The sequence below is a fragment of the Mycoplasma suis str. Illinois genome, assembly GCF_000179035.2.
GTDB lineage: Bacteria > Bacillota_I > Bacilli_A > Mycoplasmatales > Mycoplasmoidaceae > Eperythrozoon_A > Eperythrozoon_A suis.
In genome coordinates, this window is the sequence record NC_015155.1 from 576712 (window position 1) to 742431 (window position 165720).

Annotated in this window: 170 protein-coding genes, 16 tRNA genes and 2 rRNA genes (1 of these 188 only partly in view); 76 read left to right on the forward strand and 112 right to left on the reverse strand. The window is 31.0% G+C overall.

Features of this window, described 5'->3' with window-relative positions; translation table 4 throughout:
• The 5 genes from eno to dnaK form a co-directional block, all read right to left on the reverse strand.
• Window positions 1-1610 carry the 5' portion of a phosphopyruvate hydratase gene (eno, locus tag MSU_RS03440; RefSeq protein ID WP_013610076.1) on the reverse strand. 13 nt of this gene lie to the left of the window's left edge, so the window shows 1610 of its 1623 coding nt (coding positions 1-1610); its start codon is at window positions 1608-1610; the stop codon falls past the left edge of the window.
• Window positions 1611-1644: 34 nt separating this feature from the next.
• Window positions 1645-2268, reverse strand: a complete 624-nt coding sequence (locus MSU_RS03445) for an MPN555 family protein chaperone (protein ID WP_013610077.1) — start codon at window positions 2266-2268, stop codon at window positions 1645-1647.
• A 19-nt stretch (window positions 2269-2287) separates the two neighbouring features.
• Window positions 2288-4186, reverse strand: coding sequence for a hypothetical protein (locus MSU_RS03450; RefSeq protein WP_013610078.1), 1899 nt, complete (start codon window positions 4184-4186; stop codon window positions 2288-2290).
• Window positions 4179-4712 (reverse strand): hypothetical protein, encoded by a 534-nt coding sequence (locus tag MSU_RS03455; protein WP_013610079.1) that lies wholly within the window; start codon window positions 4710-4712, stop codon window positions 4179-4181. Before MSU_RS03455 ends, MSU_RS03450 begins: the two co-directional genes overlap by 8 nt.
• Before the next feature lie 102 nt (window positions 4713-4814).
• Window positions 4815-6647: a molecular chaperone DnaK gene (gene dnaK / locus MSU_RS03460; protein WP_013610080.1), complete on the reverse strand. Its 1833-nt coding sequence runs from the start codon at window positions 6645-6647 to the stop codon at window positions 4815-4817.
• 125 nt (window positions 6648-6772) lie between these two features.
• Between dnaK and purB the strand changes: the two genes are divergently transcribed.
• The 7 genes from purB (at window position 6773) to MSU_RS03490 (ending at window position 13268) form a co-directional block, all read left to right on the forward strand.
• Entirely contained in the window at window positions 6773-8821 is a 2049-nt protein-coding gene (gene purB / locus MSU_RS03465; protein WP_013610081.1) for an adenylosuccinate lyase, read from the forward strand.
• Between the two features lie 19 nt (window positions 8822-8840).
• A complete protein-coding gene (locus MSU_RS03470; RefSeq protein ID WP_013609358.1) occupies window positions 8841-9272 on the forward strand; it encodes a hypothetical protein in 432 nt (143 codons plus the stop codon).
• A gap of 2 nt (window positions 9273-9274) precedes the next feature.
• Window positions 9275-10093 (forward strand): hypothetical protein, encoded by an 819-nt coding sequence (locus tag MSU_RS03475; protein ID WP_013610082.1) that lies wholly within the window; start codon window positions 9275-9277, stop codon window positions 10091-10093.
• On the forward strand, window positions 10066-10227 hold the full coding sequence (locus MSU_RS04825) for a hypothetical protein (protein ID WP_013610083.1): 162 nt from the start codon (window positions 10066-10068) through the stop codon (window positions 10225-10227). The genes MSU_RS03475 and MSU_RS04825 overlap by 28 nt, the downstream gene beginning before the upstream one ends.
• Window positions 10228-10241: 14 nt before the next feature.
• The gene (locus tag MSU_RS03480; protein ID WP_013610084.1) at window positions 10242-10670 is read left to right on the forward strand and encodes a hypothetical protein; all 429 of its coding nucleotides are present in this window, start codon (window positions 10242-10244) and stop codon (window positions 10668-10670) included.
• A 4-nt stretch (window positions 10671-10674) separates the two neighbouring features.
• Window positions 10675-11634 carry a hypothetical protein gene (locus MSU_RS03485; RefSeq protein WP_013609366.1) on the forward strand — a complete coding sequence of 320 codons (960 nt, stop codon included), beginning with the start codon at window positions 10675-10677 and terminating at the stop codon, window positions 11632-11634.
• Between the two features lie 134 nt (window positions 11635-11768).
• Window positions 11769-13268, forward strand: coding sequence for a hypothetical protein (locus tag MSU_RS03490; protein WP_013610085.1), 1500 nt, complete (start codon window positions 11769-11771; stop codon window positions 13266-13268).
• A gap of 6 nt (window positions 13269-13274) precedes the next feature.
• Here MSU_RS03490 and MSU_RS03495 read toward each other — a convergent pair whose 3' ends face one another.
• The 13 genes from MSU_RS03495 to MSU_RS04475 all read right to left on the reverse strand — a co-directional run bounded on the left by MSU_RS03495 (window position 13275) and on the right by MSU_RS04475 (window position 24289).
• Entirely contained in the window at window positions 13275-20054 is a 6780-nt protein-coding gene (locus tag MSU_RS03495) for an ABC transporter permease (protein ID WP_013610086.1), read from the reverse strand.
• 278 nt (window positions 20055-20332) lie between these two features.
• Window positions 20333-21166, reverse strand: coding sequence for a hypothetical protein (locus MSU_RS03500; protein ID WP_013609369.1), 834 nt, complete (start codon window positions 21164-21166; stop codon window positions 20333-20335).
• Window positions 21167-21203: 37 nt separating this feature from the next.
• A tRNA-Gly gene (locus MSU_RS03505) sits at window positions 21204-21277 on the reverse strand.
• Between the two features lie 28 nt (window positions 21278-21305).
• Window positions 21306-21392: transfer RNA gene (locus tag MSU_RS03510), tRNA-Leu, on the reverse strand.
• A 72-nt stretch (window positions 21393-21464) separates the two neighbouring features.
• Window positions 21465-21539: transfer RNA gene (locus tag MSU_RS03515), tRNA-Lys, on the reverse strand.
• A 38-nt stretch (window positions 21540-21577) separates the two neighbouring features.
• Window positions 21578-21652: transfer RNA gene (locus tag MSU_RS03520), tRNA-Lys, on the reverse strand.
• A gap of 1 nt (window position 21653) precedes the next feature.
• Window positions 21654-21728 (reverse strand) — tRNA-Gln (locus MSU_RS03525).
• A gap of 9 nt (window positions 21729-21737) precedes the next feature.
• Window positions 21738-21825: transfer RNA gene (locus MSU_RS03530), tRNA-Tyr, on the reverse strand.
• A 46-nt stretch (window positions 21826-21871) separates the two neighbouring features.
• Window positions 21872-22579 carry a hypothetical protein gene (locus MSU_RS03535; RefSeq protein ID WP_013610087.1) on the reverse strand — a complete coding sequence of 236 codons (708 nt, stop codon included), beginning with the start codon at window positions 22577-22579 and terminating at the stop codon, window positions 21872-21874.
• Window positions 22557-23105 (reverse strand): translation elongation factor P, encoded by a 549-nt coding sequence (locus MSU_RS03540; RefSeq protein ID WP_013609371.1) that lies wholly within the window; start codon window positions 23103-23105, stop codon window positions 22557-22559. Before MSU_RS03540 ends, MSU_RS03535 begins: the two co-directional genes overlap by 23 nt.
• 3 nt (window positions 23106-23108) lie before the next feature.
• Window positions 23109-23645: a dUTP diphosphatase gene (locus tag MSU_RS05010; RefSeq protein WP_043885175.1), complete on the reverse strand. Its 537-nt coding sequence runs from the start codon at window positions 23643-23645 to the stop codon at window positions 23109-23111.
• A gap of 33 nt (window positions 23646-23678) precedes the next feature.
• A complete protein-coding gene (rplT, locus tag MSU_RS03550; RefSeq protein ID WP_013610089.1) occupies window positions 23679-24026 on the reverse strand; it encodes a 50S ribosomal protein L20 in 348 nt (115 codons plus the stop codon).
• 8 nt (window positions 24027-24034) lie between these two features.
• Complete coding sequence (locus MSU_RS04475) at window positions 24035-24289, reverse strand: bL35 family ribosomal protein (protein ID WP_408632409.1); 255 nt, start codon at window positions 24287-24289, stop codon at window positions 24035-24037.
• A gap of 103 nt (window positions 24290-24392) precedes the next feature.
• On the opposite strand from MSU_RS04475, the gene MSU_RS03555 reads away from it, so the two are divergent.
• Complete coding sequence (locus tag MSU_RS03555) at window positions 24393-25745, forward strand: lysylphosphatidylglycerol synthase domain-containing protein (protein WP_013610091.1); 1353 nt, start codon at window positions 24393-24395, stop codon at window positions 25743-25745.
• Here the strand turns inward: MSU_RS03555 and MSU_RS03560 are convergent.
• The 6 genes from MSU_RS03560 to MSU_RS04390 all read right to left on the reverse strand — a co-directional run bounded on the left by MSU_RS03560 (window position 25660) and on the right by MSU_RS04390 (window position 31581).
• Window positions 25660-26289, reverse strand: coding sequence for a sigma-70 family RNA polymerase sigma factor (locus tag MSU_RS03560; protein WP_013610092.1), 630 nt, complete (start codon window positions 26287-26289; stop codon window positions 25660-25662). The genes MSU_RS03555 and MSU_RS03560 overlap by 86 nt on opposite strands.
• A 64-nt stretch (window positions 26290-26353) precedes the next feature.
• Window positions 26354-28741: a preprotein translocase subunit SecA gene (locus MSU_RS03565; RefSeq protein ID WP_013610093.1), complete on the reverse strand. Its 2388-nt coding sequence runs from the start codon at window positions 28739-28741 to the stop codon at window positions 26354-26356.
• A 68-nt stretch (window positions 28742-28809) separates the two neighbouring features.
• The gene (locus MSU_RS03570) at window positions 28810-29037 is read right to left on the reverse strand and encodes a hypothetical protein (protein ID WP_043885229.1); all 228 of its coding nucleotides are present in this window, start codon (window positions 29035-29037) and stop codon (window positions 28810-28812) included.
• A gap of 343 nt (window positions 29038-29380) precedes the next feature.
• Entirely contained in the window at window positions 29381-30169 is a 789-nt protein-coding gene (locus MSU_RS03575; RefSeq protein ID WP_013610095.1) for a hypothetical protein, read from the reverse strand.
• A 150-nt stretch (window positions 30170-30319) separates the two neighbouring features.
• On the reverse strand, window positions 30320-30829 hold the full coding sequence (locus MSU_RS03580; protein WP_013610096.1) for a hypothetical protein: 510 nt from the start codon (window positions 30827-30829) through the stop codon (window positions 30320-30322).
• A 317-nt stretch (window positions 30830-31146) separates the two neighbouring features.
• The gene (locus MSU_RS04390) at window positions 31147-31581 is read right to left on the reverse strand and encodes a hypothetical protein (protein WP_013610097.1); all 435 of its coding nucleotides are present in this window, start codon (window positions 31579-31581) and stop codon (window positions 31147-31149) included.
• A gap of 49 nt (window positions 31582-31630) precedes the next feature.
• Between MSU_RS04390 and MSU_RS04955 the strand changes: the two genes are divergently transcribed.
• Window positions 31631-31765, forward strand: coding sequence for a hypothetical protein (locus MSU_RS04955; protein WP_272941029.1), 135 nt, complete (start codon window positions 31631-31633; stop codon window positions 31763-31765).
• Window positions 31766-31926: 161 nt separating this feature from the next.
• On the opposite strand, the gene MSU_RS03590 is transcribed toward MSU_RS04955, so the two are convergent.
• From MSU_RS03590 to MSU_RS04840, 9 genes are all read right to left on the reverse strand, one after another.
• Window positions 31927-32661, reverse strand: a complete 735-nt coding sequence (locus MSU_RS03590) for a hypothetical protein (RefSeq protein ID WP_013610098.1) — start codon at window positions 32659-32661, stop codon at window positions 31927-31929.
• A gap of 74 nt (window positions 32662-32735) precedes the next feature.
• A complete protein-coding gene (locus tag MSU_RS03595; protein ID WP_013610099.1) occupies window positions 32736-33542 on the reverse strand; it encodes a hypothetical protein in 807 nt (268 codons plus the stop codon).
• Window positions 33543-33624: 82 nt separating this feature from the next.
• Entirely contained in the window at window positions 33625-34356 is a 732-nt protein-coding gene (locus MSU_RS03600) for a hypothetical protein (protein WP_013610100.1), read from the reverse strand.
• A gap of 86 nt (window positions 34357-34442) precedes the next feature.
• Entirely contained in the window at window positions 34443-34733 is a 291-nt protein-coding gene (locus MSU_RS03605; protein ID WP_013609385.1) for a hypothetical protein, read from the reverse strand.
• Window positions 34734-34749: 16 nt separating this feature from the next.
• Window positions 34750-35070, reverse strand: a complete 321-nt coding sequence (locus MSU_RS03610) for a hypothetical protein (protein WP_013610101.1) — start codon at window positions 35068-35070, stop codon at window positions 34750-34752.
• A gap of 20 nt (window positions 35071-35090) precedes the next feature.
• Window positions 35091-35378 carry a hypothetical protein gene (locus MSU_RS03615; RefSeq protein WP_013610102.1) on the reverse strand — a complete coding sequence of 96 codons (288 nt, stop codon included), beginning with the start codon at window positions 35376-35378 and terminating at the stop codon, window positions 35091-35093.
• 40 nt (window positions 35379-35418) lie between these two features.
• Window positions 35419-36135, reverse strand: a complete 717-nt coding sequence (locus tag MSU_RS03620; RefSeq protein WP_013610103.1) for a hypothetical protein — start codon at window positions 36133-36135, stop codon at window positions 35419-35421.
• 86 nt (window positions 36136-36221) lie between these two features.
• Window positions 36222-37016 carry a hypothetical protein gene (locus MSU_RS03625; protein WP_013610104.1) on the reverse strand — a complete coding sequence of 265 codons (795 nt, stop codon included), beginning with the start codon at window positions 37014-37016 and terminating at the stop codon, window positions 36222-36224.
• 86 nt (window positions 37017-37102) lie between these two features.
• The gene (locus MSU_RS04840) at window positions 37103-37504 is read right to left on the reverse strand and encodes a hypothetical protein (protein WP_237696890.1); all 402 of its coding nucleotides are present in this window, start codon (window positions 37502-37504) and stop codon (window positions 37103-37105) included.
• Window positions 37505-37535: 31 nt separating this feature from the next.
• On the opposite strand from MSU_RS04840, the gene MSU_RS04845 reads away from it, so the two are divergent.
• Entirely contained in the window at window positions 37536-37871 is a 336-nt protein-coding gene (locus MSU_RS04845; RefSeq protein ID WP_237696891.1) for a hypothetical protein, read from the forward strand.
• 84 nt (window positions 37872-37955) lie between these two features.
• Here MSU_RS04845 and MSU_RS03635 read toward each other — a convergent pair whose 3' ends face one another.
• Entirely contained in the window at window positions 37956-38777 is an 822-nt protein-coding gene (locus MSU_RS03635; protein ID WP_013610106.1) for a hypothetical protein, read from the reverse strand.
• A gap of 958 nt (window positions 38778-39735) precedes the next feature.
• Between MSU_RS03635 and MSU_RS04960 the strand changes: the two genes are divergently transcribed.
• Window positions 39736-39858, forward strand: a complete 123-nt coding sequence (locus MSU_RS04960) for a hypothetical protein (RefSeq protein WP_272941030.1) — start codon at window positions 39736-39738, stop codon at window positions 39856-39858.
• Window positions 39859-39911: 53 nt separating this feature from the next.
• On the opposite strand, the gene MSU_RS03640 is transcribed toward MSU_RS04960, so the two are convergent.
• From MSU_RS03640 to MSU_RS03655, 4 genes are all read right to left on the reverse strand, one after another.
• Window positions 39912-40346 (reverse strand): hypothetical protein, encoded by a 435-nt coding sequence (locus MSU_RS03640; protein ID WP_013610110.1) that lies wholly within the window; start codon window positions 40344-40346, stop codon window positions 39912-39914.
• 94 nt (window positions 40347-40440) lie between these two features.
• Complete coding sequence (locus tag MSU_RS03645) at window positions 40441-40983, reverse strand: hypothetical protein (protein WP_013610111.1); 543 nt, start codon at window positions 40981-40983, stop codon at window positions 40441-40443.
• 264 nt (window positions 40984-41247) lie between these two features.
• A complete protein-coding gene (locus MSU_RS03650; RefSeq protein WP_013610112.1) occupies window positions 41248-41745 on the reverse strand; it encodes a hypothetical protein in 498 nt (165 codons plus the stop codon).
• A 192-nt stretch (window positions 41746-41937) separates the two neighbouring features.
• The gene (locus MSU_RS03655) at window positions 41938-42270 is read right to left on the reverse strand and encodes a hypothetical protein (protein ID WP_013610113.1); all 333 of its coding nucleotides are present in this window, start codon (window positions 42268-42270) and stop codon (window positions 41938-41940) included.
• A gap of 157 nt (window positions 42271-42427) precedes the next feature.
• On the opposite strand from MSU_RS03655, the gene MSU_RS04590 reads away from it, so the two are divergent.
• Both MSU_RS04590 and MSU_RS03665 read left to right on the forward strand, forming a co-directional pair.
• Complete coding sequence (locus MSU_RS04590; RefSeq protein WP_148221851.1) at window positions 42428-43102, forward strand: hypothetical protein; 675 nt, start codon at window positions 42428-42430, stop codon at window positions 43100-43102.
• The gene (locus MSU_RS03665; protein WP_148221852.1) at window positions 43095-43346 is read left to right on the forward strand and encodes a hypothetical protein; all 252 of its coding nucleotides are present in this window, start codon (window positions 43095-43097) and stop codon (window positions 43344-43346) included. Before MSU_RS04590 ends, MSU_RS03665 begins: the two co-directional genes overlap by 8 nt.
• Window positions 43347-43391: 45 nt before the next feature.
• On the opposite strand, the gene MSU_RS03670 is transcribed toward MSU_RS03665, so the two are convergent.
• From MSU_RS03670 to MSU_RS03705, 8 genes are all read right to left on the reverse strand, one after another.
• On the reverse strand, window positions 43392-43607 hold the full coding sequence (locus MSU_RS03670) for a hypothetical protein (RefSeq protein ID WP_013609394.1): 216 nt from the start codon (window positions 43605-43607) through the stop codon (window positions 43392-43394).
• A 292-nt stretch (window positions 43608-43899) separates the two neighbouring features.
• Complete coding sequence (locus MSU_RS03675) at window positions 43900-44280, reverse strand: hypothetical protein (protein ID WP_013609395.1); 381 nt, start codon at window positions 44278-44280, stop codon at window positions 43900-43902.
• A 68-nt stretch (window positions 44281-44348) separates the two neighbouring features.
• Window positions 44349-44885, reverse strand: a complete 537-nt coding sequence (locus MSU_RS03680; RefSeq protein ID WP_013609396.1) for a hypothetical protein — start codon at window positions 44883-44885, stop codon at window positions 44349-44351.
• Window positions 44886-45121: 236 nt separating this feature from the next.
• Complete coding sequence (locus MSU_RS03685) at window positions 45122-45607, reverse strand: hypothetical protein (protein ID WP_013609398.1); 486 nt, start codon at window positions 45605-45607, stop codon at window positions 45122-45124.
• 4 nt (window positions 45608-45611) lie between these two features.
• Entirely contained in the window at window positions 45612-46061 is a 450-nt protein-coding gene (locus MSU_RS04395; RefSeq protein WP_013610115.1) for a hypothetical protein, read from the reverse strand.
• Between the two features lie 131 nt (window positions 46062-46192).
• On the reverse strand, window positions 46193-46573 hold the full coding sequence (locus MSU_RS03695; RefSeq protein WP_013609400.1) for a hypothetical protein: 381 nt from the start codon (window positions 46571-46573) through the stop codon (window positions 46193-46195).
• A 59-nt stretch (window positions 46574-46632) separates the two neighbouring features.
• Window positions 46633-47085, reverse strand: coding sequence for a hypothetical protein (locus tag MSU_RS03700; RefSeq protein ID WP_013610116.1), 453 nt, complete (start codon window positions 47083-47085; stop codon window positions 46633-46635).
• Between the two features lie 7 nt (window positions 47086-47092).
• Window positions 47093-47593: a hypothetical protein gene (locus MSU_RS03705; protein WP_013610117.1), complete on the reverse strand. Its 501-nt coding sequence runs from the start codon at window positions 47591-47593 to the stop codon at window positions 47093-47095.
• A 214-nt stretch (window positions 47594-47807) separates the two neighbouring features.
• On the opposite strand from MSU_RS03705, the gene MSU_RS03710 reads away from it, so the two are divergent.
• Complete coding sequence (locus MSU_RS03710) at window positions 47808-47999, forward strand: hypothetical protein (protein ID WP_013610118.1); 192 nt, start codon at window positions 47808-47810, stop codon at window positions 47997-47999.
• 57 nt (window positions 48000-48056) lie between these two features.
• Here MSU_RS03710 and MSU_RS03715 read toward each other — a convergent pair whose 3' ends face one another.
• Window positions 48057-48602: a hypothetical protein gene (locus MSU_RS03715; RefSeq protein WP_013610119.1), complete on the reverse strand. Its 546-nt coding sequence runs from the start codon at window positions 48600-48602 to the stop codon at window positions 48057-48059.
• Window positions 48603-48608: 6 nt separating this feature from the next.
• Window positions 48609-49109: a hypothetical protein gene (locus MSU_RS03720; RefSeq protein ID WP_013609404.1), complete on the reverse strand. Its 501-nt coding sequence runs from the start codon at window positions 49107-49109 to the stop codon at window positions 48609-48611.
• A 263-nt stretch (window positions 49110-49372) separates the two neighbouring features.
• On the opposite strand from MSU_RS03720, the gene MSU_RS04850 reads away from it, so the two are divergent.
• The gene (locus MSU_RS04850; RefSeq protein ID WP_158307465.1) at window positions 49373-49528 is read left to right on the forward strand and encodes a hypothetical protein; all 156 of its coding nucleotides are present in this window, start codon (window positions 49373-49375) and stop codon (window positions 49526-49528) included.
• A gap of 54 nt (window positions 49529-49582) precedes the next feature.
• Here the strand turns inward: MSU_RS04850 and MSU_RS03725 are convergent, their stop codons facing one another.
• Window positions 49583-49927, reverse strand: coding sequence for a hypothetical protein (locus MSU_RS03725; protein ID WP_013609405.1), 345 nt, complete (start codon window positions 49925-49927; stop codon window positions 49583-49585).
• A 641-nt stretch (window positions 49928-50568) separates the two neighbouring features.
• Here MSU_RS03725 and MSU_RS04675 point away from each other — a divergent pair.
• Window positions 50569-51057, forward strand: coding sequence for a hypothetical protein (locus MSU_RS04675; protein WP_013610121.1), 489 nt, complete (start codon window positions 50569-50571; stop codon window positions 51055-51057).
• A 46-nt stretch (window positions 51058-51103) separates the two neighbouring features.
• On the opposite strand, the gene MSU_RS03735 is transcribed toward MSU_RS04675, so the two are convergent.
• Genes MSU_RS03735 through MSU_RS04965 form a run of 3 tightly spaced genes read right to left on the reverse strand, consistent with a single transcriptional unit; the run spans window position 51104 to window position 52213 of the window.
• On the reverse strand, window positions 51104-51505 hold the full coding sequence (locus MSU_RS03735; RefSeq protein ID WP_013610122.1) for a hypothetical protein: 402 nt from the start codon (window positions 51503-51505) through the stop codon (window positions 51104-51106).
• A gap of 11 nt (window positions 51506-51516) precedes the next feature.
• Window positions 51517-52086 carry a hypothetical protein gene (locus tag MSU_RS03740; RefSeq protein ID WP_013610123.1) on the reverse strand — a complete coding sequence of 190 codons (570 nt, stop codon included), beginning with the start codon at window positions 52084-52086 and terminating at the stop codon, window positions 51517-51519.
• Window positions 52087-52090: 4 nt separating this feature from the next.
• Complete coding sequence (locus MSU_RS04965; RefSeq protein WP_013609410.1) at window positions 52091-52213, reverse strand: hypothetical protein; 123 nt, start codon at window positions 52211-52213, stop codon at window positions 52091-52093.
• 88 nt (window positions 52214-52301) lie between these two features.
• Here MSU_RS04965 and MSU_RS03745 point away from each other — a divergent pair, with 88 nt between their 5' ends.
• Complete coding sequence (locus tag MSU_RS03745) at window positions 52302-52565, forward strand: hypothetical protein (protein WP_013610124.1); 264 nt, start codon at window positions 52302-52304, stop codon at window positions 52563-52565.
• 266 nt (window positions 52566-52831) lie between these two features.
• The gene (locus MSU_RS03750; RefSeq protein WP_013610125.1) at window positions 52832-53176 is read left to right on the forward strand and encodes a hypothetical protein; all 345 of its coding nucleotides are present in this window, start codon (window positions 52832-52834) and stop codon (window positions 53174-53176) included.
• 421 nt (window positions 53177-53597) lie between these two features.
• On the opposite strand, the gene MSU_RS03755 is transcribed toward MSU_RS03750, so the two are convergent.
• The 7 genes from MSU_RS03755 to MSU_RS03785 form a co-directional block, all read right to left on the reverse strand.
• Window positions 53598-54110 carry a hypothetical protein gene (locus tag MSU_RS03755; protein WP_148221853.1) on the reverse strand — a complete coding sequence of 171 codons (513 nt, stop codon included), beginning with the start codon at window positions 54108-54110 and terminating at the stop codon, window positions 53598-53600.
• A gap of 101 nt (window positions 54111-54211) precedes the next feature.
• Window positions 54212-54487: a hydroxymethylglutaryl-CoA reductase gene (locus MSU_RS03760; RefSeq protein ID WP_013609412.1), complete on the reverse strand. Its 276-nt coding sequence runs from the start codon at window positions 54485-54487 to the stop codon at window positions 54212-54214.
• Between the two features lie 228 nt (window positions 54488-54715).
• A complete protein-coding gene (locus MSU_RS03765) occupies window positions 54716-55261 on the reverse strand; it encodes a hypothetical protein (RefSeq protein WP_013609414.1) in 546 nt (181 codons plus the stop codon).
• A gap of 181 nt (window positions 55262-55442) precedes the next feature.
• Window positions 55443-56147, reverse strand: a complete 705-nt coding sequence (locus tag MSU_RS04705; RefSeq protein WP_193345416.1) for a hypothetical protein — start codon at window positions 56145-56147, stop codon at window positions 55443-55445.
• A gap of 113 nt (window positions 56148-56260) precedes the next feature.
• Window positions 56261-56959, reverse strand: coding sequence for a hypothetical protein (locus MSU_RS03775; RefSeq protein ID WP_148221854.1), 699 nt, complete (start codon window positions 56957-56959; stop codon window positions 56261-56263).
• A gap of 82 nt (window positions 56960-57041) precedes the next feature.
• Window positions 57042-57716 (reverse strand): hypothetical protein, encoded by a 675-nt coding sequence (locus tag MSU_RS03780; protein WP_013609417.1) that lies wholly within the window; start codon window positions 57714-57716, stop codon window positions 57042-57044.
• A 143-nt stretch (window positions 57717-57859) separates the two neighbouring features.
• Window positions 57860-59686 (reverse strand): MIP family Ig-specific serine endopeptidase, encoded by a 1827-nt coding sequence (locus MSU_RS03785; protein WP_013610130.1) that lies wholly within the window; start codon window positions 59684-59686, stop codon window positions 57860-57862.
• Between the two features lie 185 nt (window positions 59687-59871).
• Between MSU_RS03785 and MSU_RS03790 the strand changes: the two genes are divergently transcribed.
• Together MSU_RS03790 and MSU_RS03795 are read left to right on the forward strand one after the other, a co-directional pair.
• Window positions 59872-61152, forward strand: coding sequence for a hypothetical protein (locus MSU_RS03790; protein ID WP_013610131.1), 1281 nt, complete (start codon window positions 59872-59874; stop codon window positions 61150-61152).
• Between the two features lie 139 nt (window positions 61153-61291).
• On the forward strand, window positions 61292-62728 hold the full coding sequence (locus MSU_RS03795) for a hypothetical protein (RefSeq protein WP_148221855.1): 1437 nt from the start codon (window positions 61292-61294) through the stop codon (window positions 62726-62728).
• 43 nt (window positions 62729-62771) lie between these two features.
• Here MSU_RS03795 and MSU_RS03800 read toward each other — a convergent pair whose 3' ends face one another.
• From MSU_RS03800 to MSU_RS03810, 3 genes are all read right to left on the reverse strand, one after another.
• Window positions 62772-63035 (reverse strand): hypothetical protein, encoded by a 264-nt coding sequence (locus MSU_RS03800; RefSeq protein ID WP_148221856.1) that lies wholly within the window; start codon window positions 63033-63035, stop codon window positions 62772-62774.
• 5 nt (window positions 63036-63040) lie between these two features.
• Window positions 63041-63442 (reverse strand): hypothetical protein, encoded by a 402-nt coding sequence (locus tag MSU_RS03805; RefSeq protein WP_013610134.1) that lies wholly within the window; start codon window positions 63440-63442, stop codon window positions 63041-63043.
• Window positions 63443-63538: 96 nt separating this feature from the next.
• Window positions 63539-64414 carry a DUF6856 family protein gene (locus tag MSU_RS03810; protein ID WP_013609423.1) on the reverse strand — a complete coding sequence of 292 codons (876 nt, stop codon included), beginning with the start codon at window positions 64412-64414 and terminating at the stop codon, window positions 63539-63541.
• Between the two features lie 117 nt (window positions 64415-64531).
• On the opposite strand from MSU_RS03810, the gene MSU_RS03815 reads away from it, so the two are divergent.
• Window positions 64532-65026, forward strand: coding sequence for an inorganic diphosphatase (locus MSU_RS03815; protein WP_013610135.1), 495 nt, complete (start codon window positions 64532-64534; stop codon window positions 65024-65026).
• Window positions 65027-65042: 16 nt separating this feature from the next.
• Here the strand turns inward: MSU_RS03815 and MSU_RS03820 are convergent.
• A tRNA-Arg gene (locus MSU_RS03820) sits at window positions 65043-65119 on the reverse strand.
• A gap of 314 nt (window positions 65120-65433) precedes the next feature.
• On the opposite strand from MSU_RS03820, the gene MSU_RS03825 reads away from it, so the two are divergent.
• From MSU_RS03825 to rrf, 9 genes are all read left to right on the forward strand, one after another.
• On the forward strand, window positions 65434-65898 hold the full coding sequence (locus MSU_RS03825; RefSeq protein WP_013609425.1) for a hypothetical protein: 465 nt from the start codon (window positions 65434-65436) through the stop codon (window positions 65896-65898).
• A gap of 7 nt (window positions 65899-65905) precedes the next feature.
• On the forward strand, window positions 65906-66229 hold the full coding sequence (locus MSU_RS03830; RefSeq protein ID WP_013609426.1) for a thioredoxin family protein: 324 nt from the start codon (window positions 65906-65908) through the stop codon (window positions 66227-66229).
• A gap of 140 nt (window positions 66230-66369) precedes the next feature.
• Complete coding sequence (locus MSU_RS03835) at window positions 66370-67290, forward strand: aspartyl/glutamyl-tRNA amidotransferase subunit C (protein WP_013609427.1); 921 nt, start codon at window positions 66370-66372, stop codon at window positions 67288-67290.
• A 7-nt stretch (window positions 67291-67297) separates the two neighbouring features.
• Window positions 67298-68593, forward strand: a complete 1296-nt coding sequence (locus MSU_RS03840; RefSeq protein ID WP_013609428.1) for an aminoacyl--tRNA ligase-related protein — start codon at window positions 67298-67300, stop codon at window positions 68591-68593.
• A complete protein-coding gene (locus MSU_RS03845) occupies window positions 68556-70505 on the forward strand; it encodes a CHC2 zinc finger domain-containing protein (RefSeq protein ID WP_013609429.1) in 1950 nt (649 codons plus the stop codon). The genes MSU_RS03840 and MSU_RS03845 overlap by 38 nt, the downstream gene beginning before the upstream one ends.
• 101 nt (window positions 70506-70606) lie before the next feature.
• The gene (ruvA, locus tag MSU_RS03850; RefSeq protein ID WP_013609430.1) at window positions 70607-71227 is read left to right on the forward strand and encodes a Holliday junction branch migration protein RuvA; all 621 of its coding nucleotides are present in this window, start codon (window positions 70607-70609) and stop codon (window positions 71225-71227) included.
• A gap of 9 nt (window positions 71228-71236) precedes the next feature.
• Complete coding sequence (gene ruvB / locus MSU_RS03855) at window positions 71237-72196, forward strand: Holliday junction branch migration DNA helicase RuvB (RefSeq protein WP_013609431.1); 960 nt, start codon at window positions 71237-71239, stop codon at window positions 72194-72196.
• Window positions 72197-72326: 130 nt separating this feature from the next.
• Window positions 72327-75268: ribosomal RNA gene (locus tag MSU_RS03860) — 23S ribosomal RNA — on the forward strand.
• Window positions 75269-75313: 45 nt separating this feature from the next.
• Window positions 75314-75423, forward strand: a 5S ribosomal RNA gene (gene rrf / locus MSU_RS03865).
• A 685-nt stretch (window positions 75424-76108) separates the two neighbouring features.
• Here rrf and MSU_RS03870 read toward each other — a convergent pair.
• Window positions 76109-78103 (reverse strand): MIP family Ig-specific serine endopeptidase, encoded by a 1995-nt coding sequence (locus tag MSU_RS03870; protein ID WP_013610136.1) that lies wholly within the window; start codon window positions 78101-78103, stop codon window positions 76109-76111.
• Window positions 78104-78420: 317 nt separating this feature from the next.
• Entirely contained in the window at window positions 78421-80451 is a 2031-nt protein-coding gene (locus MSU_RS03875) for an MIP family Ig-specific serine endopeptidase (protein ID WP_013610137.1), read from the reverse strand.
• Between MSU_RS03875 and MSU_RS05015 the strand changes: the two genes are divergently transcribed.
• The 12 genes from MSU_RS05015 to MSU_RS03925 all read left to right on the forward strand — a co-directional run bounded on the left by MSU_RS05015 (window position 80439) and on the right by MSU_RS03925 (window position 88383).
• Complete coding sequence (locus tag MSU_RS05015; protein ID WP_158304040.1) at window positions 80439-80537, forward strand: hypothetical protein; 99 nt, start codon at window positions 80439-80441, stop codon at window positions 80535-80537. The genes MSU_RS03875 and MSU_RS05015 overlap by 13 nt on opposite strands.
• Window positions 80538-80720: 183 nt before the next feature.
• The gene (locus MSU_RS03880) at window positions 80721-81476 is read left to right on the forward strand and encodes a restriction endonuclease subunit S (RefSeq protein WP_013609434.1); all 756 of its coding nucleotides are present in this window, start codon (window positions 80721-80723) and stop codon (window positions 81474-81476) included.
• A 122-nt stretch (window positions 81477-81598) separates the two neighbouring features.
• A complete protein-coding gene (locus tag MSU_RS03885) occupies window positions 81599-81970 on the forward strand; it encodes a restriction endonuclease subunit S domain-containing protein (protein WP_013610138.1) in 372 nt (123 codons plus the stop codon).
• A gap of 132 nt (window positions 81971-82102) precedes the next feature.
• Window positions 82103-82336 carry a hypothetical protein gene (locus MSU_RS03890; RefSeq protein ID WP_043885179.1) on the forward strand — a complete coding sequence of 78 codons (234 nt, stop codon included), beginning with the start codon at window positions 82103-82105 and terminating at the stop codon, window positions 82334-82336.
• 317 nt (window positions 82337-82653) lie between these two features.
• Window positions 82654-83625 carry a DUF31 family putative serine protease gene (locus MSU_RS03895; protein ID WP_237696910.1) on the forward strand — a complete coding sequence of 324 codons (972 nt, stop codon included), beginning with the start codon at window positions 82654-82656 and terminating at the stop codon, window positions 83623-83625.
• A 101-nt stretch (window positions 83626-83726) separates the two neighbouring features.
• Window positions 83727-85568 carry a type I restriction-modification system subunit M gene (locus tag MSU_RS03900; protein ID WP_013610139.1) on the forward strand — a complete coding sequence of 614 codons (1842 nt, stop codon included), beginning with the start codon at window positions 83727-83729 and terminating at the stop codon, window positions 85566-85568.
• A gap of 107 nt (window positions 85569-85675) precedes the next feature.
• A complete protein-coding gene (locus tag MSU_RS03905) occupies window positions 85676-86254 on the forward strand; it encodes a restriction endonuclease subunit S (protein WP_013610140.1) in 579 nt (192 codons plus the stop codon).
• Window positions 86255-86295: 41 nt separating this feature from the next.
• Complete coding sequence (locus tag MSU_RS03910) at window positions 86296-86850, forward strand: restriction endonuclease subunit S (RefSeq protein WP_013610141.1); 555 nt, start codon at window positions 86296-86298, stop codon at window positions 86848-86850.
• The gene (locus tag MSU_RS04400) at window positions 86850-87281 is read left to right on the forward strand and encodes a restriction endonuclease subunit S domain-containing protein (RefSeq protein ID WP_013610142.1); all 432 of its coding nucleotides are present in this window, start codon (window positions 86850-86852) and stop codon (window positions 87279-87281) included. Before MSU_RS03910 ends, MSU_RS04400 begins: the two co-directional genes overlap by 1 nt.
• The gene (locus MSU_RS04405; protein ID WP_013610143.1) at window positions 87266-87526 is read left to right on the forward strand and encodes a restriction endonuclease subunit S; all 261 of its coding nucleotides are present in this window, start codon (window positions 87266-87268) and stop codon (window positions 87524-87526) included. Before MSU_RS04400 ends, MSU_RS04405 begins: the two co-directional genes overlap by 16 nt.
• Window positions 87527-87656: 130 nt before the next feature.
• On the forward strand, window positions 87657-88028 hold the full coding sequence (locus MSU_RS03920) for a restriction endonuclease subunit S domain-containing protein (RefSeq protein ID WP_013610144.1): 372 nt from the start codon (window positions 87657-87659) through the stop codon (window positions 88026-88028).
• Between the two features lie 142 nt (window positions 88029-88170).
• Window positions 88171-88383 (forward strand): hypothetical protein, encoded by a 213-nt coding sequence (locus MSU_RS03925; RefSeq protein WP_013610145.1) that lies wholly within the window; start codon window positions 88171-88173, stop codon window positions 88381-88383.
• 128 nt (window positions 88384-88511) lie between these two features.
• Here MSU_RS03925 and MSU_RS03930 read toward each other — a convergent pair whose 3' ends face one another.
• Window positions 88512-88700 carry a hypothetical protein gene (locus MSU_RS03930; RefSeq protein WP_148221858.1) on the reverse strand — a complete coding sequence of 63 codons (189 nt, stop codon included), beginning with the start codon at window positions 88698-88700 and terminating at the stop codon, window positions 88512-88514.
• Between the two features lie 82 nt (window positions 88701-88782).
• On the opposite strand from MSU_RS03930, the gene MSU_RS03935 reads away from it, so the two are divergent.
• The 17 genes from MSU_RS03935 to MSU_RS04020 all read left to right on the forward strand — a co-directional run bounded on the left by MSU_RS03935 (window position 88783) and on the right by MSU_RS04020 (window position 109124).
• The gene (locus MSU_RS03935; protein ID WP_013610147.1) at window positions 88783-89838 is read left to right on the forward strand and encodes a hypothetical protein; all 1056 of its coding nucleotides are present in this window, start codon (window positions 88783-88785) and stop codon (window positions 89836-89838) included.
• A 17-nt stretch (window positions 89839-89855) separates the two neighbouring features.
• Window positions 89856-90935, forward strand: a complete 1080-nt coding sequence (locus MSU_RS03940) for a hypothetical protein (RefSeq protein ID WP_013610148.1) — start codon at window positions 89856-89858, stop codon at window positions 90933-90935.
• Between the two features lie 29 nt (window positions 90936-90964).
• Window positions 90965-92053, forward strand: coding sequence for a hypothetical protein (locus MSU_RS03945; protein ID WP_013610149.1), 1089 nt, complete (start codon window positions 90965-90967; stop codon window positions 92051-92053).
• A 116-nt stretch (window positions 92054-92169) separates the two neighbouring features.
• A complete protein-coding gene (locus MSU_RS03950; RefSeq protein WP_013610150.1) occupies window positions 92170-93261 on the forward strand; it encodes a hypothetical protein in 1092 nt (363 codons plus the stop codon).
• Between the two features lie 81 nt (window positions 93262-93342).
• Complete coding sequence (locus MSU_RS03955) at window positions 93343-94083, forward strand: restriction endonuclease subunit S (RefSeq protein WP_013610151.1); 741 nt, start codon at window positions 93343-93345, stop codon at window positions 94081-94083.
• 245 nt (window positions 94084-94328) lie between these two features.
• Complete coding sequence (locus tag MSU_RS03960; RefSeq protein WP_043885231.1) at window positions 94329-94526, forward strand: restriction endonuclease subunit S domain-containing protein; 198 nt, start codon at window positions 94329-94331, stop codon at window positions 94524-94526.
• A gap of 27 nt (window positions 94527-94553) precedes the next feature.
• Complete coding sequence (locus tag MSU_RS03965) at window positions 94554-95318, forward strand: restriction endonuclease subunit S (protein WP_013610153.1); 765 nt, start codon at window positions 94554-94556, stop codon at window positions 95316-95318.
• Between the two features lie 50 nt (window positions 95319-95368).
• Complete coding sequence (locus tag MSU_RS04710; protein ID WP_013610154.1) at window positions 95369-95710, forward strand: restriction endonuclease subunit S domain-containing protein; 342 nt, start codon at window positions 95369-95371, stop codon at window positions 95708-95710.
• Window positions 95711-95810: 100 nt separating this feature from the next.
• Entirely contained in the window at window positions 95811-98975 is a 3165-nt protein-coding gene (locus tag MSU_RS03975) for a type I restriction endonuclease subunit R (protein WP_013610155.1), read from the forward strand.
• Between the two features lie 67 nt (window positions 98976-99042).
• Window positions 99043-100230, forward strand: coding sequence for a restriction endonuclease subunit S (locus MSU_RS04855; RefSeq protein ID WP_013610156.1), 1188 nt, complete (start codon window positions 99043-99045; stop codon window positions 100228-100230).
• 24 nt (window positions 100231-100254) lie between these two features.
• Window positions 100255-100734 (forward strand): hypothetical protein, encoded by a 480-nt coding sequence (locus MSU_RS03990; RefSeq protein WP_013610157.1) that lies wholly within the window; start codon window positions 100255-100257, stop codon window positions 100732-100734.
• Between the two features lie 96 nt (window positions 100735-100830).
• Complete coding sequence (locus MSU_RS03995) at window positions 100831-101364, forward strand: type I restriction endonuclease (RefSeq protein ID WP_013610158.1); 534 nt, start codon at window positions 100831-100833, stop codon at window positions 101362-101364.
• 18 nt (window positions 101365-101382) lie between these two features.
• Window positions 101383-104118 (forward strand): HsdR family type I site-specific deoxyribonuclease, encoded by a 2736-nt coding sequence (locus tag MSU_RS04000; RefSeq protein ID WP_043885183.1) that lies wholly within the window; start codon window positions 101383-101385, stop codon window positions 104116-104118.
• Window positions 104119-104237: 119 nt separating this feature from the next.
• Entirely contained in the window at window positions 104238-105062 is an 825-nt protein-coding gene (locus tag MSU_RS04005) for a hypothetical protein (RefSeq protein WP_013610161.1), read from the forward strand.
• Window positions 105063-105283: 221 nt separating this feature from the next.
• Window positions 105284-108337: a type I restriction endonuclease subunit R gene (locus MSU_RS04010; RefSeq protein WP_013610162.1), complete on the forward strand. Its 3054-nt coding sequence runs from the start codon at window positions 105284-105286 to the stop codon at window positions 108335-108337.
• Between the two features lie 23 nt (window positions 108338-108360).
• On the forward strand, window positions 108361-108615 hold the full coding sequence (locus MSU_RS04015; RefSeq protein WP_013610163.1) for a hypothetical protein: 255 nt from the start codon (window positions 108361-108363) through the stop codon (window positions 108613-108615).
• A 254-nt stretch (window positions 108616-108869) separates the two neighbouring features.
• A complete protein-coding gene (locus MSU_RS04020; protein WP_013609452.1) occupies window positions 108870-109124 on the forward strand; it encodes a hypothetical protein in 255 nt (84 codons plus the stop codon).
• 54 nt (window positions 109125-109178) lie between these two features.
• Here the strand turns inward: MSU_RS04020 and MSU_RS04025 are convergent, their stop codons facing one another.
• From MSU_RS04025 to tmk, 5 genes are all read right to left on the reverse strand, one after another.
• Window positions 109179-110519 carry a M17 family metallopeptidase gene (locus tag MSU_RS04025; RefSeq protein WP_013610164.1) on the reverse strand — a complete coding sequence of 447 codons (1341 nt, stop codon included), beginning with the start codon at window positions 110517-110519 and terminating at the stop codon, window positions 109179-109181.
• Window positions 110520-110598: 79 nt separating this feature from the next.
• Complete coding sequence (locus MSU_RS04030) at window positions 110599-111735, reverse strand: hypothetical protein (RefSeq protein WP_013610165.1); 1137 nt, start codon at window positions 111733-111735, stop codon at window positions 110599-110601.
• A 4-nt stretch (window positions 111736-111739) separates the two neighbouring features.
• Complete coding sequence (locus tag MSU_RS04035) at window positions 111740-113014, reverse strand: aminoacyl--tRNA ligase-related protein (RefSeq protein ID WP_013610166.1); 1275 nt, start codon at window positions 113012-113014, stop codon at window positions 111740-111742.
• Between the two features lie 96 nt (window positions 113015-113110).
• Window positions 113111-114964, reverse strand: a complete 1854-nt coding sequence (locus MSU_RS04040) for a M3 family metallopeptidase (protein WP_013610167.1) — start codon at window positions 114962-114964, stop codon at window positions 113111-113113.
• A gap of 4 nt (window positions 114965-114968) precedes the next feature.
• Window positions 114969-115625, reverse strand: a complete 657-nt coding sequence (gene tmk, locus MSU_RS04045; protein ID WP_013610168.1) for a dTMP kinase — start codon at window positions 115623-115625, stop codon at window positions 114969-114971.
• Between the two features lie 88 nt (window positions 115626-115713).
• Between tmk and recA the strand changes: the two genes are divergently transcribed.
• From recA to MSU_RS04060, 3 genes are read left to right on the forward strand one after another with little or no spacing between them, the layout of a single operon-like run.
• The gene (recA, locus tag MSU_RS04050; RefSeq protein WP_013609458.1) at window positions 115714-116700 is read left to right on the forward strand and encodes a recombinase RecA; all 987 of its coding nucleotides are present in this window, start codon (window positions 115714-115716) and stop codon (window positions 116698-116700) included.
• 10 nt (window positions 116701-116710) lie between these two features.
• On the forward strand, window positions 116711-118234 hold the full coding sequence (gene metG / locus MSU_RS04055) for a methionine--tRNA ligase (protein WP_013610169.1): 1524 nt from the start codon (window positions 116711-116713) through the stop codon (window positions 118232-118234).
• A 7-nt stretch (window positions 118235-118241) separates the two neighbouring features.
• On the forward strand, window positions 118242-119195 hold the full coding sequence (locus tag MSU_RS04060; protein WP_013609460.1) for a P-loop NTPase family protein: 954 nt from the start codon (window positions 118242-118244) through the stop codon (window positions 119193-119195).
• A gap of 53 nt (window positions 119196-119248) precedes the next feature.
• Here the strand turns inward: MSU_RS04060 and hprK are convergent, their stop codons facing one another.
• The 21 genes from hprK to MSU_RS04165 all read right to left on the reverse strand — a co-directional run bounded on the left by hprK (window position 119249) and on the right by MSU_RS04165 (window position 131287).
• Window positions 119249-120202, reverse strand: coding sequence for an HPr(Ser) kinase/phosphatase (gene hprK, locus MSU_RS04065; RefSeq protein ID WP_013609461.1), 954 nt, complete (start codon window positions 120200-120202; stop codon window positions 119249-119251).
• Window positions 120203-120258: 56 nt separating this feature from the next.
• On the reverse strand, window positions 120259-121497 hold the full coding sequence (locus tag MSU_RS04070) for a phosphoglycerate kinase (protein ID WP_013610170.1): 1239 nt from the start codon (window positions 121495-121497) through the stop codon (window positions 120259-120261).
• 17 nt (window positions 121498-121514) lie between these two features.
• Window positions 121515-122525 carry a type I glyceraldehyde-3-phosphate dehydrogenase gene (gene gap, locus MSU_RS04075; RefSeq protein WP_013610171.1) on the reverse strand — a complete coding sequence of 337 codons (1011 nt, stop codon included), beginning with the start codon at window positions 122523-122525 and terminating at the stop codon, window positions 121515-121517.
• Between the two features lie 14 nt (window positions 122526-122539).
• On the reverse strand, window positions 122540-123556 hold the full coding sequence (locus MSU_RS04080; RefSeq protein WP_013610172.1) for an aminotransferase class V-fold PLP-dependent enzyme: 1017 nt from the start codon (window positions 123554-123556) through the stop codon (window positions 122540-122542).
• A 6-nt stretch (window positions 123557-123562) separates the two neighbouring features.
• Window positions 123563-123964: an SsrA-binding protein gene (locus MSU_RS05020; RefSeq protein ID WP_332370081.1), complete on the reverse strand. Its 402-nt coding sequence runs from the start codon at window positions 123962-123964 to the stop codon at window positions 123563-123565.
• Between the two features lie 5 nt (window positions 123965-123969).
• A complete protein-coding gene (locus MSU_RS04090) occupies window positions 123970-125877 on the reverse strand; it encodes an RNB domain-containing ribonuclease (RefSeq protein WP_013610173.1) in 1908 nt (635 codons plus the stop codon).
• Between the two features lie 278 nt (window positions 125878-126155).
• Window positions 126156-126371 carry a hypothetical protein gene (locus MSU_RS04095; RefSeq protein ID WP_013610174.1) on the reverse strand — a complete coding sequence of 72 codons (216 nt, stop codon included), beginning with the start codon at window positions 126369-126371 and terminating at the stop codon, window positions 126156-126158.
• Between the two features lie 6 nt (window positions 126372-126377).
• Complete coding sequence (rpmG, locus tag MSU_RS04100) at window positions 126378-126542, reverse strand: 50S ribosomal protein L33 (protein WP_013609468.1); 165 nt, start codon at window positions 126540-126542, stop codon at window positions 126378-126380.
• Between the two features lie 56 nt (window positions 126543-126598).
• A tRNA-Phe gene (locus MSU_RS04105) sits at window positions 126599-126674 on the reverse strand.
• A gap of 12 nt (window positions 126675-126686) precedes the next feature.
• A tRNA-Asp gene (locus MSU_RS04110) sits at window positions 126687-126763 on the reverse strand.
• 4 nt (window positions 126764-126767) lie between these two features.
• Window positions 126768-126845: transfer RNA gene (locus MSU_RS04115), tRNA-Met, on the reverse strand.
• A 90-nt stretch (window positions 126846-126935) separates the two neighbouring features.
• A tRNA-Ser gene (locus MSU_RS04120) sits at window positions 126936-127025 on the reverse strand.
• A gap of 5 nt (window positions 127026-127030) precedes the next feature.
• A tRNA-Met gene (locus MSU_RS04125) sits at window positions 127031-127107 on the reverse strand.
• A gap of 6 nt (window positions 127108-127113) precedes the next feature.
• Window positions 127114-127191, reverse strand: a tRNA-Pro gene (locus tag MSU_RS04130).
• A 6-nt stretch (window positions 127192-127197) separates the two neighbouring features.
• Window positions 127198-127274 (reverse strand) — tRNA-Arg (locus tag MSU_RS04135).
• A gap of 4 nt (window positions 127275-127278) precedes the next feature.
• Window positions 127279-127353, reverse strand: a tRNA-Cys gene (locus MSU_RS04140).
• Window positions 127354-127392: 39 nt separating this feature from the next.
• The gene (locus MSU_RS04145; protein WP_013610175.1) at window positions 127393-128130 is read right to left on the reverse strand and encodes a TRM11 family SAM-dependent methyltransferase; all 738 of its coding nucleotides are present in this window, start codon (window positions 128128-128130) and stop codon (window positions 127393-127395) included.
• Between the two features lie 15 nt (window positions 128131-128145).
• On the reverse strand, window positions 128146-129000 hold the full coding sequence (locus MSU_RS04150) for a type II restriction endonuclease (protein ID WP_043885234.1): 855 nt from the start codon (window positions 128998-129000) through the stop codon (window positions 128146-128148).
• A 13-nt stretch (window positions 129001-129013) separates the two neighbouring features.
• Window positions 129014-129967, reverse strand: coding sequence for a deoxyribonuclease IV (locus MSU_RS04155; RefSeq protein ID WP_013610177.1), 954 nt, complete (start codon window positions 129965-129967; stop codon window positions 129014-129016).
• A 3-nt stretch (window positions 129968-129970) separates the two neighbouring features.
• Window positions 129971-130381, reverse strand: coding sequence for an iron-sulfur cluster assembly scaffold protein (locus MSU_RS04160; protein WP_013610178.1), 411 nt, complete (start codon window positions 130379-130381; stop codon window positions 129971-129973).
• A 594-nt stretch (window positions 130382-130975) separates the two neighbouring features.
• Window positions 130976-131287, reverse strand: coding sequence for a hypothetical protein (locus tag MSU_RS04165; RefSeq protein ID WP_013610180.1), 312 nt, complete (start codon window positions 131285-131287; stop codon window positions 130976-130978).
• 139 nt (window positions 131288-131426) lie between these two features.
• Here MSU_RS04165 and MSU_RS04970 point away from each other — a divergent pair, with 139 nt between their 5' ends.
• The 3 genes from MSU_RS04970 to MSU_RS04175 are packed head-to-tail and all read left to right on the forward strand — an operon-like array spanning window position 131427 to window position 133907.
• Window positions 131427-131552: a hypothetical protein gene (locus MSU_RS04970; RefSeq protein WP_272941031.1), complete on the forward strand. Its 126-nt coding sequence runs from the start codon at window positions 131427-131429 to the stop codon at window positions 131550-131552.
• On the forward strand, window positions 131524-133554 hold the full coding sequence (locus MSU_RS04170; RefSeq protein WP_013610181.1) for a cysteine peptidase family C39 domain-containing protein: 2031 nt from the start codon (window positions 131524-131526) through the stop codon (window positions 133552-133554). Before MSU_RS04970 ends, MSU_RS04170 begins: the two co-directional genes overlap by 29 nt.
• Window positions 133545-133907 carry a hypothetical protein gene (locus tag MSU_RS04175; protein ID WP_013609474.1) on the forward strand — a complete coding sequence of 121 codons (363 nt, stop codon included), beginning with the start codon at window positions 133545-133547 and terminating at the stop codon, window positions 133905-133907. Before MSU_RS04170 ends, MSU_RS04175 begins: the two co-directional genes overlap by 10 nt.
• Before the next feature lie 2 nt (window positions 133908-133909).
• Here the strand turns inward: MSU_RS04175 and MSU_RS04180 are convergent.
• The 5 genes from MSU_RS04180 to MSU_RS04860 form a co-directional block, all read right to left on the reverse strand.
• A tRNA-Ser gene (locus MSU_RS04180) sits at window positions 133910-134000 on the reverse strand.
• 46 nt (window positions 134001-134046) lie between these two features.
• Window positions 134047-134544: a hypothetical protein gene (locus MSU_RS04185; protein ID WP_013610182.1), complete on the reverse strand. Its 498-nt coding sequence runs from the start codon at window positions 134542-134544 to the stop codon at window positions 134047-134049.
• Between the two features lie 39 nt (window positions 134545-134583).
• On the reverse strand, window positions 134584-135612 hold the full coding sequence (locus tag MSU_RS04190) for a hypothetical protein (RefSeq protein ID WP_013609476.1): 1029 nt from the start codon (window positions 135610-135612) through the stop codon (window positions 134584-134586).
• On the reverse strand, window positions 135612-136055 hold the full coding sequence (locus tag MSU_RS04195) for a hypothetical protein (protein WP_013609477.1): 444 nt from the start codon (window positions 136053-136055) through the stop codon (window positions 135612-135614). Before MSU_RS04195 ends, MSU_RS04190 begins: the two co-directional genes overlap by 1 nt.
• Before the next feature lie 90 nt (window positions 136056-136145).
• Window positions 136146-136469, reverse strand: a complete 324-nt coding sequence (locus MSU_RS04860) for a hypothetical protein (RefSeq protein ID WP_237696921.1) — start codon at window positions 136467-136469, stop codon at window positions 136146-136148.
• Between the two features lie 157 nt (window positions 136470-136626).
• On the opposite strand from MSU_RS04860, the gene MSU_RS04200 reads away from it, so the two are divergent.
• Window positions 136627-138078: a PTS transporter subunit EIIC gene (locus MSU_RS04200; protein WP_334198811.1), complete on the forward strand. Its 1452-nt coding sequence runs from the start codon at window positions 136627-136629 to the stop codon at window positions 138076-138078.
• A 21-nt stretch (window positions 138079-138099) separates the two neighbouring features.
• Window positions 138100-139149, forward strand: a complete 1050-nt coding sequence (locus tag MSU_RS04205) for an HD domain-containing protein (protein ID WP_013610184.1) — start codon at window positions 138100-138102, stop codon at window positions 139147-139149.
• A 157-nt stretch (window positions 139150-139306) separates the two neighbouring features.
• On the opposite strand, the gene MSU_RS04210 is transcribed toward MSU_RS04205, so the two are convergent.
• From MSU_RS04210 to MSU_RS04870, 4 genes are all read right to left on the reverse strand, one after another.
• Complete coding sequence (locus MSU_RS04210; RefSeq protein ID WP_013610185.1) at window positions 139307-139711, reverse strand: hypothetical protein; 405 nt, start codon at window positions 139709-139711, stop codon at window positions 139307-139309.
• A gap of 10 nt (window positions 139712-139721) precedes the next feature.
• Entirely contained in the window at window positions 139722-140132 is a 411-nt protein-coding gene (locus tag MSU_RS04215) for a PQ-loop domain-containing transporter (RefSeq protein WP_013610186.1), read from the reverse strand.
• Between the two features lie 137 nt (window positions 140133-140269).
• Window positions 140270-141604 carry a hypothetical protein gene (locus tag MSU_RS04865; protein ID WP_052293986.1) on the reverse strand — a complete coding sequence of 445 codons (1335 nt, stop codon included), beginning with the start codon at window positions 141602-141604 and terminating at the stop codon, window positions 140270-140272.
• The gene (locus MSU_RS04870; protein ID WP_052293987.1) at window positions 141580-142449 is read right to left on the reverse strand and encodes a hypothetical protein; all 870 of its coding nucleotides are present in this window, start codon (window positions 142447-142449) and stop codon (window positions 141580-141582) included. The genes MSU_RS04865 and MSU_RS04870 overlap by 25 nt, the downstream gene beginning before the upstream one ends.
• 64 nt (window positions 142450-142513) lie before the next feature.
• Here MSU_RS04870 and MSU_RS04225 point away from each other — a divergent pair, with 64 nt between their 5' ends.
• Window positions 142514-143143 carry a hypothetical protein gene (locus MSU_RS04225; protein ID WP_013610187.1) on the forward strand — a complete coding sequence of 210 codons (630 nt, stop codon included), beginning with the start codon at window positions 142514-142516 and terminating at the stop codon, window positions 143141-143143.
• A 28-nt stretch (window positions 143144-143171) separates the two neighbouring features.
• Window positions 143172-144020, forward strand: coding sequence for a TIGR00282 family metallophosphoesterase (locus tag MSU_RS04230; protein ID WP_043885187.1), 849 nt, complete (start codon window positions 143172-143174; stop codon window positions 144018-144020).
• Window positions 144021-144024: 4 nt separating this feature from the next.
• On the opposite strand, the gene MSU_RS04235 is transcribed toward MSU_RS04230, so the two are convergent.
• Genes MSU_RS04235 through rpmE form a run of 3 tightly spaced genes read right to left on the reverse strand, consistent with a single transcriptional unit; the run spans window position 144025 to window position 146228 of the window.
• Window positions 144025-144855, reverse strand: a complete 831-nt coding sequence (locus tag MSU_RS04235) for a N5-glutamine methyltransferase family protein (RefSeq protein WP_013610189.1) — start codon at window positions 144853-144855, stop codon at window positions 144025-144027.
• 16 nt (window positions 144856-144871) lie between these two features.
• Window positions 144872-145951, reverse strand: coding sequence for a peptide chain release factor 1 (prfA, locus tag MSU_RS04240; protein ID WP_013609487.1), 1080 nt, complete (start codon window positions 145949-145951; stop codon window positions 144872-144874).
• Between the two features lie 49 nt (window positions 145952-146000).
• Window positions 146001-146228, reverse strand: a complete 228-nt coding sequence (gene rpmE / locus MSU_RS04245; protein WP_013609488.1) for a 50S ribosomal protein L31 — start codon at window positions 146226-146228, stop codon at window positions 146001-146003.
• A 70-nt stretch (window positions 146229-146298) separates the two neighbouring features.
• Here rpmE and dnaX point away from each other — a divergent pair, with 70 nt between their 5' ends.
• From dnaX to MSU_RS04275, 6 genes are all read left to right on the forward strand, one after another.
• The gene (gene dnaX / locus MSU_RS04250; RefSeq protein WP_013610190.1) at window positions 146299-147474 is read left to right on the forward strand and encodes a DNA polymerase III subunit gamma/tau; all 1176 of its coding nucleotides are present in this window, start codon (window positions 146299-146301) and stop codon (window positions 147472-147474) included.
• A 254-nt stretch (window positions 147475-147728) separates the two neighbouring features.
• Entirely contained in the window at window positions 147729-148247 is a 519-nt protein-coding gene (locus MSU_RS04255; protein ID WP_013610191.1) for a hypothetical protein, read from the forward strand.
• A gap of 3 nt (window positions 148248-148250) precedes the next feature.
• Window positions 148251-151988: a DUF3713 domain-containing protein gene (locus MSU_RS04260; RefSeq protein ID WP_013610192.1), complete on the forward strand. Its 3738-nt coding sequence runs from the start codon at window positions 148251-148253 to the stop codon at window positions 151986-151988.
• Window positions 151989-152015: 27 nt separating this feature from the next.
• Complete coding sequence (locus MSU_RS04265) at window positions 152016-152912, forward strand: hypothetical protein (RefSeq protein ID WP_013610193.1); 897 nt, start codon at window positions 152016-152018, stop codon at window positions 152910-152912.
• A 57-nt stretch (window positions 152913-152969) separates the two neighbouring features.
• Entirely contained in the window at window positions 152970-153599 is a 630-nt protein-coding gene (gene upp, locus MSU_RS04270) for a uracil phosphoribosyltransferase (RefSeq protein ID WP_013610194.1), read from the forward strand.
• A 58-nt stretch (window positions 153600-153657) separates the two neighbouring features.
• Window positions 153658-153909 carry a hypothetical protein gene (locus MSU_RS04275; RefSeq protein ID WP_237696892.1) on the forward strand — a complete coding sequence of 84 codons (252 nt, stop codon included), beginning with the start codon at window positions 153658-153660 and terminating at the stop codon, window positions 153907-153909.
• A gap of 55 nt (window positions 153910-153964) precedes the next feature.
• Here the strand turns inward: MSU_RS04275 and topA are convergent, their stop codons facing one another.
• From topA to ftsH, 4 genes are read right to left on the reverse strand one after another with little or no spacing between them, the layout of a single operon-like run.
• Complete coding sequence (gene topA / locus MSU_RS04280) at window positions 153965-156337, reverse strand: type I DNA topoisomerase (protein WP_232500263.1); 2373 nt, start codon at window positions 156335-156337, stop codon at window positions 153965-153967.
• A 47-nt stretch (window positions 156338-156384) separates the two neighbouring features.
• Entirely contained in the window at window positions 156385-158061 is a 1677-nt protein-coding gene (locus MSU_RS04285; protein ID WP_013610195.1) for a ribonuclease J, read from the reverse strand.
• 10 nt (window positions 158062-158071) lie between these two features.
• Window positions 158072-159322 (reverse strand): serine--tRNA ligase, encoded by a 1251-nt coding sequence (gene serS, locus MSU_RS04290; RefSeq protein WP_013609496.1) that lies wholly within the window; start codon window positions 159320-159322, stop codon window positions 158072-158074.
• Window positions 159323-161620: an ATP-dependent zinc metalloprotease FtsH gene (ftsH, locus tag MSU_RS04295; protein ID WP_013609497.1), complete on the reverse strand. Its 2298-nt coding sequence runs from the start codon at window positions 161618-161620 to the stop codon at window positions 159323-159325. It lies immediately after the preceding gene.
• 763 nt (window positions 161621-162383) lie between these two features.
• On the opposite strand from ftsH, the gene MSU_RS04875 reads away from it, so the two are divergent.
• A complete protein-coding gene (locus tag MSU_RS04875; protein ID WP_013609498.1) occupies window positions 162384-162968 on the forward strand; it encodes a hypothetical protein in 585 nt (194 codons plus the stop codon).
• A 52-nt stretch (window positions 162969-163020) separates the two neighbouring features.
• On the opposite strand, the gene rsmA is transcribed toward MSU_RS04875, so the two are convergent.
• From rsmA to rpmH, 4 genes are read right to left on the reverse strand one after another with little or no spacing between them, the layout of a single operon-like run.
• Window positions 163021-163809, reverse strand: a complete 789-nt coding sequence (gene rsmA / locus MSU_RS04305; RefSeq protein ID WP_081453796.1) for a 16S rRNA (adenine(1518)-N(6)/adenine(1519)-N(6))-dimethyltransferase RsmA — start codon at window positions 163807-163809, stop codon at window positions 163021-163023.
• Window positions 163810-163823: 14 nt separating this feature from the next.
• Window positions 163824-165023: a YidC/Oxa1 family membrane protein insertase gene (locus MSU_RS04310; RefSeq protein WP_013610198.1), complete on the reverse strand. Its 1200-nt coding sequence runs from the start codon at window positions 165021-165023 to the stop codon at window positions 163824-163826.
• A complete protein-coding gene (gene rnpA / locus MSU_RS04315; RefSeq protein ID WP_013610199.1) occupies window positions 165014-165397 on the reverse strand; it encodes a ribonuclease P protein component in 384 nt (127 codons plus the stop codon). Before rnpA ends, MSU_RS04310 begins: the two co-directional genes overlap by 10 nt.
• 45 nt (window positions 165398-165442) lie before the next feature.
• Window positions 165443-165586: a 50S ribosomal protein L34 gene (rpmH, locus tag MSU_RS04320; protein WP_013610200.1), complete on the reverse strand. Its 144-nt coding sequence runs from the start codon at window positions 165584-165586 to the stop codon at window positions 165443-165445.
• Between the last annotated feature and the right edge of the window lie 134 nt (window positions 165587-165720).

Here is a 165720-nt window from a genome sequence, read left to right on the forward strand (position 1 = left end):
AATCTTGTTTTTTTCTTCTTATCTTCTCCTTCTTGGTCATCTTCAATTTTTTGTGCTTCCATACTTTTAATTTCACTTTCTTCTGAAGGATTTACTCCTGCACTTACACCATCAAAGATTTGTGAAGGCTTATTGAATGATTGGTCTAGTTCAGCTTTTAGAACTTCACACTTAACTTCTCCAGTTCTTTCATTAACCATATAGCTCTTAGCTTTAAATAGTTCAGTATTGTTGAAGTCAAGACTGAACAAGCTATATAGTCCATAGAATGTTGAGTTAACTGAAGTTAAGTCAATTTCAATTTCAAGAAGTCTATTGTACTTAGCTATTCTTTCAGATCTGGAGAATGATCCAGTCTTAATTTGTCCAGCAGCAGTTCCAACTGCTATATCAGCAATTGTTGTATCTTCAGTTTCTCCAGATCTGTGTGAGATAATACATGATCATCCAGCTTTCTTAGCAAGACTCATAGTATTTAGAGTTTCGGATAGAGTTCCGATTTGATTTACCTTTATCAATACAGAATTGGAAAGTCCCTTTTCAATTCCCATTTGAGTCAATTCTGGGTTAGTACAGTAAAGGTCGTCACCAACTATTTGAACTTTCTTTCCAATTCTCTTTTGAAGAAGTGCAAATCCTTCATAGTCATCTTCAGCTAGGGGGTCTTCAATAGAGATAATTGGATATTTTTCTACTAGGTCAACATAGTAATCAATCATTTGAACAGTTCCCTTAGTTCCAGCTTCTTCTGATAGACATCCAGCTTTAATCATTTTCTTGAATTTATATAGTTTTGTATTACTGTCATATAGCTCACTAGCTGCACAGTCTAGAGCTATAGCAACATGTCCATGTATTACTCCAGCTTTGTATCCAGCATTTGCTATAGCTATAAGCATTGCATTCAAAGCTTCTTCATTTGAGTTAAAGTTAGGAGCAAATCCACCTTCATCTCCCTTAGCTGTAGAAAGTCCCTTACTCTTTAGGTACTTAGCTAATGCGTGGAAACATTCAGCTGAAATTCTTACAGCTTCATGCATAGAAGAAGCTCCCACAGGAACAAACATGAATTCTTGGAAGTCAAGTGAGTTATCTGAATGAGCTCCTCCATTAATTACATTCACCATTGGAAGAGGAAGAACATATTTTCTAACTTTTGGATTTCCTGATAGTTCAGCTACATATTGGTAAAAAGGAAGTCCTTTTGCCTTAGCTACTGCCTTAGCTACTGAAAGTGAAACAGCAAGAATTGTGTTAGCACCATATCTGGACTTATTTTCAGTTCCATCTAGATCCATTAAAAATCTGTCAAGTTCTGCTTGATCAGCAGGATTTACATCATTTTCGATAAGTGAAGGTCCTAGTACATAATTGATGTAGTGAACAGCTTTCTTAACTCCTTTTCCTCCAAATCTGGAAGAATCACCATCTCTTAGTTCTAGAGCTTCCTTAGCTCCAGTAGAAGCTCCTGAAGGAACTAATACCTTAGCTGTGAAGCTCTTCTTACTTAGGAATTTTCCCTTTGCAACCTTAGCAATACATGCTACGGTTGGGTTACCTCTAGAATCAATTAACTCATATGCAAAAAGATTTTCTATACTAAAAGCCACTTAGTTCTAAACTACTATACTAAAGTCTTACTAACTAAGACTTAAGTATTTTTCCACTATCTTTTTGATCATCCATTTGAATTATAGTAGTTTTAAATGCATTAATGATTCTTTGGGTAATAATTTGTTCCATAATACTTTTTCTTACCATTTCAATTCTAGCAGGATCGTTTAGATATTCATCATGTTTTTGACCTGTTTTATCTAGAAAATCTCTTAGTGTTTCTCTGGCCAGTTCTTCAGATACTTCTATTCTTCATTCTCTAGCTAAGTCCTCATATATGAGGTCTTTAAGTATCATAACTTTAACACTATTTCTTATTTCATCTCCCGAATAACCTTTATAGCTTTCAGAAAGTTTCTTCTCTCTTTCTCTTACTTCTTCTTCATCAAACTCTATCGAGTATGCTGAAGCTACCTCATCCATTACAAAGTTAAAAATATTATCTTTCTCTATTATTTCCCTCTTTTTAGCTGCTATTTCTTCATCAGTTATCCCCGGATTCATTGCTTTGAGAACTTCTTCAAAGTTCTCAACTAAATTAGGAATAGGTCTTATCTCACTAATTGTTATTTCAGTTCCTCAATTTATAGGTCTTCTTCTAGTTATTTTTGATTTAAATTCAGACTTGTGTCTGGCATTATTGCTGTCACTCATATAGTTTTAAGTGTAACTTTTAACTATTTAGTATTTTACTAATTAACTCAGTGAACTCTACGTGTGCACTCTTCAAATCTTCTAAGCTCTTATTGAGCTTTTCCTCTACTTTAGAGTAGTCTACTTTAGGAATAGTATTTAACTTAAGAAGGGAGTCTAACTCCACTTCATCCCTCTGAAGATTTACATTCCTAAAGAAGTTAGAGTAACTCTCTATTAATCTTGCAGCTTTCTCATGAAGTTTACCTTCAGGAGAATAGTGTTTAACTGTAGATCCTATTTTTCTGAGATACTCAGAATTTAACTTGAGTATTAAATACTCATACATTCAACCATTCTCTCCATCATTTCAACTACTTATGAATGGTGCATATTCATAGTAGAGTCTTACAAAATACTTTCTTGATTCTGAGTTAAATTCTGAATTAAATTTAGCTCAGAAATACTGATTCTCTCTTAGTAAATCAGAGCAAAGAGTATTACATTCCTCTTTTAATTGATTTACTAAGTGATTAGTATCTTCTAACATTGTCTTTTCAAAGTCTTCAAGTATTTTTTGCTTTTGTTTTATATTTTTCTCTACCTTATCTTTTTCCTCTTTGAATCTAGAAACAAAAGCTTTAATTGTTTCGTTTTGAAGACTTTGAAGAGAAGAACACTGTGATTTAGCAAAACTTAAGTTGAAACAATATTTGCTTTCAACTCGTTCCATTTCAGAATCAATAGAACTTATAAGTGGAATCAAAATAGATGAATATTTTGATTTCAACTTAGAAATTTCTTGCTCTATTTTTTCTTTTTCTAGTTGAAGTACAACTTCTAAGTCAGAAGATTCAAACTTAATAGGTTTTAGTGAAAGGAAAGTTTTGGACTCATGTAACTTCTTGAATAGGATATTCATTAAGTTAACATAACTTTCCTTTATATAGGAAATCATTTTGTCTATTTCTCCTGTAAAGAATGTTTGATATCTAATAATGATTTCCTTATAGTGGTTAACTATAGAAGAAATCTCTTTAAGACTTAAGAGATATTGTCTCTTAAGTTCTTTACAGTTATTGTTCAGAAGAGCTATGTCATTATTTATAGTGTTACCGGCAGGTAACTTTAAGAATTGAGCTTCATACATTCTGGACTCTAGCTTCTTCTGAACAAATAATCTAAAGTCTAATAACTTATTAGATGGAAGAGAGAAATAACTCATAATGTCATAGTATTCCTTTACAGTTGATTCTCTGTATTTCTCTAGATCTTTAAATGTTTCTTTTTTAATTCCATCTATGATAGTATGTAAGTCTACATACTTTTCAGAAAGGTAATAAAGTGCCTTTCTGTTTTCTGCCCCTATAATGGTATTTCTCAACTCATAGTTGATATCTAATAGACGAAGTCAACACTCAAAAGCTTCTTCCTCTATTTTTTTCAGAGCGGCAATATTCAACTTTGTTGTAGCGGCAGAAATATTGACTTTTCCGCTCTGACGTTGATCATAGTAATAAAGTAATTGCTTAAAGAAATTAATTTGCTCCTCTCCTTCTCGGAACTCTACTAAGTCTTTATTGTTAATATAGCTGATATAGTTCTTTAAATCAGCTATATTAGATGTTCCTGTAGTTTTTATATATTCATTAATCAGGGAAATATTTTCCCTGTATTTTTCTGCTAATTTATTTGATATCTCAATTATTTTGAAAGCTATAAAAGATTTAGTTTCTGATCTAAAGAAGTAGTAAGAGAATAATTGATAGAGAGCAAATATTCTCTTACCTTGTCTAGGCTTCTCACAAGTAAGAGATAATTGCTGAGCAATTTTCGCTTTAGCAAGTTCTTGCTCAGTAGGTCTAGAATTAGGATTTCTGAACAGAAGTTCAGTCTTTTGGGAAGCTGATTGAATTATTTTTTCGTTACTATTACTCATTATTAGATACTTCTGAGTCTTTTGAAGAATGACTCAGAACTTCTACTACAGAAGCATCTATAAGAGAAAATCTAGCTGCTTTTCTCTTGAGATTTATCTCCAATTCAACAAATTTTACTAAATCTCCAGTCTTAGCTCCATTGAGATTTTTCTTGTGCACAAAGTGAGAAGACTTCTTATATTTTTCTCCTTCTTTCTTTACTGTAATGAATCCATTACCACTTCTTGGTTCTATATCTAAGAAGCCTTCTCCAAATCTATTAGTGTGTTTATAGTCTAGATAGTCTATAAACCACTTACCATATTGGTTTTCACCTATAAGGTATTTTTTCTTTAGTCTTGTTAATGTATTGAAGAAAGATTCTTCAAGAACAAATTCTCTAGGATGATTAGCTCTTATGAATCTAAAGAATTTGGACTTCAATACATTAAAAGGTACTGGTCTACTATCAACAGATAGTAGTTTTAGGACTATAGAGTCTAACTCTGAATCCTTTAAGTTAGACTTTCTTTCTTCGGAACTCAAATTAATTAACTAAATAAATTAACAATACAGTTTTAATTTAAAAGACTGAGGAGTAAAAACTCCTCAGAAAAAAGACTAAAGATTTAGTTCTTAACTTTAAAACTAATTACTTTCTTCATTAAGTTCTACTTCTTTGATGTCTTCTCCTTCAGGACCTTTTTCTTCTGATGCAGCTTGTCCTCCAGCAGCTTGTTGTTGTTGTTGATAAACTTCTTGCATCATTTTTTGACTCATTTCTTTTAGTTGATTCATCTTAGCTTTAAGTTCATCATACTTCTTTTCTTCAAGAAGTTTCTTGAATTCTTCAATTAACTTCTTAGTTTCTTCTTTACTTGCTTCTGGAATCTTTGAAGAATCATCCTTCATTTGGTTTTCTAGCATAGAAATCCAAGATTCAGCTTCATTCTTAATTTCTATTTCTTCCTTAACTTTCTTATCTTGTTCAAGATTTTCTTCAGCTTCTCGGATTATCTTATTAATTTCTTCTTCTGATAATCCAGAAGCTTGATTAATAGTTATATTATTTTGTTTTCCAGTATCCTTATCTTCTGCTTTAACGGTAAGAATACCGTTAGCGTCAATAGAGAAAGATACTTCTATTTTTGGCATTCCCTTAGGAGCTTGTTTAATTCCTTGAAGGGTGAAAGTACCTAGGGATTTGTTTTGGTTAGCCATAGGTCTTTCACCTTGTACTACGTGAATATCAACGCTAGGTTGATTGTCTACAGCAGTTGAGAACAATTGCTTCTTGTCAATTGGAATAGTACTATTTCTAGGAATTAGAGGAGTAGCAACTCCACCTAGTGTTTCAATACTTAGAGTTAGAGGTGTTACGTCTAGAAGGAGAATATCTTTGATATCTCCTGCTAGAATTCCAGCTTGAACAGAAGCTCCTAGAGCTACTACTTCATCTGGATTAATAGACAAATTAGGTTTCTTTCCAGTTAGTTTTTCTACTAGTTCTTGTACTGCAGGCATTCTAGTAGAACCACCTACTAGTAGAACTTCATTTATGTCTGAAAGTGATAACTTAGATTCTGCAATAGCATCCTTAACAGGTGCTATTGTTCTTTCTAGTAAATCCTTAGTAAATAGTTGGAATTGTTCTCTAGTTAATGAGAAATCAACATTCAATGGTTCTCCACGAACCATTGAAAGGAAAGGAAGCATAATTTGTGTTTGTTGAACTGAAGAAAGTTCAATCTTTGCTTTTTCAGCAGCTTCCTTTAGTCTTTGCATTACTAAGTTATCTTTAGATAGGTCTACACTATGTTCCTTTTGGATTGATTCCAAAAGTCACTTAATAATTCTTTGGTCTCAGTCATCACCACCTAGATTGTTATCTCCTGATGTTGCCAATACTTGGAAGGTTCCATCGGAAACTTCCAAAAGGGAAACATCAAAAGTACCTCCCCCTAGGTCATAAACAAGTATTTTCTTTTCTTCTTCTTTCTTATCTAGTCCGTAAGCTAGCGCAGCTGCTGTAGGTTCATTAACAATTCGAACTACTTCTAGTCCAGCAATTTTTCCAGCATTCTTTGTTGACTGTCTTTGTGAGTCATTAAAGTATGCTGGAACAGTAATAACAGCTTTTTGAATTTTTTCTCCAACTCTTTTTTCTGCATATTCTTTTATGTAGGAAAGAATATATGCAGAAATTTCTTCTGGACTATATTCTTTTCCCTGAGCAGTTACTTTTTCATCAGTTCCAATTAGTCTCTTAATAGAGAAGATAGTGTTCTTATTTGTAACCATTTGTCTCTTAGCACTATCTCCTACTATTATTTCTTTACCTTTAAAGGAAACTACAGAAGGAACTGTTCTCTTTCCTTCTGGAGTTTCTAATACTTTAGGAGCTCCTGATTCTATTACAGCTACACAGGAGTTAGTTGTACCTAGGTCAATACCTAGAATTATTTCTTTCTTTACTGCCATTCGAGAATTATTTTAGCATAATTTTTTTAAACTGCTAAAAATTATTCCCAAAATATTTCTAATGGCCCTTATCCTGTTGGGATATCTAACCAAATTCCTTATAGAATTAGAAATATAAAACACGAATGATCAAGAGATATGAAGTCCCACAACTTGAACATATTTTCTCAGAAAATTCCAAATATAAAAGGTGGTCTATTCTTGAGAAAGAAATACTATATTCTCTAGCTAGAAGATTTTCTATCTCCGACAAGGAGATAGCAAAACTAGAACTAGAATGACCAGAAATTCCAAGCTATGAAGTAGTAGCTGAGGAAATGAAAACTCAGCACGACTTTGTAGCTTTCCTTAGATTACTAGAGAGAAAGCTGGGTGGAAACCCAGCTTCTAAATATATACATTATGGAATTACTAGTTCAGATATCATAGATAGCTCTAATTCATTAGCTCTTAGGGAAGCTAATAAATTACTTATAAAAGAAATAGAGAGTCTGCAAGACACTCTATATAAATTAGCTAATGAATATAGAGACTTTATTCAAGTAGGTAGAACACATGGTAGACATGCAGAACCTACATCTTTTGGATATAGGTTCGCAATAACCTACCAAGAATTAGAGTCAGCTCTTGAAAGTCTCTATATATCTAGAAGATATTTAGAAGTAATTAGTATTAAGGGATCTACAGGTACATATGCACATATTGGACCTGAAGTCCAAGAAGAATTATCTTCTAGATTTGGACTATATACTATTTCGGGATCTACACAAGCTCTACCTAGAAATAGATATTCTTCTTATATTTATTCCCTCTCTCATATAGGTTCTATTATTAACTCTTTATCTCTTACTCTAAGAACCTTTATGAGAGAAGAAATAAATGAAATAGAAATACTTAAACCTAAAGATAGTGTGGGTTCTTCTTCTATGCCGCACAAACTTAATCCAGTAGAGTTAGAAAACATTACTGGATTAACTAAGTGACTAGATAGTCTCTCTTCTCTAGCTAAAGACAATAACTTTTTGTGAGAAGAAAGAGATATTAGTCACTCTTCTAATGAGAGAATGAGCTTAATGGATGCTCCTATTCTCGCATTCAATATTGTTGCTAGAATGCACAAATTCCTTAAGAAGATAAAAGCCAATTCTGAAGGTATTTCTAAAAACCTTCAGTTAACTAATGGGCTTATATCTTCTCAAAGTATTCTCCTAAAACTTATAGAATCTTCTTCTATAAGTACAAGAGAAGAAGCTCATACACTTCTTTCTTCTCTTTCTAAAGAAGTAAAAGATGGGAACTTCCCATCTTTATGAGAAGCTATTCAATCTTCTCCTATAAAGAAACTTCTTTCCAATAAAGATTGAGAAGATTGCTTCAATCTAGAGAGACATTTAAGAGAACTTCCAAAGATTTATAGTCAAATCTTTGGAAAGAAGATTCAAACAAAATCTTTCTCTAAGCAATTATTTAATAAATATGAAGTAGAAAATATTATCTACTTCTTAGCTCAGAGACTTAACTGATATTATTCCCAGAATAATATCTCTGGAGAAGAACAAACTCCTATATTAGTAATTTCTCTAATAGAAGGTTCTTCTATGTTTGCTGGGAAAATTATTTCCCAGCTATCTTTCCCATTTGTATTCTGTTCTCTATATCATTCAATGTCTAGTTATGTTAAGGGCTTTAAAGAGTCCGAAGGGACTCAAACTTTTGAAGAGTTCATATATAGAGAGCTGAATAAGAGAAAAGACTTTCAACGAATTAGAAAGTTAATTGAAAAACATCCTCGAATTCTTATTCTTGAAGGAGTAGTTGAAAGTAAGTCAACACTAACTAACTTATATGATTCCCTATCAAAAATAGAGGGAATCCAAGAAATAAAGACTGTATCTCTATTTAAAAAAGTGTTGAATGGGAGTCACGATAGTGACTCCTTCACTGATTACTACAAGAAATCTTTATTCTCTAAAGATTTCAGGGGAAAACAAGAAGGACTAATACAAAGAGAAATGAATTGAAATGATAGAGAGTTAGTTAAACAAATAAATAGTAAGCAAGTAACTAATTGAGTAGGTGAGATCATTAAAGTTAATAAGGACGAATGAATAGTGGGATCTGGAATGGATTTACATGGACAACATAGAGGAGTAGAAGGAGTTTGAGTAATTTAATAATTAACTAAATAGCTATATGAATATAGCTATTACTGTTCCTTTACTACTTCTGGCGGGGGGGGGCGTAGGTTTTTCTACCCAAGTCGCAAGACATTGGGTAAGGGGAGATAGTTGATTTGAAAGAAAAAAACATGGTATGCAAATGGATACCAAGAATGGGGAAAAATTAGTAGTTAATGAAACTAATGTTGTACTTATGGGTAACGGTTGAGAAGGATTCGCAACCGAACTTGAAAGAGTACTAAAAAGTAATGGAGATGTACAAGAAATTACTGTTATTGGAAAAATTGGTGAAGGACAAGAAACACTTTGTAGACTAGGACAAGGAGAACAACAAGTCCGTGCAACGGGCTTGTGAGATAAAGATATTGTTTGAACTGGAAACATTAATCAAAAGGGTGTTTCTTGTTTCAAACAAGGATCTAATTCAAATTCTTTAAGTAAATAAATATGATTGGCGGCATAGCTGCCAAAGCATTAATTCTTGCTGTGGGTCTTGGTGCTGGACTAGGAGCCGGTGAAATCGGCTCCATGTACAACTATGATGAGACAGTTTCTATATATAAAGAAAATAAGTGATTTGACAAAATGGCTTTAGGTTCCATCTCACAAGGAGATGGAAAAGGTATTGAAGTAGGAAAAACCAAACTTCACTTAGGAGGTTGAGAAGATAATAAAAGAATTGGAGGAAATGCTAAGGGAGGAGGTAAAGTAGGAGAAAATGATGTTGACATCATTTTCACACAAAATAGATTTAAGAAATCTGACAATGGTAACAATAGCAGTAGTGGAAATAATTTTGGAAGAACTACAAAGGGAGTAAGTAATAGACATGTATGTATATTACTTGGAAAGAACTTAGTAAATAGTGGGCTTCAACAAGCTTCAAGTGAATCAAATCATCAACAAATATCAGGAGAAAATGGAGATGTTTGCTGAAACTACTCTTGATGAGTTTCTAAACAAAAAGCTAATGGAGGTGGCTGATATGATATAGCAGCTACAGGAGGAAATCAATCTAGAGTATTTCTAGATAGTACTCTAGATCCTAGATTAGGAGTTATAGAACTAAATCCTACAAATGGAGGAATAAAAGGAGCTCTGGGTAGAAAAGGTTGAGTTTTAGGGTTAAAAGTTGATAACCCTAAAAAATGATGTCATGTACATCACAATAAAGAAACTGATCAGTGAAGAGGAAATTCAATAGATGGTATCGAAAAGAATAGAAAAATAGAGAAAATATGAAAAAAGTCGGATTCTACTTTTTAAGACAATCAGTAATGGTTTGGTATGAAAAAGATGGAACTATTACTTCTGGCTGAAAAGACAATAATGGGAGTCATGATAGTCAAAATAGTGGAGCTAGAAAGTTTATGGAAGTAATTAACTGTTACCAAGTCTAAGTAACTAAATAAAAATGAATTGGATAACTGTAGTTCCACTACTGTTAGTTGGAGGGGGCATAGGTATTTCTTCTCAATTTGCCAGACATTGGGCTCAAGGTACTAGTTGGTTCGAAAGAAAGAAACATGGTATGCAAATGGATACTGAAAATGGAGAAAAGTTACCCATCAATGGAACTAATGTAGTTTTGATGGGTAATGGTTGAGAAGGTTTTGCTACTGAGCTTGAAAGAATTCTAAAAAGTAAGGGTGAAGTTCATGAAATAACTACTATAGGAAAAATAGGAGATGGTCAAGAGACCATCTGTAGATTAGGAGAGACAAATGGAAAACAAATTAGAGCTAAAAGTTTATGGAACAAAGATATTGTTTGAACAGGTAATATAGGAAGAGAAGGAGTTTCTTGTTTCAAACAAGAAGACTCACAGAAGAAACAACAATAATTAAATGATTGGTGGTATAGCTACTAAAGCTCTAATCCTAGTTGTGGGGCTTGGTGCCGGACTAGGAGCTGGAGAAATCGGCTCTATGTACAACTATGATGAAACTATTTCTGATTATCAAAAGGGTACGAGAATTTTTGACAAAGTTCAACTTTCTTCTATATCCCAAGAACCTGGTAAAGGGATACTAGTTGGAGAAAACAAAACTCATTTTGGAGGCTGGGAAGATAATGTAAGAGTTGGAGGGAGAGCTACTGGAGGAGGCAAAGTAGGTAAAAATGATGTTGACATCATTTTTACACAAAACAATCTTGTAAAGACAGATAAAGGAAATAATAATGGAGGATCTTCTAATCACAATCACAATACTAAAAGAACTACTAAGGGAATAAGCAACAGACATGTTTGCATACTTCTCGGAGAAAACATAGTAAAAGGAGGAAGCCAAACAACTCAACAAGCATCTAGCACAACAAATCAACAATCTTCTAAAGATACTTGTTGAAACTTTTCTGAAGCATCCGCCAAAAAGAAAAGTAATGGAGAAAAATATTACATTCAGGCTACTGGAGGTAATGGTTCACAAGTATTCCTAGATAGTACTGACGATCCTAAACTAGGAATACTTGAGTTAGACAAAAATAATAAGAATAAAGTGAAAAGGGCTTTAGGGAGAAAGGGATGAATACTAGGTTTAAAAGTTAATGATCCGAAAAAATGGTGCACTAACTATTTAGATAGGGGAGTTCAAACCCAGTGAAAAGGTAATTCACTTAATTCACCTCACAATAAAAAGACTGCAGCTAATATGAAAAATATTGGATTTGACTTTCTTCGACAATCAATAATGGTGTGAGACGAACATAATGATGTAATAACTTCGGGATGAGAAAAAGAAAATCAAAATGCCAAAAACAATCAAGGAACAAGATACATGGAAGTAATTAACTGTTACAAAGTCTAGGAGCTTCAACAAAGAGGGGGAAATTCCCCCTCTTCTTGTTATTTCCTTAAATTAAAATTTGGCTTTTCAGATAAAAAATCTGAATGAAATTTTTGGCAAAATAGACCAGTTAATAAACAGGACTATTTCGGATCTTGCGCGGCAAATTCGGAATTCTTGTCACTAGTCTTGGCTCTATATTTGGAGTCTCAGTTAAGAATCATATATTCTCTTGGGCTAGTAGCAAAAAGCCAAAAATACATGAAAAAGAAAGAACTTACTTTAAAGCTGTAGCTGATTCTTTAGAAAGATCAGACTTTTCACAGTCTGAACTTTTACTAACTTCTAGTAGACCTAAAGCTAATAGTAGTTTAGATAAACATTTATTTGGAAATATGCAATACGAAAGTGAGGGCTCTAATAGCCCTCTCTTTCTAGTAACTAAAGATAATAAAGTAATAAAAATAGATCCTAGTCTTTATGGGCAGAAGTCCAGAAGACTAGTGGATGGAATACTAATAGACAAAAACAATAAATGATTTGGTCCACGCAATGAAAATGTGGACCAAATCACAGCAGAAACTATTAAGAAAGTAGAACTTTATAAAGATTTCTTCAGAAAAATGAATAAACCAGAACTGGAAATGATGCAAAACTGATGAGATAAAAAATCTGATAGAGAGATGTGTGAGTCTTTAGAGTTACTAGAGACTTGTGATAATTTAAAAAATCTTTTAAAGAATGGTTATTCTCGTAGACAAAAAGAAATGAAAGATCTAGTGAAATTAAAACTAGTCAAAATAGCTGAACTTAATCAGGATACTACAAGAATAATTCCTGAATTAAAGAATGTAATAGGAAGGGAGAAAGTAATTAATCTGCCTGAAATATCTAGTCATATTGGCTATTGAATTGGAGGACCTATAGACAAATGACTAGATGATTATTTACAGAAAAAAGCAGATATTAAAGATAATGAAGAGATTAATCCCTTCAAACTTTTAGAAAAATTTCTAAAAGGTGAAGAGGTTTCTTTTACTTGTGAAAAAGTTAAGTCTGAGAGCGGACAGAAGGAAAAAAATGGAACAAATGGTGATAATCAGAAAATCTATTCAGAATGTTTAAGTAATCAACTAAAATATTCTGATAGTTCTGAATCAGAAGAACAATTAGAAAGTTTTGGAAAAGAAGAACAAACAACTCCTAAAGTTTTAGAAGTTATTAAAGCTGGAAAAAGAGAGGGTGTAAGTACAGTAAGATTCTCTAAAGCCCCAGAAGGGGGCTCATCAAAAACTTACTTAACTAATGGAAACAATAACAACTGAAATAAACAAGGAGAATTAAAAAGCAAAACTGAAATTATTAATAAATGAAAAGACAAGGGTAGAAATGACAACTTAATTGATATAGAATGTCAAAAATATTGATCCAAATTATGATTTGGTTTTGCTTTTCAAGGTTCAGAATCTCAAGGTTGTCAACTCATTTGAAATGATCTAATATTCCGTGGAAATATTAGTGATAAAAGATGATGTCTTTTTGAGATCCCTGGAGCTCAAAAATATATAAGAGAATATGAATTTAAATTCTTATCAACTTTCAATTGATATGAAGGTAATAAGTTTTGAGCAAAATGCTCAAACTACAGTATTTAGGTTTTTTTAACCTACCAGTAACTTAATAGATACTGGTAGGCAAATACCTTTAATTTTTAGGTAGGATCTAAACATAGAGAAGAAGTAGATTACTGCTAGGAGTCCAAAGACTCCTGTCATTAATCCATTACTTAGTACTAGAGGAAGAAGAATAGATTGATTTGTAAATAACATATTTACATATTTATTTAGAATTGCAGGAACTGCACAAGATCCTGCAAAAGAAGATAGGAATAATAGAGCAAACAGGTAAACAATTATTGGCATACTGTTTTCTCTATTACCAAAACCTAATAACTTAGTTGTCACAAAAATACTTTCTAGATCCTTAATTAATAGATAGATAACAGTTATTAGGCTAACTACTAATAAAGGAAGAACTAAGCAAATAAACAGATAAGAAACATTATCTGTTAAGTTACTTAAGTTCTTGAAAATTACATCACTAACAATACTGTTATTCATGATTCCCACAATAACAGAGTTCATTGGGGATTCATAATCTTGAAATGTTTTCAAGAAATAATTTGCTAAATAATTTCTTGAAAGATCTTCAATTCTTTGTTCAGTTTGAGCTGTAGGGGTTTCTTCTTCATATTGTTCAGAAGAATTTCCATTACTTTGTTGACTTGGTCATTTAATTGTTTGATAGTCTAAGTTATTAACTCCTAGTATTCTTTGAAGAATCTTGAAGTTTCTATTTGTTCCAATATTTTCTTCTCCTTGAGCTTCTTGTTCATTTTTCTTTTTCTTTCTTGCCTCCGGCAAAGGAGGAGTAGAGTTCATTAAGTTTCTAAATGCTGTGTTATTTAGTTTTTGCTGTACATTGGTATAAATACCAGAAACAGAATAGGATGAGAAGGCCAGACTAATCTGTTCTGGTAGTTTTTCTAGATCTAGTTCTTGATTCTTAGTAAATATTCCATTAAATCCTGTATGTTCATTTAGTCCTATGATCTTATTTACATCCTTTTGAGACATAAAATATGCCTCTTTGTAGTAGGAATCAAAGATTTCTACTACTTTTAATGTGTGTTCTTTTATTTCTTTATTCTTTCACCCATTTTGACCATTTTCATTTTTGTATTCACAAACTTTATCTTGTTCATTTCCATTTGTTCCTCCATTAGCTTGAGGTGAAGTGGTTCCATTTTTTGGAGCCACTTTTAATTGGCAAGTAAATCTAGTGTAGTGGTTTTCTGGAGTGAATTTGATTAAATCCCCTACTTTCAAATTGTGTTGTCTTGCTGCAAATCTATTAATAATTAGGGGATAAGTATTGTTATCAGATCCATGATTATTTTCAGATTGATAAAGTTTGTCATTTACTAATTTTCCATTTGAATAAAGCTTGTAATAAGCTCCTCTAGAGTCTTCTTTTAGACCTATTATTTTGGCTGCAAAATCTTTAGCTTGACTATCTTTCTTAGCTTTTCCTTTTGTTCAGGAGTAAGTTTGGTCTCCTTCTGGAGTTTTTGAAGCATCAAATTTAAGCTCAACTTGTTGTTGAGCTTGTCTCTTTTGTCTTTTACTATTAGTTTTTAAATATTCATCTCGACCCTTTAGGGTTGAGAAATAATAACGAGGTGGTAAGTTTTGTTGTTCAGCTTCTGGAGAAGAAGCTTGAACTTGCTTTAATTGTTGTGATTGTAGTTCATCTTTTTCTACAGTATGAACTACATTACCGAATGTATATTTAATCGGTAATGTATAAGGTTCTCCTGAACTATTTCCTGTACCGTTATATTTTTGTTCTGTGAAGTCTGCAATGGCAGTAAATATTAGATAGAGGAACTCAGGATCATACATAAGTATGATCTCTCTATCTACTATTGTTGAAGTATTAAGGACTACTATCTTAGTTCCATCTAGATAGTAGAGACCATCTTCATAATCTTTGTGTTCTTGATTTTGAGCTCCACCTCCTTTTGGAGTTGAACTTTCTGTAGATTGTGGTTGCTGCTGTTGTTGAGGTTGACTATTTGATGAGCTTCCATTATCAATTTTTAAGTCTTGTTTTGGGGTTTTCTTTTGACTACCATTTCCATTTCTTTGGTTAGTTTTTTGAGTTTCTCTACCTATATCAGTTCCCTTAAAGTAATATGTTTTCTTTCCTTGATATAGTTCTCCTTGTCTTCCTAGTAACTTAGAAAGATCTTTTTGTTCATTATTGGATTGGGTTTGGGAACTTGCTTGTGTACCTACAGAACTACTACTTGATGATGAGATTGAACTAGAAGTACTTGAAGAACTAGTTATTAAATTTTGTTGACCAACAGAATGTTTGGTCATAAATCTGGAAACAAAGAAAGGTCCATACTTACTTCTAACTATGGACTCTATAAATTTGTCATAGTTTTGTTCATCCATTTTTCTCAAAACTGGTTGAACTTTTTCTAGATTCTTGGAAGTTCAATCCCAAACGTTGTAATTTAACTTACCAGAATCAGAAACATATTCGATATTGATGTCCAATAGTATTCTTAAGAGGGTTTTCCCTCTAAAGAATTCCATTGAACTTTCAATTATGTCATAGTCTCTGGAAGAGATTATCCAATAATTTGAATATATATCTAGTAGTGTTTTAAGGGTTGGGAGATAGTATTCTCCATTGCCATTTGAAGAGCCTGAAGAAACTTGACCTTGTTCTTCTGTAATTAATTCACCATTACCATTAAATTTCTTTCATCCATTATCTTGGTTTTGTCCCCCTTGTGATTTAGTTACTTGAGTATTATTTGGCTTCACTTTTTTGTTGTAATAGTCATTCCAGAAACTAAATAGTGGTTTATTGTCTACGAAATATTGATAAGTTTTTTCTTTTTGAGATGATGAAGGTTCAGGTGATCTCTTTTTTCTTGAATTTGATTGTTCAGTCTTTTTCCATAATTCCCATTCTGTTTTTTGACCATTTGATTCATTTTTTCTTTGGAAAGCACCAAATTTAGCTAAACAAGCATGTTGACCGTCAGATGATTGAGTTTGTTGACCACTTTGTTGTTGTCCATTATTGTGATTTAATGCACCATGTGAATCGCAATCACCTATATTGTTCTTTTTCTTATATTCTTCATCCCATCAACCATTAAATTGACCATAGTAATTCTTATAAATACTTCCTAATATATTTATTTCTCTTTTCTTATCTTTAATTGCATAATCTCTGTCATCAGTTGCTTTGGTAACACCAAAGGTTTTTTCAACTGATGAATTTGCTTGTTGTTGACTTTGAGAAGAAGCTTGTTCTGTATCTTTCATCAAATCTATTCCCTTTCCTAAGTTGGCATAAGAAACTAAGTTAAATTCTCCTGATTCTTTAGTTGGAGTTTCTAACTCAAACTCAAAACCATAATTTTTAGTTGCCTTTTCAGCTTCAGCAACTTTAGAAAATTTTCCATGATTATGGAAAAAGAAGTTTAGGAATACAAATCCTATTACAGAGGTAATGGATAATATAGTAGATTGATTTAGAGTATTGAATAGTAATACCGACCTGAATTTTCAGGTCGAAGAAATCTTGTAGAGAAGTCTATATATAAAGAAGTTGAACTTACTGATCTTCATTCCAGAAGTAGTTTTCAATAATACACTGGCATTATCTTTAAGTAATCAGAAAGAACAGAAATAAGCTACAGGCGCTACTAAAGATAGCACCTTAAAGATAAAGTACAGTGTATTACCAAGACTTAATACACTGAATCTAGTGTTTAGGAATCAATAGGCAGAAACTATTGAATAGAAAGTAGATTGTGTCAACAATGATAGGAGGTATCCAAACATTGTTGCACAAGATAGAGGAAGTAATGTAAATAGACATACATTAATAAGTACGTCTGTTTTTGCCATTCCATTGGCAACGAAGTTACCAAAGAGATACATATTACTCTTTATGTATCTCTTTACAAGAATGATTATTAATGTAATAACTATTGCATAAATCAATCCGGAAAGCGTATAGGAGATAGCACTAATTCTGGATTGAAATACAGGAATATAGCTTCCTCTTAAGCTATATAGCTGATCACTACCTTCTTCTTCCCCTAACTTTGTTAGGGTATAGTAATCTTTATTTTCAGCTAGCTTTTCATCTATATATCTCTTTAGCTTTTCCATATATTTCTTTTGCTCCTCTTTGGAACTAGCTTTAATGACCTCAGGGAAACCAACTGTAATATATTGTTCTTGTCATTTAACTGAACCTCTTTCCTTGAGGTCATTAAATCCAAATCTGTCTACATAAACAACTGCTTCTTTAGTCTTATCTGGTTGTAGAGAGATCCAAGACTGAGCTGGATATAAAAGCTCAGGAGTTAATCCTAATCCAGTAATAATCATTTTTTTATCACCTACATTTATTAGGTGTTTGTGATTTTCTGGATTATTCACGAACTTGTTGTAGTGTTCTTCCCAAGTTTCTTGATCTAATCACAAATTATTAACTAACTTTCTAAAGTCTTTATATTGTTGATCTGAGATAGGCTCGAATCCATTAATTCGAGCATACTCAGGAGATATAACTGTGAAGTAAGAAGTAGGTTGTTCAATATAACCTACCATTCTGAAGTTTCTTAATTCAACAAAGAGATTGGGCAACATCTCTTTGCTAACAATGTGATATCTGTTGTAGGCAGTAAAGTTAAATACTGTTCTAGCTCCAGAAACACTTCAAGTGTTTTCTTGGATCTCACTTAATCAAATTTGTAGTTTTCTGTGCATATCAGGTGTATATTCCTTCTCTTTTATTTCAGGAATATTTCAAGTATCTCTTCAAGGATATTGAAGATAAGCTACTCATCATTGAAGAGTCTTTCTAACATCTTTTTCTTGATCTGTGAACTTAGCTCTTGAGATCATTCTTAGAAGAGGTACCATTCAAGGAGAATAGAATGGCATGTCATAGACTGCCATAAAGTCTCTTATAAGTTTTTCTTGATCCTCTCTATAGTCAAAGAGAGGATTACCTCTAATAATTACTAGAGGGTTAGTTTCCCCCCTTTCTTTTACATCTTCTATGGACACTACCTTAAAGGAGTGTCCAGTCTTAGATGTATCTGATACATGAGCAGATGAGTTGCCCATATTAGATATCTGTACAGATTTGTGAATATTGAACTTAATCTTGTGTTCTTCTCTTGGATCTGGGTTGAATCTCATCATTTGGTTATCGTGCATCAAACGATATTTATTGATGATGTCTTCTAGACCTTCTCCTGCCTTTTTCTTAATGTTTCGGTTTTCTAGATTTTGTAACCAAGGATTCATTTCAAAAGGAGTTCACAGTTGATGATCATTTAGAGTTACTTTGCTGTTAACTTGTTGAAGTTCTGGTACTTGTTGTTGAGATTGATAACCATTTGAAGCTTGTACAAGCTTCAATTCTGTTTGACCTTCGTTCTTTCTAAATTCTTGAAGTATTTTTCTTATATCTAGATGTTGAGTGCTGAGAAGTCATTCTTCAGCTTCTATCTTTAACTTAGCTTTTTTTCGTTCTCTGTACTTGTTAGTAAATTCGAAACTAATTAATCTTTTGTATTCTGTTCCATCTCCTATTTGTTCAATAACACCTCCATCTTTGGACATACCAACCATGTCACCATTTTTAAGAATTTTTTGTAAAGATTCTTGATTTCCTTGTTGACTCCTACCTGCTTGTCCGTTACATTTATTACTACTTCCTCCGCCATTTCCATTACCATTTGCAGTTATTGATCCGAACTTACAAAGACAACCATTTTTTTCTCAAGAATCTTTGCTATCGCATGTTTCTGAAGATTGTTCTTCACTTCTTTGAGAAAAAACTGACTTTTTTTTAAAAGCTGGTTGCTCTTCTTGTTTTTTAGCTTCTCTTTTTCTTCTAGATTTTGGTGAACTATTAGGAGTTTCTTGTCCAGTAGAGGAATTTTCTTCCCCTTCTGGTTTTTGACTAACTTGTTCTAGGACATTTTCTGTGTTATTTTCGTTAGTTTCTTGCGATAAACTCCTTCGATTTCTCTTTTTTTTTAATTCTTCATTTTGTTCTGGAAACATACCCCATGAGGAGCTAATGACTGTTTTGCCCCTTTGTCTCATAGTTTCACTTTCTTTGTCGGAAGCATGTCCGGCAATTGCAACAACTAAAGAGTTTTGATTTTTATATTCTTGGTTAACTGGATCATGATAAGCCTTTAAATAGTCATGAATCATTTTTCCAAGAAAATCATTTTCAATATCTACTTCTTCTGTATAGTCAGCACATTCTTTTCTAAATCTCTTATTGTCTCTAGCAATAAGAGATGCAGTCTCTAATTTGTCATTGTCTTTTGTGATAGCTGCATCTCAAACACCCTTGAATCTAATTTTTGGTCTAAATCAATAATTTGTATATATAGACTTAATACCTTTCATGGGGACACAATAGTCCCCAGAATAATTGGCTTTAGAATCTTTAAGTTTTCCCATTCTTTCTTTAGCCAATTCATTTTTGTATGTAACAAACCAACCCTTAGGGGTTAGGTATCTAATTTCTACTTCTTGATTCCCTTCTTTAGGTTTTTCATCTTCTACTTCTACTGATACAGGGACAGTAAAGCTGGAACCTCCTGAATATATATCAGGACTTCCAGTCTTGATAAACATATCATTCTTGGGAGCAATAGAATAGGGCTTAATAGAGGAATCTATTATTTCCTTTATATTGTCTGTAGATATTTGCACGAATGCGGAGCATCCGGCAAAAAAAGTTATTACGGAGGTAGAAAATACATTTGACTTGACATGATTTATAACTGTTTTGGAGAGTAAGAACATATCTCCCTAGTTAAGAAGTTGTGTTCTTACATAGAGGAAAAGAAGTAATTAAGAAAAAACATAGTTTAATAAAACCTTCGCTATCAAGCGAAGGAAGAAAAACTTAAATGTCTAAAAAATAATAAAAGAAGTGGTGATTCATTGTATAACTAAAATTTAATCTGCTATAGTTACTGGGCTAGGTCGAACCAGGTCAGGCTAAATTTAGAGCAGCCTTAAGAGCTGCCCGTTGAGCTGTAGCCTAATTTATAGAGAAAGCTAATCTTTCTGAAAAAATCCTATCTTCTACAACCACTACAAATTAAGCAATATTGATAAGCAAATCTAGTTATATATACAGCCATTTGCATTAATTGAACTAGTATTTCAAATACAAAGAATAGTTCTCACTTCTTAATAGCTACATAATCAGATTCATCTAGATATCTAACTACTGTCTTCATTCTATATGTAGACAGTATTGGAGAAGTAAAGATGATTATTCCACATAGAATAAACATCAATATGTGAATTGATCCAAAAAAACTAGGACTGGCAATAAGAATAGATAGTATGCTTATCACAAACATTACTAGATAAGCTGTGTAACAAAAACCTAGAAATTTATATAGACTAACAGCTCTTGTGTGCTTATTCATATAGAAACCAATTGCAGCTGGAATTGAATAAGCGACTAAAGTAGTACCAAAAATTGCAGCTCCTGCAATTAGAGCTGTTTGTCCTTGATCTGAGCCATTTCCAGTTATCCAACCCAATCCTTGCAACAATATATAAAAGAAAGTTCCATAAGTCAATATAAGGAAGAAATAAGCTCTTTTAACAAAAGAAGGAGTAACCTCCATCGGTAATGTTCTATATTTAGGTAAATAATAGAACATAAGTATTAATCCAGAAATTAATGAAGTTATTCCTGCAATACCATTGAAAGCTCATATTCCACTTCCACTTCCTACAGCAACAGAAATACCACTTAAAGCACTTACAAGCCCTCCAAAAGCTCCAAAACCAACTGCAGCTTGTGAAAACACTTTTTTCATAAAGCCATATTCAAAGGAGGAAAGTTCCTCCTTTAAATAACCCTTAAATAGACCTCAATTGAATACTGATCTCATCTAAAAACTATTTATTTACTAAATAAATATTAAATAATGGAGCAGCCAGGGGGAATCAAACCCCCATCATTTGCTTGGAAGGCAAATGTTTTATCACTAAACTATGGCTGCAGCGCTTAAAAACTGCTGGGCAACAAACTGGTGCTGGGAGAGAGACTCGAACTCACACGCAGTTCCCTGCACGGGGACTTAAATCCCGGGCGTCTACCAATTTCGCCACCCCAGCTGAGATTCATAAAAAATTCTAACTAAAAAGAAATTTTTAGTAAGAATTTAATTGCTTGTAAAGCTAATAAAATGGTGACCCACCTGGGATTCGAACCCAGGACCCTTTGGTTAAGAGCCAAATGCTCTGCCGCTGAGCTAGTGAGTCTCTAAATGTAAGTATAAATATCTTAAGCTTACGATATTTGGTGATTCACCTGGGATTCGAACCCAGGACCCTTTGGTTAAAAGCCAAATGCTCTGCCGCTGAGCTAGTGAATCATGGCTGGGCTGGAAGGATTCGAACCGTCGCATCATGGAGTCAAAGTCCATTGCCTTACCGCTTGGCTACAGCCCAAAAAAATAATGGTGGGCAAGGAGGGATTCGAACCCCCGTAACCTGAAAAGGTATCTGATCTACAGTCAGACGCGTTTAACCACTTCGCTACCTACCCTACTAAATCCCCCTATAGGGAGAGGCCAGAAAAACTTAATTCTATTTTAAATTAAGTTCTTGGCTGAACTCACTTCTTTATCTTTTCCCTGCAAAAGGAAAAAGATCTTTCCTACTTTTAAATTAAACTCTTCTAAGTTTTTTAATCTCTCTTTTAGAGTTACTTTTCCTACAGCACTATATGTTCTTTTAAAACCCTTAGATCATGAAAAAAATCTATCTAATTTAAAGAACACTATAGTTCTGTAGGAATTCTTTATTATCTCCTCGAGAGATGATGTGGAATTTACAAAATACACTATAGATTCACTAGATTCCTTCAGAAAATTTACTGAAGGAATCTTTCTAAATACATCTAGTGAGGATAAAAGAAATTCTCACCAGAATTTTTTATTGTGTAAATTACACAATCTAAATGATTTTCTAGTTTGATAATTCTCTTCATAGAATGAAGAGACTAAAAAAGCTATATATATAGTGAAAAATGAAAAAGAAGGGCTATATAGGACAATAAGGGAATTTTTAAGTTCTAAATGATCCTTAGTGTCCAATAAGTCCTTCTGAGGAGATAATTGATAAAGAAGTCAATATATCTTCTTTAAGAAAAAGAATCTGGAGGAATACTCCTCCGATCCTTTGTACTGTTTCCTATGTCTTAGGCAGTAAAGAGAAAATAATGGAAGTACAACTAAAACAATAGGAAATAGGAGTATTCCTAAAAATCATCTAGATTTACTTTGAGTGGTACTTTCCATTAGAAGTAGATATTCATACTCCTTCTCCTGTTTTACAGAAAAGTGGAACTAAACATTCAAATCCAGTTTTAAATATTGCTTTTTGAACTTCACTATTGACAGGAACAAGTTCCTCAATAGTTAACTTAACTTTTTCTGGTAATACAAAGTCAATTAGTTTGTCCTCGAATCAAACTAATTGAAGAGAACAACCTTCTTCTAAGAATACAGTTATTTCTGGATAATCAGAAGACAATAAACTGTATTCTTCATAAGTTTCAGTATCACAAAACTTTGAGTTTTGTCCTTCCCTGTGAGTAAATATTGCTTCTCTTTTACTTAATATTGCTTTTTCCAAACGCTGATTGGAAAGTTCTTCCGTAACAATAGATTTGGTATATAAGTTTTTTAGTTTGCATTTAACAAGACCTCCTCTCATGGCTGTCTTGTTAAATGAATGATCTAATACTAGATGTGGAACTCCTTTTCACAGGACAGTTTGTCCTGCTCTTAATTCTCTAGCTTCTAATATTCTATCGCTAGACATATATTAGATAATTCCCTCCAATCTTTGAAAGTTGACTTTCCACTTAGAAAGATAAGATTCCTTTATTTCTTCTCCCTTTAAGTTCATTCAAGTACTTATAGTGGAAAGTCAACCTAATCATTCCTGAAAATTATCTTGTTCTATAGCTTGATGAATTGAATTCATTCAATCATAGCTTATATGTAATAATTCTGTTCTTAATCTATTATCTTCTCTAGCTTGTACATAAAGGTTATTACCATCTTCTTTAGTATTTCCCAATAGACATTGTTCAGCCAATTCTTGTTTCTTATAGATTAAGCAAAGAGAAAGAGTGAAGTGAACAATGTCTATAAATTCTTCTTTTAAGCTTTCTAGCTTAATAGATTTTTTAGTTCAATACTTAAAAAGTAATGTTTCATTTAAGAATTCGTAGAATTCTACTACTAGAGCAGTCTTTCTAGCTAGTAGAAGACTGTGTTCATCTAGATCAGAAAATTTCTTTTCTAGTACTTTTTGATCTAATTCTTTTTGGTAATCTAGTAGTTCTGAAAGTTTCAGTTCTTAGATTTATTAAAAGGGCTTGAAAGCCCTTTAGTTAGGAGAAGTAGAAGAAACTATTTTCTTGAATTGTTCTGGATTAGAAATAGCCATTTCAGAAAGTACTTTTCTATTAAGTGTTATGTTAGCTCTTTTAAGGGCATTCATGCCCTTAGAATAAGTAAGACCTAATTCTCTGAATGCAGAATTCAATCTAGAAATTCACAGTCTTCTATATTCTCTTTTCTTATTCTTTCTATCTCTATATGCATACTGATCAGCTTTAAATACTGATTGTCTTGCAACTCTATAACCTATTCGTCTGTGACCTCAGTAACCTTCAGCTCTCTTTAATACTTTCTTTCTTCTTTTTCTTGTACTAACACTATTAGTTGCTCGCATCTTATCTTTTAGTTCTTCTTATTTGTTGAGTGCAACAAATAAGCAGTTATCTTGTATTGTGCTTGATTAAATAGAACACTCTTTCTTAGTTTTCTCTTTCTCTTTGTGGACTTTGCAGAAGCACAGTGAGATCTGTGAGATCTCTTTCTTTTTATTGCTCCTGATCCCAGAATAACAACTCTCTTAGCTAAAGATTTCTTGGTTTTATGTTTAATTTTTTTACTTTTTTCTTCATGAAGGTGTTGAAAATTAAATATAAAGATACATTACAGACAGCTATTTTATTTTTTTAATTTTAGCTAAGAAACACTAGCAGACCTGTTGTAGCTTAATTTTGGCAGTTAAAAGAGTATTTTTAACTGCCTAATGTTAGTTCAATTAGCGAAGCTATTAAAGATTATTCTGAGATTTCAATTAGAGTCATCTTGTCAATGTGAATATAACTATTTAGAAAAGTGATGTAAGCCTTCTAATAGAAGAGAAGAAGTTGTTTCTTCTCTTTTGGTAATTGCTCTCAAAAAGCTTTATCAACTAAATAAGAAATACTTTGTAAAAATTTGAGCTTGTCTTTTCATATTAGCAGTATTTCTTAATCTCTTCTATCTTCAACCAATTAAGTGGGAACAATTTCAAACTATTTTTTCCAAAGATAAGACAAATAGTTCCACATTTATTGCTGTTCTTGTCTTTGGAATTTTCTTTTTTGTAATAAATGACATATTTCTTGCAAAATTCTCTTATTCTGGAAGAGTTCCAAAAATTGGAAAAGATGGTAAAGAAATATCAGCTTTAGAGTGACTAAAGCTTCATTCCATTTCTTTCTTAATTAGATCTGTTACTCCCTTTTCTATAGGGTCTGAACCCTATATTATTTGATGACTAAAAAAGAGAGGAATTCCCCTAGGAAGAGGGGCTTCTATAGTTTCCTCTCTTACTGTAAGTTGATTCCTTGCGCAAGGAATCATTACATGACCTTCCTTTATTTATTTACATGCGCAGGGAAATTGAACTCCAAATGAAGCAGAACACAAATACTATTGAATGATGCTATTAGGTTTACTAGTAGACTTTGTGTCTGCAGTATTTGTGTTCTCAATTAGTTACAGCAAAAGAGTTCACTACTTTTTTGCTATGACTAAATATAAATTGAATTCCTTCCTAAAACTTGGGAATTCACAAACAATTTGTGATATTAAGTGGAAATATATAAACAATAAGAAATTCAAAAAGAATTTCAAAAGAGTGTTTTTCAATGTAGTGACATTTAGGTCAATAATTGTCTTTACTATCCAAAATATTCTTAATTACTCTTTATTCTCTTTAATTTCCGCTGCAATGAGCGGAAATTGAGATAACTTCTTTAATAACTTCCACATAATTAATATTTCCACTACATCTAATAACTTTGTTCCTACTCCAGGTTCAGAGGGATCTATTCAATTCACAATCAATAAGATGACTGCGTTAACAAGTACTGCTCCGGTGAATGGAGAATTATTGCAATCAAGTGGTAATCCAGATAGTCTTTCAGAATCTATATTCCTATGGAGATGATCTCAAAAATATCAACCTCTATTATTGAGTTCACTATTCCTTTCTTCCTATTACATTTATTTCTGGATTAAATCCAGAATTAAGCAATCTCGTGTAAAGAAGGATACTTATCCAGAACTAACTTCTTTATATACTGTCAGCGACTCTTTAGCTCTGAGGAGCTAACATTTAGTTTTTTACATACTTCTGAACTTTTAATTCCAGAAGCCTTAAGCTCTCAAATGAGAGCATAAGTTTCATTCTTCTCTTCTAGAAATTTTTTAATAATTTGTACTTTATCTCTAAAAGAGAGATCATTGAAAACATCAGAAGAATTTTTAGTTGTATTATTCTCATCTTCTTTACATCATCTTTGATGAGCTTTAGAGATAAATTGTCAACTAAAGTTCTTCTTTAATTCGTGTAAAGTTTCAAACTTTACTAATTGATATAGGTAGTTTTTAAAAGACAGAGAGCTCTCGCTCTCTGACTTGTAATTATTAATCGCTTTTCAAAAAGCTAGGAATACATAACTTTCAACTTCTTGGAAAGATCAACTTACTAGATTTGAGTAGACATTGCTACTCAAAAATTTGGAAGCATATTTACAAGTGGCTGGGAAATATTTAGAGAGAAGGAAGTTGAAAGCTTCCTGATCTTTATTTAATTGAAATTTCTTGATGTTTTCGAGAGTTGCTTGACTGGTTTCATTCATACTTTCCCTTTTCATCGAAGGTCATTATATGGGTGAAATACATATTTTTGTGTACTAACTTTGTACACAAAAAGTATCCCTAACTTAACTTTTTATTTCTCAATTCTTTCACAAAATTGTCTATCTCTTGTTTGCAACTAGTTGCATTTAATAGAAAGACTTCTCTTATGATAGTTGCTCTACAGTTTTGCTGTAAGTCAACAAAAATTCCCTCCATTTTCTCAATAAAGATATTTAGGGGGGATTTATGTTCTAGTGATTGCAAATTAATAGTTGTTCTTATTTTTTCTGAATCTTCTAGATGCTTTTCTCAGAAAGCATCTATAAAGTAAATCATTATTTCTTTTAAAAGACTATTGACATCTATATTCACTAGTCTTTCTTTTTTAAGTTCCCAGAACTTAAAAAATACTTTACCAAGAAATACTTCTATATCTTCTGATGCCTTATTTTTGAAGTCTTTTTCTTCAAAAAGAGGAATCTCAAAATAGTATTCATTTAGCATATTTGTAAAATTCTTTGGTCTCTCTTCAGAAGAGGAAGAATTCATTTTCCCAAATACTTCGACAGTCCAAGTCTTAACTTGTTTTTCTAACATACTTTCAAATACTTTTTCATTCTCTGAAGAGAAGAGAATGAATCTTCTCTGCTTATAAATAATGTCTTGTTGAATAGAAAGAATCTCACTATATTCAACTAGATTCTTTCTAGTGTCAAAGGAAGAATATTGAATTCTCTTTTGAAGGGAAGAAATTGTTTTTGAAAGAAATGGGCTTTCAAAATATTCTTCCTTCATTTTTTTGGAAATTTTGTCAAATTTGTCTGCCCCAAATCTCTTGAAGATAGTGTCTTCAAGAGAAATAAAGAAGGCAGACTTACCAGGATCTCCTTGTCTTCCTGATCTACCTCTAAGTTGATCATCTACTCTCTTAGATTCATTTTTTTCACATGCCAAGACATAAAGACCTCCCAATTCTTTAACTTCAGGGGAGATCTTTATGTCTACTCCTCTACCAGCAATATTAGTTGCTATAGTAACTGCATGCTTTTGCCCAGCTCTAGCAATTATCATTGCTTCCTTATAGTGGTTTCTAGCATTAAGAATTTCACAGGGAATTCCTTCATCCTGTAATCTAGAGTAGATGTATTCTGATTCATCTACTGAGCTAGCACCAATAAGTAAAGGTTGACCTTTAATATAGTGGTGCTTTATCTCAGAGATAATAGCTTTAATCTTTATCTCTCTATTTTTAAATATCATGTCTGGTAAGTCAACTCTCTGTATTTTTCTATAAGTAGGTATCTGCACAACAATCATGTTGTATGTCTCTGAAAGTTCTTTAGCTTCAGAGAGACCTGTTCCTGAGAGTGCAGATATCTTCTTATATTTTCGAAAGAAAGTTTGATAAGTTATCTTTGCAGATACCTTACTTTCTTTCTCTACTTCTAGAGATTCTTTTGCTTGGATTGCCTGTTGCAATCCATAGCTATAACTTCTATCAGCTAGTATTCTTCCAGTTCACTGATCGATTAACTTAATTCGACCATCATGAACTATATATTCTCTTCCATTCTGGAAGACATAATTAGCTGATAAAGCATTGTGTATCTTATTGATTAGAGCAGAATTATCTAAAGAATAAAGCTGCTCTAATCCGAGCATAGCTTCTAGTTTTCTTACTCCTCTGCTATTGAGAATTACAGATTTACTTTCTCAGTCAATCTTGTAATCTAATTGATCAAGATGTTTAACAGCTTGATCAATTTGAGAGTGTCATTTAAAACCATCATCTGATGGTTTAGAAATAATAAGAGGAGTTCCAGCTTCATCTATTAATATGGAGTCTCCCTCATCTATGATTGCATAACTTAGAGGGGGGAGAACTACATCATTAGAGTTTTTTGCCATATTATCTCTTAGATAGTCGAATACCAACTCGGAGTTGGTAGTATAAGTAACATCACACTTAAACATTTCTTTCTTTAAGTATCTAGAAAGATATGTGCTGTTAAATCCTACAGAAAGTCCTAAAAAATTTAGGACTTTTCTGCAGAACTCAGCATCTCTCTTTACTAGATACTCATTAACAGTAACTACATGTAATCCCTTCTTAGCTAACGCTAGTAGGTAAGAAGCTAAAACAATAACTAATGTTTTACCTTCTCCAGTTTTCATTTCAGCAAAGTTACCTTCATATATGACTAGAGCTCCTAGTAATTGAGTATGAAAAGCATAGAGCTTATGAGCTCTATAAGCTGCTTCTCTTACTACAGCTAAAGCTTCTGGAACTATATCAGATAATTCTTCCCCTAGTTCCAGTCTTTTTAAGAAATACTTAGTTCTAAGCTTTAGCTGCTCATCATCTAGAGACTTTACTTCCTCTGAGAACTCCTCCACTTGGAGGAGTACTGTATTTAACCTAGATAAAGTGGATTCAGAAGTACTTAATAAAGTCTTTAATCCCATAAGTTACCTAATTAATTAGAATTTTGGAGACCTCCCTCTTGGGAGAGTTAAAAGAAATATTAAATCTTCTAAGTTTTTTGTGAAAAATTATTTTTCACAACAACAGCAGCAACAGCAACATTGCTTTTCTGCGCAATTGCAATTATCTTTTTTACAACAACCATCTTTACAACACTCTTTATTTTTGCAGCATTCACAATTTCCTCCATTAGCTTGGCAACATTGTTTTTCCTCACAACACTTTTCACAACATTCTTTACATTTTTCACATTTGCATTGTTGTTCTTGACTGCCATTCCCCCCACTTACTTTGTCATAAATTAATAACCCCCCTAAAGGGGAGGAAAAGAAAAATGCATAAGCAAAGATTTTGAATATTGTTTTTCTAAGAATTGTTTACTAATTAAGTTACTAAAGTATTCTGTATTCATAATTATTAATTTCCATTAATAATTTTGTTAGTAATCTGATCTAATAAGTAACTAATTAAATTTTCTTTAATTAGCTAAGTCATTGCAACTTAACTAATTATTTTTGTTTTTACTTTAAAAATTAATAATTATTTAATTATGGGAAAATCTTTTTCCCTAAATTAATTATTTATTAGATACTCCCTCCAAAGGGAGTTTTTAGAACTTATTAGGAAGAAGAAGGTTCTGGCTTAGAAGAACTTTCATCATAAACATAGTTAGCTCATTTAATTGCATTTCTAGTTATGCTGTAAGGTTGTTTATTTTGTTGATTATCTCCTTCTCCATTATTTTGCTTCTTCATTTGTTCTCTTTTTAATTTTCCAGCTACATTCAAGAAAGCTAGAAACTTCAAAGTTTCTTTAATTCTTTCTTGTAACTTATTTTCCATATTTTTTATAGATCTTTCTATAGATTCTCATTCTCATTTCCATTGACTTATATCTATTAGGGTGCTACCTAATAGATAAAAAACTGAACCTATTTCAACCTTAAATACATCTCTATAGGCAAAATGACAAATTATTCAAAAACCATTGAAGAAATCTCTTCAATTGGTTTTTACTTGCTGCTGACTATCTTGACTTTGTCCATTAGAAGAGTTCTGACTCTTCAATAATTGTTCCTGTTCTTCAGGAATCACACTTTGTCATTCTTTATTTTTCAATTTTTTGATAGTAGTGAATAATTCTTTAAAACTTTTAACTGTTCCTTTTGCAGATGATTTAGTAAATGATCAAACAATTTCTCAAATGCTCTCTAATTTACTTCAAATTGAGAACTCTTGTTGTTGAGAAGAAGAGGCTTCGGCCCCTTCTTCTTGAGGCTTAGAAGTTTCTGAAGGAAATCACTCTCTTAAGAGATCTAGAAATTGAAATAATGGTTTAGAAAGATCTTGAGTTAAAAATTCTCTTGTTAGTGCGCTTGCCGCTAAACCCCCCCCGCGATAGCTCCGCAAGTAATATAAAGCCTATTGGGAGTTAAAAAACTCCCAATTAAATGTCTATTTATTGATAAGTTCTTCAAAAAATTAAATGCTTTTAATGTTCATATAACCTTTTATCATTTAATTTTCTTATTGTCCCTTTTCAGGAACAATGATAAGAATTTATTGTTTTTGAGATTGTGAATTATCCAATCAAACATAATTTGCCCACTTCATATTATTTCTAGTTAATTTAATTTTTTCTGGTTTTGGATCTTGATTTTTAGTTTTTAATTCTCCCCTCTTCTTTTCTCCCAATATTTTTAGAGAAACTAAAAACTTTAAAGTAGACTTCAAACTTTCTTCAAGTCTACTTTCTATATTCTTTAAGGATTCTTGTATTTTCTCTCAATCTCATCAATCTCATTTACCTGCATCTATGATTGTTCACCAAATTAGAGAAAATACAGATCCGAATTCCACTTCAAATACATCTCTGTATTGGAAGTGACACAAAACTCATAAACCATTAAATAAATCCCTTCAATCTACTTTTTGCTGTTGTGAGTCACTTTGTTGCAATTCATTTTGTTGATTTTGCTGATCAGGAATCATCTCTTTTCATTTCCAGTTTTTATCTTTTAACTTTCAAAGTGATTTACCTAAATCAACAAAACTCTTGAGAAATCCCATAATAAATGTTTTGAGAATTTCATAAGCTCTTGTGGAGACAGTAACAATTTTTTGATAAAAACTACTTTCTTGAGGAGGCGGTGCCTCCTCTTCTGGTTTAAGAACTACAGCAGGAGTTGAAGGAAATCATTCCTTTAGTTTTCCTACAAAACTACTAAATGTACTAGAGAGATCTTGTGTTAAAGACTCTCTAGTTACAAGACTAGTTGTTAAGCCCCCCCCGCAATCACTAACGAAGAATACAAAAGTCTTTTATTGGCTGTTAAGCCTATAGACCATAACCTAGTAGTTGTTTGTAATTTTCTAAACATTAATTACTAAGAAGTACTAGGTTCTGGTTTACTTCTATCTAGTTCAACTCATTGAGATCCAACACCATATCACAAAATATTTCTTTTTGTGATATTTATAGGAGTTCTTCCATGTAAATTACTTGATTTACTCATTTGCTTTCCAGTTTCATTTAACTGTATCAATATACCTAATAATCCTAAAAATCCTTTCTCAAATCTTTGCTTAAAACTTTCATAAATTTCAGAGATCTTTTCTACTTTTCATTCTCACTTCTCTAAATCTAGAAATAAACCAGCCAGTAAATAAGGTAGAGTGCCAAACTCTACCTTAAATACATTTCTATAAGAAAAATGGCAAAGAATTCAAATTCCATTAAAAAAATCTCTTCAATTTACTTCTGGTAATTGAGTTTGTTGTTTTTCTTGCAATTCTTTAGCTTGTGAAGAAAAACTAGCCAAACTTTTTAAATCACTTTGAAAAGTTTTGACTCATTGTTCAAAAAAATCTTTGACAATTTTGAAAAGTGATTGAAATTTATTTGAAATAACTTCAAAAGCTCCTTGCTGTTGTGCAGATGGTTCAGGAACAGATTGTACTTGCGGGGAAGACTTAAATCATTCTGAAAATTTTCCCCCAATATAAGATAGGGCGTTAGAAATATGTTGTTGGGAGATTTCACTCCCAACAACGCTAACTAAAGCGCCCCCCCCCGCAATGATTCCACAAGTAGTATAAAGTTGGTTCTTAGTTTAAGGAACCACCTAACCAAAACTTAGTTTGTAGTTTTCAAAACATACTAATTACTATTTTTCTTTTTCGTCTCCTCCCAAATTAACTCATTTCATGGCATAAGTAGATCATCAAATGTTTCTTCCATTAATTGGGATTAAGTTTGTGTACTTGAAAGGAAATGATCCATTACTTGAATCTCCCAATGACTTTAACTTTCTCATACTTTTACCAACTATATCAAGTTGTATAAGTATAGAAAGAAATCCAGCTAATGATTTTTCAAATCTTCTATTTTCATTAAATTTTTCAAAAGCTTCTAAAAAGCTTTTTTTATTTCATTCTCATTTACTGATATCAACTAATAGTCCAGCCAATAAATGAAGTAAAGTTCCAAACTTTACTTGAAAAACATCTCTATAAGAAAAATGGCATAGAATGAACAATCCATTAAAAAATACCTTTCAATCTATATTTGGTATATTGACATCTTGTTGTTGCTGTTGAATTTCATAGGGAGAAAACTTTCCAATATCTTTTAAATCTTGTTGTAATTTTTTAACTCACACAACAAAAAATTCTTTAATTGTTGATCAAATAGATTCAAAACCTCCCCTAATTGTTTCTCAGGCTCTTTGTCCTCCTTGTTGAGATTGAGGCTGAACAATTTCTTGAGGTGAAGACTTAAATCATTCAGAGAATTTATTTCCAATGAATGATAAGGCATTGGAAACATGTCCATAAGTTGCTTCGCTTCCGACAACACTGACTAAAGCGCCCCCCCCACGCAATGGTGGCGCAAGCCACATATAAGTTAGTTTTGGAAAGAGTTCCTCCCAATCAAAACTTAGTTTGTAATTTTCAAAACATTATTAATTAATAATTATTTCTTTTCTGTTGAATCTAGTACTCATTGCAATGAATAAGCTGCTCACTGAAGATTTCTTCCATCAACAGGAATCAATGTTGAGTGATAGAAAGGTGAGTATTGTTGATGATTTTGATCTCCTTGAGAAGACATTTTTGTCTTAATTTCTCTAGTAAATTTCCCAATCATATCTAACTGAATTAACATAGACAAAAATCCAGCTAAAGCTTTTTCAAATCTTTTTTCTTGATTGAAATTCTTATAAGCCTTCAAGAAAGATTCTTTGCTTCATTTCCGTTGACTTATTTCTTTAGTATCCATCAATAGACCTAGAAGTAGATAAAACAAAGTTCCAAACTTTACTTGAAATACATCTCTGTACATGAAATGGCAAAGAGTGAAAAGACCATTGAAGAAAACCCTTCATTCTATGGAAGGTATAGTAATTTCTTGGGGTTGTTGACCATTTTTAGAATAGAGATTTCCTAAATCTTTTAAATCTTTTTGCATACTTTTAACTCAAGTTTCAAAAAATTCTTTAACTGTTGAATATATTCCTGTGAAAACTCCAGTAAAGTTTTCTCATGAAACTTGATTATTTGTTTGTTGTTGGGGTGCCGAAGATTGCTCTGTCGATTTAAATCATTCAGAGAATTTCCCTCCAACATAGGAAAATGCATTAGAAACATGTTGGTGAAATATTTCTGAGCCAGCAACACTGACTAAAGCGCCCCCCCCCGCGATGGTGGCGCAAGTAGTGTAAAGTTGGCTTTTAGTTAAAGTTCCACCTAATCAAAACTTGGTTTGTAATTTTCAGAACATGATTTATTACTTAACTTCTATTTAATTAAATATTTATTATTCTCTCTGCCCTTAAAGAACAGACAAATAATAACTTAAATTTCTATTTTTCTTCTGGAGAACTTAAAGCTTCAGGAGCTATTCAACTTAAACCTAAAGCAAAATTCTTTAGGTTTCTTCTAACTAATTTAATTTTTGTATTTGAATGTTGACTTTGATCTTGTTGAATTTGTCCTTTACTTTTCATTCTCATTCCTTTTCCTGTTGCGCTCAATTGAGCTAAAAAAATTAATAAGTTTTTAAGGTTTGGTTGAAATTTCTTTTCCAAATTCTCTCAAGCATCAGAGAAAGATTTCCTCTCTCATTTTCAATCTTGTATGCTATCGAGAAATAAATCTTTCATTAAGTAAAGAAATGTAAAAGATTCCACTTCAAATATGTCTGCATATTTGAATCCAAAAAGAATTCAAACACCATTAAAAAATTCTCTTCAATCAATATCTAATTTTTGGTTGCTTTGATCGGGAAGTGAACTTCCTCTCCGACCGGAAATTAAATCTTGTCAGAACTTATGTTCTGACTTGATGAGCATAACAATTCCTTTAAGAAATGTTTCTGTTCAACTCCACACAGACTCTAATTTTTCTTTTAAGTTTCCTCAAATGTTTATGTTTTGTTGTTGAGTTTCTGGAGCTGCCTGAACGGCAGCTGTAGAAGGTTTAAATCAACTTACAAAAGTACTGAAAGCTTGTTGTACTGCTCCAGATATCTGATAAGTTGTAACTTCAGAGCCAACAACACTAATTAAAGCGCCCCCCCCGCAATGGTGGCACAAGCCACATATAAGTTAGTTTTGGAAAGAGTTCCCCCTAATCAGAACTTTGTTTGTAGTTTTCAAAACATTTTGAAAACTAGATTATTCTATTTTGGGCAACAACAGCAGCACTTTACACTTCCACTAGTACAAGTTGTTCCATCTTTGCAACAACACTTACCTCCTTCACAATTTTGACAACAACTAGAATCTCCATCAGTACATTTACACTGTTGTCCATCTTCTTGACAACATTGACAATCTCCTGAAGGTAAACAACTTACTTCTTCATTTTGGTTTCCATTTTTATTTACTAAGTAATAAGTTAGATATCCTCCGCCGCCTCCAGCAGATAACAAAGAAAGAATAATAAGAGGTATCTTAATTCCCTTAAGCATACCTCTTATTTATTAATTATTCTGCTGCTTTACAGCAACAGTTTTCTTCAGAGCAAGTTTCTCCTGTTTTGCAACAGCAACAACATTTTTGCCCACTAGGACAAGAATCATTTTTACAACACTTTTGATGTCCTTCGGGACATTGACATTCCACTCCAGCTTCTGTACAACACTTACATTGACCTTCCGAAGAACAAGTATTTGTTGTTGAAGTAGAAGAGGAACTACTACTTTCAGTTCCAGTTTTCGTGAAATGATATGTTAAATAGCCACCTCCGCCACCAACAGAAAGTATGGAAAAAACAATTAAAGGAATCTTTATTGCTGCTTTTAACATTCTTATTTAGTTGTTGAAGCCTATTTAGTAGGCTTACAACAACATTTACCGTCTGCGCAATCTGTTCCTTCGGTGCAGCAACAACAACACTGCCCCTCAGGGCAGGGTTCTTTACAACACTCTTTAGATCCTTCTGTACATTGACACTGACCTTCTACACAACATTTACAGCTTTCAGAAGGAACACATTTAGATTTTTCTTGATCTCCTGAAGTTTGAGAACTTAGACTATATGCTCAATATCCCCCCCCGCCAGCAGCAGACAATATAGGAATAACTATGAGAGGAATCTTAATTATTCATCTCATAGTTATCTAAATATATCTATTAGTTTTATTTGAAAAATTTTTATTTGGAAACCCCTTCTTCTTGAGGTATCCACTCAACTGATTTGGCGAATTGTTTTAAGTTATGAGAAGTTAATTTGATTTTTCTTCCATTACTTCCTCCTGAATTATTTATATTTTGAATACTTAATCTTTTTCCTTCCATACTAATTTGAGCCAAAAATATCAATAAACTTTTTAAACCTTTAGGAAATTTTTCCTGAAAATTATTTCAAGCTTCAGTAAAAGATTTCTTTTCTCACTTTCAAGTTTCATAGTTATGTATGAATAGACTTCCAGATAATTTCAAGAATGTAAAAGAATCTATTTCAAATAAATTTCTATATTTAAGTCCTCAAAGAATTCACAAACCATTGAAGAATTCTCTTCAATCTATATTTACGTTCTGAAGAGAAGTCCCTTCTTGTTGTTGAACTTGTTGTCTATTTGTGATTATTTTCTTTCAGAACTCATGTTCTTTTTTAGCGAATGCTGCAAAAATTTCTCAAATACTTTTGCCTCATTCATAAATTCCACTAAATTTGTTTCCAATATTTTCAAATAATCCTGTGCTTGACTGTTGTTCTTGAGATTCTTGCTGAACAACTTGTTGTGAATTGGGCTTAAATCAACCAATGAAGGTTGAAAAAGCTTCAACTAGGGGTTTAGATATTTGATTGCCTGAAAATTCAGCACCAATTAAGCTAACTGTTATGCCCCCCCCGCAATTGCTCCGCATGCGGCATAAAGATTGGTTTTAGAAATGCTTCCTGAAAACCAAAACTTGGTTTGCAATTTTCAAAACATTTTTAAGTTACTAAATAATTATTTTTGAGATTGTTGTTCTTCATCTGTAACTCAATCTGAACCATAACCAAATCACTTCATATTTTCTCAAGTTATGTGAATTCTAGGATCTTTACTTTTTTCATTATTTGGTTGAGATTGACTTTGTGCATTTTTAATTCTTCCTGATTTTCTTTGTTCTTGACCAACCTTATTCAATTCAAAAAGGAATAAAAGTAAATTCTTTATTCCTTTTTGAGATCTTGTTCCAATATTTTCAAATCCTAAAGTAATTATTTCAATTCAAGATTTTTTACCTTCTTGTTCTTCTGGCTTATTTCTTTTATTTATTTCTTCTTTTATCTTTTCAAAATCGATAAAAGTTCCAAATAATAAATAAAAGAAAGAACCAAACTCTATCCTAAAAATATCTCTGTAGGCAAAGCCTCAGAGAACTCATAGTCCACTAAAGAAATCTCTTCAATCGATTTTTAAATCGTTCGAAGAAGAAGGTTCTCTTTGGACTTGTTGTTGTCCACTAGATTCAAGAAATTTAGAAAAAAATTTCTTTTCCGCTTCTATTATTTTTTTGATACTTTGAAAAATTGTTGTAAATCATCCTTTTACTGTTTGAAATTTTTCAGATAAATTTTCTAAAAAATTTCCATTTGATTGAGTTTCTTCTTGCTGGGGAGAAGGTTCAGTATTAGTTGGTTTAAATCATCCTACAAAAGTTTCAAAAGCACTTTGAATTTTTGTGGATATCTGTCCACTATTGATGTATTCAGAGCCAACAACACTGACTAAAGCGCCCCCCCCGCGATGGTGGCGCAAGTCATATAAAGTTGGTTCTTAGTTAAAGAACCTCCTAACCAAAACTTAGTTTGTAGCTTTCAGAACATTTATCTAAAAAATTATTTCTATTGTTGAGCTTCTAGTGCCTCTTGAACTCAATAAGAGCTGTGTCCAAATCATTTCATATTTTCTCAAGTTATTGAAATTCTATTATCTTGTTGTTTTCCATTAGTTTGGGGTTGTTGAGGACTTTTTCTTTTTTGTTTTCCTACTTGATTCAATCCAACTAAAAAAATAAGCATATTTTTTATACCTTTCTCAGATCTTTGACTTATTTGCTCAAATATCTTAGAAACAACTCTAACTAAATAACTCTTTGGTTGACTTTGATCTTGACCTTCTTGTGGTTGATTACTTACTTTCTTTATTTCTTCAAAGTCAACAAAAGAACTAGCAACTAAATAAAAGAAAGATCCGAACTCTATCCTAAACACATCTCTATAGGCAAAACCTCAGAGAATTCACAAACCATTAAAAAAATCTCTTCAATCTATCTTTATGTTCTGCAGAGAAGAATCTTGTTGTTCAGGTTGACTATTTTGATTTGATTTAAGAAGTTTTTCTAAGAATTTCTTTTCTGAAAGAAAAACTGTCTTAAATCCCTGAAATATATCTGTAATTCAACTTTTTACTATTTCAAATTTCGAAGATATATTCTCAAAAAGATTTCCTAATGATTGTGTTTCTGCCTGTACTACAGGCTCAGAAGAAGTTGTTGTTGGGGCGAATCATCCAACAAAAGTGTCAAAAGCACTTTTGATCTGTCGAGATATTTGACCACTATTTATATATTCTGATCCAGCAACACTAACTAATATGCCCCCCCCGCGATAACTCCGCAGGTGGTATAAAGTTGATTTTTAGTTAAAGCTCCTCCTAATCAGAACTTTGTTTGTAACTTCCAAAACATTTAAGAAATTATTTACTTTTTGCTTCTTCAGAAACTCAACCAAAACTGTATCCTAATCACTGCATATTATTTCTAGATAAAGTAATTTTTTGAGATATAGATGAAGGTTGATTTTTATTTTTTTGTTGACCAATTTGATCCAAGATAGCTAGAAGAACTAAAAAGTCTCTAGCTCCTTTCTCAAATCTAGATCCCATTTCTTTATAAGTTTTCTCAATAGATTGCTTCCATTTATCTCAACTCAATCTTTGATTTGGAGTTTTTAATCATGTTCACTCTTCTGTCTTAATTAATAAGTTTGACAGTAAATAAAGAAAAGAACCATTTTCTACTGTAAATACATCTTTATACATCATTCCTCATAAAGCTAGTATTCCTCTAAAAATACTCTTAAATTCAAATTTCATTTCTTTCATATTTCCAGAAGATTGTTGAGAGTCTTGTTGTTGTAATTCTTGAGATTTCATCTTTTTTATAGATTCAGAAACATTTTTTCAAGATTGAATCATTGTTTCTGCAATTGTTTTTATGAATGAGAAAACATCTCCTAATTTACTACCTACTTCTGAGAAAAAATTTCCAAAAGAAAAAGGTTGTTGCTCAGATGGTTGTAATTGCTGCTGTTGTTGATCTTGTGTCGGAGTAAATCAACCAATAAAAGTGTTGAAAGCACCTTTTATTTGGGAGGCAATTTGTCCATTATTTATGTATTCAGAACCAACAACACTGACCAAAATGCCCCCCCCCGCAATTGTTCCACAAGCAGCATAAAGTTGGTTCTTAGTTAAAGAACCTCCTAACCAAAACTTAGTTTGTAATTTCCAAAACATAACTAACTATTTATGTTGTCGTTTCGCAGCAACAACAACATTCTGTTCCATCATCTGATGAACAACAACAGCAATTCTCATCATTACATTCTTCTTTCTTGCAACATTTTTTACCTTGCTCTTTACAAGTTCCACTACATTGACCTTCTTCACAACATTTGCAATTTGGGCTAGGTAAACAACTGACTGGTTCTTGATGGTTTGATCCTAACTTAGTAAAGTAATAAGCTAAATATCCCCCCCCCCACCACCTAAAGACAAAATAGAAAAAACTATTAGAGGGATCTTAAAAGTTCCTCCAATCATTACTATTTATTAGATTTTCTAATAAATATTAGACATTTATAACTTTTGTTATTAAAAAATCCTTAAGTTTAAATAAATTATCCTCAGATTTTTTAATAACATTTTTCTGTGTATATATGAGTAAATATTTAGGCTAATTGATCTTCTCTAAATATTTATTAGCTTCTATAGTTTCTTTAACTGGAGGAGCTAATTCTCTAGTATTTATTACTTCTGCCCGCGGGGGGGGCAAAGTAATTTAAATTTAGAAGAACTTAACAATAACTTAAAGAAAGATTTTGATAATCAAGTAAAACAAATTGAAGAGCAAACTAAAAGAATAAAGACTGAACAAAAAGAAAGTGAAGAAAATTTAAACCAACTAAAAGAGAAAAACAACTTAAACAATCAGAAAAGACAAGAAACTGAAACTAAGAGAAAAGAATTAGAAAGTAAAAGTGAAGAAGTAAATAAAGAAGTTAAGAAAAAGGGAGAAGAACTAAATCAGAAGAAGGAACAAATAACTCAAGAACTAAAAGAGAAAAATAATCAATTATTTGAGAAAGCTAAGAAAGCTGCTCAACAGTTCAGCGAACAAGTTGGAAAAGTTTACAGAGAAAATTCTGAAAAATTAAAAAGTGCTCTAGAAAAACTTAAAACATCTAATCAAAAATTGATTGAAGAGCTTTCTCAAAAAATAGATAACATGCCTAACGAAATATTTAATTTTGAGAAAAATCAACAAGAAGGGGGTGAACAATCCAATCAACAAGGATCTTCTCCTCAACAAAAATAATTTCTTAATTTTTTAGAAAGAAAAGGGCTTCAAGCCCTTTTTTCTTTCTTACATTAACCCTTCATAAAACAAGATTGAGATATTACTTTTCCACTCTTGGTTTTTTCTTTTCTGCAGACAAAACCTGTATTTCCTATTTCATTTTCTTCAACTATTATTTCTTCATCCCCAAATAATTCTTTATTTCTTTCTTGTTCTGTTCTAACTTTTTCTTTCCCTAAAGAAGAATCCAAATCTCAATCTTTTCTTGTATTCGTGTGTTCTGTTCCTTCTTCTCTTTGTTGATAGTTACCTGTTAAGTTTTTTTCGGAAACACTATCTTGTTGTTTTGGAGGTTGCAAAGAGTGAGAATCATTCTCTACCTCGACACTATTTTCTTTTACTTCTTTATTAAATAAAGATCCCATTCCAAAGCCAGCTCCCCCCCCGCTGGCCCCTATAACTAATAAGCCAGAAAAAACTTTAGATAACAAGCTTAGACCTCTCATACTAATTAATAATTATCTCTCCATTACTTTAGAAAAATTTTTAGTTAATAAATATAAAAAGGGCTTTTTAGCCCTTTGTTTGTTATTTCATTTTCTAAGAGTGATAAATTCGGGTACAAACAGATCCTCCTAAATGACTATCAAAGCATCTTAATTTTCCTACTTCAAATTGAGGAGTAAATGGTTTATTCTCTTCCTCTTCAGTTATTTTTTCGACAGAAGTTGTTGAAGCTGATGTTGAAGGTTTACTTAATTTTTGTGTAAGTTCTGGTTGTTTTTGAGTTTCTTTTTCTTTTTTTGGTAAAGTGGACAAAGGATTTTCTAGAGAAGATTGTGGGTCTGTTATTGAATCTTTTTTAGGAAAAGTTTCTAAATTTTCATTAATTGCTGAAGTGGGTGTAGTTAGAGTACCTTCATTCAATAAATCAACTTCTGGGGCAGAAGTTAGTTCAGTAGAAGTGGTATCAGTTTTTTCTTTATCTCCGCTTACTCCAACAACTTCATTAATGGTTTTTTGAATATTTTCTCCGGAGAAAGCAGTACTAATTCCATATCCAGAACCTGCGCCGCCTGCACCTAAAACTAAAAGGCTTCAAAGACCTTTAGTAAATGAACTTCAGCCCTTAATGGCAGACATTAATTTTTAAATGTTTTATTGAGTAAAAGGTCCTTTGAGAGGACCTTATGCTCTATTTACTAATTCATATATTGATTTTTTTATCTTTGTCCCCCCCCGCAAAATCAATAAAAGTGAAATTTAAAAATTCTTGATTATAACGAGAAAAACTCATTTTCTTAGAAGTCATTATAAGGAGGAAATATAAAAAAATTTGAAATTCTCTTAAAAAATTTTTAAACGATTATTAATAAAGAGCTAAAGCTCTTTATTATTTTTAATTTTTTAGTGATAAATTCTAGAACAAAAACGAGATCATATCCCCTCATAAACACTATCAATACATCTCATATTTCCAACTTCATAATTTGGTTCAAACTTTTTTTCCTCCGATTGTTGTATTTCCTGCTGTAATGTTGTGTAATGGGAATCATTACTTTCTTTAAGGCCTTCCAATAAAGTTTGTTCGTGAGAATCTTTTAAAGATTTATTTTCAGTAACAGAACTATTTTGAGATTTTTCTTCCTTATTTTCAAGTTGAGTTTCAAGAGATAAAGAAGAAGGTGTTGACATTAATTGTTGGGTGCCTCCTAAATTGTTTTCTTTTGGTTTGTCATCATTTCTAGAAACTATTTCAGTCACTTTATTAATTGTTTTTTCTACATTTTCTGCAGAAAAATCAGTACTAATTCCATAACCAGAACCTCCACCTCCGGCCCCCAAAACTAAAAGACTTCAAAATCCTTTAGTTAAAGAACTTAAATTTTTGGCTCCTAAAGCCATTTCCTATTAAAGTGAAACTGTAAATGAAGGTCCTCTTAAAGGACCTTCTAATTTACTTATTAATTCATTGTTTTTATCTTTTAGCTTACGGCCCCCCCCGCAGAATTTGCAAAATATTTATTCATATGCTTTTTTTACTTAAAAAAATCTTGTTTTCTGGAAATCATTATAAAAAAATTAAAGATTTTTAAATTATTTCGGGAAACAAGATTGTTTTGTTTCTCCCCCTCTACTCTTTGTTGTCCTGCAAATAAATCCCATTATTTCAGTTTCACTAACTTCAACTATTTCATCTTGAGATGAAATATCATCATCTTGTTTTTTGTTCCCTAAACCTTCAATTTCCGAAGAGTCAGCGAGAGTTTTTTCTAATTTTGTATCTTTGGTACTTGAACCGCTTACATGGTTATTAGGTTCTTCTTTTTTAGGGAAAAAGGAGCCAATACCGAATCCTGCTCCTCCACCACCAGCACCTACAATAACTAGCCCAGACAAAACTTTAGATAAAAAACTTAAACTTTTCAACTTACTTAATTTTTAGTAAGTAAATAATAAAGGGCTATTGGGCCCTTTATTATTTACTATTCCACTTTTCTAGTAGTGTATTCTGTGACAAACTTGTGATCATATATTTTCATACACGCTAGAAAAACATCTCATTTCTCCTATTCAATAATTTGGTGTGAATTTTTCTGCAGGTTTTTCTGGTGTTTGTTTTTTAGATTCTCTAGAAATTGAAGAATTTTTAGGGTTTGATGTTACTGGAGGTTGAGAAAGGGAAGAACTACTTTCAGGATTCCTAACTGGAGATTTATTTTCTGAAGTTTGAGAATTTGCGACTGAAATAACTGGTGAAGTTGTTATTGAAGATAGCGGAAATTGCTGTGTTGAGGGTTTTGATTGAAAATTACTTGCTTGATGTTCTACTTTAGGATCCTCTCTTTTTTCCGGTAATGCTTGTCTAGAGCTAGCAGAAACAATAGTTGACTCTTGTCTTTTTGGCTGTACACCTCTTGTTTCTTGAATACTCTTGATTGGTGATTGAGAATTTCCTGTTGGTCTAGAAATACTAGGTTGGGGTTGTTTTACTGCTATTGCTGAGGCGGAAGTCTGCGAAGATCTTGATAAATTATTTGTTCTTCCTATAACTGGTGCTCTTGGAGATGTCACACCATTTGAAATATTTTTTGAAGATGCAATTTCTTTAGAAGGAGTGGATTGGGATTGAGTATTCTTAGGAACTTGAAGAATTCTAGGAGTTGGTCTATCTTCTCTTGAATTAATTGCAGGACTAGATGCTTGAATAGGTTCTTTATTTTCTGGAATTAAAGTTTTTACGCCACTAGAACTTGCATAAGAAATTTCTTGATGTTTGTTGTGTAGGAATGGAGCTAGTTCCACTACTTCTATTTGAAGTATTAAGAGGAACATTTATTTTTTGTACTGACATAACTTCAGGAGTTATTTCAGTATTTGGATTCACTATATCTGAAATTGAAGCTCCTTTATTTTGGGGAACTATTTCTGAAACATTAATTGGTTGTTGACTAAATTTCAGCAGAAGGGGTATTTACAGGACTTGTCAGAGAAATATCTGTTAATTTAGGAAAATTTTCATTTAAACCCTCGTCACCCTTTAACGGTTGTTATTCATTAATTCCGGAACTTAAATGGTCAAAATTACTTGAAGATTCTGGCTTTCCAGAATCTATTTTCAAAACTTTTTGAATTGCATCTCCAACTTTACTTTCAGTAAAAACAGAACTTACTCCATAACCAGTTCCTCCACCTCCTACCCCAAGAATTAAAAGTCCTCAAAGTCCTTTAGTTATTAGACTTCAACTCTTAATTCCTGCGGGCATTAATTTTTAGTAAAGGTCCTTTAAAAGGACCTTCCTTCTTTAATTAACTCACTTAACTTTTCTATCTGAATGCCCCCCCCAGCAAAGCTGAAAACTTACTAAAAAAATATTTCATTAAAAAATTTTTCTTAAAAGTCATTATAAGAAGATAAGGATTTTTATCTTCTTTTTTAGAAAAAAATAATTTTTTACTATTTTTGGAAAATTTTTCAGATTTACTTGAAATTCAAAGTTGATTGTTTTTTGAAAAACAAATAAAAAGGGCTACTTAGCCCTTTTCTTATTTTTTAAATTATTCCTTTGGTTGGCAAGATTGTTGTATATTTCCGCTCTTCATAGTTGTTTTTATACAAACATAACCAAAACCTATATCAATTTCTTCAGTAGAAACAATTTCATCTTTCCCTTCGAGTAATTCAGGTTTTATATTTATTTCTGGTTTTAGTGAGTTTTGCCCTCCTAAATCCTTTGTAGATTTAGTAGGAGAATCTTCTGCGCGAGTTTCTATTTCATTATTTATTAGTTTTTGTTCTTCATTTTCTCTAGATTCTTTTGATCTTTGATCATCAGATTTATTAAATAATGATCCTAAACCTATTCCAGCACCTCCTCCACTAGTACCAACAATTAATAATCCAGAAAAAACTTTAGATAATAAACTAAAGCTTTTCAATTTTCTTAATTAATTTTTAGTAATTAATAAATAAAGGGCTTTAGCCCTTTATTATTGATTCTTATTTGTTAGTTGTGATGAATTCTGTGGCAAATTTGAGATCATGTATTTTCTATTTGAACTGCTGGTAAACATCTAAGTTCTCCTGTTTGATAACTAGAAACAAAAGGTTCTTTTTTAGGAATTTGTTGTTCTTGTGTTGATTCTGTTTCTTGAGAACCTTTGTTAGATTCAGAACTTCTTGTGGGTGAAACTTGTATAGTTGTAGAAATATCGGACTTAAAGTCTTCCTGATCTTGAGTTTTCACTAACTCAACTGAATTATTTGTAGTTATAGGGTTTTGAGAAGCTAATTCGGAATTTGAATTTACTTCTGTACTTGAAGAAGCATTAACAATATCAGGATTTTTAGAATCATGACTTTCTAAACTTCCACCATTATTTTCACCTCCAACTTTCAAAACATTATTAGTTGTATTGTTAGAACTGCTTTCTGTAAAAGCAGTACTTACTCCTAATCCAGTTCCTCCACCACTAACTCCAATAAAAAATAAACTGCAAAGACTTTTAGTTAATGTACTTAAATTTTTGAATCCCAAAACCATTAATGATTAAAGGTCCTTTTTAGGACCTTTCTTCACTAACTATTAATTCATTATCTAAATTGTGATTTATTTTGAAAGCCCCCCCCCAGCAAATTAGTAAATATATATTTATTAATTCTCATTTTCTTAAGTGTCATTATAAGTGAAAGCGGATTATTTTCGCTATTTATCTTTTTCTGCTTTAACTATTTTTGAATTATTTAAAAAAGAGCCATATAAGGCTCTTTTTTAAAAAACTATTGTCTTGGGATTGTAAAGTCTACTGCCTTGTAACAAACTATTGTTACAGGTCTCAAATCTCCATCTAGGTATTTTGTATAGTCACAAATATTATCTCCATTTTTTTCTCAGTGTTTCATAACTTGTTCTTTTTCTCAAAGAACTCAACCTTTCTTTAAAAATCTTTCTTTAGCTCTTTCATTTTTTTCTTCAAGAGTTAAAGATCTGTAACTTTTGGCTGGTTGAGTATTTACTGATCTAATAGTTCTAGATTTTGGTCTATTTGAATCTTCAACTTGAGTAACTTTAACCTCTTGATGTTGTTTACTTACTTCAGTTTCTTGTTTTTCTTTTTCTCCAACTTCTTTCTTTATTTCTATAGTTGGATTATTGGTATTACTTTCTCCAAATATTGCTCCTACTCCATAACCAGCTCCGCCTCCTCCTAATCCAACAGTTAGAAGGGCTCAAAGACCTTTAGGAACTAAAGTTAAGAAATTCATAGTATTAACTTACTACTGTCTTATAACAAGTAATTGATAAAGGTCTTAGATCTCCATCTAGATATTTTGTGTGGTCACAAGTCTTATCTCCATGTCTTTCTCATTTCTTCATAACTCCTTCTTCTTTTCACAGAGTTCATCCTTGTTTTGTAAATCTTTCAATTGCTCAATCTATCTTTTCTTGAAGAGTCATAGAGCTATAACTCTTTCTCGGTTTATTAACTTGTTGTCCTGTATTTACTGATCTAGGTGTTCTGGATTTAGATTGTGTTGGTGTTTGAGAAGATGATTTTGGCTTTACCTTAATTTCTTTTTGAACAGTTTCTTTTTCATTTATAGAAGATGAAGGTCCTTGTGGACCTTCTTCTTTCTTAACTAATTCACTTTGTGGTTGTTGACTACTACCTAGTAGTGAACCTAAACCAGATCCAATGCCCCCCCCCCAAGGAACCAAAAGAACCTAATCACATTAGTCCTTTAATTAGTAATGACATTGTTACTTTTTAAGAATTTCTGAAAAATATTATAAGGAAAGACATTATTTTTAAATATTTTTCAATAATGTCTTTTGAATGTTTTAGTTTTTTAAGAACAAGCCAATCCTATTGAGCCATCAGTTCTCTCTATTCTTCTACATTGAAAATCTCCCAATGAAGAACCAGAAATTCTTACAGATCCATCTGATTGTTTCTCAGAAGTTAATTCTTTAGATTTTGGATTTTCAGGAATTGAAGATTTTTGTTCAAGAGATTTTCCTTCCGAAATTACTAAATCTTTAGGAGCTTCAGGGGAGGAAATATTTCCTTCTCCTTTTAACCCTTGTTCAGTATTCTGAGTTTCTGATTCTTTATTTTCTAAAGTTTTTTCCTTAAAAATAGAACCTAATCCAATTCCGGCACCTCCTCCACTAGTACCAATAATTAAGAGTCCGGAAAAAACTTTAGTTAATAAACTTCAACCTTTCAAATTACTAAATAATATTTAACAACTAAAAAGGGCTGTCAAAAGCCCTTTATGTTCTTTTTCTAATTTGAAGAGTCTGAACTAATTTGTGGGGGATTTCCACAAGTTACAGAATTTATTACTCCATCGACAAACTTTCTAAGACAAGGGAAAGGTCCTTGACCATAAACCATTTGAATTGAAATTGCTGGTTCTCTTTTTCTGGGCTCAATTTTTGAATTAGTTTGGATGTCAGATGAGGGAGATTGCGAATCGTCTGTTTTTAAGGGATCAGAAGGTTGTGAAGAGTCTAAAGAAGATTCTTTACCTTCCTGTTGATCTGGAGTTAAATTATCTGTTTTTGGATCATTTTCGAGTCTGCCTGCACCTAAATCTTCTGGATTTTGTTGTTGAACTTCAACTATTTCTGAACTATTAAATAAATTTCCTGAGCTGGCCAAGCCAGCAACACTTCCAATGGTGCCAATAGATAATAAACATATTGAACCTTTAGCTAAAAGGCTTAAATTAAGCATTTAAGCCTTAACTTCCTGCATTGTAACAGAATGCTCCACTCATATATTTTCCTCATGATCAAGTGTGAATGCAATAAGAACCATTACTTCCTGAAACATACCTAACAGCAAATTCTTGATTTTTCTCTTCTTCAGTTAATGGTGGAATTACAGAGGATACATTAGGCTTTTTAGAGGTTTGATGTTTTGGAGAAGTTATTTCTCTTGGTAATGAGGAATGATTTTTAGTTTGTCCCTCTTGTGTCAATAATTTTGTATCTTCCTCGGTTCTTAATTTATTTGAAGAAATATTTTCTTCAAATTTTTGATCTTGTTCGGGAGATTCATTCACTTTTATTGTCGAAGAATCTCCTCCATTAGGATTTATTTCTTGATTTTTCACTACTTCAACTTTAGGTTGTTCAGAATTATTAAATATTGCTCCTAAGCCGGATCCAAGTCCTCCACCAACACCACCTAATGAGACTAAACCTACTAAACCTTTAGTTAACAAACCTAAATTAAACATTTAACTTTATCTACTTGGGTTAAAGCAAAATGCTCCATTTTGATATACACCTTTAACCCAAGTATGTAGACAATAAGAACCATTCTCTCCCTTAACTTCTTTAACTACAACTTCTTCTTGCTCTTCTTCATTTGAAGAAGAATTATTAACTTGAGGTTTTTTAACTTCTGATTCTGCGGAAATAGATTTAATTTGTTTTGATCTATTAGATGATTTGGTTGAAGAAGTATCTTTTACTCTTGCAGAATCTTGAGAATCTTTTTCTAAATTTTCTTGAGTTCTTAAATTAACTTCAGAAGAAAGTCCCTTTTCGGGACTTTCTGCTTGATCTACTAATTCAGTTTTTGGTTGTGAATTATTTCCAAATACTGAACCTAAACCGGAACCAATGCCCCCCCCGCACTAGCTATAGAAATTAATCCAATAAATCCCTTAGTTAACAAACTTACATTAAACATCTAATTTAATTTTTACTTCTGCAAACTGCTCCTCCTTGATATACTCCCCATCATCAAGTGTGAAGACAACTAATCCCATTTCCACTAATTGACTTAACTGTAACTTCTTGCTTTCTCTCTTCTTCTGTTAATTTAGGGGCTATAAGAGGGGAAGAATAACTAGTTGTTTTATTTTGGGAAGATTCTTTTTTGGGAGTTGATTTTGAAACTTTTTTATTTGTTTTTCCACTTTCAGAATTTAATTCTCTCTTAACTCTTGAATTTACCTGTTCTTTATTGACTGAATTCTTTGGTGATTCAGGAATTTCTTCTTTTCGGGAATGAATACCTTTTATAGGGGATTGTGAACTCTGATTATCAGAAATTTGAACTAATTCTTGTTTTCCGTCAGAAAGTCCCTTTTCGGGACTTTCTACCTCACTTACTAGCTTATTTTGTGGTGTTTGTTCACTATTAAATATTGAACCTAATCCTGATCCAACTCCCCCCCCGATGCCTCCTAAAGAAATAAGTCCCATAAGACATTTATTTAAAAGACCTAAACTAAACATTTCTAATTATTTATATCTGCAGATAGCACCATTCTGATATACACCGCTTCATCAAGTATGAAGACAACTTATTCTATCTCCACTAGTTGTCTTAACCAAAACAGGTTGTTTCTTTTCTGCCTCAGTTAATTGAGGAACATCAAAAGGTGAAAAAGGTTTAGGTGTTGTGGGCTTTTGAACTTGTTGTTTTCTCTGCGTAACTTTTGCAGTTTGTTGTTGAGTTTTGGTAAAAACACTATCTCGAACATTTCTTCTAACTCTTGTACCTCCTTGGTAACCACTTTCATCAGAAGATGACTTCTGAGAACTAATAACCGGAGTTTGACTTAATCTTTCTATTCCAGAAGAAAGTCCTTCTTTAGAACTTTCTTCTCTTTTAATTAATTCATTTTTGGATTGAGAATTATTGCCAAATATTGAGCCCAATCCTGATCCGACTCCTCCTCCAATTCCTCCCAAGGAAATAAGCCCCATAAGACCTTTATTTAACAAACCTAAACTAAACATTTTCTAGTTTTTAACTACTAGTTCTGCAGTATAGTCCATGTTGATATACTCCATTTCATCAAGTATGGAAACAGCTCATTCCATTCCCTACAGTTGTTTTAACTACCACCGATTGTCTTTTTTCTTCTTCAGTTAATGTTGGTCTATTAAAGTGTGAGAAAGTTTTAGATACTGGTTTAGGAGTTTCTTGATTTTTAGGAGGAACTACTTGTTTAGTTTTTTGGTCTGTAGATTTTTGTCCTTTTTGACTAACTTCTTTTTCTTTGTGTGATTCGGAACTTTGATCTTTTGGTTGAAATTTTTCAGAAAATCCTTGTTGAGGACTTTCCGCTACTTTTGTTAATTGATTTTGTGTTTGTGAACTAAATCCAAATAGTGATCCTAGACCGGAACCAATGCCCCCCCCGCACCACCTATAGAAATAAGTCCTATTAATCCCTTAGTTAACAATCCTGAACTAAACATTTCTTAAATTATCAGGATCTGCAAGTTGCACCATTGTAATAGCCTCCTCATCAAGTATGAAGGCAACTAATTCTTTCTCCTCTAGTTTCCTTAACTACAGTAGATTGTTGTCTTTCCTTTTCATTTAATTTTGGAACATCAAAAGGTGAAAAAGGCTTAGAGGCTATGGGTTTTTGTGCTTGAGTCTTACTTGGCGCAGCTTTTGGACTGGATTGTTGAGTTTTAGGTAAACTACTACTTCCACTATCTCTTCTAACTCTTGAATTTCCTTGAGAAGAATTACTTACTGTTACAGAAGAAGTACTTTTTTCTGTTTTAGGATGACTATTTCCTGAAAGTGATTGTTGTTGCAAAATAACTGAAATTTGATCTAAATTATCTGCTTTAAAAGAAAGTCCTGCTTTAGGACCTTCCTCTTTTCTAACTAATTCGCTTTTTGGTTGATTATCCCCTAGTAGTGAACCTAAACCAGATCCTATGCCCCCCCCACGGAACCTAAGGAAGCTAGACCCATTAATCCTTTAAGCAACAGTGACATTGTCATTTTCTGGAAAAAATTATAAGAAAAACACTAATTTTTTAAATATTTCTCTTATAAAACTAATAAAGATTTATTAATTTCTTTCTATTTGTTAAGTTAAGAAAAAATAAAAAAATTGTAAATTAAATTTAATTACTTTTAAGCTCAAATATTTCGTTTAAATAGCTTCGCGAGGAAAACATAATAATTTTTAGTTTTTAACTTAAAAAATACATAAAAGGGGCTTTTTTAGCCCCTTAATATTTCTTAAATTATCTTTTTTCTGGAAGAATTTTTACTTTCAAAATAATTAGATTGTTCTACCCACTTTTATGTCTTTGAAGAGAAAAATTTATCTAAATATAAAAAGAAATTTCTAAGGGTTTTTTGTCAAAAGTAAGGGCTTTTTAGCCCTTTACTTTTTGACTAATTTAGTAACAGAATATTGTAATTACTTCTCTTCTGTCTCTAGGAATGGTTTCGGTACAAGTTCCTCCTCATTGATTTCGATATATTTCTATCACTCTATCTTCTTCTTGAATTAAATGTCCATTAGGTTTACTTGGCTTTGTTCTTAAAACTCTTTCCATATTGTTTGAAGGTATAGATGGTTTTCTTTGTTGAGGAGTCACTTTTGGTGTTGAAGATTTAGGTTGAGAATTTGCTCTAGGAGAGGAAACTGTTGAAGCTCTACCTCTTGAAACTTGAGGTGAAGGATTTACATTTTTAACAGTAGGTTGCTTACTTTGAATTCCAGAAGAAACATTTTTAGATTGTTGTGTTTTTTGCGAATCTTGAGTTTCTTTTTTAACTTCTGGTTTTTGAGTAAGTCCTTCTTGAGGACTTACTTCTTGACTTGTTAAAACACTTGTTGGTTGTTGTTCTCTGTTAAGTAAAGATCCTAGACCGGAACCAATGCCCCCCCCACGGAACCTAAAGAAGCCAATCCCATTAATCCTTTAAGTAGTAGTGACATTGCCATTTTCTGCAAAAAATTATAAGAAAGTCATTAATTTTTTAAATGTTTTTTAGTCATAGCTGATAAATGTTTTACAAATTTATTTTTCATTTGAAAAGAAAAAGAAGGTTTTCTTATTTTTTGTATATTTGAAGATTCTAGAAGAGAGTTTGACTGGATTGTTTCACCTCCTTTCTTATCAGAAGGATTAGAGGGAATAGAATTTTCCTTTCCAGAATTTTCTACTTCTTCATCATTAGGTTTTTTGACAATATTTCCTTCAGGTATAGCAGGATCTTCTGATTGCTGTCCTGATTGATCAGAAATAACTTCTTTTGTTATTTCTGAATTATTTAGTGAATTACTTACACTAGCTAAACTAGCTACTCCTCCAATAGTTCCAAAGGATATAAGACAGATCAATCCCTTAGCAACTAAGCTGAGATTAAACATCTCTTAGTTGCTTAGCTCTTGACGCGACAGAATTGACTATGGAATTTTCCATTTATTCAAGTCTCTAAACAATAACCATTAGGTATATTTCTTGATTTAACTTCAAAAGAATCTCTTTCTATATCTATTTCTTTTGAAGAAGTTGATCCAGTTTGAGGCTTCTTTTCTTGTCGCTGTGAAAGCTTTTTAACTTGTGGAGGATTATTTATGCTAGGTTTTGATTGTTTAGGTGAAGAAAAAGAAGAAGGAGAAGCTGAAGATTTAGTTATTGCTAAAGGAGATTCTTTAGTTGTCTCTTGTTTATTTAAGTCTTTTCTAACTCTAGAAGATGGCGAAACTTCTTGTTCTGTTGGAGTTGTATTTTCTGGGTTTTGTTCTCTATTTGAAATTTGAGAATTAGTCTTTGTCTCTTCAAAAGAAGAATTTTCAACAGAACTTCCTTTTTCCTTAGATACTAATTCAGTATTTGGTTGTTGATTGTAACCAAATACTGAACCTAAACCAGTCCCAAGTCCTCCTCCGACACCACCTAGGGATATAAGTCCCATCAAACCTTTTGATAACAAACCTAAATTAAACATCTAACTATTTACTAACTCTACAGAATGAACCATTAGATCTTCCATTTACTATTGTTTCCATACAATTGGCCCCATTTGGTCCAGAATAATATCTAACTTCATAGGTAATATTTTCTTCTGATTCCACTTCACTTCTAGAAGTTGTTCTAGCCGAAGTTCTATTTTTTTGTTGATGTTCGGAAGTAGAGGGTAAGGATTTAGAAATTTTTGGAATATTGTCTTGAACTGATTGTTGTGTCTGTTTTTCTAAATCTTTTTTAAGATTTGAAATTTCTGCAATTGTTGATTTACTACTTTCAGAATTATTTTCTATATGACTTTGTTGACTTTCAGAAACTAGTGTTTGAATAAATTGTTTTTGAGAAGAAAGTCCCTCTCGGGAACTTTCTTCTTTATCTACTAATTCAGTTTTTGGTTGTGAATTAACACTGAAAGCTGAACCTAAACTAGATCCTATGCCCCCCCCGCAGAAGCTATAGAAATAATTCCAATTAATCCTTTAGTTATCAAATTCAGATTAAACAATTTTTAACCTGAAATACTGCAAACTGCACTAAATCAATAACCATTGATTCATGTTTCTAGGCAATTAGCTCCATCTTGTCTTCTACTATTTCTAACTTCAATGGTATCGCTATCCTCTACTTGTTCTGGATAAATTCTTCTAGGCTTTATATTATTTGGTTGTTTATTTACAATATTTTTCGCTACCGGTGCTTTTGAATTAGGTTTTTGTTGTTTTGGGGTGGAAGCAGGTTTTGCTGGTGATTGAACTGGTTGCGAAATTCTTTGGCTAACTGCATCTCTTCTAACTCTTTGAGAATCTGAATTTCTTTGAGTTTCTTCAGTTTTTGTTAACTTTTCTTCTTTTTTAACTTCTTTGACTACTTGTGGATTGTTATTTTTTGAATCTTGACTTTGAACTGATGAAGCTGGAGAATCTTTTGCTTGAACAGAAAGTCCTTGCGGACTTTCTGATTCTTTTTTAATTAATTCACTTTGTGATTGACTATTACCTAGTAATGAACCTAAACCTGAGCCAATGCCCCCCCCACGGAACCTAAGGAAGCTAATCCCATTAATCCTTTAAGTAGTAGTGACATTGCCATTTTCTGAAAAATATTATAAGAAAAGCACTAATTTTTTGAATATTTTTAAACACAACTAACGAATTTTTTGTTAATTTCTTCTTTTTTAATAAGAAAAAATAAAAAATTTATAAATTGAATTTAATTGTTTTTTATGCTAAATTTTTAACTTAATTTAATTTGCGGAGAAAACATAATAATTTTTAGTTTTTAATCTAAAAAATAAATAAAAAGGGGCTTTTCAGCCCCTTCATATTTCTTAAACTATCTTTTTTTGGAAATAATTTTTATTCCCTTAAATAGTTAGAAAGGTCTGCCCATTTTTATGTTTTTAAAAAGCAAAATTCATCGAAATATAGAAAAAGACTTTTAAAAGTTTTTGTTAAAAGTAAGGGCTTTTTAGCCCTTTACTTTTTAACTAATTTAGTAACAAACTATTGTTATTGATTCTCTTCTACTTCTAGGAGTGGTTTCGGTACAAGTTCTTCCTCTTTCATCATAATATATTTCTGCCACTCTATCGTCCTCTCTAATTAAATAACCATTACGTCTACTTGGTTGTGTCTTTAGCTCTCTTGGAGTATCTATTAATCTAACAGATCTTTGTTGAGAATTTGTTCTTGAAGAAGAAGATTGATTAGTTCTAGAGTTTGAAGAAAATACTGTTAAAGTTCTACCTCTTGGAGCTGGAGAAGGAGAATTTACATTTCTTGAGATATTTTGTTGATTTTGTGATTTAGGAGAAATTTGTTTAGCTCCTTGTCCTTGTTGAGAATCTTGAGAATTTTCTTTAACTTTTGGTCCTTGAGTAAGTCCTCCTTGAGGACTTACTTCTTGACTTGTTAAAACATTTGTTGATTGTTGTTCGCTATTAAATAGAGAACCTAGCCCTGAACCAATGCCCCCCCCCAAAGAACCAAAGGAACCTAGTCACATTAGACCTTTAACTAGCAGTGTCATTATTTTTTTCTAAGAATTTCTAAAAAGTATTATAAAGCAAAACATATTTTTCATTAATTTTTATGGAAAAGTTTTTTCTAAAACCTATTTCAGTTACAGTTATATCCCTTTAACTTCCGATCTTTCTTGCCAATCTTATAAAAACAAGTAACTCTTCCTCTACTTACTATTTGAAGATCAGTATCATCATCTAATTTTTCTTCCTCTTCGACTTTTTGTTTACTTTGAGTTATTTCTGTTGACTCATTTTTATTCCCCATAAAAGAAACTACTCCAATACTAGTTCCTCCACCAATAGCTCCCACAGAAAGAACTCCTAAAAGAATTTTTGTGAGTAAAGAAAAACTAACCATTATTTAATAGCTGGATTTAAAAAGAAGTAATATTTTCCTTCTTGTTTTTTAGAAGGTCCTTTTTCAGGACCTTCTTTATTTACTATTTCATTTTTAAATAAAAATCTTAGATTCGAAGTGGTGCCCCCCCCGCAAAGTTAAAAGATGGAAATATTTTCATTATTTCTTTTTTAAACAACTTAAAAACTTGATTTGAATTTTACTGCTTTTTAGTGAAATTATCTGAAATTATGGAAGTCCACAAACTGAACCTACATAATTTCTTCCCAAGAATGAATGCAAACATGTTTTTCCTGGATTATTTCTATCTGCTTCAGATTTAGCTCAAAGTACGGGTTCTTGATCTTCTTCTAAAGATCGATTATTTCTGTTTTGGGTGGTTACTGGCTTTGGAGTTACAGGTACAGATTTTTTTGCTAAAGGTTGACCAGAATTTTGTTGATTATTTGAAGTATTTTTATTACCTGATGTAGAAGAGCTTACTCTTTGAACCTTATCTTGTTTTGGGGATAAGGGAGGAACTACAGGACCTTTATTAGTTTCTTTTCCTTGAACTACTTTAATTACAGATTGTTTTTTGGTAGAACTGGTTTGACCTTGATTTAAAGATTTTTGTTGTTGATCCTTATTTCTATGATCAACTTCTTCTTTTTTATCTTCCAAAGAAATCCCTGATTCAGGATTCTTTGAACTTAAAGAACTACTTAAGACACTCTTTTCTGGCTCTTTATTCGTTAATAAAGATCCGAAACCTGAACCAACGCCCCCCCCCAACAGTTCCTAAGGAAAATAATCCTACAAGACAATTTTTTAATAAAGTTATATTCATTTTCTAAATACCATTATAAGGGAGAAAAGGGCTTTAAGCCCTATTTCTTCTTATTAAATTTTTTGAAATGACTAGGAACTACTAGATTGTGCTTCTGCACTATAAGTAGCTCACTTCATATTATTTCTAAGTTAATTTGTATTTGGTTTGTTGATTTGAACTTTGATCTCCATTATTAGGTTTATGTGTTTTTCTCTTTTGTTCTCCAACAAGATTTAAGAAAAACAATAACTTTAATAATTCTTTAACTCTTTCATCCATTCCTTTACCTAAAGCTTGAGATAATGAAGTGAAAGTGGATCATTCTCACTTTCACTCAAAACTTCCTGAATCTACCAAAACTCCTCACAATAAATAAAATACTGTTCCTATTTCAACATCAAAAACATCTCTATAAACACCATGACAAAGAATTAAAAAACCATTAACAAAATCTCTGAAAGTAGCAACTCTTTGTTGCTGCTGTTGTTGAGGATCTCCATTACTGGAATTTTCTAATTGAATTTGCTGTGCTTGTTCAGCAGATTTAGATCATTCTTTATCTTTTAATTTCCAAAGTCTTCTTCCCATTTCAACAATACTTGTGAAAAAACTAACTGTAGCGCTTTTAGTTAAATCTCAAGCTGTTTCAAGGGCAGTAACAAAAATAGAAGTGGAGGAAGATCCCTCCGTTTGTTGTTGCTGTTGTTCTAGATTATTTTCTCGAGAAGGAGGGGGGAATCATTCTTTAAGTTTCTTTCAGATGCTTGTGGCAACATTTGAAAGATCATTAGATAGTGTTTCTCTAGCTATTAAGCTGGTTGCAAAGCCCCCCCCGCAATAGCTGCACAAGTTACACAAAGTTTGGCTTGCGATAAGCCACCCCCAAACCAGAGTTTCGTTGTTTGCATTGCCTTAAACATTTTCTATTAAGTAATTATTACTTAATTTTTATTTATTTGCTCTTATTTAATTTTTTCAGGTATTTCTTGTAGTTTTTTGAAAGGATTATCTAATTGATCTCAATTTGTTCCAAAATGTTTTCTAGCTAAATTTTCTGCATAACCCATATATCAATATAGATTGCTTTTGGATAAGTTTGTCTTTTTTACTTGTTGAGAATTGGTGGAAGATGCATTTTGTTGTCTAGCCTTAGCTTCCGTATCTATCCAAATACTAAAGAATAAGAAATTTCTTAACCCTTCATTTCCATGTTTATATAAATAAACAAGTAGACTTCATCAAAATCAAGAATCTACTGTATATAGATCTTTATATTTCAGCCCAATTATTAAAGAAAAGGAATTGAAAATTGGTTTCGCACAATTTTCTCAAACTTGTTGTAAATTTATAGATTTTCAATTGTTTTCCTTTCACATTTTTCAACTAGAAAATTGTTCTACTGTGCTTTTAGTTTCTAAAACAAAATAACTTAAATATTCAAATATTTTTTCAGGAATAAAAGTTAAAGCTGCTCAAGCTTTAGAAGAAAAATCAGCAGTTTCTTGCTGCTGTTGTGGCTGATCTACATTATTTTCTTGAGGATAGGGAAACCATTCCTTAAGTTTTCCTCAAATGCTAATTGCGACACTTGAAAGATCATTAGATAATGTTTCTCTCGTTATTAAGCTGGTTGCAAAGCCCCCCCCACGATAGCGGCACAAGTTACACAAAGTTTGGTTTGCGATAAGCTACCACCAAACCACAGTTTGGTTGTTTGCATTACTTTAAACATTTATTTAATTATTACTTTTGACTATCAATAATTTGCTGAAATTTTTCAAAAGGATTTTCGAATTGTGATCAATTATTTCCTAATTTTTTTCTAGTTAGATTTTCAGCATAAGCTAAATAGACGTCCATATTTTCTTTCGAAATAGTTGTTGGGCCTCCACTACTATTTTGATTATTTTTTGATTTAATTTGTGCTTGAGCATCTATCCAGATGCTAAATACTAAAAAGTTTTTTAGTCCTAATTCTCCATTTTCATATAGATACATTATTAATTTCCTAATCATTCCTGAATCTACTTTATAAATGTTTTGATATTTAAGTCCTAGTATCATAGCACAAGAATTTCAAAGGGGTTTGACACAGTTCTCTCATACTTGCTTTAAATCAATTGATCTTCATTTTTCTCACATTTTTCAATTAGAAAATTCCTCTATAATCCTTTTGGTTTCTAGGACAAAATGCTTCACATATTCAAATGTTGTTGTGGAAATTAGTGTTAAAGCCGCTCAAGCTTGAGCAGACAAATCAACAGATTCCTGTTCTTGTTGAACTTGTTGATCAGTAGCTGGTGGAAACCAGCTACTAATTGTTCTTGCTAAACTAGTGGAACTAGTAGATATAAGTTTTTCTGTCATTTCGGAACCAACGATTCCAATGACTATTGCGCCCCCCCCAGGAATGCACAAGTGGTGTAAAGCTTAGTTCTAGTTAATCCTCTTCTCCAGAATTTGGACTGTAAAGATCAAAACATATTTTTAACTTATCTTTTTATTTTTATAAGTTAATTTAAATAGCTTAGTTGGGTTAAATCCCAACTAAGCTATTTAAATTACTTTTGCTTAAGATTTCAGTTCTTAGAACTTAAATAAGTTTTAAGACTTGAATTAAATCTTTTTTCCATTTGAGTTCTATAAGAAACTACATTTTTTCCTGTTCCTGCAATTAAGTCAAATCCAGGAAGAATAACTTTTCCTGTTTTTTCCTCTACTACTCAACTACCTCTAACAGGCTCTACAAATCCATAGTTAAGACCTGGGTTATACATTCTATAGAGGCCTAACAGAGCTCCTGTTTGGTCTAATACCATACTTCCTGAAGCTCCGCTTCCTAGGAAAGTATTGTTAATTAGGTAGTTGTAACCCCAACCAGATAATTCTTTACCATTTCAATTTATTTTTGAAGAATCTGAATTTCTATCAATTGCTGCTAGGTCAGCATGACCAGGAATAATTCCTCCCTTACTGTTAGTTAAGTTGTAATCAGTAGGTAGGAAATATCTTCTATCATTCTTAAAGTAAGTTAACTTACTTTTTGTAGGTTCTGCAGTAATTACATCATTGTAATTTCTTCAACTTCAGTAATTAGGGCTATAATATCTTCCTCTATCAACTACTTTGAATTTTTGATTCATAGAGAAAGAAAGATTTTCTTCTACTGATCCTGGATAACCACCAATAAAGAAATTATCTTTACCTTCTGCTAATTGTTGAGGAGTATATTTACTCATCAATTCAGGAGCAAAAAAGTCAATGTAATTGACTTTGTTTTGGTCTAAATTGACAGATTGAATATTTCTTTTTGCCCTTCTTCTTTCTTGACTTACCTGTTGATTTCCATTTAGCTTATCTTTGTAATACTTATCAAATACCTTATTAGTTATTAGTTTTGCTTGTTTTTCGTTTTCAAAATTAACTTCTAGGACACCAAAGTCCTTGAAGTAATCTTCTTTATCTACTTGATGTCCTGATACTGTGTATCTAGGGCCCAAGAAGTTAACTGCTGAGTAAACCAATTTAGGATCCTTAACTGTAGTTGTATAAATTCTTGGTTGATTTTGGAATCTTTCGATAGAGCTTCAATTATTGAAAGATGATCAATTATTTCAACCCCCTAAGAAGTCACTTAGGGGGTTGTAGTTGTAATTATTCTGTTGATAATAGTGAGAAACTTGATTTCCTAAATCATTATGCTCTCTATCATTTACATCTTCTTCTGTGAATAGTCTTAGTTCAGAAGTCTTATTGTAGATAGATGCTTGGCAGCTATCTAAGTAATTTTTATATCCATTACCTAGATATCTTGAATAAGAGTAATAACTAGGTAAGTGTGTTCACTTAGAAGCTTCAGTTATTGGAAGTGAAGCTCCATAAGGATTATCTTTGAATACAAACTTATTAATAACGTGTAAGTTTGTAGCTATAAATCATCTAGTAGGATATTTGCCGTTTTGTGGTAATTCAAAATCTAAAAGTCAACCAGTACCTGATTGACAAGGCATCACCAATTTAAGTGTGTGATCCTTTATTAATTTATATATATTGCTTTCTTGTTCATAATTACTTTCTCTTAAGGCTCTCATTCTATTAGTAAATCCTCAATCTTTGTGAAAATCAACTTTTTCTGCATGATGTTCTTTTCAATCATTGCTATACATATAGTTAGCTCTTCCATCCACCACTGAATCTTGGTTATAAACTTTGTTTTCTCCTAGTTTTGCTTTTCCTTCATTAGATGACATCTTGTCAAGATGATAGAAATATCCATCATCCATAAAGTTCTTTCCTGAAACAACTCCATAAATTTGATGGCCTCCAAGGCCAACACCAAGTACTAGAAAGAGCTTAATTCCATTCGCTAGTAAAGGAAAAATAGGCATAATTTAGTTATTTAATAAGTTAATAAATTCAATACTTTGGGTCAAAAATTTCAGGTAAATTATAAATTGGTAGTCCAAAACCCCCGAAAACCAATTAAATTATAAATTTATTTATAATAGAAAAATTTATGTTCTTGAAGCCTCAATTTTCAATAGCGTAGAACTAATTCTAGACTTCTAAGAAAATGGCCGCAAAATTACCTCTTTGACTTACTACAACGGCCATTTTCTCTTCAGTTTCTGCCCCAATAATTAAGAATGCTTCCGATAGCATTCAATCCCCCAATAGAACATATCACTATTTCTTTAGATTGCCATTATTTTCATCAACTAATAAAGAAAAAACTCATTTAGTTGATGAGGACAAAGCGAGAATAGAGGGATACTACAAAAAGTATTACTCTTATCCTGCTTTTGTAAACAAAATAACTCAATATGCTACTTCCAACATGGAGGGAGAAGGTAATCCTAACTTTTACATTCAAGTTCACAAAGAGAAATTAGAAGATCATAGAGAACTTGAATGACTAAAAACAGTAAGACTAAATCAGATTACTGTTGATAGATACTATGAAAAAAAATCATCAGACTCTGAATTAACTTCTGGAAATCTTTTTAAGGAGCTAATAAAAACTGAGAACTTTTTGCCCCAATATACAAAAAGTGCTCAGAATGCTCTAAACCAAGAAGCTATAGATCTTTACTTCAAGGGAGTAAAGATTGATCAAAACGAAATTAAAAAATTGGTTTACTACCCTTCTGAATCTATTGGGGCTAAAAGATGATTTGTTTGATTAGATAAGGATCTTCTGAGACTAAAGCTCAATTTAGGATTCCATATTTGATTCTTTAATCAAACAAATCTTCAAAAACATAGCTCAATAAGAGATTTACTCGAAAAAGAACAAACTCAAAAAAATGAGATTAAAAAGAAAGTTAAATCTCTTTACAAGAAATTAACTGAAGAGGAGAAGAATTTCTTCTCCCTATACTACAGTAGTATTTGATCTAATAAGCAAGACAAACAAAGTCTTGCTCCCCAAGAAATATCTTCTGAAGATATCAATAAGATATACAACCTCCTTCAAGAAAAAGGAGACAAAATCACTATTTTCAAAGATCATCTCCTGCAAGTACTTGAAGGAGGTGACAAACTAGGTTTTGAATCCTTTTTCCCTAATTACATTACTTATGCATCAGGACCTGATGCGCTTTATGCCCTAGAAGGTGGAAATGAATTTAATAGTAATGTAAAAGTTACTATTACTCCAGACAGAAGAATAAATAGTGAGTGAAAAGTTAATGAAGTATTAGACCTATTTAAGAATTACAGTATTAAGAATTTCACATTAAGAACAACTAATAGCAACAAAGATCAGTGACCTTCATTAACTTTTACTAATTCTCCTGATAAGGATTACCCAATTATCAGGGAAGAATACTTTGTGAAAAATAAAGTAATTTAAGGCAAATATGGAGGGTTCAATCCCTTGCTTCATATTTGTCTTATTATTACTTTTTGTCACATGAACTAAATATAGGTTACCTGGGCTGGTAACCTCAGCCTTTCTATCAGTTTCAGCATTTTCCATATTTAATCTATTTATGCTGGCTGGCCTTCCCTTTAGTAGGGAGACAGTTTTTGGGGCAGTAGCTCTATCTCTCTTTGGGCACTTAAAAGTAATTCACTTCTTTAAGTTTGCGCAAAAATATCTCCTAAAGAAAATCTATACAGTCAAGCTAGCAATTTTGCTAGCTAGAAAAAAACATAACTTATATCTTTATGAATTAACACTTCTGCTGTTAATTCCGGGATCACTTTTTGTGTTTTTATTTCCTTCAACTCTTAAAGAATTAGGACTTTTAGTAGTTTTAGGAATACTATGTATTACTGCTCTTTGATGATTGTTTTCTAACTTTTATCTTCCAAAACTAATTCTTTCTTTGGAGGATCAAAGAAACTCTATTCTCCCTGCAAGACAATGATCTAATCCTAAATATTCTCTTTTATTGGGTAATGAAGATGAAGCAATAGATAAGCCTGTTAGAAAAATTAGAAAGAATTTTTCTCCTCTTCTTATCTGTTTAGGTATTCTTGGAATACTTTTGTGTATTGGAGGAGCAAATCTTCATTATCCTGAGTTTTTCAAAAATAATCAATTGCTGTCAATTGATTCCAAAGCTAATGGGACTATCACCGAAGCTTTAAAAACTTTTGAAGGAAAATATAAGACACTGTCTGAAGCTCCTAAAGACATTAAAGCTAATGGGAATTCAATTTCCCTTCTATACTATCTATTTCCTGAAGGATTATCACTAGATCAAATAATTGAAAAATTAAAAGGTACCACAAATGGTAATGGCGTGCAAAATGGCCAACAAACTCAAGAAATTAAGAATTATGAAATTCAAACTACTGAAGCTTTTTCTAAGATGCCTTCACTGCAAACAGCAGTGAAGCTATCTCTTTGATCTCTAATTCCTTTGTTCTTTTACTCTATTTTCAGATTTGGCTCTCTCAATGCTTTAGCTTTCTTAATTTCATCAATTTGTCTATTTGGAGTTAAATTCTTTTTCCTTATGCTATTTCCATTTAAGATTTCTGAGCTAATGCCAGAAATATCTTTCATTAGCTTTATGATGCTAATTATTCTTTGAATGAGTTCGCTGTCTTTTTCAAATGAATTGACAGGAAATAACAATAAGATAGAAGATCAAAAACTATTTTTGAAAATTCAATCCAATAGATTGAAGTGAATTATTAGACAAGGTAATTCTTACTATGTTGGAATGCTAGCTGTAGCTTTAGTATTGTTGCTAGCATTCAGGCTAAATGAAATTATTTATGCTGTATTCCTTTTAATATTGCTTGCAGCAATATCTTCTTGCTGCTTCTCAACTATGTTCTCTTTCTGTCTAGCTAAATTGAGTTGAAGACTTGGAAGACTTTATGGAAAACTATATGGTGTATTTATTAGATCCAGAAAGAGACATTATGAAACAGTTGTTGAAGAAGAAAAAGTTCTTGGAATTAATTATTAATTAGTTTTCCTTTATTTCCCCGTTAAGGGGAAGGAGTGAAAGCCTAAAGGAAAGTTATTCTATTTTCTTGTAAATCTTCTGGATTTCGCTGAAATCCCATTTTAGGAAGATAGCATTCAGGATTATTGAAACAATTTTCATGCACACTTGTTTCAACAATTGTTGGCTTTCTTTTTCAATATCTATTAATTAAGTCCATTATTAGATTTGCCAAACTTGAAAAAGTTAGTATTCCTGTAGCTATTCCCATTAGAGAGGCTGCGCCCCCTCTAATTATTTTCTTTTCATTAATACTTAACTTTTTCACTTTTATTAGACTGCTCAAGGTACTCCAAAGGATATTCCGCTCTTGTAGTAATAAGGCGAGAATCTAATTGTTGGTCTCAGGGCTTCTGATGCATAAGAGAAGAAATCTCTTCTATTGGAGGCATTACTGCCTCCTCCCGAATAATTTCCATAATATCCACTCCCTACTGGACTGAAATGTGAAGAAACTTGTTTTGCATTTCCTTTGTCACCGAAGAAGAAAGAATAAATTTCCTCACCTAAAGTAATTAGTCCTGGAATACTAGACAAAGCTAGTAAGGAAATATTATGGAATCTAGTATTACAGTTAACTATTCCACTCTTAGGTTTAGAGGAAAGAGGAGAATATCTTCTCCTCCCTGCTCCCCCTACAATTAGTTTCTTTTCAGATTCTGATATCTTTCTCATTTCTTTAAATATCCATAAAGTCTTTTCACTCTATTAATGGAAAGATCTAGTTAAAAAAGCATAAAAAGCTTTTTTAACTTCTAAAGACCTAAACTACTAGCTCCAGATTATTTTGCTTTCAAAGATGTAATTTAAATGCTTAAACAAGTCATATCTAAGTATTATGTCTCTATTATCGGCAGTAGATTCAGTCAAACTACCTACATTCTTTGAAGTTCTCTCTTTATCTTTTTCTAATTCCTCTATTTTGTCTTGATGCAAGACAAAAGGAATTCCCTCTTTGTAAATAATTACTACAGGAATGCCTGTTACTTTGTTTCCAAAGTAATAGATAAGTAGGGAGTGAATCTTTCTAAAATTAACTGCTGACTTATCGTATCTGATATAGTCATCCTTTATTCTTCCCTGACTTAATAAGGTTGTACTTCACTTATGTCAGGGAATTCCAGCTAAATCGTCATTATTTCTGTGATCCATAGAAGGTATCTCATCACTGAAGAAAATAAATTTCAAATCTCTCAACTTACTCTTTGTTTTTGATAAAGAGTAAGTTTCATAAAAGATACCATCTCTATAAACATTTTTGTTGGCTCCTAATCAAGTCTTAGGAGACTCTATAGAGTTATATAAGAAGTTTGTACAGTTGGGGCAGGAATCTGCCCCAAAATACAAAACATAATTTCCATTGTTATATTTCTTTGTTCCCCTAATTAATTCAGAATTAGATACCTTAACTTCAGGGAAACTAGAAAATTTTCTAGTTTCTGTTGTGTAACTTACTCCATTACTATCTGAGTCACTATTCTCTACCCCTTGCATAGCATATTTTTCTGGAGCTGGATTAAATTCTCTAAATAAAAATTCTTCAAAACTATCTCCTACAAGAATTGGAGGAATACTAATAGCTCCGGCACTAGCGGAGCTAAAACCTAAAATTAAAAGAGCTTTAAGTTTACTTAGTCCTAATAGCAAATTAGTACAAAGAAACTACCAAAATAATGCTTTTTAAAAGATCTTATTAAACAAAAGTCCTAATATATTATTTATTATTAAACATTTAAATTTAAGTTAGTAAAAACTTAAATTAGTATGTCAAAAAATAATATAGTGGAGTGCTTTATAGAAATTGCAAAGCACTCCAATCTTAAATATGAGTGTGTTGATGGCAAATTGAAACTAGATAGAGTACTATTTGGTTCAATGGTATATCCGCACAACTATGGATATATTTCTGATACTCTAGCAGAGGATGGAGATCCTCTAGATGTAGTAGTGCTATCTAATTTCTCTGTAACTCCAGGAACTTATTTGGATTGCAAAATTCTTGGTTCTCTAGAAATGGTAGATTCTGGAGAACAAGATTGAAAAGTTATTGCAATTATGGATGCGGATCCAAGACTAAAACATATAAATTCTCTAGATGATGTTCCTCAACACTGAATTGCTGAATTAAGAAACTTTTTTGAAAGTTACAAGCAACTAGAGAATAAGAAAGTTTCCCTTGGAAACTTTATCTCTCTAGAATTTACTCTTTCTTTAATTGAAGAATCAAAAACTAGATGAAGAACTCAAAGGGGAGAATAACAATCAAATTATTAAATGGCACACCTAATAGGACTCGAACCTATACTCTTTTGATCCGAAGTCAAATGCTTTATCCAATTAAGCTATAGGTGCACTCAAAACTTACTAGAAACTAACTAAAGATTCCAGCAAAAAAACTACTTCCTGACACTCTTTCCTTCGTACAGGAAAGTGTCGATCTCTTCTTCGAAAAGATCCATAATGAATTTAATATTTCTCTAAGAGAAGCTCTTAGAGAATTCACAGAGTATCACGTATACTCTTGTAACTATTTAGGATTATCAGCTGATCCTAAAAATCTTTCTCTCTACTACCACTTCAATTACAACCCAGAAAAAAATCTAGCTAAACTAGAAAAAATTTATTTTGTCTCACCTGAGGCGAGACACATATTAACTTACAATTTCTTGCTTGAAATTGAATCCTATACAAAATCCAAAATCAAGAAATGTACCTCTAAATTGAAACAACAAGTTCCTTCACACCAAAATGTATTTAAGTTTGAAGGAACTTTTAGAGGTCTAACTTTCTTTGCTGACTTCAATAAGCTAGATAGTTACAGAGCTAAAAAGATACTATTAGATTATTCATGATTAAGGGAACAAAATAAACAACTACTAGTACTTAAGAAAATGAATGAAAACTGTGAAAGTGAGTATCTTAAAGAAGTAGTTATTAAGTTTGACTTATCATTCTTAAAAGATTCTCACTTCTTCGAGAATGATAAGTATGCTAGTTTTAAGAGAGTATTACCTCCTAACTTAATGATTGAATTACCTCTTACAGTAGAATATGAAATAGAAAAAATTCCAGAATCTTTGAAGAAAGAACAACTAATTGACCTTAGTTCTTTAAAAATGAATATTTCCTAATATATTCATGATTACTATTAATTCTCAAGAAGAACTAAATACACTTCTTGAGAAAGGAAATGTTGTTATAGATTTTTATGCTGATTGGTGTCCTCCTTGCAGACAATTGATGCCTGTACTAGAAAAACTATCTATTAGTGATAAATTTAGAGATACTATCCAATTTGTAAAAGTTAATGTAACTCAATTTGCAGAATTAGCTAGAAAATATGAAGTATCTTCTATTCCTACTCTTGTTTTCTCTTCTTTAAATAAAGATCAAGTAGAAAAGCACCTAGGCTTTAAGGATGAAGATCAACTTACAAGCCTACTAGAGCAATACTTCACTTAGATCTAAATTTTCAGGCGGCCAGCAATGGCCTCCTAAGTGGGAGTGATATACTTTTTTGAGCCTGCCTAGTTTTAGCAGTCTTTACATTACTTTTATGTCTTAAAAAGTTATTTTTTAGACTTTGATGTCAAAAAAATTATTTGATATTCCCAAGTCTAAATATCAATACTATTTCCAGCATTGCAATGATTATTGCTGCAAATACAGCAATAATATTTGCAATTATTTTCTTGACTCACAACCTTTTAGGTGTTGTGTTTCAAATCTATCCGGGAAGTCGTCTATTAATTGAAACAATACTTATAAAGATTGGTGGAAGTCTCTATGGACCAGTTATAGGTATGTTAATAGGTCTTTTGACAGACCTATTAACAGTAATTCTTACTTCTTCAGTATTTAACTATGGATATTTATTAGCAGCCATTTTTAATGGCTTCCTAGGAGGATTTATATTCATGTTGCGAGATGAACATAAAAAATCTAGAACAATGGTTAAATACTGACAAAACACAATGTTTGTAATTGGACTACTAACAATTACTAGTGTTACTTTCTACTTTTTCTTCTATAAGTCAGTATTGAAACACAATAGTGGCTCTGACACAATAGCACTAAATATATTCTCTAAATCTATAGATTTCCCATCATGATTCTTCCCAGCATTCCTATCAACTATTCTGGGAACAATAGTTATAGGACTAATAACTACTCTATTAATGTCTGATAAAAAATTCTTTATCAGACATTCAGATTCAGCTAAAAAATGAAATATCATTTTTAGAATTACAGCTCTAAACTTTATAGCTTATATATTGGTAGATTTGATAACTCTACCACTATTCGATATAAAGATTTCTACTCTACCTTATGAACAATTCTTTGTTATGAGAAATATAGCTTTAATTCCAGCTATAACTTTCTCATCCTTTATAGTTTGAAAGATTTTCAAACTAAATCAAAAACTTCACTTTACTTCCTTTAAAGAAAAGCTACTTCTTCCAAGTAGATCAGCTAAGACTGCTCTTACTGGAATGCAATATCAAACAAATTTAAACTACTAAGTTAAATTTGTCTACTATAGAAAAATACCTAATAGAAAAGGGATTTATATATCCCAGCAGCTCTATTTATGATAAGTTAGAAAACTCCTGAGACTATGGTCACATAGGAGTTTTACTGAAAAACAATATAAAAAATCAATGAGTTGATTTTTTTGTAACTAAGGGAAAAGATGTTTTCCTTTATGAAGGAAATCTTCTAACTTCTAGAGAGGTATGGGAAGCTTCTGGACATATAAAAAACTTTGAAAAAACATTAGTGGAGTGTAAGTCCTGTAATGTTCGATATGAATTAGAAGGTAAATTAGAAAAATGTCAGAAGTGTAACTCTTCTGACTTTTCTGAACCTAAAAAATTTCAAATGATTTTTAAATCTGACAAATATTATTTGAGACCTGAAACGGCTCAAACAATATTCGCAAATATCAAGTTAATTGCACTTAACTCTAAAGTCAATTTACCTTTTAGTGTTGCTCAATCTGGAAAAGCCTTCAGAAATGAAGTCTCTCCAGAAAAAACTATTTTTAGAACTAAAGAGTTTGAACAACTAGAGTTTGAGGAATTTGTGCATCCAGAAGATGCACAATCAACTTTGGAAAGACAAGTAGAAAGTATTAGAAAATTCCTAACAGAAGTTTTTGAATTTTCTCCTTCTTCTTTTTCTTTTGAATCTGTTCCGAAAGAAGAATTACCTCACTATTCACTTCAAAATTGTGATCTTCACTACAATTTTGAATTCGGTAAAGAAGAATTATGAGGTATAGCTAATAGGGGAGACTTTGACTTAAAGTCTCACCAAGAATATTCTGGAGAAAAACTTCACTTCCAAGTAGAAGAAAATTCCAAAACTTTAGTCCCATTTGTAGTGGAACACTCAGTGGGACTAAATAGATTAATGCTAGCTGTTATCAAGGAAAAACTAATAGATATAGATGGAAAGAAGTGAAAAACTCTTTCCCTCCCGGTTTCTCTTTCTCCTTATAAGTTTGCTGTACTACCACTTACAAAGGAGCAATTAAATTGCTCCTATAAACTAGTTGAATATCTAAAGAGTTTTGGTCTCTCAGTTATTCTCTCCCATAAGGGTTCTATAGGTAAGAGATATAGAAAACAAGATGAGATAGGAACTTTTTATTGTTTAACCTTAGATTTTGAAGGGGGAAGCTGGGATAGTTCTGCTTTTTCTGTAACTTTAAGAATTAGAGATAATGGGAAACAAGTAAGAGTTAATAAAAATGAATTGAAAGAATATATACTTTCCTGTCTAAGTGTCTCAAAAGAGCTACTTAGACAGGAAGAAATATAAGGTAAAAGAAGTAATTCAGAATTATCTATCCCTCGAAAAGAGGGGTAGAAATTTCTGAGCAATTTGCCCATTCCATGATGACACAAGAGCATCTCTTTCTGTTTCTGAAGAAAAAAATATATTTAAGTGTTTCTCCTGTGGAGTCACTGGAGATGCTATTTCCTTCGTTATGAAGAAGGAAAATATTCCTTTTAATGAAGCTGTTTTTAAAGCTCACACTTTACTAAAGTTTCCGATTGAGCAACTTAGCTCAATCAAATTCAATTCCAAAGACTATTTATTTAAGCAACAATTAATCAAATTCAATAATTTTGTTTCTGAATTTTTCATTAACTCTCTAAATTCAGAAGAAGGGGGGGAGGCTCTTCAATATCTAAAAGAAGAAAGAAAACTAAGTGATTTCTTAATTCAGAAATTTAAGATAGGGTTTTCTCCCGCGGGGGAGAAATTAATGAATTCAATAGAACAAATTAGAAAAATTTCTGAGGAATTCAAATTCATAAGTGATGAATTCCTCTTAAAAACAGGAATTTTTAGTAAAAGTTCAGGAACTTCTGAAAAAATATTTCCTATTTTTCAAAATAGGATAGTATTTCCAATTTTTTCTCAAAATCAGGAAATAATTGGATTTACTTCCAGAAGATTAGGGAACTCTAATCTTTCTGAAGCAAAATATATTCACTCAAGGGAAACTCTCTTATTTAAAAAAGCTAATTTACTCTACAATCTCCCTGAAATCAATAGGGTTTCAGAAGATTCTTTCATATACCTCTTTGAAGGTATATTTGATCTTTTGTCATTTCAACTAATTTCTCCAGAATCTATCTGCTTTGCACTTCTAGGGAGTGAAATGTCAGACAATGGGTTTCGTTTATTGACCAAGTTACCCTCAAAAAAATTAGTAATTATTATGGACAATGACCAAGCTGGTAGGAATGCAGCTCTAAAGCTATTTCAGAAAATGCTGAAATATGAATTAAATTCCCATATTCTACCAATAGATTATGGGAATAATAAAGACTTATCAGAGCTTTATTGTTCTGGCTCTTTAATTCAATTACCAAAACCTGTAGATTACATTGAGTGAATTCAAGGTAATTGAAGAGATTTGTGAAAAAAAGAAGAAAAATATATTACTGACATTATTTCAGTGAACCAAATAGTTCACTTTCTTCTGGATGGTCTATTCCAAAGAGATCAGAGAACTCAGAAAATATTTTTATTTTCTGATATCAAATATGACTTCGCTTTTCTTCAGTTATCAAGAATATTTAGTCTGTATGACTCAATAGAGAAGACTCAATTTGAGTCTGAAATTATTGAGAGAGCTAAGCAAAAATATATAGAAGCTATAAATGTCAAGGCTATTCTTCCGCAGGAGGATAGTATTGAAATCGAAATAGCTTCTCTTAGGCGAGAACTCTCGACTCCAAAAGACTTAACTGGGGAATTCTCAAAAATAGTTGAAATAATTCAAAAACTTAGAGAGTCTAATAGAGATTTGCAATTAATTTCTCAGAAATTATCTGATTGGGAAACTCCCTTTTTATTTCAATATTTCGAGAATTATCAATTAGGTTTTTCCGAAAAAGAAATTCCTTTCTTTTTGGAACTTAAGGAAGTTATTGCAAATTTCAGAAGTGATTTAATTGTTCAGAAAACAAAATATTTATCACTTCAAGAGGGGGAGGAAATAGAAGTAAGTTCAATGAAAGACTTCTTTGAACTTTACTATTCCCTAACAGAGAAAACAATAAGAAAAGCTCTTGCTTTTATTAAGACTTGATCTACTCCAGAGTTTCCGGAGAAAAAGCAAATAATAGAACAAATAGATCAAGACTTAAAAGATGTGAAGCAAAAATATGCTTCACTAATTTGCAGAGAGTTAGAAGAATTAAAGTATCTAACCTAGCTATCTAGTTCTTAGCGGGAAAGTCTTTTCAGCCAATTATTGGCTGAAAATTCTTACTTTTTCGAAAAACTAAGACATTAAGAGAGTGAAAAGAAAAAAATATGTACTACTTAAAGTGTCAAATTATCTCAGTGCACAAAAATTATTTAATTGCTGAAAGTAATGGAAAGGGTTACAAAATAAACTTTGCTGATACTTATTCCATTAAGGAGCAAGAAGAGCATTTAATTTATGTGTTCCGAGAATTTAAGCTAGACACTAAAAATCAAATAACTTCCCAATTATTTGGTTTTCTTTCTGAAAAAGAATTTGAATTATTTAACAGTCTATTGGCGATAAAAGGAATAGGTTGTAAAACAGCTCAAGCCATATTAACTAATGACTGAAATATGATGTACTTCTTGGCAGAACGTGAAGAAAGACTAAAACTAGCTGAACTAAGGGGATTCAATCTGAAAATAGCTAATTTATTTATCTACTCAATAAAAAATATGAAGTCACTAAAAAATTCTTTTAATAAACATTCTTCATCCAGTTATTCTGATTCCAAAGAATGTAAAGAGAAGGAAGTTATTTCTTCTCTAATAAAAATTGGATACAAATTTGATGACATAAAAAGAGCTCTAGACATTATTAGAGAAAGCGATACTGAATTGAAGAATGACTTCAATTCGCTAATTAATGAATGTTTAAAAACAATATCTCAAATCAAATATCACTAGTAGTAAATCATGAATTTAGATTTACTACACACAAGACCTACTAACCTTAGCGAGTTCATTGGAAAACCTGAAATAGTAAAGAGTCTTCGGATTGGAATAGAAGTGGCTAAAAAATTAAATAAACCTCTAGAACACACTTTACTTTACGGACCCCCTGGGGTCGGTAAAACTTCATTAGCACAAATAATAGCTAATGAAATGGAAGTAAATATAAAAATTGTTCCATCAACAAATATTCAAACTCTTCCAGATTTAATAGGTATTCTCAATTCACTCAATGACTTTGATGTTTTATTCATTGATGAAATTCACAGTCTTAAATTGGAATACTCTGAAATGTTGTATTCAGCTCTCGAGGACAATGTCCTCGATTTACTAATTGGAAAAAATTACAACTCTAAAACAATTAGAGTTAATTTACCTAAATTCACTCTAATTGCTGCTACCACAAATTTAGGAGCTTTACCAAAAGCTCTAGAAGAAAGATTTGGATATGTCTTCTTCATTGATTGCTATACAGAAGAAGAATTAATAGTTCTAATTAAGAGAGTTACTAAGATGTGAAATTTAGAACTCAGCGAAAAAGAAATACTAACTATTGTTTACAACTCTAGGGGAATCCCTAGAAATGCAAATAGAATATTGAGAAGGGTTTTGGACTACAAAACTATTAATAATGAATGTGAAATTCAAGAAATCATAAAAGAATGTGGATTTATCTATATGGGATTAACTGAAACAGATATAAAGTATCTAAATTTTTTGAAGGAAAGTTTGAACTTTACTTCTGGAATTAAATCTATAGTTCAGGGAACTAATATAGATGAATCTACATTAATTAAGAAAATAGAACCTTACCTAGTAAGTAAGGGTTATATTTCCAAAACTAATAAGGGGAGAATACTCACAGATAGTGGGGAGAAAATACTTGGAAAATATAAAAAATGAAAAAATAAGGTCAGTAGGTAAGTTTCTTAAAATAAAAAAGTAACTTGCCTAGTCTGGTAGGACACCTTAGTGTGACCTTACCGGAATAGTGCTGTTTTTTACGATTTTTGACAATTAATTAGAAATTAATAACTTAATAACAAAGATTCTCAATTAAATTATTAAGGGCTAGTAAAGGATTTCTTGGAAATGATAGGCGATGAAGGACGTGCAAATCTGCGAAAAGTATCGGGTAGTCGATTAGAGACCATAATCCGGTAATCTCCGAATGTAGAAATACAGTAGAAACTAATCTTTCTACTATTATTACGTGAATTAAATAATGTAATAAGGCGAACTCGGCGAAGTGAAACATCTCAGTAGCCGAAGGAAAAGAAAACGAAGTGATTCCCTCAGTAGTGGTGAGCGGAAGGGGAAGAGGCTAAACCAGTAAGTCTAGACGATTAACTGGGGTTGTAGGACCTTACTAAAGCTATTTTGGACTGTAGTAGAAGATCATTGGAATGTGACGCTATAAAGGGTGATAGCCCCGTATATTAAACACGAAGAAAGCTTAAGGAATCCTGAGTAGGGCGGGACATGTGAACCCTGTTTGAATCTGCCCCGACCATGGGGTAAGCCTAAATACTAATCATTTACCGATAGTGAACAAGTACTGTGAAGGAAAGATGAAAAGAACCCAGATATGGGAGTGAAATAGAACATGAAATTACTAGCCTACAAAGAGTCGAAGCACATTAATGTGTGACGGCGTGCGTTTTGAAGTATGAGCCGGAGAGTTATTGCAAGTTGCAAAGTTAAGCCTAAGAGGGTGGAGCTGGAGCGAAAGCGAGTCTTAATAGGGCGTTAAGTAGGTTGCAATAGACCCGAAAGGGGACGAGCTATCCATGAGCAGGTTGAAATTTGGATAAAACCAGATGAAGGACTGAACCGACTGTCGTTGAAATGATAGCGGAGGACTTGTGGATAGAGGTGAAATTCCAATCGAGTTCCCTGATAGCTGGTTTTTGTCGATATAGTTTTAGGACTAGCGTCAAATAAATTGATGATTGGAGGTAAAGCACTAAATCTATAAGGGCACTTCGCTGTGTACTAAATAGAATTAAACTCTGAATTCCAGTCATTTTACTTTGGCAGTGAGACTATTTGGGATAAGCTTTATAGTCGTGAGGGAAAGAGCCCAGACCAACAAATAAGGTCCCTAAATTAAGCTAAGTGGAAAAGGAAGTCAAAATTCATAAACAACTAGGATGTTGGCTTAGAAGCAGCCATCATTTAAAGAGTGCGTAATAGCTCACTAGTCTAGTTTTTTGGCGCCGCAAGTATAACGGGGCTAAGCTTAATACCGAATTTTTGGATTCAAAATTTTTTAAAGATTATGAGTGGTAGACAAATGTTGTATAAGGGTTGAAGTTTGAGCGAGAGCACAGATGGACTTTATACAAGTAAGAATTCCGGCGTAAGTAACGAATGAAAGTGAGAATCTTTCTAGCCGATTGATCAAGGTTTCCGGGGCTAGGTTCGTCCTCCTCGGGTTAGTCGATCCTAAGGTGAGGTCGAAAGACGTAACTGATGGACAACGGGTTAATATTCCCGTACTACCTTGAGTTGTTAATGGGTGGACAAAAGAGGTTGAGGTAAGAGGATTATTGGATTTCCTTTTAAGTTTCAAAGCAAGCTAGGGATGAAAATCACCTTAGCATACATTGTGAGGAACGAATACGATCTCTGGTGGCGACACTAGAGAAAGTTACTGACAATCGCTTTTCGAGAAAAGACTCTAAACATAAACTCAGGGTATTCGTACCGAAAACGAACACACGTGATCAAGGAGAATATCCTAAGGCTAGCGAGCCAACTACAGTTAAGGAACTCTGCAAATTAACTCTGTAACTTAGGGAGAAAGAGTGCCCTATCAGGAAGATAGGGTCACAGTAAAGAACGAGGGCGGACTGTTTAACAAAAACACAGCTATATGCAAAATTCGAATATGAAGTATATGTGGCGACACCTGCCCGGTGCCAGAAGGTCAAAGAAGGTTGTTAGGCTAGTTTACTAGCTGAAGCTTCTAACTTAAGCCCTGGTGAACGGCGGCCGTAACTATAACGGTCCTAAGGTAGCGAAATTCCTTGTCAGGTAAATTCTGTCCCGCTTGAATGGTGTAACCAGCTCTTGACTGTCTCGACTGTAGGCTCGGTGAAATCCTGGCGAGAGTGAAGACACTCTCTTGCCGCTACGGGACGAAAAGACCCTATGAAGCTTTACTGCAGCTTGATATTGTGAAGAGTTTTTGATATTAGAGAATATGTGGGAGACTAGGAAGACGATGCGCCAGTGTTGTTGGAGTCGACAGTGGAATACCACAATTTCAATGACTTTTTGCTTACATATAACCATATATCTGGTGTATGGACAGTGTTAGGTGGGCAGTTTGACTGGGGCGGTTGCCTCCCAAAATGTAACGGAGGCGTTCAAAGGTACACTTAGCGCGAATGGAAATCGCGCAGAAAGGGTAATACTATATGTGTGCTTGATTGTGAGACAAACAAGTCGACCAAGTAAGAAATTAGGATATAGTGATCCGGTGGTTCCAAATGGAAGGGCCATCGCTCAACGGATAAAAGCTACTCTAGGGATAACAGGGTAATAATCTCCAAGAGTTCATATCGACGAGATTGTTTGCTACCTCGATGTCGACTCATCTTATCCTGGGGGTGAAGCAGCTCCCAAGGGTTCGGCTGTTCGCCGATTAAAAAGATACGTGAGTTGGGTTCAAACCGTCGTGAGACAGGTTGGTCTCTATCTATAGCGGCTGCAGGAAATTTGAGAGGATTCGTTCCTAGTACGAGAGGACCGGAATGAACATACCGCTGTTGTACCAGTTGTTTTGCCAGAAGCATTGCTGGATAGATAAGTATGGATTAGATAAACGCTGAAAGCATCTAAGTGTGAAACTAACCTCAAAAAAATTTCCCCCTTTAAGTAGAACTTAAAGATAAGCATGGTGGCAGACTACCACCTTGATAGGCCACAAGTGTAAGTACAGCAATGTATTAAGCTAAGTGGTACTAATTATGCGAAAGATTTAATGAGAATCTTTTTATTAAATAGTTATTAGTTTTTAATTAATTACCTTTGTGCAGTCAGGATACTATGGTGGAAATACCTATACCCATTCCGAACATAGCCGTCAAGCACCATAGGCTCAATTTGGCCTCAAGAAGAGAGCTTCCTTGAGTTGACTGCACTATTTATTTTTCAAACATTTTTTTAACCCAAAACCAAATCAAATCAATAAATAAATTAGTAGTAAAAAAAGGGGCAATAACCACTTTTTACTTCTTTATTGATTAATTATTAAGTTGAGATTAAAGAAGACCAATAAGTGTTTAGTTTTTTACACAATAATTAAGTAAAAAATATTGTTGTTTTTTGTTTTTTCCTTATCTCCATATTTTCTAGGGGGAGAAAGAAAGGAAAAATAAATTCTTATTCACCAAAACTAAAAGGACAAAAAGATTTAAGTTTTAGGGTGATAAGAATCCTAGGTCAAAAAGAAAATTCTGATACTTTTTTTCTTCAAAAAATTTATTCTTGAGGGGAAGTAAAATAAATTTTTAACTCCTTATAAAAATTAGTTAATTGTTGGAATATAAAAAAGATTAAATTTTTAAGTTAAATAGTTAGATAAATAAATGTTTATTGTAAAAGTATTAATTTCTTTATAAATTAATTATTTTGAAAAAGAAAATAATCTTTTTATATATTTTCAATAAAAAATAAATTTCAAAGTTTAGCAATTTAGTATGGAGGGAGGGAATTCCCCTCCCCTCTTAACTTAAAGGTAATTAATAAATTTCATTGTTTTTAGTGATTTAATTTCTAACTTTTCTATAAAAGGTTGGGCTTTCTAGCCCAACTATCTAGAAAAAACTAATTAGATTTTCAGTTAGAGTTTTGGCTTAGATAAGTTTTAATTCCTTTTCCATATTTTTCTAGTTGAGTTCTATAGGAAGAGATTTTTCCACCTTTACCAGAAATTAAGTCAAAACTTGGGAAAATTACTCTTCCTCTAGCATCCTTAATTTGACTTCCTCTTACAGATTCAACAACACCATAATTTACTGGATTAGCAAATCTAGTATAAAGACCTAATAGTCCTCCATTTTCATCTAGAACCATACTTCCTGAAGCTCCTCCCCCTAGGAAAGAATTATCTATTAGGTAGTTATATCCTCAAGTATTCATAGATTTACCATTTCAAAATATTTTGATGTTATCGTAATAACTATTTTGTTCTGAACCCATATGTCCTCTAATAACATCTCCATATTTATTTGTTACGTTATATCCTGGAAGACGTCTTAGTCTGTCATATTCCTTGAAGTGAGTTAATTTACTGTGAGTAGAGATTATCTTACTATCATATCTTCCTTCTTTAAGCTCTGTCTTTCATCTATATTTTTGATTCATGGAGAAAGATATTTCTCCTCCCTTATTATCTCCAGCAGGATATCCACCAACAAAGAAATTTTCTTCATTGTTATTTAATTCTTCTGCAGTATATTTACTCATTAATTCAGGAGCAAAGAAATTAATAGATTTTTCTGGTGATTGAGCCCCACTATCTTTAAATACTTTGCTCTTGTAGTACTTATCGAATAATTTGTTAGTAATCTTTTTAGCTACTTCTTCATCTTGAAAATCAACTTGAACTATTCCAAAATCCTTAAAGTAGTCCATTGTTTTTCTCTCATCCTTAACATCCTTTTTATCTCCAGCAAAATTAATTGCTGCATATACTAACTTAGGATTTTCAATTCGAGCTTCATAAATTTTTGGAGCTCTAACTGAAGTTCCCTTTCCTGCATTCTTTTGCATTTCTATATATAGAGGATGATTTTGATAGTATCCTCCACCTCTTGACTTAAATCTTGAAGCTTCATAAGAACTAGGATCTTCAGTCACATCTTCTTCAGTTAGAAGATCTAACTTAGGAGTATCTCCTTTTAGGAATGCAACACATCCTCCATAATTTTTATTTCTTTCTAGATAGAAATGTAGTGATTCCTCAGTTACTGGAAGCACTACATTTTCATATTCACTCTTCAAGAACTTAATTTCACTAATTACGTGTAGATTTGTAGCTACAAATCACTTTGTAGGATATTTACTTGGATCTTCTGGGAGTTCAAAATCCAAGAATCATCCTGTTCCCTGTGAACAAGGAGTAGATAACTTAACTGTGTGATCTTTAATCATTTTGTAGATTTTTGCATCTTTCTTTAATTGTTCGGAATCTTTCATTTGATTTATATTTCCTGAACTTACTAAGTTATCTTTAAAGTCTCAACACCATCCTCAATCTTTACAATCTTCAATCTTTCTTTTTTCTTCTGCGGACATTCATTGTCTGTTTTCTATAGGTTTTGAAGCTCTAACTTCATAAACTTGGTTTTTACCATTCTTTTCACTTCAGTCACCAACATCATTTTCGATAATTGGACCTTTATTTACTACAGGCTCAACTTTCGGTTGTGGATGACTAACTTGAGATACTATTTTTATTTCTGGACTACTACTTGGTAGAGAATTATCAACAGATACCTTTGGAGAGGCCTTTGAAGCCTCTTCTTCAGTAACTACAGGTTGTGCTTGATTATGTTTTTGTGAAGGATCATCTAAGTGGGAACTTGTTGAAGAATCGCCTAAGGTAGTTGTAGAACCTCCACTTGGGGGGGGCAATTTAGTATCTCTATTTTCATCTGTTTCAGGAGAAATTTCTCCTGAAACACCATTTTTTAAACCAAATAATTCGGAATTATTATTAACAAACTTATAGAATTCTCGACCAGCATAACCAACTCCACCAGTTCCCCCAACAGAAACAAGAATTATTTTTAAAAGACTTGGAAAACTAATTGGCAAAGCTATTTGTTAATTATTTATCAAAATAAGACAAAAAATCTTAGCTAATTATAAAAGAAGAGATCAAAAACATTTATAAATTTCAAAAATTTTTTGAAACTTAAGTAACACTAAGAAATATTTTTTAAATATTTAAAAATCTTTTTTATTATGTATTTTTTGCTTTTTAAATATGTTTATTAATGTAAAAAATATTTTTCATTAATAAAAATATATCTATATTTTTGAGTTAATAAAAATAATCTTTTTAAATTAAAAGATAAAAAAATTACTTAACTTAATTAATTGGGCTACTGCCCAATTAATTAAAAAGATTACTAACTATATTTTCAGTTGGCTTTTGAACTCAAATAAGTTTTCATATCTTTCTTGTGTGTTTCCAATTGAGTTCTGTAAGAATATAGTCCCCCTCCTTTACCAGCAATTAAGTCAAAACTTGGAACAAGTACTCTTCCATTTTTATCTTTAATTTGATTTCCTCTTACAGCTTCAATTTCCGCATAGTTAAATCCTTTACCATCATATCTAGTGTAAAGTCCTAGAAGTCCTCCATCTTTATCCAATACCATACTTCCTGAAGCTCCTCCTCCTAGGAAAGTATTGTCTATCAAGTAACTATAACCTCATGTGTGCAGGGATTTATTATTTCAAAGCAACTTAGTTGTTTTGAAATGATTCTTATTCTTTTCTGTATTCATGTGGCCCTTAACAACTTGGTCATGTTCATTGGTAAAGTTATATCCTGTCCAGTTCTCTTTATCATTAATCTCTTTAAAGTAAGTTAACTTACTGTGAGTAGGATTAATACTTGCTCTATAGTTACTGTCATATCTCTTTCTATATTTTTGATTCATAGAGAAAGAGATTTCTCCACTTCTATTATCTCCTGTAGGGTATCCCCCTACAAAGAAGTGTTCTTCACTGTCATTAATTTGATCAACATCATATCTACTCATTAACTCAGAAGCAAAGAAGTTAACTGACTTTTCAGATGTTTGAGTATTTGAACCTTCAAATACTTTATTTTTGTAATACTTATCAAATAATTTGTTTGTAACTTTTTTAGCTACTTCTTCATTGTCAAAATTAACTTCAACTATTCCAAAGTCTTTAAAGTAATCCATAGTTTTTCTTTCATCATCAAAATCTTTTTTAACTCCAGCAAAGTTAATTGAAGCATACACTAACTTTGGATTTTTAATGTTTGTTTCATAAATCTTTGGAGCTCTTACATTAACTCCTTTACCTGCATTTTCATTCATTTGTATATATACAGGATGGTTCTTGTAATATTCTTGTTCTCTAGATCTATATCTAACTGATTGAGTATCAGATCTATTAAGTTCTTCAGTTACATCTTCTTCAACTAATAGATCTATTGATGGGGAATCCTTTTTAAGGAATTCCATACATCACTTGTATTTCTCATTTTTATTTACATAGAAATCCAAAGTATCCTTAGTTACTGGTAAGGATACTTTGTAATCATTGTCACTTTCTGAGAACTTAATTTCATTAATTACGTGCAGGTTTGTAGCAATAAATCATTTTGTAGGATATTTGTCTTGACTTGTTGGAAGTTCAAAATCTAAGAATCAGCCGGTACCGGCTGAACAAGGAGTAGACAACTTAACTGTATGGTCTTTAATCATTTTGTAAACCTTTGCATCATCTTTCAGTTGTTGTGAATTCTTTATTAGATTTACATCCCCAGAACTAACAAAGTTATTTCTGTAATTTCAGTAATATCATTCATCTCTACCTTCTTCAATATGTTTTCTTTCTTGTTCGGACATTTTTTGCTTATTGGCAATAATTTTTGTAGCTTTTTGCCCATAAGCTTTATTAGTTAAACCACTATCTTTATTTCAATCTCCCGTTTCATTTTCAATAATTGGTTTAGGTTGTTCTGGTTTAGCTGCTGCGGAAGCAGCTTCAGAACTCCCTACAGAAGTTGCTTGGATTTCAGATGTGGATTGAGAAGTTGGGTTTTGTTGCCCTTCAACACTAAAGCTTTCGGTTGTTGGAAGTGAAGTTGAATCTTCACTAGAGCTACTATCTCTAGAAGAAGTTGAACTTGAATATGTTTCTGATGTTTGAGAACTTAAAGATGACTCATCTGAAGAAATTCCTGAGATACCTCTCGAAATTTCTGTGTCATCTTGCGGGGGGGGCGAAAATCTAGAAGATTGCTCACTACCTAGGAAACTTTCTTCGAAAAAACTCTTTGTTTTCTTCAGTAATTCTGAATTATTAGCAAATTTATAGAACTCTCTTCCTGCATAACCAATTCCTCCAGCTCCACTAACTGAAAGAAGAACAACTTTTAAAATGCTTGGGAAAGGCAAGACTACTTTTTAACTATTTACTTTCTAAAAGACAAAAAATCTTAGCTAATTATAAAAGAATAGTCCTAAAAATTTATTTAATTTAGGAAAATTTTTAAAAGGGTTTTTAAAAGATCACCATTAAATAAATATTTAGGAACAACCCAAAACTTATAGAAAAATTCATGATTCTTGTAGCTCAAGAATCTTTTTGCAGATTTTTGTCTTATAAAGGAAATATATTAGGAAGTTTTTAAGTTTTTCTCTTATATATAAATAATTACTAGATAATGAATGTTCTAGAAAAACTTAAAAACCTTTCTATTTCAGAAAATAATCGAGAAATAAAAACTAAGGAAGAAGGGATGCAAATGCCCCCCCCTAGGTGGGAATGAGTTACTTTAGATAAGTTAGGAAGTTTTGAAACTGGAAATCCATGAAATTCAAAATTTGATATTTCTCACTCTCTTAATAAAAATAAAGGTATTCCTTTTGTTGATGGCGGAACAATTAGTCAAAGTAAATTACATATTTTGGGAGATAAATTCTATGATCCCAAATATCTTCCATCCAAAATAAAAATCTTTCCCAAAGATACTGTTTGCTTTGTGTGTGTCGGATCTTATCCGGGAGAATCATCAATCCTAAAAACAAATGGTTGCATATCCAACAATATTTATGCTTTCAATTCTTGCGAAAATATTTCTTTCCCCAAATTTTTTAAATACTCCTTAGATTTCTCAGATATAAAGAAAAAAATATTTATTTCTTCCTCCACCACAACTCCCAGAAAAGCTTTATCTAGACATAAATTACTCTCAATTAAATTCCCTTGCCCTCCCTTAAATGAGCAATATCTAATTGGAAATACTCTTTCAGCCTATGATGAGCTAATTGAAAATAATGAGAGACAAATAGAGGTGCTTCAGGGAATAAGAACTTCTATTTTTAAAGAGTGGTTTGTGAATCTAAGGTTTCCTGAAAATAAAGGATTAAGTCTTAATGACTTAATCTCTGCGGGGGGGGATGAGCTATTAAGAAATTAAGTGGTATTACTTCAATAAAAAGAGGAGATATCTCAGCTAAAAAAGCTGTAAGGGAAGGAAAATATCCATTTTTTACCGCTTCAAAAAATAGTCCAGAAAAAATTAATGAATTTTCTTATGATATGTTTGCAATTTTGGTCACAAGAACGGGTAAATTTATTGCTAGAGTTTGTAGGGGAAAGTTTGAAGTCAGTGATTGTTGTTTTCTTGTTGTACCTAAAATACAAAATCAAACTTATTTTTTATTAGAAGCTATAAATTTAATAATTTTTGAACTTCACAAAAATTGTCCCGGAGTAAAAGTATTAAAAGAATTTGAATTTAAGCCAACTGTAATTTCAATTCCTGACAACAAAACATTAGAAAGATTCAATGAAATTTGTGAATTTATTCAACTCAAAATTGAGAATTTACAAAAGAATATCGAGAGACTAGAAATAATGAAAAAAGATTTGCACAAAATGATCTTTAACCAAAAAATATCAGTTATTTAGGAATTTTTGAAATTATCAAAAATTAAATTTTCTAAATGAAAAAATAAAAACTTAGAAAATTTCATTATTTTTGAAAATTTTGCACATTAATGGAATGGGAAATAACTCTATTTGTTCAATAAGTAAATAGTCTTGAGTAGTTTAGTTAAGGTTGTTTTATCTTTGTGTGGGGTAGGTGGCTGCTACCCCTTAACTAAATATTTCTTATTAAAAAACAATGATATAAGTGAGTTTTTAAAAGAAAGTGAATATATAAAAACTTCAGAAACATTTGAAGGTGGGACTGAAACCAGAAGTAATCAAAATTTTTTACAACAACAAGTATTTTCGGTGGGGGGGGGGATATTAATGAAGAACAACAAATAACCACTGAAAGTTATCACCCACTAGTTCAGGTTCAAAGAGAAAGAGGGGTTAGACCTTCTTACACTTATCAAAATGATTATTCTTCAGGTAGAAGATTTTCTACAGGAGAAGTAGATAAGGAAAAAGCTTATAGGGAATTTTGACAATCACATAACTTTAAAGGTAAAAATTGAGATCCTGTCAAGAGCGAACAAATTGAACAAAAGATAAGGGACTATACAGTAGCTCTTAAACATAGATGTTCCTGTGCCAAAGGAACTGGTTGAATATTAGATTATGAATGGCCGGAAGATGGAACATATCCAACTAAGTGGTTTATTGCAACTAATGCTCATACATTCGAAAGATTTAACTTCTCTGATGATGCGCACAGCAATTTTGGTCAAGATCTTCCGCAAAGCTGTACATCAGTAAAAGCTTCTCCAAGCTCTTTCCAATTAGGAGTATTTAAGGAAACAGTTGATGAACATCAAAATAAAAAACTTGAAGGAATAAGTGTTAAATCAACAAAATTGTTTTATTCAGCAAGAAATCACTTAGGAAATTCAGTTATTAAGAGTGCGGTTAGCACTGATGATTATTTCCATGACTTTATAGTTTTGGAAGTTATTTTTAGTGACCAACATGATGCAAAAATGGCTACAGATGACTTCCACGGAAAATATGGAGCAGGAAATAAAAGTCCTATAAATATCTTCCATAATGGAATTACAGAAAAAGAAGATAACTTTTACGATGAAAAAACTTACAACACTGCTTACTATGTTGGAGGATTTCCAAAACTTAGAGGAGACTTTATGACTTTCAATCATAAAGTAGATGAATTTAAACATCAAGCCGCTACTCTAAGTCAAAAAACACTTCATTTCGATATTCAAAGACGAGAAGAAGGGAAAAGAGCTCTTAGAGGTATAGAAGATTCTCCATTTAGTATGTCTTGAGGAAAGACAAGCAAACAAGATAAAAATGGTTTTTATTACTGAATAGATCGAATAAATATTGGTGCTGGAGGATCAGGAGCTATGGTAGTAGATGAAAACGAAAACTTATTAGGTCTTTATTCTCTTGCTTGAACTTGGGAAGAAGATTTGGGAGGAGTTCAACCTATTAGGTCTTATAGCTTAGATTTGTCCAATAACAGAAAAACTTCTAAATTTGATCTAATTAGAGGAATTAAAGAAACTGGAGGACAAACTTCCTCATATAAGAGTCAATTAGAGAAATACTACAAAGATATGAAAACATTCTTGAGAACAAAACAATCCGAACAATTTAATAAAGTTTTTTAATTTTTTAAGCAAAAAACTACATTTTTTAGTCAGTTTCGTTAAGTTTTAAAGGGGGAGACAAAAACTAAAAAACCAGAGAGGGAGAAGGGGAGAGCTTCTAATTGCTGACTCTAGAGCATAGGTTATGGAAAGCCTGTGACAACCTAAGAGCTAATTCCAGCTTAAAAGAAAGTGAATTTTGTATGCCCGTTTTGGGCATCATATTCCTTAAATATATGGATGCAAGATATAAGAAAGCTAAGAAAAAAATCAATGAAGAATATTATCAAAGGGAAGGAATAATCCTTCCCGAAGAAGAGGATGACTATAAAAGATTAGGGGTAATTATGCTCCCTGAGGGAGCACAATACAATTGAATTCTTTCTTTACCAGAAGATATTTCTTCTAAAGAATTAAAAGATGTTAATGGTCAACCTTTAAATAGCTTAGGGGAAGTTTTGGATAATGCTATGACTCTCATAGCAACCAAAACAGAAAAACTGAGAGGCATTCTATTTGGAGAATACAACAGAATTCCAGACAAGATACTTAAGGGATTACTAGAAATCTTTGACCACGAAGACATTACTTGGGAAGATGACAAATTGGGAAGTATTTATGAATACTTCCTAGAACAATTTGCCTCATATGTAAAAGGTGAGGAAGGTATCTTCTTCACTCCCCCCTCATTAGTAAATATTATTGTTAATATTTTGGAGCCAACACAAGGAACTGTTTTAGATCCAGCTTGTGGTAGCGGTGGTATGTTCATTGCAATTAAGCAATATATGGATAAACATAACTTGAATTGCAATGAACACATAACATTCTGAGGTCATGAAAAAGTAGAACACAATGCTAGATTGTGTTTGATGAACATTTTTATTCACCACTTAGGTAGTGGGAAAATAGCAGGAGGAGATGATGCTAACTCTTACTACAATGACCACTGAGGTCTGAATGGTAAATGTGATTATGTTCTAGCTAATCCCCCCTTCAACATAGTTGGAGTTAATGCTGAGGCAGCAGAAGCTGCTGGAAGATTACCTTTCGGACTTCCACAAGTAAGTAAGTTAGAAATTAAAAATGCTAACTTTTTGTGAATTTCTTACTTCTATTCCTACTTAAATTCCACTGGTAAGGCTGGATTTGTAATGCCATCCATTACTATGAGTGGAACAGTAGATAAAGAAATAAGAAGTAAAGTAGTAGAAACAAAACATATAGATTTACTAATTAATGTTGCTCCTAAATTCTTTAAGAGCAAATTTAAAGGTGACTGTTGTTTGTGATTCTTCAACAAACAAAAGCCACAAGAATATGAAAATAAAGTTCTTTTCATAGATGCTTCAAACTATTATGTCCCTGTAGATGCGGGACATAATACTTGAAATGAATGACAATCTAAGAATTTAATTTCTACTGTCCAACTATATAGAGGACAAGTAGAAAAATATAGAGAACTAATTAGTGAGTATAAAGAAAAACTGAGAAATTATGCAGATAAATTCTCAGTATTAGTTGAGGGGGATGATTACTTGAAAGCTTTTAAAGATAAAAAAGAACAACTAATAAAAGATAGTGAATTTGAGCTTTCAAGTATCACTAATAGAAAAGAAAAAATGAAATTGAAACAAGAATGAGAAGAAAAACACAATAGTTTTGATAATGCAATTACTGTTGCAAAAGAATTTCACTGAATTTATTCAAAATTCGGTGAAGGAGAATATAAAGATATTCCTGGTTTCTGTAAAGTAGCTGAAATTGAAGAAATTAAAGAAAATGATTACTCACTAGTTCCTGGTGTTTATGTAGGTCTTGAAGAGGAAGAACTAGAAGATCAAGAAACTTTCTTCAAAAGAATGGAAGTTATGCACCAGGAACTAGATGATTTAGAAAAAGAAGCTATAGAGTTAATGAGTCGAATTAGAAAAAATAAATCTTTATGAATGAAAAGTAGTTAATAGTATAGGGAGAGACTAACCAGTCTTTTTCAAAATTAGTTAGTTTTCTTTCTCTCCCCTAGAGGGAGGAAAAAAATAAGAATTTTTAAGGGGAGAGAAGTCTAGTAATGTCTTCTCCTAAAAAATGAGAATGAGTTACTTTGGATAAGTTAGGAACTTTCCATAGAGGAAAGCAAACTCATTATCCGAAAAATGATCGAACTCTTTTTGAAGGAGGAACTATACCTTTTATAGAAACACAAGATTGTAAATCTTCAAGACTTTTTATAAAAGATGTCAGAAAATTCTATAACCAAAAAGGATTACAGCAAGGAAGATTATTTCCGAAAAATACGGTGTGTATATCTAATAACGGAAATGTTGCAGATTCAGCTATATTAGACTCTCAATCCTGCTTGTCTTGTGATGTTCATGGTTTTAATTCCTTTTCAGGAATTTCAGATCCTTTTTTCATAAAGTACTGTTTTGATTTTTCGAAAGTCAAAAATACTTGCATCTCTCTGGCTAAAAGTGCCACAACCAGACTTTCTTTAACTACAGAAAGATTAAAGATTGTTGAATTTCCATACCCTATTTATGAAATTCAACAAAAAATTGGTAGCATATTATCTTCTCGCGATTTGTTAATCGAAAACAACGAAATGCAAAATAGAGGTGCTTCAAGCCATAAGAACGGCTATTTTTAAAGAGTGGTTTGTGAATTTAAGGTTCCCTAACTATTTAGCTTATGAGCCTGAGAGAGAGAGAGAATAGTTTACCTGATTCTTGACAATATCAACAACTTCAAGAAGTTGCTGAAGTTACTAGAGGTGAGGAATTATCTAAATTTGCTACTCCATTCGGAATTTACCCTTTTTTCACCTCATCTGTAAAAAATCCGGAAAGAATTAATAAATATTCTTATGACGCGGATGCTATATTAATTACAATAACTGGAAACTTTCTAGCTTTTCTCTGTAGAGGAAAATTTGAAGCTAGCGATCATGTCTTTATATTGAAGACCAAAAATAGAAATTTGTTCTATTTTTTGTTCGAACAATTGAAAATAAAACTTCAAATTTTGCACAAAGAAGATTCAGGAATATTAAAAACCTTAAGGTTACAAAGATTGCTCAATTTACAAATTTTCATTCCTAACAACAAAACATTAGAGAAATTCAATGAAATTTGTGAATTTATTCAACTCAAAATTGAGAATTTACAAAAGAATATCGAGAGACTAGAAATAATGAAAAAGGATTTACACAAAATGATCTTTAACCAAAAAATATCAGTTATTTAATGTCTGACATTTTTCATACTTTATGGAAAGAAATTGCCATTAAAGATCTTGGAACAACTTCCACAGGGAAAGCTGTTCCAAAAATAGGACAAAAAACATTATCTCTTTTTGAGGGAGGAAATATTCCTTTAGTTGATTGTGAAGCAGTTAGTGAATCTAGACTATATGTCTCCAAATGCAAAAGATACTATAACTTGAGTGGTGTTAGAAAAGGAAAATTATTCCCTAAAGATACTGTTTGCATAAATCAATATGGATCTGGTTGTGGTGACTCAGCCCTTTTAAGTCAAAAATCATGTTTAACAAATGCAGTTCATGGATTCAACTCTTTCAAAGAAATTTCCAATCCTCGCTTTATAAAGTACTCATTGGATTGCCCGAAATTTAAAAAATATCAAATGATCTTTCAAGCGCAGTGACTGCGCAACTAGGACTTTATCTAAATAAATTCTTATCCATTAAGCTTTTAATTCCTACCTTACAAATGCAAGAGAAAATTGGAAATACTCTCTCAGCTTATGATGAACTAATTGAAAATAACGAAAAACAAATAAAAGCTCTTCAAAGAATAAGAACTACTATTTTTAAAGAGTGGTTTGTGAATCTAAGGTTTCCTGAAAATAAAGGATTAAGTCTTGACGACTTAATCTCTGCGGGGGGGGGGATGATCTATTAAGAGGTTAGGTGATATTACTTCAATAAAAAGAGGACATGTTTCGGCTACAAGGGCTGTAAAAATAGGAAAATATCCTTTTTTCACTTCTTCTGAAAGAAGTCCGGAAAAAATTAATGAATTTTCCTATGATATGTTCGCAATTTTGGTCACAAGAATGGGTAAATTTATTGCTAGAGTTTGTAAAGGAAAATTTGAAGTTAGTGATGGTTGTTTTCTTGTTGTACCTAAAGTGAAAAATCAAATTTATTTTTTATTAGAAGCTATAAATTTAATAATTTTTGAACTTCATAAAAATTGTCCCGGAGTAAAAGTATTGAAAGAATTTGAATTTAAACCAACTGTAATTGCAATTCCTGAAGAAAAATTATTAGAAAAATTCAACAATATTTGCGAAAATATTCAACTCAAAATTGAAAACTTACAAAAAAATATTGAAAGACTTGAAAAGATCAAAAATGATCTTTTCAAAATGATTTTTAGTAGAAAAATAGCAATAAACTAAGGTTTTCAATTTAAGAGGAAGAAATACTCCCTCCTTAACAATCTTTAAAGTTTTTTGAAAAAAAGAATGAACATTAAAGTTAAAAGAATTTATTTATAAAAAATAAAAGGTGAACTTTAATTCTTAAATTTAAAAAAGGAAAATGAGCGATTGAACTAGTTTTTTTAGATGACCTCAATTAACAGAGGGAACAATAATAACTCTATATGCATGTTCTGCTTTTTTCCTTTTGTGATTTTTATTTGAGTGATGAAGATATTCTAGAAGAATGACTTACAGAGATTCTTTAGAACATATTTTTGAGATTCCTAAAAATTTAATTTCAAAATTGAAGGACATTCGGGGGGGGCAGTAAAGCCCCTTTTTTTAATTAACTTTTAAAAGTAAATTGCAACTTTTTTAGAAAAACTCTAAGTAAAAAAACTTAACTTAATTTATATAGTCTTAACCCCTTAGGTTAAAGACTTTTAACTTAAAAGAAAATTACTTTCCAGGATTTGATGATGTAATAGTCACTAAAGCTCTTACTGCTCCTTCACTAAGAGACAAAGAATCTGCCGGAGGACTTTTAAGCAACGAAGAATCTGGCTTAAGAAAATATCTACCTTCAGAATAAGGGAATTTAATTTGTTGTGTTTTAGAAGCTGAAGAGAGTGGGGTGTGAGACAACACAGCAGGTATAATAGTTGAAAAGAAACAGAAAGATGCGAATGCTAAAGGGTAAGTCAAGATAGCTTAATAGTATTTTAAAAGGATGAGATGAAAGTTACTTATAACATTACTTGGAATTCCGCTAGGAATTAATCTTGGGGCTTTCTTGCCCCAAGTTGATGGAATCTATATTGGAAAAGATAATAGAAAAGTTACATCAGAAGATATTAACAATAGCGAAGAGAAACTAAATGAAGTTATAGATTCAGAAAAGCAAGGAACTGATATTGAACTCTTAGTTCCTTGCATGGATGGTGATTTAGTAAATAATTGAATGAAGAATATTGAAAATTGAGCTTCTGATGGGGCTCTTCAAAGTTCAGTAAAAGATATTGAAGGAATTATGAAAGAAATTACAAATACTCTTTATGGATGTAAAGGTTGATTTGAACAATTAAAAGATAAAGGTCAAAAAGAAGAGGCAATCAGAAACCGTATTAAAAGATTTAGAGAATATTCCGAAGAATCATCTAATAAAAAATTCAAATTTGGTTTTGGTACCAAATTTGAAAAAACACTAAATGTTGTTGATAAAGCTTCTGGAAAGTTCTTTAACGGAATTCAAATTAATTTCCAAAAGGTTCAAGATACTAATTCAGAAGAAGCCAGAAGAATATCGGAAATTATTTATCAAATTCTGCTTAAAAGTATTAAGCAAATCTTGAGAGAAGGTAAATGGATTAAAAATATTTCGGTAAATCCGCAAACATCTGAACGCTATCAAGCTGAAGAAAAACCAGAAGATCAATGAGTTAGAAATCTAATGGAAAATTGTTCATCTAAGTGTTGATTTAATTCATCAATTGGAATTGGATGAAACCCTTCAAGTAAAAAAGATGGAGTAGCAAAATGATTTGAGGAAAAAATGAAAAGTCAAGAAGACAATAACAAGAAGATGGGAATTAGAGACTTCTTGTTAAGTGCTAATTTCAATTGAAATGGAATTAAACCTGTATTGAAACAAGTTATATGGAATAATGTTTATGAGTGAAAAGAAGAAGGAGAACAAATAAAAGGGACGACAAAGTGTTGAATGGGAGGATGAGGTCTAGCTTGTCCTAAAGGAGGAGTTATTTGAGAAAACAAGAAGTTTTCTTAAATAACTATTTAAGGTAGATGATCTGAAAGTGAGCTATTACATTACTAGGAGTTCCTCTAGGAATTAATCTTGGATCTTTTTTACCTCAAATTGATGGAGTGCGAATCGGAAAAGAAGGTATAAAAGTTAAGACAGAAGATATTGATTTAGACAATAAGGAAAGGTTAAGTGAAGTTTTAGGTTCAAATGTAGATTTAGGATTAGATAGCTCAAATATTGAGCTATCAATTCCCTGTATGGATGGAGATTTTGTGGGAGAATGAATAAAGAATATTAGAAAATGAGCTCCAGATGAAGCTATAAAAACAAAAGTAAATGATATTGAGGAAATAATGAAAGAAGTTGCAAATACTCTTTATGGTTGCAAATCATGATTTGAAAAATTTGGCAATAAAAATCAAAAAGAAAAAGCAATTAATAGACGTATTAAGAGATTTTCCGAAGATTCCTCGGAATCTTCAGGAAAAGAAAAGAATTTCAAATTTGGTCTTAACACTAAATTTGTGAAAACAGAAAGTTCTATTGAAAAATCTGAAAAACTTTTTAATGGAATTCAAGTTGAATTCAAAAAAATGAAAAGAGCTGATGAAAATGAATCTAAAAGATTATCAGATGCTATTTATCAAATTCTTTTGAAAAGTATTGAACAAGTTTTAAGGGAAGGGAAATGGAGTAAAAATGTTTTGCTACAAAACACAGCTGAAAGTCAATATAAAACATCATCTGACTATTATCCAACTGAAAAAACTCCAGAAAATCAATGAATCCGAGACTTAATTGAAAAGTGTGCACATAGATGTTTATTTAGTCCAAATGGGATTCAATGAAATCCACAAAATAAAAACAAAGGGGTTGCAGCTTGATTTGCGGAAAAAATGAAAAGTGATAAAGATGATGACAAAAAAATGGGAATCAAGGATGTTTTAATGAGTCTCAACTTTAGTTGAACAGGAATTAAACCTATTTTGGAACAAGTGATCTGAAATAATGTTTATAAATGAGAATCAGAAGGTAAACAATTTAATGAACAATCAAAATGTTGGGTTGGGGGATGAGGATTAGTTTGTCCCAAAGGAGGAGTTATTTGAGGAAAGTAAAAACTTTCTTTGAGTAAAAATTTAGGGTTATGTGGAAGTGAGTAATAACATTACTGGGAATTCCAGTAGGAACTAATCTCAGCATATTTTTACCAAGAGTGGAAGGTATTTATATTGGATCTGAAAGAAAAAAGATTGATGTAGAGCAAATTAAAGAAAAGGAATTATTTGAAGAAAAAGGTTTAACTACAGTTGCTGGAGTAAAAATTGACAACAAAGAAGGAAAGCCTAATGTTAAAATTTGGCTTCCCTGTATTAAAGGTGATTTTGTAGGGGATTGGATGCAAAAATGAGGAGCTGATTCTTCAAGATCAGCTATAAAACAAGCAACTACTGAGTTAAATGACATTATGAAAGATACAGCCAACACTATATTTGGCTGTGGAAATTGATTTAGTTCCTTAACTAATAGCAAAAAATTAAAAGTTCTTAAAAACAAATTAACTTCAATGGATTTATCGGAACAACAATCAAGTTCTGGCCTAAAAGAAGTAAAAATGGGCTTGGACATTAAAGCTGAAGTAAATGATCTTACAGAAGAATCCTCCAACAATGTTGTTGGAGGTGTAAGAATTAGGTTTAAAGAGAGAAAAATAGCATCAACTGAAAACTATTCCAAATTTCAAGAAGACATGAAGAAGAAATTATTAGAAAGTATTAAGTCAGTTCTAAGAGAAGGTAAGTGAAGTAAGCAAGGTTTAATTAGTAACAATTTAGAAAGTGAATTTACAAGTTCATCTCGTTATACCTCTGAAACTAACTCTGAAAATTCTGAGTTAAGGGCTGAATTAGACAACTGTGGTAAAAAATGTCTTTTGAATGGAGGAAGTGGAATAGGAATTTCTTGACATCCTTCTATCAGAACAAAAGGAGGATCTGGTTGATTCGAAGATAAATTAAAAAGTCAAGACACTAAAGATTTCGATATGGCCTTACATGATGCTTTAAAAAGTATGTGATTCAATTGAGCGAATCTAAGGGTTGTAATTGAAAATGAATTAATGAGAAGACTAGTTGGTAAGCAAACACAAGAACTAGACAATAAAGTTTCCAAATTGTGTCGTATGGGAGAATGAGGATTTGTTTGTCCTGAAGGTGGACTAGTTTGAGGAAAATAAGAATAAAAGTTATTTTTTAGTAGGACAAGAAAAAGAAAACAAATAAAAGAAATATTTATTAATTTCTCTTATTTGTTATTAAAAAATTAGAGTGGCTTTAGAATTGTTTTAGGAAAATGATCTGAAAGCTAATAATATCCTTACTTGGAATTCCGGTAGGAACTAATATTGGTATATTTTTGCCAAAGATTGATGGAATTTATATTGGCAAAAATAGAGTGAAAGTTAATGAAGAAGAAATTGATGAAGAGAAATCTAAATCAAAAGATTTAGAAAAAACAGTTGTAAATAAATTTGATTCCGAGAAAGGGGATCAACAAAATCTAAGAATCTTAATTCCATGTATTAAAGAAGATCTTGCGGGAGAATGAATTCATAATGAAATTGAAAAAATGGTAGATCAAGTTTCATCACAAAGCATAAAAGAACTTAAGGAAATGATTAAAGAAGTTACTTATTCTTTGTATGGCTGTGAAGATATATTCACACAAGTTAATGGAGAAGCTAAAAGATGAAATACTTTAAATCGAAGATTGCAACAAGTTAGCATCCTGAATAAAGAAAGTGAGGAAAAAGAAATTCAATTTGGTTTAGGGACAAAAGTAAAAGAAACGGAATTAGAGCAAAACAAAAGAGATTGAGGAAATCTAAGAGGAGTGAAAGTTGAATTTAGTGAACTAAAAAATATTGGAGAAGAACACAAAACAGAAATAAAAAATAAGTTAAAAGAAATTTTGATTAAAGCTCTCTCAAAAGTTTTGAGAGAAGGGAAGTGAAGTCCAGGAATCATAACTAGAGAATTAAAACAACAACAATATAACAGTCAATCAAGAAGATATTCAAAGGAAGAAAGTTATAGTGATGAACAAATTAGACAATTAATTGATAAGTGTGGGGCTAATTGCATGTTCAGTACTGGGCAAGGAATTGTTTGGAATCCAAACGTAAGACAAGATGGAGCTGCAAAATGATTTGAAGACAAAATGAGAAATACTGATACAAATCAACAAAAAATGGGACTTAAAGATGCTATGTTAAGTATGAACTTTAATTGACGATGATTAAGAGAAATTATTGAAGTAGCAATCTGAAAAGAAGTTCATTCTTTAATTGGGGAGAATAAACAAAATATTGGTCAGGAAATGTGTAGATTTGGGGATTGAGGAGTTGCTTGTCCAAAAGGAGGAGTAGTTTGAGGAAGAAATTAATTTGTTATACCCAAATTAGTTAGTCTTCTATTCTCCCTCTTAAGGGAGAACAAGAAAGTCTAATAAAAAAATAACTTAATTATGTCCACAAAAAACAAATGAGAACTAACTACTTTAGATAAGTTAGGAAAAATATCATCCGGAAAGCCTTATGACAGAAAATATGAATTTAATCCTAAATTACATGAAAAATCTATTCCATTTGTTGGAGTCAAAGAAGTTGGTCAAAGTAGATTGCACATCTTAGAATCCGATAGACATTGTTTCCTCAATAATCTTTCTAAGAAGGGGAACAAATTATTTTCAAAAAATACAGTTTGTATTTCTATTTATGGAAGTTATCCTGGAGAATCAGCATTATTAAAAAGTGATGCTTTTTTATCTACAAGTGTTTTTGCTTTTTCTCATTATGAAAATATTTCTAATCCTAAATTCATTAAGTATTGTTTGGATTCTCAAAGAAAAACATTTTCATCTATTTCTGCAACAACTACTATCAGAAAAGCTTTGCCAACTTATCAATTATTTTCAATTAAATTCCCATGCCCCCCCCAGGGAGAGCAAGAGAGAATTGGAGACACTCTCTCAGCCTATGATGAACTAATTGAAAATAATGAAAGACAAATAGAAGTACTTCAAGGAGTAAGGACTGCTATTTTTAAGGAATGATTCATTAACTTAAGATTTCCTAACTATCTAACTTATGAAGCTGAGAGAGAGAGAGAGAGAGAGAGAGTAGTCTACCTGATTCTTGACAATATCAAAAAATTGAAGAGATTGCAACAATCACTAAAGGAGAAAAATCTGCAAAACTTGCTGTAAAAGATGGAAAGTATCCTTTCTTTACTTCTTCGGAAAAGAGTCCTGAAAGAATAAATGAATATTCTTGAGATGCTGAATCAATTTTTATCAACTACACTGGAAATTTTGTAGCACAACTATATAGAGGTAAATTTGATGCTAGCGATAACTGTTGAGTTATTATTCCGAAAAATAAAAAATTTCTCTATTTACTTTTGGAAACAATAATTTATTCTCTTCCGCTCTTTAGCTCAAATTGTTTTGGTATGAAAGTTTTGAGATCAAATTTATTGTTTGGTTTAAATGTTTTGATTCCTAACGACAAAACATTAGAGAAATTCAACAATATTTATGAAAATATTCAACTCAAAATTGAAAACTTAATCAAAAGGATTGAAAAACTAGAAGTAATGAAAGATGATTTACACAAAATGATCTTTAGTCAAAAAATATCAGTTATTTAGGAATTTTTTCCTAAATACAAAATAACTATGTTTTCTAAGTGAAATCTAACAACTTTATATAAGTTAGGAAAAATTTCTAAAGGAATTCAAAAACATAAACCTAACTTTGATCCTTCTTTATTTGAAGATGGAAAAATCCCTTTAGTCGGTTGTAAAGAAGTTAGTAATAGTAATTTAAGGATTTTGAGTTGTGATAGACACTACAACTCAAAGGGATTAAGTCAAAGTAAATTATTTCCCAAAAATACTGTCTGTATAGTTGAGGGAGGAAACTCCTCAACTGATACAGCTATTCTTAAATATTCATCTTGTCTATCTGCGGATTTACATGGATTCAATTCTTTCGAAGGGATCTCTGATCCCCGTTTCATTAAATATTGTTTTGATTATCCAAAGATGAAAGAAAAACTAATGAAGTTAGCTAAATCAACTACTGCTCAACCTCACTTAACTCTTTCTAGATTACTTTCTGTCAAGTTCCCATGCCCCCCCCAGGAAGAGCAAGAGAGAATTGGAGACACTCTCTCAGCCTATGATGAACTAATCGAAAATAATGAGAAACAAATAGGAGTTTTACAAGCTATAAGAACTGCTATTTTTAAGGAATGATTCATTAACTTGAGATTTCCTGACTACTTAACTTATGAAGCTGAGAGAGAGAGAGAGAGAGAGAGCTACCTGATTCTTGACAATATCAACAACTTCAAGAAGTTGCTGAAGTTACTAGAGGTGAGGAATTATCTAAATTTGCTACTCCATTCGGGATTTACCCCTTTTTCACTTCATCTATAAAAAATCCGGAAAGAATTAATAAATATTCTTATGACGCGAATGCTATATTAGTGACAATAACTGGACACTTTTTAGCTTTTATTCATAGAGGAAAATTTGAAGCTAGCGATCATGTCTTTATATTGAAGGCCAAAAATAGAAATTTATTCTATTTTTTGTTCGAACAGTTGAAAATAAAACTTCAAATTTTGCACAAAGAAGATTCAGGAATATTAAAAACCTTAAGGTTACAAAGATTGCTCAATTTACAAATTTTCATTCCTGACAACAAAACATTAGAAAAATTCAATAATATTTGTGAAAACATTCAACTCAAAATTGAAAACTTACAGAAGAATATTGAAAAAAATCAAATGATTAGAAAAGATTTACTAATCAAATTATTTAGTTAATTTTTTGACTAAAAAACACAAAAACTTCTAAATTTATCAAAAAATATTTATTATGCCCCTAAAAAGGGCATAATAAATCTGGGGGAGAAATTTACACTAAATGACTCGAGCAGAACAAATAAGAAATATAGGAAGATCTCAGTTTTCTGAGGGAGAATTAATTGAAAATGATTCTCTCCAATTACTTGAAAAGGAATTAGGTTGAACTGTCATTAAATGCAGTAAAGAAAATAAAGTTCACAGATGGAATGAAAAAACACCAATTCTTACTGAAATTTTTTGTAATTCACTAAGAAAACTAAATCCTTGAATTAATGATGAACACGCAAGAGAAGTTATTGCAATTCTCGAAAAAAATATTTTCGAGAATTTTGATATCAAGACTAATAGAGATAAATACTACTTAATTAGAGATGGAGTAGATGTAAGTAATAAAGAATCTGGAGGAGTCAATAAGAAAAAGAAAGTAACTCTTATTGACTTCAATAATCCAGAGAACAATACATTCATAGCTGTTTCACAGCTAAGACTTAAAGGTTACTATTCTGAATTTTTAGGAATCCCTGACTTAGTTGGATTTGTAAATGGAATTCCGCTATTATTCGCGGAATTCAAAAGATATGACATTCAACCAAAAGAAGGTTATGACAACAACTATAAGAATTATTTAGAAGAAATACCGCAATTATTTGCTTTTAATGCTTTTTGTGTATTTTCTAACGGAAATGAAACTAAGGTTGGTGCTGTCGGAAGTCCGTGAGAATATTACAGTAACTGAAATAGATTGGAAGAAGATGAAGAAGGAAATACTGATATTTCAGTTCTTCTGAGAGGAATGTGTAACAAGAATAATTTCTTAGATTTATTCCAAAATTTCATAATCTTTCAAAAAACTAAAGAAAGATTAGTAAAAATTGTTGCTCGAAATCACCAATTTTTAGGAGTTAATTTAGCTTTTAAAAGTTACGAACAAAGAAAAGAAAAAGAAGGTAAGTTAGGTACTTTTTGACACACTCAAGGAAGTGGAAAAAGCTTATCTATGTTATTTTTTGCAGAAAAAATAAAGAGAAAGTGTGGGGGTAATCCCATTTTCATAATTCTCTGTGACAGAAAAGAATTAGAGACTCAAATTTATGAAACATTCTCAGAAGTTGGAGTCTTGGACTCCAACCGTAATTGCAAAGTTGAAAGTAAAGAAGACTTAAAAGAAAAATTAAAGGCAAAACATAGTTATGTTTTCTCTTTAATTCATAAATTTCACAATGCTTCTTTAACTCCTATTGATGAAGATAGAGAGATCATCATCATTGTTGATGAAGCTCACAGAACACAATATGGAAGCATGTCAGTTTCTTTGTATAAATTTCTTCCAAAAGCTTCAAGAATAGGATTTACTGGAACTCCTCTCTTATCTAGAGAGGAAATAACTTCTAGATATTTTGGGGACTATGTATCTACTTATGACTTTCAAAAAGCTATAGAAGATAAAGTAACAGTTCCCCTACTATACGAAAATAGAGCTTGCAAGATTAAAAACATTATTAATCCAGAAATTAATCGAGAAATGTATAGAGAATTCAACGAAGGTTCAAGGCTACCTTCAGATTGAAAGTCCAAAAAACAAATATGAATGAGAGAAGATAGGTTAAAGAAGAATGCTGAAGATTTTGTTGCCTACTATTCTGGAACAGAAAGAATGTTTATGGGAAAAGTTATGTATGTTTGTCTAAATAAAGTTGCTTGTGTTCTTATGAAAAACTATGTTCAAGAATACTGAAATAAAGAAATAGAAAGATTAGAACGATCTCTTTCTTCTTACTCGCCAGAGGAAGAAGAAACAATACAAGAGATTAAAAGAAAGATTTTTGAAATGAAAAGAACTGATATGGAAATAGTCTATAGTAGTGGAGGAGTGGATGAAGATCAAATATATGAATACGACACTGACATAGAAATTCCTAAAAGTATTAATGAAAAAGAGGCAGAAAAAAGATTTAAGAGAAGAGATGGAGATGACACCGGAGAAAGAAGAAATCTAAAAATAGTTTTTGTGTGTGCTATGTGAATGACAGGTTTTGATGTTAAGTGCTTATCCTTCTTGGTATTGGATAAGCTACTTAAAGCACACACATTAATGCAAGCAATTGCTCGACCAAATAGAGTTGATGAGGGGAAAGACAGAGGATTTATTCTAGATTATTTAAACTGCAGTGAGGCACTCAAAGATGCTCTTAAAGATTGAGGAGCATTTCGCAAAAAAGGAGAAGGAGATGATAAAGAGGTTGTAATTCAAGAAACTTCAAAAATTATTGACAATATTATAGAAATCGTTTTCAGGATAGAGTCTTTTCTAGCCAGAAATGGAGTTTCTTTAGTTACTTTCCTTAATAAAACTCCAGAAGAGAAGCGAAAAATGTTTCCAATCATTAAGGAAAAAGTAATCAAAAAATGGTATAAAGATCAAATAAACGAAAAATGTGAAAAACTATTTTTGGAACTCAAATATGTAGTTCATACAGATTTGCCATCAGATACTTACGAAAAAATTGATGGCATTAAAGCCATCTACAGAATAATAAAAGCTGATGTTGAAAATAAAGACAAATGACAAGTCAAATTAACAAGAATACTTAAGAAATATATAAAGGCTGATGTAAATCAAGAAAACTTTTTGAGAGAAATAAGTGAAGAAGAAATAAAAAACTTAAGTGAATTAATAGTAAGTAATCCTAGAAGTAGTAAGCAATCTATCTTTGAAGACTTAAAAAAAGATTTAAGAAAAATAATTGAAAAAAACTTAGATGATAATCCGACAACTATAAATTTCTTCCAAGAATATAACGAAATTATTGATAAGTGAAATGAAGAAATAGATCCTAAAGAACAAGAAAGAATCTTTGAAGAATTAATTAATTTTGCGAAACGAGCAGAAGAGGAAACTGTTCGATTCGCAAAAGAAGGATTTGCTAGTGTTCAAGAATTAGTTATTTATGACATTTGCAGAAAAATTAATTACAACGGAGATATTCAAGAACTAAAAGACTTTTGTGTTGATTTCATAAAAATAATGAAGGGTTACTTAAAAAGTACATATCAACCTTTCGCAAAAGAAACAACAAGATCAGAAATTAATGTGAGAATTAAAAAAATTATTGTTCAAAGATTCCCTATTCCCCTGAAATGGGAAGAAATTCTCCAAATAAGACAAGAACTTTTCAATTATTTGGAAAAAATATTCCGAGAAAAATGATTATTGGAGGATTAACTAATTAACTTAATTAATTCTTCTTTTTCTCCCTTTTCGGGAGAAAAATTCTTAAATTAATTTAGTTATGACTGGAATATCTAATGAGTGAAAACTAGTTACTATAGATCAATTAGGTAGGGTAGAGAGTGGTAAGCCTCTTCCTTGCAGGGTTGAGGATTCACACCTACTTTTTGAAGATGGTTTCATTCCTCTGGTTGATGGTGAGGCTGTTAGTAACAGTAATTTATATATAAGGAAATGTAAGAGACATTTCAATTACAGAGGTTTAAAAAGTAATAAATTATTTCCTAAAAATACTGTTTGCATTGTTAGAGTTGGCGGTTCGGTGGGAAAAACCGCCCTACTAAAAAGAGAATCTTGTTTGACTGAACACGTATATTTTTTCAGCAGTTATCCAAAAATTTCTGATAACAAATTCATTAAATATTGTCTCAATTTTTCAAACATAAGTGAAAAAATAATTTGCCTTTCTAAATCTTCTACTGCTCAACCCGTTTTATCTCTCCAAAAATTAAAAATTATTAAATTCCCATGCCCCCCCCAGGAAGAGCAAGAGAGAATTGGAGACACTCTCTCAGCTTATGATGAACTAATTGAAAATAATGAAAGACAAATAGAAGTGCTTCAAGGAATAAGAACTGCTATTTTTAAGGAGTGATTTGTAAATTTCGGATTTCCTAACTATCTAACTTATGAAGCTGAGAGAGAGAGAGAGAGAGAGAGTAGTTTACCTGATTCTTGACAATATCAAAAAATTGAAGAGATTGCGACAATCACTAAGGGAGAAAAATCCGCAAAACTTTCTGTAAAAGATGGGAAATATCCTTTTTTTACTTCTTCGGAAAAGAGTCCCGAAAGAATAAATGAATATTCTTGAGATGCTGAATCAATTTTCATCAATTACACAGGAAATTTTGTGGCACAACTATATAGAGGTAAATTTGATGCTAGCGATAATTGTTGAGTTATTATTCCAAAAAATAAAAAATTTCTCTATTTACTTTTGGAAACAATAATTTATTCTCTCCCATTCTTTAGTTCAAATTGTTTTGGTATGAAAGTTTTGAGATCAAATTTATTGTTTGGTTTAAATGTTTTGATTCCTGACATCAAAACATTAGAAAAATTCAACAATATTTGTGAATTTATTCAACTCAAAATTGAAAACTTACAAAAGAATATTGAGAGACTTGAAAAGATCAAAAATGATCTTTTCAAAATGATTTTTAGTCGAAAAATATCAATAAACTAAAGTATTTTTTTAGAATAAAGGGAGGTGAATACTGTCAATAATCAAGTAAAATACATCAGTTTTTTCATTAAATGTATCCCATCAGAGGGACACATTTTCAAATGTGAAATAGATGGTAAAGAAGAAAATTATTTACTTTTGGTTAGTGATTTTGAAGAGGGAGAAAAAGGTAAAAAAATTGAAAGATTAATAGTTCATTTTGAAAAATTTGATGGTGAGAATTACAGAAAAAGCGATCTATATGATTATTGCGATCACCCTCTTTTCGCAGAAGATGATGAAATTATTACTAAATTTGAAGATTTAAAAATACAAAAATTGGATGAAGAAAATAAACTTATTTTGGTTTTCGATCTTTATCAAGAACACCTAAATAAGTCTCTTTTCTTTTCTAATGAAGATTCCAAAATGTTGTTCAATAAATTTATTGAAAAATGACAAAAAGAGCGTAATCTAGGAAAAACCGCTGACAAAATAGACAAACTTTATCCGGATCACTTTTAAACAATAATAGGGGGTTAGTTGCCCCCCCCCAGCGGGGGAAAATATTTATTAAGTTTTTGGGAATCTAATTTATATCTCTATAAATAGGAAATAAAAATGTCTAAAACTAAAAAAATTTCTCTAGTTAATTCTGCCAAGAAAAGAGAAACCAGAAATAAAGCTCTCAAATTTTTAGTAGATGTATTGGGGTGAGAACTTAAACATTTTGGAGGAGTTAAAGAAGAGATTAAGGTAAGTCCGATTTTAAGGAAAGAGCTTGCTCTTGCCTTAGAGAAAATAAATGGGCCTTTAGGCCATCAAATTAATGAAATAATTTATGAAATTGAAAAAGGGATTTGACTAAAAAACATCAATATAGAAAAAAATCGAGAAAAGTGAGGAATGATGGTTAGGGAATGAGAAGGATGATTGGGATATGGTGATTCTGAAAAAATTATCAAAATTATTGATTTTGAAAAACCAGAAAATAACTCATTCACAGTTATTCCTAATTTCAAATTGAAATCTTCGAGAGAAGAATTTAAAGATGAAGAATTTGAACCAGATCTTGTTTGTTTCGTTAATGGACTTCCACTAATATTTTTCTCTTTTGGAGATCCTAGAGAACAACTTATAGATATATATAGATAAAACTATAGAGATATATTTGTGGAGAAAACTCCACAATTATTCCTTTATAACGCTTTTTGCGTCATTGCAAACGAAAAGGAAGCAAAAATGGGAGCCGTCGGAAATCCATTTAGACTGTTTTATCACTGACACAGAATAAAAGAAGAAGATTCTGGGGATGAAAAAACAATTGAAATACTCTTGAAAGGTACTTGCGAAAAAAATAATTTCTTAGATTTACTCAAAAATTTCACAATTTTCCAAGAAAGTTTTGTAGAGGGAGAGGAAGAAACTAATCAAAATAAGGGAAGGATCAAAAAGTTAATAAAAATTATTGCGCGAAATCACCAATTTTTAGGAGTAAATCTAGCTTTTGAAAGTTGAAAGAGAAGAAAAGAGAAGGATGGCAAGATAGGAACTTTTTGGCATACTCAAGGGAGCGGTAAAAGCTTTTCTATATTATTTTTCACCGAAAAGGCTAGAAAAGAGGCTATCAAAAGAGGAGAAGATATTGCTTTTGTAATCATTGTGGACAGACAAGATTTGGAAAGACAAATGTTCAATAACTTCAGATCATGTAATATTCTCGGAAGATTTCCTGAAGAATGCTTAATCAAGAATAAAACAGAACTAAAGTGAAAAATTTCTGATAAATCAAAATCATATATTTTCTCAATAATTAATAAATTTGACAAATTTGAAGACAAGATTGAAAGAGAAGTAGTTATTGTTGCTGACGAAGCTCACAGAACTCAATATGGAGATATGGCTCACTCCATGTATAAATCATTTGAAAATTCTTCCAGAATTGGATTTACTGGAACTCCAATTCTTAAAGATGATGAAATAACTGCTAGATATTTTGGAGGTTATGTCTCTAAATATGACTTCAGTAAAGCTATCGCAGACAAAGTAACTGTTCCGTTAGTTTATATAAATAAAGTTTCAAGAGCCAAAAGAAAATTTCTTCCTGAAAAAAATGAAAAATTACCAATTAAAACAGGAGAGCACAGAGAAAAAAGTGCCGATCAAGAAATAAGAGAGAATGAATTTAGAATGCGAAACAATGCCAAAGATTTTGTTTCTTACTATTCAGAACGATTTTTTGATCTTGAGAAAGAAAAAATAAAGAGAAAAGCTATGTTTGTCTGCTCAAAACGAAAAGGATGTATTTTAATGTGAAATTTTGCTCAAGAATATTGAAAAGAAGAAATTAATAGATTAAAAGATTCACTTCAAAAACCAAATCTCGGAGAAAGAGAAGCTCATAAGTTAAGAAAGAAAATGGAGTTAATGGAAGAAACTGAAATGAAAGTAGTAATTGATAAATGGAGTGATATAGATTTAGAAGAATTAAAAATACTTTATGGACAGCAAATCGAAATGCCTGAAAAAGAAAGTGAAGCTGAAAAAGAAGACAGATTTAAAAATAAATCTGATGTATTTAGAATTGTGTTCGTTAACAGTATGTGACTTACAGGTTTTGACGTTAAATCCTTAACTTATCTATTTATAGATAGGGGACTTAAAGAACATAGCTTAATGCAAACTATTGCAAGACCAAACAGAATTGATGAAGGAAAAACTAGAGGTTTCATAATAGACTACTTTGGTTTGGCAACTCAAATAGATAAATGTTTAGGTAAGTGAGGAAAATCTCATGAACACAAAATATTCATTAATTCCCAAGATGATGTAAAAAATACAGTCTCTTCAATTATTTTTGATCTTGAAAGTTTATTGAAGGATAGAGGGGTTTCTCTCAAAAAAATTATTGAACAGAAACTAAATAAAGAGAAGAAGAAAAAAGTTAGAGAAGAAATCAAAAAAATAATGAATGATCCGAAACTTAAAACGAAATTCAATAAAAATTGTGAACTTCTTTTTGAAGATACAAAATATTTAACTCCTGAAGATTTCTCTAAAGAAAATTACAAAAAATTCAAGTGAATTAAAGATTTTTACAAAAAAATAAATGAAAAAGAAAAACCAAAAAAGATTGATATAGAAACTAAAACAAAAAATCAAGATTTCTATAACAGTAACATCGAATTCTTACAAAATAAAGAGAATTATTCAAAAGAAATTAATGAAAACATAAATAAATCAATGAATTTTTACTTCAACAGAAAAAGACAAAACCTAGTAGAGATAGGAGATCATCAAATGAACTCGGAAGAAGAGGATGAGGTAAAAAAGAAAAATATAGACATAAGTGAAAAAGAGGAAGAGAAATATGACAAAAAAATTAATCAAGTTTGCGAAAAAATTATTAAATCTTCTTCTCCTGAAGAATTACATGATAGCTTAGGAAATTTATCTGATGTCAAAAATGAATATGAAGGAAAAGAAGTTAATGCAGAAGATGAGGATTATGAAGAAGTTATGGAAGAAAGAGAGGAGGTTTTTGAGAGTAGTAATGAGGAGGGAGAAGGAAATAAAACAATAAAAGAAGAAGAGATTAAAGAAGAAACTATAGAAAAGTGGGAAGAAAAAGTTAAAGTAGAAAGACTAAAAGAAGAAAAAACAACAAGACCCACAGAAATAAGTGAATTAATTGATGACATAGAATTTTTACTTTCAAAAATAGGTGTTTATCTGAAGAGAACAAAAGAAAAAAATAAATTTTCAGACATTTTCTTTTCAATAGAAAGTAAGCAAAAAATAATTAGTGAAAATATGAAAGACACATTCATTGAAAAAAGAGATTTTATTGCTGAAGTTATTAAAGAAAAAGAAAAATCACTATTGGAAAAAATTTCTGATCATTTTTAACTGATGAACAAGTTTATAAATTAGTTCAAATTGAAAAAATTTATAAGCAACTAAATGACAGCAAAGATACTACCGCTTACGAAAATTTAAGCCTACAGGCGAAAGGCTTATTCAAAAAAATGTTGGAAAAATATTATTCTATCGGAGATAGAACTTCAAAGGGCATAATGCAAACAGAAGAATTCATTTCTTCTTTAATTCGTTCAAATAAGAAAGAAATGGCAACAAAAATAATGTTGATTTGCAAAGAAGCAATAAAAATAAATAAATTAGGTTGAGAGTGGGGGCAGCACGTAAAAATTGCTAATAAATTAAAACAATCATCTAATTCTTCAGAAGAGATGGGGAAAATTCTAGAGGAGGTTATTGAGCATTCCTACGATGTTTTCTACAAAAACAATAGGTTAACAAGAAAAGATCTAAATCCGAGAATAATAAGAATTGAGGATACAAAAAAAGAGGATGAAAAATTGATGACAGAAAAGTTTATTAATTATCCCGAAGAAGAAGAAGAGGGGGAGAAAGAGGAGAAGATAGAAGAGGGAAAAGTAGAAAGTAATGAGGAAGTCAGAGAGGAAGATTTAATTTCTGAGAAGGAACTTGATTATTCTCCTGAATCATCTCCCGAAAAGAAAGAAGAAAAAGTAACCAAAACAGAAGATTTAATTTACGAAAAAACTACTAAAGAAAGTTCTTCTATAGATAAAAAATTGAAGAAATTGAAGTATGATGTTTCTCAATTTAATGATCAAAAAGAAAAAGCAATATTTCTTTTCGAAGAATCTCTAAAAGAATTAAAAATTCTTTTATATGAATTAGAAATTCCTTATAAAGAGATTAAGAAGAAAACTTTATTGGGGAAGGAAAAATGAAATGAAAAACTTCTCGAAAAATTGTTTTTTTACAAAATAAAAATAAATTTAATTATCATTTCGAAAATTTAAAAGAATCAGAATTATTGGCTTTTAAGGAAATTTCTAAAGAAAAATATCAAATGTATGAAATTTTGAAAGAAATTTATGAAAAAATAAATTAATAAAAAAATATAAATGTTTTTGAATGCGATAAAAATAAAACTGCTTTGAAACAATAAATTAATTTTTCTTAGAAAAACTTCTTTATCTAAAGCTGCTTAACTTCTTTTTTAGTTAACTAAAAAATTAAAATGTCTGAATCTTTCTTCAATAAAGAAGAAATTAAAGAGCAATCTATCGAGAAATTAAAAGAGCTTGGGTGAGAAATAAAAAACTTTAGTGAATTAAGGTGGGAAGATTCTAGAAATCCTATTTTGATTAGCGAGCTAAAGCTCGCTCTCAAAAAAATCAATTCAGGGATTCGCGAAGAGCAAATACAAGAAGTTCAAAAGAAACTGCAAGAATCAATCAAAATAAAGCATTTCAGTTTAAAGAATCACGAAAAGAAATACAAATTAATAAAAAATGGATTTAGCTATGATGGAGAAAGCCAAGAAAATATAAAAATTATTGACTTTGAAAATCCTGAAAATAATTTATTTACAGTAGTTCCTGATTTTGAAATTTCTTCATCAAATGAAGAATATTTCTGAGAAAAATATAAACCAGATCTTGTTTGTTTTGTAAATGGTTTGCCTTTAATTTTTTTCTCTATAGGGGAGTCAAATCATACTCCCCTAAAAGAGATTTATCTAGAAAATTACAAAAAAATATTTTTTGAAAAGACACCTCAATTATTCCTATTCAATGCTTTTTCTGTCATTACAAACGGAAAAGAATCCAAGATAGGGGCTGTAGGAAATAGATTTGAATTTTTTCATGATTGGCACAGATTGGATGAAAACTGTGAAGGTAAGAGAAACATATTGACTCTATTAAAGGGAATTTGCAATAAGAAAAATCTTCTAGACTTTTTTGAAAATTTCACTATTTTTCAAAAAGAAGAAGATGATGAGGGGGAAAGAGCTGAAGAAAAAATAGTAAAAATAATAGCTCGAAATCATCAATTTTTAGGAGTTAATAAAGCTTTTGAGAGTTTTCTCAAAAGAGAGGAAAATGAAGGAAAAATAGGAACTTTTTGGCATACACAAGGTAGTGGGAAAAGTTTCTCTATATTATTTTTTGCCGAAAAAATAATAAGAAAAAGTGAGAAGGGAAAAATTCCTCTTTTCCTAATTATTACTGACAGAAAAGATTTAGAAAGACAAATTTTTAGAACTTTCAAATCTTGTGGCGTTTTAGATGGAGGGGTAGATGGGCATGTTATTTCCAATGACATGAAATTGAATTCCTATGAAATTAAAAGAGCTAAAAAATATTTATTTTGTCTAGTTCATAAATTCAATAGAAATAAAGCTACTTCAGAAATAGATACTGGAGGGAAAGAAGTTGTAATTATTGCTGATGAAGCTCACAGAACTCAATATGGAGATATGGCTTCACTAATGTATAAATCTTTCCCTAAATCTTCAAGAATAGGATTTACTGGAACTCCCCTATTAGTTGAAAATGAGAAAACTGCAAGATATTTTGGAAATTACGTTTCCAAATATGATTTTGGAAAAGCTATGGATGATGGAGTAACTATTCCTATCGTTTTCGAATCAAGAGGTTGTCAAATTGAAGAAAATAAAAATTTTCAAAATGTTTCAGATATTTCTGGAGCTTCTGAAGAAAAAATTCCTAAAGAATGAATAAATAATGAAAGTAATTTAAGAATTCTTAAAAAGAGATTAAAGAATAATGCTAGGGATTTTGTTGATTATTTTTCAAAACGATTTATTTATAAAGATCCAACAATTAAGGATCCAATAATAAGAAAAGGTATGTACATTTGCTCGTATAAAGAAACTTGCATACTAATGCATAATTTTGTAAGTCATTACTGACAAGAAAAAATCAAAACATTGGAAGAAAAGAAATCTACATTAACAAAGAAAAGGGAAATTGATCGAATTGAAAAAATAATTTTCGAAATGAAAAGAACTGAAATGAAAGTAGTGATTAGTAATTGAGGTGATATAGATTTAGACGAATTGAAGAATCTTTATGGCCAACAAATTGAGATTCCTTGAAATAGAGAAGGTGAGAGAGGAGTTGAAGAAAGATTTAAGGATAGAGATGATCCTTTTAGGGTGGTTTTTGTGGTTGCAATGTGACTTACAGGCTTTGACGTTAAACCTTTAACTTTCTTATTTATAGATAAGGTATTAAGGGATCATACATTAATGCAAGCTATTGCAAGAGTAAATAGGGTTGACAAGGGAAAGCCAAAAGGATTTATTGTTGATTATGTTGGTTGCATTCAACATCTCAAGGATTCCTTAAAAAAATATGGAGGTGACTTTAGTGGAGAAAGAATAATTAAAGAAAAGAAAGAAATATTTGAAAAAATCAAATTAAAAATTGAGGAACTTGAAAAATCTCTGAGAAGAATCTCAATTTCTATTCAAGAACATTTAGAAAAAGTAAAAAGAGAAGGAGAAGTCAAAACAAGAGAATTTTTAAAAGAATTTAAGGAAAAGATATGCGAATCTATCGGTAAAAAACGTTTTAATTTGGAATATTCAAAAATTGAAGAAGAAATTTCCGGAATTTGCGAATACGAATTACCTTTGGATGTTTTTGATAAATGGTTAGTAATTAAAAAAATTTATAAAAAAATTAATGAGGGCTCATTTTTAGAAGGAGAAGATAGTAGTTTACCCAAAATATTTGGAGCTCAAAAACACTTGGATGGGAAAATTGATTTCAAAGATAATGAAAGGCATTTCCAATTAGAAGTGCATGATTTTGCAGAACATATAAAGAAAGATTCCATAGAAGAAAATGACGAAGACAATACTAAATTAGAAAGAAGGGAGTTCAATAACTCTAATTATTCTTCTCCAAAATCAACAAATGCTTTTCCAAATGAGCAACAAAATAATGTTGATGTTTTCGAAAAATTTAGTAATTTAATTACAAAACTGAATGAAGGATTTGAAAAGCCAGAAGGTTTTGAGGTGAGAAGGCAAGATGATGATTTAGAAGAAGAGAATCAATGAGTTGAATGAAATGAAGAGCAATTAGAAAAGGATGAGGATGAAGAAACAAAAATAGTTTTTGATGAAAAAAATAAAGAGATAAGTAAATCATTAGAAGGAGGAAGAAAGGTAAATAAAGAGATAGAAGTAAATTACGTAGAAAAAAGTTCTAGGAAAAAAATAATTTTTCAGAAAAAAAGGAAATTAGTGAAGAAATAATAAAAAGTTGTGAAAAATTAATATTGTTTTTATATGGAATAAAAGTGTTTTTGGATGAATTTTTTGTTAAAAAAGGAGGTATCTTTAGAAAGGAAAGAGAAGAATTAAATGAAGTAGTTAAGAGAAAGTTAATTGATAATAGAGTTGAATTTAATAAACATTGTGAAAAAATATTCAAAACTTATAAAGAGATAGAACGTTCAGGAGAAAATGTTTCTGAAGAAATAATGGATATATATCTAACTATCAAGAAAGCTTACGAAATAATAAATATATAAAAAATTTCAAAAGACTTTTAAAAAAGAAGATAAATATTTAATTTTTTCTAATTTAAAGAAAATTAGATAAAAAATCTAATTTTCAAAAATTTCTATTTTTAATTAAAGAAATAATTAAAGATAACAGAGAAGAGAGAGAGAGAGAGAGAGAGAGAGAGAAAGGAAAACCTGTAAAAGAGGAAATAACATTACTGGCTCAAGATATTGTCAGAAGAATTACTATTTATCTCAATTAAATAAATAGTTTTGTTGAATTGATTACTCATAAATTTATCTATGACTTGACTTCTCAGAAAAACTTACTAGAACTTTATAGAGAGGAAGAGATAGATAATATTGCAAAAATTATTTCTTCCGATAATTTATTTAGAGTTGAATTCATCACTTATTGCGAGAAATTAATTGAAAATATTGAAAAAATAAAGTTCAATTGAATTACAGAAGAAATGCATGATCAAATTTCTTTTGTAAAAGAAATTTATAAAAAAATAAATAAAAAGCTTCACTAAAGATTAATTAGTTAAGTTTTTTCCCTTTCGGGAAAAAACCTAAACTAAAACTTTTTACTTATTTAGTCTTCCGTCTATGTAGAAATAAATAGTTTTAAATAGAGGGGCTAGTCCAAAATTACTTCTTCCTTCTGTATTTGATACATTAGCGATGTCAAAGTGAATGAAACTTTCTTTATTTTTAAAAGCTGCTAAGAAAGCTGCAGCTCGTGAAGCGCCTCCGGCACCTGTGGTGGCGGAATTCTTAAGATCAGATATACCACTTTTTAGCTCTTCTAGATAGTATTCATCTAGAGGAAGTCTTCAAATATTGTCTCCTGAATAGTCAGAAGCTACTTTTAATTGATCTCAAGAATCTTCTTTACTTGTTCATACTCCAGCATATTTACTTCCAAGAGCATATCTGACTGCCCCAGTTAAAGTAGCTACAGTAATAATTTCTGAAGCTTCCAATTTTTTGGAAGCATAAGAAATTGAGTCAGCAAGAATAAGTCTTCCTTCTGCATCTGTATTGGAAATTTCTACGCTTTTACCTCCATAAGCCGTTAAAACGCTATCCACTTTCGTGGAGTCAGATCCTATTAAGTTTTCAGAAATAGGAATTAGTGCAATTACTTCATTATCTTTTGAGAAACCATTTTTAGCCATAGTTAGGAAAATAGAAGCTACTAAAGCTGCTCCAGTCATATCAAATTTCATAGTTCTCATATAATTTCCAACTTTGATACTTAATCCTCCTGTATCGAAGCAAATACCTTTTCCGATTAACACAATTCTTCTTCTATCTTTAACTTCAGTAAATTTAGAAGTTTGTGAACTTTCTCTAAGTATTATTAGAGAAGAATTTTTCTTATTTTCCCCTACGGAGCAAATTAAGTTAAATCCTTGATTTTTAAGTTCTTCTCAGCCTATAACTTGGTATTCTAGACCAAGTTCTTGAGCTTTCTCAACAATTTCATCTCTAAACTTGAAGGAATTTAACATGTTTGGAGGCATTTCTCCTCATCTCTTAACTTTTTCTTCTCCTTGAATAATATTTGTTACTTCTTCATTAAGTTTTTCTAAACCAATGAATCTTATAACTTTTACATTCCCATCCGGCTTCTTTGTTTTGAAAGAAACAGGATTTCTAGTTATTGCACTAACTATGCTTCTTAGATACAGTTCTATATCATAAGGTGTGAATGCAGGTTCACACGCATCAAAAAATGTTTTTAGATCAATGTCTCAAGAATTGATTTTTTGCAGACATTTTGTAATCGCTACAGCAAAAGCTGTAGGATTTAACTTACTAGGATTTACCCAGAATATTGCTGTAGCTTCAGCATAATCTAGTTGAAAATCAAGGTGATTTTCTCCCCGCTGCGCAATTAACTTAAATACTCGATCATCCATATTTCCTAAAGCTTTAAAGAATTATTTTATAAATCTAAAAATATCCTATTTATATTTTCTCAAAAACCCTCTTTAAATATTATTGTTTTTGGGCTCGACAGATATTACTTATTTGGTCGGGCCACAAAAACAAAAAGATAGAAGACTTCTCTAAAGCATCATCACGCTTAATAACTCATCTTCTTTCTACACCCTCTAAAGGTTTTGGACTTAAAAGACCACTCTTTAAGTTCAATTCAAAGAAGTGATTATTTTTTCACTCATAATTTAGTGATTTAATCACTTCTTCATCTATATTTCTTATTTTTTTCTCTATTCAACCTAACTTCATTAAGTCATGTCTTCACATATAGTCATTCTCTCTTCACCATTCAATCCAATTTATATTTCCCCTAGGCATATAAATTGGATCAATATCAGCAACTTTTTCAGTTATTCAATCAGCTTGTTTTAAATCTGAAAATCAAAAACAAGTTTTGATTGCGAATTCAAAATCAGGAAAATTCATAGAAAAATAAATTAAATTATTTTCTATTTCTTCTCTTGTATTTTCGGAAACAACTTTTTGAATTGTTTCTATTTTTGAATTTTCTTTAGAGAAGAAATAAATTGTAGATTTAGTTTCAAAAGTATTAAATTCACACTCTAGACTTTTTAAATACTGTAAGATGGCAACCATCTTACATTCTTTAAATCAATCTATTTTTTCCTCAAACAATACCTCAATACTATATATTGGGTATTTATGCAATACTTCATAAATACTTTTTCAGTTTTTCAATATCTTGTACTGAAAAACTAAAAAGTGATATTTAAAAGATAAGCCTCTAAAGCTAGATATATTTAATAAATTAATTCCAAATGTGAAAGATATATTTTCAGATGTGTGAATAATAAAGCTTAGGTTATGGAAAAAACAAAATCTAGCTATTAGTATTGCTGAATCTCTATCTAAAAAATTTTCAAATTGTTTTTTAGATTCAGCAAGACTATAAACACAAGAACCTGAATTAAAAACTATATATCCCACTGGTAAGTTTCAATTTTCAGTGAACTTAGTCACAAAACTATAAGACTCGTTAGTAAATAGAAATAAATTGTTATAAATGCTGAGTTCCCTCAGCATTTTTACAAATTTCTCTAATTCATCTTCGGAATAAGTCTGACTTATTTCAAAGAAGTCAAGTTCCAAAGAAATGATTTTTTCATAAATCAAGTTTTTAAAAAACTTGGTTGGAGACTTCCTCTTGACTTAAATAATTAATAAAGTCAGAAAAACTTAATTGTTTTTCTCCTTCTTTACCTAGCTCTCTGAAATTAATTAGATCTAAATTTTGTAATTCCTTTTCACCTATGATGATTTGAAAAGGAATTCTCTCATTAACTGCATTAACAATTTTTTTAGAGATTCTTTCATCTCGCAAATCTAATTTAGCTCTAAATCCATAGGAAGAGAATTTCTTAATAAGTTCATTTAATTCATGTCTAGAAGAATCTATTCTTACAGTAAGAATAGATATTTGAGTTGGTAGGAGTCAGAAAGGTAATTTTCCTCCCCAATCTTCTAGTAAGTAAGCTATAAATCTCTCTAGAGTTCCTATTAATCCTAGGTGAATAATCCAAGGATTAATAGAGTTTTGGTTGGCATACAAAATGCTAAATTCTAGTTTTTTTGGCATTTGACTATCTAACTGAACTGTAGAGATAGTGAACTCTTGATTAGAAGAATCAACAGCATTAAAGTCTATTTTTGGTCCATAAAAAGCAGCTTCACCTTCTTTTCTAACTAAACTAACTGAAATATTTTTAGATGCAATTCACTCTTTAGTTGCGCTAAAGAGTATTTCTTCTGTTTGATTTCATTCATCTCCTGAAATCAAATACTTTTGCTTAGAAGATCTTGTAGCTAAAACTATTTCTTTAATTCTTATTCTGAACTTATTTAGTAAAGTTCAGACTCACTCTAAAGAAGACTTAATCATATCTTTGCAATGCTCTGGAAGCACAAAGATATGAGTATCTATTAATTCCATAGCCCTAACTCTCTTAAGACCTAATAGTCCTCCAGAATACTCATATCTATGGAGACAAGAATTTTCTCCCATTAGATATGGGAGTTGCTTGTAACTCATTATTACTTCTTTAGCAAGTAATATGTGGTGAGGGCAGGTCATTGGCCTCAATATTCATTCTTCTCCTTCTTTTTTCATGGCTGGAAAAATATTTTCATCATAAAGAGGTAAATGACCTGTCTTTTGATATATTTCAGTTTTCCCCAATATTGGGGTCTGAACTAAATTTATTCCACAAATATCTCTTTGGAAATCATTAATATATCTCTTAATGATTTCCCTAAGCTTATAACCTTCTGAAGCTCAAAAAGAAAAACCAGATCCAATTTCTTTGGAAAAATAAAAGAAACCTTTATTTTTTCCAACTGTTCTGTGATCACAAGAACAACAGCACAATTCTTTTTCTTGTTTTTGGTTACTCATTTATTTATCTAAAAATTTAATAACTAAATAAGAAAGGAGTCCCTTTTTTAGGAACTTCTCTCTTAAGTTTTTATGTAAAACTACTTAAAAACTTTATTAAGTAATTCCATAAAGCTCTTTAGCTAATTTAGAATACTCTCTTAATCACTCTGAGAATGTATTCTTAATTATTGTTCAACTTTCTTTCTGTTCTAATGAGACAGAAAGAAGTTCAAGACATTTTAGATTTGGTAATGAATTACCAGCACCTAAGAAGTTGTAGTAATCTTCTCTAGCTTTTTCTATAGAAGGTCCCTCACCTTCTATTAGTCTTCTAGAGAAGATTAGGGAAGTGAAGAATCCTACTGCATATTTATATACATAGAATTCACCACTATAAAAGTGTGGAATCATAAATATTTTTGACAAAGATTGTCAACTAGATTCTTCATGATTTTTTTCTACTTTTTTTCCTGTATATTGATTTAGTAATTGAGCATATAACTCCATTTCTTCTTCTGCATCAATTGGTTGATTATTAGCTACCTTTTCATTTACAGTGAACTCTCATTCACTGTAAATTAATTGAACTACTGAAGTACTTACAAAACTATTTAGTAAGTGATCATAAATTTGAAGCATCTTAAATTTTTTTCCCTCTTTCTTAAATACATTTAGAAAGTGATAGTTTAAGAGCATTTCATTTAAGATTGAGGGAACTTCAGCTGTAAATATTGTTGGGGAATAGTAATAAGTTTCCTTAGTATCTATTTCCATATCATGAATTGAGTGTCCCAATTCATGAGCTAAAGTAGATACATCATCAAAATACTCGTTGTAATTTAGAAGAATATATTTACCCGGTAATCTATAAGATCCTCCGGAAAAATAAGCTCCACTATTTTTCCCATTTCTTGGATATCAATCTATTCAATCATTATTAAACATTTCTTTTAGATATCCAAGATATTTATCTCCCAAAATAGAAAGAGATTCCATTACTATCTCTTTAGCCTCTTGAATAGAATACTTCTTAGCTTCCTTATCATCTTTTAGCTCAAGATAAGCATCTCACTCTCGATAATCAGGAAGGTTATAAACCTTCATGATTATCTTTTTCCTTAACTCTCTGAACTTAAGAACTTCAGTTTGAAGTCTTTTAGTGTTTTTATAAAGAGTTAGTAGAAACTTTCTACTAATCTCATCACCATATATTGAGCTTTCAACAAATCCTTTTTTGAAAGCTATATTTTTTGACTCAATATTTGCTGATAAGAAGTGATAATAAAGTATTCTTGAGAAGCTTTCTCTTCTAGAGTAAGCAAATTCTGTATATTTCTTATAGAGATTCTTTCTGAATACTCTATCTTCTTCTCTCATGTGCTTGATATATTCGGGATAGACAAGAATTTCTCTTTCTTGTCCCTTACCATCTAATACTCCTGAAAGTTTGAATTCTTTTTCGGAGAGAATATCAAATATTTCATAGTATGAAGAATTAAGTGGGGCAAAAGTTAATTCAAACTTTGCTAATCTAGGTGGAAGTTTATGTCTTTGATATCTAAATATGCTGTCATAATATCTCTTAAAAACAGCAAATTTAGGATTCTCTAAATAAGAATTAATTAATTTCTTATTTTTGATTGCTTGCTCCATAAAGTCAGTTAATTGTTGCGCAAAAGGAATACTTTTGTGCAACAATTCTTGTTCTAATGCAAATCACTTGTTATTAAATTGATCAGTATTCTGATGATTACTGATATAGGTTTTTATTCTGCTACTTAATATGTCATATTCTCTTTCCAAGTTATGGAATTCCAAAAGTTTTTCCATATCTTGGAATATTCCATTTTTATAAAGTGTCAATATTTTGCCCTGTAAGGCAAAATACTCATTTAATCAGTAATCTAGAGGTTTAGATTCTAGAAGAATTTCTAGATCTCATTGATTCTTTTCTCTGGGAGTGCTCATTACTTTATCCCTTATTTATTTCCACAATTTTATTAATAATAAATTGAACTTTTTCTTCTAGAGAAAATGTTGAAGGAATATTAATAACATTTTCTCCTAATTCAATTAATTTCTCAGAGGCTCATTTATAAGCCTCTGATAATTCTCTATAAGATGATGAAAGACAATCCAACTTATTTAATTGTTTTTTTATCCTTTTGTTATTTGTGAATGTTTTTCAGTCTTCTTCTGAAACATTCACAATAAACACTAAATTAGGGGAAAAACCTTCAGAAATAAATTTCATATTTGAGCTCAATCACTCACAACTAACTCCTTTTAAGTATGATTGATAGGCTAATGTAGATAAAAAATATCTATCACATATTAGAAGAGAATTCTCTTCTAATTTGGGCTTTATAAATGTTTTTAAATGTTCAGCTCTGATGGCTAAAAACAGAAGCGATTCTGTCACTGGTGACAGAGAATAACTATTAGAAAATATTGGACTAGATAATTCTGAGAATTTTTCCTTAAATTCTTCAGGACCATAAGGCTCTGAAGTGAAGTGAATTTTTGAAAATTTTTCAAAAATTAATGGATTGTTGAGTAAAGACTTCTTTAAGTAATTAATTAAAGTAGTCTTTCCGGAATTATCCATTCCCTCAATAACTATGAACACTTTAGATAAAAATTATTCCTTTTTTATTTCAGAAACATATTAAAGGAATAGAAAAGGTTAAGGGAAATTAATAAAGGGATAAGAAAAAATGTCATCAAACAAAACTAAAGAAATACTAGAAAGATTTAATAAGTTGGGAATTCACATTTGGTCTAATTCCCCGCAAAAGAACGGGAAAGTAATTGTGGATTCCAAAGATTCCATACCTTCTGGCTCTTATCAATTAGATAAAGCTCTTGGAGCTAACGGTTGACCTAAAGGAAAGATTATTGAAATCTTTGGATCTGATTCCTCAGGAAAATCAACTTTAGCTCTTCATGCTGTAGCTGAAGCGCAAAAACAAGGAAAAACTTGTGTCTATATAGATCTAGAAAATACTTTAAATGTTTCCTGAGCTGAAAAAATAGGAGTACAAACTAACAATTTATATATTTGCACTCCTTCTAGTGGAGAAGAAACTTTTGAGGTGATAGGAACTTTAATTCAAGATCAAGGAGCTGACTTAATAATTGTTGATTCTGTAGCTGCAATGGTTCCGGAAGCAGAATTAGATGCTTCTCTAAGTGATCAATCAATGGGACTTCAAGCTAGATTAATGAGTAAGGGATTGAGAATAATTCAATCTCACCTTTTGAAGTCCCATACAACAATAATATTTATAAACCAAATTCGGGAACAAATAAAGCAAACTTTCTTCCCCTCTACTACAACTACTGGAGGGAGAGCTTTGAAATATGCTGCAAGTATTAGAGTGGAAGTTAGAAAGCAAGAAGCAATAAAGCAGGGAGAAAAAATTATTGGTTACCTAACCAAGATAACTATCGTTAAAAATAAGTTCAATAACCCTATGATTCAAATACCTCTAGGTCTTTATTTTGATGCTGGATTTAACAAATTTTTTGAATTGATAAATTTAGCTATAGAAAAGAAAATAATAGAAAAAAGAGGAGCTTGATTCTATTACAAAGATAAAAATTTAGGTCAGGGAATATTTTCTCTTAAAGAGAAATTCCAAAGTGAAGAAATGCAAAAAGAACTAGAAGAAATTAAAACAGCTGTTCTAGGGGCTGAATAAATAATCTTTCTTGAAGAAGGATGTTTTAATAACTACCCCGCTATTTTATTCCTCTGGCGATCCACATATTGGTCATGCATACACCCTTATTATTGGGGACTTAATTAAAAAATATCATGAATTAGTAAATATAAAAGCCAATCTACTCGCAGGAGTAGATGAGCATGGAGAAAAGATATTAACTAAAGCTACTGAAGTTGGACTAACAGTTGAAGAATTTGTTGAACAAAATAGTTCCAAATTTAAAAATCTTTCTTCAACCTTAGAAATTAGTCCTGACTATTTTGTTAGAACAACTAACGATTTTCACAAGGAATATGCCAAAAAAGTATTTAAAGAACTTCTAGAACTGGGAAAAATATATAAATCTAGTTGGTCTGGATACAAATGTATTAATTGCGAAACAAATTATTCCAATAAATACTACTCACAAAAAAATAAGTGTGAACTAGGTCACGAATTAATCAAAAAAGAAGAAGACACTTATTTTTTCAAAATAACTGAGTTTGTTTCTTGACTTAAAGAACATTACAAAAACAAAGATATTATTTTTCCTGCTAGATACTTAAAAGATCTTCATGAGGGATTTTTTCCCTCACTAGAAGATCTTTCAATTACTAGAAGTAAATTAGATTGAGGAATCAAGCTTGATGATTCTCCTGAATTTACACTATATGTTTGATTTGAAGCTCTTTTGGGATATATTAGTACAGATTCTGTTAGAGAAAAACACTGATTAACTTCATCTGATACCAAAATAATTCAAATAATTGGAAAAGAAATTTTTAGATTTCACTCTATTTATTGCCCAGCTATTCTTTCTTTGAAAAAATTAAAAACTCCAGATAAGCTACTGGTTCACGGTTGACTCCTAAATGACAATAGAAAAATTTCAAAATCAGATCCAAACAGTAAAGCTATACCTCCTCTAAATTCACTAATCAAACAATACAACTTAGAAAGTATTAAGTGATATTTTCTTTCTCTAAATTGAGAAGAAGATCATCCCTTCTCAGAAGATCTTTTGAAACAGTCTTATAACAAGTATTTAGTTAATTTACTTGGAAATCTAATTAATAGATTCAAGGGAATTATTTCTAAACAAGAATACATAACTAGTTCAATTAACTCTGAATTCAAAAATGAACAGATAAAAAAAGAAGTTGAGTTAAGTAATGAATTTTTAACTAAATTTACTGATTTAGTAATCAACATAAAGATTCCTGAAATAATTTCCCGAGCAAAGCAATTACTTAATTCAGCTAATTTTTTTCTAAATCACTTGGAGCCCTGAAAACTACCTAAAGATAGTCAAGACTATAAAGAAATAAATGTCTTTCTTTATAGACAATTAATTCTCATTTCTTTCCTATTATCTCCAATCTTTACTGAAAAGAAATGAGAAGAAATTAAAAATTCTCTTTCGATAAATTGGGAAAGAAAACCTGAAAATTTAAATTTCTTTAGCGAAATTAAAAATTTTGAATCAGTTAAGTTAAATAACTCAACTAATATCTTCCAAAAATATAACTAAATAATCTATGAGATTATTTGGTAATTTAATTGACAAAATTAAATCTTCTAATTTTGTAAATTATTTCTCTCAACAATGAATGAAACCATCAAAATTACAAGACGAAGAAAAAATTAAATCTTCTATTTTGGAAATGCTAATTAAATTGGACTTCCAATTGGAATTAGCTAAAGAAGTTACAAATGAAACTATTGAAAAGTTAAAAAAACTTAATTCAATAGATATTTCTGTAATTAAAGAAAACTTAATTTCCTCTCTAATTGAGTGCTATAACTCAAAAAATGAATCAAGCAAAAATGTTGAAGATAATTTCAACTTAAATATTGTTTCAGACAAAACTAATGTGTTTTTTATAGTTGGCTCCAATGGAGTTGGAAAAACTAGCTCAATAGCTAAGCTAGTTTATTTCCTTAAAAAAGAAAACTATAACAAAAAAATACTTTTAGTTGCCGGAGATACTTTTAGAGCTGGAGCAGTTGAACAACTTTCAATACTTGCTGAAAGGCTGAATGTAGAGATAGTAACTCCAAGAGAAAAAGAAACTGTAAATTCACTAATTTACAGAGTTCTTAAAGAAATGTCAAGATATGACTTAATTATTTTTGATAGTTCTGGAAGACAATATAACAATCAAAAATTAATTTCAGAAATTCAAAAAAACTTTAAATTGGTTCACAAAATGCTCAATAGAGATCCAGAAGAAACTCTATTAGTTTTGGATTCAACACTAGGTAAATTCTCTTTTGAAGAAGTTAAAAAGATTTTTAATATTCTCCCAATAACTGGAATAATTCTTACAAAAATGGATCACACAGTTAGAGGTGGTGTAATTTATAACTTAAAAACTGAATTTCCAACTCCAATCAAATTTATTTGCTATGGAGAGAAAGAACAAGATATTCAACCTTTTGACATTACTGAAACTACAACTCAATTAGTTAACGCAACACTACAAATTTAGTTAATAAAAGTAATTATCAGCCCGTCGGGCTGAATTTTCCTTTAATTAAATCTCTACTTCTTGGACTTTATTAAGTGTGCTTTTGTGATTTTGTCAAAAGCTGCAGCAGAATTGTAACCAGATTTTTTTAATTTATGGTCATTAACGCAAGCTTGAATTAATTCACTAATATTTCTTCCGGCCTGTACCGGAAGAACATAATGAGGGATCTTTACATTTAGTAATTCCTTATATTTAATTTCTTCTCCTCAATTTTCAAGAGGCATTGTCTCTGAAAATTTCTTGTGACTTTTTAATTCAATAATTACATTAATTTTTGATTCATCAATAATTTTTGATCTTCCTATAGCTTCTTTGATATTTATTAGACCAATACCTCTAATTTGAATGAACTCACTAGAATTAGGGTTAGCTCTAGCTATAACAGCATTTCCTAACCTAGTTACTCTTATTGCATCATCTCCTAAAAATAAGTGATTTAGACTTAATAAGTCTAAAATTACCTCTGTTTTACCTATTCCTGGTTCTCCAGTTAGTAGGACTCCCTCTCCAAAAACACTAACTACTGAACCATGAATAGTGCTCCAAGTAGCCAATGATTTTGAAAGTCAAGTTCCAACTGAAGTAAATATATCTTTAGTTGAATAATCTAGTTTTATAATCGCTGAGCGATTTTCATTTCACTTTTCATTTGCTTTCTTTATTAGTTCAACTTCAGAAAAATTAGAACTCAATAAGAAAAGAGGAGGATTCTTTAGCAAAATACTCTTTAAAGTTTCTAACTTTCTTTCTTCTTGCAAGCTTGAAAGAAATTCACATTCCATTTTTCCCCAAACAACTACTGTCTTAATTTCTTTATTTGCAAAAGCAAAAGCTCCATTAAGTTCCATTCCGAGACGGCTTAATGCCGGCTCAAAAATAACTCTCTGACTACTTACACTATTTTTATTGACAAAGCTTCCTCCAAATCTCTTAAAAATAGAAGAAACTAAAACTGATGGTTGCATTAATTATTCTTTTTTAAATTTACTTAGTGGAGTTTTCACTCCACTAAGTATTTAAGTTAATTTAGTTTGTCTTTTATAACTTCTATTCCCGGAAGTGCTCCTCTTTCCAAGAATGTCAAAGTAGCTCCACCTCCTGTAGACACAAAACTTAATTTTTCAGCAACACCTCTTTTTTCTACAGCTGAAACAGAATCTCCTCCCCCTACTAGTGTGTAAACACCTTTCTTTTCACTTAATTCAACTAATTTTTCTAGTATTGCGAATGTACCTTTAGAATAATTGGACATTTCAAATACTCCTACAGGTCCATTTCAAATAACTATTTTCGCTTCATCAAGAGCTCTTGAGAATAGTTCGATAGTTTTTGGACCAATATCAAGAGCCATTCCAGTACCCCATTCTTCTGGATCATTTTCAACTATTTTTCCTGGTTTATCTTCAAACTTTTCAGCAACTACGTGGTCAATGGGAAGAAGAATCTTGTCTGAATAATTCTTTAGAATTTCAGCACAAGAAGCTATTTGATCTTGTTCAAGTAGTGAAAGACCTATATTTTTTCCTTGTGCTTTTAAGAATGTATAAGACATTCCTCCACCAATTATTAATGTGTCAACATTGTTAATAATTTCTTTTATAAGTTTTAGCTTGTCAGAAGCTTTGCTTCCTCCAAGAATCATAACTTTCTTACCTTCTTTGGATTCACTAACGTAATCCAAAGCATTTAATTCTTTTTCTACTAGAAAACCAATAGCTGTTTCTTTCATTCTTTCGGCAATTCCCACATTTGAAGAGTGAGCTCTGTGAGAAGTTCCGAAAGCGTCATTTACATAAACATCTCCTAGACTTGCATAAAACTCAGAAAGAACAGGAGATTTGCCACTTTCTCACTTAACAACTTCTTTTGTGTTGCGGTCAACATCATAATATCTAGTATTTTCTAATACATAGATATCTGATCCTTCTTTTTCAATTATTGTTCTAACTTTTTCAAATTCAATTTCAGGAACAAAAGTTACTTTTTTGCTTGAAAATATCTTTTGGAATTCATCAGCTATTACCTTTAGGCTCTTCTTTCCTGAAATAATATCTTCAAAACTTTTTACTCTATCAAAGTGACTTAATATAACAACACTACACTTGTTTTCTAGTAGGTATTGAATAGTTTCAATAGTACCTAATAGTCTTGTATTATTTAGAATTTTCCCGTCTTTAACGGGAACGTTTAAGTCTAATCTAAGTACAACTCTTTTATTTGAGAGATTGAGATCACGTAGCTTTAGCTTATTAAATCTCAATCTAAATTATTGAGAAATTAAAGAGAAATGTAGTATTTCAGAGTTCTTGCAAGTTGATTTACATAAGAAGACTCGTTGTCATATCATGCATACAACTTAACTTCTCCAGTTGGCAATACTTTAGTTAGAGATGAGTCAAAAATAGAACCATGTGTATCTCCAATAATGTCAGCAGATACGATTGGATCTTCTACATAAGCAAGGGTTTCATTTTCTCCATCCTTAATTGCTTCATTAATTTCTTCTACAGAAACAGACTTATTTATTTTTAGGCATAGGTCAACTAGAGAACCAGTCAATACAGGTACTCTGTGTGCAATTCCATCAAGTTTTCCATTTAATTCTGGAATTACTCTTCCAATTGCAGCAGCTGCTCCGGTAGTTGTAGGAATAATTGATCCAGCAGCTGCTCTAGCTCTTCTTAGGTCAGCGTGAGGAGAGTCTTGAAGTCTTTGGTCAGAAGTGAAAGCATGAACTGTTGTCATGAATCCAGAATTAATTCCAAATTTTCTGTGAATAATTTTTACGATAGGAGCTAATGCATTAGTTGTACATGAAGCTCCTGAAATAACATTGTCTGAACTAGTAATTTGAGTGTGGTTTACGTTGTAAACAACTGTCTTAGTGTCATCCTTTGCTGGGGCTGAAATAAGAACTTTTTGAGCTCCTGCATCAAGGTGACACTTAACCGCTTCCTTAGTCAAGAATCTTCCTGAACATTCAACAACACAATCAATTTCTAGTTCACCTCAGTGATAAATCTTTTCAGTATTGAAGTTGAAAACTCTAACTTCTCTAACTTCTCCGGTGTTTACATTCTTTAGTCTTATGTATTCTGAATCACAACTTACTTCTCAATCTTTTAGTTTTCCTTGAGCACTGTCATAAACCAAAAGATGAGTAAGAACTTTAATGTCAACTACGTCATTAACAGCTACAACTTGAACTCCTTGAGAAGAAAGAAGATTTCTGAATAGTAATCTACCGATTCTTCCGAATCCATTGATTGCTACTTTGTGAATTGTCATACTACTTTAAAATTTTAACTTACTTGTAACATAAAAAATTTTACAAGTTCGCAAAATTTTTTGATCTCATCTACTGTATTCAATATTGATAGAGAGAATCTGGCTGAAAAGCCCAGCTCTCTATCATCATATGTGCTGCATAAATCTCCAGCTCTGAAAATGACTTTATTTTCTTCCAATCAAAAAATAAAGTCATGAAAGAATTCGGATTTATATCTAACTAAGAATATGAGGGAATTATCGTAACTTCGATAACTTAAATTAGGTGTTTTTGGGAAATTCTCTATTCATGTTTTTCTTAATTCACAAAACTTCTCTCTATTCTTATTTATTTCTTCCTGAATTTTCCAAAATACTTTATCTCAGACAAAAATAGACCTTCAATCTAGGGAATAATTAGATTCTTCTGCAAATCTAAGTTTTGAAGGTCTATTAAAACCTATTACTGCAAGCCCAAAAGGACCAAATCATTTATGGGCTGAAAAATATATACAGTCAAATAGACTGAATATTTTTTCAGCTTCTGAAGAATTAGACATATATTGGTTAAAGTCACCAATAATGAATGAGGAAGGATTATCCTCCCTAATTCTTCTAATTATTTCTTCTTTTATGTGAAAGACACCTAAGTTGTCTTTCACAGTCAGAAGAATAATTGAATTAGGCAATAACACATAATTTTCTTTATTGTGTTCTAAAAAATGAATTCTGATGGCTTCAGAATTCAGTTGATACTTATAAATAACACTCGCAATATTTGAAATATGATCCCTACTGAAAAGATAGATGCTCAAAACATCTTTCTTTTCTTGAAATAGGTATTCTCATATCTCATTTATTGCATAAGTAGAAGAAGGAGTTAAGAAAATATTTTGGGATTTGAATCCCAAATATTTAGATAACTTATCTAATAAAGATTGTTTGTGTAAATGTTTTTTATGTATTCAAGAGGAATCAATATAGCTTTTGAGTCATTCTTCTCAAAAAAATGGAAATTTTTGAGAAGTGGCGGCATTATCAAAATAAATCAAAAGAAATTAATATTCGTCATCTGAATATTTATTTCTTTTATTTCTCTTATATTTCTTTGAGGTCTCTTTCTCATAATTTCTGTTGTATTTGCAAAGATTTAATTCAACTTTTATCTTTCTATTCTGGAGAAAAAGACCTCCAGGAATAATAACGTATTTCTCTCTTTTAACTAAATCTGAAATTTGATTTATTTCTCTTCTAGTTAAAAGAAGTCTTCATTTTGAAGCCGCAAAATTAACTAGAAATAATTCTGAACCTATAACTTTTCCGTAACTACCTAATAAATTGAGAGATCCTTTGAGGATCTCTCCAACTACTTTAGAAGTTAGGGAGATCCCAGCAGTATAACTTCTAAAAATGTTGTACTTATAAAGTTGTTTTTTATTACTTTGTAAATAAATTATTAACTAACTTAATTTATTGGAGTGAACTCATCTCATGAGTATTCCACTGGCTTAACAAGAATATTAGCTCCTAGCTTTATATTCTTGTCAATTCTCATAAAACCATCATATAAGTTTTCTAGTTTTATGAGATATCCTCAAGGATTTTTAGAAAACACAACAGCTTTAAATTCTTTTTTTGTGTTTTGTGAACACAAAAATCTAAATAATTTTCTAGATATAAATCTTTTTTCAGCTGTAACTCCTATTTTTTCGCAAAGATTTACTTGATAAGAAATCTTTTCTAGTTCTCATTCATGTTGAGTTCTTTCTCTCTTTGAATATCTTTTTTTGTCAAAAAAATACATTCAAAGAGTTTTATGAATCATTAAGTCTGCAAATCTTCTAATAGGAGAAGTAAAGTGTAAATAATTTTTTAGATTTAGTCCAAAGTGACCAATATTTTCTAAGTTGTATTCAGCCTTTGGTAAGGCTTGCAATACATGATATTGAATAATCTGTAAATACTGATTATTCTTACTCTTCTGAAGTAAATCATTAAATGTTTGAATAGTATTTTCTGAAGTTTCTATTACTTCAGAAGAAGGATTTAATTCCCTAAAAATATTTAGGAAGTTTTGAACTCTTGCTGGATCAGGAGTCTTATGAACTCTATAAATTGTTTTTATATTCTTACTATCCAAGAAGTTAGCAATCAATTGATTTGCTAACACCATAAATATTTCTATTAATTTTTCTGATATTCTTGGAATATCACTTCTATCTACTTCTACATTGACAATGTCTTCATTGTCATTAGTTTTGTAATCCAATTGTTGGTGAACAATCATTAGGGAAGATTTTCCCTGCCCTTTCATTCTGTCTTCCATTAACTTAAAAACTTCATAACACTGATCGACAGTGTTTTTAAGTTCTTCCCCAATATTTTCTAGAGAACTTTTCTTTAGAAAATATTGATTCAAGATCTTATAGGTAAATCTTTTTTTAGAAATTATTGTTGCAGGAAATACCCTAAAAGTGTTAGGAATTATTTTTCCCTCTTTATTTACTTCCACATAAACGCATACGGTATATTTTTTTTCATTCTCTCTGAGAGAGCATAGCTCCTCAGAAAGTATTGTAGGTAACATAGGTATTACTCTATTCAAAAGGTAAATAGAATTACCTCTCAATCTAGCCTCTTCAAATATAGCTGGACAATTACTCAAATATCCTCATACATCAGCTATTGATACGAAAACCCCAAAGTTATCTTTAACTTTTTCTACATAGATGGCGTCATCAAAATCTTTTGCTGTATCGCCATCTATAGTAAAAAAATTCTTATCCGTTAAATCCTCATAACATTCAATGCTTTGAAGAATTGATTCTTTTTTAGAAGTCAATTCTTCAATTTCTTTTTGAATTTCTGGATTAGAGAAGCTGTGTTTTAATTTCAAGTCATGAAGTAGAGAATGATACTCTACTTCACCACTAGAAGACTCTCCTAATATCTTTAGTATTTCTCCATTAATTCTTTTCGGAGGAAAAGAATGTAATCTCAATAACACTTTTTGACCTTCTTTTAAGTTTCTCTTAAAAGAACCTAATATTTCTTGCAATCCAGAAAGTTGAGGATCATCAAAGAAGACTCAGATTTTTCCTGAGTCTTCTATTTTGATAATTTCTACTACAAAGTCAATTTTGAATCTCTCAACTATTCTGGCTACATAACCTTCTTTTTGCAATAATTGACCTTCAGCTCTTTTAGAGAATGGAAATTCTCTAAAAGCTACAAGGTCATTATTGAGAGCTCCCATTAAGTTTTCTTTAGAAATTGTTACACCGAATCTGGGTATAAACCCAGCTTCGCTAAATCTATTTATTTTGATTCTCTTGTAAGAGACATTATCTCTAGAGTTTGGTCTACCTCGCAAACTCTAGACTAACTAAAGATTATGAAGAAGAAGGATTATTACTTCTTATATATGTGATACATAAGACAAAAAGTAATAATATTCCCAAGAACATAAATAGCTTCAACATCTTAATGACTCCATAATCTTTAGTTTTTTTAAATAGTTCAATATCATAACCTGATAGGACTGAGAATCCTCCGGCTGAACCGGAGGAAGAAAGAAGAAGTCCTAAAAGGAGTAAGACGAAAGAAACAACGTAGATAGCAATTTCTAGTGAAATATCAGTCTACTAATAACTATTGAATAGTTGTTCTTCTTAGTTTTCCTAGATATTCTTCTTGAGCTTCTAATTGTTCTCTTCTAATAGCTATATGTCTATCTATTTGTTCTTGTTCTTTACTATATTTGGAAGCTGAGTAATAAAAAGCTCCAGTTGTCATAGCACCTAGAGAAGTGAAAGAAGAAGCGAAGATCTTTATAAATAGAGGACCATCTATGAATAGTCGAATCATTTTCGACTAATCGGCTTTTTCTTCTATATGTAATTGATGTCTTCTGCACTTTTTGCAGAACTTCTTAAGTTCTAACTTTTTCTTGCTAGCAGTTTTATCTATTTTCTTTTGGCTCAGATAGTATAAGAACTTACATACAGAGCACTTGAAAAGTATAGGAATTCTTGCCACTATATATTAAAGATTAAATACTAATAATAAATGTTAAAAAACAAAAATTTCATACCTGGTGGCTTCGGGCAGAATCGAACTGCCGACACACGGTGCTTCAGACCGTTGCTCTACCGACTGAGCTACAAAGCCCCAAATTTTAAATGGCGGGCCTTACGGGATTCAAACCCGCGATCTCCACAGTGACAGTGTGGTATGTTAGATCACTACACCAAAAGCCCAATATGGTAGCGGGGGTAGGATTCGAACCTACGACCTTCAGATTATGAGCCTGACGAGCTAACCAAACTGCTCTACCCCGCGATAAAAAAGAATAAGTCATTAAAGACATTATTCCATATTAAATTTAATCAAATTAATTTCAGTATAGCCTAAAGGCTAGTGTGAAATAAATGGCGGAAGCTGAGGGATTCGAACCCCCGCGCACTTTTGATGCCTCTCAGTTTTCAAGACTGATCCCTTCGACCACTTGGGTAAGCTTCCTAAACTGGTAGCAGGAGCGGGGCTCGAACCCGCGACCTATCGGATATGAACCGATCCCTCTAACCAACTGAGATATCCTGCCAAATACTGGTCGGGACAACAGGATTCAAACCTGCGACCTCTTGGTCCCAAACCAAGCACTCTAATCAAACTGAGCTATGTCCCGATCTTCTGGCCTCCTAAATAAGATTCGAACTTATAGCCTCTAGCACCGCAAGCTAGTGCTCTATCCAATTGAGCTATTAGGAGGTTTTGGAGGTGTCTATCAGATTCGAACTGATGATCTGGAGGTTGCAGCTCCATGCCTTACCAACTTGGCTAAGACACCAAACCTCTAAATCTTATTAAAACAAATTAAATGTTTTTGTTACTTTCGAAAAACAAATAGATATTCATGAGCTATTAGAAGGAAGTTATGTTTAACACTATTTGTTTTTCAAAAACCAGTAGCCTTACAGTTATGTTGGGCTTTAATTATTAATTCTTTCAATTTAAAACCCACATCTTCAAATAATTTCATTACATCAAATGACAGTGGAATCATATGTCCATTTTTTCTTGTGTCACCCATTAGGATGACACAATACTTATTCTTTTTAAGTACTCTGTAGCACTCCTGTGCTACTTTCTTCATTTCTTCTAAAAATTCTGATACTTTCAAGTTGGACAAGTCTTCTTCAATGACTTGTCCTTCGCTATAGTGAATGATATTTGCGTAAGGGGGATGCGTACATATTAAGTCAATACTTTCTGACTTAATAAAGTTCAAATCTCTTGCATCTCCCTTAACTATTTCAACTTGTCCTTGAGGACCATTAAATTCAAAAGATGTTTTTTCTTTACATCTTTTGAGTGATTCTTCATTGACATCTACTCCAATAATGTTTCTATTTAGAAGTTTGGCTTCTACTAGAGTAGTTCCTCCTCCAGCGAATTGATCTAATACTAGATCTCCTTCGCTGGAGTATCTAAGTAATATATTTCTTGGAATATAGGGGGATCAATTTCCCCTATATTTAGCGTCATGAGTTGCTCATTTTCCCCTGTTGGGAAAATTTCAAATAGTGCTGGTTTCTAATTCGAAATTATCTGGTCCTAATTTCAAAATCTATCTACGACGCTAAGAAAAAAGATTTGTTAGGGCTCCATTTTCTAATTCGTAAATATTGAAAATTGTCTCCATTAAGTCAAAAGTTTCTTCTAAAAATTTTTTAGAACTATTTCATCCTTTTCCGTCAGTAATTCAAACAAAAGTAAGATTTTCAATCTCCTTCGCTTCTAAAGATAGTGTTTTGTAATTTTTAGCTATTTCACTTAATTTAGAGCCTCCTAAGCTTCCAAAAAAATTTGTCTTAATTGCATATATCATGTTTGAAGTATTTACTATGAAATTAAATTCTTCTTCCAAAAGAGAATTTTGTTTCACGCTAATTTTTAATTTTTCAATCACATCCAAAAGTTTTTCTCTCTTGAAATAATCCTTATTTTTGATTAATCCAACTCGAATAATGTGATCTTCCACTATTTTTTCCATCAACATTCCTACCCTGTTTTTTCTTCCATGCGAATCTAAACCAACTTCTATTTCTAAAACATAATCCAATAAATTTTTTGTTAAACCTTTTTGAAAAATATCAAATAAACCTGTTTTTCTCATAAATTCAACATATTTTTCTGAAGAATGATTCGTTTTATTGAAGGAATATAAAAGTGTTTTATTTTCTTCAGTAATATATATTTCATCATTTCTTACTGCCAACAATATAGGTATGCACTTAAGAACTTCTGGATATTTTGAAATAATTCTTCTAAACTCACTTTCAATATTTTCTGAACCAATTAAAGAATTCAAAATATTTAGTTCAATTTTTATTTCGTCTATATTTCTCAATATTTTTTCGAAATCAACATAATATTGATAATTTTCGATGCTGACCTTTAATTGTGAAAGTCAATGTTCAAAATCTCTTTTCATTTCCATTTATTTATTAATTGGTAGTTTTTAAATTTTTGTCATAAATTGGCAAACAATCTTTATTAGGAATAGGTTCCCATTTCTTATTCCTTAATAAAGATATTTCATGTTTATAGGGAGATACTAGTATCTCCCTAGTTTCTTTACTTCTTTTGGATTTAACTTGTTTCTTCCAATAAGGTGTTTCGACTATTATTGGAAGACTAGAAAAGTAATCATCATAAGCTCACTTTAGGATGGTTTCCCATCCTATATGTCCTAATCCATAATTAGCATGTCTATCTTTTCTAGCTCCTATGGAATTCATTGAATCCCCTAGATGAATTACTTTAACTCTCTCTAGCCCTCCAAATAAATTAGATAGTTTTTTCTTAAACTCCTCTAGTTTAGAAAGGTCATATCCACTATCGTGGAGATGACAAGTATCTAAGCAAAGAGCTAATTTAGGATCTCAATTACATTTGGAAAAGATTAATTGAAGATCCTCTAAACAGGCTCCTATTTGATTTCTTTTACCAGCCATTGTCTCTAAGCAAAAGAAATAGTCTAAATGACTAGTTCTCCTAAAAACTTCCAAAATATTTTTGACTATATTGTCTATTCCTTCATCCTTAGATTCCCTAAAGGATCCAGGATGAACTACAAAATATTTAATACCTAAGCTTACTGTTCGCTCTATTTCACTTTGAAGGATATTTACTATATATCCATCAGTATCTAATCCTGCCAGATTAAATACATAAGGTGCATGAACAACACAATTTGAGAAATCAATATTGTGTTGTTTAGCTAACTCTAAAGCTTCCTCTTTGTAAAAAAGAGAGGTATCAACTCTCTTTACATTCTGTGGAGGTCCTGTAAATATCATGAAACAATTTGCACCATTACAAATTGTTTCCTCTACTACTCCCAGAAGATATTTACTCTTCTGGTTAAGAGATATATGAGAACCTAGAATAAGAGACATTAATTATTTAGAAAGTAAATAATTTAATATCTCTTGAGCTCCTGACTTTAAACATTCTTTTCTAGTTGTTGAGTATTGAAATTTTCAGAAGAGCTCAAGATATTTTTCACTTATCTCTTCAGCTCTTTCATATTTGCCATCCAGCATATCTAAAAATTTTTTAGTTATTTTTAGAGCTTCCTCTTTGGATTTTCCTTCTATTTCTAGGCAAATAGCATTAGAAGAAGCTCTAAAAAGAATACAACCTTTGCAAGAAAGTTTTATTTTTTCAATTAAAGGGTTTAATTCGCATTGAAAACTTATATAGTGTTGACAAGACTTAAAGTCAACTAAATTTAAGTCTTCTTTTTCTTCCAATAAGGAAGAAAATTTATCTAAAAAAGCTAATTTATAAATTAAGTCTTGATAGATCATTTAACTCAGCTTTAAAGCTGAGTTTAAAAAGACTTAATTAAAAGTAACGCTTACGTCTTTTTCTTCAGCAAAAATTATTTAATGGCGAATAGTAATGATTTCCTGTACAAGGATATGGGGTTGTATATGAATGTGGGTAATACGGAGTACAAGGATCGTATGGATTGCATGCAAAAGGATCTAAATGATAACTATTTATACATCCTCCAAAACCGCCATAACAATCGTTGTATGGATATAGTCCACCATAAGAATACGAAGAATAATTTGAAAAATTAGATGAATATGGGTTATGTGTATAAGGGTTACATGCACCAACCTTACATGCTTCAATTGCACAATTCCCACAAATACCCCCTCCACACTTTCAGCAATAGCAACCTATAGATCTATACATATAAAAACTACTTAGTTTTTTTGAGTAACCTAATTAATTCTAACTATTTTTAAAGAATTCAAATTCTTAAAAAAAATTTCTTAAATCTAGAGACATTAAATTAAATCTTCTGAAATACAAGAACTTTAAGTAAATAAATTTTCTTAAACAAATTATTAATAAAAAACCAGCCAAAAGGCTGGAAATACTTAATTAAACTAAGCTAGCTTGTTTTTGTCTGAACAGCAACTGGAAGAACAGTCTGAGCAGCAATTCTTTTCTTCGACAGAACAAGATGTTGAACAACAATCCTTTTTGCTTTCACAACCTTCGCAACAAGATGATGAACATGAGCAATCTGAACAACATTCTTTTTCGTAGCAACTATCACATTCACAACATTCGCGGCGTGAAGAGCAACAAGAAACTTTACAGCTTTGGCGACAACAACAAGAACTACAACAATGTGAAACCATACATCCACAACAGTGGTGGTGGCAAGAATGACAATTGTGGTGACAGTGACTCATTTTTCTTTTCTTTCTTTTCGTAATTAATTATATAAATACTAAAAATTATTTAATTTTTAGTTTTTAAGTTTTTTCCCTCTCGCAGAGGGTTTTAAATACTTTTTTAAGTGTTTAGAAAGTGTTATAAATTCACTAATTAATGTCATTAATCACTCTATTAATTAATGAATTAATAAATGTTTATGAAACATTTTTTAATTTTTTCCAAATTAATAGATTAGAGAATCTATTAGCTTATGAAGGTATATTACCAAGAAAGTGATAATGACTGTGGCATTTCAGTAACTAGATCATTAATAAATCATTTCTTCAAGAAAGAAATAACAAGAACAGAATTATTTAATCAGGTGAATATTTCACCTGATGGTCTTTCTATTTTTGAGCTAGAAGCAATTAATAGAAAGTATGGAATTCATCTAGAAACTTATGAAACAACAATAGAGGAACTATTGAAGTTCAATACTAAGAACTTCTTTATCTTAGTAACTTATAGAGATGGCAGAGAGCACTTTGTTATTTCCAAAAAAGTTCTCAAAAACTTTGTAATTTATGACTCTGCCATCGGAAAAGTAAAGCTAAATGCTAATCAATTAAATCAGATTTTTGCTGGAAAAATCCTACTTATTGAAAAAGTAGAAGACTGAAAGGAAGACAAAAACTTAAAAGCTAATTCACTCAAAGATAAAGAAATCTTTATTTTGAGTTTTCCAAAGCTTTTTGCAAGTATTTCTATGGAATTATTTACTTTCATATTTCTTCTCATAAGTTTTGGAATTAACAAATTCATTTTTGAAGATGTAATCCAGACCAGCTCCTGAAGTAACATAGGAGGAATTATTTTCTGGGCTGGATTACTAATTCTTGTTTGATCTTTAGCTGAATATCTCAAGGAAACCTTTTATCTTAAACACAAGCAATGATACTGCAAAAAGCTGTATCAATTGCTTTTTGAGAAATTAGAGAATAAAAAGAATTTTTTCTTCTCTAAGTTAAGTAAGAATCAATTTTTAATGACTCATCAATATGTAAAGAACTTATCTCTCTTTTATGGTGAAGTAATTAGTCAACTAATTTCTTCTCTATTTATCACTCTTTTCCTTGTTTTTTACCTACTTTCAGTAGGTTACTGAATATCTCTTCTAGTCATTTTGATGGCTCTAGTAAAGTTGGCTAACTTTTACTGAGCCCAAAAACTAGATGGGAAAAGATTACCAGAAGTCTGGAAAAATGATTTAAGTATTCAAAAACTGTTTTTTACCTTAAATCATTTTTTAAAGAATGAGTGAAACTACAACAAGTTTCTCTTTCTAAGTAAATCTCTAAAAGATGAGATTACTCAACATAATCTCATCGAAAGAGAAATAAGTTCTAGCAGAATTGTTATCTCTAAGTTGAATTTTTTTATTACTTATTGCCTCAACATAGCTATTTATGTTGTGGGATGTTATTTCTCTCTACTAGGCAATGGTGTTAGTGTAGCCAACATTATTTTGGCTGGAATAATATTCCATCAACTTAATGGTTCTTTAGATAAGTCAATTTCAGTTGGGCTCAACTGAAATAAATATATTTCTTCTCTAAAGAATTACAAGCAAATAATCTTTAGCGACAATATTCAAGAGGAAAATAAATTAAAAATTTCTCTTCCTAAATTCATTGAATTAAAAAACTTGAACTACCACAATGGTAGAAAAAATATTTTTACAAATCTCAATTTAATTATTTATCCCAATACCTTTCTGTTTGGAGCCTCAGGTATTGGAAAAAGCACACTTTATAAATTGATTTCAGCAAAATTGAATTTCCCAGAAAATTCAATTTTCTTTGACCAAGTTGAAATCTCAGATATTTCTGAGAAGTGTTTCAATAAATTAGTTGTTTATCAAAACAATCAATCTAAATCTGAAGAATTTCAGTGAGAAAAACTATATGACTGTGTGAACTCACAAAAATTAGATTCAATTCTTCAGATAGCTAAAAAACTAGATATACCTGTAGGTAAGAGCGTTAAAGCTCAAAAATTTAGTGATGGTCAGCGACAATTCATAAATCTTTTGAATTTACTGTCACTGACAGAAAAAATTATCTTACTTGACGAAGTAACCTCTCACATTAATAAAGAAATTAAAAAAGAACTTTACGAGCTAGTATTTCCAATACTTACTAGCAGAAACTTCTTAATATGTTGTGAGCATGACTTGAGTCTCAAACAATTCTTTGTAAATCAAGTCAATTTAGATCAATTACTAACTGAACAGTGTTTGTAAAAGAAATATTTTCAATATTTACTTTTTTATCTCTAACTTTTTTCTCTTCTGGATTTGCCATCAAAGTTAAAAAATATGAACATAATCAATTAATTGTTGATCCAGTAGACAAGAAGACAAAAGTCTTCTTGACTGAAAAAAGTTACTACAAATTAAATCCGAAAACTCTTTCGGACTTTAAGTATTTAGTGAAAGGAGATATTCCTATTTCTAAAAATATTTCAGAGATTACTCAAAAGGGTAATCTTTACGAACTTACATTAACTCCTAGTGAAAATCACTTAGGACAAAAAATAGAGTTAATTAAGTATTTTGTGGAATCAAAATCTTTTTGATCCAATTTATTTAGTTAAACTGGCGGAAACTAGGGGATTCGAACCCCTGCGCAGCGATTAGCCGCCTAACATCTTAGCAGGATGCCCCCTTAACCACTTGGGTAAGTCTCCATTCTAATTTTTAATAAAAAATTATTAAGTTTTCTTTAATAATTATTTATTTATTGACAATTACAGAGAAATTGTCATAAAACCAATTTTGAGAATCAAATAGTGTTGATTTAAATTTGACTATTACTCAAATCATGTTTTCATTTATTCACTTATAGAAAATATTTCCTACTAAATCTTTTTGCTCAAATTTAACTTCAGGCTTCAAAAGAGATAATCTTTTGAGAATTTTTGATCTAATAATTTCTTTAGTTTGAGATAAAAGATTATCTCTTTCTAAAGAAGAAGTTAATTTAGAAGTTGTCTTTACTATATTATTTTTCTCTCCTTTTTGGAGAGAAATACTAAATATTCCGTTAAATAACTTTAAAGGTAAAGATCCTTCTAAGAAATTTTTTGATAAGAAACTACTAGAAGTTTTGTTATCTTTAGGAGAAAATATATTCTCATGTGAAATTGTTCCTGATAAGTAACTTATAGATCCTAGAAAAAGAAAAGAGCACAGTATTAGTGCTGTTCTTTTTCTTCATCCAAATAGATACATAAGAAGTTCAAGTTGTATCTATTTAAGTTACTTATAGTTCTATAATTCTTCTTTTATTCATTGTTGACTAAAAGTAGAGTTATCTAACTTAAATCCTTCTGGGTCAAAAGTAATATTCTTTTCTGACTTTCCCTTATTACTTTTGAAAAAGTTAGAAGTTAGATTAACAGAATCTTTTCTGTTAAGTCTCTCTATTTCGAAGTTCAAATCTATTGAACCTCTAGTAAAATCCTTTACTTTTTCTTTCAGATTTTGAAATAAAGTTGGAGTAAATTTATATCTTCAATAATTATTAGAGAAGTTTTCGAGTTGAAAGTCTTCTGACTTCAACTCATGAATATAAATAGGTTTATTTATGTTATTTCCATTAAAGAAAGAAATCTTTCCTGAAAAACTTTCTTTAGGAAGAGACTTTATATCTCCTCTTTTAAGTACATCTTGAATGTAAAAAGAAGGGAGATTAAAAGTTAAATCTTCCGAATTAGTTGAATATACCTTAAGAGGGTAATAGGAATAGAAGGGTTTCTTTCCTGATTGGAAAGTAACCTCTTCTAATATATTTAGATCTTGTTTCTTTTCAGAATTGTTTCTTACATTAATTGAAGAAACATTTTTTCAGTTAAAGAAATTTTTCTTTAACTTATTTCTTATTAATTGTTTATTAAGAGAATTATTAAGTCACCAGAAACTTCTGGGACTTATTATTTTTCCATTTTTAAATAAAGGATTTATTTTTAAATTGATTTGAAAATTAGTAGAAAGAAAATTCTTTATTTTCTGGGAAAAGAAAGAATCTTTTTTGAAGTCAATAATTGCTGTATTTTCAAAAACAGTACATCTTAAATGTGGAGAAGAAGAGTGACAAATATCACTCTTACTTTCCTTAAGAAATAATCTATCTACTTTTTGATTTGGGAAGTTATAAGATACTTCTAAGAAATCATTTGGAAGTACAAAATTACTTTCAAATTTGTACTTTCCATACAAGCTCAGAGATTCATTTTTAGGTGTTAAATTCATAATATAATCTTTTAAGGAAATGAAAGGAGCCGAAGCAGAATTTAACATTATTTAGGTTTCTTAAAGGAAGAAAAAGAAGGGTCAGTTTCAGAGTTATATATTTCCTTTAACTTCTTATGAAAAAGTTCATGATCGAAGAAGGAAAGGAATTTAGCTGAGTAATTTCTCAGACATCTATAAAAAGCTGACTTAGAAAGATACATATCTTTATAACTCATTCTTTTTATAAAGCAATTCTCTAAGAAATCTTTTTCATGCTCTGAGATTTGACTCAGAGCAATTTGTATTTCATTTACATATAGTTCTCAGTATTTAATGAGCTGTTCTGAGAAGAAACTTTCATAATTTAATCTATTTGAGAAAATCCTAGACTTATAGAAGGCAAGGAATGTGTCTTCTATAATTCTTCTATTTTCTCTAATTCGTTCCAATCTAGCTAAATTCTTTTCTTTATCCAACTTTTTTCTTTTTCTCTTAACTTCTTTTTTCACTAAGCTTCTCTCTTTTCTTTAATTAGCTTGTAATCAAAAAATGACATAAATTTTTTGAGTACATGCTTAGACTAGTATCTAGGTAACTCACTAATAGAACTTGAATAGTCAGGAGTTTCAACTCAGTGACTTCAAAAGTAAACTAAAACTCCGACTTTCAGCTATATCGGGAGCATTTATGCTCCCCATAGCAACAATGGCTATTGTTCAGTTTTTCCTTTCTATGGGAGGAACAGTCAGTGGTTTTGGAGCGGATAATACGTGAGGAAAAATTGGTGCTGCTTTCAGATCTTTGGCTATGCCATTACTTCAAGCTTTTCCATTGCTATTGTGCATTTCATTCACAATAGCTTTCAACAAAAAAGAAATAGGAATCTCTATTTGATGCTCTCTTTTAGCTTTCCTAACTTTCACTTATTTTCAGTCAGCTTTTATAAGCCTTAACAGTAATTCTAATACTTGTACCCATGATAGTGGTCAATGTTGCTGTTCCAAAGGGGGATCAGGATGTTGCACGAACGGAAAATGTTGCTGCTTATTGTGTTGCTCTTCTAAAGCAGGATTCACTATATTGTTTGACGGAGCAGGAAGAGATCAATGTGTAAGTTCCCTAACAAGAATGTTTGGGGTACTTACCCTAAATACTTCTATATTTGGTCCAATGCTTATAGGGGGATTCATAATCCCCTATATCATGAAACATTATTCAGAAATAAAGCTACCAACTTACCTAGCTTATTTTGCAGGCAAGAGATTACTTCCTTTAATCTCTTGCCTTTCTGTTATTCCAGTAGCTTTAATTTCTCTAGTATTTTGACCTTGAATAAGTTATGGTATGTCCTGATTAGGAAATATTTTGACCAAAAGTGAAGGAGCTGACTCCTTCTTCTTTGGTCTTTTTGAAAAATTATTAATTCCTTCAGGATTTCACCATATATTTGCATCTCTATTCTGATATAGTCCCCTAGGAGGGGACATATCAATGGCTTTGAGAAATGGTGGAGGTGATAATGGTTGCTTAGTTAAAGATCTATGCTGCAAATCCGGAGAATCTGGTAAATGTTGTGTTTTAGCTAATGATTCAGTATTGGATGCTGGAAAAACATTACTTTATTCTTTATCTCCAGCTTTACATAACTCTTTACCTCTACAAGGTGATGCTCTTATAGGTCTAACTGCAATTTCATTGCCTGGACATAAAATTGAGGGAGCCTCAAAAGAAGTTCTTAAATTTTTGGAAGAAAAACATATCTATGCTGGAAAATTCACTCAAGGGAAGTTTCCGATAATGCAATTTGCTCTTCCGGCAGCAGCTTTAGCTATCTACCTTACACAAAGGAAGAAAGATAAAAATGCTAAGAAAAATCTAATACCAGGAGTTTGCAACTCCCTGATATTAGGTATTACTGAGCCTATAGAGTTTACCTTTATGCATAAATTCCCTAAATTGTTCTATTTATTCCACTCAGGAATGTGTGGAGTCTCATTCCTTTCAATGAGACTATTAAAAGCACACATTCCTACTTCTTTCTCCGGAGGAATAATAGAACTATGAGTTAATGGATTTATGCCTATGCAAAAGGGCACGCAATTCTATTGATGAGCTGTCGTAGGATCAGGACTAGCTTTAGCCTACTTTACAGTTTTCTATATAACTTTCTCCAAATTTGGAGAAAGTGATAGTAAAGTGGATGAAAGTGGTAATGTAGATAAAGAACAAGAAGCTAGTGGTCTACCCCCTAATATCTACTTCTTTAAGAAGGGATTAGGAGGTTGAGATAACGTAGCTAACTATAAGAACTGCGCTTCTAGACTACGTTATGACATAAAAGACAAATCTAAAGTAGATGAAGCCAGCTTAAAGAAAGCTGGCGTAATAGCTATTAAATGGATAGGTACAGGACATGTCCAACTGATAGTTGGACCTAAAGCAGAAGAAATAAATACAAACTTATTGAAATATTCTCAACAGGATTTAAGTGGAAGTAGTACTTCTACTACTCCACAATTAAATCCTTCTTAAGGGAAGACTAAAAATTAGGTAATGTACCTAATTTATATAGGAAATAACAATAAGTTCAGAACTGAAATTATTCCCCATATAGTTTCAAAAAACAATATCTTCAATATCTCTAAAGTTCTTCTGTTATCAGAAGAACAAAATAGAGAATTAGAAGTTAATCTTTGTGAATTAAACCTATATCTCGAGAATATAGGTATGTCAGTAGAATTTCAATCTCTAGATATACCAAAGACTAAAGATTTCTATCTAGATAATAGTTTTTGAGCTAGCATGAACAGAGTGGCAGATAATTTAACTTCTAAATCTGTTTTGCTATTAGAAGTAAACAAATTTAAAGAATTTCAATTGTTTTTGAATAGTGACAATGTAAACATAATAAGTCCTAATTTAAAAGGACTATTTTGCTTAATTCCTAAAAATAAAAATATCAAACTTTTTGATTTATCTAATAAAACTTGAAAAAACAATAAGGTATTATTGCTCAATTCCGAAGATAATTATCTAAGAGATATAAATAAATCTCTTAGAAAATCTTTTAAGGAACAAAACCTTAAAAGATTTAGACATACTATAAGAGTTATAGAAACAGCTAATTTAATAGCTTTTAAATCAAATATTGATTATTTAGAAAGGAACAAGCTACTATTAGCTTGTTCATATCATGATTTCGCTAAGAATTGATCACTTAAGAGACTTTTAAGTTATTCCAAAAAAATTTATCCAACCAAGAGTAAAGAAGAATTATTGAAAGATGCTTGGAACCTTCACGGTCCCGTAGCATCTTTCTACTTAAAAAAACATAAGCTTCTAGTTAATGAAGAAATACTAGAAGCTATTAGTCATCACTCAACCCCCAAAGAGGGGTTGAGTGAATTAGCAAAAATACTTATTATTGCCGATAAGATAGAGCCTTATAAAACCTATAACTTTAAAGGCTCTACTTATCAAAAATTATGAAGTCAATTAAGAATGGGTCAAGTTGAAGAAGTTTTTCAATTTTTCTTGAAAAACTTTAAACCTAAAACTGAGTGAAGACCTGAGATTGTTTCTGAAAAAGATAAGAAAAAATAATTTAATTTTTTATAAAAGTGAGAACCTCGTGAGGAGGTGTATTGTGTGGTGGTGTACCCCCCCTTAAAAATTAAAAAAGCCTACTCTAAATTAGAGAAGTATAAAAAATTTTTTAGTAAATTAATAGGCCGTTTGGCCTATAATTTACCTTACCTAATTAAAACTCTTCTACTTCTATTTGTTGGTCTGTTGGAACACTAGAAGCAAGTTGAAGACAGTATTCTTTCTCAGATAGACCAGCTTCTTCAGCTTTCTTTATATTGCTTTGTTTAATTTTGTAAACAAGATAGTTAGCTGTGAAGGAACAAAAGTTACCTACTAACATGGATCATTTAACCCCTTCTGAAACATCACCTCCACAAAAATCTAAGATGGTTCCGATAATAAATAAAGAAGCTGTTACACAAGAGAAAATTAAGAATTTATTTATTAATCCTGAAGTATCCTTAGAGTCATTAATTCCCTTTCAGTGAAGATAAGAAACTACAAAAAGACAAGTTGCTCCAAAAGCACAAAACACAGTTGCGCTGTGTTTCGTTGCGTCAAGAAAACTTAACATCATAAAGAAATTTTTATAAACTTTCTAAATCAGTGGAAGGATTCATGTTCAAGTAGTTGGTGCAATACTCTAATTCAGATATTCCTAATTCTTTGGCTTTCTTAGAATTTTGATATTTCAATCACACTATCTTTCCGCATGCATAAAGTACGAAGGAGTTTATGTAAATAAAAATTGAATTTGTCACGTGTCCGCTGGTGTTGCTGGTGTTGCATCAAAAAAGAATAGTTCCTATGAAAAAGAAGAAACCAATCATGAAGTGTAAGAGGAAAACTTTCAGAGAAATTGAAGATGTATTTTTACTCTTAACAATTTCTTGAAACTGGGGACCAAAAGAAGCAGTTATTGAAGCTGCGGCAAAGAAATAAAAAGCGCAAGCTACCCCTTTTACACTTTCATTAAGAAAAGGAAGTAAAAGAGACAAAATTTAAATAATTTTAAATAATCAATTTTCTTGATTATTTATTAAATTCAGCAAATTCTTAATAGAAATTTTAAAAAAATTTAAAAAATAATTTTTAAAAAATTAAAAAATTATTAAAAAAATAAATTTTACTTTATTTATTTTTTGAGTTGTTGGTCATTATTACCATTCACAAAAGTTGAAGATCAGTAATTTCCTCAATCCATAGCTTTTTCATATTTTTTCTTTAAACTATTCTCTCCTCCATTTGAATTTTGAGTAGAAGAGGATACGCTGTTTCCTTCTACATTTTGACATCCATTAGATCCTTGACTCTGTGGTGAAGGACTACTTACTTGAGTTCCTACACCATTTCCATTCTTATTTACATCAATTCCAAATTGTTCAACCAACAACTTCACTAAATTATCTAGTAATAAATTAAGGGCTATAGGGGACCTTAGCCCTTCATTTCACAAGTGATAACTACTGTAACTAAATCTTTTATCTTTTGAATTTAATTTTTGCCCATTAGATCCTCCTGAATCTCCATTAGTTACAGTAGTTCCATTTTCACTTAATAATTGTTTTAAGAATCCTATTTTTGGATTATCAGAAGATGAGAGGATATTCCAATCATCTTCTGTAGCTGCCAATATGATGGAATCTGCAGAAGATTTAAATTCTTTTAATCTTTCACCTGAAAGATCAAATTCTCCAAGATTCCATCACCACCCATTGTCATCAATTCCAAATATTTGGTCATTCAACTTAAAAGAATGATTATGAGAGATTTGTTTATTTCCATTCTTTAGAGAACTAGGCAATACTTCTTTTAAGCCTAGTTCTCTATAAATGAATGGATATTTAGATACTGTTTGTATTGTTGAATTTCCAGCTCCCAATTGAGCTGGAGGATAAGAAACAATAGCTAATGTTTTAGATTTATCTCTTTTGTAGCATTTTTTCTCCGGATTAAAAGCTGGATCTACTATTCCTGCAGCTTGCAGGAATTCTCTAATGTTCTTTAATCTATCTTTATATTGTTTAGCTATAGATATTGCATTAGTCAATACATTATCTATAGCTGTCTTTCTCGGATCTCCCGAGAAGTCTTTATTGAATTCTTCTTCTTTGCTTTTAGAAACGCCATGAAGGGAAGTAGCTATTTGAGCTAAATAAACCATCAAATCTTTTTGAGTTCCCTCCGATACAGGACTACTTCCCTTCATAGTTTGGTGTTCTAGTGCTGGATGGTGAACTTTTTGTAAAGCATCTTCTTTGACTGCTGAGGCAAATTTACAAATAGAGTTATTTGCTACTTGTTGAACTTGTGCTACTTGCTCAGCATTTCCTAAGTAATTAATTTTGTAATCACTTTGAGAGCTTTCCTGTTGATCATTAGTGATGAATTTCTTTAATGTTTCTTTTTCTTCATCACTAAATATTGAGTCACCAAACAATTCAGCTATAGCTTTATCAGCTTCTCCCAACTGTTGTTGACCATTAGTTGATTCAGAAAAAGGAATAAAAATTTTTTCTTTTCTGCTGGCAAAATAAAAAGATCACTTATTTTGCCATTAGTTCCATTAGTACTTCCTTCATTACTGTTCAAACTATTTAAGGTTGAACAGAATGAATTTCAGAAATTCATATATTTAGCTGTTCTATATAAGGTATCAGGTTTTAGTTTTGAATAACCCTGATAATACTTATATAGTTGTTCCCCTATCTTTTTGTTTTGATCTTGGGAACTATCTCCTCCATTATTTCCTTGATTAGTTCCAGAAGACTTATCAAGGAAATACTTAAATACTTGTTCATTGAACAATGTATAGGGATCTCTAGCAGCCCTAAAGTTTGTTACTATTAAGTTTTTATGTTTAGGTAATCCTCCAGTTAAGAACAATGTGTCAGCTGAATCATCTAGAACAAATTGTTCTAGAAATAAATAATTAGCTGACTTAGAGGATCACATTTGTTCATTCTTACTTACTAATCCCCCTTCATATAAGTCTTCATTTCAAAGACTTGGACCAAAGTCTTTGATTTGACCAATTAATTGATCCAGTCTTTGCTGGATCTTGTTAGCTAAAGATTTTTTTGTTTCTGATGTATTGCTATCAGAAACAATATATTTCTTTATATTGGTTAAGTAGTCATATAAAGATCTTTGTTTAAATTGATAGGGATAGTAATCAGGTGGTATCTGAAGACTTAAAAGTAGGTCAGCTTGACCATTATAATTAACCATAATTTTGTAGTTAGTATCTAGGTTAGAAAACTTAATCATTGTCAATGATGGAGAAGAAGATGCAGCTAAAGTTAGGAAGATCATCTTCTTCTGAAATAAAAACATTATTTAGTCACTAAATAACTGTTTTTTAATTAGTTAACCTTTCTTGAATTACCTATTTTTTTCTAAAAAATTAGGTTTATTTTCTGGTTATCTAAATTTCTTTAGCTCTATAGGTTGGATTCTCCTAATAATAGCTATGGGCTATTATCACTACTATATAGTGAATAATCCAGCCAATAGCTATTATTATTCTTCTTTACCTAGCAAAAGCTTTTTCTTAAATGCTTTTGAAAATTTGAGACAAAGAACTCCAGTAACATCAGTTCAACCTACACATCAATTTGCTTCCACATTCATTAACTCTAATGGATATGGACAATTTTTCTCTGCAGAAACTATTAAATTATTTAATTCAGAAGTTTACTTCTGAAGTCTAGTTCAACCAGTATTTATTCTTTCTATTATTACTTCTTCCTTAAATTTATTCCTATCTACTATTACTTCTTTCCTTTCCTTTAAAGCTAGATCCTTTAATCACTTAGTATGTAGTGTTGCTAATCTATTTATTCCTATATATGGATTCCTATTAACTCTAAAGATTTATAACAAGATCAATCTATTTAGGAATGAAAATCTTAATAACAGTAGAGTTGTTTCTCCTGGACAGTGAACTAAGTTTAGAACTAAACTCTTCTTATCAAAGATATTCTCAGAAGTAACAATTCCAGCTTAAAAAGTATACTACAGTTAATTCCTTCAGAATACTTTTTATTGGTGATGTTTTCGGTAAGCCCGGAAGAGAAGCTGTTAGGGAATTCTTACCGAAAATCAAGAAAAAGTATTCTATTGACCTAGTAATAGGTAATGTAGAGAATTCAGCTCACTGTAAGGGAGTAACAACAAGAATACTCAGACATATGTCTGAGTGTGGAATAGACTTCTTTACTTTAGGAAATCATTCCTGAAGTAAAACAGATGAATTAGAAGAAATATTTTCTTCTTGAAAAAATATTGTAAGACCACTTAACTTAAGTGATTCTTTTAAGTACTACAACCTAGGAGTGGGTAGTAGATCAATTAGTCATTCTGGTCTAAAGATCAGAATAACTAATTTGCTTGGAACTAGTGTAGCTTTCAAAAATAAGCAAACTAATTGCTTTACAGTATTTGATGATCTCTTAAATCATTTAAGAGAAAAATCTAATGAAAAAGAAATCCACATTGTGGATTTCCATTCAGAAACTACTAGTGAAAAAAATGCTTTTTTGTGAGCCTTTAATGGGCAAGTATCTGCCATTATAGGAACACATACACATATTCCTACCAATGATTGAGTTATTACGCAAGAAGGAACTGCTTATATTTCAGATGTAGGAATGACTGGGCCTTCTTGCGGAATCATTGGAGGAAAAAAAGAAGGTATTATTAGAAAATTTTTTCATCCAGAAGAAAGATTTCAACTAGAAGCTGAAGAAGGACCTATTCAGCTTTGTGCTGTTTTAATGACATTTGATAGAGAAAGTTATCTTCCTCTATCTATAGAGCCAATAATTATCAGAGAAGGATTCTCCTCTGATAATTACTCTCTAGATAACTTTCTAAAGAGTTAGTTCTTTACTTTCTTATTAGGGCTATGGCCCTAAATTTATCTAAATAGTCTCTATATTTACGAATAGTAAAGAGACTATTATCTCTATCTCAAAGTTGTTCATGAAATTCACTACATTCAAAAATAATTAGTTTTCAATAGGAGTTCGTTTTAGCGAACTCCAACATTTTTTGGTAGTGAGATCATCCTTGTAAAGCTCCTTGAAGAGCTCACTTAGGATCTCCTAAGCAAAATTCTTTAGATTCTTTTAATTCTTTCTCACTTAAATAGGGAGGATTAATAGTTATGACATCTCACTCACTATTTTTAGTGAGATACTTAACTCAATCAGTTAAGTAAATTTCAATTTTTGAGTTATCTTTTGAAAGTTCACTATTTTTAGATATATTTTTACAAGCTCTAAAAGAGGAGTCAATGGCGACTCCTCTTTTTATGTAACTATTAAGTTCTTCTAAAACTGATAAAAAGATAACTCCACTTCCAGAACATAAATCTATATACGAGAAGGAATATAGATTTAGTTCTTTAACTCAATCTTTTAGTATTCTTACTAAAAGTTCTGATTCTATTCTGGGAGAAAAAACTCCCTGAAATAGAAATCACTTTTTTTGATTAAAAAAAACACGATTTGTAAGTCTTGTTAATGGATAATCAAGATTTTGAATTCTTGAACATAATTTCTCACTTAACTTACAAGAAAAATCAATAGTGTTTGATTTTTCTGAACTGTACTGAGTTAAATTGAGTACTTTTTCAGACTTTAGGAATATAAATTCAAGAATTCTATTCTTGTATTCTTCAGAAAAATAATTAACTAGCTCCCCAAAGGAGGGCAAGTAATTATTTAGTTGTTTAACTTACTGTTAAACTATTAAGTCAATCTTCTTGCTCTCTGAGAGAGAGCTGATTATGTATTTGCTCAAAGTGTCCTTCCATTACAGAAGTTAAGTTATTAATAGTTAATAGGATTCTGTGATCAGTAATCCTATTTTGAGGATAGTTATATGTTCTTATTTTTTCAGCTCTTTCTCCCTTACCTATTTGTTGCTTCAAATTAGAGAAAAACTCCTCCTTTTGGAGTTTTTTCTCTCTTTCTCAAAGTTTTGTTTTCAGAATCTTAAATGCTATTTCTTTATTTAGCATTTGGGATCTTTCTTGTTGACAAGCAACCATAATATTGGTTGGAATGTGAACTAATCTAACAGCTGACTCTGTTTTATTAACATGTTGTCCGCCAGCTCCGCTGGCTCTATAAACATCTATTCTTATATCGCTAGGATCTAGTTGTATTTCTATTTCATCTGCTTCAGGAAGTACACTGACAGTAATGGTGGAAGTATGTACTCTTCCCTTAGATTCTGTTTCGGGTACTCTCTGAACTCTGTGTACTCCTGATTCATATTTCATCTTGGAATAAACTTTTGACCCTGAAAGGGTAAAAGTTATGAAAGCTAAACCTCTTTCACTTTCTCTAAGGTCTACAACATTTAGTTTTCACTTATTTTCATTGGCATATTTTTTATAGGAATCAAATAAATTGGAGACGAAGATTGCAGCTTCTTCTCCTCCTGCAGCTGAGTGCATTTCTATTACTATATTTTTCCCATCATATTTATTGCTAGGAAAAAGATCAGATTTAAGTTCCTGTTCTAGTTGTTCTATCTTTTTTTCTAGAAGGCGACATTCTTCTTCTAGGAGGGACTTAAATTCTGCATCTTTTCCCTTAGAAATAGATTCTTTGCACTCTTCATAATCAGAAATATATTTCTTATATGAAGAGAACTTTTCAATAAGTTCTCTATTTTTAGATATTTCTTTTTGAAGTGCAATATTTTTGATATTTGCACTATCAGAAAGAAGTTTTTCTTCTAATATCTTCTGTTTTTCAGAAACAGAAGTTAAGAAATCATAAATTTTTTTGTTATAGATCATTTTTTTATGTGTAAAAAACCTTAAAGAGGGATAAACCCTCTAAAAAAGGTTATTTAGAATTTAGTCTTCCTGATGCAAATTTATCTTTTAGTTTTTCTGCAGGACCAAGATTAGATTCAGAAGCTAATTTACCTAGATAGAATGGGTGACATGCAGCACAAATGTCTAGTGGAACTACAGAAGCACTTGTATCTCCACTTAGTAACTTATATGAGGTTCCACAAGAATTACAAGAAAAAGTAATCAATTTTTCTTGTAATTTAGATTTGATAGACATAGTACCGAATTTAATATTAAGTTTCTAAACTAAAATTAGTTTATTTAAAAAATTTTAGTAGTTCTTAGAGGTGCTCTACAACAAGTATAGACCTCAGTTTTTTAGAGAATTAGTAGGTCAAGAATTTTCTAAAAAACTACTAATAAATATTCTAAAACAAAAAGCTGATGTCCATTCCTTTTTGTTTTATGGACCTAATGGTACTGGAAAAACAACTTCAGCTAGGTTGTTTTCTAGAGCCATTAATTGTGAAAACTTTTTAGAAGGAGAAGATATATGCGGAAAATGTGAAGCTTGCAAGATTTCCAGAGAAGAAGGATGTACAGACATTATTGAAATAGATGGGGCTACAAATAATGGAGTGGAGTTCATAAGAGAGTTCATTAAAAATAATGCTATTTATCCTCCACTCCTTCTTAAAAAGAAAATTTATTTAATAGATGAGGCTCATTGCCTCTCTATTCAAGCTTGAAATTCTCTTCTAAAAATTATTGAAGAGCCTCCATCTCACTTAATACTTATATTTCTGACTACAGAGATACATAAGATTATTCCGACAATCTTAAGTAGATGTCAGAAATTACTATTTTCTCCTCTAGAAGAAAATACATTAATTAGTTTTCTAGAGAAAATATCTTCTCTAGAAAATAAAGAAACAAAAAAAGAACTTCTAAAAAAAATATTTGAAGAGTCTAATGGTTCTGTAAGAGAATCATTAGTACTCTTAGAAAAAACTTTTATTAATCAGAAAAGTGATAAAGAAGAATTAATAGAGAATCTAGAGGGAATTGAAACAATTTCACTAGAACTATTAAATTTGATTTTGAAATCTAATTATTCTGAGTCTCTAGCGAAACTAAGTGAAAATTTAAGTAGTTCCACTAAGATTTTTGAGATCATACTTGATAGATTACTAGAACTATCTTTTTATAGTATGAGCTCTTTTTCCAAAGAGCTCTTAGTTAAATTGAACGAACAACAAGCTGAAGAATTTCTTAAATTGAATCCCAATTTAAGCTCAATGATTAACTTTTTAGCTCCTACTCTCTCAAAGAATTCAAAAAGTACTCTTAAATCTTCTCAATTCGCTAAATTTGTACTTCTAAATCTTTTACATGCCAATTTAAAAGAGAGTTTGCCTCCTCAAAAGGAGGTAACTCTAAAAGAAGAAAATACTTCACTAAAGAATAGTGAAAGTAAAAAAATAAAAATATTACTTCTACTTCAACTACTCCAACTGAAGTAGCTGGGAAAGAAAAAGAAGTAAAAGTTAATAAACTTGTTCCTCAACAAGTTTCTATTGAAGCTACTTCGCAAGAGGAAAAGAAAGAATTAAAAAAGTCAGAAGAAGAAAAAGAAGAAAAGATTGTTGAACAAAAAGTTAATGATGTTCAACAATCTGAAACTACCACTTCAGAAAGTAATTCTCCAGAAGAAGGTTCAGCTGAAGAATCAACTGAACAACTAATAGATAAAGAAATAGGAATTGATTTACCTGATATGAATCAAATTTCAAATTACAATATTTTGAAATTTATTTCCTCAGATTTCCCTAAATTTCAATTCATCGAGAAACTACTAGGAGAGGAAGATATAGTAGATATCCTCAATGAATGCAATAAAGAAATTGGAAAAAAAAGATTTTCCATATTAAAGAAATATATAGATAATTCAGAAAGTTCCAATTTCTTAATTGCTGAAATAATTAAAAAAATTAACTCAAAATATGAGTTAATTTGCTCAGAAAAAGGATGTTTAGTTACATTCTCCAATAATCTTGATTCTGAATTCTTTAACTTGAAAATTAGACTTTCTCAAGTTAAAGAAGAACTTAATAAATTAATAGGAGAATCCATAAATTGAATAGGTATTTCAATTTCTGACTTAACTAAAGCAGTTAAGAAAAATAATAAAAAGAAAGATCCTACTAAGAATTACTTAATAACTTCTTCTAAAAAGAAGAAAGATATTCTTCTTTTGGAAGAAATTAAGAAAATTTTCTCAAGCATTGAGGATTAGTTCTTGAGACTTCACAAATGAAGAAAAGAAATATTATTCTTCATTTTGGCTTTGACAGGAGCAGGGAGTAGTTCCCTTGTTGCTTCAAATTCTAGATCAAAAATTGGTTCAATTAAATTTCTCAGAGATCAACTAGGTGGTGATTTAGCAGATAAATTTATTTACGCTGTAGGGGCTGATGCCCATACAGACGTAAATGAAGAAATTAAGCCAAATGACTTAATAAAAAATCTAAGTTTTTATTCTTCCTCAATCCCTCTATTAGTTGAGGGTTTTGCAATCCAAACAGCTAAACAACTTTTAGAAGGACTTCTTCCTGAAGATAGTAATAGTCAAACACAACCTCAACCAAGTAGTTCTGGTTCAGGAAACACTTCTAAAGAAGAACTTAAAGTAGCTAAAGAAAAAGCTGAAAAAGAAATTCAAGAAGTTAAGAAACAACGAAGAAGTAAAAGACACCTTAAACAAGAAAAAGTAAAAGATGATGTTAAGTATTTAGATGCTTTAAAAGAATTTCTACTTTCAAAAATTGATGAGCATCACATAAGTGAAATAAGAGAACAACTAAAAGGTGCTAAATATGAAGATGATGATCCAGATCCTTTTGCTGATAATCAAAACTCAAATGATCAACAGCAACAACAATCTCAACAACAGACTCAATCCCAAACATCTCAAACAATAAACGGTGAAAAAAAATTACCAAAACTTCTAAATTTCTTCTTAACTAGATGAAAACAAGAATTTAAAGCTGGTTTTTATGTTCATGAAATATTTCCTTATTCAGAAATATTTGATGAAAACACTAAACAAGCGTACACAAAAAAATATCACAACTCAAATATCCCCGTAAAGCCAAACTATTTTTTTCCAGATTATTCAAAAAAAGAAGAAAACGATTTTCGACAGTTAATTGAAGAGTGACAAAGAGGTAGAAGTAAAGATTATTGACTAACTTGAAAAACTGAAAAATATGACGAACAATATCTTTCCAAAACAAAACTTTTGTGAATGAGTGGAAATAATGATTCTCACAAAAATATTGCCCTAAAACTTTTATCTTCAGATCCCAAGAATCCTGCTCAAAATCAACAAAATCAAGATTCAAATATTGGTGGAATTATTAATAAATTATGGAATTTAAATCCTCTTTCCAAGTTATGAAATTATGGAAATGGACATAAATGTCATTTCTTAGGAGAAGAGCAGAAAAAGAAAGGATCAAGTCATGAAATGGTTAGAACATTCAGGACTCTTAGGTTTTATGAAACAGTAACTCCAATGAATTTATTCTGCCTTAAACAAGAAGATGTAGAACATCCTGAATTCTTGCTATACAAACCTGAAGAAAAAGAATTCAAGGAAGAAAAATCTATTTCTAAGAAAATTCTTTTCTATAGAAATAATCAAGGATTTAATGTAATTTATCCACTAAGTCAAGCTATAGTGGATTCCGATCAAGAAGGAAAGCAACTTCAAAAAAGTAATTTAATTAGTGAATTCAAGAAATTTGTAGAAGAAAATTTCTCTTATTTACTACTGAAATATAGATTGCATCTATTCAAAACTAACAAAGGGCAACAGAAAAAAGAGAATGGTAAATGCTGTTGTGATGAAATAATCAAAAATCTTTTGATTTTGATAAAGATTGGAAAAAAATTATCAGACTGAAATGAAATTTGAAAAGCTTATGACATTAGAAGACTAAATAATGATTTCTTGAAGACTGGATTAGAACACAATTACTTCGATAAATTAGGTACAGTATCTCCTAATCCTCCTGATTTTTTCTCAGAGAGGATAAAGAAAGATATCTCTAAGTTATCGAAGCTAAAAAAACCTATCGATGATTATGCAAAGCAAATTGTTGAATTCTTTAAAGATTTACAAGCAAGCAAAAATACTAATGGAGATCAAAGTAAAAAATATTGAAGTTTTAATCAACCTTCACAAACAATAGTGAAAGTTAGTCAAGAACAAAATGGACACAATCATGATCAAGAAAACAAAAGATGTATGAAAAAATTATTAGCTGATTTTCTTCTTGAAAAAATTCATGAAGAAAAATTAATCAAGAGATTACTTTCTTTAGCAATTTCTTTTAAGTCTTCTATGGATTGAGCTAAAGACTTAAAGGAAAATAATTCAAATAATTCAAGTAATGTATTGCAACAAGTTAATGCAAAAACATTCACAAGAAAAGATCAATTAAAAGAAATTAAGAATCTTGTTAATGAAAAATTCCAAAATTATTTCAAAAACTTTTTCTATCAAAATGGAACTCCACCTCTTTCTTCTGAAACTCAAGAAGGAACTCCTCACATAGTAAAAGAAATAAATAACTTTATAGATCAAGAATTAATTATTTCTGATCTGTCTGATATCTCAGACACAACAATATTTAATTTGCTAAAAACTGATTCAAACAGTTCTAGTTCTTCTCTTTCTAGAAGTAGAAGAGACACTTCACGACAACAAAATTCTCAACCTCAACAAAATAAAAATCCGTTAGAAAATATAGAAAATTTTCTAACTCTAATTAACTTGACAAAAACTGTTCAAGGTAAAGATAGACTAAATGAAAAGTTAAGAGTTCTAATAACAACTCTTTACTTAATGGAAAATTCATTCGAAAGATATAGAGAATGAATTAGAAGTATTATTCAGAGAGAAGGCTTTGGAGTTTATGCCTTCACTTTGAGCTGAAATAAATACTGTGACATCAAAAGTACATTAAATCCAATGAATAAAGTGAGTTCAGAAACATTCTGAACTCCCTATAAAAATACAGGAGATAAGGAGTGAGATCCTGAAAATTTTGATGCTAGACAATGTATAGATACTATGGATAGATACTCTACAACTTCAGTTAAGAAAAGACTATCTACTGATTCCATAAGTTCAATTGCGATTGACTTTGCAGTTAACTTATGATCACAAATTACTGGAGAGAAAAAAGACATAACTAAAGAAGACTTAATGGGATTCAAGGGAATTATGTCTAGAGAAATGCCAAACAAAATTCCTAAAGATATATATAGCAAAGTGAGTGAATTCCTTCACTCAGAAGGCTATATTAATTGAAAAGAAATAAAAGATCAAATTGATCTTTTAAAGACAAATAGAGAATTTAAAGACTATATAGATAAATTGACAAGAATTGATTCAAAAATTGGGGAAGCATTTAAGCTTTCAGATTACAAACAATTAAGAGAAGGAGTTGAAGCTGCTAAAGAAGTAGAAGTTTTAGACTTCGTAAGTCTAAAACAAAAGAAAGATCTTCTAAATAAATTTATTGATGAGAATATATTTGGTAAAAAAGATCTTTCTTTAGATCCTTTAAATAGTGATAAATTAATTGAAATTTCTGTTACACATTCCCCTAAAGATCAAAAAAGATTCCAAGGATTACTAAGAGATCCTAATTCTAAGGATGGAGTAGAAAGTTACACAATATCATCTAGTGATCTAGAAGATTGAATGACTTCATCTTCTTACTTAATTCAAGTAACTACAGAAGACTTAAAAAACGATGACGCTTTTTATGAATTTGCAGAAAAATATTTAACTCCTCAAATGCTTCTTCAAGATATAGTTAAGCAAGCTAGAATACAATCACTTCAATCAAGAGCTATTAATCATTTCCTTTCTAGAGGATCATGAGCAAATGATCAAAAAGTAAATACATTGAGATCTTCTGATTATTATCTGAAGAATCAATTTACAACCATAATACTCTAATTTCTTCTTAAAGAGTTAAATAGTAGTTTGAGAGCTATAAAAACAAAGCTCTCAAACTTTTTCTATAAGCTGCAAAGATATTATGAGACTTTCTGTAAAAAATACTTTCCAGCTATATATGATCCTCAAGTATTAAGGCAATGAGCTGCTATCTTTGCAGTCTCAAATATTTGTACTGCTACTTTATTTTTCCTATGGCAATTAGACATAGGAAAAGGATATATCTCTCCTTTATTTGCTATAGCAATAGTAGTTCACCTACTAATTGCTTCTAGATTCCTGAAGAATCTTCAGAGATTTAATAAAACCTCATTCACTAAATGAGGTTGACTAAATCTAATATTTATTTCTCCTATTGGATTGGTTCTCTTCTACTATATTTGTGTTCCTAAATACTGATTACTAGAAGATACTGAGGTAGGAAAGAAAAAAATATTAGAAAAAGAGAAACAACAATTAGAAAAACCTAATCAAACATATAAATATAAGAAGTTAGAGGCTAAATTCAATAGCTCTCTAACTCACTTAAAGAAAATAAATGAGAATGTTACGAAAGAAATACTTCATAACATTCTCAAGATAGAAAATTTTGCTTTTGAGGAGCTAAGTTTCTTTCAAATCAGCGTGATAATTGCATTGTCTACTATTTGTAAGCAATGCAAGCAAAAAAATTTTGATAACTTAATCTGAGGTGCTCACTGATATGAAGATAATTTCTTTACATTCGGGTTTAGAAATACTAAACCCGTATCTATGCACAATAAATATCTAATGATTGTGGGATCTATAGTTCTCGATGAAATGAATAACTATAAAAAAATTTTGGAAAAGAAATTCCAAATAAAGAAGAATTTATCCTTTTCAGATGCAAAGATGATATCTTTGCACATGGGAGAAGAATGTAAATGATTTATAAATCAATAGAGAAATATTTATTTCTCAAGTAAAATAAATATAAGTTATTTAATAATTAACTTTTAAATGCCGGTTTACATAACAGAAAATAACCTAGTAAAAAGCTTTATTACAAAAGTTAGAAATAAAGAAAGTAATAGTGTTGTATTTGGGGAAAACTTAAAGAAAATAACTCTTGCGTTAGCTCTAGAAGCCAATAAAGAGTTTGCACTAGTTGATCAAACAATTGAAACTCCTTTAAGAGAATGTGTTGCAAAGAAAATTGACAGTTCAGTGATTGTTGTTCCTGTTATGAGATCAGGTTTAATAATGTCTGAAGCTCTAAAGACATTATTTGAAGATTGTGCTGTTATTCATCTTGGTATTTACAGAGATGAAAATCTACAAGCTAATAGATATTATGCAAAAGAACCTGCAAATTTAACTTCGTCTACAAATAAAAAAGTTATTCTTTGTGACCCATTAATAGCTACTGGAAATACTTTAAGAGAGGCTCTTGGAATTCTTAAAGATTACAACTTTGAAGATATCTTTGTTCTTGGAGTTATTATGTCTGAAAGAGCTAAAAATGAATTAACTTCTGAATTCCCAAATCTAAATATTTATGTTGCAGAAGTTGACAAAGAATTAAATGATCATGGTTATATTGTTCCTGGTGTAGGTGACGTTGGAGACAGACTTTTCAGAACTAAGTAAGGTTTTACCTTACTAACTTTCTCGAACTGTGTCACAATTATCTGAACTCTTGGAAAAAATGTCTATTAAAGACTTCACAGAAAATTTAATTAACACTTGAAGAGACAAAGAAAATGATGAAGAACACTACAAAAAATTTAGCTCTCTTCAAAAAGAAGAACTACTAGAATTAATAGATTACTTAATAGAAGAACTAGAAGAAATTAAGGGAGTTAATAAACTAATAAGACTTAAAGAAAGTCTTTCAGTTATCTCTGACTTAAAACTTCTTTACAATAACTTAAAAAACACAATAATCACTACTTACTAATTTTTTAGTAAGAAACACTTTTCCCGTTAGGGAAAAGGTTTTCTTAAAAAACTAATTAACTGCTTTTATTTTCTGTTTCCCCTTCTTTGTCCATTCACTCCACATATTTACATCTTGGATAACCAGAACAAGAAATAAATTTAGTTCCCTTTCTACTCATTTTTATTTGTAAGTAGTTTTTCTTACATTTTGGACATTTTCTGTCCAATTTTTCTGGAGGCTTATTACTTTTAGAATTTCCCTTACTTTCTATTCTTTTACCTTCTAGGGTAGAAGAATATCTACAATTAGGGAAACCAGAACAAGCTATAAACTTGTTCCCTTTTCTCTTTGAATTCTTATAGACTAATTGAGAATTACATTCTGGACAGAATGAATTCTCTACAGTCTCATATTCTTGTTTATTTCTTTCTATGTACTTACATTTAGGGTAATTAGAACAGGAAATGAACTCATTTCCTCATCTATTCTTCTTTTTAGCTAGTGGACTCTTACACTCAGAACACAACTTATCTAAAAGTTCAACTTCTTTTTGTGGTTGCTCTATATTTTCCACAAATTTACATTTGGGAAAATCAATACAACCAATAAATTTGTTGTGATTCTTTCTAGAAAATTTATAAACACATTGACTTCCACATTCAGGGCAACTTTTATCCTTAACTATTTCAGCTTTTTCAGCTCCCTTTAGGGAGTCATTTCAAGCTATAAAGACTCCTTCAAGAAATTTCTTTCAGTCAGTCTTTAACTTAGATATATTATCTAATTCTTCTTCCATAGTTCTTGTATAGTCATAGGATATAAAGTTAGAGAAGTTTTGATCTAAATCTTTTGAAACTTTATATCCTAATTCTGTAATTTCAAATTTTTTATTTTTGAAATTAGCATAATTTCTTGTTCTAACTATTTCAGAAATTAAGGGATAAGTAGAAGGTCTACCTATTCCCTTATTTTCTAGAGCCTTTATTAGTGTAGCTTCACTATATTTAGATGGAGGAGAATTTCTCTCCTCCATAATAATGTCTTCTTTTGATAAATACTTATTATTCTTGATAAGTTGTTTGAAGTCAAATTCTGACTTCTCTCTACTTTCTAGAAGTCCATTCTCTCTAAGAATGTACTTATAACCATCAAATACTTCTGAACTTTCAGAAGCATAAAAAAAATTACCTTGATTTTCAAATACATATCTTCTTTTTTCATTCCTGGAGGAAGGGAAAAAAGAAGCTACTGTATAAGACCAAATCAATCTATATAGTTGGAACTCTAAAGATGAAGTAGAAAGTAATTTAGATAACTTTTGTGGAGTTAACTCCACATCAGTAGGTCTTATTCCCTCATGAGCTCCCTGAATGAAAATTTCTTTTTTTCCCATAATGCTTTTTTTCTTTAGAGTTCCTTCTTCAACTCAGTAGGTTTCTCCATATTCTTTTAGAATGAATTTCTTAACTAACTTAAGAAATTCTTCAGAAACAGAAGATCTGTCTGTTCTGGGGTATGTAATTAGGGATATGGTTTCTCCTCCTAAATTAATACCTTCATAAAGACTTTGAGCTACTCTTCTGACATCTTCTGCTTTTAGACCTAGCTTATTAATAGCTAGTTCAAATAAAGTGGAAGTTTTTAATACTTCTGGAGGAGAAGAAGTCTCTAACTTCTTTTCTCCAATTTCTTCTAGTATGTAATGATCATCTAAATGATCATTAATTATTCTTTCTAAATCTTCTTTCTTTTGGAAGCTAACAACTCCTTTTTTACCATGTGGTGACAACACCACTTGGGATTCTGCAGCTTCAGAAAGCTTAAATAATGTTATTGTTAGTCCAACTTGTAGTTGGACTTTCAAAATAAATCAATTTTTAGGTTGAAAAGATTTTATTTCTTCATCTCTATCAGCTAGGAATTTAAGTGCAATTGATTGCACTCTTCCTGCTGATTGACCTCCTACTTTTTTTCGAACATAACTAGATAGATTGAAACCTATTCATCTATCTAGCAATACTCTTGCTAGATAGGAATTAATTTGTGCTTGATCTAGTTGTCTTGTATTTTCTAGAGAGTATTTAACGGCACTTTCAGTAATTTCGTTAAATACTGCTCTAGAACACTTTTTTTGATGTTCTTTTCCAAGAATAGAGTAAATGTGTCAAGCTATAGCTTCTCCTTCTCTATCTGGGTCTGTAGATAAATAAATTTTTGAGGCTTGTTTAGCCTCATTTTTTATGGCTTCTATAATAGAAACTTTCTTATTCTCATAAGAAATTTTTCTCTCTATATTGGACCATTTAATTTCAAAATTATCTGGTCCAAAATTAAGTCAACCTTTAGATAACTCTCTTATGTGTCCATAAGTAGCAAATACTTTCAGGTTTCTACCTGAAAGATATTTGGAAATGCTTTTAATCTTAGCTGGGGATTCGACAAACATCAACTCCCTCATCTAAGAGAAAGCTAAAAGCTACATAAAGGCAATCACTAATTTATGTGTGAAATTACAGAAACCACTGCTGGTTTCTTGTAAATGAAAGGATCTAGAGAATTATAAACAGATTTTCTAATGGATTGCTTTAATCCTTTATTTTCTATTTCTGAATTTTGTTGCAAATACTTAGAAATATCTTGTTTTAGATTGGTTTGAATTCTCAGAAGGACTTCATCCTTCTTGGAGAAGTCATCTGAGAATACACTAAGCATTTGCACCATAGGATTACTTACTATATTTTTTTTGCTATTACATCTAACGGAGACTAATACTACTCCACTTTGAGCTATTAGTCTCCGTTCATAGATAGTTATTCTATTTATGTCTAATATCTTTTTATTTCCTACATATATTTCCTGTAACGGATTTTCTGTAATACTTACATTCTTTTTTTCTATATTCACATATTGTCCGTTTTCTAGGAAATATATCTTATCTATATTCATGACATTAGTTAAGGCTTTTGTAAATTCCACATAGTCTTTATAAAAGCCATTAACTGGAATGACATGATATGGAGATAAGTAATTTACAAGGAGCTTAAGATCTTCAGCTCCTGCCATATAGGGAACTATAGTTGAGGGAAGTTTCAGAACTTCTCCTCCTCTATGTGCAATTTCATTTATCATTGAGATTTCTTCCAACTCTCTTTCAGTAAATGTAGAAGTCATAAATACTGTTACATCAGTTGGAAGAAATTCTCAATCTTTTACTTCTCCACTATTAATAGCTCTTAAGTTACTGTAAAGAGTATTGTGTGTTCCAGTAATTATTCTTATTTGAACTACTCCCTCTCTTCTGGAAGTTTCCTCACTAACTGATAGGGAGTAGTTCTTTAACTTGTTTTCAGTTATAAAACTATTAAACATTCTTGATGTTTTAAGTGGATATATGAGTAAGTCATACTCATATATTCGAGCTATTCTACTTAAGTTGAAGAGAGTATGTCAGTCATCTTTGTAAGCTGCAACATTCAGTCTTGTGCTTATTCTGGAAGTTAATTTCTTTAAATATGAGAAGTTATCTGCTACTTTAAGTGAGAAAGAAGGAACAGTAGCGCAAGATTGAGTTCCAACTATAAGTAAAGAAACCTTATTTTTAAGGTTTTGGAAAAGGAAATTTAATTGATTTTCTCTGCAAGGAACATTTTCAGAGGACATCAAAAATTCATCCATAAATACAACATAGTCTGATCCTGAAAATTTAAAAGCTCAGGCTAAAGAATTAGGTAGCGAAGCCGCTACCTTAATAGGTAGTATTTTGCAATCATTTGAGCCTGGAACTGCATGTTCACTAATTAAATTAAGTGCAACTATATTAGGGTTATATTTTTTGCCTCCTTCTTCATGGAATCTTTCCAAGAAGTCCCTTATTATGGATTCTCCGAAAGAGTTAGTAAATATAGGGACTTCTGAAAATACATCCAAGAAATAAGGTAAAGAGGAAATATTGAGTTCCTTAGGAACTCCAATAAATAATCCTCTTATCTTAGGCTTTAATGGGATTAAAGATGAGTAATCAGGTATTACATCATCTATTTCATATAGATTTGTATTTACACAACTTCCTCCAGCATTCAAGATGAAAATATCTCCATTTAATTCAAGTACTCCACTGAATCTAAACTTTTCATCTTGACCCCCTAGGGAGTAATACTTTAATCTTGCCATCTAATTTAAGTTAATTCTTTCCCTCCTTTGATATTTTCTTAAATCCTAAAAATTTAGATAGACTTTCAGGAAGAATTATTTCTCCTTCAGCTGTTTGATGATTCTCAACAACAGCTATAAATAGTCTATCTATAGCTAAACATGATCCATTTAATACATGAACATATCTACTCTTTTCTTTTGGATCTAATCTATTAGTCTTACATCTAATTTTTCCCCTCATAGATTGGAAATCTCTTGTATTGGATAGAGAAGAAATTTCTCTATATTTCTTCTCTGAAGGAATTCAAACTTCAAAGTCATAAGTTTTAGATGAAGCGAAAGACATTTCGCTTCTAGACAACATTATTTTTCTATATGGAAGATTAAGTTCTTCCAGAAGACTTTCTATAACTTTTGACATAAAATCTTGAGCTTCTTCTGATTTCTCGGGATGAGAAATCATAACTATTTCAGTTTTATTGAATTGAAACATTCTCATAATACCTCTACTTTCAACTCCAGCCCCTATTTTTTCATTTCTAAAACAGTTTGTGTTAGCACAAACTTTTATAGGTAAATCACTTTCAGTAAGAATCATGTCCTTAAATAAATTTGTTAATTGCACTTCTGCAGTAGGGGATAAAAACTTTTTTGAATCCCCATTAAGTTGAAATAAATTTTCCTCAAATTTATTTATTTGAGAAGTGCAAAATAAAGAATCTTTATTCACTACTGAGGGAAGGAAATATCTTTTAAAGCCATGTTTTTCAGCTCAATCTAATGTAAAGCTAATGAGAGCTCTCATTAGCTTTTCTCCTCTATCTACATAGACTGAATAACCAGTTCCTGTAATCTTAGCGGATAATTCTAGGTCTAGCAGACCTAGAGAAGAAGAAAGTTCTAAATAAGACTTATAGAAATCCCCTTCCGGAATTTCTCCTCAAGTCTTAACTAATTTATCTTCTTGCTCTATCTCTTCATTAGGTATTGCAGGAAGTCCACTTAAAAGGAGATGAAGTTCTCCTTTTTTTTGAAGTAAATCTTTTTCTAATTCAACTATTTTGAACTTTATTTCTGAAATACTACTAGATTTAGAAGGATCATAATTTTCAGACAGTTTATTTTTTTCAGCTCTTAAACTGTCTAATTCCTTATTAAGTTGAACTGTCTGAATATCTAATTCTCTTATTCTTTCCAAGACACCTTCTTCAAGGTGTCTTCCACTATATCTAGAAACTAATTCATCAAAGTTTTCTCTAAATCACTTTAGTGAAATCATTTAGAGAGGCATAGCTTCGCTAATCTTTTTTCCTTCTCTTTTTTCTATTTTGGCTCTTTCCAGCTCTGCCTCTCTAGGAATCTTTCTGTATTTATGAATGTATTCTATTTGAGATCTATCAATTGTTTCTAGAAGTAATAGAGTCTCTACTATCAGTAAAAATTCTATTTTATTTCTCTTAACAAGTTCTTTAGCTGCTTCATATTGTTCCTTCAATATATTATTTATTTCTTCATCTATTATTTGAGCATAATTCTCTGAGTAATTATTCTTATAAGGATTTTCTGCTTCTTCTGAAGGAATGAACTGTGTCATTCCTGCAGATTGAGTCATACCAAACTTCAATACTATATTTCTAGCTATTGAAGTTGCCTTATATAAGTCATTAGCTGCTCCAGTACTAATATTGTCTACTCCAAAGAAGATTTCTTCAGCAGCTCTTCCTGCTAGAAGAGTCAATATTGTTGACTTCAATTGTTTTTTAGTACTAATTGTTCTTTCCTGTACCTTTGGTACTGAAAGAACATAACCAGCAGCTCTTCCTCTAGGAATAATAGTTATTTTTTCTACTAGTTCCCCATCATCTGTATATATACCTGCAATGGCATGTCCAGCTTCATGGTAGGCAATTTGTTTTCTCTCGGAAAACATTGCCTTTCTACCTTTTTTAGCTGGACCAGCCATTACTCTATCTATAGCTTCATCAATTTCTGAAGTAGAAATTGTTTTTTTATTGAATCTAACAGTAAGAAGAGCTGCTTCATTCAAAACATTTTCTAGTTGAGCTCCAGAGAATCCTGGAGTCTTTCTAGCTATTTCTTCTAGATTGACTCTATTGGATAGGTTTTTGTTTTTAGCGTGTAACTTCAATATTTCTCTTCTTTCAGCTATATCTGGTAAATCTATCTGAATATGTCTGTCAAACCGACCAGGTCTTAGAACAGCATCATCGATGCTTTCTAGTCGGTTTGTAGCTGCAATAACTATTATTCCAGCTTGAGTGTTAAATCCGTCCATTTCACTTAATAATTGATTAATTGTTTGTTCATTTCCCTGTTGTAGATTGAATTTGCCTCCTCTCTTTCCAGCAAGGGCGTCAATTTCATCTATAAAGATAATGCAAGGAGAAAGCTTTTTAGCTTTCTCAAATAATTCTCTAACTCTTTTAGCTCCGACACCAACAAACATATCATCAAAGCTTGCACCTGAAGCTTCAAGGAATGGAACATTAGATTCTCCAGAAACAGCTTTAGCTAAAAGAGTTTTACCTGTTCCTGGAGGTCCATAAAGGATAACCCCTTTAGGTATTCTTGCGCCCATAGAAGCATACTTCTTTGGTCGTTTAAGGAAGTCAACTATTTCTTCTAGTTCTTCCTTTTCTTCTTTAATTCCAGCTACATCCTTAAAGGTAATATTGGATTTATTTCTCTTGCTAATGGATTTACCGATACCAAATATTGATCCTTTACCTCCGTAAAGTCCAAATGATCCTTTAGAAGCTCCTCTAGCAAGAGCAATAAATATCAATAAATAAAGAAGTGTAGGAAGAAGTGATATAAATACTCTTCCTGCAGTAAGTCTATTTGGATCTTGTGGATTAAGTATTGCTGCTTCAATCAATTGAATAAAGCAGCAACAGCAACAATTCTTGCCATCTGTTCCACAACATTTACCTTCTTTACAACATTCAGTACATCCTCCATTTTTACAACAATCACATTGTTGTCCATCTGCCTTACAACAACTTAATGTCTTATCATCTTTTGTTCCGATAATACAAGGTTTTCCAGAACTATTGAAGAATGTATAAGTCTTTCCATTACCATTACTTTCCTTACTATCATTAACTCTTCTTGTTACGTTAAAAGAAATTGATTTACTTGAATCTTTCTTTTTGACAAAAATCTTGAAAACAGATTCACTACCGCTAGGTCTACTTAATTGTTCTGATCATGCATTTTCAGAAAAATCAGTTTCTATTGAATGATCTCCTAATTTAAAATCCCCATTCTGACAGCCACCCTTACATAAATCAACTTTTTTTAAGGGTGTGTCATTACTATGTCAGAATACAAAGTAGAAAAATAATATTGCGATAGCAATGAAGAAAAATTTCATGAATTTACTTTTCTTCTTGGGATTAATTCCGCCAGAAGAAAGAGATCCTTTAAATTTCTTAAATTTGGAAGACGATGAACTATCAAAATCATCTGTATCTCCTTCATAGTAGTCATCATCATCTTCAAAAAGAAGTTTTGGGAAAAAATTAAATCAATAGAGAAGTTTTAGAAAAAACATCTCTAAATTTTTAAAACACTAATAATTCTGTAGTGATGGCACATCAGAATTATTAAAACCCCTCTAATAGACTAGCTTTTAAAAGAATTTAAAAATTTTTTATTTCAATAGAATAATTTTTAAATGAAATTCTTAAATGAGAATCAAAAAATATTTTTTTAATTACTAGAAAGCTTTAATCTTTTCTTAAAAAATTACTATTAGTTCCAACTTAAGCCAAACAGAAAAGTTTTTAGTAATAGAGCTAGAAGCTAGAGAGTTCGATTGAATATCTTTTTTCCAAATATATTCTTTCTCACTCTCTAGAACTAGTCTAGTTCTATTTCCCTATCTATATGGTCAATCAAGAATTAACTCTAACAATAAGACAGAAACATATATTCTTTTAAACCTATTAAATCACTTATCAATTGATTATTCAGAATTCAGAAAAAGTATTTCTGAATTAGAAGAATATAAATTAATTTCTATTTATTCTCCAGCTAAAAGCCTAAAAGAAAACACTTTAATAATTAAATTAAATTCTCCTTTACCTATAAAGGAATTAATTTATAACCCATATTTCTCTAAAAATATTCCAGAAAACAAAATCTCTGAATTAGTTTATGGATTAGAGAAATATGAAGAAATTAGTGAAATATCTTTCTCTCAAGAGAAAAAAGAAGAGAAAGATATTGATCTAAAGTCACTAAGTTCTGAAGACCAAAATCTTTATTGGTCATTCTATGACGAACTATATAAGAATCTAGGAAGAGAATTTATCTTGTCCCTAGAAATAATAGATATTATTAAGGACTATTGAAAGAATGACAAGATAGATTCTTCTAAATTAATTAAATTATCTTCTCTTTCAATTAAGTTGAATGAGAAGAATGAATACTATCTTTCTATTAGTGAATTAAGTGAATTAATTAAGAATGAACTTAATTTACTAGATGATTCTGAATTCAGAATAGAAGAATATCACTTATTCTGGAAGAATTTCTTAAATTACAAAGATAAGAAAGAACTGAAAAAGCAATTTAAATTGCTTTTCAGTAAACACACAAATATTATTTTCTATCTGAAGTTAACAAGAAGAAAGAATATTCCTTTAGCTATGGAAAACTGAATAAAAGAGTGTAATCAAAAAAACTTTAATCCTACTATGTTAAATGGAATTATTTCCTTCATATTCTCTCTGTTAAAGAAGATACCTGTAAGGTATCTAATAACTATGTGTGAAAACTTAAGTAATGATGGAATTCACACTACTGAACAATTTCTTTCTCACATTAAAGAAGTTCTAAGATATGAAAAGAATAAGAAGAATAGATTGGGATTAACTATAGAAGAAATAAATAGATAAGGAAATTTAAGTAGAAGGGGATTTAACCCCCTCTACTTTTTATTTCTTCTTTTTAAGGAGTTATCTCTTTCAAGTCTTTAAATAATTTCATAATTTTTTCAGGTTCTAATTCCTGAATACGAATATTTTTTAGAAGATTGTTTTTGTAAAACAATTCTTCCAAAATATTTTCTTCATAAATTTTTCTCAAATTATTTCAGAGAATTTTTCTTGGACTAAAAAAACATTTCTTTATGAAATCAAAATATTCTTTTAGAAAAATTTCTGAATATTTTTCCTTCTTCTTTATAGAAAAGAAAATGGAATCCACTTTAGGTTTAGGGTAAAAATTAAGTCTATTTATTTCAAATAACTTTGAAATATCACAAAATGACTGTAAAAACACAGCTAATGAAGAATATTGTTTAGTGTTACATTTTGCGGAAATAGATTCAAAAAATTCTTTTTGAATCATTAAAAAAGATTCCTCAAAATGATTGATATATAAAAATTTCAAAAGTATTTTTGTACTTATTGAATAGGGAATATTCCCAAATAAAAGTACTTTTTGCTCATTAAATAACTGAATATCTTCTTCTTGCAGTAGCAAGAAATCTTTATTCAGTATATTTGCTGTAGTAAACTTGGAAGTCAAGTGAGAACAAAGAGAAGAGTCTACTTCCACCCCTAAGTAGACTTTTTCTTCTAACTCAATATATTGAGTTATTTGTCCGCAACCTGGACCAATTTCTAGTAGGAATTTATATCCAGAAGAATTAATAGCATTAGCTATTCTCTTCTGGATATTTTTATTCCGAAGAAAAACTTGAGATAATTCTCTTTTTTGTTTAATTGTCTTTAACTAAAAAGGGGGGGTTATATTCCCAAATTCTTTAACTTTTTAGTTAAAGCACTCTCTTTTTCTTTTCTCTTCTTTAGGATAGAGTGAATGATATAACTGAAGGCTATATTGAATAAAGAGTTAAAGAAGTAATAAACTGCCAAACTAGTAGATCAGAAAAGAGAGAAAATAATTAAAGAAACTGAAATAATATTTTGCAGTTTCTTACTACTTAATACATTTATATCTTTAACTTTTAAAGATACATCATCTTGAAGAGATGGGAATCTTTTCTTCATTAGTCTAGAAGGAATTTTCTGACTATATAAGTTAACTGGAATTGCTATAGCAAAGAAAAGGATGTAAACTCATCCTACTGATAAAAAGTCAGTAAAGATCATATTTATTGGAGTTTTTGAAAATGGCATAATTCCAAAAAGCTTAGAAAACTTAACAGGTCTAGTGATAGTCATTAATTTATAAATCACTAAGAATATTGGTGTATTTATGAAAAAGTTTTCTAGAGCTGAAAAAGGTTTTAGACCATGTTTTTTACAGTATCTACTAACTTCTTGTTGTCTCAGAACAGACATTGTTCTAAGTTCTTTTCTATCGAACTTATCAGTAGTATATTTACTTTTGATTCGCTCTAAATTTTTCTTATGTCTTTGTTGTAAATCTGAATAATATTGAGCTCTAAAAATAGTAAGAAATACTATTGATTTCATTACTAGCAAAATAATAAGAATAGAACAGACAACATTAAGACCTGATTTGTCCATAAAGCTATCTTGAGTTCCTCTAAAAGTTCAAATCAAGTAAAGAAAAACTCTAGTGAATGGATAAACCAATCACATAATGAAAGGGCCAAATCCATTTCCTGAACTAACTAAAGGTCAGTAAGCTCAGGGATTTGGAGTTCAAGGAAATGCATCATATCTAAGATCATTAGTTCTCTGGCTACTGCCAGAGTGATAAGCGGCTTCTAGACCAACTCCAGCTTCATTTGAGTGAAAAACATATGAGGTGAACATAGATTGAAAAAATGATCAAGAGATCATCAAGAAGCTAAAAGAGTAAACAAGAACTTTAAGAATAAATAGACCTCTCTTAAGTACTCTTCTTGTAGGAGTTTGAGAGGGATCATTATCTCCGAATAATTGAAAAGGTTTCTCTTTTTTCTCTTCGTTTGAAGAGAATCCTAAAAGAGAACCTAGATTGAAATTTAAGAACATCTCTTAGAAAGAGTGTTATAAATTTTTTTTACATCTCTTTCTAAGTCAAGAAAATTAATTTTCTTGACTTTAGAGAACTTAGAGAGAAAAAAACTAGTGTATAAAAAAATTGAAGAATTTGGTGGTAATTCTTCTAAATTGAGTTTTGAGTGCGTAGCTCAAATAACTCTCTTTAGGTAGTTTCTGTCTACTGCTCTTTTACACTTCTTTTTCGGAACTCTTACACCTATTCTTAAAGAGTTTTGGTTTTTTTCTTTATTTCCTGATTTCTCAGGAATATAAAGAAAAATTAAGTTAGAAGTTTTGATGCTTTTTCCTTTTTCAAAAATTTCATCAAAATCACTTTTCTTTCTTAACCTATATTTTTTCTTCAATGATCCTCAAGGATATTGTTTTTAGTGCCACTCACTAAAAAGTTTCTATTCACTAGAAACTGTTAGAACTTTTCTACCTTTTCTTCTTCTATCATTTAATATTTTTCTACCTGATCTAGTGGAAATCCTGCTAAGGAATCCGTGTACTTTAACTCTTTTTCGTTTTTTAGGTTGATAAGTCCTTTTCATTAGCTAATTAAAAGGATTTTTTACACTAAAAAACATTCTCTAAAAGTTAAATATAATAATAAAAATTATTTTTAGGGAATTTATGCAAATATATATTGATTTTCACTGTAAGCACTAACTTTTTTAGTTAATTT